At 67.6% G+C, this 223,679-nt stretch carries 213 protein-coding genes, 1 tRNA gene and 3 pseudogenes (2 of these 217 running past the window's edge); 122 read left to right on the top strand and 95 right to left on the bottom strand.

Annotated features, from left to right (window positions below):
- The 4 genes in view from OM960_RS06895 to OM960_RS06880 are tightly spaced (at most 47 nt apart) and all read right to left on the bottom strand, a layout consistent with a single transcriptional unit that may run on beyond the window.
- A protein-coding gene (locus OM960_RS06895) for a Ppx/GppA family phosphatase (protein ID WP_264771462.1) crosses the window boundary here: on the bottom strand, positions 1-116 show its 5' end (the start). Its footprint begins 1,492 nt before the window's first position; the window shows 116 of its 1,608 coding nt (coding positions 1-116); its start codon is at positions 114-116; its stop codon lies off the left edge, out of view.
- Positions 103-2,268: an RNA degradosome polyphosphate kinase gene (locus OM960_RS06890; protein WP_264771461.1), complete on the bottom strand. Its 2,166-nt coding sequence runs from the start codon at positions 2,266-2,268 to the stop codon at positions 103-105. The genes OM960_RS06895 and OM960_RS06890 overlap by 14 nt, the downstream gene beginning before the upstream one ends.
- Before the next feature lie 47 nt (positions 2,269-2,315).
- On the bottom strand, positions 2,316-2,993 hold the full coding sequence (locus OM960_RS06885; protein WP_263333204.1) for a P-loop NTPase family protein: 678 nt from the start codon (positions 2,991-2,993) through the stop codon (positions 2,316-2,318).
- Between the two features lies 1 nt (position 2,994).
- Entirely contained in the window at positions 2,995-4,062 is a 1,068-nt protein-coding gene (locus tag OM960_RS06880) for an AI-2E family transporter (RefSeq protein ID WP_264771460.1), read from the bottom strand.
- Between the two features lie 177 nt (positions 4,063-4,239).
- Between OM960_RS06880 and OM960_RS06875 the strand changes: the two genes are divergently transcribed.
- The 5 genes from OM960_RS06875 (at position 4,240) to glmM (ending at position 11,066) form a co-directional block, all read left to right on the top strand.
- Complete coding sequence (locus OM960_RS06875; RefSeq protein WP_264771459.1) at positions 4,240-6,783, top strand: pyruvate, phosphate dikinase; 2,544 nt, start codon at positions 4,240-4,242, stop codon at positions 6,781-6,783.
- Between the two features lie 199 nt (positions 6,784-6,982).
- Entirely contained in the window at positions 6,983-7,663 is a 681-nt protein-coding gene (locus tag OM960_RS06870; protein WP_264771458.1) for a cell wall hydrolase, read from the top strand.
- Positions 7,664-7,762: 99 nt separating this feature from the next.
- Positions 7,763-8,659 (top strand): dihydroneopterin aldolase, encoded by an 897-nt coding sequence (locus tag OM960_RS06865; RefSeq protein WP_264771457.1) that lies wholly within the window; start codon positions 7,763-7,765, stop codon positions 8,657-8,659.
- A gap of 44 nt (positions 8,660-8,703) precedes the next feature.
- Positions 8,704-9,726: a dihydropteroate synthase gene (gene folP / locus OM960_RS06860; protein ID WP_264771456.1), complete on the top strand. Its 1,023-nt coding sequence runs from the start codon at positions 8,704-8,706 to the stop codon at positions 9,724-9,726.
- Positions 9,723-11,066, top strand: a complete 1,344-nt coding sequence (gene glmM / locus OM960_RS06855) for a phosphoglucosamine mutase (RefSeq protein WP_263333193.1) — start codon at positions 9,723-9,725, stop codon at positions 11,064-11,066. The genes folP and glmM overlap by 4 nt, the downstream gene beginning before the upstream one ends.
- 7 nt (positions 11,067-11,073) lie before the next feature.
- Here glmM and OM960_RS06850 read toward each other — a convergent pair whose 3' ends face one another.
- Both OM960_RS06850 and ilvC read right to left on the bottom strand, forming a co-directional pair.
- Positions 11,074-11,946, bottom strand: a complete 873-nt coding sequence (locus tag OM960_RS06850; protein WP_264771455.1) for a DMT family transporter — start codon at positions 11,944-11,946, stop codon at positions 11,074-11,076.
- A 71-nt stretch (positions 11,947-12,017) separates the two neighbouring features.
- Entirely contained in the window at positions 12,018-13,139 is a 1,122-nt protein-coding gene (ilvC, locus tag OM960_RS06845) for a ketol-acid reductoisomerase (protein ID WP_490372112.1), read from the bottom strand.
- Between the two features lie 28 nt (positions 13,140-13,167).
- Between ilvC and OM960_RS06840 the strand changes: the two genes are divergently transcribed.
- The 4 genes from OM960_RS06840 (at position 13,168) to OM960_RS06825 (ending at position 16,242) form a co-directional block, all read left to right on the top strand.
- A complete protein-coding gene (locus tag OM960_RS06840) occupies positions 13,168-13,626 on the top strand; it encodes an Lrp/AsnC family transcriptional regulator (protein ID WP_263333187.1) in 459 nt (152 codons plus the stop codon).
- Positions 13,623-14,081, top strand: coding sequence for an Lrp/AsnC family transcriptional regulator (locus tag OM960_RS06835; RefSeq protein ID WP_263333186.1), 459 nt, complete (start codon positions 13,623-13,625; stop codon positions 14,079-14,081). Before OM960_RS06840 ends, OM960_RS06835 begins: the two co-directional genes overlap by 4 nt.
- Before the next feature lie 156 nt (positions 14,082-14,237).
- Positions 14,238-15,365, top strand: a complete 1,128-nt coding sequence (locus OM960_RS06830; RefSeq protein ID WP_264771454.1) for an aminotransferase class V-fold PLP-dependent enzyme — start codon at positions 14,238-14,240, stop codon at positions 15,363-15,365.
- Between the two features lie 58 nt (positions 15,366-15,423).
- A complete protein-coding gene (locus OM960_RS06825) occupies positions 15,424-16,242 on the top strand; it encodes a class I SAM-dependent methyltransferase (RefSeq protein ID WP_264771453.1) in 819 nt (272 codons plus the stop codon).
- Here the strand turns inward: OM960_RS06825 and OM960_RS06820 are convergent.
- The 3 genes from OM960_RS06820 to OM960_RS06810 form a co-directional block, all read right to left on the bottom strand.
- Entirely contained in the window at positions 16,239-17,435 is a 1,197-nt protein-coding gene (locus tag OM960_RS06820) for a UbiH/UbiF family hydroxylase (RefSeq protein WP_264771452.1), read from the bottom strand. The genes OM960_RS06825 and OM960_RS06820 overlap by 4 nt on opposite strands.
- Before the next feature lie 73 nt (positions 17,436-17,508).
- Complete coding sequence (locus tag OM960_RS06815; RefSeq protein WP_264771451.1) at positions 17,509-17,748, bottom strand: hypothetical protein; 240 nt, start codon at positions 17,746-17,748, stop codon at positions 17,509-17,511.
- A gap of 80 nt (positions 17,749-17,828) precedes the next feature.
- The gene (locus tag OM960_RS06810; RefSeq protein ID WP_263333181.1) at positions 17,829-18,476 is read right to left on the bottom strand and encodes a pyrimidine 5'-nucleotidase; all 648 of its coding nucleotides are present in this window, start codon (positions 18,474-18,476) and stop codon (positions 17,829-17,831) included.
- Between the two features lie 118 nt (positions 18,477-18,594).
- Here OM960_RS06810 and OM960_RS06805 point away from each other — a divergent pair, with 118 nt between their 5' ends.
- Complete coding sequence (locus tag OM960_RS06805) at positions 18,595-19,236, top strand: GntR family transcriptional regulator (RefSeq protein WP_264771450.1); 642 nt, start codon at positions 18,595-18,597, stop codon at positions 19,234-19,236.
- 24 nt (positions 19,237-19,260) lie between these two features.
- Here OM960_RS06805 and OM960_RS06800 read toward each other — a convergent pair whose 3' ends face one another.
- Both OM960_RS06800 and carA read right to left on the bottom strand, forming a co-directional pair.
- Positions 19,261-21,390, bottom strand: coding sequence for a glycosyltransferase (locus tag OM960_RS06800; RefSeq protein ID WP_264771449.1), 2,130 nt, complete (start codon positions 21,388-21,390; stop codon positions 19,261-19,263).
- Positions 21,391-21,502: 112 nt separating this feature from the next.
- Complete coding sequence (gene carA, locus OM960_RS06795; protein WP_264771448.1) at positions 21,503-22,669, bottom strand: glutamine-hydrolyzing carbamoyl-phosphate synthase small subunit; 1,167 nt, start codon at positions 22,667-22,669, stop codon at positions 21,503-21,505.
- Between the two features lie 181 nt (positions 22,670-22,850).
- Here carA and OM960_RS06790 point away from each other — a divergent pair, with 181 nt between their 5' ends.
- Entirely contained in the window at positions 22,851-23,309 is a 459-nt protein-coding gene (locus OM960_RS06790) for a GatB/YqeY domain-containing protein (RefSeq protein WP_263333177.1), read from the top strand.
- Positions 23,310-23,352: 43 nt separating this feature from the next.
- On the opposite strand, the gene OM960_RS06785 is transcribed toward OM960_RS06790, so the two are convergent.
- Positions 23,353-23,769, bottom strand: a complete 417-nt coding sequence (locus tag OM960_RS06785) for a MarR family winged helix-turn-helix transcriptional regulator (RefSeq protein ID WP_263333176.1) — start codon at positions 23,767-23,769, stop codon at positions 23,353-23,355.
- 212 nt (positions 23,770-23,981) lie between these two features.
- Here OM960_RS06785 and OM960_RS06780 point away from each other — a divergent pair, with 212 nt between their 5' ends.
- From OM960_RS06780 to OM960_RS06760, 5 genes are read left to right on the top strand one after another with little or no spacing between them, the layout of a single operon-like run.
- Complete coding sequence (locus tag OM960_RS06780; RefSeq protein ID WP_264771447.1) at positions 23,982-24,881, top strand: UPF0280 family protein; 900 nt, start codon at positions 23,982-23,984, stop codon at positions 24,879-24,881.
- Complete coding sequence (locus OM960_RS06775) at positions 24,881-25,468, top strand: amino acid synthesis family protein (RefSeq protein ID WP_263333174.1); 588 nt, start codon at positions 24,881-24,883, stop codon at positions 25,466-25,468. Before OM960_RS06780 ends, OM960_RS06775 begins: the two co-directional genes overlap by 1 nt.
- 10 nt (positions 25,469-25,478) lie before the next feature.
- Entirely contained in the window at positions 25,479-26,312 is an 834-nt protein-coding gene (locus OM960_RS06770) for an FAD binding domain-containing protein (RefSeq protein WP_263333173.1), read from the top strand.
- Positions 26,309-29,008 carry a molybdopterin-dependent oxidoreductase gene (locus OM960_RS06765; protein WP_264771446.1) on the top strand — a complete coding sequence of 900 codons (2,700 nt, stop codon included), beginning with the start codon at positions 26,309-26,311 and terminating at the stop codon, positions 29,006-29,008. The genes OM960_RS06770 and OM960_RS06765 overlap by 4 nt, the downstream gene beginning before the upstream one ends.
- Position 29,009: 1 nt before the next feature.
- On the top strand, positions 29,010-30,455 hold the full coding sequence (locus tag OM960_RS06760; RefSeq protein ID WP_264771445.1) for a 6-hydroxynicotinate reductase: 1,446 nt from the start codon (positions 29,010-29,012) through the stop codon (positions 30,453-30,455).
- Positions 30,456-30,569: 114 nt separating this feature from the next.
- Here OM960_RS06760 and OM960_RS06755 read toward each other — a convergent pair whose 3' ends face one another.
- The 8 genes from OM960_RS06755 to OM960_RS06720 all read right to left on the bottom strand — a co-directional run bounded on the left by OM960_RS06755 (position 30,570) and on the right by OM960_RS06720 (position 39,246).
- Positions 30,570-31,763 carry an amidohydrolase family protein gene (locus tag OM960_RS06755; protein ID WP_264771444.1) on the bottom strand — a complete coding sequence of 398 codons (1,194 nt, stop codon included), beginning with the start codon at positions 31,761-31,763 and terminating at the stop codon, positions 30,570-30,572.
- Between the two features lie 108 nt (positions 31,764-31,871).
- On the bottom strand, positions 31,872-32,828 hold the full coding sequence (locus OM960_RS06750; protein WP_263333169.1) for an ABC transporter ATP-binding protein: 957 nt from the start codon (positions 32,826-32,828) through the stop codon (positions 31,872-31,874).
- Positions 32,825-33,802 carry an ABC transporter ATP-binding protein gene (locus OM960_RS06745; RefSeq protein ID WP_263333168.1) on the bottom strand — a complete coding sequence of 326 codons (978 nt, stop codon included), beginning with the start codon at positions 33,800-33,802 and terminating at the stop codon, positions 32,825-32,827. Before OM960_RS06745 ends, OM960_RS06750 begins: the two co-directional genes overlap by 4 nt.
- A 4-nt stretch (positions 33,803-33,806) precedes the next feature.
- On the bottom strand, positions 33,807-34,712 hold the full coding sequence (locus OM960_RS06740; RefSeq protein WP_263333167.1) for an ABC transporter permease subunit: 906 nt from the start codon (positions 34,710-34,712) through the stop codon (positions 33,807-33,809).
- Position 34,713: 1 nt separating this feature from the next.
- Positions 34,714-35,721 carry an ABC transporter permease subunit gene (locus tag OM960_RS06735; RefSeq protein ID WP_264771443.1) on the bottom strand — a complete coding sequence of 336 codons (1,008 nt, stop codon included), beginning with the start codon at positions 35,719-35,721 and terminating at the stop codon, positions 34,714-34,716.
- Positions 35,721-36,821 (bottom strand): M24 family metallopeptidase, encoded by a 1,101-nt coding sequence (locus OM960_RS06730; protein ID WP_264771442.1) that lies wholly within the window; start codon positions 36,819-36,821, stop codon positions 35,721-35,723. The genes OM960_RS06735 and OM960_RS06730 overlap by 1 nt, the downstream gene beginning before the upstream one ends.
- 57 nt (positions 36,822-36,878) lie before the next feature.
- A complete protein-coding gene (locus OM960_RS06725; protein WP_264771441.1) occupies positions 36,879-38,471 on the bottom strand; it encodes an ABC transporter substrate-binding protein in 1,593 nt (530 codons plus the stop codon).
- Between the two features lie 145 nt (positions 38,472-38,616).
- Positions 38,617-39,246, bottom strand: coding sequence for a helix-turn-helix domain-containing protein (locus OM960_RS06720; protein ID WP_263333163.1), 630 nt, complete (start codon positions 39,244-39,246; stop codon positions 38,617-38,619).
- A 189-nt stretch (positions 39,247-39,435) separates the two neighbouring features.
- On the opposite strand from OM960_RS06720, the gene OM960_RS06715 reads away from it, so the two are divergent.
- From OM960_RS06715 to OM960_RS06690, 6 genes are all read left to right on the top strand, one after another.
- Positions 39,436-41,160, top strand: coding sequence for a sensor histidine kinase (locus tag OM960_RS06715; protein ID WP_264771440.1), 1,725 nt, complete (start codon positions 39,436-39,438; stop codon positions 41,158-41,160).
- On the top strand, positions 41,157-42,386 hold the full coding sequence (locus tag OM960_RS06710; protein WP_263333161.1) for a sigma-54-dependent transcriptional regulator: 1,230 nt from the start codon (positions 41,157-41,159) through the stop codon (positions 42,384-42,386). Before OM960_RS06715 ends, OM960_RS06710 begins: the two co-directional genes overlap by 4 nt.
- A 228-nt stretch (positions 42,387-42,614) precedes the next feature.
- The gene (locus tag OM960_RS06705; protein WP_290428569.1) at positions 42,615-43,622 is read left to right on the top strand and encodes a DctP family TRAP transporter solute-binding subunit; all 1,008 of its coding nucleotides are present in this window, start codon (positions 42,615-42,617) and stop codon (positions 43,620-43,622) included.
- 74 nt (positions 43,623-43,696) lie between these two features.
- Positions 43,697-44,377, top strand: coding sequence for a TRAP transporter small permease (locus tag OM960_RS06700; RefSeq protein ID WP_263333160.1), 681 nt, complete (start codon positions 43,697-43,699; stop codon positions 44,375-44,377).
- A gap of 4 nt (positions 44,378-44,381) precedes the next feature.
- Positions 44,382-45,770, top strand: a complete 1,389-nt coding sequence (locus tag OM960_RS06695; protein WP_263333159.1) for a TRAP transporter large permease — start codon at positions 44,382-44,384, stop codon at positions 45,768-45,770.
- A 477-nt stretch (positions 45,771-46,247) separates the two neighbouring features.
- Positions 46,248-46,829, top strand: coding sequence for a hypothetical protein (locus OM960_RS06690; protein WP_264771439.1), 582 nt, complete (start codon positions 46,248-46,250; stop codon positions 46,827-46,829).
- Between the two features lie 132 nt (positions 46,830-46,961).
- Here the strand turns inward: OM960_RS06690 and OM960_RS06685 are convergent, their stop codons facing one another.
- A complete protein-coding gene (locus OM960_RS06685; protein ID WP_264771438.1) occupies positions 46,962-47,717 on the bottom strand; it encodes a DeoR/GlpR family DNA-binding transcription regulator in 756 nt (251 codons plus the stop codon).
- 232 nt (positions 47,718-47,949) lie between these two features.
- Here OM960_RS06685 and OM960_RS06680 point away from each other — a divergent pair, with 232 nt between their 5' ends.
- The 5 genes from OM960_RS06680 (at position 47,950) to OM960_RS06660 (ending at position 55,419) form a co-directional block, all read left to right on the top strand.
- Positions 47,950-48,915 carry an ABC transporter substrate-binding protein gene (locus tag OM960_RS06680; protein ID WP_264771437.1) on the top strand — a complete coding sequence of 322 codons (966 nt, stop codon included), beginning with the start codon at positions 47,950-47,952 and terminating at the stop codon, positions 48,913-48,915.
- A gap of 66 nt (positions 48,916-48,981) precedes the next feature.
- Positions 48,982-50,016: a quaternary amine ABC transporter ATP-binding protein gene (locus OM960_RS06675; protein WP_264771436.1), complete on the top strand. Its 1,035-nt coding sequence runs from the start codon at positions 48,982-48,984 to the stop codon at positions 50,014-50,016.
- A 1-nt stretch (position 50,017) separates the two neighbouring features.
- Positions 50,018-52,018: an ABC transporter permease gene (locus OM960_RS06670; RefSeq protein WP_263333155.1), complete on the top strand. Its 2,001-nt coding sequence runs from the start codon at positions 50,018-50,020 to the stop codon at positions 52,016-52,018.
- Positions 52,019-52,096: 78 nt separating this feature from the next.
- Positions 52,097-52,984: a phosphotransferase gene (locus tag OM960_RS06665; protein WP_264771435.1), complete on the top strand. Its 888-nt coding sequence runs from the start codon at positions 52,097-52,099 to the stop codon at positions 52,982-52,984.
- A complete protein-coding gene (locus OM960_RS06660; RefSeq protein ID WP_264771434.1) occupies positions 52,981-55,419 on the top strand; it encodes a GcvT family protein in 2,439 nt (812 codons plus the stop codon). The genes OM960_RS06665 and OM960_RS06660 overlap by 4 nt, the downstream gene beginning before the upstream one ends.
- A gap of 50 nt (positions 55,420-55,469) precedes the next feature.
- Here the strand turns inward: OM960_RS06660 and OM960_RS06655 are convergent, their stop codons facing one another.
- Entirely contained in the window at positions 55,470-56,099 is a 630-nt protein-coding gene (locus OM960_RS06655; RefSeq protein ID WP_264771433.1) for a class I SAM-dependent DNA methyltransferase, read from the bottom strand.
- Between the two features lie 87 nt (positions 56,100-56,186).
- On the opposite strand from OM960_RS06655, the gene OM960_RS06650 reads away from it, so the two are divergent.
- Positions 56,187-57,089 carry a phosphotransferase family protein gene (locus OM960_RS06650; protein WP_264771432.1) on the top strand — a complete coding sequence of 301 codons (903 nt, stop codon included), beginning with the start codon at positions 56,187-56,189 and terminating at the stop codon, positions 57,087-57,089.
- 2 nt (positions 57,090-57,091) lie between these two features.
- On the opposite strand, the gene OM960_RS06645 is transcribed toward OM960_RS06650, so the two are convergent.
- From OM960_RS06645 to OM960_RS06620, 6 genes are all read right to left on the bottom strand, one after another.
- Positions 57,092-58,738, bottom strand: a complete 1,647-nt coding sequence (locus OM960_RS06645) for a Na/Pi cotransporter family protein (protein WP_264771431.1) — start codon at positions 58,736-58,738, stop codon at positions 57,092-57,094.
- Positions 58,739-58,885: 147 nt separating this feature from the next.
- Positions 58,886-59,581: a sirohydrochlorin chelatase gene (locus OM960_RS06640; RefSeq protein ID WP_264771430.1), complete on the bottom strand. Its 696-nt coding sequence runs from the start codon at positions 59,579-59,581 to the stop codon at positions 58,886-58,888.
- Between the two features lie 35 nt (positions 59,582-59,616).
- The gene (gene modC, locus OM960_RS06635; protein ID WP_264771429.1) at positions 59,617-60,678 is read right to left on the bottom strand and encodes a molybdenum ABC transporter ATP-binding protein; all 1,062 of its coding nucleotides are present in this window, start codon (positions 60,676-60,678) and stop codon (positions 59,617-59,619) included.
- Positions 60,675-61,355: a molybdate ABC transporter permease subunit gene (modB, locus tag OM960_RS06630; RefSeq protein ID WP_264771428.1), complete on the bottom strand. Its 681-nt coding sequence runs from the start codon at positions 61,353-61,355 to the stop codon at positions 60,675-60,677. The genes modC and modB overlap by 4 nt, the downstream gene beginning before the upstream one ends.
- Complete coding sequence (gene modA / locus OM960_RS06625; RefSeq protein WP_263333143.1) at positions 61,352-62,092, bottom strand: molybdate ABC transporter substrate-binding protein; 741 nt, start codon at positions 62,090-62,092, stop codon at positions 61,352-61,354. The genes modB and modA overlap by 4 nt, the downstream gene beginning before the upstream one ends.
- A gap of 60 nt (positions 62,093-62,152) precedes the next feature.
- Positions 62,153-62,524 carry a winged helix-turn-helix domain-containing protein gene (locus OM960_RS06620; protein WP_263333141.1) on the bottom strand — a complete coding sequence of 124 codons (372 nt, stop codon included), beginning with the start codon at positions 62,522-62,524 and terminating at the stop codon, positions 62,153-62,155.
- 124 nt (positions 62,525-62,648) lie between these two features.
- Between OM960_RS06620 and OM960_RS06615 the strand changes: the two genes are divergently transcribed.
- The 6 genes from OM960_RS06615 to OM960_RS06590 all read left to right on the top strand — a co-directional run bounded on the left by OM960_RS06615 (position 62,649) and on the right by OM960_RS06590 (position 67,033).
- Positions 62,649-63,368, top strand: a complete 720-nt coding sequence (locus OM960_RS06615; protein ID WP_264771479.1) for a DUF1194 domain-containing protein — start codon at positions 62,649-62,651, stop codon at positions 63,366-63,368.
- 167 nt (positions 63,369-63,535) lie between these two features.
- Positions 63,536-64,165, top strand: a complete 630-nt coding sequence (locus tag OM960_RS06610; RefSeq protein WP_263333139.1) for an ATP-dependent Clp protease proteolytic subunit — start codon at positions 63,536-63,538, stop codon at positions 64,163-64,165.
- Between the two features lie 132 nt (positions 64,166-64,297).
- Positions 64,298-65,566 (top strand): ATP-dependent Clp protease ATP-binding subunit ClpX, encoded by a 1,269-nt coding sequence (clpX, locus tag OM960_RS06605; protein ID WP_263333137.1) that lies wholly within the window; start codon positions 64,298-64,300, stop codon positions 65,564-65,566.
- Positions 65,567-65,824: 258 nt separating this feature from the next.
- Entirely contained in the window at positions 65,825-66,199 is a 375-nt protein-coding gene (locus OM960_RS06600) for an NADH:ubiquinone oxidoreductase subunit NDUFA12 (RefSeq protein WP_263333136.1), read from the top strand.
- Positions 66,200-66,203: 4 nt separating this feature from the next.
- A complete protein-coding gene (mlaD, locus tag OM960_RS06595) occupies positions 66,204-66,674 on the top strand; it encodes an outer membrane lipid asymmetry maintenance protein MlaD (RefSeq protein ID WP_264771427.1) in 471 nt (156 codons plus the stop codon).
- Positions 66,671-67,033: a DUF2155 domain-containing protein gene (locus OM960_RS06590; RefSeq protein ID WP_264771426.1), complete on the top strand. Its 363-nt coding sequence runs from the start codon at positions 66,671-66,673 to the stop codon at positions 67,031-67,033. Before mlaD ends, OM960_RS06590 begins: the two co-directional genes overlap by 4 nt.
- Here the strand turns inward: OM960_RS06590 and aat are convergent.
- From aat to accB, 3 genes are read right to left on the bottom strand one after another with little or no spacing between them, the layout of a single operon-like run.
- Positions 66,997-67,626, bottom strand: coding sequence for a leucyl/phenylalanyl-tRNA--protein transferase (gene aat, locus OM960_RS06585; RefSeq protein ID WP_264771425.1), 630 nt, complete (start codon positions 67,624-67,626; stop codon positions 66,997-66,999). The two genes, OM960_RS06590 and aat, sit on opposite strands and share 37 nt — an antisense overlap.
- Before the next feature lie 25 nt (positions 67,627-67,651).
- Positions 67,652-68,998 carry an acetyl-CoA carboxylase biotin carboxylase subunit gene (accC, locus tag OM960_RS06580; protein WP_264771424.1) on the bottom strand — a complete coding sequence of 449 codons (1,347 nt, stop codon included), beginning with the start codon at positions 68,996-68,998 and terminating at the stop codon, positions 67,652-67,654.
- An 8-nt stretch (positions 68,999-69,006) separates the two neighbouring features.
- Positions 69,007-69,504 (bottom strand): acetyl-CoA carboxylase biotin carboxyl carrier protein, encoded by a 498-nt coding sequence (gene accB, locus OM960_RS06575; protein WP_263333125.1) that lies wholly within the window; start codon positions 69,502-69,504, stop codon positions 69,007-69,009.
- A gap of 212 nt (positions 69,505-69,716) precedes the next feature.
- Between accB and OM960_RS06570 the strand changes: the two genes are divergently transcribed.
- The 3 genes from OM960_RS06570 to OM960_RS06560 all read left to right on the top strand — a co-directional run bounded on the left by OM960_RS06570 (position 69,717) and on the right by OM960_RS06560 (position 72,815).
- Positions 69,717-71,051, top strand: coding sequence for an NAD(P)-dependent oxidoreductase (locus OM960_RS06570; RefSeq protein ID WP_264771423.1), 1,335 nt, complete (start codon positions 69,717-69,719; stop codon positions 71,049-71,051).
- Between the two features lie 11 nt (positions 71,052-71,062).
- Positions 71,063-72,364, top strand: coding sequence for an NAD-dependent dihydropyrimidine dehydrogenase subunit PreA (gene preA, locus OM960_RS06565; RefSeq protein WP_264771422.1), 1,302 nt, complete (start codon positions 71,063-71,065; stop codon positions 72,362-72,364).
- A gap of 91 nt (positions 72,365-72,455) precedes the next feature.
- Positions 72,456-72,815: a hypothetical protein gene (locus OM960_RS06560; protein ID WP_264771421.1), complete on the top strand. Its 360-nt coding sequence runs from the start codon at positions 72,456-72,458 to the stop codon at positions 72,813-72,815.
- Positions 72,816-72,823: 8 nt separating this feature from the next.
- Here OM960_RS06560 and OM960_RS06555 read toward each other — a convergent pair whose 3' ends face one another.
- A complete protein-coding gene (locus OM960_RS06555; RefSeq protein WP_264771420.1) occupies positions 72,824-73,447 on the bottom strand; it encodes a TetR family transcriptional regulator C-terminal domain-containing protein in 624 nt (207 codons plus the stop codon).
- Positions 73,448-73,546: 99 nt separating this feature from the next.
- On the opposite strand from OM960_RS06555, the gene OM960_RS06550 reads away from it, so the two are divergent.
- Complete coding sequence (locus OM960_RS06550) at positions 73,547-73,963, top strand: ACT domain-containing protein (RefSeq protein ID WP_264771419.1); 417 nt, start codon at positions 73,547-73,549, stop codon at positions 73,961-73,963.
- A 9-nt stretch (positions 73,964-73,972) separates the two neighbouring features.
- Here OM960_RS06550 and OM960_RS06545 read toward each other — a convergent pair whose 3' ends face one another.
- From OM960_RS06545 to OM960_RS06530, 4 genes and pseudogenes are all read right to left on the bottom strand, one after another.
- Positions 73,973-74,797 (bottom strand): class I SAM-dependent methyltransferase, encoded by an 825-nt coding sequence (locus OM960_RS06545; RefSeq protein WP_263333114.1) that lies wholly within the window; start codon positions 74,795-74,797, stop codon positions 73,973-73,975.
- A gap of 59 nt (positions 74,798-74,856) precedes the next feature.
- Positions 74,857-75,044, bottom strand: a pseudogene (locus OM960_RS25520) (TetR family transcriptional regulator C-terminal domain-containing protein); the annotation flags it as partial.
- 197 nt (positions 75,045-75,241) lie between these two features.
- Complete coding sequence (locus OM960_RS06535) at positions 75,242-75,631, bottom strand: c-type cytochrome (protein WP_264771418.1); 390 nt, start codon at positions 75,629-75,631, stop codon at positions 75,242-75,244.
- A gap of 178 nt (positions 75,632-75,809) precedes the next feature.
- Positions 75,810-76,442: a TetR/AcrR family transcriptional regulator gene (locus OM960_RS06530; protein ID WP_263333110.1), complete on the bottom strand. Its 633-nt coding sequence runs from the start codon at positions 76,440-76,442 to the stop codon at positions 75,810-75,812.
- 125 nt (positions 76,443-76,567) lie between these two features.
- Between OM960_RS06530 and OM960_RS06525 the strand changes: the two genes are divergently transcribed.
- The 14 genes from OM960_RS06525 to OM960_RS06460 all read left to right on the top strand — a co-directional run bounded on the left by OM960_RS06525 (position 76,568) and on the right by OM960_RS06460 (position 90,351).
- Positions 76,568-77,818, top strand: a complete 1,251-nt coding sequence (locus OM960_RS06525; protein WP_264771417.1) for a Zn-dependent hydrolase — start codon at positions 76,568-76,570, stop codon at positions 77,816-77,818.
- Between the two features lie 317 nt (positions 77,819-78,135).
- Positions 78,136-79,590 (top strand): dihydropyrimidinase, encoded by a 1,455-nt coding sequence (gene hydA / locus OM960_RS06520; protein ID WP_264771416.1) that lies wholly within the window; start codon positions 78,136-78,138, stop codon positions 79,588-79,590.
- Positions 79,590-80,096, top strand: coding sequence for a hypothetical protein (locus tag OM960_RS06515; RefSeq protein WP_264771415.1), 507 nt, complete (start codon positions 79,590-79,592; stop codon positions 80,094-80,096). The genes hydA and OM960_RS06515 overlap by 1 nt, the downstream gene beginning before the upstream one ends.
- Positions 80,093-80,893: an ABC transporter ATP-binding protein gene (locus tag OM960_RS06510; RefSeq protein ID WP_263333102.1), complete on the top strand. Its 801-nt coding sequence runs from the start codon at positions 80,093-80,095 to the stop codon at positions 80,891-80,893. The genes OM960_RS06515 and OM960_RS06510 overlap by 4 nt, the downstream gene beginning before the upstream one ends.
- Positions 80,894-81,049: 156 nt before the next feature.
- On the top strand, positions 81,050-81,913 hold the full coding sequence (locus OM960_RS06505) for an ABC transporter permease (RefSeq protein ID WP_263333100.1): 864 nt from the start codon (positions 81,050-81,052) through the stop codon (positions 81,911-81,913).
- On the top strand, positions 81,910-82,761 hold the full coding sequence (locus tag OM960_RS06500; protein ID WP_264771414.1) for an ABC transporter permease: 852 nt from the start codon (positions 81,910-81,912) through the stop codon (positions 82,759-82,761). The genes OM960_RS06505 and OM960_RS06500 overlap by 4 nt, the downstream gene beginning before the upstream one ends.
- A gap of 19 nt (positions 82,762-82,780) precedes the next feature.
- Positions 82,781-83,764: an ABC transporter substrate-binding protein gene (locus OM960_RS06495; protein WP_263333096.1), complete on the top strand. Its 984-nt coding sequence runs from the start codon at positions 82,781-82,783 to the stop codon at positions 83,762-83,764.
- Between the two features lie 187 nt (positions 83,765-83,951).
- Positions 83,952-84,122 (top strand): hypothetical protein, encoded by a 171-nt coding sequence (locus OM960_RS06490; protein WP_263333094.1) that lies wholly within the window; start codon positions 83,952-83,954, stop codon positions 84,120-84,122.
- Positions 84,123-84,208: 86 nt separating this feature from the next.
- Positions 84,209-84,385, top strand: coding sequence for a hypothetical protein (locus OM960_RS06485; protein WP_264771413.1), 177 nt, complete (start codon positions 84,209-84,211; stop codon positions 84,383-84,385).
- Positions 84,386-84,484: 99 nt separating this feature from the next.
- A complete protein-coding gene (locus OM960_RS06480) occupies positions 84,485-85,789 on the top strand; it encodes a short-chain fatty acyl-CoA regulator family protein (RefSeq protein WP_263333090.1) in 1,305 nt (434 codons plus the stop codon).
- 121 nt (positions 85,790-85,910) lie between these two features.
- Positions 85,911-86,279 carry a response regulator transcription factor gene (locus tag OM960_RS06475; protein WP_264771412.1) on the top strand — a complete coding sequence of 123 codons (369 nt, stop codon included), beginning with the start codon at positions 85,911-85,913 and terminating at the stop codon, positions 86,277-86,279.
- 34 nt (positions 86,280-86,313) lie between these two features.
- On the top strand, positions 86,314-86,595 hold the full coding sequence (locus OM960_RS06470; RefSeq protein ID WP_264771411.1) for a hypothetical protein: 282 nt from the start codon (positions 86,314-86,316) through the stop codon (positions 86,593-86,595).
- 2 nt (positions 86,596-86,597) lie between these two features.
- Positions 86,598-89,294 carry an ATP-binding protein gene (locus OM960_RS06465; RefSeq protein ID WP_264771477.1) on the top strand — a complete coding sequence of 899 codons (2,697 nt, stop codon included), beginning with the start codon at positions 86,598-86,600 and terminating at the stop codon, positions 89,292-89,294.
- Between the two features lie 85 nt (positions 89,295-89,379).
- A complete protein-coding gene (locus OM960_RS06460; RefSeq protein WP_264771410.1) occupies positions 89,380-90,351 on the top strand; it encodes a FliM/FliN family flagellar motor C-terminal domain-containing protein in 972 nt (323 codons plus the stop codon).
- Positions 90,352-90,421: 70 nt separating this feature from the next.
- Here OM960_RS06460 and OM960_RS06455 read toward each other — a convergent pair whose 3' ends face one another.
- Positions 90,422-90,847, bottom strand: coding sequence for a protein tyrosine phosphatase family protein (locus OM960_RS06455; RefSeq protein WP_263333082.1), 426 nt, complete (start codon positions 90,845-90,847; stop codon positions 90,422-90,424).
- Between the two features lie 252 nt (positions 90,848-91,099).
- Between OM960_RS06455 and OM960_RS06450 the strand changes: the two genes are divergently transcribed.
- The gene (locus tag OM960_RS06450) at positions 91,100-91,423 is read left to right on the top strand and encodes a TraR/DksA family transcriptional regulator (RefSeq protein WP_263333080.1); all 324 of its coding nucleotides are present in this window, start codon (positions 91,100-91,102) and stop codon (positions 91,421-91,423) included.
- Positions 91,424-91,505: 82 nt separating this feature from the next.
- Positions 91,506-93,596: a 3-hydroxyacyl-CoA dehydrogenase NAD-binding domain-containing protein gene (locus OM960_RS06445; protein WP_264771409.1), complete on the top strand. Its 2,091-nt coding sequence runs from the start codon at positions 91,506-91,508 to the stop codon at positions 93,594-93,596.
- A gap of 94 nt (positions 93,597-93,690) precedes the next feature.
- On the opposite strand, the gene OM960_RS06440 is transcribed toward OM960_RS06445, so the two are convergent.
- A complete protein-coding gene (locus tag OM960_RS06440) occupies positions 93,691-93,906 on the bottom strand; it encodes a hypothetical protein (RefSeq protein WP_263333075.1) in 216 nt (71 codons plus the stop codon).
- 123 nt (positions 93,907-94,029) lie between these two features.
- On the opposite strand from OM960_RS06440, the gene OM960_RS06435 reads away from it, so the two are divergent.
- Positions 94,030-94,290: a DUF2312 domain-containing protein gene (locus OM960_RS06435; RefSeq protein ID WP_263333073.1), complete on the top strand. Its 261-nt coding sequence runs from the start codon at positions 94,030-94,032 to the stop codon at positions 94,288-94,290.
- A 79-nt stretch (positions 94,291-94,369) separates the two neighbouring features.
- Positions 94,370-95,068, top strand: coding sequence for an SDR family NAD(P)-dependent oxidoreductase (locus OM960_RS06430; protein WP_264771408.1), 699 nt, complete (start codon positions 94,370-94,372; stop codon positions 95,066-95,068).
- Positions 95,069-95,070: 2 nt separating this feature from the next.
- Here the strand turns inward: OM960_RS06430 and OM960_RS06425 are convergent, their stop codons facing one another.
- Positions 95,071-95,946, bottom strand: coding sequence for a hypothetical protein (locus OM960_RS06425; RefSeq protein WP_264771407.1), 876 nt, complete (start codon positions 95,944-95,946; stop codon positions 95,071-95,073).
- Between the two features lie 232 nt (positions 95,947-96,178).
- Here OM960_RS06425 and OM960_RS06420 point away from each other — a divergent pair, with 232 nt between their 5' ends.
- The 3 genes from OM960_RS06420 (at position 96,179) to OM960_RS06410 (ending at position 98,370) form a co-directional block, all read left to right on the top strand.
- On the top strand, positions 96,179-97,753 hold the full coding sequence (locus tag OM960_RS06420; protein WP_264771476.1) for an ABC transporter permease: 1,575 nt from the start codon (positions 96,179-96,181) through the stop codon (positions 97,751-97,753).
- Positions 97,750-98,253: a gluconokinase gene (locus OM960_RS06415; protein WP_264771406.1), complete on the top strand. Its 504-nt coding sequence runs from the start codon at positions 97,750-97,752 to the stop codon at positions 98,251-98,253. Before OM960_RS06420 ends, OM960_RS06415 begins: the two co-directional genes overlap by 4 nt.
- Before the next feature lie 41 nt (positions 98,254-98,294).
- A tRNA-Thr gene (locus OM960_RS06410) sits at positions 98,295-98,370 on the top strand.
- An 85-nt stretch (positions 98,371-98,455) separates the two neighbouring features.
- Here the strand turns inward: OM960_RS06410 and OM960_RS06405 are convergent.
- The 8 genes from OM960_RS06405 to OM960_RS06370 all read right to left on the bottom strand — a co-directional run bounded on the left by OM960_RS06405 (position 98,456) and on the right by OM960_RS06370 (position 107,996).
- Entirely contained in the window at positions 98,456-100,411 is a 1,956-nt protein-coding gene (locus tag OM960_RS06405) for an AAA family ATPase (RefSeq protein WP_264771405.1), read from the bottom strand.
- 269 nt (positions 100,412-100,680) lie between these two features.
- The gene (locus OM960_RS06400) at positions 100,681-103,878 is read right to left on the bottom strand and encodes an efflux RND transporter permease subunit (protein WP_264771404.1); all 3,198 of its coding nucleotides are present in this window, start codon (positions 103,876-103,878) and stop codon (positions 100,681-100,683) included.
- The gene (locus tag OM960_RS06395) at positions 103,875-104,834 is read right to left on the bottom strand and encodes an efflux RND transporter periplasmic adaptor subunit (RefSeq protein ID WP_264771403.1); all 960 of its coding nucleotides are present in this window, start codon (positions 104,832-104,834) and stop codon (positions 103,875-103,877) included. The genes OM960_RS06400 and OM960_RS06395 overlap by 4 nt, the downstream gene beginning before the upstream one ends.
- Before the next feature lie 13 nt (positions 104,835-104,847).
- Positions 104,848-105,048, bottom strand: a complete 201-nt coding sequence (locus tag OM960_RS06390) for a YgaP family membrane protein (RefSeq protein ID WP_264771402.1) — start codon at positions 105,046-105,048, stop codon at positions 104,848-104,850.
- Between the two features lie 90 nt (positions 105,049-105,138).
- Positions 105,139-106,437, bottom strand: coding sequence for an NAD(P)/FAD-dependent oxidoreductase (locus OM960_RS06385; RefSeq protein WP_264771401.1), 1,299 nt, complete (start codon positions 106,435-106,437; stop codon positions 105,139-105,141).
- A 356-nt stretch (positions 106,438-106,793) separates the two neighbouring features.
- Positions 106,794-107,165, bottom strand: coding sequence for an ArsR/SmtB family transcription factor (locus OM960_RS06380; protein WP_432759511.1), 372 nt, complete (start codon positions 107,163-107,165; stop codon positions 106,794-106,796).
- A 75-nt stretch (positions 107,166-107,240) separates the two neighbouring features.
- On the bottom strand, positions 107,241-107,735 hold the full coding sequence (ferA, locus tag OM960_RS06375; RefSeq protein WP_264771400.1) for a flavin reductase FerA: 495 nt from the start codon (positions 107,733-107,735) through the stop codon (positions 107,241-107,243).
- A 111-nt stretch (positions 107,736-107,846) separates the two neighbouring features.
- Positions 107,847-107,996, bottom strand: a complete 150-nt coding sequence (locus OM960_RS06370) for a hypothetical protein (RefSeq protein WP_263333053.1) — start codon at positions 107,994-107,996, stop codon at positions 107,847-107,849.
- Positions 107,997-108,240: 244 nt separating this feature from the next.
- On the opposite strand from OM960_RS06370, the gene OM960_RS06365 reads away from it, so the two are divergent.
- Positions 108,241-109,281, top strand: a complete 1,041-nt coding sequence (locus OM960_RS06365; RefSeq protein ID WP_263333051.1) for a DUF475 domain-containing protein — start codon at positions 108,241-108,243, stop codon at positions 109,279-109,281.
- A 76-nt stretch (positions 109,282-109,357) separates the two neighbouring features.
- Here the strand turns inward: OM960_RS06365 and OM960_RS06360 are convergent, their stop codons facing one another.
- Both OM960_RS06360 and aroQ read right to left on the bottom strand, forming a co-directional pair.
- Entirely contained in the window at positions 109,358-110,122 is a 765-nt protein-coding gene (locus tag OM960_RS06360; RefSeq protein ID WP_264771399.1) for an HpcH/HpaI aldolase family protein, read from the bottom strand.
- Positions 110,123-110,126: 4 nt separating this feature from the next.
- Positions 110,127-110,564, bottom strand: a complete 438-nt coding sequence (gene aroQ, locus OM960_RS06355; RefSeq protein WP_264771398.1) for a type II 3-dehydroquinate dehydratase — start codon at positions 110,562-110,564, stop codon at positions 110,127-110,129.
- 272 nt (positions 110,565-110,836) lie between these two features.
- On the opposite strand from aroQ, the gene OM960_RS06350 reads away from it, so the two are divergent.
- Positions 110,837-111,070, top strand: a complete 234-nt coding sequence (locus OM960_RS06350) for an EF-hand domain-containing protein (protein WP_263333044.1) — start codon at positions 110,837-110,839, stop codon at positions 111,068-111,070.
- A gap of 111 nt (positions 111,071-111,181) precedes the next feature.
- Here the strand turns inward: OM960_RS06350 and OM960_RS06345 are convergent, their stop codons facing one another.
- Positions 111,182-111,796, bottom strand: a complete 615-nt coding sequence (locus OM960_RS06345) for a LysE family translocator (protein WP_264771397.1) — start codon at positions 111,794-111,796, stop codon at positions 111,182-111,184.
- A gap of 93 nt (positions 111,797-111,889) precedes the next feature.
- A complete protein-coding gene (locus tag OM960_RS06340; RefSeq protein ID WP_263333040.1) occupies positions 111,890-112,420 on the bottom strand; it encodes an RNA polymerase sigma factor in 531 nt (176 codons plus the stop codon).
- Positions 112,421-112,679: 259 nt separating this feature from the next.
- Between OM960_RS06340 and OM960_RS06335 the strand changes: the two genes are divergently transcribed.
- Positions 112,680-112,922 (top strand): EF-hand domain-containing protein, encoded by a 243-nt coding sequence (locus OM960_RS06335; RefSeq protein ID WP_263333038.1) that lies wholly within the window; start codon positions 112,680-112,682, stop codon positions 112,920-112,922.
- A gap of 77 nt (positions 112,923-112,999) precedes the next feature.
- Here the strand turns inward: OM960_RS06335 and ilvN are convergent, their stop codons facing one another.
- The 3 genes from ilvN to OM960_RS06320 form a co-directional block, all read right to left on the bottom strand.
- On the bottom strand, positions 113,000-113,560 hold the full coding sequence (ilvN, locus tag OM960_RS06330; protein ID WP_263333036.1) for an acetolactate synthase small subunit: 561 nt from the start codon (positions 113,558-113,560) through the stop codon (positions 113,000-113,002).
- A 66-nt stretch (positions 113,561-113,626) separates the two neighbouring features.
- Positions 113,627-115,381, bottom strand: a complete 1,755-nt coding sequence (locus OM960_RS06325) for an acetolactate synthase 3 large subunit (protein WP_263333254.1) — start codon at positions 115,379-115,381, stop codon at positions 113,627-113,629.
- 348 nt (positions 115,382-115,729) lie between these two features.
- Entirely contained in the window at positions 115,730-116,650 is a 921-nt protein-coding gene (locus OM960_RS06320; protein ID WP_263333034.1) for a calcium/sodium antiporter, read from the bottom strand.
- Between the two features lie 319 nt (positions 116,651-116,969).
- Here OM960_RS06320 and OM960_RS06315 point away from each other — a divergent pair, with 319 nt between their 5' ends.
- On the top strand, positions 116,970-117,419 hold the full coding sequence (locus OM960_RS06315) for a DMT family transporter (RefSeq protein ID WP_263333032.1): 450 nt from the start codon (positions 116,970-116,972) through the stop codon (positions 117,417-117,419).
- A gap of 186 nt (positions 117,420-117,605) precedes the next feature.
- On the opposite strand, the gene OM960_RS06310 is transcribed toward OM960_RS06315, so the two are convergent.
- Together OM960_RS06310 and OM960_RS06305 are read right to left on the bottom strand one after the other, a co-directional pair.
- Complete coding sequence (locus OM960_RS06310; RefSeq protein ID WP_263333029.1) at positions 117,606-118,250, bottom strand: response regulator transcription factor; 645 nt, start codon at positions 118,248-118,250, stop codon at positions 117,606-117,608.
- A complete protein-coding gene (locus OM960_RS06305) occupies positions 118,247-119,677 on the bottom strand; it encodes a cache domain-containing protein (RefSeq protein ID WP_263333027.1) in 1,431 nt (476 codons plus the stop codon). The genes OM960_RS06310 and OM960_RS06305 overlap by 4 nt, the downstream gene beginning before the upstream one ends.
- Positions 119,678-119,917: 240 nt before the next feature.
- Between OM960_RS06305 and OM960_RS06300 the strand changes: the two genes are divergently transcribed.
- From OM960_RS06300 to OM960_RS06280, 5 genes and pseudogenes are all read left to right on the top strand, one after another.
- Positions 119,918-121,009: a TRAP transporter substrate-binding protein gene (locus OM960_RS06300; protein WP_263333025.1), complete on the top strand. Its 1,092-nt coding sequence runs from the start codon at positions 119,918-119,920 to the stop codon at positions 121,007-121,009.
- 107 nt (positions 121,010-121,116) lie between these two features.
- Positions 121,117-122,043 (top strand): TRAP transporter small permease subunit, encoded by a 927-nt coding sequence (locus OM960_RS06295; protein ID WP_264771396.1) that lies wholly within the window; start codon positions 121,117-121,119, stop codon positions 122,041-122,043.
- A 17-nt stretch (positions 122,044-122,060) separates the two neighbouring features.
- Positions 122,061-124,418 (top strand): TRAP transporter large permease, encoded by a 2,358-nt coding sequence (locus OM960_RS06290; RefSeq protein ID WP_264771395.1) that lies wholly within the window; start codon positions 122,061-122,063, stop codon positions 124,416-124,418.
- A gap of 132 nt (positions 124,419-124,550) precedes the next feature.
- Positions 124,551-126,317 carry an EF-hand domain-containing protein gene (locus OM960_RS06285; protein ID WP_264771394.1) on the top strand — a complete coding sequence of 589 codons (1,767 nt, stop codon included), beginning with the start codon at positions 124,551-124,553 and terminating at the stop codon, positions 126,315-126,317.
- A 416-nt stretch (positions 126,318-126,733) separates the two neighbouring features.
- Positions 126,734-127,394: pseudogene (locus OM960_RS06280) on the top strand (transposase); the annotation flags it as partial.
- Between the two features lie 297 nt (positions 127,395-127,691).
- On the opposite strand, the gene OM960_RS06275 reads toward OM960_RS06280, so the two are convergent.
- Positions 127,692-128,435 carry an SDR family NAD(P)-dependent oxidoreductase gene (locus OM960_RS06275; protein ID WP_264771475.1) on the bottom strand — a complete coding sequence of 248 codons (744 nt, stop codon included), beginning with the start codon at positions 128,433-128,435 and terminating at the stop codon, positions 127,692-127,694.
- Positions 128,436-128,720: 285 nt separating this feature from the next.
- Here OM960_RS06275 and OM960_RS06270 point away from each other — a divergent pair, with 285 nt between their 5' ends.
- Complete coding sequence (locus OM960_RS06270) at positions 128,721-129,320, top strand: outer membrane protein (RefSeq protein ID WP_264771393.1); 600 nt, start codon at positions 128,721-128,723, stop codon at positions 129,318-129,320.
- Positions 129,321-129,356: 36 nt separating this feature from the next.
- Here OM960_RS06270 and OM960_RS06265 read toward each other — a convergent pair.
- Positions 129,357-130,076, bottom strand: a pseudogene (locus OM960_RS06265) (TPM domain-containing protein); the annotation flags it as partial.
- A 432-nt stretch (positions 130,077-130,508) separates the two neighbouring features.
- Between OM960_RS06265 and OM960_RS06260 the strand changes: the two are divergent.
- From OM960_RS06260 to OM960_RS06245, 4 genes are all read left to right on the top strand, one after another.
- Positions 130,509-131,129, top strand: a complete 621-nt coding sequence (locus tag OM960_RS06260; RefSeq protein WP_264771391.1) for a DUF6778 family protein — start codon at positions 130,509-130,511, stop codon at positions 131,127-131,129.
- A 222-nt stretch (positions 131,130-131,351) separates the two neighbouring features.
- Entirely contained in the window at positions 131,352-132,755 is a 1,404-nt protein-coding gene (cysS, locus tag OM960_RS06255) for a cysteine--tRNA ligase (RefSeq protein ID WP_264771390.1), read from the top strand.
- Positions 132,752-134,374: a citramalate synthase gene (gene cimA / locus OM960_RS06250; RefSeq protein WP_264771389.1), complete on the top strand. Its 1,623-nt coding sequence runs from the start codon at positions 132,752-132,754 to the stop codon at positions 134,372-134,374. The genes cysS and cimA overlap by 4 nt, the downstream gene beginning before the upstream one ends.
- A complete protein-coding gene (locus OM960_RS06245) occupies positions 134,371-135,141 on the top strand; it encodes a squalene/phytoene synthase family protein (RefSeq protein WP_264771388.1) in 771 nt (256 codons plus the stop codon). The genes cimA and OM960_RS06245 overlap by 4 nt, the downstream gene beginning before the upstream one ends.
- 60 nt (positions 135,142-135,201) lie before the next feature.
- On the opposite strand, the gene OM960_RS06240 is transcribed toward OM960_RS06245, so the two are convergent.
- From OM960_RS06240 to speB, 8 genes are all read right to left on the bottom strand, one after another.
- Positions 135,202-136,422, bottom strand: coding sequence for an MFS transporter (locus tag OM960_RS06240; RefSeq protein ID WP_263333003.1), 1,221 nt, complete (start codon positions 136,420-136,422; stop codon positions 135,202-135,204).
- A 55-nt stretch (positions 136,423-136,477) separates the two neighbouring features.
- A complete protein-coding gene (locus tag OM960_RS06235; protein WP_263333001.1) occupies positions 136,478-137,095 on the bottom strand; it encodes a TetR/AcrR family transcriptional regulator in 618 nt (205 codons plus the stop codon).
- A complete protein-coding gene (gene ppk2, locus OM960_RS06230) occupies positions 137,088-138,020 on the bottom strand; it encodes a polyphosphate kinase 2 (RefSeq protein ID WP_264771387.1) in 933 nt (310 codons plus the stop codon). The genes OM960_RS06235 and ppk2 overlap by 8 nt, the downstream gene beginning before the upstream one ends.
- Before the next feature lie 28 nt (positions 138,021-138,048).
- A complete protein-coding gene (metA, locus tag OM960_RS06225; protein ID WP_263332998.1) occupies positions 138,049-138,966 on the bottom strand; it encodes a homoserine O-acetyltransferase MetA in 918 nt (305 codons plus the stop codon).
- Between the two features lie 36 nt (positions 138,967-139,002).
- Positions 139,003-139,866, bottom strand: a complete 864-nt coding sequence (locus OM960_RS06220) for an ATPase (protein ID WP_264771386.1) — start codon at positions 139,864-139,866, stop codon at positions 139,003-139,005.
- A 161-nt stretch (positions 139,867-140,027) separates the two neighbouring features.
- Positions 140,028-141,011, bottom strand: a complete 984-nt coding sequence (locus OM960_RS06215; protein WP_264771385.1) for an outer membrane protein transport protein — start codon at positions 141,009-141,011, stop codon at positions 140,028-140,030.
- Between the two features lie 174 nt (positions 141,012-141,185).
- Positions 141,186-142,082, bottom strand: coding sequence for a DMT family transporter (locus OM960_RS06210; RefSeq protein ID WP_263332992.1), 897 nt, complete (start codon positions 142,080-142,082; stop codon positions 141,186-141,188).
- Positions 142,079-143,038: an agmatinase gene (speB, locus tag OM960_RS06205; protein WP_264771384.1), complete on the bottom strand. Its 960-nt coding sequence runs from the start codon at positions 143,036-143,038 to the stop codon at positions 142,079-142,081. Before speB ends, OM960_RS06210 begins: the two co-directional genes overlap by 4 nt.
- 165 nt (positions 143,039-143,203) lie before the next feature.
- Here speB and OM960_RS06200 point away from each other — a divergent pair, with 165 nt between their 5' ends.
- The 10 genes from OM960_RS06200 (at position 143,204) to OM960_RS06155 (ending at position 152,969) form a co-directional block, all read left to right on the top strand.
- Positions 143,204-144,169 (top strand): TDT family transporter, encoded by a 966-nt coding sequence (locus OM960_RS06200; RefSeq protein ID WP_263332990.1) that lies wholly within the window; start codon positions 143,204-143,206, stop codon positions 144,167-144,169.
- A gap of 98 nt (positions 144,170-144,267) precedes the next feature.
- Complete coding sequence (guaB, locus tag OM960_RS06195) at positions 144,268-145,716, top strand: IMP dehydrogenase (RefSeq protein ID WP_263332988.1); 1,449 nt, start codon at positions 144,268-144,270, stop codon at positions 145,714-145,716.
- A gap of 519 nt (positions 145,717-146,235) precedes the next feature.
- Positions 146,236-146,418 carry a hypothetical protein gene (locus tag OM960_RS06190; RefSeq protein WP_263332987.1) on the top strand — a complete coding sequence of 61 codons (183 nt, stop codon included), beginning with the start codon at positions 146,236-146,238 and terminating at the stop codon, positions 146,416-146,418.
- Positions 146,419-146,445: 27 nt separating this feature from the next.
- A complete protein-coding gene (locus OM960_RS06185) occupies positions 146,446-147,000 on the top strand; it encodes a cupredoxin domain-containing protein (protein ID WP_263332985.1) in 555 nt (184 codons plus the stop codon).
- Between the two features lie 13 nt (positions 147,001-147,013).
- Entirely contained in the window at positions 147,014-148,744 is a 1,731-nt protein-coding gene (locus OM960_RS06180) for a cbb3-type cytochrome c oxidase subunit I (protein WP_264771383.1), read from the top strand.
- A 28-nt stretch (positions 148,745-148,772) separates the two neighbouring features.
- Complete coding sequence (cyoE, locus tag OM960_RS06175; RefSeq protein WP_264771382.1) at positions 148,773-149,654, top strand: heme o synthase; 882 nt, start codon at positions 148,773-148,775, stop codon at positions 149,652-149,654.
- Complete coding sequence (locus OM960_RS06170) at positions 149,642-150,457, top strand: SCO family protein (RefSeq protein ID WP_263332979.1); 816 nt, start codon at positions 149,642-149,644, stop codon at positions 150,455-150,457. Before cyoE ends, OM960_RS06170 begins: the two co-directional genes overlap by 13 nt.
- Entirely contained in the window at positions 150,457-152,034 is a 1,578-nt protein-coding gene (locus OM960_RS06165; RefSeq protein WP_264771381.1) for a cytochrome b N-terminal domain-containing protein, read from the top strand. Before OM960_RS06170 ends, OM960_RS06165 begins: the two co-directional genes overlap by 1 nt.
- Positions 152,031-152,552: a hypothetical protein gene (locus tag OM960_RS06160; RefSeq protein WP_264771380.1), complete on the top strand. Its 522-nt coding sequence runs from the start codon at positions 152,031-152,033 to the stop codon at positions 152,550-152,552. The genes OM960_RS06165 and OM960_RS06160 overlap by 4 nt, the downstream gene beginning before the upstream one ends.
- A 12-nt stretch (positions 152,553-152,564) precedes the next feature.
- Positions 152,565-152,969, top strand: a complete 405-nt coding sequence (locus tag OM960_RS06155) for a bacteriohemerythrin (RefSeq protein WP_264771379.1) — start codon at positions 152,565-152,567, stop codon at positions 152,967-152,969.
- A gap of 27 nt (positions 152,970-152,996) precedes the next feature.
- On the opposite strand, the gene xth is transcribed toward OM960_RS06155, so the two are convergent.
- Positions 152,997-153,776, bottom strand: a complete 780-nt coding sequence (xth, locus tag OM960_RS06150) for an exodeoxyribonuclease III (RefSeq protein ID WP_264771378.1) — start codon at positions 153,774-153,776, stop codon at positions 152,997-152,999.
- 76 nt (positions 153,777-153,852) lie between these two features.
- A complete protein-coding gene (gene betC / locus OM960_RS06145) occupies positions 153,853-155,376 on the bottom strand; it encodes a choline-sulfatase (RefSeq protein ID WP_264771377.1) in 1,524 nt (507 codons plus the stop codon).
- Between the two features lie 194 nt (positions 155,377-155,570).
- Between betC and OM960_RS06140 the strand changes: the two genes are divergently transcribed.
- A complete protein-coding gene (locus OM960_RS06140; protein ID WP_264771376.1) occupies positions 155,571-156,485 on the top strand; it encodes a LysR substrate-binding domain-containing protein in 915 nt (304 codons plus the stop codon).
- Here the strand turns inward: OM960_RS06140 and OM960_RS06135 are convergent.
- Positions 156,482-157,075 carry a sulfotransferase family protein gene (locus OM960_RS06135; RefSeq protein ID WP_263332965.1) on the bottom strand — a complete coding sequence of 198 codons (594 nt, stop codon included), beginning with the start codon at positions 157,073-157,075 and terminating at the stop codon, positions 156,482-156,484. The two genes, OM960_RS06140 and OM960_RS06135, sit on opposite strands and share 4 nt — an antisense overlap.
- 191 nt (positions 157,076-157,266) lie before the next feature.
- On the opposite strand from OM960_RS06135, the gene recA reads away from it, so the two are divergent.
- The 7 genes from recA to OM960_RS06100 all read left to right on the top strand — a co-directional run bounded on the left by recA (position 157,267) and on the right by OM960_RS06100 (position 164,959).
- Complete coding sequence (recA, locus tag OM960_RS06130; RefSeq protein WP_263332962.1) at positions 157,267-158,343, top strand: recombinase RecA; 1,077 nt, start codon at positions 157,267-157,269, stop codon at positions 158,341-158,343.
- Positions 158,344-158,425: 82 nt separating this feature from the next.
- Entirely contained in the window at positions 158,426-158,785 is a 360-nt protein-coding gene (locus OM960_RS06125; protein WP_264771375.1) for a nuclear transport factor 2 family protein, read from the top strand.
- 91 nt (positions 158,786-158,876) lie between these two features.
- The gene (alaS, locus tag OM960_RS06120; protein ID WP_264771374.1) at positions 158,877-161,540 is read left to right on the top strand and encodes an alanine--tRNA ligase; all 2,664 of its coding nucleotides are present in this window, start codon (positions 158,877-158,879) and stop codon (positions 161,538-161,540) included.
- On the top strand, positions 161,540-161,836 hold the full coding sequence (locus OM960_RS06115) for a DUF1330 domain-containing protein (RefSeq protein ID WP_263332958.1): 297 nt from the start codon (positions 161,540-161,542) through the stop codon (positions 161,834-161,836). The genes alaS and OM960_RS06115 overlap by 1 nt, the downstream gene beginning before the upstream one ends.
- On the top strand, positions 161,836-162,324 hold the full coding sequence (locus OM960_RS06110; RefSeq protein ID WP_263332956.1) for an MOSC domain-containing protein: 489 nt from the start codon (positions 161,836-161,838) through the stop codon (positions 162,322-162,324). The genes OM960_RS06115 and OM960_RS06110 overlap by 1 nt, the downstream gene beginning before the upstream one ends.
- Positions 162,325-162,483: 159 nt before the next feature.
- A complete protein-coding gene (locus tag OM960_RS06105; RefSeq protein ID WP_263332955.1) occupies positions 162,484-163,275 on the top strand; it encodes a class II glutamine amidotransferase in 792 nt (263 codons plus the stop codon).
- Between the two features lie 139 nt (positions 163,276-163,414).
- Entirely contained in the window at positions 163,415-164,959 is a 1,545-nt protein-coding gene (locus OM960_RS06100) for a trimethylamine methyltransferase family protein (protein WP_263332951.1), read from the top strand.
- A 55-nt stretch (positions 164,960-165,014) separates the two neighbouring features.
- On the opposite strand, the gene OM960_RS06095 is transcribed toward OM960_RS06100, so the two are convergent.
- On the bottom strand, positions 165,015-165,305 hold the full coding sequence (locus OM960_RS06095; RefSeq protein ID WP_263332949.1) for a DUF6477 family protein: 291 nt from the start codon (positions 165,303-165,305) through the stop codon (positions 165,015-165,017).
- Between the two features lie 220 nt (positions 165,306-165,525).
- Here OM960_RS06095 and OM960_RS06090 point away from each other — a divergent pair, with 220 nt between their 5' ends.
- Complete coding sequence (locus OM960_RS06090) at positions 165,526-166,671, top strand: DUF6456 domain-containing protein (RefSeq protein WP_264771373.1); 1,146 nt, start codon at positions 165,526-165,528, stop codon at positions 166,669-166,671.
- 72 nt (positions 166,672-166,743) lie between these two features.
- Here the strand turns inward: OM960_RS06090 and OM960_RS06085 are convergent, their stop codons facing one another.
- Positions 166,744-167,415: an aquaporin gene (locus OM960_RS06085; RefSeq protein WP_264771372.1), complete on the bottom strand. Its 672-nt coding sequence runs from the start codon at positions 167,413-167,415 to the stop codon at positions 166,744-166,746.
- A gap of 143 nt (positions 167,416-167,558) precedes the next feature.
- Between OM960_RS06085 and lipA the strand changes: the two genes are divergently transcribed.
- Positions 167,559-168,509, top strand: a complete 951-nt coding sequence (gene lipA, locus OM960_RS06080) for a lipoyl synthase (RefSeq protein WP_263332943.1) — start codon at positions 167,559-167,561, stop codon at positions 168,507-168,509.
- Between the two features lie 19 nt (positions 168,510-168,528).
- Here lipA and OM960_RS06075 read toward each other — a convergent pair whose 3' ends face one another.
- From OM960_RS06075 to OM960_RS06065, 3 genes are all read right to left on the bottom strand, one after another.
- The gene (locus OM960_RS06075) at positions 168,529-168,903 is read right to left on the bottom strand and encodes a hypothetical protein (protein WP_264771371.1); all 375 of its coding nucleotides are present in this window, start codon (positions 168,901-168,903) and stop codon (positions 168,529-168,531) included.
- 105 nt (positions 168,904-169,008) lie between these two features.
- Complete coding sequence (locus OM960_RS06070; RefSeq protein WP_264771370.1) at positions 169,009-169,899, bottom strand: cytochrome c; 891 nt, start codon at positions 169,897-169,899, stop codon at positions 169,009-169,011.
- 34 nt (positions 169,900-169,933) lie between these two features.
- Complete coding sequence (locus OM960_RS06065) at positions 169,934-170,398, bottom strand: c-type cytochrome (RefSeq protein ID WP_264771369.1); 465 nt, start codon at positions 170,396-170,398, stop codon at positions 169,934-169,936.
- A gap of 152 nt (positions 170,399-170,550) precedes the next feature.
- On the opposite strand from OM960_RS06065, the gene OM960_RS06060 reads away from it, so the two are divergent.
- Complete coding sequence (locus OM960_RS06060; RefSeq protein WP_264771368.1) at positions 170,551-171,420, top strand: LysR family transcriptional regulator; 870 nt, start codon at positions 170,551-170,553, stop codon at positions 171,418-171,420.
- Positions 171,421-171,431: 11 nt separating this feature from the next.
- Here OM960_RS06060 and OM960_RS06055 read toward each other — a convergent pair whose 3' ends face one another.
- Together OM960_RS06055 and hpt are read right to left on the bottom strand one after the other, a co-directional pair.
- Entirely contained in the window at positions 171,432-171,623 is a 192-nt protein-coding gene (locus OM960_RS06055) for a hypothetical protein (RefSeq protein WP_263332935.1), read from the bottom strand.
- A complete protein-coding gene (gene hpt / locus OM960_RS06050) occupies positions 171,620-172,180 on the bottom strand; it encodes a hypoxanthine phosphoribosyltransferase (protein WP_263332933.1) in 561 nt (186 codons plus the stop codon). Before hpt ends, OM960_RS06055 begins: the two co-directional genes overlap by 4 nt.
- A 66-nt stretch (positions 172,181-172,246) precedes the next feature.
- Between hpt and OM960_RS06045 the strand changes: the two genes are divergently transcribed.
- Positions 172,247-172,702, top strand: coding sequence for a type II toxin-antitoxin system RatA family toxin (locus OM960_RS06045; RefSeq protein WP_264771367.1), 456 nt, complete (start codon positions 172,247-172,249; stop codon positions 172,700-172,702).
- A gap of 54 nt (positions 172,703-172,756) precedes the next feature.
- Here OM960_RS06045 and OM960_RS06040 read toward each other — a convergent pair whose 3' ends face one another.
- From OM960_RS06040 to OM960_RS06025, 4 genes are all read right to left on the bottom strand, one after another.
- On the bottom strand, positions 172,757-173,935 hold the full coding sequence (locus OM960_RS06040) for an ammonium transporter (RefSeq protein WP_264771366.1): 1,179 nt from the start codon (positions 173,933-173,935) through the stop codon (positions 172,757-172,759).
- A 165-nt stretch (positions 173,936-174,100) separates the two neighbouring features.
- The gene (locus tag OM960_RS06035; RefSeq protein WP_264771365.1) at positions 174,101-174,574 is read right to left on the bottom strand and encodes a CinA family protein; all 474 of its coding nucleotides are present in this window, start codon (positions 174,572-174,574) and stop codon (positions 174,101-174,103) included.
- Entirely contained in the window at positions 174,571-175,071 is a 501-nt protein-coding gene (locus OM960_RS06030; RefSeq protein ID WP_264771364.1) for a phosphatidylglycerophosphatase A family protein, read from the bottom strand. Before OM960_RS06030 ends, OM960_RS06035 begins: the two co-directional genes overlap by 4 nt.
- Entirely contained in the window at positions 175,068-176,207 is a 1,140-nt protein-coding gene (locus tag OM960_RS06025) for a bifunctional 2-C-methyl-D-erythritol 4-phosphate cytidylyltransferase/2-C-methyl-D-erythritol 2,4-cyclodiphosphate synthase (RefSeq protein ID WP_264771363.1), read from the bottom strand. Before OM960_RS06025 ends, OM960_RS06030 begins: the two co-directional genes overlap by 4 nt.
- Before the next feature lie 189 nt (positions 176,208-176,396).
- On the opposite strand from OM960_RS06025, the gene dusB reads away from it, so the two are divergent.
- The 9 genes from dusB to hflX all read left to right on the top strand — a co-directional run bounded on the left by dusB (position 176,397) and on the right by hflX (position 188,308).
- Entirely contained in the window at positions 176,397-177,392 is a 996-nt protein-coding gene (gene dusB / locus OM960_RS06020; RefSeq protein ID WP_264771362.1) for a tRNA dihydrouridine synthase DusB, read from the top strand.
- Positions 177,389-178,468 carry a two-component system sensor histidine kinase NtrB gene (locus OM960_RS06015; protein WP_263332919.1) on the top strand — a complete coding sequence of 360 codons (1,080 nt, stop codon included), beginning with the start codon at positions 177,389-177,391 and terminating at the stop codon, positions 178,466-178,468. Before dusB ends, OM960_RS06015 begins: the two co-directional genes overlap by 4 nt.
- Positions 178,468-179,835: a sigma-54 dependent transcriptional regulator gene (locus OM960_RS06010; RefSeq protein ID WP_263332917.1), complete on the top strand. Its 1,368-nt coding sequence runs from the start codon at positions 178,468-178,470 to the stop codon at positions 179,833-179,835. Before OM960_RS06015 ends, OM960_RS06010 begins: the two co-directional genes overlap by 1 nt.
- A 98-nt stretch (positions 179,836-179,933) precedes the next feature.
- Positions 179,934-182,207: a sensor histidine kinase NtrY-like gene (locus tag OM960_RS06005; protein ID WP_264771361.1), complete on the top strand. Its 2,274-nt coding sequence runs from the start codon at positions 179,934-179,936 to the stop codon at positions 182,205-182,207.
- The gene (ntrX, locus tag OM960_RS06000; RefSeq protein ID WP_263332913.1) at positions 182,204-183,607 is read left to right on the top strand and encodes a nitrogen assimilation response regulator NtrX; all 1,404 of its coding nucleotides are present in this window, start codon (positions 182,204-182,206) and stop codon (positions 183,605-183,607) included. Before OM960_RS06005 ends, ntrX begins: the two co-directional genes overlap by 4 nt.
- 125 nt (positions 183,608-183,732) lie before the next feature.
- Positions 183,733-185,109, top strand: a complete 1,377-nt coding sequence (gene trkA, locus OM960_RS05995) for a Trk system potassium transporter TrkA (RefSeq protein ID WP_263332911.1) — start codon at positions 183,733-183,735, stop codon at positions 185,107-185,109.
- Between the two features lie 3 nt (positions 185,110-185,112).
- Positions 185,113-186,627 (top strand): TrkH family potassium uptake protein, encoded by a 1,515-nt coding sequence (locus OM960_RS05990; RefSeq protein ID WP_263332909.1) that lies wholly within the window; start codon positions 185,113-185,115, stop codon positions 186,625-186,627.
- A 143-nt stretch (positions 186,628-186,770) separates the two neighbouring features.
- Positions 186,771-187,004 carry an RNA chaperone Hfq gene (gene hfq / locus OM960_RS05985; RefSeq protein WP_105512925.1) on the top strand — a complete coding sequence of 78 codons (234 nt, stop codon included), beginning with the start codon at positions 186,771-186,773 and terminating at the stop codon, positions 187,002-187,004.
- On the top strand, positions 187,001-188,308 hold the full coding sequence (hflX, locus tag OM960_RS05980) for a GTPase HflX (RefSeq protein ID WP_264771474.1): 1,308 nt from the start codon (positions 187,001-187,003) through the stop codon (positions 188,306-188,308). The genes hfq and hflX overlap by 4 nt, the downstream gene beginning before the upstream one ends.
- Before the next feature lie 32 nt (positions 188,309-188,340).
- On the opposite strand, the gene OM960_RS05975 is transcribed toward hflX, so the two are convergent.
- On the bottom strand, positions 188,341-190,806 hold the full coding sequence (locus OM960_RS05975; protein ID WP_264771360.1) for a penicillin acylase family protein: 2,466 nt from the start codon (positions 190,804-190,806) through the stop codon (positions 188,341-188,343).
- Between the two features lie 136 nt (positions 190,807-190,942).
- Here OM960_RS05975 and OM960_RS05970 point away from each other — a divergent pair, with 136 nt between their 5' ends.
- Positions 190,943-191,815: an NAD(P)-dependent oxidoreductase gene (locus tag OM960_RS05970; RefSeq protein ID WP_263332904.1), complete on the top strand. Its 873-nt coding sequence runs from the start codon at positions 190,943-190,945 to the stop codon at positions 191,813-191,815.
- 191 nt (positions 191,816-192,006) lie between these two features.
- Here the strand turns inward: OM960_RS05970 and OM960_RS05965 are convergent, their stop codons facing one another.
- Positions 192,007-192,564 (bottom strand): lipid-binding SYLF domain-containing protein, encoded by a 558-nt coding sequence (locus tag OM960_RS05965; protein ID WP_263332902.1) that lies wholly within the window; start codon positions 192,562-192,564, stop codon positions 192,007-192,009.
- A gap of 129 nt (positions 192,565-192,693) precedes the next feature.
- A complete protein-coding gene (gene hemB / locus OM960_RS05960) occupies positions 192,694-193,689 on the bottom strand; it encodes a porphobilinogen synthase (protein WP_263332900.1) in 996 nt (331 codons plus the stop codon).
- A gap of 118 nt (positions 193,690-193,807) precedes the next feature.
- Here hemB and OM960_RS05955 point away from each other — a divergent pair, with 118 nt between their 5' ends.
- Entirely contained in the window at positions 193,808-194,335 is a 528-nt protein-coding gene (locus tag OM960_RS05955) for a component of SufBCD complex (protein WP_263332899.1), read from the top strand.
- 30 nt (positions 194,336-194,365) lie between these two features.
- The gene (mfd, locus tag OM960_RS05950; RefSeq protein WP_264771359.1) at positions 194,366-197,806 is read left to right on the top strand and encodes a transcription-repair coupling factor; all 3,441 of its coding nucleotides are present in this window, start codon (positions 194,366-194,368) and stop codon (positions 197,804-197,806) included.
- Between the two features lie 19 nt (positions 197,807-197,825).
- Here mfd and OM960_RS05945 read toward each other — a convergent pair whose 3' ends face one another.
- The 3 genes from OM960_RS05945 to OM960_RS05935 are packed head-to-tail and all read right to left on the bottom strand — an operon-like array spanning position 197,826 to position 201,213.
- On the bottom strand, positions 197,826-199,049 hold the full coding sequence (locus tag OM960_RS05945; RefSeq protein WP_264771358.1) for a multidrug effflux MFS transporter: 1,224 nt from the start codon (positions 199,047-199,049) through the stop codon (positions 197,826-197,828).
- Positions 199,046-199,705 carry a DsbA family oxidoreductase gene (locus tag OM960_RS05940; protein WP_264771357.1) on the bottom strand — a complete coding sequence of 220 codons (660 nt, stop codon included), beginning with the start codon at positions 199,703-199,705 and terminating at the stop codon, positions 199,046-199,048. The genes OM960_RS05945 and OM960_RS05940 overlap by 4 nt, the downstream gene beginning before the upstream one ends.
- Complete coding sequence (locus OM960_RS05935) at positions 199,702-201,213, bottom strand: class I adenylate-forming enzyme family protein (protein WP_264771356.1); 1,512 nt, start codon at positions 201,211-201,213, stop codon at positions 199,702-199,704. The genes OM960_RS05940 and OM960_RS05935 overlap by 4 nt, the downstream gene beginning before the upstream one ends.
- A gap of 84 nt (positions 201,214-201,297) precedes the next feature.
- On the opposite strand from OM960_RS05935, the gene OM960_RS05930 reads away from it, so the two are divergent.
- From OM960_RS05930 to OM960_RS05895, 8 genes are all read left to right on the top strand, one after another.
- Entirely contained in the window at positions 201,298-201,924 is a 627-nt protein-coding gene (locus OM960_RS05930) for a helix-turn-helix domain-containing protein (protein WP_263332889.1), read from the top strand.
- A gap of 30 nt (positions 201,925-201,954) precedes the next feature.
- Positions 201,955-203,577, top strand: coding sequence for an alpha-D-glucose phosphate-specific phosphoglucomutase (locus OM960_RS05925; protein ID WP_263332887.1), 1,623 nt, complete (start codon positions 201,955-201,957; stop codon positions 203,575-203,577).
- A gap of 54 nt (positions 203,578-203,631) precedes the next feature.
- A complete protein-coding gene (locus OM960_RS05920) occupies positions 203,632-204,504 on the top strand; it encodes a glucosamine kinase nucleotide-binding domain-containing protein (RefSeq protein WP_263332885.1) in 873 nt (290 codons plus the stop codon).
- Positions 204,504-205,667, top strand: coding sequence for an N-acetylglucosamine-6-phosphate deacetylase (nagA, locus tag OM960_RS05915; protein WP_264771355.1), 1,164 nt, complete (start codon positions 204,504-204,506; stop codon positions 205,665-205,667). The genes OM960_RS05920 and nagA overlap by 1 nt, the downstream gene beginning before the upstream one ends.
- A gap of 143 nt (positions 205,668-205,810) precedes the next feature.
- Positions 205,811-206,497 (top strand): ribulose-phosphate 3-epimerase, encoded by a 687-nt coding sequence (gene rpe, locus OM960_RS05910; protein WP_264771354.1) that lies wholly within the window; start codon positions 205,811-205,813, stop codon positions 206,495-206,497.
- Positions 206,498-206,514: 17 nt separating this feature from the next.
- Entirely contained in the window at positions 206,515-207,069 is a 555-nt protein-coding gene (locus OM960_RS05905) for a thioredoxin family protein (protein WP_264771353.1), read from the top strand.
- The gene (gene gph, locus OM960_RS05900; protein ID WP_264771352.1) at positions 207,066-207,728 is read left to right on the top strand and encodes a phosphoglycolate phosphatase; all 663 of its coding nucleotides are present in this window, start codon (positions 207,066-207,068) and stop codon (positions 207,726-207,728) included. Before OM960_RS05905 ends, gph begins: the two co-directional genes overlap by 4 nt.
- Before the next feature lie 95 nt (positions 207,729-207,823).
- On the top strand, positions 207,824-208,687 hold the full coding sequence (locus tag OM960_RS05895) for an MBL fold metallo-hydrolase (RefSeq protein ID WP_264771473.1): 864 nt from the start codon (positions 207,824-207,826) through the stop codon (positions 208,685-208,687).
- Between the two features lie 13 nt (positions 208,688-208,700).
- Here the strand turns inward: OM960_RS05895 and OM960_RS05890 are convergent, their stop codons facing one another.
- Positions 208,701-209,885: an NAD(P)/FAD-dependent oxidoreductase gene (locus OM960_RS05890; RefSeq protein WP_264771351.1), complete on the bottom strand. Its 1,185-nt coding sequence runs from the start codon at positions 209,883-209,885 to the stop codon at positions 208,701-208,703.
- A gap of 222 nt (positions 209,886-210,107) precedes the next feature.
- Here OM960_RS05890 and OM960_RS05885 point away from each other — a divergent pair, with 222 nt between their 5' ends.
- Positions 210,108-210,875, top strand: coding sequence for a LuxR family transcriptional regulator (locus OM960_RS05885; protein WP_263332873.1), 768 nt, complete (start codon positions 210,108-210,110; stop codon positions 210,873-210,875).
- Between the two features lie 1,004 nt (positions 210,876-211,879).
- On the opposite strand, the gene tsf is transcribed toward OM960_RS05885, so the two are convergent.
- From tsf to OM960_RS05870, 3 genes are all read right to left on the bottom strand, one after another.
- On the bottom strand, positions 211,880-212,788 hold the full coding sequence (gene tsf, locus OM960_RS05880) for a translation elongation factor Ts (RefSeq protein ID WP_263332870.1): 909 nt from the start codon (positions 212,786-212,788) through the stop codon (positions 211,880-211,882).
- 102 nt (positions 212,789-212,890) lie between these two features.
- Positions 212,891-213,658, bottom strand: coding sequence for a 30S ribosomal protein S2 (gene rpsB / locus OM960_RS05875; RefSeq protein WP_263332868.1), 768 nt, complete (start codon positions 213,656-213,658; stop codon positions 212,891-212,893).
- Between the two features lie 179 nt (positions 213,659-213,837).
- Positions 213,838-214,518 (bottom strand): DUF2461 domain-containing protein, encoded by a 681-nt coding sequence (locus OM960_RS05870; protein ID WP_264771350.1) that lies wholly within the window; start codon positions 214,516-214,518, stop codon positions 213,838-213,840.
- Positions 214,519-214,606: 88 nt separating this feature from the next.
- Here OM960_RS05870 and OM960_RS05865 point away from each other — a divergent pair, with 88 nt between their 5' ends.
- Positions 214,607-214,942, top strand: a complete 336-nt coding sequence (locus OM960_RS05865) for a cupin domain-containing protein (RefSeq protein WP_264771349.1) — start codon at positions 214,607-214,609, stop codon at positions 214,940-214,942.
- Here the strand turns inward: OM960_RS05865 and OM960_RS05860 are convergent.
- From OM960_RS05860 to OM960_RS05850, 3 genes are all read right to left on the bottom strand, one after another.
- Positions 214,924-215,520, bottom strand: a complete 597-nt coding sequence (locus OM960_RS05860) for a GNAT family N-acetyltransferase (RefSeq protein ID WP_263332862.1) — start codon at positions 215,518-215,520, stop codon at positions 214,924-214,926. The genes OM960_RS05865 and OM960_RS05860 overlap by 19 nt on opposite strands.
- Positions 215,521-215,590: 70 nt before the next feature.
- On the bottom strand, positions 215,591-216,139 hold the full coding sequence (locus OM960_RS05855; protein ID WP_263332860.1) for a hypothetical protein: 549 nt from the start codon (positions 216,137-216,139) through the stop codon (positions 215,591-215,593).
- A gap of 29 nt (positions 216,140-216,168) precedes the next feature.
- Positions 216,169-217,131 (bottom strand): homocysteine S-methyltransferase family protein, encoded by a 963-nt coding sequence (locus OM960_RS05850; protein ID WP_263332859.1) that lies wholly within the window; start codon positions 217,129-217,131, stop codon positions 216,169-216,171.
- Between the two features lie 190 nt (positions 217,132-217,321).
- Between OM960_RS05850 and OM960_RS05845 the strand changes: the two genes are divergently transcribed.
- The 4 genes from OM960_RS05845 to OM960_RS05830 all read left to right on the top strand — a co-directional run bounded on the left by OM960_RS05845 (position 217,322) and on the right by OM960_RS05830 (position 220,571).
- On the top strand, positions 217,322-217,936 hold the full coding sequence (locus tag OM960_RS05845; protein ID WP_263332857.1) for a TetR/AcrR family transcriptional regulator: 615 nt from the start codon (positions 217,322-217,324) through the stop codon (positions 217,934-217,936).
- A gap of 29 nt (positions 217,937-217,965) precedes the next feature.
- Positions 217,966-218,859 carry a PfkB family carbohydrate kinase gene (locus tag OM960_RS05840; protein ID WP_264771348.1) on the top strand — a complete coding sequence of 298 codons (894 nt, stop codon included), beginning with the start codon at positions 217,966-217,968 and terminating at the stop codon, positions 218,857-218,859.
- Complete coding sequence (locus tag OM960_RS05835; protein WP_354003542.1) at positions 218,856-219,773, top strand: pseudouridine-5'-phosphate glycosidase; 918 nt, start codon at positions 218,856-218,858, stop codon at positions 219,771-219,773. The genes OM960_RS05840 and OM960_RS05835 overlap by 4 nt, the downstream gene beginning before the upstream one ends.
- 66 nt (positions 219,774-219,839) lie before the next feature.
- Positions 219,840-220,571, top strand: a complete 732-nt coding sequence (locus OM960_RS05830) for a DUF502 domain-containing protein (protein WP_263332854.1) — start codon at positions 219,840-219,842, stop codon at positions 220,569-220,571.
- Between the two features lie 39 nt (positions 220,572-220,610).
- Here OM960_RS05830 and OM960_RS05825 read toward each other — a convergent pair whose 3' ends face one another.
- Positions 220,611-221,648 carry a patatin-like phospholipase family protein gene (locus OM960_RS05825; protein ID WP_263332852.1) on the bottom strand — a complete coding sequence of 346 codons (1,038 nt, stop codon included), beginning with the start codon at positions 221,646-221,648 and terminating at the stop codon, positions 220,611-220,613.
- A gap of 73 nt (positions 221,649-221,721) precedes the next feature.
- Positions 221,722-222,495, bottom strand: coding sequence for a 3-hydroxybutyrate dehydrogenase (locus tag OM960_RS05820; RefSeq protein WP_263332850.1), 774 nt, complete (start codon positions 222,493-222,495; stop codon positions 221,722-221,724).
- Between the two features lie 341 nt (positions 222,496-222,836).
- Between OM960_RS05820 and OM960_RS05815 the strand changes: the two genes are divergently transcribed.
- Positions 222,837-223,679: the start of an extracellular solute-binding protein gene (locus tag OM960_RS05815; RefSeq protein WP_263332848.1), read on the top strand. Its footprint extends 984 nt past the window's final position; only the first 843 of its 1,827 coding nucleotides appear in the window; its start codon is at positions 222,837-222,839; the stop codon falls past the right edge of the window.

Here is a 223,679-nt window from a genome sequence, read left to right as displayed (position 1 = left end):
CGGCCGAACGGCCCCCATTCCTCGGCCAGCGCCTCGCCGCGGATCTTGGTCTTGCCGCCCTTGGTCTTCCTGGTGTCGATCCGGCTCTGCATCGCGTTCCCCTCAGTCGGCCGCATGGGCAAGCTTCGGCACGTCCTTCGCCCCGGCCGATCCGCGGCCCGAAAGCGAGGGGTTCTCCATGAAGAACCGGTGGCAGCTGAAGAGATCGTCGCGCCCCTCGGGCAGGTCGCGGACATAGCGGCCGTCCGGTTGCAGGACCCAGCTCTGCGCCTCGTCGGCGAGGTTCGCGGCCATGATCTGGCTCACGATCTGCGCCTTCACGGTCGGATTGGTTGCCTCGACCAGCGTCTCGACCCGGCGGTTGAGGTTGCGGCCCATCCAGTCGGCCGAGGAAAAGAAGACCCGCGCGTTCTTCGAGGGCAGGCCGTGGCCGTTGCCGAAACAGACGATGCGGCTGTGTTCGAGGAAGCGGCCGACGATCGATTTCACGCGGATGTTCTCGCTCAGACCCTTGATGCCCGGCCTGACGCCGCAGATGCCGCGTACGACGAGGTTGATCTTCACCCCGGCGCGGCTCGCGGCATAGAGCGCATCGACCATGTCGGATTCGATCAACGAGTTCATCTTGGCCCAGATTTCCGCCGGCCTGCCCGCCCGCGCATGCTCCGCCTCGGCAGCGATCAGCTCCAGCAGCCGCGGCTTCAGGCTGATCGGCGAGATCGCGATATTCTCAAGCCCCTCGGGCTGCACGTAGCCCGACAGGTAGTTGAAGACCTTGGTCGCGTCGCGGCCAAGCTGGGCATCGCAGGTGAAGAACGACAGGTCTGTGTAGATCCGCGCCGTGATCGGATGGTAATTGCCGGTGCCGTAATGGGTGTAGGTGACGAGGTTCTCGCCCTCGCGCCGCACCACGGTCGAGATCTTCGCGTGGGTCTTGTAGTTGATGAAGCCGTAGACGACATGGGCGCCCGCGCGTTCGAGCCGTCGCGACTGGCGGATGTTCGCGGCCTCGTCGAAACGGGCCTTCAGCTCCACCAGCGCGGTCACCGATTTGCCGCTCTCGGCCGCGTCGCAGAGCGCCGCGACGATCGGACTGTCCTGCGAGGTGCGGTAGAGCGTCTGCTTGATCGCGAGCACGTTCGGATCCGCCGCCGCCTGGTTGAGGAAGCGGATCACCATGTCGAAGGTCTCGTAGGGGTGATGCAGCAGCATGTCCTTCTGGCGGATCGCCGCGAACATGTTGCCCTCGTGGTCCTGGACCCGCTCGGGCACGCGCGGCGTGAAGCCGGGCCATTGCAGGTCACGGCGGCTGTCGAGCACCAGCTCCTTCAGGTCGGCCATGCCGACCATGCCCTTGACCTCGACGACCTCGTCGGGCGCGACGGCGAGCTCCTCCATGATCAGGTCGCGAAGATCCTCGGGCGCGCCGGCCGTGATCTTCATGCGGATCACCTGACCGCGCCGCCGCCGCTTCAGCGCGGTCTCGAACTCGCGAACCAGATCCTCGGCCTCGTCCTCGACCTCGATATCGCTGTCGCGCAGCACCCGGAACGCGCAGTGGCCAGTGTCGCGGTAGCCAGGGAAGAGCGAACCGAGATGCAGAAGCAACAACTCTTCCATCGGCACGAACCGCTTGCCGCCGGGCAGCGCCACGAACCGCTCGATCTGCTGCGGGATCGGCAGAAGCGCCTGAAGTCGCCGCTTGTCCGTGGCCCGTTCGAGCGCGAGCGCGAGGTAGAAGCCGGTGTTCGGGATGAACGGGAACGGATGCGCGGGGTCGATCGCCAGCGGCGAGAGGATCGGGAAGACCTTGTTCAGGAAGTAGTCGGCAAGGAACGCCTCGTCGCGCTTCGTCAGCTTGGAGCGCGTCAGAAGCGCAATCCCCTCGGCCTCCAGCTCCTTTTTCAGCTTGTTCCACACCGATTGCTGCATCTGCAGCAGGCGCCGCGCATCGGCATTGATGAGCGCAAGCTGCGCGGCCGGGCTCAGCCCGTCGTCCGAGTGCAGGACATTGCCCTCGCGCCGAAGCTCGCGCAGGCCCGCGACGCGCACCGTGTAGAACTCGTCGAGGTTGGTGGCCGAGATCGACAGGAACCGCAGCCGTTCGAGCAGCGGCACGCGCGGGTTGCGCGCCTCGTCGAGGACGCGCCAGTTGAAGGCCAGCCAGCTCAGTTCCCGGTTGAAGAACCGCTTCGGGCCGGAAATCTCCACCTCCGGCAGGACAGCCGGTTTCGGGAACGGGGCTTTGAGGAAATCTGCCTGTGTCATGCCGGGCTTATCTAATGCTCATATGACGGTTCTATGAATGATCCGCATCATGGCGCGTCGAGGATGGCGGAGTCCAGAATCTCGGCCGCCAGCGCGCGCGTGACCGGCCCTCCGCGCGCGAGCGAGCGGGCGTCGAGCTCGGCGACGAGCCGGCGGGCGGCGGCGAAGGACCGGTCCATCCGCTGCACCAGCCAGGGGATCAGCGCCGGCGCCACCGCGATCTGCCGGTCGGCGAAGAGCTTGACCAGCACCGCCGCAAGGAGCGCGTCGTCGGGGGGCAGAAGCTGCGCGCTTGCCGTCGCCTCCATCCGGCTCGCGAGGTCGGGCAACGTCAGCCCCCAGGACCGCGGCGCGGCGCGCGCGGTGATGAGCAGCCGGGCGCGGCCCGACAGCATGTGATTGTGCAGATGGAAGAGCGCCACCTCGGCCGCGCGGTCGCCGGCGATCCGGTCGGCATCCTCGACGACGAGCGGCGCGGGGTCGGGCAGGGGCAGGGCGGCGAGCTCGGTCGCGGCGACGACGCGCGCCGATTCCGCGCCGGCCCAGACCTGCGCGAGGTGGCTCTTGCCCGCGCCCTCCGGGCCGATCAGCAGCATCTTTCCCTGCGGCCAGTCCGCCGCGCCGTCGAGTGCGGCCAAAGCAAGCGCGTTGGCGGGCGAGACGAAGAAATCCTCGCGCCCCAGTGCCGGGCGCACAGGCAGGTCGAAGGTCAGCTGACGGGCCATCTCACCCCTTGTCCCTGCCGTCGAGCCCCTTGTAGAGGCGGCTTTCGAGATATTGCGACACTGCGAACCGCGCCAGCACGCCGAACGCGGCGGCGACCGGCACCGCGACCAGCATGCCGACGAAGCCGAAGACCGTGCCGAAGGCCGAGAGCGCGAACAGGAGCCAGACCGGGTGCAGCCCGATCGACTTGCCGACGAGGCGCGGCGTGATGACGTTGCCTTCGAGGAACTGGCCGGCCGCGAAGATCCCCGCGACGATGGCGATGGAAAACCAGTCGCCCCAGAACTGGAAGAGCGCGAGCCCGATCGCCAGCGCCCCGCCGATCAGCGCGCCGACATAGGGAATGAATGTGATGAGCCCGGCAATGGCGCCGACGATCAGTCCGAAATCGAGCCCCGCGAGCATCAGCGTGACCGAGTAGAACGTGCCGAGGATGAGGCAGACCGAGACCTGCCCGCGCACGAATCCCGCGAGCACCCGGTCGATGTCGCGGGCGAGCGCCCGGACCGTCTCGCGGTGGTCGCGCGGCAGCCAGCCGTCGATCTTGGCGACCATGTTGTCCCAGTCGAGCAGAAGGTAGAAGGCCACGACCGGCGCCACGACGATGAAGACGATTGCGTTGATCACCGAGAGCGCCGAGGTCAGGAGCCCCTGCGCCAGCTCCGCGCCGCGCGACTGGATGGTCTTGCCGATTGCGTTCAGCGTGTCGCGCAGCGCGCTTTCATTGTCCATCAGCGCCGGAAAACGGGTCGCAAGGAACTGGTGCAGCTCCGCGAAGATCGTCGGCGCGGCGTTCACGAGGCCGACAAGCTGGCGCACCAGCATCGGCACGATCAGCAGCGAGAGCAGAACGAAGATCAGAAGCGCCGCGATCGAGATCACCGAGGTCGCGGCGGTGCGGCTCAATCCCATCCGTTCGAGCCGGTCGGCGACCGGGTCGAGGAAATAGGCCAGCGCGCCACCGACCACGAAGGGCAGGATCACGTTGCCAAGGCCCCATAGCGCGGCAAAGAACAATACCGCCGCGATGCCCCAGTATGTCGCCTGCTGCCGGACCGGCAATGCCATGATCGTCTCCTGTCTCGGGCCAGTCATGGCGCATGCGGGGGCGGGGCGCAAGCCGCGCGTGGCGTTCTGGGCGGCACGATTCTCCCCCGTCGCGCGATGCAGCCGCGCGGGGTTTCCGCTTTTTCTTGCCAAGAAAGAGAAGCACGCTATCCTGCAGCCCGACAGAGGATTGCCGCAGTGCAGAAACATACCGATTTCGCCGAGTTCATCGAGATCACGCCGACGGCGCGGATCGATCCCGCGCGCCACGGTTGGCGGGCGAAATGCCTGCAGCGGCTGATCCGGCTCGACCTGCCGGTGCCGCGGACGGCGGCGCTGCCCTGCGACACGGTCCGCGCCATCGCAGCGGGCCAGTTGCCGGATGTGAATCGTCTCGCCGCCCTGTTCGACGGGGTGCTCGTCTCGATCCGGCCCTCGCCCGCGAATCCGGCCTGGGGCGGGCCGGGAACCGTGCTCAATGTCGGCATGAACGCCGATAAACACGCCGAGTTCACGCGCGAGCAGGGCGCCGCATTCGCCGACGCGATCTATCTCGGCTTCGTGCAGTCCTACGCGATCCATGTCGCCCGGCTCGATCCCGACATGTTCACGGCCGAGCCCTCCGCCGCAGCGCTCGCCGCCGCACTCGCCGCCTACGAGGCGGAAATGGACGAGGAGTTCCCGCAATCGCGCGCCCAGCAGCTCACCGAGGTGATGCGCTCGATGGCGCGCGCCTGGGAGGGCACGACCGCGCGGCTCCTGCGCGAGGCCAAGGGCGCGCCGGCCGACGCCGCCCTCGGGCTCGTGGTGCAGGAGATGGCGCAGGCGATGGGGCCGGCGCTCTCCGGCCGGGGAAAGATCCAGATGATCGAGGGGGTGACCGGCGCGCCGCAGATCACCGGGCGCTTCCGCGGCCTCAACCCGGCCAACCGCAAGGCCGAGGAGACGCTCTATCTCGTCAAGGACAGGCGCGGCCATTCGCTGGAGGAGGCCGCGCCCGAGGTCTTCGCCGAACTGCAGAAACACTGCCTCACCTGCCGCGCGCGCCTGCGCGAGGAGATGCAGGTCGAGTTCGCGCTGGAAAACGGCGCCCTGAAGGTGATCGACGCGGTCACCGTGCCGCGCTCCTCGCGCGCTGCGGTCCGGGTCGCGGTGACGCTCGCCAATGACGGCATCATCAGCCGTGACGACGCGATCCTCCGGGTCGAGCCGCGCGCGCTGTCGGAACTGCTGCACTATCAGGTCGATCCCCGCGTGCCGCGTGACCGCATCGTGACCGGCATCGCGGCAAGTCCCGGCGGCGCCTCCGGCCGGATCGTCTTTTCCGCCGCCGACGCCCAGGCCTCGGCCGCGCGCGACGAGCGCTGCATCCTTGTCCGGCGCGAGACCGCGCCCGAGGACATCCGCGGCATGCATGCCGCCGTCGCCATCGTCACCGAGCGTGGCGGCATGACCAGCCACGCCGCCGTCATCGCCCGCGGGCTTGGCCTTCCCTGCATCGTCGGCGCGTCCGACATCAGCATCAGCCTGCGCGACAAGACCCTGACCGCGAAGGGCGGGCGGGTGTTCCGCGAAGGCGACGTGATCACCGTCGACGGCACCTCGGGCGAGGTGTTGGCCGGGCAGGCCGAGATGCTTGAGCCCGCGCTCGACAAGTGGTTCACCACGCTCCTGCACTGGGCCGACAACGTGCGCGACATCGGCGTGCGTGCCAATGCCGACACGCCCGACGACGCCCGTACCGCGCGCATGTTCGAGGCCGAGGGGATCGGGCTCTGCCGCACCGAGCACATGTTCTTCGACGAGGACCGGCTCACGGTGATGCGCGAGATGATCTTCGCCGACACCGCGAAGGACCGAAAGGTGGCGCTCGACCGGCTCCTGCCGATGCAGCGCGCCGACTTCACCGCGCTTTTCGACATCATGGCGGGCCTTCCGGTCTGCATCCGGCTCTTCGACCCGCCGCTGCACGAGTTCCTCCCCCATGACCGCGAGGGAATGCGCGAGCTTGCCGAGGCGCTCGACCGGCCGCTGTCGGAGGTGATGCGCCGGGTCGAGGCGCTGTCGGAGTTCAACCCGATGCTCGGGATGCGCGGGGTGCGGATCGGCGTCACGGTGCCCGAAATCTACGAGATGCAGGCCCGCGCGATCTTCGAGGCCACGGTCGAGGCCTCGAAACGCGGCGCCGCCGTGGTGCCCGAGGTGATGATCCCGCTCGTTTCCGCCAAGCGCGAGGTGGAGTTGGTCAAGACCCGGATCGACGCCGTGGCCGCGGCGGTGCGCAACGCCACCGGGGCCGAGTTCGACTACCGGCTCGGCGTCATGGTCGAGACCCCGCGCGCCGCGCTCCGTGCCGGCGAGATCGCCCAGCACGCCGCGTTTCTGTCGTTCGGGACCAACGACCTCACGCAGATGACCTATGGCCTCTCGCGCGACGACGCCGGCCGCTTCATGAGCGACTATGTCCAGAAGGGCGTCTATCCCGAGGACCCGTTCCATGTGCTCGACGAGGACGGCGTCGGCGAACTTTTGCTCATCGGCAGCGCGCGCGGAAGACAAATACGACAAGATGTGACGCTTTCGGTCTGTGGAGAGCATGGCGGCAATCCCGCTTCCATCGCATTTTGTCGCAGGTCGGGCTTCGACTACGTTTCCTGCTCCCCGTTTCGGGTTCCTGTCGCGCGACTCGCGGCGGCCCAATTCGCGCTGACCGATCAGCGCGATTCCGAGAAAATGTACTGATGTCAGTGGTTTGTCAGGAAGTCGTCAGGCGTTCTTGGCCGCTCTGACCGTTTCCGATTCGGAACCATAGGCTAAGATTCGCCACTATACTGTTGCTGAAATGTCGCGTGGCTGGACGTTTCGCAATGTTTCCGTTATGTCACCCCGGTCCTAAAGCCTTGGGGGGCTGGGGCTCGACGAAGCAATTCGGGATAGTGATATGTCAGTGCTGAAGTGCTGGACCGGGAGCATGGCCATGCTCCTCGCCCTCACCGGAGGCGTGCATGCCGAGATGACGGTGAGCCAATCCAACGATCCAACTGCGGCTCTGGGGGTCAACCTCGCGACGCTGCTCGGCCAGGAAAAGGCGGCGCTCGGCGCCGTCGACGGCGAGCGGCTCGAAGAGATCGTGACGCCGCCGAAGCCGAAGGCGAAGACCCGCAAGGGCGCCATCTCCTACGACAAGGACTGGCTCGCCAGCCTGCCGGCGCCGAAGGGCGGGCCGGAGTTCGAATGCCTCGCCACCGCGCTCTACTTCGAGGCGCGCGGCGAGGGCATCAAGGGCCAGGCCGCGGTGGCCGAGGTGATCCTCAACAGGGTCGAGAGCAAGTCCTTCCCGCGCACGATCTGCGGCGTGGTCAACCAGGGCAACGCCAACGGCTGCCAGTTCTCCTATACCTGCGACGGCCAGCCAGAGCGGATCAGCGAGAAGCGCGCCTGGACCACCGCGCGGAAGGTCGCCCGCGCGATGATGGACGGCGCGCCTCGCCAGTTGACCGATGGCGCGACCTATTTCCACACGCCGGCGGTGCGGCCGTCGTGGTCGAAGAAATTCGACCGCACGGCGATGATCGGCTCGCATATCTTCTACCGCGCGCCGGTCCGGACCGCGCTGAACTGAATCTGCGGCGCGGGCGCGGCGCAAAGCGCCGCGTTCGGGCTTTCGGCGCCAGGCGCGCGCGCTATGATGCGCGCGACCCAGCGCCGGAGCCGATGCGACATGACCGACGAGATCCACCAGGCCTTCGCCCATCCCGAGGCCCGCGCGGCAGCGATGGCGCCGGCCGATCCGCCTGACCGGCTTTCGCTGCGCGACCACATCGTCGCGGCCGATATCGGCGCCTTCCAGCAGGAGCGTGGTCAGGAACAGCGCCTGCGCTTCAACGTGGTGGTGGAACTTGCACGCGGCGGCGGCGACGCCGGCGACGATGTCGACCAGATTCTCTCCTACGACCGCCTCACCGAGGCGATCGCGGCCGAACTTGCGGCCGAGCGGCTCAACCTCCTCGAAACGCTCGCGGAAAACATCGCCGCGCGGATCCTCGCCGAGCCGCAGCCCTGCCGCGTCTTCCTCCGGATCGAGAAGCTCGACCGCGGTCCGGGCGCGCTCGGGGTGGAGATCGTGCGCAGCCGCGCCGAGGCCGCGCCGGTCACCGCCGCCGAGGTGCCGCATCCGGTCGTCGCCTATCTCGACAACGCCACCATCGCCGCGCCGGACCTCTCCGCCCGGCTCGACCGGCTCGCCGCCACGGCGGCACCCGTCGTGCTCGCGGTCGGCCTGCCCGACACGACCCGCCCTGCGACCGGCGACGGGCCGTGCCAGACCCGCATCGATCTCCTCGCGATCGAGCAGAACGCCTGGGTCCTGGCCTCGCGCGATCCCCGCCTGAACGTGGTCGCGACGCGGACCGAACTCGACTGGGCGATGAAGCAGGGCAACATGGTGGTTTGGGCGCCCTCGAAGCTCGTGCTCGACACGCCAGGCGCGCCGGGATCGGGCGAGGACGGCGTCGCGCTCGCGGCCTGGCTCGCGGGCGAGCTTGCCGCCCTCAGGCTTGTCGTTCACGGCCCTGTTTCACTTCCGGCGGCTTGCCGCGTGCCGGTCGAGCCGGCCTGACGCGACCGCTTGCCTTCGCCGCCGCGAGCGCCCAAAACCCGGTCATGGATTACTTTCGCCCGATCTCGATGACCGACCCCGCCCGGCCCGAAGGCGCCCTGCCTCTGGCGGGCGGCTGGTGCTGGTTCGACCGCGCAGAACACCTGACCCGTGCGGGCTCGCGCGGGCTCGTCGCCGCCTCCGAGCTTCCCGAAGATGTGCGCCACCGCCTCACCGCGCCCCGCGCGCCGCTCGCCGGGCTTTCGCTCGACGCGCCGCGGCTGATGGGGATACTCAACGTCACGCCCGACAGCTTCTCCGACGGCGGCCGCTTCCACGCCCCCGACCGCGCGCTCGCCCATGCCCGTGCGATGGCCGAGGCCGGGGCCGAGATCCTCGACATCGGCGGAGAAAGCACGCGGCCCGGCTCGGCGGATGTCGAGCGCGAGGAGGAGATCGCCCGCACCGCGCCGGTGATCGCCGCCCTGAAAGAGGGCGGCCTCCGGGTGCCGGTCTCGATCGACACCCGCAAATCCGCCGTGGCCGTCGCGGCGCTCGATGCCGGGGCGGAAATCGTCAACGATGTCGCCGCTCTGGGCTACGATCCTGATCTTGCGGCGCTGGTCGCCCGGCGCGGCGTGCCGGTCTGCCTCATGCATGCGCAAGGCACGCCCGCGACCATGCAGGCCGATCCCCGCTACGACAACGTCCTCCTCGATGTCTATGATTTCCTTGCCGAACGCATCGCGGCGGCAGAGGCGGCGGGAATTCCGCGCGAGCGGATCATCGTCGACCCCGGCATCGGCTTCGGCAAGACCGTGGCGCACAACCTTGCGCTGCTTCGGGGGCTTTCCATCTTTCACGGGCTCGGCTGCGCGGTGCTCCTCGGCGCCTCGCGCAAGCGCTTCATCGGCGCGATCGCGGGGTGCGGAGCGGAAGCCCGGGCCGATCTCCGGGTGCCCGGCACCGTCGCGGTGACGCTGGCCGGGGTGGCGCAAGGAGTGCAGATCCACCGGGTCCATGATATCGTCGAGGCAAAACAGGCGCTGCGGCTCTGGCTGGCCGCGACCCAAGGAGAAGAACCATGAGCAGGAAACTTTTCGGCACCGATGGCGTGCGGGGCACCGCCAACACCCATCCGATGACGGCGGAGATGGCGCTGAAGCTCGGCGCGGCAGCGGGGCGCTACTTCCGCACCGACGGCCGCAACGGCCACCGTGTCGTGATCGGCAAGGACACCCGGCTCTCGGGCTACATGATCGAGAACGCGCTGACGGCGGGGCTCACCTCGACCGGCATGAACGTGCTCCTCCTCGGCCCGGTGCCGACGCCCGCCGTCGGCTACCTCACCCGGTCGATGCGCGCCGATCTCGGCATCATGATCTCGGCCTCGCACAACCCCCACCACGACAACGGAATCAAGTTCTTCGGCCCCGACGGCTTCAAGCTCTCCGACGAGGCCGAGATCGAGATCGAGCGCATCCTCGGTTCCGAGATCGAGCTCTCTTCCCCGGAGCATATCGGCCGCGCGAAGCGGATCGACGACGGGCTCGGCCGCTATGTCGAATATGCCAAGACCACCTTCCCGGCGCGGGGCGCGCTCTCGGGGCTCAAGGTCGTCGTGGATTGCGCCAATGGCGCTGCCTACAAGGCCGCGCCCGAGGTGCTTTGGGAGCTTGGCGCCGATGTCGTCCCGGTCGGCGTCGCGCCGAACGGCTTCAACATCAACGAGAAATGCGGCTCGACCCATGTTGAGACCGCCGCCGAGGCGGTGGTGGCTCACGGCGCCGATCTCGGCATCGCGCTCGACGGCGACGCCGACCGGGTGATGATCCTCGACGAGACCGGCGCGGTCGCCGACGGCGACCAGATCATGGCGCTCTTCGCCGCCCGCTGGGCCGAGGCGCAGAAGCTGAAGGGCGGGGCGCTGGTCGCGACCGTGATGTCCAACCTCGGGCTCGAACGCTTCCTGACGGGCAGGGGCCTGCGCCTCGAACGCACCGCCGTCGGTGACCGCTACGTCGTCGAGCGGATGCGCGAGGGCGGCTACAACCTCGGCGGCGAGCAGTCGGGCCACATCGTGATGACCGATTACGCCACGACCGGCGACGGGCTGATCGCTGGGCTGCAGTTCCTCGCCGCGATGGCCGAGACCGGGCGCCGCGCCTCCGAGCTCGTCCACCAGTTCCCGAGCGTGCCGCAGCTTCTGAAGAACGTCCGCTACGGCGCTGGCAAGGAACCGCTTTCCGCTCCGACGGTGAAGGACGCGATCACCGGCGCCGAGGCGCGGTTGAACGGCACCGGCCGGCTCCTGATCCGCAAGTCGGGCACCGAGCCGCTGATCCGCGTCATGGCCGAATGCGAGGACGAGGCGCTCCTCGCCGAGGTCGTGAGCGACATCGTCGCGGCGGTCGAAGCGGCGGTCTGACCCCCTGTCAGCGCCGCCGATGGCTCAACGTCAGGCCGGCGAGGATCAGCCCCAGCGCCACAAAGAAGCGCGGCGCCAGAACCTCGCCCAGAACCAGCGCGCCAAAGAAGAATGACCAGAGCGGGACTTGATAACTGGTCAGCGCCGTGAAGCTTGGACCCGCCGCGCGGATCACCTGCACACGGATCAGCGTTGCGAGCGCCGTCGGCACGAGGCCGAGGATCACGATCGCCGCCATCGGCACGGCACCGGCGGGGCGGGGCAGTCCCTCACTCCACGGCATCGCCGGGATCAGGGCCAAGGCGCCCACGAGCAACGCGAACGCGGCCAGAAGGATCGGATCGATGGGCGGACAGCGCCGGGTGGTGATGGACGCTACCGCGTAGCAGAGCGCCGCGCAAAGGCAGGCGAGACGCGGCAGCGCGGTGGCACTGCCGCTGAGCGCGTCCGACCCCATCAACACCAACACCCCGAGAAACCCGAGCGAGAAGCCTGACGCCTTGCGCCAGCTCAACTGCTCTCCGGGCACAGGGGCATGGGCCAGCGGCAGGACGAAGAGCGGCCCGGCCGCCATCGAGAGCCCGGCGACGGCCGACGGCACGCTTTGCTGCCCCCAGGACAGCAGGAAGAACGGAAAGGCGGTCGAGAACAGCCCGATGACGAGGACATGGGCGCCAAGCCGTGCCGACCAGCGGGGCAGGGCGCGCCCGAGTACCAGAACGGCGATCCAGAGCGTCACGGCACCAAGAGTGGTGCGCGCCGTCGCGACAGTCACCGGCCCGTATCCGCGCAAGGCCAGCGCGATGACCATGAAGGTCGCGCCCCAGATAAGGCCGAGGGCCGCGATCGACAGCCAGTCACGCAGGGTCGGTTGTGGCATCGGGGCTCCGCAAAATGACAGGGGGCAGCATGGATGCTGCCCCCTGCAGTTGCTTCGGTCCAGATGGAAGGTCAGTTCCGCGACTTGTCGACCATCTTGCCCTTGGAGATCCAGGGCATCATCGCGCGGAGCTTCTCGCCCACCTGCTCGATCTGGTGCTCGTCGTTGAGGCGGCGGGTGGCCTTGAAGAACGGCTGACCGACCGCGTTCTCCTGCATGAAGTCGCGCACGAACTTGCCGGTCTGGATGTCGCTCAGAACCGCCTTCATCCGCGCCTTGGTCTCGTCGTAGGGCAGGATGCGCGGACCCGAGACATACTCGCCGTATTCGGCGGTGTTAGAGATCGAGTAGTTCATGTTGGCGATGCCGCCCTCGTAGATCAGGTCGACGATCAGCTTCACCTCGTGGAGGCACTCGAAATAGGCCATCTCGGGCTCGTAGCCGGCCTCGACCAGCGTCTCGAAGCCCATGCGGATCAGTTCCACGAGGCCACCGCAGAGCACCGCCTGCTCACCGAAGAGGTCGGTCTCGCATTCCTGGCGGAAGTTGGTCTCGATGATGCCCGAGCGACCGCCGCCGATCGCCGAGCAGTAGGACAGGCCGATTTCCATCGCCTTGCCGGAGGCGTCCTGGTGGACCGCCACGAGGCAGGGCACGCCGCCGCCCTTGACGTATTCGCCGCGCACCGTGTGGCCGGGGCCCTTCGGCGCCATCATGATGACGTCGACGCCGGGCTTCGGCTCGATCAGGCCGAAATGGACGTTGAGGCCGTGGGCGAAGGCGATCGCCGCGCCTTCGCGCAGGTTGTCATGAACGTATTTCCTGTAGGTCTCGGCCTGCAGCTCGTCCGGCATGGTGAACATGATGACGTCGCACCAGGCGGCCGCCTCGGCGATGCCCATGACCTTCAGGCCTTCCTTCTCGCACTTCGCGGCCGAGGCCGAACCTTCGCGGAGCGCGATGACCACGTTCTTGGCGCCGGAATCGCGCAGGTTCAGCGCATGGGCGTGGCCCTGGCTGCCATAGCCGAGAATGGCGACCTTCTTGTCCTTGATGAGGTTGATGTCGCAGTCGCGATCGTAATAAACGCGCATGATGCGGTCCTTTCTTCGTTTCTGGCGGCGAGCATAGGGAGATTTTCCGGAATACCCGTGCAAAATTTGACCACCCGCGATATTTCTGCGAAAAATCATTCGCCAATTCTGCAATTCGGGAATATTCATGCAGATCGACGACACCGACCGCCGCATCCTGCGCCAGCTTCTGGCCGAGCCGGGGCTCGCGACGGCCGACCTCGCGGAGCGGGCGGGCGTGACCGCCGCGACCGCGTGGCGGCGGCTCGAGCGGCTGACCGAGGCCGGGATCCTCAAGGGCCAGCACGCCGTCATCGACTGGCGGGCGCTCGGCTGGGCGGTCGAGGTGTCGCTGCGCTTCACCCTCGACAAGACCCATCCCCACGCCTTCGACGAGTTCCTCGCCGCCGCCCGCGCGGTACCCGAGGTGATCGAGATCCAGACCTTCCTCGGCCGCGTCGACATCCGCCTCAACGTCATCGCCCGCGACATGGGCCATTACCAGGAGGTCTACCGAGAGCGCATCCTCACGCTGCCCCATATCGCCGACATCGAGAGCCTGATGCTCGTCTCCACCATCAAGGAAACCGGGAGCCTCGCCTTATGATCGCGCTCGACGACACCGACCGGGCGATCCTCAAAGCGCTCGTGGCCGACGCCACCCGGAGCGCCGGCGCGATCGGCCGCGCCCTCGGCCTCAGCCAACCCGCCACCTGGCGCCGCATCCGCCGGCTCGAGGAAGCGGGTGTGATCGCCGGCCGCCGCATCGACCTCGACGCCGAGCGGCTCGGCTTCGGCGTCACCGTCTTTCTCGGCGTGAAGCTCGCCACCAAGGGCCGCGTCAGCCTCGAGGATTTCGAACGCGCCGCGACCGCGATCCCCGAGGTCCAGACCGTCCAGCACGTCCTTGGCCTCTACGATTACCGCCTGCGCGTCACTGCCCGCGACCTAGCCGATTTCGAGCGCGTGCTGCGGCGCCGGATCATGACCCTGCCCGGTCTCGGCAATGTCGAGGCCAACGTGCTCCTTTCGGAAGAACGCCGCCCCGGTCCGCTCGGCTGACCCTTCTTCATTGCCCAAATACCCCCGGGGGGTCCGGGGGCGGGACGCCCCCGGCCACCGCCGCCGCGCGCGAATCCGGCGCATGGATGTCGCAACCGGCTTTGCCTTTGCCGCGCCTATGCGGTACCCGGAAGGCAGCCAACAACGGAGGTCCCCATGCCCGCGCTTCTGCCGAACATCGACCCGGACGGGCTCGAGGAATTCTCGGTCGTCTTCACCGACCGCTCGCTCAACCACATGAGCCAGGCCTTCCAGGGCGTGATGCGCGACATCTCCGCGCTCCTGAAGGAGGTCTACAATGCCGAGTCGGTGGCGCTGGTGCCGGGCGGCGGGACTTTCGCGATGGAAAGCGTCGCGCGCCAGTTCGCGGGTGGCAGGAAGGCGCTGATCGTCCGCAACGGCTGGTTCTCGTTCCGCTGGAGCCAGATCTTCGACATGGGCGGCTTCGCCGGCGAGACCGTCGTCGCGATGGCCCGCCAGATCGGCAACTCCGCCCGGTCGCCCTTCGCCCCCGCGCCGATCGCCGAGGTCGTCCAGGCGATCCGCGACACGAAGCCCGACGCCGTCTTCGCGCCCCATGTCGAGACCGCGAGCGGCATGATCCTGCCCGACGATTACCTCAAGGCGCTGGCCGAGGCCGCGCATGAGGTCGGCGCGCTCTTCGTCCTCGACTGCATCGCCTCTGGCTGCGTCTGGGTCGACATGAAGGCGATCGGCGTCGACGTCCTGATCTCGGCGCCGCAGAAGGGCTGGTCGGCCTCGCCCTCGGCCGGGCTCGTGATGTTCTCGGCCGATGCCCTGCAGCGGCTCGAGGAGACGACCTCGTCGAGCTTCGCGATGGACCTCAAGAAATGGCGCGCGATCATGGCCGCCTATGAGAATGGCGGGCACGCCTATCACGCGACTATGCCCACCGACGCGCTCCGCGCCTTCCGCGACACGATGCAGGAGACGAAAGACTACGGCTTCGAGCGGCTCCGCGCGGCGCAGTGGGCGCTCGGCAACGCGGTCCGGGCCGAGCTCGCCTCGCGCGGCATCACCTCGGTCGCAGCCGAAGGTTTCGGCGCGCCCGGCGTCGTCGTCAGCTTCACCGAGGATCCCGAGGTCCAGACCGGCAAGAAGTTTGCAGCCCAAGGCGTTCAGATCGCCGCCGGTGTGCCCCTGCAGGTTGGCGAGGGCGACACCTACCGCAGCTTCCGCATCGGCCTCTTCGGCCTCGACAAGCTCTACGACGTCGAAGGCACGGTGGCGCGGGTCAGGCGGGCGCTCGACGCGGCTCTCTGACGGGATTTGCCGGCAGGGTCTCCCGGCGTTACCCTTCCGCAACCGGAAGGAGGGCGGGATGACCGAGGTTGCTCGACACTACACAAGGGGCGAGGGGCTCGCCGCGCGGATCGCGGCGAGTCTCCAGGGGGCCGGCAAGGACCTCGCCCGGATCACCACCGCCGATCTCGGGCCGGTGGACGAGTTCCATATCCGTGGCCGGGCCGCGACGCTGGAGCTTGCCCCCGGCCTGCAGCTCGGCCCGGCGTCGAAGGTGCTCGACCTCGGTGCGGGGCTCGGTGGGCCCGCGCGCACGCTGGCCGAGACCTGGGGATGCCACGTCACCGGCATCGACCTCACGCCCGAATTCTGCCGGGCCGCGAACGAGATCAGCGGCTGGCTCGGCCTCACCGACCGCGTGACCTTCGTGGAAGGCGACGCCACCGCGCTGCCGTTCGAGGACGCCTCCTTCGACGCGGCGCTGACCTTCCATGTCGCGATGAACATCGCGGCCAAGGACCGGCTCTACGCTGAGGCGCGCCGGGTCCTGAAGCCGGGCGGCCGGTTCCTCGTCTATGACGTCATGCAAGGCGAGGGCGGGGCGATCCACTACCCGGTGCCCTGGGCGCAGGATGCCGCGATCAGCTTCGTCGCCACGCCGGACCAGGTGGAAAGCCTCCTGACCGGCGCCGGGTTCCGGGTGCTTGACCGCACCGATTCGAGCGACGAGAGCGTGGCCTGGTTCGAGGCGCTGTCGGCCCGGATCGCGCAGTCGGGCGCCCGCGCCGTCTCGAGCGGCATGATCCTCGGCGAGGGCTTCGAGGAGATGGTGCGCAATCAGGTGCGCAACCTGACCGAGCGGCGGATCCGCACGGTGAGCTTCCTCTGCGAGGCCTAGCGCATCCCGAGCCCGGCCTTCATCAGCGTCCTGCGCACCGGCGCCAGCGAATAGAGCGCATTCAGCGCGCCCGCGCGCAGGTCGCGCAGGGGCCGCGCCCCGAGCATCGAGGTCCGGTTCAGAAGGTCGATCCCGGTCACCCGCGCCTTCACCTCGGGCCAGCGCCGGCGGTGATAGGCCAGAAGCATCGCCCGCTCGCCGAGCCGGTCGGGCGCCGCCTTGGCGAGCTCGACGAGGCAGGCGAGATCGGCGAGCGACATGTTCAGCCCCTGCGCCCCGATCGGCGGCACCACATGCGCCGCCTCGGCCAGCAGGGCGATGCGTTCGGCCTCGAACCGGTCGGCGATCTGGCTGATGATCGGCCAGACCGAGCGCCGCGTGACCAGCGTCAGCGGCCCGAAAAGCCCGGCCGAACGCGCCAGCATCTCGGCCTCGAATTCCGCGACCGGCAGGGCGGCGAGCCGCAGCACCTCGGGCCCGGTCTCCATCCAGACGATCGCCGAGCAGGGCCTGCCGTCGCGGTCCGGCAGCGGCACCAGCGTGAAGGGCCCGCCCGTGCGGTGGATCTCGGTCGAGACATTGTCGTGCGGGATCGGATGGGTGACCGCGAAGGCGAGCGCCTTCTGGCCGTAGCGCGTGGTCTTGACGCCGATGCCCGCCGCCTCGCGGACCGGGCTCGCGCGGCCGTCGGCGGCGACGAGAAGCCGGGCCGAAACCGTGGTGCCGTCCGAGAGCGTCACCAGCGCGGCATCGGTGCGGGTCAGCACGCCCGCCGTGGCGACGCCGGGGCGGAAGCTGACGTTCGGCAGTTCTGTGATCCGCGCCACCGTCTCGCGGCGCAGAAGCCAGTTCGGAAAGTTCCAGCCGAACGGCTCCTCGCCGATCTCGGCCGCGTCGAAATCCTTGACGATGCGCGGCTCTGGCGCTTCGCCGCCGGCATCGACGATCCGCATCACCTTGAGTGCCGCGGCATGGGGCGCGAGCCGCTCCCAGAGCCCGGCCGCCTCCAGCACCGCGCGGGCGGGCTGCAGGAAGGCGGTGGTGCGCATGTCCGCGCCGTCCTCCTCGGCCCCGGTCACCGGGGGCGCGGGATCGACGCAGATCACGCGAAAGCCCGCGGCGCCGAAGGCCGCCGCCGCGGTCAGTCCGGCGACGCCGCCGCCGGAAATCAGGATGTCGGTCGTCTCGCGCATCGTCCTCGCCCCCCGTTCGCGGGGCGAAGATAGACCGGGACGCCCCGCGCGTCCAAGCGGCAAGCTGTCCCGGTCAGTTCCCGAGCGTGATCATGATCAGGATCACGAACATCACCGGCACCATCGTGAGCGCGGTGAGGCCGAGCGCGACGAGACCCCAGGTCTTGACCGCGAGCACCATCAGCGTCGCGAGGATGGTGAGGAAGTACCAGAGGTTGTCCGGCGTCCCGTGCACCAGATCGCGGGCGATCCAGCCGAGGACGGGGACGGAATAGTACCAGGGCAGGCGCGGGGCCAGTGGCATCGGGGTCATGGGAATCTCCTGTTCGCTGCGGTGCGGCATAGGGCTGCGCCCGCAATGCCGCAATGGACGAAATGTCGCAGCGTCAAGCCTCAGCGCCCGAGCGCCGAGAGGAAGCCCGAGAGGTCGTCGGTATGGTGGTGGATGTGCTCGGCGGGCTCGGCCACCGGCGCGACATGGACGGTGCGCATCCCCATCGCGTGCGGCGCGGCGAGGTTGCGCGGATCGTCCTCGAACATCGCCGCGCGGGCGGGGTCGATCCCGTCCCGCGCGAAGACCGTCTCGAAGGCGCCGCGCTCCGGCTTCGGCCGGTAGCCGGCATGTTCGACGCCGTAGACCGCGTCGAAGATGCCGCTCAGCCCGCGCGCCGCGATCACCCGTTCGGCATAGGGCGCCGAGCCGTTGGTATAGACGATCCGCCGCCCCGGAAGTGCTGCGATCGCCGCGCGCAGGGCGGGATCGGGCGTGAGGCGGTCGAAGGCGATGTCGTGGACATCGACGAGATAGGGCGCGGGATCGGCGCCATGCTCGTGCATCAGCCCGGCGAGCGTGGTGCCGTAGAGCCTCCAGTAATGGCTCCGCAACCGGTCCGCCTCGCCCCTGGCCACACCGAGAAGCTGCATGACATAGGCGGTCATCCGCGCCTCGATTTGGTCGAAGAGCCGCGCCTCGGGCGGGTAGAGCGTGTTGTCGAGGTCGAAGACCCAGGACCGCACATGGGGAAAGTCGGCTTGGTACATGGCCGCGACACTACGCGCTCGGCGCGCGCCCCGCAACGGAGGCGCTTGCCTTCCGGGCAGGCTGCCGCTTAGGCTCGCGCTCCGGCCGGGCAACGGGCGGCCGGGCGAGGGAGGGAAGATGCAGAAGGACGCCTATACGCTGATCCTCGAGGCGATCGACGGCGGGGTCTACCGGCCCGGCGACCGGCTCGTCGAGGCCGAGCTCGCCGAGCGGTTCGGCGTGTCGCGCACGCCGGTGCGCGAGGCGCTGCAGCGGCTGGAAACCCAGTCGATGCTGGCGCGCGACGGCCGCTCGCTGATCGTCGCCTCGCTCGACCACAACCAGCTCGCCGAGCTCTACGTCGTGCGCGCCGAGCTCGAGGCCCTTGCAGCGCGGCTCGCTGCCAAGCACGCGACGCCGGAGGAGGTCAAGGTTCTGGCAGACATGGTCGAGGCCGACCGCGCCCATCTCGGCGACCCGGCTGCACTCAGCCGCGCCAACCGGCGGTTCCACAAGCAGATCCACCTCGCCTCGCACAACCGCTACCTCGTCCAGCAACTCGACCTCGTCCACCGCTCGATGGCGCTTCTGGCGACGACCTCGCTCGCCGCCGAGGGGCGCGGCCAGACGGCGCTCGCCGAACATGCCGCGATCGTCAAGGCGATCGCCGACGGCGACGGCGAGGCGGCCCAGGCGGCCCTGCGCGCCCATATCTCGAAAGCCTTCGAGACCCGGCTCAAGCTCGACGCCGGGGCCGCGCGGGACGTGGGTGAGGGCTGAGCCCCGCAACCCCGCGCCCCGACCTCAGCTCGGCCGCGCCCCGCTTGCCGAAGCGACGAGGGCCGGGGGCGGCGGTACCGGCCGCTTCGCCGGCTCGTCCCCGCAGCCCGCCGCAACAGATAGCGTGATCCGCGCCTTGGTCATGGCCAGCGTGCCGGACCGCGGCCCAAGCGGCACCGCCTCGGCGTCAGTTGCGGGCAGGTGCACCGGGCGGGTCAGCACGAGGATCGGCTGCAGTTCCGGCACGTCGGCGCCCGCGGCTAGCACGCCATGGGCGGTCTTGTCCCAGAAGAACGGCCTTGCCACCCATTCGTAGAGCCCCTTGAACGCCGAGAGCGTCCCGAGCGGGTAATAAAGCTGCAGCGTCGGCACCCATTTCATCAGGTGCCGGTGGCCGGGGCCGCGCGTCGCCCAGACCCCGACCGCGAGGTTGACGCCCTCCGCGGCCACGAAAAGCGCGATCAGCGCCGCCGTGAGGCCCACCGGCCAGGCGCCGGCGAAGGCGTGCGAGCGCCCGAGCGTCAGGAGCCAGAACGACCACAGCACCGGCGCCATGAGCGAATGCGACAGCGAGCCGAGAAAGAGGATCTGCACCCCCCAGAACCGCCTCGCCCCGAGGTCGCGCCAGAGCCGGGCCGGGTCGCGCATGTGGCTCGCCCAGGTCATCGCGTAGCCCTTCTGCCAGCGCGACCGCTGGCGGATCCAGGTCCGGACGCGCGCGTTCGGCTCCTCCTCGGTCACCGCGTCGATCATCTCGGTCCGGTAGCCGCGCCGCGCCAGCCTGAGGCCGAGATCGGCATCCTCGGTGACATTGTGCGCGTCCCAGCCGCCGAGCGTCTCGATCGCCTCGCGGCGGAAGAACAGCGTGGTGCCGCCCAAGGGCACGACGAAGCCGAGCCGGGCGAGGCCGGGCAGGACGGCGCGGAACCAGGCGGCATATTCGATGGTGAAGCAGCGCGTCAGCCAGTTGTGGCGCACGTCGTAGAAATCAAGGATGCCCTGCAGGCAGGCGACCTCGGGCCCGTGGTCGTGAAACCCGCGCACCACCTTGCGGATCTGCCCCGGTTCCGGCGCGTCCTCGGCATCCCAGACCCCGACGATCGCGCCCCGGCAGAAGTCGAGTGCATAGTTCAGCGCCCGCGGCTTGGTCCTCACCGTGCCGTTCGGCACCACGATCACCCGCATCCAGCGCGGCAGGTCGCGCTGCGCGAGCGCCTCCTGGGTCTGGTGGTCGTCTTCCTCGACGACGAGCAGGATGTCGAGCAGCTCCTTGGGATAGTCGATGCGGCCGATGCGGCGGATGATCCGCGGCGCGATGTCGTTCTCGCGGAAGAGCGGCACCATGACCGAGACGACCGGCAGCCGCTCCGGGCCGGGGCGGCTTGCGGGCAGCGGCGCGGGGCGGGCGCGGTACTCGGAGAGGAAACAGGCGAGCTTCAGCCCGGTGCCGGAGGCGAGAGAGATCACGGCCCAGAGCGTGAGGAGAGCGAAGGTCGCGGCCGGCGCCGCGAGCGTGCCGCAGGCCAGCGCGGCGAGCACGGCGGCGGCGGCGCGGGCGATCACCGTGCCGTCCTGCGCGCGGCAGCTCTCGGCCGCCGGCGTCCGGGTCTCGGCGCGGTGGACCATCGAGCTGCGCCGCGCGGCGAGGATCGCTTCATGGATTCCCTGTTCCGGCGCCAAAGCCATCACAACCGGGCCGAAGCCCTTTGGCAGCCGGGCACGCAGCGCCGCGAACTCCTCGGGCCGCGCGGTCACGATCACCGTCGCGCCGCCGATCCGCCGCCACGGCAGCGCCACCTCGGCGAGGCAGGTGTCGCATCCGAGCCGGTCGATGAGCCGCGGGTCGGGCGGCTCCGCGCGCAGGTCCACCACCTTGGAGCCCCATTGCAACCCGAGCGCCGCCATCAGCTCGGCCTCGCCGACCCAGCTGTGAGCCAGGAGCACGTCGCCGAGCCTGAGGGCCTGCCGGTCGCGCAGCGCGATCGCCTTCAGGAGGTTGCCAGGATCGACCGCCCGCATGTCGAGCAGGATCTGGCCGAGCGGCTTGCGGCCGATCCGCGCCGCCCGATCGGCACGGCGGGCGAAGCCGCCCGGAACCGGTGCCGGCACCGGGCCGGGGGTGACGAGACGAAGATGCGGTGCGGCGGAGGACATGCGGGATCCGGGGCAAGAACATGCCCCCGACATTCCGCAGAACTGGGTTAATGGCGCGTTAAGTCACACGGGCAAAAACGGTCGCCCGCGCGATTCTTCGCGAAACACCGCCTCAGGCGGCGCGGCGCGCCCGCATCGCCTCGGCGAAGCGCTCGAAGAGATAGAAGCTGTCCTGCGGACCGGGGCTCGCCTCGGGATGGTACTGGACCGAGAACACCGGCCGGTCGGCGATGCGGATGCCGCAGTTCGAGCCGTCGAAGAGCGAGACATGGGTCTCCTTCACGCCCGCGGGCAAGGTCTGGCTGTCGACCGTGAAGCCGTGGTTCATCGAGGTGATCTCGACCTTGCCGGTCTCGAGGTCCTTGACCGGATGGTTGGCGCCGTGATGGCCGTGGTTCATCTTCACGGTCTTGGCGCCGAGCGCCAGCGCCAGCATCTGGTGGCCGAGGCAGATCCCGAACAAGGGCAGGTCGCGCGCGAGCACGCCCTTGATCATCGGCACCGCGTAATCGCCGGTCGCGGCCGGGTCGCCGGGGCCGTTCGAGAGGAACACGCCCTCGGGCTCGTGCGCGAGCACCTCCTCCGCCGTGGCCGTCGCCGGCAGCACGGTGACGTCGCAGCCGACCGAGGCGAGGCAGCGCAGGATGTTGCGCTTGGCACCGTAGTCGATCGCGACGACCCGAAAACCGTCGCCGGTCCGCTTGCCATAGCCCTCGGGCCAGGCCCAGCGGGTCTCATCCCAACGATAGCTCTGCGCGCAGGTCACGTCCTTGGCCAGATCAAGCCCGACGAGGCCCGACCAGGCGCGGGCCTTGGCGACGAGCGCCGCGATGTCGAACTTGCCCTCGGGGTCATGGGCCAGCGCCACATGCGGCGCGCCCTGCTGGCGGATCTCGCGGGTCAGCCGGCGGGTGTCGATGCCGCCGATGCCGATCCGGCCGCGCTTGGCGAGCCAGGCGGCGAGGTCCTCGGTCGCGCGCCAGTTCGAGGGCTCGGTCGGATCCCATTTCACCACCATGCCGGCGGCGACGGGCTCGCCGGTTTCGTCGTCCTCGGGGTTGACGCCGACATTGCCGACATGCGGGAAGGTGAAGGTCACGACCTGGCCGGCATAGGAGGGATCGGTCATGATCTCCTGGTAGCCGGTCATCGCGGTGTTGAAGACCAGTTCGGCCACCGTCTCGCCGGTCGCGCCGAAACCGTGGCCGTAGAAGACCGTGCCGTCGGCGAGGGCGAGGCAGGCCGTTGCTTTGACCGAAGACTCTGGCTTGGTGGGCATGGCGCGACTCCCCGGGGCTTAAATCCCGCGGAACCTACGGGGGCGGCGGGCTTCGGTCAAGGGGCCGGCTGCGATTTGGCTTACGCAGCGATATCAATGGGTTATCAGCTTTTTCGCCCGTTGTGTCCGCGTCGCCGCTCGGCTATGGTGGGGCTTCGGATGCTCAGGGGATGGAGACCCGATGGAACTGCGTGACCGTATTGGGGCGGCGCTCAAGGACGCGATGAAGTCGCGCGACGTTGAGCGGCTGTCAACCTTGAGGCTGATCAACGCCGCGATCAAGGACAAGGATATCGCGCTCAGGGGCGAGGGCGGCGAGGCCTCAGTCGGCGATGCCGAGGTGCTGGCGATCCTCGGCCGCATGGTCAAGCAGCGCCAGGAATCGGCGCGTGCCTACGAGGAGGGCGGGCGGCTGGAACTGGCCGAGAAGGAGCTCGCCGAGGTCAAGGTGATCGAGGAATTCCTGCCGCGCCAGCTGACCGACGAAGAGATCGCCGCGGCGATCGACGCGGCCGTTGCCGAGATCGGCGCCAGTTCGATCCGCGACATGGGCAAGGTGATGGCGGCGCTGAAGGCGAAATACACCGGGCAGATGGATTTCGGCGCGGTCGGCCCGATGGTGAAGGACCGGCTGGGGTAACGCTGCCCGGAACCGCGCCGGCCGCGTCCGAAACCGGCTCCCCTCAGAGCTTGTCGAGCAGCGTCATCAGCCGCGCCAGCTCGCGCGGGGTGAGGTTGCGCGCTGTGCGTTCGGAGATCCGCGCCGCCACGACGATCGCCTCGCGGATCTGGTCGGCGCCCTCCGCGGTCAGCGAGATCTCCACCCGCCGCCGGTCGGTGGGCGAGGGCACCGCCGCGATCAGCCCCTTCCTCACCAGCCGGTCGACCACGCCCTTGGTGGTTGCCGCGTCCATCGCCACGAGCCGGCCGAGGTGGTTCTGCGACAGGGTCCCCTCTTCATCGAGCTTGGCCATCACCGCGAACTGGCGCGGCGTAAGCTCCGGCATTTCGGTCGCGAAAATCTCCAGATGCCGCTGGTTGGCGACGCGGAGCTTGAATCCGATCTGGTCGTCGAGGCGATATTCCGGCCCGTCACTCACCCTGGCATCCTCTTCGGCACTGCTCCGGTTGTTTCCTTGTGTCAAACTGTAAGGGCTCGACCGCCAAAGACAAGTCCCGCGCGGGGTGGCGGCGACTGGCTGGAAGAATCGTTTGACAGCAAACGAATCCGGGTCCGTAATCCGAAGATCGACACTGCCGGCCCCGCGGGGCGGCGAAAGGAGCGGATGTGGCGCCGGGTGCTCCTGCACAGATGATTTCCGGGTCCGGAGCGAACCGGGCGGTACCGGCGCGCGAAGGGCCTTGGGCAAGTCGGGGTGCGGACCGGGGCCGGCTGCGGCTGACGCACGGGCCGATCGACGTGATCCTCGACCTCGCAGGTCCTCAAGCGACGGTCGCGGCGGCCGAGCGCCGCGCCGCGCGGGCCTTCGAGGGGCTCCTCGAGGCGCTCGTCGCCGAGCTTGCGATCCTGCGCGCCCCGGCCGGGCCGGGGCAACCGCTGCCCGAGGGCCCGGTCGCGCGGGCGATGACGGCGGCTGTCGCCCCTTTCGCGGCGTGGTTCGTTACCCCGATGGCCGCGGTGGCGGGCGCGGTCGCGGACCATCTTCTCGCCGCGCTCTGGGCCGAACCGGGCCTGACCCGCGCGGCGGTCAACAACGGCGGCGACATCGCGCTCCGCCTCGGGGCCGGCGAACGCTACCGCATCGGCATTTCCAGCGGCCCGCAGACGGCCAGCCGCCCCGCGCTGATAAAGATCGGCGCCGGAGACGGCATCGGCGGCATCGCGACGAGCGGCTGGCGCGGGCGGAGCCACTCGCTCGGCATCGCCAACGCGGTCACCGTGCTCGCGGCGACGGCGGCCGAGGCGGACGCCGCCGCGACGATGATCGCCAACGCGGTCGACCTGCCGGGCTCGGCCCGCGTTACCCGTCGCCGGGCCCGCGCGGTCGCGCCCGACAGCGATCTCGGCGATCGGCTCGTGACGGTCGCGGTCGCCGCGCTGAGCGCGGACGAAAGGGCGCAGGCGCTCGACGCCGGCGCGGCACGGGCCCGCGCGGTCATCGCGATGGGCCGCGCTAGGGCGGTATTCCTCGCGCTGCAGGGCGACAGCCGCGCCGTTGGCAAGGTCACAGAAACAAGGGAGGTGCCGTGATGGGAACCGCGAAGATCCGCAAGATCGTGACCGTGGTGGAGGAGGTGCGCTCGGAAATGGGGCAGGCAATCGACCCGCCGACCCGCCGCGCCGCCGCCATCGCGGTGATCGAGAATCCCTTCGCCGGCCGCTACGAGGCCGATCTCGACCCGCTGATGGTGATCGGCGAGGAGCTCGGAGGGCTTCTGGGCGAGGCCTGCGTCACGGCGCTCGGGATCACACCTGGCCAGGCGCAGAGCTACGGCAAGGCCGCGCTGGTCGGCGAGAACGGCGAACTGGAGCACGCCGCCGCGATCCTGCATCCGCGCCTCGGCGCGCCGCTGCGTAAGGCGGTGGAGAAGGGCGCGGCTCTGGTGCCCTCGAACAAGAAGCGCGGGCCGATGGGCCATCCCCTCGACGTGCCCCTCGGCCACAAGGACGCCGCCTACGTGCGTTCGCATTTCGACGGCATGGAGGTCCGGGTGAACGACGCGCCGCGCGCCGACGAGATCCTCGTCGCGGTCGCGGTGACCGACAGCGGCCGGCCCCTGCCACGCGTCGGCGGCCTCACGCATGACGAGGCCGAGGGCAAGGACGGGCTGAGGTGAGGAGCGCGGCATGACGGTGTTCCGGCCCGAACGCCTCGATGCGGCTCTCGGCTTTCTCGCCGAGGCGCCAGCCACCCTTCTTGCGGGCGGGACGGATGTCTTTCCTGCTCTCGGCGACCGACCGGCACCGGCGCGGGTTCTCGACCTCACCGCGCTCGCCGATCTCAAGGGCATTACGCGCGAGGGCGACCACTGGCGGATCGGCGCCGGCGCGACCTGGGCGGAACTCTGCCGCGCCGATCTGCCGCCGCTGTTCGATGGCCTCAAGGCCGCTGGGCGGCAGGTCGGCTCGGTGCAGATCCAGACCACCGGGACCATCGCGGGGAACATCTGCAACGCCTCGCCGGCCGCCGATGGCGTGCCGGTCCTCCTCACGCTCGACGCCTCGGTGGAACTCGCCTCGGCCGCCGGGCGCCGCGTCGTGCCGCTCGCCGCGTTCGTGACCGGGAACCGCCGAACCGCGCGCGCGCCGGACGAGATCGTGACGGCGATCCTCGTGCCGCAGATCGACGGCGCGGTCCGTTCCGACTTCGCCAAGCTCGGCAGCCGCGCCTACCTCGTGATCTCGATCGTCTCCCTCGCGGCGGTCCTGCGCGTCGAGGGCGACAGCGTGGCCGAGGCGCGGATCGCCGTCGGCGCCTGCTCGGCCGTGCCGCTGCGGCTCGCGGCGCTTGAGCGCGATCTCGTCGGTCGGCGGGTTGGGGCGCTCGGCGCGGTGGTTCGGCCCGAGCAATTCGCGGCGCTCGTGCCCATCGACGACGTGCGCGGCAGCGCCGCCTATCGTCGAGACGCCGTGTGTACGCTGGCTGTACGGATGCTGGACGGATGGGGGGCGCAAGGGTGAGCGGTCTGGGCTTCACGCTGAACGGACGCGAGGTCCGCCACGAGGGGGCCGGACTGGAGCGGCTCGCGGCCGTGCTGCGCCGCGATTTCGGCTGCCGCGAGGTGAAGGTCGGCTGCGACGCCGGCGATTGCGGCGCCTGTACCGTCCTTCTCGACGGCGCGCCGGTCTGCGCCTGCATCACCTCGACCGGCCGGGTTGCCGGCCGGCGGGTCGAGACGCTCGCCGGTCTTCGCGAGAATAACCCAATGTTCGCAAGGCTTTCGGAGGCGTTCCTCGCGCACGGTGCGGCGCAGTGCGGGATCTGCACGCCGGGCATGATGGTCTCGGCCCTGGCGCTCCTGCGCACCAACCCGGCACCGACGGAGGCGGCGGTGGAGGACGCTTTGGGCGGTGTCCTTTGCCGCTGCACCGGCTATCGCAAGATCATCGACGCGGTGATTGGCAAGCCCGCCCCGGACCCCGGCGCGGGCGCGGTCGGCGCCGGGATCGCCCGGCTCGACGGCGCCCCGAAGATCGCGGGCGAGGAGCAGTTCGGCGATGACGTTTCGCCTGACAACGCATTGATCATGAAGGTAATTCGCGCGCCACACGATCACTGCGGCTTCAGCTTCGGCGATCTGGAGGGCTGGCGAAAGGCGTCCGGGCTCGCCCTCGTCCTGACCGCGCAGGACGTGCCGGGAGAGAACCGCTTTGGCGTCATTCCCGGCTTCATCGACCAGCCGGTCTATGCCGAATCCGTCGCCCGGTTCCGGGGCGAGGCTGTGGCGGCAGTGGTCGGTCCGCTCGAGGTGGTGTCAGCTCTGGATATGTCCACGTTTCCCGTGAGTTGGGATGAGAAATCCGCATCCCGCGAGCCGGGGGCGGCGAAAACCGCGGCGGAGTTGCATCCGGGCCGCGAGGCTAACGTCATGTGCCGCGGCCTCGTGCAGCAGGGCGATGCCGAGGCGGCGCTCGCGCGGGCCGCGGTCACCGCCGAGGGGGTGTTCGAGACCCGGTTCATCGAACATGCCTATATCGAGCCGGAGGCCGGTTACGCGGACTGGGTCGACGGTGGCGTCGTGGTCCATGGCGGTACCCAGGCGCCGCATATGAACCGGGACTCGCTGGCCGCGATCCTCGGGCTGCCGGTCGAGGCGGTCCGGGTGGTGCCGTCGGCGGTCGGCGGTGGCTTCGGCTCGAAGCTCGACCTGTCGTTCCAGCCGCATGTGGCGCTCGCGGCGATGCGGCTGGGGCGTCCGGTGCGGATCGCCTATACGCGTTCGGAATCAATGGGTTCAACGACGAAACGGCATCCGGCCTCGATGCGGGTCAGGGCAGGGGCGGCACCGGACGGCCGATTGTCGGGCTTTATCTTTGAGGGCACGTTCAACACCGGTGCCTATGCCTCCTGGGGGCCGACCGTGGCGAACCGGGTGCCGGTCCATGCCGGCGGGCCCTATGCCCATGCCGACATCCGCTCGCGCACCGAGGCGGTGAACACGACCTGCGTGCCGGCCGGCGCCTTTCGAGGCTTCGGCGTCCCGCAGGCGGCGATCGCGCAGGAGGCGGTCTTCGACGACCTTGCGCTGAAGCTCGGCATGGACCGGCTGGAGTTTCGCTATCTAAATGCGCTCGACAACGGCGTTCCGACAGCGACAGGGCAGGTCTTCGACGGCGCGGTCGGGATCCGGCCCTGCCTTGCTGCGCTGCGCCAGGCATGGTGGGTTGCCATTGAAAAAGCGCAATCATTCAATGAGAAAGGCGGCGTTCTTCGTAAGGGTGTCGGGGTTGCCTGCGGCTGGTATGGCTGCGGGAACACCTCGCTGCCCAACCCCTCGACGATCCGGGCCGGGATCACCTCGGACGGCCGCGTGGTGCTGCACCAGGGAGCGATGGATATTGGACAGGGCGCCAATACCGTCGTCGCCCAGATCTTCGCCGAGGCGCTTGGCGTGGAGGTCGGCCGGGTCGAGATCGTCGGTCCCGATACCGGCGTGACGCCGGACGCGGGCAAGACCTCGGCCTCGCGGCAGACCTATGTCTCCGGCAACGCGGCGCGGCTGACCGGACTTGCGCTGAGGGCGGAAATCCTTCGGCTGACCAACGCGGCAGAGGGCCGGATCGAGATCGCGCCGGGCGAGATCAAGGTGACCGCGCCCGATGGCCGGGTCCATCGCGCCGTGCTGCCAGACGGGGACGGATATGTCGTTGAGGCAGCGGAGACCTACGATCCGCCGACCGCGCCGCTCGACGAGAACGGGCAGGGCGTGCCCTACGCGGTCTATGGCTATACGGCGCAGATGGTGGAACTGACGGTCGACACCGGGCTCGGGACGGTCACGCTGGACCATATCCATGCCGCGCATGACGTCGGCCGGGCGATCAACCCGGTGCTTGTCGAAGGGCAGATTCACGGAGGCGTGGCGCAGGGCATCGGCCTCGCGCTGATGGAGGAATACATTCCCGGCCGCACCGACAACCTGCACGACTACCTGATCCCTACGATAGGGGACGTGCCGCCGATCACCAGCCACATCATCGAGGTCGCCGATCCGCATGGGCCTTACGGGGCGAAGGGGTTGGGCGAGCATGTGCTCATCCCGACCGCGCCGGCGATCCTCTCGGCGATCCGGCACGCGACGGGGGCGCGGGTGACGCGGCTGCCGGCGACGCCGGACCGGGTTCTGGCGGCGATCCGGGCCGCGAAGGAAGGTTAAGATGGTCAAGCAACGCGTTGAATCCCGGGTGAAAGACAAGATCCGCTGCGACGCCTGTCCGGTCATGTGCTACATCACCGACGGCCGAGCCGGGGCCTGTGATCGCTATGCCAATCAAGGCGGGGAACTGGTGCGGCTTGATCCCTTCACCGTGCTGCAGGCGGCCAAGGAGGGCGACGGGCAGGTGGTGCCGTTCCTCGAACTCGAAGCGGGCGAGTGGGACGGCGACATCCTCAGGACGGAGCGGCCGTTCATCACCGCAATCGGCGCTGGCACGACCTATCCCGATTACAAGCCGGCCCCGTTCATCGTCGCGCAGGAGCATGACGGCGTGGACATGGTCACGGTCGTCACCGAGGGAATCTTCTCCTACTGCGGGGCCAAGGTGAAGATCGACACCGACCGGTTCCTCGGGCCAGAGGCGGCGGCGGTGCGGGTGGACGGCGAGCCCATCGGCCATGTGATGACGGCTGAATATGGCTCGCAGATGCTGTCGCTTGGCGGGGTGCATCATCTGACCGGCGGCGGCAAGAAGGAGGGCCGCGTCACCTGCGACGCGCTTCTCAGGCTCTGCAACCGCGAGCCGGTCGAGGTGACGATCGACGGCGGGGCCGGGGTGGTGCTGCAGGCCGGCAGGCCGCCGGTGGTGAACGGGGTCGAGGAGCAGCTGATGCGGGTCGGGTGCGGCTCGGCGACGATCGGGATGTTTGCCAGGCAATGGCACGCGCTCGTCGACGAGGTTGTGGTCGTGGACGATCACATCACCGGGGTTCTCTCGGAGCATCAGGCGGGCAAGCTCCTCGGCGTCGAGCCGACTGGCATCAAGATCCTCGGCCACAAGTCGACGCCGGGCCGCTACTTCCGCGTCGCCGAGCCCGGAACCGGCTGGGGCGGGACGGATATCGAGGATCCGCTGACGATCCTCGGGCCCTGGCGCGAACCGGCGCGGCCGGGGCTGACGCTCCTGATGGTTTCGACGACCGGGGAGCAGTGGGGTTACTATGTGCTCGACGAGGACCTGAAGCCGGTCCGCGCCGACCTGCCGGAGGCGCTGCGGACCTCGGTCGAGCGGATCGCGGAGAATTGCGAGCCCTCGGTGACCTCGGTCCTCTTCATGGGCGGGGCGGGCGGATCGCTGCGGGCCGGGGTGACGGAAAACCCGGTGCGGCTTACGCGCTCGGTGCGCGAGGCGGTGACGCGGGTGACCTGCGGCGGGGCGGAGTGTTACGTCTGGCCGGGCGGCGGCATCACCTTCATGGCGGACGTGACGGAGATGCCGACGAACGCCTTCGGTTATGTGCCGACGCCGGCGCTGGTGGCACCGATCGAGTTCACGATGCGGCTTTCCGACTATGCCTCATTGGGCGGGCATATGGGCCAGGTGCGGCGGGTCGAGGAAATCGCCGGCGAGATCGAGCGGCGGGTCTCGGTGAAGCGGGGGCGGTAGGTTATCAGATCGAGCGCCCGTTCCGGGCGCAAGATGGATCTCGCATCCGCGGCTTGCGCCGCGGACACTCGGGTTGCCTCCGGCGGGAGTATTTCCGGACAGAAAGTGGTGGGATCAGCTTTCGACGATTTCCGGCAGCCGGGTGGCGGGCGGCGTGTTGCGGCTGCGGGCGGTGCGGACCACGCCGTCGATCACGGTCATGCCGACGCCGGGCAGGTTGCCCTGGTGGATCGAGGCGAGCATCGAGCCGCCCGGCGCGTGCTGGGCCATGTCGATGAGGACGAAATCGGCGGCGCGGCCCGGTTCGATGATGCCGCAGTCGAGGTCGCGCATCCGCGCGGTGTTGCCGGTGGCGAAGCAGAAGGCGATCTCGGGCGGCACGTCGCCGAGCGACGACAGCATCGCGATCATCCTCAGGATGCCTAAGGGCTGGACGCCGGAGCCGGCGGGCGCGTCGGTGCCGAGGATCACGCGGTCGGGCTGGCCAAGCTCGAAGGCGGTGCGCATCGCGAGGAGTCCGGCGCGCTCGTTGCCGTTGTGGACGATCTCGATGCCGCGCAGGCAGCTTTCGCAAAGGCAGGTGATCTGTTCGTCGGGGAGCGCGGTGTGGCCGCCGTTGATATGGCCGATGATGTCGGCATCGGCCGCGAGCACCACGTCCTTGTCGATGAGGCCGGAGCCGGGGATCGAGGGGCCGCCGGTATGGATTGTCGACTGTATGCCGTACTTTCGCGCCCATTTGACCATCTGGGCGGCGGTCTCCCCGGCCTTGACGGAGCCGAGCCCGACCTCGCCCAGAAGTTTCACGCCGGCATCGGCGAGGTCCTTGAAGTCGCTCTCGACCATGCCTTCCTCCAGCACCGGGGCGCCGGAATGGACCTTGACGCCGGAGGGGCGGAAGTTCTCGTACCAGCGCTGCGAGGCGATCGCCATTGCCTTGAGGCCGACGATGTCCTTCGGGCGTCCGGGCGCATGGACCTCGCCCGCCGAGATCATCGTGGTGACGCCGCCGTGCAGGCAGCTATCGATCCAGTTCAGCTGCTGCTGGCGCGGCGTGTAGTCGCCGATCACCGGGTGGACATGGCTATCGATGAGGCCGGGGCAGAGGGTCACGCCCTTGGCGTCCACCACCGTCGTCGCGCGGTCGGTGTCGAGGTCCTTCTCGTAGCCCACCGCCGTGATGCGGTCGCCATTGCAGACCACGCAGTCGCCGTCGATCAGGGGCTCCTCGATCCGGCCGGAGAGGATCTGGCCGATGTTGCGGATGACGAGTTTCGTCCTGGTGGCGGCGGGGGCGGGATCGGACATGGCGGCGTCTCCTTGCCTGAGGCCGGGAGATCGTCCCACAAGATCCGTTAGCAGGCAAACGGATTCAGGCCAGGTCGGGGCGGGATGGGAGCCGCCCCGACGCCCGGATCAGCCCTCGGGATAGAAGCAGGCCGCGCGGTGCCGCGCCGCGTCGAGCGCGGGCCGTTCGGCGCGGCATTTGTCCTTCACCTTCCAGCAGCGCGGCGCGAAGGCGCAGCCCGCCGGCACGTTGAGGGGCGAGGGCAGTTCGCCCTCGAGCTTGATCCGCGTCTTCTTCGCCTTCGGATCGGCCATCGGCGTCGCCGAGAGCAGCGCCTTCGTGTAGGGATGCTTCGGATGCGCGAAGATTTCGGCCTTGGGTCCGATCTCGACCGGGCGGCCGAGATACATCACGATGATGTCGTCGGCCATGTGCTTCACCACCGAGAGGTCGTGGCTGATGAAGAGATAGGCGAGGCCGAGCCGGTCCTGGAGATCGACCAGAAGGTTCAGGATCTGGCTCTGGATCGAGAGGTCGAGCGCCGAGACCGGCTCGTCGAGGACCAGCACCTTCGGCTCCAGCATCAGCGCGCGGGCGACCGCGATGCGCTGGCGCTGGCCGCCCGAGAACATGTGCGGGTAGCGGTCGAAATGTTCAGGGCGCAGGCCAACGAGTTTCAGCATCTCGCGCGCCTTGGCCTCGCGGTCGGCGGCGGAGAGGTCGGGGCGGTTGATCTTCAGGGGCTCCTCGAGGATCGAGCCGATCCTCTGGCGCGGGTTCAGCGAGCCGTAGGGGTCCTGGAAGACGATCTGCACATCGGTTCGGTGGTCGGCCCAGGTCTCGGGCGTCACCGGCTTGCCGCCGATCGAGAAGGTGCCCGAGGTCGGTTCCTCGATCATCGTGATCAGCCGCGCCAGGGTGGACTTGCCGCAGCCCGACTCGCCGACGACGGCGAGGGTCTTGCCGGGTTCGAGCGTGAAGCTCGTCTCGGACACGGCGCGCACCGTGCCGCCCTTGGAAAAGAAGCCTCCCTTCACGTCGTAGTGGCGGGTGAGGTTCTCGGCGGTGACGACGGGGGTGCTCATGCTTCGGCCTCCGCTTTCGCGCTCAGAGGATAGTGGCAGCGGGCGACGCCAAGCTCGGTGCCTGCCGGCGCGGGCGGCTGCTCGCGGCAGCGGTCGTCGGCGTATTTGCAGCGCGGCGAGAAGAGGCAGCCCTTCGGCCGGTCGAACTGGCCCGGCACCACGCCGGGGATCGTCGGCAGGTGTCGCGAGGTCGCGCGTTCGGGCAAGGCCGCGAGGAGCGCCGCCGTATAGGGATGGTGCGGCGTCTCGAAGAGATCGGCGACGGGCTGTTCCTCGACCTTCTGGCCGGCATACTGGACCTGCACCCGCTCGGCGGTTTCCGCCACCACCCCCATGTCGTGGGTGATGAGAATGAGCGCCATTCCGGTATCCTTTTGCAGGCCCGTCAGGAGGTCGAGGATCTGCGCCTGGATGGTCACGTCGAGGGCGGTCGTCGGCTCGTCGGCGATCAGGAGCTTCGGGTTGCAGGCGATCGCCATCGCGATCATCACCCGCTGGTTCATGCCGCCCGAAAGCTGGTGCGGGAAGGCCTTGAGCCGGTCCTCGGGGGCGGGGATGCCGACCATCTCGAAAAGCTCGACCGCGCGGTCGTGGCGCTCCTTCTTGTCGAGGCCGAGATGGAGCCTGAGCGCCTCCTTGATCTGGAAGCCTGCGGTGAAGCAGGGATTGAGCGAGGACATCGGCTCCTGGAAGATCATCGCCATGTCCTTGCCAACGATGTCGCGGCGCTGGCGGGGCGAGAGGCCGCGCAGGTCCTGGCCGTTGAAGCTCATCACGTCAGCGGTCACGGTGGCGGTCCAGGGCAGGAGCCCCATCATCGCGAGCATCGAGACCGACTTGCCGGAGCCGGATTCGCCGACGATGGCGAGGATCTCGCCGGTATCGACGCTGACGTCGACGCCGTCCACGGCGCGGAACTGGCCCGAGGCGGTGGCGAAATCGACCGAGAGGTTGCGGATATCGAGGAGGGGCATCGCGTCAGCTCCGCTTCAGTTTCGGGTCGAGCGCGTCGCGCAATCCGTCGCCCATCAGGTTGATGGCAAGGACGGTGATCAGGATCGCGAGGCCGGGCCAGGTCACGACCCACCAGGCACGCAGGATGAACTCGCGCGCCTCGGCGAGCATCGTGCCCCATTCCGGGGTGGGGGGCTGGGCGCCCATGCCGAGGAAGCCAAGGGCGGCCGCGTCGAGGATCGCGGTCGAGAACGACAAGGCCGCCTGCACGATGATCGGCGAGAGGCAGTTCGGCAGCACCGTCGTGAACATCAGTCGGGACTTGCTAGCGCCGACGACGCGGGCGGCGGTGACGTAGTCCTTCGACCGTTCCGACAGCACGCTCGCGCGGGTCAGGCGGACGTAATGCGGCTGGTAGGTGATGGCGATGGCGATCATCGCGTTCGTCAGCGACGGGCCGAGGATCGCCACCAGCACCAGGGCAAGGAGAAGCGAGGGGAAGGCGAGGACGATGTCCATCACCCGCATGATGATCGTGTCGATCCATTTCGGCGCGAAGCCGGCGATGAGGCCGATGACGATGCCGCCCGAGGCCGCGAAGGTGACGACGATGATGCCGACGTAGAAGGAGTAGCGCGACCCGTGCACGAGCCGCGAGAGCATGTCGCGGCCCACCGCGTCGGTACCTAAGGGGTAGGTGAGGCTGCCGCCTTCCTCCCAGAAGGGCGGCTTCAGCAGCGCGTCGCGGAACTGCTGGGTCGGATCGTGCGGCGCGATCAGCGGTGCAAAGATCGCGACGAGGATGAAGGCCGCGAAGAACCAGAGCCCGATCACGGCGCCCCTGTTCTCGCGGAAATAGAACCAGAATTCCTTCAGCCGGCCGGGGCGGGCGGCGGCGGTCGCGGCGGCGGTCATGGTTGTCTCGGCCATCTCAGCGCTTCCGGATCTTGGGGTTGATGAAGCCGTAGAGCAGGTCCACGGTCAGGTTCACGATCATCACCATGACGGCGATCAGAAGGAGCCCGCCCTGCACGACCGGGTAGTCGCGGCGGAAGATCGAATCGACCATCCACTTGCCGATGCCGGGCCAGGAGAAGATCGTCTCGGTGAGGATCGCGCCGGCGAGTAGCGTGCCGACCGAAAGCCCGATCACGGTCACGACCGGGATGAGCGCGTTTCGGAGCGCATGGACCCCGTTCACCCGGAACGGCGCGAGACCCTTGGCGCGGGCGGTGCGGATATAGTCTTCGGAGAGGACCTCCAGCATCGCCGAGCGGGTCTGGCGGGCGATGACCGCCAGGGGGATGGTGCCGAGGACGATCGTCGGCAGGACCAGGTGGTGGACGGCCGAGGTGAAGGCGCCGGACTGGCCCGAGCGGAGCGAGTCGATCAGCATGAAGCCGGTGGTGTTGTCGAAATAGTAGAGCAGGCTGATCCGGCCCGAGACCGGCGTGAGCCCGAGCATGCCGGAAAAGACGATGATGAGGAGCAGTGCCCACCAGAAGATCGGCATCGAGTAGCCGACGAGGGCCGTCGACATCAGCGTCCGGTCGAAGAGCTTGCCGCGGTTCACCGCCGCGATGACGCCGGCCGGAAGGCCGAGGGCCACCGCGAAGATCATCGCGCAGACCGACAGTTCCAGGGTCGCCGGGAAGAGCGCGAAGAACTCGTCCCAGACCGGCTTCTTGGTCACGAAGCTCTGGCCGAGGTCGCCCTGGATGACGCCGCCGAGATAGTCGATGTATTGCCGCCAGAGCGGCTGGTCGAAGCCGAACTGCTGGACGAGTTCTTCATAGCGTTCCGCGCTGACGCCGCGTTCGCCGGCCATGACGATGATCGGGTCGCCCGGCAGGAGCCGGATGAACGAAAACGAGATGATCGTCACGCCGAAGAATGTCGGCAGGAACGTCAGGAGGCGCGAGAGGAGATATCTGAGCATCAGCCGACGACCTTCAGTTCTTTGGGGAATGTGGTGAGCGAGCGGCTTTCGCTCTCGGTGACGAGGACGTCGTCCTCGATCCTGACGCCGAAACCGCCGGGGCCGGTTCGGTAGAGGCCGGGTTCATTGGTGAAGACCATGCCGGGCTCCAGTGTCTGGCTGTTGCCGCGCATGATGTAGGGCGCCTCGTGCACGTCGCGGCCAAGCCCGTGGCCGGTCTTGGTGCGGATCCGGTCGGCATAGGGCGAGGCTTCGAGGACCGAGATCACCGCGTCGTCCACGTCGTGCGCCGTGGCGCCGGGCCGGGTCGCGGCGAAGCCCGCGAGGTTGGCGCGCAGGACCGTGTCGTAGACCGCCTGGGCCTCGTCCGTGGCGTGGCCGACGAAGACGGTGCGGGTGATGTCGGCGCAGAGGCCGCCTTTCTTTGCGCCGAAATCGAGAAGCAGCGCGTCGCCGGGCCGGATCTCGTAATCGGCGCGGGCATGGGCGTGGGAATGGGCGGAGTTGTCGGAGGCCGCGACGAGCGCGCCGAACGCTTGGTCGTCCGCGCCGTGGGCGAAGAGCGCGGCGACAAGCAGGCGCTCGACCGCGGCTTCGGTCATGCCGGGCTTCACCTGGTCGAGGGTCTCGCCAAGGGCTGCCTCGGAGATACGGATCGCCTCGGTCATCGCGGAGATCTCGTCGTCGGTCTTCCTGAGCCGGAGGCCGGAGATCTCGCGCTCCGCGTCAAGGACCGCGATCCCCGGAGAAGCGGTGGTGAGCGCGTGGTGGACGAAGACCCGCATCACCTGGCCCTCGACCGCGATCGAGCGGAGCGGCAGGTGGCGGGAGAGGGCGGCGAAGGCATCGGCGTAGCCGGTCTGGTCGCGCCAGTCGAAGACCTCGCCCTCGAAGCCGAGCTTGGCGAAGGAGCTGAGTTCGAGGTTGGGAACGACTGCGGCGGGCGCGCCCTCGACCGGGATCACGACGACAAGGGGGCGCTCGTTGGTTCCGAAGGGCGCACGGTAGAGGCGCTCGAAGTTCGGCCCCGGCACCAGCGCCACCGCCTCGGCACCGAGATCGCGCGCAATCGCCCGATGCGCGGCGTAACGGTCAGTCATGTGTTGTGCTCCCCCCCGAGAGGCGGGCGGGGCCGGATCCGGCCCCGCGCCTTTGCATCATTCCGTCAGGTCGACGCCGTAGAAGATGTGGCCGCCGAGCGGATGGACCTTGTATCCGGTCACTTCCGGACGCACCGGCATGAACACCACCGAATGGGCGATCGTGGCCCAGGGCGCCTCGCGCTTGAAGACGACCTGCGCCTCTTCATAGAGCTTGGTGCGCTCTTCCGGGTTCGACGTCACCTTGGCCTTCTGGACGAGATCGTTGAACTCCTCGTTGCACCACTGGGCGCGGTTGGAGCCGCCGACGGCGTCACAGCCGAGCAGCACCGCGAGGAAGTTGTCCGGGTCGCCGTTGTCGCCGGTCCAGCCCAGCAGCACCGCGCCGTCGCGGTCCTCGGCCTTCGAACGCTCGAGATACTCGCCCCATTCGTAGGACACGATCTCGACGGTGACGCCGATCTTGGCCATGTCGGCCTGGATCAGCTCGGCCATGCGCCGTGCGTTCGGGTTGTACGGGCGTTGCACCGGCATCGCCCAGATCTTCATCGAGAGGTCCGAGACGCCCGCTTCGGCCAGCGCGGCCTTGGCGGCTTCGGGATCATAGGGATCGTCCTCGACCGCGTCGTTATAGGACCAGATCGTCGGCGGGATCGGGTTCTTCGCGGCCTGACCGGCACCCTGGAAGACGACGTCGATGATCGCCTTCTTGTCGATCGCCATGTTGAGCGCCTTGCGCACGGCGGTGTTGTCGAAGGGCGCGACCTTGGTGTTGTAGGCGAGATAGCCGACGTTGAGCCCTTCCTGCTCCAGAAGCTGCACGTCCGGGTCGGCCTTCATCGCCTCGACGTCAGCCGGGTTCGGATATGGCATGACATGGCACTCGCCCGCCTTCAGCTTCTGGTAGCGGACGCTCGCGTCCGGAGTGATCGCGAAGACGAGATCGTCGATCGGCGAGGCGCCGCGCCAGTAGTCCGGGTTCGCCTTGTAGCGGATCACCGCGTCCTTCTGATAGGCGACGAAGCTGAACGGCCCGGTGCCGATCGGCGCCTGGTTCAGCATCTCGGGCGTGCCGGCCTCGAGCATCGCGTCGGCGTATTCCTTCGACATGATCGAGGCGAAGCCCATCGCGAGGTTCGACACCATCGGCGCCTCGGGCCGGTTCAGCACGAACTTCACGGTGTAGTCGTCGACCTTGACGATTTCCTTGATCAGGTCGGGCATCGACATGCCGTTGAAGTATTCCCAGGTGCCGCCGGAAACCTGGTTGTACGGGTTGTCGGCCTTGCCCTGACGCTCGAACGAGAAGATCACGTCATCGGCGTTGAAGTCGCGCGTCGGGGTGAACTGGTCATTCGCGTGGAAATTGACGCCCTGACGGAGGTGGAACGTATATTCCAGCCCGTCCTCGGAGGTCTCCCAGCTCTCGGCGAGGCCGGGAATCACGTTGGTGGTGCCGGTCTCGAACAGCACGAGCTTGTCGTAGATCGTGTGTTCGGAGGCGTCGAAAGTGGTGCCGGAGGTGTAGAGCGCCGCGTCGAAGCCCTCGGGCGAGCCTTCCGAGCAATAGACCAGCGTCTTGGCCGAGGCCGCGCCGCCCATCAGGGCGGCAAGCACGAGGCCGGTTGCGAGTTGGTATTTCAGGTTCATCTGTTACTCCCAGGTTGAGGTTCGTTTTTTCAGTCGTTGCTGCCGTTCCGCGGCGCGGATAGGCAGGGCTCATCCCCGGTCCGGTTGTCGGCGAGGCCGATGGCCGGGGAATTTCGGTGTTGGTTGCGGTCGCGGTGACGGCCGGTCATGCCTCGCCCTCCTGCATGCCCGAGGCGAGCGAGGGCAGGACCGGCGCGGCACGGGTCGGGCCGCGGAAAAGCTCGAGCGTGCCGGTCCAGAGGATCTTCGCCGGCCTGCCGCTGTCATTGTACCAGCCATGCGGGCGGTTGCCGCGGTAATGCAGGCTGTCGCCCTCCGTCATGCGGAACTCCTCGCCCTCGAGCACCTGCACCACGCTGCCTTCGAGCACGAAGACGATCTCCTCGCCCTCGTGGCTCACGGTCTCAGAGCGGTAGCCGGGCGGGACATGCAGGATGAAGGACGACAGCTCGCTGCCGGGAAACTCGGCGCCGATGCGTTCATAGACGACGGAGGAGCCATCGATCGAGAAGCGCGGCCGGTCCGCCGCGACGGTCAGCGCGTCGGCCGGGCGCGGCGCGGCGATGAAGTAGTCGAGCCCGACGCCGAGCGCCTGCGCGATCTGCGCCAGCGTGCCGAGGGTCGGCGTGGCGTTGTCGCGTTCGAGCTGGCTGAGATAGCCGACCGAGACGCCGGACTTTTCCCCCAGTTCCTGCAGCGTGATCGACAACTGTCGGCGGCGGGCGCGGATGAGCGGTCCGATGCTGGTGGTCGTCTGCGGTTGCGGTTTGGGCAAGTCGTCGACTCCGAGTCGGGCGGGGACTACTGTATTGGTAAAAAAATTTTTGTCAGCCAAAAAAGTTTTCTTTCCGTTGCGTAAGCCCTGTCGAGTTTTACGCCCGCCCGGCCGGCCTGATGGCAAACGAATTGCGCTGGCAATTGCCGTGGCCACTTCGGTAGACTGCCAGACCGGAGGAGGAACGGCATGATCCGACGCGCGCTGGCGCTCGCAGTATTTCTGAGCCTTGCGGGGGCGGTGATCGCCGGCACCTGGTGGCGGGCACTCGACGACGCGCTGACGCGGCTCGAGGAGCGCGGACGCGCCGATCTGGCGCTCGCGGGCGACCGGCTGCTTGGTCAACTCCAGCGCTACCGCGAGATGACCGTGCTGATGGCGGACCATCCAGAGATCCTGCGCTTCGCCCTCGATCCTTCGGTGCCGGCCGAACCGGTCGACGCGCTTCTGCGGCGCACCGCCGACATGACACGCTCGGACGAGTTCCTGCTCGTCGGTGCCTCGGGCCGCATCATCGCCTCGTCGGGGCCGGGACGCGGCGCGAACCGCTCCACCGCGCCCTATGTGCGCCGGGCCATGCAGGGTGCGCTCGGATTTCATCATGAGATCGAAAAGGAAACCGGGCGGCGGCTCTTCGTCTATGCCGCGCCGGTCTTCTCGCCGGATGGCCCGGTCGCGGGTGCACTGGTGGTGCGGATCGAGACCGAAGCGGTCGAGGTGATCTGGCGCGGCGAGCCGATGATCGTCTTCTTCACCGACAGCGACGGCATCGCCTTCGTGTCGAACCGCGACGAACTGGTGCTGGTGCGGCTCGACCTCATGCCCGAAGGCGAGGGCGAGGTGCCGGCGGATCTTCTGCGCCGCAAGGTTCGACATATCGACCGCCACGAGGTCTGGGATCTCGACGGCGGTCCCTACCTGCCGGCCCGCGCGCTGCATCTGACGCGGCCGCTGCCGGTGATCGAGATGACCGGCGAGGCTCTGGTCGACATCGCCCCGGCGGAACGGCAAGCGCTTCTGCAGGCGCTGGTGGCGGCGGCGGCCTGCCTGGTGATCGGGGCGGGGGGCTACGCGCTTCTGGAGAGGCGGCGCGCGCTCGCGGTGCAGCTCGCGGCCGAAGCCGAGGCAAATGCTCGGCTCGAAACCCGTGTCGAGGAACGCACGCGGGAGCTGTCGGAGGCGAACGAGCAGCTCCACCGCGCCCAGGCGGAGCTGGTGCAGGCGGGCAAGCTTTCGGCGCTCGGCCAGATGTCGGCCGGGATCAGCCACGAGCTCAACCAGCCGCTGATGGCGATCCGCTCCTACGCCGAGAATGCCGGGCTGTTCCTCGACCGCGCCCAGCCCGAGAAGGCGGCCGAGAACCTTGGCCGCATCAACGACCTTGCCCGGCGGATGGGGCGGATCATCAAGAACCTGCGCGCATTCGCGCGGCAGGAGCATGACGGGATGAGCGATGTCGATCTCGTCCAGGTCGTTGCGGATGCGCTGGAACTCAGCGAGGCGCGGCTCAGGGCGAGCGGCGTCGGCGTGGACTGGCAGCCGCCTGCGGCGGCCGTCTGGGTGCGCGGCGGCGAGGTGCGGCTGCAGCAAGTGGTGATGAACTTGCTCGCCAATGCCGCCGACGCGATGGAGGCGGGCGGGACCGTCTCGATCAACATCGCCCCTGTCGCCGGGCGGGTGCGGCTCGCCGTCGCTGATACCGGGCCGGGCATCGCCGAGCCGGATCGGATCTTCGACCCGTTCTACTCGACCAAGGAGGTCGGCGCGAGCGAGGGAATGGGGCTCGGCCTCTCGATCTCCTACGGCATCGTCCAGAGCTTCGGCGGCACGATCGCCGGGCGCAACCGCGACACCGGCGGCGCGGAGTTCGTCGTCGAGCTTGACGCGGCCGAACCGGGGACCAAGGCGGCATGACGGACCGGGTGCTACTTGTCGACGACGACCGCGCGGTGCGCGAGGCCTTGGGCCAGACGCTGGAACTGGCGGGGCTGAGACCGATATTGGCGTCAAGCTACATCGAGGCCAAGGACCATATCTCGACGCAGTTCCAGGGCATCGTGGTCTCCGACATCCGCATGCCGGGCAAGGACGGCTTCGCGCTGCTGGACCATGCGCGCAAGGTCGACGCCGACCTGCCGGTGATCCTCCTGACCGGGGAGGGCGATGTGCCGATGGCGGTCAAGGGCATGACGGGCGGCGCCTTCGACTTCATCGAGAAGCCGTGCAGCCCCTCGGACTTCCTCGCCGTGGTCGGCAAGGCGCTGAAGACCCGCGCACTGGTGCTTGAGAACCGCGCGTTGAAGCGCGAGATCCGGCAGGGCGATGCGGCGGCGCGGATGCTGGTCGGAACCTCCGCTCTCTCCGAGCAGATGCGCGAGGCGGCGCGGGCAGCGGCGCGGACCTCGGCCGAGGTGCTGATATCGGGGCCGCCGGGCGCGGGCACCGCGAAGATGGCCGAGGTGATCCACCTGCTCTCCGCCGCCGCGATGCGCCCGTTCCAGAAGATCTCGGCAGCCTCCGCCGCGCCGGATACACTTGCCGTGGCCTTCGAGCGCGCCGAGGGCGGCTCGATCTTCCTCGACGAGGTCGCGGTGCTGCCGCCTGCGGCGCAGTTCGCGCTTCTCGACCTCATCGACGCCCATCCCGGCACCCGCGTCATCGCCGGAACCTACCGCGACCTCGCGGGCGAGGCGGCAGCGGGGCGGTTCAATCCCGACCTCTTCTACAAGCTCGACGTGATCCGGGTGCGGATCCCGGCGCTGAAGGAGCGACCCGAGGACATCCCGGTGCTCTTCCGCCACTATGTCGCGTTGGCCTGCGAGCAGTCCGACCTGCCGATGCCCGCGATCACGCCCGAGACCATCGCCGGCCTGATGGCCGAGGACTGGACCGGCAACGCCCGTGCGCTGATGAACGCCGCGATGCGTTTCGCGATGGGCCTGAGCGAGAGCCACGAGGACGAAGGCGAAACCGGCCTCGCCGGGCAGATGGCGCGGGTCGAACGTTCGCTCCTGATCGAGGCGTTGACGCGCCACGGCGGCAACGCGACCGAGGCCGCGGCGGCGCTCAGGCTGCCGCGCAAGACCTTCTACGACAAGCTCACCCGCCACGGGATTCGCCCCGAGGATTACCGGAGTTGATGTGCGGATTTCCGCACAGTCGACGGTAACGGTTGTGTGACGATCCGCCCGGTGTAGTTTCGCCGAGATCTGAGGTCGTCTGGTAAGTAACGAATATAAAACAATAAAAAGGCTTCAACACCACCCGAAAAACAATCTGTTGCGGGTGCGGCTTTCCGCCGCTTCCCTGTATGCGGGCGCCGTTTTCGCGGCGTGACTGCACTGGATTGTCAAAACGGGAGGAAACCGATGAAGACCATCACCACCACCATGACCGCGATCGCGCTCGCGCTTTCGGCCGGCGCCGCGTTCGCCTCGGCGGGCTGCGACGAGGGCGAGATCGTGATGAAGTTCGCCCATGTGACGAACTCCGACAAGCACCCCAAGGGGATCGCCGCCCAGATGTTCGCCGACCGCGTGAACGCCGAGATGGACGGCAAGGCCTGTGTCGAGGTCTACCCGAACTCCACGCTCTACGATGACGACCAGGTGCTCGAGGCGATGCTGCAGGGCGACGTCCAGTTCGCCGCGCCGTCACTGTCGAAATTCGAGGCCTTCACCAAGCAGTTCCAGATCTTCGACCTTCCCTTCGTGTTCAAGAACATCGAGGCGGTCGATGCGTTCCAGGCTTCCGAGCAGGGCCAGGCGATGAAGGAATCGATGGTGCGCCGCGGGCTCCTCGGCATGGAGTTCTGGCACAACGGCCTGAAGCAGATGTCGGCCAAGAAGCCGGTCGTGATGCCCGAGGACATGAAGGGCCTGAAGATCCGCGTTCAGCCTTCGGACGTGATCGTGGCGCAGATGGAGACGCTCGGCGCCTCGCCCCAGCCGATGGCCTTCGCCGAGGTCTACGGCGCGCTCCAGACCGGCGTCGTCGACGGTCAGGAGAACACCTGGTCCAACATCTATGGCCAGAAGTTCTACGAGGTCCAGGACGGCATCACCGAGACCAACCACGGCGTGCTCGACTACCTCGTCGTCACCTCGGTCGACTGGATGGACAGCCTGCCCGAGGACGTGCGGACCCAGCTCACCACGATCCTGCACGAAGTGTCGATGGAGCGGAACGCGGCCGTGACCCAGGTCGATGCCGAGGCGCGCCAGGCGATCCTCGACAACGGCGGGGTAATCCGCGAGCTCGACGACGCGCAGCGTCAGGCCTGGGTCGACGCGATGAAGCCCGTCTGGGACCAGTTCGTCGACGGCATCGGCCAGGAGAACATCGACGCCGCGCTGGCCTTCAACGCCGGCAGCTGAGCCACCACTCGCGAGCGGCGGCGACAGGGCCCGGCTCGGGATGGCCGGGCCCATTTCCAAAGGGGGAGGAGACGATGAGCGGCAAGTACGAACCCGCAACGGCGCTTGGCCGCGTCGTGCATGAATTCGAGGAGACCGCGATCGCGGTGCTTCTCGGCCTGATGACGGTGATCACCTTCATCAACGTGATCCTGAGATACGTCTTCAACTCCTCGCTGATCTGGGGGTTGGAACTGACCACGGCGCTCTTCGCCTGGCTGGTGCTCTTCGGCATGTCCTATGCCGTCAAGGTCACCGCCCATCTCGGCGTTGACGCGATCATCAACCTTCTGCCGCATCGCGGCCGGAGAATCCTGGCGCTGGTCGCCGCCGCCTGCTGCATCGCCTATGCGTTTCTCCTGATGAAGGGCGCCTGGGACTACTGGGCGCCGTTCGGCGGCTTCGAGCAGACCGGCGGGCGCTGGTTCCCCGAGGGCTTCATCAAGACCCGCGACCAAGCCTGGTACGAGACCGAACAGATCCCGATGCCGGACTGGCTCCGCTTCATCGAGCCGATGTTCAATCAGGGCGAGACCTACGAGAAGCTGCCCCGCTTCATTCCCTACGCGATGCTGCCGATCGGCTGTGCGCTCCTTCTCTTCCGCCTGATCCAGGCGACCTGGGGGATCGTAACGGGCACCCGTGAAAGCCTGATCGTGAGCCACGAAGCCGAGGACGCCGTCGAGGATGTCCGCCACATGAATTACGAGGAATAAGGCCATGGAAGTCGTCCTGCTATTCTTCATGGTCATCGGGTTCATGCTGGTCGGCGTGCCGATCGCGATCTCGCTCGGCCTGTCGTCCACGCTGTTCCTCTTGTGGTTCTCCGACACCTCGCTCGCCTCGATCGCGCAGACGCTCTACAACGCGATGGAGGGGCATTCGACGCTCTTGGCGATCCCGTTCTTCATCCTTGCCTCCTCGTTCATGTCGACGGGCGGCGTGGCCAAGCGGATCATCCGCTTCTCGATCGCCTGCGTCGGCCATCTTCCGGGCGGCCTCGCGATCGCCGGTGTCTTCGCCTGCATGCTCTTCGCGGCACTTTCGGGCTCTTCGCCCGCGACCGTGGTTGCCATCGGCTCCATCGTCATCGCGGCGATGCGCCAGGTGGGCTATTCCAAGGACTTCGCGGCGGGCGTGATCTGTAACGCCGGTACGCTCGGCATCCTGATCCCGCCGTCGATCGTCATGGTCGTCTATGCCTCCGCGACCGACGTCTCGGTCGGCCGGATGTTCCTTGCGGGCGTGTTTCCGGGGCTTCTCGCCGGTGGCATGCTGATGGTCACGATCCTGATCTGGGCGATCTGGAAGAAGATGCCCAAGGGCGAGTGGAAGGGCTGGGGCGAGGTCTTCGACAGCTTCGGCGAGGCGTTCTGGGGCCTGATGCTGATCGTGATCATCATGGTCGGTCTCTACGGCATCCCCGGGATCACCTCGGCGATCTTCACGCCGACGGAAGCCGCCGCCGTGGCCTCGATCTGGGCCTTCATCGTGGCGACCTTCATCTACCGCGACATGGGGCCGCTGGCCCGCGAAGGCGGCAATCTGAGCCTGATCCAGAAGCCGATCTCGCTGGTCACCGCCTTCTTCCACCGCGACACCAAGGCGACGCTCTTCGAGGCCGGCAAGCTCACCGTGACGCTCATGTTCATCATCGCCAACGCGCTGATCCTGAAGCATGTGCTGACCGACGAGCAGATCCCGCAGCAGGTCGCGACCGCGATGCTCGACGCCGGCTTCGGCAAGATCATGTTCCTCGTGATCGTCAACGTGATCCTGCTGATCGGCGGCCAGTTCATGGAGCCGTCGGGCCTGATCCTGATCGTCGCGCCCTTGGTGTTCCCGATCGCGATCTCGCTCGGCGTCGACCCGATCCATCTTGGCATCATCATGGTGGTGAACATGGAAATCGGGATGATCACGCCGCCGGTCGGTCTGAACCTCTTCGTCACCTCGGGCGTCGCCGGCATGTCGATGATGCGGGTGGTGAAGGCGGCGCTGCCCTTCCTCGCGGTGCTCTTCGTCTTCCTGATCATCGTGACCTATGTTCCCGTGCTCTCGACCTGGCTGCCGACGCAGGTCATGGGGCCGGAGACGGTCATCAAGTAGAGCGGAAGACCGCAGACAAGAAAGAGCCCGGCGCCTCGGCGCCGGGCTTTGCCATTGGGGTGTCCGCAAATCGTGTTAGTGGGTTTGAACCCAAAGTCGCACAGCTATCGGCACTGATGATGTGACCCACCCATCTTGGAACACCGATGCCGTCGGGGGGCGGCCACATCGTCAATGCCACCGGGCGATCACACGACCAACCTCCACTTGACACACCCATCGGGGATGCATAGGACGGTGCTAATCAACCGATGGGGGTGTTGGAGTTTTGCGTGCCGAATCTTTCGGTTCGCGCGACTCGTGCTTTCTTGACAAAGGCAGTTTGAACTTTTCTTTGTGATCCGCCGCGAAAAGCAATAAGAAAGATGCACTGCATTATTCGGAGTTTTTGATGCGATTGGGGAGCTAGTTGCAAGTTGATAAGGGCGAGCGACGTCACGCGGATTTTTTGGAGCGGAATGAAATCTCATCCGTCGCATGGAGTTTAAAATCATAGATTTAGAAACAAAACCAGGCGCGGAAATGGCCTCCAATTTTCCGAAGTACCGCCGAGTCTATTTGTGGCTCCTGATTGGCGCGCCCATAAACTATCTGATTCATTTTGTCGGCATTCCTGTCTTGCCAGTGGAAACTATTGTAAACGCGTGGGCTTGTGAGTTCGAATTGTGCGATCACTTTCAGTTATCTGGTTTCTACGGAAAATCAGAGGCATTCCTGTCTCTTATTATCACGCTGAGGATCCAGCTCATTCTGTGCGTGGCGCTTATTGTGTTTCTTTCTGTCCGACGCCTCATTAATCTATTAGTCCGCGCCGGCCGAGTGGCGGTGGAAGACTGGCGACTCTATCTGAGCGGCGTGTTTATGACTATAATCTGCACCTGCTATGTTGGTATTGATACGTATTCGCTTCTGCTATTCGCAAAAAAAACCGGCATGGCTGATACTGTTTTTTGCATCTTGCATGACTGCAGCAACAATGATCTCGCTCCTGATGGCGGCACTGGATGGAGCTTTCATGGCGAGATTGGCAGAATTAGAACGACCGAATCCGAAATCTGACTGATCAGGGTTTCTGACCATGCACGGCGAGGATAAAAGTAGATGGAAGTCGATTTGCCGGCTGGGTGGCTGAGATTTGAACCGAACTCGTAGGATGAGGGCTGCGGCGGCCCCGTTGCCGAAGCATGGAGATTAGCGTGCCAGGGTCAGCGTGGCGCCCGCCGCTTCCAGAGCGGACGAGATCTCGGAGGACGGTGCGCGGTCGGTGACGATCTCGCCGATATCGGCGAAGCCCGCGACCGAGATGAGGCCGCGGCGGCCGAACTTCGTGTGGTCGGTCACGACGACCCGACGCTCTCCGCGCGAGAGCACGAGCCGGGCGAACTCCGCCTCCTCGAGCGCGTAGTCCATCACGCCCGAGGCATCGACCGCGCCGGCCGAGATCACCGCGTGGTGCACGGTGAAACTGGCGATGAAGTCGAGCGCCGACTTGCCGAAGGCCGCCCCGGAATCGGAGCGCAGCTCTCCGCCCGCCATGTAGACCCGGTTGCCGTTCACGGTGGCGAGCGTGCGGGCGATGTCGGAGGAGTTGGTCACCACCGTCAGCCGCCGGTGGCCGGTCAGTTCGCGCGCGAGGTAGCTTGTCGTTGTGCCGGTATCGAACATCACCGATTCCCCGTCGCGGATCGTCGCCGCGAGCGTGCGGGCGATCGCCTTCTTGGCCTCGGCATTCTCGCGCATCCGCTTCTGGAACGGCGCCTCGCCGAGCTGCCCGGCGAGCCCGACCGCGCCGTGGACGCGCACCAGCGCGCCGGTCTCGGTCAGGGGCTTCACGTCGCGCCGCACGGTTTCGAGCGAGACGCCGAGCTGGCGGGCAAGGGCGGCGATCGTCACCGAGCCCTCGTGTTCGAGGATCTTCAGGATGTCGGCATGGCGTTTGGACAGCATCTTCGGCGCTCCGGTTCTGCCGAGAGTCTAGGCGAGGCCGGGGAAGCGCGCAAGAAACGGGCATGATGCGGGCGTCAAAAACACAAAAAACCACAAAGCGGATTGATCGAATCGCCAATCCGCCGCCTACTTGGGAAAGGGGACGGGGCAGGCGGCTGCGACGGCGCCCGCGAACGACCGTTCCATGAGACCGGCCGGCCTCCGGCACGGCCGGCAGAACAGGGAGTTCACGATGTTCAAGACACGATCGAATGCTCTGGTCCGCGGCCTGATCGGCGGAGTGGCCGCCTCGGCACTGGCGACTCTGGCGATGGCGCAGGAATCGACCGATCCGATCAAGCTGACGCTGCATGACTGGACGGGCCAGCTCATCACCACCGAGCTGATGGGAGAGATCCTGAAACAAGCCGGCTACAACGTCGAATATGTCCAGGCCGATTATCTCGCGCAGTTCGCGGGGCTCGAGACCGGCGATCTGCATGTCGCGATGGAGATGTGGGAGACGACGGGCCGCGACGCGATGGATGCCGCGACGGCGACCGGCAAGGTCGAGAATATCGGCCCCACCGGCATGAAGGCCAAGGAGGAGTGGTGGTATCCCACCTACATGAAGGAGAAATGCCCCGGCCTGCCGAACTGGGAGGCGCTTCTGGACACCGCCTGCGCCGAGGCCTTCTCAACCGCCGAGACCGCACCGAAGGGCCGCTATCTCGGCGGGCCGGTGACCTGGGGCGGGTTCGATGACGAGCGCGTCGAGGCCCTCGGCCTGCCCTTCGAGGTGATCCATGCCGGCACCGATGCCGCGCTCTTCGCCGAACTGGAAAGTGCCTATCAGCGCCAGGCGCCGATCATGCTCTGGATCTACGCGCCGCACTGGGCCCCGGCGAAATACGAGGGCGAATGGGTCGAGTTCCCGGAATACACGGCCGAATGCTACAACGACCCGGCCTGGGGCTCGAACCCCGACATGGCCTATGATTGCGGCAAGCCCTTCGGCGAGATCTGGAAGGTCGGCTGGGCCGGCGTGAAGGACAAGTGGCCGGGCGCCTACGCGGCGATCCAGGCCTTCACCATCGAGAACGACGAGATGGGCGCGATGATCACCGATGTCGACCTCAACGGAAAGTCCGTCTCGGAGGTCGTGGCCGGCTGGATGGCGGCGAACGAGGGGCGCTGGAAAGGCTGGATCGGCCAATAGGTGTCAGATTTCTCCGCCCGCGCCAGACTGCGGCGCGGGCGGGGCCATCCTTCGAGCGGACTGGACATGACCGAGAAGACGCCCGAGACCCGCGACGCCAAACTTGTCTGCCGCCATCTGTGGAAGCTCTTCGGCGCGCGCGGGGCCGAGGTGCTTGCCGCGCTCGGCCCCGATCCCGCGCCGGAGCGGTTGATCGCGGCGGGCGTCGTGCCGGCGGTGCGCGACGTCTCGCTCTCGGTCGAGGCGGGCGAGATCTTCGTCATCATGGGGCTGTCGGGGTCGGGCAAGTCGACGCTCGTGCGGCTCATGTCGCGGCTCGTCGAGCCGACCTCGGGGGAGGTGCTGTTCAATGGGCAGAACCTTCTCGCCGCGAGCGAGGCCGAGATGACGATGATCCGGCGTCACAAGATGGGCATGGTGTTCCAGCATTTCGCGCTGCTGCCGCATCTCACGGTGCTCGACAACGTGGCCTTTCCGCTCGACGTGCAGGGCGCGCCCCGCGCCGAGCGCGAGGCGCGGGCGCGGCAGATGATCGAGCTCGTCGGTCTCGGCGGGCGCGAGGGCGCCTTTCCGCGCCAGTTGTCGGGTGGCCAGCAGCAGCGCGTAGGCATCGCCCGCTCGCTCGCCGTGGAGCCGGAACTGTGGTTCCTCGACGAGCCGTTCTCGGCCCTCGATCCCCTGATCCGGCGCGAGATGCAGGACGAGTTCATCCGCCTGCAATCGGTGCTGCAGAAGACCATCGTCTTCATCACCCACGATTTCGACGAGGCGATCCGGCTCGCGGACCGGATCGCGATCATGAAGGACGGGGCGATCGTGCAGGAGGGCACGCCGGAGGAGATCGTGCTGTCGCCGGCCGACGATTATGTGCGCGCGTTCTCGGGCGCGGTGCCGAAGGCGAAGGTGGTCCGGGTGGCAAGCGCGATGCGCGCGGCCGAGGGCGAGGAGCCGACCGCCGAGGTGGCGGGGACCCTGACCGTGGCCGAGGCGGCGCCGCTGTTCCTCAACGGGACCGAGCGGCTCCGGGTCACGGACGGGCAGGGCGCGACGCTCGGCCATCTGCACCGGGCCGACATCCTCGACCTTATGCTCGGGGGCTGAGATGGAGACGGCCGCCCTGCCTGCCCGTCCCGTCCTGCCGCGTTGGTCCGGCTGGGCGGTGGCGCTTCTGGCGTTCCTTCTCTTGTGGAAGTTCGGGGCGGGGCTCGTGCCGTGGGCGTTCGACTATCCGCGCGGCTGGACCGTCCCGGCGGCGCGATGGATCACCGGCTTCACCAAATGGCTCCTGAACGAGGCGACATTCGGGCTCTTCACCTTCGCCGAGTTCACCCGCTTCATCGCCGCCGTGATCGACTTTCCCTACCGGATTGCGCTCAGTCTTCTCTCGACCGGGTTCCTCAAGGGCGAGGGCTCGGCGGCGGTTCAGATCACGCCGCCCCTCTCGTGGGTCGCGGTGATCGTCGTCTTCGCGCTGATCGGGCTTCGCGCGGGCGGCTGGCGGCTTGCGGCGCTGGCCGCCGCCTGCCTCGGCTTCATCGCGGTCTTCGGGCAGTGGCAAAGTGCGATGGTGACGCTTGCCTCGATCCTCGTCGCGGTACCGCTCGGCGTCCTCGGAGGTGGCGCGCTCGGCATCCTCGCCTGGCGGAGCCCGGCCTTCGAGCGGGCGATCCGTCCCGTCCTCGACCTGATGCAGACGATCCCGGTCTTCGCCTATCTGGTGCCGATCCTCTTTCTCTTCGGCTTCGGTCCGACGGCGGCGGTGGTGGCGACGCTGATCTATGCGATGCCGCCGATGACGAGGATCACGCATCTGGCGCTCGCGCGGGTGCCGGGGGAGCTGACCGATCTCGGCCGCATGGTCGGCTGCTCGCGGCGCCAGATGCTCTGGCGGGTGATGGTGCCGGCCTCGATGCCGGCGCTGATGGTGGGCGTGAACCAGGTGATCATGCTGTCTTTGAACATGGTCATCATCGCCTCGATGATCGGTGCGGGCGGGCTTGGCTTCGACGTGCTGGCAGCGTTGCGGCGGCTCGATTTCGGCGCCGGGCTCGAGGCCGGGCTCGCCATCGTGGCACTCGCCGTGGCGCTCGACCGGCTGAGCCAGGCCTTCGCGGTCAGCAAGGCGGGCGCAATCCCAACGGGGAATATCGTCGAGCGGCATCCCTATCTGGCAAGCGCGCTGGCGACGATCCTGATCGCGGGGCTTGTAGGGCTCGTCCTGCCGGCGGTGCAGAGCTACCCGAAAGCGGCGGAGCTTTCCACCGGGCGCTTCTGGTCCGATGTCGTGGCCTGGATCAACGTCAACTTCTTCGACGCGATCGAGGCGGTGAAGAATGCGATTCTGCTGAACCTGCTGGTGCCGTTCAAGCGGTTCCTGCTCGGCCTGCCCTGGCTCGGCGTCGCGGGGCTTCTTGGCTATGCCGGCTGGCGGCTCGGCGGCTGGCGGCTTGCGGCGCTGGTCGCGGTCCTGGCCGGTCTCATCGCCGCGACGGGGCAGTGGGAGAAGGCGATGATTACCGTCTATCTCTGCGGCATCTCGGTGATGTTCGCGATGCTGATCGGGGTGCCCATCGGCATCCTCGCGGCCGAGCGCGAGCGGCTCTGGACCGTGGTGCGGGCGGTGATCGACACGCTGCAGACGCTGCCTTCCTTCGTCTATCTGATGCCGGCAGTGATGCTCTTCCGCGTGGGCGACTTCACCGCGATGATCGCGGTCGTGGCCTACTCGGTGGCGCCGGCGATCCGCTACACGGTGCTCGGGCTCCAGGGCGTCGATCCGCGGCTTCTCGAGGCCGGGCGCGCAATGGGCTGCACGCCGCGCCAGATCCTCTGGCGTATCAAGCTGAAGCTCGCGGCGCCGGAGATCCTTCTGGGGCTGAACCAGACCGTGATGTTCGCGCTGTCGATGCTGGTGATCACCGCGCTTGTCGGTACCCGCGACCTTGGTCAAGAGGTCTATATCGCGCTCACCAAGGCCGATCCGGGGCGGGGGCTCGTCGCCGGGCTCGCGGTCGCCTTCATCGCCATCATAACGGACCGGCTGATCCATGCCGGAGCACGCGCGGCCCGGACACGGCTCGGGCTCGGGGAGGGGGCGGCATGAGGTTTTCGGGCGGCGCGCGTGTGGCGGGCGCGGGAGCCTCCGGCGGGGGTATTTGGGGCAATGAAGAAGGGGCGGGCGGTGGCACTTGATCGCATCCGGGCGCTGCCCTGCTGGCGGGGCGAGATCGTTGCCGAGCCGCTGGTCGGGGGGCTGTCGAACGAGAGCTGGAAGGTGGTGGACGCGGCCGGTTCCCATGTCGTGCGGTTCGGCGAGGATTTCCCCTTCCACCACGTGAGCCGTGCCAACGAGGTGATGGCGACGCGGGCGGCGTACCGGGCGGGCTTCGCGCCGGAGGTGGAATTCGCAGGGCCCGGCGTGATGGTCTCGGCCTTCGTCGACGCGCGGACCTGGGGCGAGGCGGAGGTTGCCGCCGATCCGGAACGGGTGGGGCGGTATCTGCGCGCGTTCCACGCGAAGATGCCGCTCGAAGTCTCTGGCCCGGCAGCGATGTTCTGGGTGTTCCACGTGATCCGCGACTATGCGCGGGTGCTCGCCGAGCGGAAGAGCCGCTTCGCGCTGGACTTGCCGCGTCTGACCGGCGTCGCGGCGGCGATGGAGGCGGCGCAGTTGCCCCTGCCGATCGTCTACGGCCATCACGATCTCCTGCCGGCGAATTTCCTCGAGGATGCGGACGGGCGGCTCTGGCTCATCGACTACGAGTATGCGGGCTTCGGCACGGCGATGTTCGACCTTGCCGGGGCCGCCTCCAATGCCGGGATGGGTGCCGAGGCGGCGGAGGCGTTGCTGGGTGCCTATTTCGGCGCGGTGCCGGAGGCCGCGATGGTCCGCGCTTTCGACGCGATGCAATGCGCCTCGCTCGCGCGCGAGGCGATGTGGGCGATGGTGTCGGAGATCTTCCTTGCCGTACCGGGGGCCGATTACGACGCCCACGCGCGCGACTATCTCGGCCGGCTCGACGCCGCGCTCGACCGCTATCAGGGCCGCCACGGAAAGGTGCCGCTATGACACTTCCCTCTCACGCCCGGATCGTCGTCATCGGCGGCGGCATCATCGGTTGTTCGACCGCCTATCACCTCGCCCGCGATCACCGCGCCGAGGTCGTGCTTCTGGAGCAGGGGCGGCTGACTTCCGGTTCCACCTGGCATGCGGCGGGGCTGGTTGGCCAGCTCCGCTCCTCGGCGGCGATCACCCGGGTGCTGAAGTACTCGGTCGAGCTTTACAAGGGGCTCGCGGCCGAGACCGGGCTCGAGACCGGCTGGAAGATGACGGGCTGCCTGCGCCTTGCCACCAACGCGGACCGCTGGACCGAGTACAAGCGGCTCGCCACCACGGCGCGGTCCTTCGGGATGGAGATGCATCTGATTCCCGCCGATGAGGTGAAGCGGATGTGGCCGCTGATGGAGGTCTCAGACCTCGTGGGCGCAAGCTGGCTGCCGACCGACGGGCAGGCCTCGCCCTCCGACATCACCCAGTCGCTCGCGAAGGGCGCGCGGATGCATGGTGCGAGGATCTTCGAGGGGGTGCGGGTCACGGGATTCCGGATGGCGGGCGACCGGATCACCCATGTCGAGACCGACCAGGGCGCAATTGCTTGCGAGACGGGGGTCAACTGCGCCGGGCAATGGGCGCGGCAGGTCGGTGCGATGGCCGGGATCAACGTGCCGCTGCAGGCGGTGCGCCACCAGTACATCGTCACCGGGAAGGTGCCGGGGCTTGCTGGCGACGCGCCGACCCTGCGCGACCCCGACCGGCGAACCTACTTCAAGGAGGAGGTCGGCGGGCTGGTCATGGGGGGCTACGAGCCGAACCCGCAGCCCCTGTCCACGGGCGACATCCCGAACGACTGGCAGTTCCACCTCTTCGAGGATGACTACGACCATTTCGAGCAACATCTGGTGCAGGCGATCGCACGGGTTCCGGCGCTGTCCGAGGTCGGCGTCAAGCAGATGATCAACGGGCCGGAAAGCTTTACGCCGGATGGAAATTTTATTCTCGGGCGCGCGGCGGAATGCGCCAACATGTTCGTCGGCGCGGGCTTCAACGCCTTCGGCATCGCCTCGGGCGGCGGTGCCGGCTGGGTGCTCGCCGACTGGGTGATCCGGGGCGAGGCGCCCCTGGATCTCTGGTCGGTCGATATCCGCCGCTTCTCCGGGCTGCACCGGGACCGCGACTGGGTCTCGGCACGGACATGCGAGGCGTATGGCAAGCACTACACCATCGCCTATCCGCACGAGGAATATACCTCGGGCCGGCCGCGTATCGTCTCGCCGCTTTATGAGCGGCTGAAGCGGCACGGGGCGGTCTTCGGCTCGAAGCTCGGATGGGAGCGGCCGAACTGGTTCGCACCTGAGGGGGTGGAGCCGCGCGATCTCTATGCGATGGGGCGGCAGAACTGGTTCCACCATGTCGGCGCCGAGCATCGCCATGTGCGCGAGGCGGTGGGAATCTTCGACCAGTCCTCCTTCGCGAAATACGAGGTGACGGGCCCGGACGCGGCGCGGGCGCTGAATCATGTCTGCGCGGGCGACGTGGCGAAGGCGCCGGGGCGGCTGACCTATACGCAGCTTCTGAACTCGCGCGGCGGGATCGAGGCCGACCTCACCGTCGCACGGCTTGCCGAGGACCGGTTCTACATCGTCACCGGAACCGGGTTCAGGGCCCATGACCTCGCCTGGATCGCCGAGCATCTGCCGGAGGGCGATGTCGCGATCCGCGACGTGACCGAGGACTGGGGGGTGCTGTCGCTGATGGGGCCGAAGGCGCGTGACGTGCTGGCGCGGGTCACCGATGCGGATGTGTCGAACGAGGGTTTCCCGTTCGGCCATGTGCGAGAGATCGAGGTGGCCGGGGCCAGGGTCCGCGCGCTCCGCATCACCTATGTGGGCGAACTTGGCTGGGAGCTGCATGTGCCGCTCGACGCGACCGGCGCGATTTTCGATGCGCTGATGGCGGCGGGTGCCGGCGAGGGGGTTCGCCCGGTGGGCTACCGCGCGATCGAGAGCCTGCGGCTTGAAAAGGGATACCGCGCCTGGTCGGCCGATATCACGCCGGCCGACACGCCCTTCGAGGCGGGGCTCGGCTGGGCGGTGAAGCTGAACCGGAACACCGATTTCATCGGCCGGGCGGCGCTGGAGGCGCTGGCGGGGCAGGTGCCGGCGAAGCGGCTCGCGGGGTTCACGATCGACGATCCGGCGGCGGTGCTCGTGGGGCGCGAGACGATCCTCCGGGATGGTGAGGCGGTGGGCTATCTGACCTCGGGGGGCCATGGCTACACGGTCGGAAAGAGCGTCGGCTACGGCTACGTGCGCCATACCGGGGGCGTGACCGACGATTTCCTGATGTCGGGTCGCTACGAGCTGGTCGTCGCGAACGAGGTCTTTGCGGCAGAGATCGGGCTCGCGCCGTTCTATGATCCAGGCAATCTCAGAGTGCGCGCATGAGGCGGGTGTTGCTTGCCTCCGGCGGGGATATTTTCGGCAAGATGAAGGGGTCAGGGTTCGCGGCGCAGGACGATGGCGAGGCTCGGGACCGTGCCGGCCTCGCCCGGCATCGAGACATAGGGCGCGGTTTCCTCGGCGAGGGTGACGGCGGGGGCCAGTTCGGCGATGCGTTGCGCAAAGCCCGGCTGCCAGAGCGTCGTCTTGACGGTCAGCACGATCACGCCCCCGGGTCGGCAGATGCGGACCAGTTCGTCGAGGCCTTCGGCGCCGACATGGCCCGAGGTGAAGACGCCGGCCGAGACCACGGCCGCGAACGCGCCGTCGGCGAAGGGCAGGGTCCGGCCGAGGGCGAGGCGGTGAAGCCTAGTATAGACGCCCTTGCGCGCGGCGATGGCGAGCATGCCTTCGGAAAGGTCGAGCGCCTCGACCTCGGGATAGCCGAGGATCCCGAGCCAGTCGCCGAGGAGCCCGGTGCCGGCGCCGGCATCGAGCAGGGGGGCGGCGCCGCGCGGCAGGTGGCGGGCGAGAAGCGCGAGACAGATCGTCGGGTGCCGATAGCCGGCGGCGGCCATCTCGGCCTCGTAGCTCTCCGCCCAGCCGTCGTAGAGCCGCGCGACCTCATCGGCGCTCGCCGCGCCGTAGACCGCGCCGAGATGGCCCTGATGCTTGCTCTCGCCCATGGATCGGTTCCCCTGAAGGTCGGGCGGATGATAGCCGCGGGGTGGGGAATGTGAAATCCTTTGTGCGGGAAAGGGAAGTGAGGGCCGATGCGTGAGGATGACGAGCTAAGGGCGGCGATCGCGGCGATCCCGGCGCTTGCCCGCGACGGTGGGCCGGTCGAGCGGCTCGGCGGGCTGACGAACCGGGTCTACCGGGTGGGAAGCCATTGCCTGCGGCTGCCGGGGGCGGGGACCGAGGAATATATCGACCGAGCGAACGAGGCGGTCGCGGCGCGCGAGGCGGCGCGGGCGGGGGTGAGCCCGGCAGTGATCCATGCCGATCCCGCCACCGGGATCATGGTGACCGAGTTCATCGCGGGCACGGTGACGATGAGCCCCGAGGCGTTCAGCGCCCGTCCCGGCGCGGCGGCGCGCGCGGGCGCGGCCTTCGCGAAGCTGCATGGCTCGGGCGCCGTCTTTCCCTTCCGTTTCGAGCTCTTTCAGATGATCGACGATTACCTCGGCGTGCTGGCGACCAAGGACGTGGCCCTGCCGGAGGGCTATCACGACGTCGTCGCCGAGGCGGGCGCGGTGCGCGAGGCGCTGGCCGCGAGGCCGCTGCCGCTCGCGCCCTGCCACTGCGATCCGCTGTGCGAGAACTTCCTCGATACCGGGGACAGGATGTGGATCGTCGACTGGGAATATTCCGGCATGAACGATCCGATGTGGGATCTCGGCGATCTTTCGGTCGAGGGCGGGTTCGGGGCCGGTCAGGACGAGGAGATGCTGCGGGCCTATTTCGGCGGCGAACCCGTGCCGCGCGACCGGGGGCGAATGGTGATCTACAAGGCGATGTGCGACCTTCTCTGGACGCTCTGGGGCCTCATCCAGCTTGCCGCCGGCAACCCGGCCGAGGATTTCCGTGCCTATGCCGACGGCCGCTTCGCACGCTGCAAGGCGCTGATGGCCGATCCAGACTTCTCCCGCCATCTCAAGGCGGTGGCGGCCTGACTTCAGCCGCTTTGGCGGGTCAGGCGGCTCGCCAGAAGATCGCCGGTCTCCGACAGGATCGGATAGGCGATCATGGTGAAGGCGGAGTTGACCTGTTTCAACGCCCGGAGCGTCTCCTGGTGGATGTTCGAGGTCTCGATGCTCTCGGTCAGGCCCTGCTTCAGCCGGTCGAGATGCGAGCGCTGCAGACGCTGCTCCATGTCGCGGACATGGTCCTTTTCCTCGACCAGCGCGCGCGCGGCATCGGGGTTGAGCGTCATCAGCACGTTGAGTCCGGCCTGAGCATTGGCGAGCACGCGGTCGTGGAAATCCTTGATCTCCTGCCAGCCGGTGTCGGAAAAGCTCGCCCCGCCCTGGTCGAGGCGACGGGCGAGGCCGAGCATCGTGTCGGCGATGACATTGCCCGCGCTTTCCAGATTGACTGCCATGTCGGCCAGTTCGAGTCCGCGCCGGCTGACATCCTCGTCGTCGGTCGACCGCTGCAGCTTCGCGAGGTAAAGCTTTGTCGCGATGTGGATCTTGTCGACTTCGGATTCCTTGGCCTCGATTGCGGCGGCGGTGCTGTCGTCCCAAGTCTCGTAAAGGCCGGCGACGGTGCGGAGCATCGCCTCCACGCCTTCGCCCATCTGCAGAACCTCGCGTGCCGCGCAGGCGAGCGCGCGGTCCGGTTGCGGGAGCGCGGCGGGATCGAGCGCGCTGATCCGCGCAAGGCCCGCCGCTTCCGGCGGTGGCGTGATCCAGCGCCCGACAAGCGCGAGAACCGGTCCGGTGAGCGGCAGCGCCACAAGCGCCAGCACGAGGTTGAAGGCGAGGTGCAGGTTGATGACCTGGCGCGCGGGCGTCGCACCGAGCAGGTCGAGCGGGGGCGCGAGCGACGAGAGCGCCATCAGTGCGGCCGCCGCGCCGCCGCCGCGCAGCGCGAGATTGGCGACGATGACCCGCCGGGCCGCGATCTCGGAACCGAGGGTGAGCACATAGGCGATGACCGCGCCGCCGAGATTGGCGCCGAGCACCATCGCGACGCCGGCCGTGACCGGCAGGATGCCCTGCGCCGACAGCGTGACGAAGAGGAGCACCGCGGCGACCGAGGAATGCACCGCCCAGGCGAAGAGCGCGCCGATCGCGAAGGCGGTGACCGGATCGCCGCCGAGATAGCGCATCGCGCTCGCAAGCGCCGGGCTGTCGCGCAGGGGCTCGGTCGCGTCGCGGATCATCGTCAGCGAGACGAAGATGAGGGCGAGGCCGATCAGCACCCGCCCGGCCATGCGGAAATCGCGGCTCGACGACTTCAGGAACATGCCCACGCCGGCCACGAGCAGGACCGGCACCAGCCAGTCAGCGCGCGTGAGCAGGATCTGCGCCACGATCGCCGAGCCGAGATCGGCGCCGAGCAGGATCGCGAGACCCGCCCCGGCCGCGAGCGTGCCTGCGGCGACGAAGTTCGAGGTGAGGATGGCGACGGCGGTCGAGCTTTGCAGCACCACCGCCGCCCCGGTGCCGGAGAGTGCGGCGAGCCAGCGGCTCTCCGAGCCGCGCCGCAGCAGTCGCCGGAGTTGGACCGACCAGCCGCGCTCGACGCCGGTGCGCACGAGGCGGACGGCCCAGATCAGAAGCGCGGCGGCGCCCGCGACATGCAGGACGAACAGCATCGGCGAGGTTTCGGGCAAGCGGCGGTCCTCCGAGGCGTGGCTGCGAGTCGCGGCCGTTACAAAACTGTCACAAAACCTTCACAAAACGGGCGCGGGCACAATGGCCTTCCGTGTCCGAACGGCAGGGGAGATCGACGGCTGTGTGGTTCATGCCGCCCTCAGGGCGCCGGCGATCAGTGCCGGCACGTCGGGATGGGTTCCGATCGGATCGAGGAGCCGGCCGGTGTAGCCGGCTTCCGCCAGTTCCGCGGGGATGTCGGTCACGACATGGCCCCATCGCGCGACGAAGAGCGGCAGGCAGAGCGACCGTGGGCCGGCCCCAAGCGCGGCTTCGGCGAGGCCCGGCGGCTCCTCGATGAAGCCGGTGCGGATGCCGGCGAGCGTCAGGGCGCCAGCGATGGCGGCCTCGATCGCGCGGGCGGCCTCGGCGGGAGCGCGGCTGCGGCCCGATCCGTGCGCGGCCAGGATCAGCGTCGTGTCGGTCTCGGGCCAGCCAGCTACGGCACAGGTGTCGCGGACGATGCGGATCGCGAGATCGGTGGTTTCGCGCCGGAGCCCGAAGGGGGGAAGGATCTGCAGGCCCTCCGCGCCAGCCTCGGCTAAGCGGCGCGGCAGCAGGCTGCGGATGAACCAGCCGTCGGCCATGAAGAACGGAAATATGACAGGTTTGTCGAGTTCTTGCAGGGCGTTCTTCAGGGCATCCGGCGCGGCGAGCGTGGCCGAACCGATCCTCCATCCGGGCAGTTCGCGAGCCACGGCCTTCGCAACGGCGGCGAGGTCGGCCTCGGCGGGGTTGGGGTCCGAGGGCTGGCCGTGGGCGACGATGAGCGCGGAGCGAGACATGGGGCGGAGCCTAACGGAAGGGCGGCGGAACGCAACTAGTCGCGGGCCAGCGCCACGGTCTTCAGGATCGCATGGCATTCGGTTCCGGGCGCGATGTCGAGGGCCGCGACCGAGCGGCGGGTGATGCGGGCGCGCAGCGCCGTGCCGCCGCAGTCGAGCGCGACCTCGGCGGCGGCCGCGTCGAGGGGCGTCACCGCTTCGACCCGTGCGGGCAGGATGTTGAGCGCGCTCAGGCCCTCGGGGCGGGTCCGCGCGAGCATCACGTCGCGGGCGCGGATGAAGAGGCGAACCGGCGCGCCGGTGGACCCCATTGCCTCGGGCGTAAGGATCGTGCCGCCGGAAAAACCGAGTTCGCAGAGCCCGTCCTCGGTCATGCCGGTGACACGCGCCACGATCAGGCTGCCGGGTTCTGTGCCGACGAAACCTGGCCGGACCGCGGCCTCGGCAAGGATCTCGGCGGCCGGGCCGAGGCCGGTGACCCGGCCGCGGTCGAGCGCCAGAACCTGGGTCGCGAGCCGGGCGACCTCGGAGAGCGAGTGGCTGACATAGAGGATCGGGATCCGCGCCTCGTCGCGTAAGGATTCGATATGGGGCAGGATCTCGCCGCGCCGGGCGTGGTCGAGGGCCGCGAGCGGTTCGTCCATCAGGATCAGCCGCGGCCGGGTCAGGAGCGCGCGGGCGAGCGCCACGCGCTGCGCCTCGCCACCCGAGAGCGCCTCGGTCCGGCGCCGCAGGAGCGGGCCGAGGTCGAAGCGGTCGATCAGCGCGGGCTGCGCCACCGTCTGGCCGTTGCGGCGGGCGGCATAGGCGAGGTTGGCCTCGACGTCGAGATGGCCGAAGAGCCGCGGCTCCTGGAACACCGTCGCGATCTGCCGCCGGTGCGGCGGCACGAAGCGGCGCCCGTCCTCCCAGGTCTCGTCACCGAAGGCGACATGGCCCGCGCCGCGCTCGAACCCGGCGATGATCCGCAGGAGCGTGCTCTTGCCCGCGCCGCTCGGGCCGAAGATCGCGGTGAGGCCGGAAAGGGGGATTCGGCGGTCGATTTCAAGATGAAATTCCGGGTGTTGCAGGTCGATCTTCAGATACAGGTCGCTCATCGCCGCGCCCTTTTTCGGTGCCGGCCGTTGAGCCAGTAGAGCGCGAGCAGGATGGCGAAGGACAGCGCGAGCAGGATGCCGGAGAGGAGATGCGCCGCCCCATAGTCGAGGGTCTCGACCTCCTCGTAGATCGCGATCGAGATGACGCGGGTCTCGCCCGGGATGTTGCCGCCGACCATCAGCACGACACCGAACTCGCCGAGCGTATGGGCGAAGGTGAGCACGGCCGCGGTCAGGTAGCCGCGCAGGCAGAGCGGCGCGGCCACGGTGAGGAAGGCGTCGAGCGGGGACGCACTGAGACTCGCAGCCGCTTCCATCGGCGCGCGGCCGAGCGTCGTGAAGGCGGCCTGGAGCGGCTGGACCGTGAAGGGCAGCGAATAGAGGAGCGAGGCGATGACGAGGCCACCGAAGGAGAAGGTGAGCGTGTTGCCAGTGACTGAAAGCCAGAACTGGCCGAGCGGAGCCGAGGGGTTGAAGGCGAGGAGCAGGTAGAAGCCGAGCACCGTCGGCGGCAGCACGAGCGGCAGCGCGGTCAGCGCCTCGACCACAGGCGCGAGGCGTGAACGGGTATGGGCGAGCCACCAGGCGAGCGGGGTGCCGAGCAGCATCAGGATCGCGGTTACCAGCGCGGCGAGGCGCAGCGTGAGCCACAGAGGGGCGAGGTCGCCGGGGCTCATGGCAACGTGGCGTAACCGTTCGCCTCGATCACGGCGCGCGCCTTGGTGCCGCGCAGGTGGTCGAGAAAGGCGAGGGCGGCGGCGTTTCCCTTGCCACGGACGAGTAGCACCGCGTCCTGACGGATCGGGTCGTGCGCGCTCTCCGGGACCGGCCAGGAACCGCCAGCCAGAGTCGGATCGGCATGGAGCCCGGAGGCCGCGACGAAGCCGGCCCCCGCGGCGCCGCTGCGGACCATCGCGAAGGTCTGGCCGATGTTCTCGCCTTGCACGATCTTGCCTTCTACCGCGTCCGAAAAGCCAAGTGAGTCAATTGCCTGCAGGGCGGCCTTGCCATAAGGCGCGAGGTCTGGATTGGCGATCGCGACATGTCTCTGCGCCGCGAGAAATGCCGCCGGGTCCGAAAGGTCTGCGCGCCCGTCGGCGGTCCAGAGCACGAGCTGGCCGATCGCGTAGGTGAAGCGGTCCGCAGGATCGGCCTGACCCTCGGCGATCAGTTCGTCGACAGTCGCCTCGTCGGCCGAAAGAAAGACGTCGAAGGGCGCTCCGGAGGCGACCTGGGCCGCGAGCTTGCCGGTGGCCGCGGCGGCGAGGCGGATCTCGTGGCCGGTTTCGGCGGTGAACTCCTCGGCCAGGATTTCGGCCACGGGACGGAAATTGGTCGCGACGGCGACGAGCGCGCTCTCCGCGGCCGCGGGGCCCGGCAGCGCGAGTAGGGCCAGAAGGACGGCGCGGCGCATCGGCACTCCTTGCGTTGTGTCTGATTGGAGGTAACGGGGTTTCGCGCGGCGTGGCAAGCGTTATTTCTTTTCGGACATAACGGAGAGTCGGTGGATTTCATCGATCTCGGAGGCAAGCGCGGCGGCGCCCTTATCCTGCATCTGCCGGTAGAGCGCGAGCACCCGGCGTCCGGTGTCGGTGAGTTCGGCGCCGCCGTGGCCGGCGCCGCCGCGGCTCGCGGCCACCAACGGCTCGCGGAACATCGCGTTCAACGCCTCGACGAGGCTCCAGGCACGCTTGTAGCTCATCCGCATCCGCTTGCCGGCGGCCGAGATCGAGCCGGTCTCGGCGATGCCCTCGAGGAGGTCGGCCTTGCCGGGGCCGAGCCACTCGCCGCCCTCGACGACGAGGCGCAGCTTGAGGCCGGGTGAGAGGCGGGAGGCTTTGGGCATGACGAATCCTCGCAATCGGTGTGCATGTTAGGCGCCGTCCGCGCCGCGCGGAAGCGGCGGCCGGGTTGGGGCCGGGGCGTCGAGCATGCTAGTCTCCGGGCGAGTGCGCTGGGAGGGCGATGCGATGCTGCGTGTGCTGGCCTGTCTTGCCGCGCTCTGGGGCGCGCCGGTCCTGGGGCAGACCGAGGTGGATCTGGAGCTGGTGCTTCTGGCGGACAGCTCGGGTTCCATCGACGACGGTGAGATCCTGTTCCAGCGCGAGGGCTACGCACGGGCGATCACCGATCCCGCCGTCGTCGCGGCGATCCGCCGCACGGCCTATGGCAGCATCGCCGTCACCTATGTCGAATGGGGGCGGTTCGACAGCCAGGACGTGGTCGTGCCCTGGACGGTGATCGACGGTCAAGCCGCAGCGGAACGCTTCGCGGCGGCGTTGACGGGGCCGCCGCGCCGCGCGCGTGGCCGCAACGCGATCGGGGCGGCGCTGATCTTCGGGCGCGACCTGATCGAGGGCAACGAGATCGCGGGCTGGCGCCGGATCATCGACTTCTCGGGCGATTCCGCGGGCAACTTCAACGGCCCGACCATCGCCGAGGGCCGCCGCGCCGCGCTCGAGGCCGGGATCACGATCAACGGCCTCGCGGTGCTGTGCCGGATCTGCGCGTCGGGCCGGTCGGGCTCGGGCGATCTGGAGGCCGCGTTCGCCGAAAGGATCATTGGCGGGCAGGGCGCCTTCGTCGTGACCGCGGACGGCGGCGAGGCTTTCGCGGCGGCCGTCAGGCGCAAGCTCATCCTCGAAATATCGGGCGGCGGCGGCCCGGCGGTGGCGCGCGCCGGCCAATGAGGCAAGGCAGTCGCGGCCCGATCCGCGCTTTCGGGCGCGCATCTTGCGGGCGGGCAGGTGCCAGAAGTGCGCCTGCGGCCCTTGCAGCCCCCGGTGCGCGCCTCTAAGACTTGCGCAAGGTTATGTGCATAAGCATTCACCCCGGGAACAGCGACAGGCGGACGAGCATGAAAGACCCCTTTGACATCTACATGAACACCCTCGTGCCGATGGTGGTCGAGCAGACCTCGCGCGGGGAACGGGCTTATGACATCTATTCGCGCCTCCTCAAGGAACGGATCATCTTCCTTTCGGGGCCGGTGCATGACGGCATGTCGACGCTGATCTGCGCCCAGCTCCTGTTCCTCGAGGCCGAGAATCCCTCGAAGGAAATCGCGATGTACATCAACTCGCCCGGCGGCGTGGTGACCTCGGGTCTCTCGATCTACGACACGATGCAGTACATCCGGCCGAAGGTCTCGACGCTGGTGATCGGCCAGGCGGCCTCGATGGGCTCGCTCCTGCTGACCGCCGGCGAGAAGGGGATGCGGTTCTCGTTGCCGAACAGCCGGGTGATGGTGCACCAGCCCTCGGGCGGCTACCAGGGGCAGGCGACGGATATCATGATCCACGCGCAGGAGACCCAGAAGCTCAAGGACCGGCTGAACCAGATCTATGTCAAGCACACGGATCAGCCGCTGGAAAAGGTCGAGGCGGCACTCGAACGCGACAACTTCATGTCGCCGGAAGAGGCGAAGGACTGGGGTCTGATCGACGAGATCCTCGACGCGCGTCCGGGCGAGGGCGAATCCAAGTAAGTGGTCTGCCCGCCACCGCGGGGCGTTGGCGGGCAATTTTGCATTGTGGTGTTCCGGGGGCTGCCCTAATCTTGTCGGAAAGGGCCGCCATTAAATGATGGACGACAGGCGAACTGGCCTCAGAGGATGACGATGGCAACGAATTCAGGCAGCGACAGCAAGAACACGCTCTACTGCTCCTTCTGCGGGAAGTCGCAGCACGAAGTGCGCAAGCTGATCGCAGGCCCCACGGTCTTCATCTGCGACGAATGCGTCGAGCTCTGCATGGACATCATCCGTGAGGAGACGAAGTCCACCGGGCTCAAGTCCGCCAATGGCGTGCCGACGCCGCGCGACATCTGCAAGGTGCTGGACGATTACGTGATCGGCCAGGAACATGCCAAGCGCGTGCTCTCGGTCGCGGTCCACAACCACTACAAGCGGCTCAACCACGCCTCGAAGTCGGCCGATATCGAGCTGGCGAAGTCGAACATCCTGCTGATCGGTCCGACGGGCTGCGGCAAGACGCTTCTGGCGCAGACCCTGGCCCGCATCCTCGACGTGCCGTTCACGATGGCGGATGCGACGACGCTGACCGAGGCGGGCTATGTCGGCGAGGATGTCGAGAACATCATCCTGAAGCTCCTGCAGGCCTCGGAGTACAACGTCGAACGGGCGCAGCGCGGCATCGTCTATATCGACGAGGTCGACAAGATCACCCGCAAGTCCGACAACCCCTCGATCACCCGCGACGTCTCGGGCGAGGGCGTGCAGCAGGCGCTCCTGAAGATCATGGAGGGCACCGTGGCTTCCGTGCCGCCGCAGGGCGGGCGCAAGCATCCGCAGCAGGAATTCCTGCAGGTGGACACGACGAACATCCTCTTCATCTGCGGCGGCGCCTTCGCCGGGCTCGAACGGATCATCGCGCAGCGCGGCAAGGGTTCGGCGATCGGCTTCGGTGCCGAGGTCAAGGATCCCGATGCGCGCGGCGTGGGCGAGCTTTTCACCGAGCTCGAACCGGAAGACCTGCTGAAGTTCGGCCTGATCCCGGAATTCGTCGGCCGCCTGCCGGTGATCGCGACGCTGACCGACCTCGACGAAGCGGCGCTGGTCACGATCCTGACCGAGCCGAAGAACGCGCTCGTCAAGCAGTACCAGCGGCTCTTCGATCTCGAAGGGGTGAAGCTGACCTTCACCGCCGATGCGCTCACCGCGATCGCCAAGCGCGCGATCAAGCGCAAGACCGGCGCGCGGGGCCTCCGCTCGATCATGGAGGACATCCTGCTCGACACCATGTTCGAACTGCCGGGCATGACCTCGGTCTCGGAGGTGGTGGTCAACGAGGAAGCCGTCGATTCCGGCGCGAAGCCGCTGCTGATCCACGCCGACTCGAAGGGCGAGAAAGCCGCGACGGCGGGCTGATCCGTTCGTTATCGTATTTCGCGCCGCGGCCGGGCAACCCGCCGCGGCGTTGCTTTTTTTCTGGCGCATGTGGGGCGCGTCCATCACGGGCCCCGCGTTGGCCTGTCACGAAGCGGTGCGCTTGCGGCGGTATAGCCGCGTTTAAGCCTCAGGGGCTTTGTTCGTTCCGGTTCGGGGCGATATGCCGCTGTTGCCTGTCGGCACTGGACCTCGCCCGCGCCTGCGCTATAAGGGGGCAGCAATGCCCGGAGGATGTCCATGAATTTCCTGCTGCGCCTTTTGACCTGGTGGAACAGCCAGACGCTCGGCACCCAGCTCTTCACCTGGCGCAACGGCCAGAAGGTCGGCGAGGATGCGCAGGGCAATGCCTTCTACCAGACCCGCGACGGCAAGCGCCGCTGGGTGATCTACAACGGCGAATGCGAAGCCTCGCGCGTCAGCGCCGACTGGCACGGCTGGCTCCATTTCACCTGGGACGAGCCGCCGACCAAGGTCGCGCTCACGCACAAGGAATGGGAAAAGCCGCATCAGGAGAACCTGACCGGCTCCGCGCTCGCCTATGCGCCCGCAGGCTCGATCCGCCGCGCGACCCCGGTCGAGCGGCGTGACTACGAGGCCTGGAGCCCGGAATAGGGCGATGGCCGAAAGCACGACAGAGGTTCTGGCCGGTGCCGGCGTCCTTGCGGTCGCGCTGGGTTTCCTGATCTATGCGGGCGACGGCAACGGCATCACCCGCACCGGCGAGAGCTACGACTTGTCCGCGAGCTTCCGCTCGGTCGAGGGCATCACCATCGGCACCGATGTCCGCATGGCGGGCGTCAAGGTCGGCTCGGTCACCGAACTAGCGCTCAACCCCGAAACCTTCTTCGCCGATGCGCGCTTCACGGTCCGCAACGGCGTCGTCGTGCCCGATGACAGCACAGCGGTGATCGCCTCCGAGGGGCTCCTTGGCGGCGCCTTCCTCGAGATCCTGCCGGGCGGCAGCCCGATGGATCTCGAGCCCGGCAGCGAGATCGAGGACACGCAAGGTGCGGTCAGCGTGATCGCCCTGATGATGAAATTCGTCGGCGGCGGCAGCGACGAAACGGTGGAGCCCGCCGCGCCATGACCGCCCGCCTGCTTCTGCTTTTGGCGCTCGCCCTCGGCGGCGGCGCGGCCGCTGCCCAGGAGGTCGCGAGCGCGCCGGGCGCGATCCTGCGCGGGCTCGACAAGGTCTCGGGCGCGACCGAGGACATCGAGATCGCGGCGGGGGAATCGATGGCCTTCGGCCGGCTCATCGTCTCGCTCACCGATTGCCGCTATCCCGCAGCCGATCCGAGCGCGAACGCCTACGCGCATCTGACCATCACCGACAGCGCGGCCGGAACGGTGGAGTTCGACGGCTGGATGATCGCGTCGAGCCCGGCGCTCTCGGCGCTCGACGATCCGCGCTACGACGTCTGGCTCCTGCGCTGCAAGAGCAGCTGAGGCGAGGGCACTTCCGGCGCGGTGAAATCCGCCCGCCCGCGCAAGGCCTTCGACAGACGCGCATGGTATTCCGCTCGCGGAATCTCGACCCCGCCGAGCGAGGCGAGATGCGGCGTGAGGAACTGGGTGTCGAAGAGCGAGAAGCCGCCCGAGCGGAGCCGGTCCACGAGATAGGCAAGCGCGACCTTCGAGGCGTCGCGCCGGAGCGAGAACATGCTCTCGCCGAAGAACGCAGCACCAAGCGTCAGGCCGAAGACCCCGCCGACGAGCGTGTCGTCCTCCCGGACCTCGAGCGAATGGGCGTGGCCGCGCTCGTGGAGCGTGTCGTAGAGCGCGGCGAGGGGGGCGTTGATCCAAGTTTCCTCCCGCGCCGCGCACAGGGCGACCACCTCTGAGAAGGTACGGTCGATGGCGATCTCGAACCGCCCGTTCCGGATCCTCCGGGCGAGCGAGCGCGAGATGCGGAAGCCGTCGAGCGGCATCACCCCGCGCAGGCGCGGGTCGATCCAGTGAAGCTCATCCGAGCCGCGGCCTTCCGCCATCGGGAAGATGCCCCGCGCATAGCCCGCAAGCATCCCCTCCGGCGTCAGCATCGCCCGGCCCGGTCCGTGATCCGGCTCAGCCGAATTCCCGTGCAAGCCACTTTTCCAACCAGTGGATCGAGTAGTTCCCGGTCAGGATGTCGTCTTCCTGCAGGAGCCCGTGGAACAGCGGGATCGTGGTGTCGATTCCGTCCACGATCAGCTCGCTCAGGGCGCGCTTCAGCCGCGCCAGCGCCTCGGGCCGGTCGCGGCCGTGGACGATGAGCTTGCCGATCAGGCTGTCGTAGTAGGGCGGGATCGAATAGCCGTCGTAGAGCGCGGAGTCCATCCGCACGCCAAGGCCGCCCGGCGCATGGTACTGGGTGATCTTGCCGGGGCAGGGCGAGAAGTTCGGGAGTTTCTCGGCATTGATCCGGACCTCGATCGCATGGCCGTTCACCACCAGATCGTCCTGGGTGAACGAGAGCGGATAGCCCTCGGCCACGCGGATCTGCTCGCGCACGAGATCGACACCGAAGATCGCCTCGGTCACCGGGTGCTCGACCTGAAGGCGGGTGTTCATCTCGATGAAGTAGAACTCGCCGTCCTCGTAGAGGAACTCGATCGTGCCGGCGCCGATGTAGTTGATCTTGGCGACCGCGTTGGCGCAGATGCCGCCGATCTCGGCGCGCTGCTCGGGCGTGATGACCGGGCCGGGCGCCTCTTCGAAGACCTTCTGGTGGCGGCGCTGCAGCGAGCAGTCGCGCTCGCCGAGATGGACGGCGTTGCCCTTGCCGTCGCCGAAGACCTGGATCTCGATATGGCGCGGCTTCTGGAGGTACTTCTCCATGTAGACTTCGTCATTGCCGAAGGCGGCTTTCGCCTCGGAGCGCGCGGTGCGGAAGGCGATCTCCAGCTCGCTCTCGTCCCTGGCGACCTTCATCCCGCGGCCGCCGCCGCCGGCGGTGGCCTTGATGATGACCGGATAGCCGATTTCCTTGGCGGTCTTCTTGGCCGCCGCAGTATCGGGCACGCCGCCGTCGGAACCGGGTACGACCGGGATGCCGAGGTTCTTGGCGGTTTCCTTGGCGGTGATCTTGTCGCCCATGATGCGGATATGTTCCGCGGTCGGGCCGATGAAGGTGATGCCGTGGTCTTCGAGCGCCTGGACGAAATTGGCGTTCTCGGAGAGGAAGCCGTAGCCCGGATGGATCGCCTGGGCGCCGGTGATCTCGCAGGCCGAGATGACCGAGGCGATCGAAAGATAGCTCTGCGACGAGGGATTGGGGCCGATACAGACCGACTCGTCGGCCATGCGGACATGCATCGCGTCGGAATCGGCGGTCGAATGCACCGCGACCGAGCGGATGCCCATCTCGCGGCAGGCGCGGATCACGCGGAGCGCGATCTCGCCCCGGTTGGCGACGAGGATTTTCTCGAACATCGCGCGCCTCACTCGATGATGAGCAGCGGCGCGCCGTATTCGACGGGGCTGCCATCCTCGACAAGGATGCGCTTGACGGTGCCGGCGCGCGGTGCCGGGATGTGGTTCATCGTCTTCATCGCCTCGACGATCAGGACGGTCTGGCCTTCCTTGACCTGGGCACCCACGGTCACGAAGGGATCCGCGCCGGGCTCTGCCGCGAGATAGACGGTGCCGACCATCGGCGAGGTGACCGCGCCGGGATGGCTCGCCGGGTCGGCGGGCTGGGATGCGGGTGCGGCGGCAGCAGCCGGAGCAGGAGCGGCGGCGGCAACGGGCGCCGGGGCAGGGGCCGCGAAGGCCGCGGGCGCCGCAATCTGGGGCGCGTATTTCGTGACCTTGACGTTCAGGCTGTCATTGTCGCCGTATTCGCGCTTCACGCTCAGTTCGGCGAGCCCGCTCTTGTTCAGAAGCTCGGCCAGAGCCTCGATGAAGGCCACGTCACTTTCATGGGGATTCTTGGTCATTTCTGTCCTCGATCGGTCCTGGCGGATGCCCGTCTTGCTTTGCGGGGTTTCCGTTTCCCGCCGCTTATACGCGCTTGGTCCGGCCGAGGAAAGCCGCGAGTTACGGTGTGCCGGCACCATCGCTCCGGCTGCAAACCTCAAAAATTTACCAGTTGATAAAAAAATGATTCGGTGGCAGCCTTTTCCTCAAGAACGGACGGAGGGAGGCCGCCTTGACCAACAGCCAGCTTACGCCGGGCATCGTGCCCGGACGCCTCGGGGCAGAGGATTATGCCCGCAACTTCTCCGACATCGCGCCGCGCTACGATGCACACGAGGCGCGGGTCGCGGCGGACCGCTGCTACTTCTGCCACGACGCGCCCTGCATGACGGCCTGTCCGACCTCGATCGACATTCCGCTCTTCATCCGCCAGATCGCTACCGGCACCCCCGAGGCGGCGGCGAAGACGATCTTTTCGCAGAACATCCTTGGCGGCATGTGCGCCCGCGTCTGCCCGACCGAGACGCTTTGCGAGGAGGTCTGCGTGCGCGAGGTGGCCGAGGGCAAGCCGGTCGAGATCGGGCGGCTGCAGCGCTACGCGACCGACACGCTGATGGAGACGGGCAGCCATCCCTTCGCCCGCGCGGCCTCGACCGGCAAGCGCGTGGCTGTCGTCGGCGCCGGTCCGGCCGGACTGGCCGCCGCGCACCGGCTGGCGATGAAAGGCCACGACGTCGTGGTCTACGACCCGCGACCGAAGGCCGGCGGGCTCAACGAATACGGCATCGCCAGCTACAAGAGCCCCGGCGGTTTCGCGCAGGCCGAGGTCGACTGGCTCTTGAAGATCGGCGGGATCACGGTCCAGAACGGCATGGCGCTCGGGGCGGGGCTGACCCTCGACGGGCTCAAGGCGGACCATGACGCGGTGGTGCTCGCCATCGGTCTTGCCGGCGTCAACGCACTCCGCGCCGAGGGCGAAGGGCTCGAAAACGTGCTTTCCGCCGTAGACTTCATCGCCGGGCTGCGGCAGGAGCCGGAAAAGGCGAAGCTCGCCATTGGCCGCGACGTGGTTGTGATCGGCGGCGGCATGACGGCGGTGGATGCCGCCGTGCAGTCGAAGCTCCTCGGCGCCGAGAACGTCACCATCGTCTACCGGCGCGGGCCGGAGAAGATGTCGGCCTCGGATCACGAGCAGGAGCACGCGACCTCGGTCGGTGTCCGCATCCTCCACAATGCCGCCCCGGTGCGCGTGATCGGCAACGGCGCCGCACGCGAGGTCGAGTTCGCCTATACCGAGGACGGTCCGGGCGGGCTGAAGCTCAAGGACGAGACCTTCCGGCTTCGGGCCGACCAGGTGATGAAGGCGATTGGCCAGACGCTCGACGGCGCGCCCGAGGGGCTGGCGATCGAGGGCGGAAAGATCGCCGTGACCGGGGCGGGGCGGACCTCGGTCCAAGGCGTCTGGGCGGCGGGCGACTGCGCCTTGGGCGGCGAGGACCTGACCGTCACCGCCGTCGCTGAGGGCCGCGACGCGGCCGAGGACATTCATGCGAGCCTGATGGGCTGAGGGAGGCACCAATGGCTGATCTGACGACCAATTTCATCGGGATCAAATCCCCGAACCCGTTCTGGCTGGCCTCCGCCCCGCCGACCGACAAGGAATACAACGTCCGCCGCGCCTTCGAGGCGGGCTGGGGCGGCGTGGTCTGGAAGACCCTCGGGTCCGAAGGCCCGCCCGTCGTCAACGTCAACGGCCCGCGCTACGGCGCGATCTGGGGCGCGGACCGGCGGCTTCTGGGGCTCAACAACATCGAGCTGATCACCGACCGGCCCTTGGAGGTGAACCTGCGCGAGATCAAGCAGGTCAAGCGCGACTACCCGGACCGGGCGCTGGTCATCTCGCTCATGGTGCCCTGCGACGAGGAAAGCTGGAAGGCGATCCTGAAGGCGGTCGAGGATACCGGCGCCGATGGGGTGGAGCTCAATTTCGGCTGCCCGCACGGGATGAGCGAGCGCGGCATGGGCTCGGCCGTGGGGCAGGTGCCGGAATATATCGAGATGGTGACGCGCTGGGTGAAGCAGCACAGCCGGATGCCCTGCATCGTCAAGCTGACCCCCAACATCACCGATGTGAGGAAGCCCGCGGCGGCCGCGAAGCGCGGTGGTGCCGATGCGGTGAGCCTGATCAACACGATCAACTCGATCACCTCGGTCAATCTCGACTTGTTCAGCCCCGAGCCGTCGATCGACGGCAAGGGCGCCCACGGCGGCTATTGCGGCCCGGCGGTCAAGCCGATCGCTCTGTCGATGGTGTCCGAGATCGCCCGCGACGCGGAGACCCGCGGCCTGCCGATCTCCGGCATCGGCGGGGTCACCACCTGGCGCGACGCGGCCGAGTTCATGGCGCTCGGCGCCGGCAACGTGCAGGTCTGCACGGCGGCGATGACCTACGGCTTCAAGATCGTGCAGGAGATGATCTCGGGGCTTTCGGAATATATGGACGGAAAGGGCATGACCTCGACCGCCGATCTCGTCGGCCGCGCGGTGCCGAACGTCACCGACTGGCAGTATCTCAACCTCAACTACGTCACCAAGGCCGAGATCGACCAGGACCTCTGCATCAAGTGCGGACGCTGCTATGCCGCCTGCGAGGACACCTCGCACCAGGCCATCGCAATGGGCGAGGACAGGGTGTTCTCGGTCAAGGACGAGGAATGCGTCGCCTGCAATCTCTGCATCGACGTCTGCCCGGTCGAGAACTGCATCACCATGCGGCCGCTGGCGAAGGGCGAGGTCGATCCGAGGACGGGCAAGAAGGTGGGCGACTACGCCAACTGGACGACGCATCCGAATAACCCGATGGCGCAGGCCGCAGAATAGGGCTCACCGGATGGTGCTTTGACAGCGGGCACGCCCGCATGTTCCCCTCTCCCCGCCGGTGCCTCCCTGCCGGCGAGGAGAGGATATCGTCGTGAGACCCCTGTTGATCCTGGCCGCCTTCGGCCTCGCCCAGCCGGCCAGTGCGGAGGGCTGGGCGATGAAACCGGGCGATGAGGTCTTCACGCCGGACGGGATCGCGGCCTTCGTCGCCGGGACCGAGATCCGCTTCTATGATGGCGGGCGCTCCGAATACGGCGCCGACGGGAGCTACGCCTATGTCTACGACGGCGGCGACCGCGCCGAGGGACGCTACCGGATCGAGGATGACGGCTCGGTCTGCGTCGAGTTCCTGAACGGCTGGTCGCGCTGCGATCTCTATGTCCGCAATGGCGGCCGGGTGCTGCTGATCGACCAGAAGGGCGACCGCTATCCGCTGAAACCCACCGGCTGACCGCGCGGTCAGGGCGCGAGGAGCTTGGCGAAGAGCGTTTCAAGAAAACCCTGCGCCTCGGCATAGGGATCGTGTCCCGGGCCGAGCACGGCGCGGACCTGAACGTCGAAATCGGCGTAATGCTGGGTCAGCGCCCAGATCGAGAAGATCAGGTGATGCGGCGGCATGTCGGCGATCCGCCCCGCCGCTGCCCAGTTTGCGAGCACCGCCGCCTTCTCGTCGACGAGCGCCTTCAGTTCGCCTTCGAGTGCGGCCATGATCCGCGGCGCGCCCTGCAGGATCTCGTTCGCGAAGAGCCGGCTTTCGCGCGGGTAGTCGCGGCTGAGTTCGAGCTTGCGGCGGACATAGCCAAGGATCTCCGCGACCGGCTCGCCCTCGGGGTCGAGTGCCCGCAGCGGATCGAGCCAGGCGTCGAGCAGCAGCGTCAGAAGCTCGGCGTGGATCGCTTCCTTGGAGGGGAAGTAGTAGAGCAGGTTCGGCTTCGACAGGCCTGCAAGCTCGGCGATCTGATCGACGGTGGTGCCACGAAAGCCGTAGCTGGAAAATGCGTCGAGCGCCGCGTCGAGGATGGTCTCGCGGTTCTTGCGCTGTATCCGTGTCAGCGGTCGCTCGGCGGCCTGCCGGTCCTGCACGCGGTGCTCTCCCTTGACGTCCTGTCTTCAGCTAGCGTGTATTTGACCGGAAGGTCAAACGTCATTTCCGCCGACCCGGCGGTAGGGAAGGGGGCAAGCGTGTCACACCCGGTCTTCGAGACGCGCGCCATGATCGCGGGCATGTCGCCGGAGCTTCTCCCCGGATCGTTCGTCTTCTGCAGCCTGCCGGGCGGAAGCGCCAGCGCCGCACTTCTGGACGCCGCGCTGTCGGTCTTTCGCGAGGCCGAGGGCCAGTCGCTGATCCTGCCCAAGGCGGTCGCCGCAGCCCGAGGTCTCGACACGACATCGCCGATGCGGCTCATCCGGCTCAACGTGCATTCGTCGCTCGAGGGCGTCGGGCTGACCGCTGCGGTCGCCACGGCGCTCGCGGCGGAGGGCATCGCCTGCAACATGGTGGCGGCCTATCACCACGACCACGCCTTCGTTCCCGCTGACCGTGCCGCGGAGGCTCTGGAGATCCTCCTGCGCCTTCAGGGCTCCGTCGCCGTGCGGTGAGCGCGCCCGTCAACCGACGGGCCGGGTCGCGTGGCACATCAGGTATTCGCGCCGTCCCTCCTGGAAGTCGCGGAAGATCCACGATCCCGGCGTCCCGGCCCAGAGCCGCACCGCCCGCCGCGTGCCCGGCGGGAAGCGGCGGTCGATCTCGACCGTCCGCCGGCCGGCGTCGTTTTCGAGCCCCCGGACAATGTTCGGGGTGATGTCGGCGATCCGGACCTCGGCGAAACCGGCCGCGGCCAGGCCGCTCCGGGTCTCGATCAGCGCCGCGCCGGGCGCCACCCGGGCGGGGGTGAAATCGGCATAGAGCAGGCTGCCGCCCGGCCTGAGCACCCGGTGCGCCTCGCGGAAGAACGCCTGCCGGTCGGGATAGCAATGCGCGCTTTCGACACTGAGCACGGCGTCGAATTCGCCGTCGCCGAAGGGCATGTCCATCGCGTCGCCATGCTGGAACAGAAGACCGTCGATCCCGTCATAGACGCGGCGGCAGAACTCGACCGCGCGCTCGGCAAGGTCGCAGCCGATCATCTGGCCGGTCCGGAGGTAGCGGTGGACATAGGCCGAACCGCCACCCCGGCCCGAGCCGATGTCGAGAACGCGCTTGCCGCTGAGGTCGATCTGGGTGGCGACGACATGGTAGAGCTGGGCGCAGAAGCGTTCGGCCTCGTCCTCCCGTTCCAGCCTGGGCGCCGGGGCGTCGGGATCGAAGGCGAAGCCGTAGTTCATGAACCTGAGGTCGGTCGCGTTCCTGAGATGCCAGCCGAGGCATTCGTAAAGGAGTTTGGCCCGCCGGCCGAAGAAATACCGAAATTCGCTCGGGCGCGTTACCGCCATACCACTGCTCCGATATGTCCGCCCCGCGCGTCAAGCATCGGCCGGGAGCGGCATCGAAGTCAATCGTGACGTCCCAGCCGGGCCCAGACCGCGCCGATCCCGCGCAGGATGATCGTCTTCACGCTTTCCTTGGCAGCCTTCCACTGGCGGTCGCTCAGGGGGGGGCGCCGTTCAGCGTCTCGATCTGGTGGCCGAAGTCGGCGTAATGCTGGGTCGTGGCCCAGGGCATGTAGACAAGATGGCGGGGCCAGCGGATGCCATTTTGCCCCGTTCGGTTCAGCGCTGAGTCAGTTCAGCGTGGCTTGCACTGTGGTCGCGCAGGTGCGGTAAGCTTTGGCCCTATCGCCGGAATAGGGCGAAATCCCGTTTGACTTCTTTAGATGAATTAGGATGGCAGACGCTTGACTGTGAAGGATTGGGAATACCCCGCCCCGTACTGGCAAACTACGGCAGCGGGACGGGATCGTCACTCAAGGTGCGCAAGTAGGCGATCAGATTGGCGCGATCCGTTTCGTCGGGCGCGCCCCGGGAATCCATTCTTGTGCCGGGCGTCGTGATCGCTGGACCAGAGAGAAAGGTATTCAGGTCCTCGTAAGTCCAATTGCCCTCCAGACCCAACAAAGTCTTGGAGTAACCGTTCGGGAAGGGACGGGAAGCCTTGTCCCGACCGACCACATTCGACAGATTCGGACCCGTTGAGTCGCCAAGCTCCGGTTCGAAAAGATGGCACCCGGTACAATTCTTTTCGAAGTAAATCGCACCCTGATCGGCGTCGGCGGTGCCAAGCCTGTCGGAAATCGGCGCGGGTATCGGCAAAATGACGTCCTGGCTCATGAGATAGTCCGCCACCTCGTCAGATAGTGCCCCGCGGCGTGGTGTAGGAGCGCCGACCCTCGGAGAGGTCAGGGCTTGATTAGGCGCCCACTGCGGGCAGCCTGACGGTCGGATTGTCGGTGACGCGTGCGAGCGATTCAAGGCTCATGTAGCGCCGCGCGCGCCCCGCGCTGCATGCTCAGATCGCCCCGATACCGCGCAGGATTATCGTCTTGACGCTGTCCTTCGCGGCCTTCCACTGCCGGTCCGTCAGCGGCTTGCCGCCGTTCAGCGTCTCGATCTGGTGACCGAAATCAGCATAGTGCTGGGTCGTGGCCCAGAGCATGTAAAGGAGGTGCCTCGGGTCGACAGGCGCCATCTTGCCTTCGTCGATCCAGCGCTGGATGAGGTCCGCGCGACCCTTCGTCCACTCCCTGAGCGTTGTCTCGAGATAATCCTGGATCACCGGCGCGCCATGCATCACTTCCGACGCCCAGACCTTCGAGCCGAACGGGTGGCGGCGTGAGATCTCCATCTTCGCGTCGATATAGGCGCCGATCGCCTCGACCGGGCCGGGGGCGTTGTCGAAACTGTCCGCCGCATGCAGCCAGATCTCGAAAATCTGTTGCACCACCTTGCGATAGAGTTCTTCCTTGGTGGCGAAGTAATAGTGCAGGTTGGCCTTCGGCAGCCCAGCCATGTCGGCAATGAGCTGCATCGTCGCGCCGCCGAACCCTGCCTCGGCAAAGACCTTCTCGGCCGCCGCCAGAATCCGCGCCTCGTTCTCCCGCCGCGTGGCGTCGCGCTTCGACATGCGTTCGTTTGCGGCCATGCTCCTCAAGATTTTCGTTGACCGGTTGGTCAGGTTGTGGTGCTCTCAACCTTGACCATACGGTCAGAAAGAGAGTCGCCGCAAGGGGCATCAAGAACCCGGGGGCGACCGACAGGAGGAGAGAGATGTCCGCACCCGGAGAGAACCTCAGGATTGACCCCGCACGCCTTTGGGACTCGATCATGGAGATGGCGAAGATCGGCCCGGGCGTTGCGGGCGGCAACAACCGCCAGACGCTGACCGATGCCGACAGCGAGGGGCGGAAACTCTTCCAGTCCTGGTGCGAGGCCGCCGGCATGACGATGGGCGTCGACCAGATGGGCACGATGTTCGCGCTCCGCGAAGGCGAGGACCCGGACGCGCTGCCGGTCTACATGGGCTCGCATCTCGACACCCAGCCGACCGGGGGCAAGTATGACGGGGTGCTGGGGGTGCTCGGGGCGCTCGAATGCGTCCGCACGATGAACGACCTCGGGATCAAGACGAAGCACCCGATCGTGGTGGTGAACTGGACCAACGAGGAGGGGACGCGCTTTGCCCCGGCGATGCTCGCCTCCGGGGTCTTCGCGGGCAAGCATGAATTGCAGTGGGCCTATGACCGCGAGGACCATGACGGCAAGACATTCGGCGACGAACTGAAGCGTATCGGCTGGGTCGGTGAGGAAAAGGTTGGTGACCGCCAGATGCACGCGCTCTTCGAGCTGCATATCGAACAGGGCCCGATTTTGGAGGCCGAGGGCAAGGATATCGGCGTTGTTACCCACGGGCAGGGGCTCAGATGGATTGAATGCACCGTGACCGGGAAGGAGAGCCATACCGGCTCCACGCCGATGCACATGCGCAAGAATGCGGGCCGGGGATTGGCGCTGGTGACCGAGCTCGTCCACGAGATCGCGATGAAGAACCAGCCGAACGCCGTGGGCGCCATCGGCCATATCGACGTCTACCCGAACTCGCGCAACATCATCCCGGGCCGCGTCGTCTTCACGGTGGATATGCGGACCCATATCCTTCCCAAGCTCAACGCGATGGTCGCGGAGTTCATGGAACGCGCGCCGAAGCTCTGCGAGGAGATCGGGGTCGGATTCGAGGCGAAGATCGTCGGCCAGTTCGACCCGCCCGCCTTCAACGAGACCTGCGTGAAGGCCGTGCGGTCGGCGGCCGAACGGCTCGGCTACAGCCACATGGACATCGTCTCGGGCGCCGGCCACGACGCCTGCTGGATCAACGATGTCGCGCCGACCGCGATGATCATGTGCCCCTGTGTGGACGGGCTTTCCCACAACGAGGCCGAGGAGATCAGCCCGGAATGGGCGGCGGTAGGCACGGATGTGCTGTTGCACGCGGTGCTGGAGACGGCGGAGGTCGTGGGGTGAGTCGGCGCTACATACCCAGATTTCGGCTTGTCGCCGAGCCAGACGAGCCGGCCGCGGGGGGAATAGGGTACAAATGGGCGGGCCGTGAGATCGGAAAGCGGCATCAGCTCGGAGGCGATCCCGCCGCGATACAAGACGAAGTATGGCCGATTTGCCGGGGCTGTCGCGACGAGATGACGTTCTTCGGTCAGTTGGACGCCCCAGGAGACGAATTTGACTTAGCGGACTGCGGCTTGATTCAAGTGTTCGTATGCTACGGCTGCTTTGAGACGCACTCTCGGTTGGTCAGTTACTGAAGGAATGCGGGAGGCAAGATCATGACCACAGTCATCAAGAACGGCACCATCGTCACCGCCGATTTGACCTACAAGGCCGACGTGCTGGTCGAGGGCGGGAAGATCGCCCAGATCGGAGAGGGCCTCAAGGGCGACACGGTGCTCGACGCCACCGGCTGCTATGTCATGCCGGGGGGGATCGATCCGCATACGCATCTGGAGATGCCCTTCATGGGCACTTATTCCACCGACGATTTCGAGAGCGGCACCCGAGCGGCGCTCGCGGGCGGCACGACGATGGTCGTCGACTTCGTGCTGCCGTCGCCGGGGCAGGGGCTCCTTGATGCCAAGCAGATGTGGCACAACAAGTCGGGCCGGGCGAATTGCGACTATTCCTACCACATGGCGGTGACCTGGTGGGGCGAGCAGGTCTTCAACGAGATGAAGGGCGTGATCGAGAAGGAGGGCATCACCACCTTCAAGCACTTCATGGCCTACAAGGGCGCCTTGATGGTCAATGACGACGAGATGTATGCCTCGTTCAAACGGCTGGCGGAGCTTGGCGGCATCGCGCTGGTGCACGCCGAGAACGGCGACGTCGTGGCGGAGTTGCAGCGCAAGCTGATGGAGGAGGGCAATACCGGGCCCGAAGCGCATGCCTATTCGCGCCCGCCTCAGGTGGAGGGCGAGGCCACCAACCGCGCGATCATGATCGCCGACATGGCCGGGGTACCGCTTTACGTCGTGCATACCTCCTGCGAGGAGGCGCATGAGGCGATCCGGCGGGCGCGGATGCAGGGCAAGCGCGTCTGGGGCGAGCCGCTGATCCAGCACCTGACGCTCGACGAGAGCGAGTATTTCAACAAGGACTGGGACCATGCCGCCCGCCGGGTGATGTCGCCGCCGTTCCGCAACCAGAAACACCAGGACAGCCTCTGGGCGGGGCTCATGTCGGGTTCGCTCTCGGTGGTGGCGACCGACCACTGCGCCTTCACGACCGAGCAGAAGCGCTTCGGGGTGGGCGACTTCACCAAGATCCCGAACGGGACCGGGGGGCTCGAGGACCGGATGCCGATGCTCTGGACGCACGGCGTGAACACCGGGCGGCTGACGCCGAACGAGTTCGTTGCGGTTACCTCAACGAACATCGCCAAGATATTGAATTGCTATCCGAAAAAGGGCGCGATCCTTGTCGGGGCCGATGCCGATATCGTGGTCTGGGATCCGGAGCGGACGAAGACGATCAGCGCCAAGTCACAGCAATCGGCCATCGACTACAACGTCTTCGAGGGCCATGAAGTCAAGGGCTTGCCGCGCTACACGCTGACCCGCGGCATGGTCGCGGTGAACGACGGCAAGGTCGAGACCCGCGAGGGCCACGGCGAGTTCGTCCGCCGCGAGGCCGGCAACCCGGTCAACAAGGCGCTGTCGAGCTGGAAGGAGCTGACGAGCCCGCGTCCGGTGAAGCGGACCGGCATTCCGGCGAGCGGGGTGTGATGAAGGCTTTCCGCATGCGCTGGGGGCTTGACGCGCGCTTGGTGTGGCTGGTGTTCGCTTCGGTGTTCTTTTCCATTCTGGGCTACAGCGTGTGCGTTGTTTTGATAACTGTTTGGCAAAGTCCCGGGGAGATCGGGCGTGTATTCCTGTTTCTTCCCTGGGCAGTCTTTGGTTGGGGGCCGCTGATTGTCGTTTTCATTGGTCTCAAGGCGACCTACGCCTTTCCCATCGCGGTCGCATTCTGGAGCGCATGCTTCCGTTTCGCGACGGCGCGCGGCCTGTCGCGGCGCAGGGCGGCCCAGATCGCGGCGGCAGCCACGGGTTTTGGCTTCTGGGCTGCTTTTTTCGCCGCCGATTGGGCCGATGCCGGGGCATTTGATTCTTGGAAGCGCAGTATCCCGGCATTCGCCGCAGTCGGGTCTGTTTCCGCCTTGGCCAGCGCGTTGGCGGCGACCATGATCTATCGCTCCGAACCGGAAGCTGACGTGAGGCGGATGTGCGCATGAAAGATACCACGACAACCGCCGGAACCGTGATCGAGGCGCGGGGGCTGGGGCTGACCTTCCAGACCAGCGACGGTCCGGTCCATGCGCTGAAGGATGTCAATCTGACGGTCGATAAGGGCGATTTCGTTTCCTTCATCGGGCCCTCGGGTTGCGGCAAGACCACCTTCCTCAGGGCCATCGCCGCGCTGGAGCATCCGACGGAAGGGACGCTCACCGTCAACGGCATGGAGCCGGATGCGGCGCGGCAGGCGCGGGCCTATGGCTATGTGTTCCAGGCGGCGGGGCTTTATCCCTGGCGGACGATCGCGGGCAACATCAAGCTTCCCCTTGAGATCATGGGGTTTTCGAAGGCGGAGCAGAAGGAGCGGGTGGAGAAGGTGCTCGCGCTGGTTGACCTTGAGGGCTTCGGCAAGAAGTTCCCCTGGCAGCTCTCGGGGGGCATGCAGCAGCGCGCCTCGATCGCGCGGGCGCTGGCATTCGATGCCGATATCCTTCTCATGGACGAACCCTTCGGGGCGCTCGACGAGATCGTGCGGGACCGGCTCAACGAGGAGCTTTTGAAGCTCTGGGCGCGCACCGAGAAGACCATCGGTTTCGTCACCCATTCGATCCCGGAGGCGGTCTATCTTTCCACCAAGATCGTGGTGATGAGCCCCCGTCCGGGGCGGATCACCGATGTGATCGAGTCGACCCTGCCGAGGCAGCGGCCGCTCGACATCCGCGATTCGCGGGAGTTCATCGAGATCGCCCACCGGGTGCGGGAAGGCTTGAGGGCGGGGCATGGCGATGAGGTCTGACTGCGGTCGGCGAAGTGTCGGCAAGGTGTATGGCACGTCTTCGGCCGGCGTAGGGACGGTCTTGACCGTGGACGGGGGGCTGTCTGCCCCCCGGTCCCGGACGGGGCCCGGGACTCCCCCCGAGGATATTTTCGAAAAGAAGAGGAGGCGGGGGGCATGAGGTCGGTTCTGCCCATCCTCGCCGTGCTCGGGGCCATCGTCGCGCTCTGGTACGCGGCGACGGTCTGGCTCAACAGTCAGTGGACCTACGACCAAGCGGCGCGGGCCGGGGTCGAGGTGAGTTTCGGCGAGGTCGTGGCCGACACGCTGAACCAGGACCGGCCGGTCCTGCCGGCGCCGCACCAGGTGGCCGAGGGGCTCTGGGACGGGCTCGCGGGGCAGAAGGTCACCTCGAAGCGGAGCCTCGTCTACCACGGCTGGGTGACGCTCTCGGCGACGCTCGTCGGCTTCGCGATCGGCACCGGGCTCGGGATCCTGCTCGCGGTCGGGATCGTCCACAACCGGGCGATGGACATGAGCGTCATGCCCTGGGCGATCGCGAGCCAGACGATCCCGATCCTCGCCATCGCGCCGATGGTGATCGTGGTCTTCGCCTCGGTCGGGCTCACCGGGCTCATTCCGAAGGCGATCATCTCGGCCTATCTGTCGTTCTTCCCGGTCGTGGTCGGCATGGTGAAGGGGCTGCGCTCGCCCGACGCGATGCAGCTCGATCTTCTGAAGACCTACAATGCGGGGGGCTGGGACACGCTCCGGAAGCTCCGGCTGCCCGCCTCGATGCCCTATCTCTTCGCCTCGCTCAAGGTCTCGGTCGCGGCTTCGCTCGTCGGCGCGATCGTCGGGGAACTGCCGGCGGGGGCCACCTCGGGCCTCGGCGCGCGGCTCCTGTCGGGGAGCTATTACGGCCAGACGATCCAGATCTGGGCGGCCTTGTTCGCGGCGGCGATCCTTGCCGCGGGGCTGGTAATGATCATCGGCGGGATCGAGCGCGGCACCCTGCGGCGGATGGGGATGGCGCGATGAGCTGGCTCTGGGGGGCGATCCTGTTCTGGCTCGGGGCCTGGGCGCTGAATGCCCGGCTCGCGGGCTCCCGGTTCGCGGGGCGAAAGGTGGTGCGGTTCTTCGTGCCGGCGCTCTTCGGGGTGACGCTGCTCGTCCTCTGGGAGGGGATCGTGCGCGGGCTCGGGGTGCCGGGCGTGATCCTGCCGCCGCCCTCCGCGATCTGGGAGACCATCACCGGGGCGGTGCCGGTTCTCTGGGGCGATTTCGTGCAGACCATCGTCAAGGGCGCCCTGTCGGGTTATGTCATCGGTTGCGGCGCGGCCTTCCTGACCGCGGTGGCAATCGACCGCTCGCCCTTCCTGCAGCGGGGCCTGTTGCCGGTGGGCAATTTCGTCGCCGCCCTGCCGATCGTCGGCATCGCGCCGATCCTCGTCATGTGGTTCGGTTTCGACTGGCAGTCGAAGGCCGCCGTCGTCGTCGTGATGGTGTTCTTCCCGGTGCTCGTGAACACCGTCGCGGGGCTGGCTGCGACCGAGCGGATGCAGCGCGACCTGATGGCGACCTATTCGGCCTCCTACTGGCAGACGCTTTTCAAGCTGCGCCTTCCTGCGGCGATGCCCTTCGTTTTCAACGGGTTGAAAATCGCCACGACTCTTGCGCTGATCGGCGCTATCGTGGCCGAGTTCTTCGGATCGCCGATCCGCGGCATGGGGTTCCGGATCTCGACCGAGGTCGGGCGGCTCGCGCTCGACATGGTCTGGGCCGAGATCGCGGTGGCCGCGGTGGCCGGGTCGGCATTCTACGGGTTGGTGGCGGCGACCGAGAAGGCCGTCACCTTCTGGCATCCCTCGCAAAGGGGGCGGAAATGACAACAGGGAGGTTGGACAGATGAAGAAGATCTTGACCGCGGCGATGATCGCGGGGTTCGGGGGCGGCGCGGCGCAGGCGGCCGACGACCTGACCCTGCAGCTGAAGTGGGTGACCCAGGCTCAGTTCGCGGGCTATTACGTCGCGCTCGAGAACGGGTTCTACGAGGAGGAGGGCCTCAACGTCACGATCAAGCCGGGCGGGCCCGACATCGCGCCGACCCAGGTGATCGCGGGCGGCGGTGCCGATGTGACGGTCGAATGGATGCCGGCCGCGCTCGCCGCGCGCGAGAAGGGGCTGCCGCTCGTCAACATCGCGCAGCCGTTCAAGTCCTCGGGCATGATGCTGACCTGCCTCAAGGAGAGCGGGATCGCGAGCCCGGACGACTTCAAGGGCCATACGCTCGGCGTCTGGTTCTTCGGCAACGAGTATCCGTTCCTGAGCTGGATGAGCCAGCTCGGCATCCCGACCACGGGTGGCGCGGACGGGGTCGAGGTGCTGAAGCAGGGCTTCAACGTCGATCCCTTGCTGCAAAAGCAGGCCTCCTGCATCTCGACCATGACCTACAACGAGTACTGGCAGGTCATCGATGCCGGGATCGGCGAGGGTGACCTCGTGACCTTCAAGTACGAGGATCAGGGCGTGGCGACGCTGGAGGACGGGCTCTATGTGCTTGAGGACAAGCTTGCGGACCCGGCCTTCGAGGACAAGCTCGTGCGGTTCGTCCGGGCCTCGATGAAGGGCTGGAAATGGGCCGAGGAGAATCCCGATGACGCGGCGATGATCGTCCTCGACAACGACGAGACCGGGGCGCAGACCGAGGCGCATCAGAAGCGGATGATGGGCGAGATCGCCAAGCTCACCGCGGGGTCGAACGGGGCCCTGGACGAGGCCGATTACGAGCGGACGGTGGCGACGCTGCTGGGCGGCGGCTCGGATCCGGTGATCTCGAAGGCGCCGGAAGGGGCCTGGACCCACCAGATCACCGACAAGGCGCTGCAGTAGCCTTTCGCCCGAACCGGAACAGATGGCGCGCGGGGCTCTGCCCCGCGCGTTCTTTTTCTCCGGTTGATCGCCGTCAGGGCCCGGGCGCGGCAGAACTGGCAAGGTTCTGGCGCAACGGCGTGGTGTCGGGCCGGAGTCCGGGACGGAGAGCCGGTCCGGCGGTTGGGAGCGAACGAAAGGAGTGAACATGGCGTTGATCCTGGCGAGACTGGCGGGCGGCCTGCGCCTCGGGGTTCTGGCTTGTGCGATGATCGGCGGCCTTGCGGCCTGCGAACCGCAGCAACAGGCGATCGGGCAATGCGAGGAGGGCGTGGCGGACATCTCCCGCGTGGCCGATGTCGCGCCTGTGGGCTGCTGAGGCCGGCGGGCGGTGCCTTTTCGCTTGCCCTCGCCGCCGGTTCGCGGTCTATCTCGGACGAACCGGAAACGAGGGACGCGGCGGCGATGACGAAAGCGACGGAGCAAGGGCGGGGCATGCGGGCGGCCGGATATGCCGCCATCGGACTGAGCCTGATCGCGGCGCTGTCGGCCTGTTCGCGCGACAAGACGCCGCTCACTGCCTGCGCGGGCGGCAAGCCGGTGGTGGAGCGCACGCTCGACGTCGCGCCGCCGAATTGCTGATGCGCTGAAAAGCGGCGCGCAACGCTATCAACTCATTCGGGAAAGCTGTAAACTCGCAGCGCGGGGCCGGAGCGGCGTCGCGGCCGCGGCGGGGAGCGCATGGCACGATCGGCACTGACCGGGACGAGGGTGCGGGAACGGCGCCTGCTGATCGGCATGAAGCAGGCCGATCTGGCGCGGGCGGTCGGCATCTCGCCGGCCTATCTCAACCTCATCGAGCATAACCGGCGCCGGGTGGGTGCGGAGTTGCTCGCCGGGCTCGCCGATGCGCTCGGGGTCGAGGAGGCGGCGCTGGCCGAGGGCGCCGAGAGCGCGCTCTTCGAGGGGCTGCGCGAGGCGGCGGCCGGCATGGCGGGCGGCGAGGCCACGCCGGAGGTCGCGCGGATCGAGGAATTCGTCGGACGTTTCCCCGGCTGGGCCGCGCTTCTGGCGGCGGTGCAGGCGCGGATCGGTACGCTTGAGCGCACGGTCGAGGCGCTCAACGAGCGCATGGCGCACGACCCGTTCCTCTTCGCCTCGCTGCACGAGGTGGTCTCGGCGGTGACCTCGCTGCGCTCGACCGCGGCGATCCTGGCCGAGACCGAGGAGATCGACCCCGCGTGGCGGGCGCGCTTCCACCGGAACGTCTACGAGGACAGCGTTCGTCTGAGCGAGGCGGCGGCCGCGCTCGTGGCCTATCTCGATGCGACGAAGGAGAGCGAGACCGGGCTTTCCTCGCCGCAGGAGGAGGTCGAGGCCTGGCTCGCGAAGTCGGCCTATCACCTCGCGGCGCTGGAACGCGCCCATCCGCCGCAGGCCGACACGCTCATCGCCGGGGTGCCGGAACTGGCGAGCGGGGCGGCGCGCAAGCTCGCGCTCGCCCATATCGCGCGCTATCGCACGGACGCGGTGGCGCTGCCGCTCGACGGGTTCCGGCGGGCGCTGGCCGAGGTGGGGCCGGATCCGGCGGCGCTGGCGCAGGCGACGGGGGCGGGGCTCGCGCAGGTGTTCCGGCGGCTCGCGGCGCTGCCCGAGGGTGAGGGGCCGCCGGTCGGGCTTGTCGCCTGTGACGCCTCGGGGACGCTGACCTTCCGCAGGCCCGCGCCGGGATTCGCGCTGCCGCGCCACGGGGCGGCCTGTCCCCTGTGGCCGCTCTACGAGGCGCTCGCGCGGCCGATGGTGCCGATCCGCGCCGCGGTCGAGATGGCGGGGCGGGTGCCGCAGCGATTCCTGACCTACGCGTTCAGCGAGCCGCGCCATCCCGGCGGCTTCGACGGGCCGCAGGTGGTCGAGGCGCAGATGCTCATCCTGCCGGCACCCGAGGAACGCGGCGGCGAGCGGTCGATCGGCCCCTCCTGCCGTATCTGCCCGCGCGGCGGCTGTGTGGCGCGGCGCGAGCCCTCGATTCTTGCCGAGGAGGGCTGAGGTGCGGCCGGAGCGGCGGCTCCAGCGGTTCGCCATGATGCGCGACTTGGTTTTGACAGCCGCCGGGAACTTCGGTGATAGTCGGATCGGGATGGCGCGACGCGGGGAGGTCAGGCGGCACATGGGCAGACGGGTCCTGCTGATCGAGGATGAGCCGCATATCGCCGAGGCGATCCGGTTCCTGCTCGCCCGCGACGGCTGGTCGGTGGCGAGCCACGGCGAGGGCACCGGCGCGATGGAGGCGATCCGGCGCGAGACGCCGGATGTGCTCGTGCTCGACATGATCCTGCCGGGCCGCTCGGGCTACGAGATCCTCGGCGACCTGCGCGCCGATCCCGCGCTCGCGGGCCTGCCGGTGCTGGTGCTGAGCGCACGCGGTCAGGCCGAGGACCGCGCGGCGGCGACCGAGGCCGGCGCCTCGCGCTTCATGGCCAAGCCCTTCGTCAATTCCGAGATCGTCGCGACCCTGCGGCAGATGGCGGGCGGATGAGCAGGCGCGCGGCGAGATCCGGCGCGGAGGGCGCATGAAACGGCCGCGCCCGCCCCGATTCCTCGCCCGGCGAAGCTACCGGCGGCGCCGGCTCATCGATGCCGCGCGGATTCTGCCAGTTCTCGGCTTCATCCTCGTCATTGTGCCGATCCTCTGGCGCCCCGGCGCGACGGCAGCGCCAGACACCGCGTTCGGCGGTCTCTACCTCTTCGCGGTCTGGTTCGGGCTGATCGGCGCGGCCTTCCTCGTCGCCCGGATCCTCGCGCGCGGCGAGCCGGGCGCCGGCGAGGCCGAGGCGGATGAGGAGACGCGCTGATGGTGCCGTTCAACATCCTCGTCGCGGTCTGCCTCGTCTATGTGTGCCTGCTGTTCCTCGTGGCCTTCGTGGCCGAGCGGCGCGCCGAGCGCGGCAAGGCGGGGTTCCTGCGCTCGCCCCTCGTCTACACTCTGTCGCTGTCGATCTACTGCACCGCATGGACCTTCTACGGCGCGGTCGGCTACGCGGCGCGCTCGGGGCTCGAGTTCCTGACGATCTACCTTGGGCCGACGCTGGTGCTGGTCGGCTGGTGGCTCCTCCTGCGCAAGCTCGTCCGGATCGGCCAGAGCCAGCGCGTGACCTCGATCGCCGACCTGATCTCGTCGCGCTACGGCAAGTCGAATCTCCTCGGCGTCATCGTCACGGTGATCTGCGTCGTCGCGGCGACGCCCTATATCGCGCTGCAGCTGCAGTCGGTGACGCTGTCGTTCGGGGTCTTCGCCTCGGGCACGCCGGAGGGCTGGGCGCTGCCGAACCAGAGCGCGACCGCGCTCTGGGTGGCGGCCGGGCTCGCGCTCTTCACCATCCTCTTCGGCACCCGCAACCTCGACGCCAACGAGCGCCATCACGGCGTGGTCATGGCGATCGCGCTCGAGGCGGTGGTCAAGCTCGTGGCGCTGCTGGCGGTCGGCATCTTCGTGGTCTGGGGCGTGGCCGGCGGCTGGACCGATGTCGCCGCGCGCATCGACGCCTCGCCGATCGGTGACTGGCCGCTGGTGCCCGGTCGCTGGATCGGGCTGACCCTGGTCTCGGCCGCCGCCATCGTCACCCTGCCGCGCATGTTCCAGGTCATGGTCGTGGAAAACTCCGACGAGCGCCACCTCGCGACCGCCTCCTGGGCCTTCCCGCTCTATCTCATGCTTATGAGCCTCTTCGTCGTGCCGATCGCGGTCGTCGGGCTTTCGGTCCTGCCCGAGGGCGCCAATCCCGACCTCTTCGTGCTGACGCTGCCCTTGGCCGAAGGCCAGGGCAAGCTCGCGATGCTCGCCTTCCTCGGCGGCTTCTCCTCGGCGACCTCGATGGTGATCGTGGCCGCGATCGCGCTCGCGACGATGGTGTCGAACCATGTCGTGGCGCCGCTGTGGCTGTCCTTGCGCGCCGGCGGCGCCAAGGCGCCGGGCGATGTGCGCGGGCTGATCCTGATGTCGCGGCGGGTCTCGATCGCGGCGATCCTGGCACTAGGCTACATCTATTACAGCCTCTCGGGCGGTTCGGCCGCGCTCGCCGCGATCGGGCTCATCGCCTTCGTCGGCGTGGCGCAGATCCTGCCGGCGATGCTCGGGGGCCTCTTCTGGCGCGGCGCTACCCGGATCGGCGCGGCGCTCGGGCTGGCCACCGGCTTCCTCGTCTGGCTTTACACGCTCTACCTGCCGTCGTTCGGCGCGGGCGGGCTCCTTTCGACGGCGATCCTCGCCGAGGGGCCCTGGGGAATCGGCTGGCTCCGGCCGCAGGCGCTGTTCGGAGCCTATGGGCTCGATCCGCTGATGCACGCGGTCTTCTGGTCGCTCGCGCTCAACACCTTCGCCTTCGTCGCGGGCTCGCTCGTGACCTTCCCGAGCCCGGTCGAGCGGATGCAGGGGCTCGCATTCGTCAACGCCTTCGACCACGATCCCGGCGCCCACGGCTGGTCGCGCGGCGGCGCCGAGGCCGAGGATCTCCTGACGATGGCGCAGGGCATCCTCGGCGCCGAGGAGGCGCAGGAGTTTTTCCGGACCTGCGCCGAGGCCCAGGGCAAGGCCGGCTTCCTGCCCGACACCACGCCCGACTTCATCGACCGGCTCGAACGCCGGCTTTCGGGCGCGGTCGGGGCGGCGACGGCGCATGCGATGGTCGCGCAGTTCGCGGAAGGTGCGGCGGTCTCGGCGCAGGATCTGCTGGCGGTCGCTTCCGAGGCGCAGCAGATCCTCGAATACTCGACCCAGCTCGAAGCCAAGTCCGAGGAGCTGGAGCGGACCGCCCGTCAACTGCGGGAGGCCAACGACAAGCTCAAGGATCTCTCGGTGCAGAAGGACGCGTTCCTGAGCCAGATCAGCCATGAACTCAGGACGCCGATGACCTCGATCCGGGCCTTTTCGGAGATCCTCAAGGATCCGGAACTGCCGGACGAGATGCAGAAGCAATATGCCGGCGTCATCCATGACGAGACGATCCGGCTGACGCGGCTGCTCGACGATCTTCTCGACCTCTCGGTGCTGGAGAACCGCAAGGTCAAGCTCGACGTCAAGGTGGCGAACCTGCACGACCTGATCTCGAAGGCGGTGCGTTCGGCCTCGAACACCCGGCCGGAGCGGAGTTTCGTGATCCACCGCGACCAGCCGGCCGAGCATATCCCGGTGATCACCGACACCGACCGGCTGGTGCAGGTCTTCATCAACCTCGTCTCGAACGCGCGCAAGTATTGCGACGCCGAGCGGCCGGAGCTGACGATCAACGCGCGCCGCAGGGGCAACCGGATCATCGTCGACTTCATCGACAACGGCTCGGGCATCCCCAAGGCCTCGCAGCGGCTGATCTTCGAGAAATTCGCGCGGCTGACCGATACCGCGCGGGCGGGCGGCGCCGGGCTCGGCCTCGCGATCTGCCGCGAGATCATGGCCAATCTCGGCGGCACCATCGCCTACCTGCCCGGCCAGGGCGGCGCGGCGTTCCGGGTCTCGCTGCCGGCCAAGCCCGAGATCAGGGCGCAGGAAGCCGCCTGAACCGGCGCCGGTCAACACTTTGGTAACGCTGGTCTGCGACGCTGGCCCGTGAAGGCCCGTGGCCCATCGCGGCGGGAACGGAGGCATGAGCGAGCACGCGCCAGAGTCAGTCTTGAAGCGGAAGGCCGGGGCGGGCAGGGCGGCCGCCGGCGATCCCGCGCCCACGCCCGCGCGGCTTTTCGGTCAGGCCTTCGCCAAGGCGGCGCAGGAGATGCTGAAGCTGGCGGTGGCGGTCGATGACGCTACCGAGACCCGGGTGTCGGCGGCGGAGATACCGGAGCTGTTGCCGGACCGGGCGCTCCTTGCCGTGATCGAGGGGCCGGGCGAGGGGCTCGGGCTCGCCGTGCTGTCGGCCGAAACGCTGGCGAGCTTGATCGAGATCCAGACCACCGGGCGGATCGGCGGTGCGGACGTTGCTGCGCGGCGGCCGACGCGCACCGATGCGGCGATGTCGGCGCGGTTTCTCGACCGGGTCCTCGGCACCGCCGAGACGCTCCTCGCGTCCGATCCGGCGCTGACCTGGGCCGGAGGCTTCCGCTATGCCTCGTTTCTCGAAGACCCGCGCCCGCTCGCGCTCATCCTCGAGGAGCCGGCCTACCGCGTGATCGCGCTCGCGCTGCGGTTCGGTGCCGAGGCCGCGCGGCAGGGAACGCTCCTCATCGCCCTGCCGGCCGCGGGGCGTGGAGCGGCCCCGGCCCCGCGGGGCGGGACCGGTCCGGAATCGGCGAAGGATGCGGCGGCGGCCCGGGTCTGGAGCGACCGGATCGAGGCCGCGGTGATGGGCGCGGGCGCCGATCTCGAGGCGGTGCTCGACCGTGTCAGGCTGCCGCTGGCCGAGGTGCTGGCGCTGAAGCCGGGGGCGATGCTGACGCTCTCGAAGGGCGTGCTGTCAAGGCTCCGCGTGGAAGGCCGGGGGCGGCGCCTCATCGGATACGGGCGTCTCGGGCAATGCCAGGGCAGCTACGCGGTCCGGCTTCTCGTCGGCATCGAAGAGCCCGAAACCGGTGCCGCCCTGCCGGAACCGGCGGAGCCGGGTCCGGCAGCGGGACAGGCCTGAACGCGCGGCCCGCGGGAGCGCGCGACGCCGGCCTAGGGCCGGGATTCCGGCCGGGCTTGCGGCGAGGCGTTCAGCGCGCGGCCAGAGCGTCGATATGGGGGCGGAACGGTTCGAGATTGTAGCCCCAGCGCGCGGCGGTCTCAATCAGCTCGGCGGTCGGGCGCAGGCCGGCCTGGCTCAACGCCCAGACGATCGAGGAGCGGTTGCCGGAGGCGCAATAGGCGAGGACCGGCCCCGTCGCCGCGGCGATCGCCTCGCGCTGCGCGGTCACGTTCTCGGTCGTGATCGCGCCGCCTATCACCGGATTGGCGACGAAGCCGAGGCCCGCCGCCTCCACCACGAGCCGCAACCGGTCGGTGTGCAGATCGGCCGGGATCTCGCCATCCGGCCGGTTGTCGATCACCAGCGCGAAGCCGGCCGCGCGGATCGCCGCCACATCCTCGGGTGCGATCTGCGGCGAGACGGCGTAGTCGGGGGTCAGGTGGCGGATCTCCATGATCTCTCCTAAGGCGGGGCGCGCCGGACAGTGCCGGACGGGATGCGGGGCGCGGCGAACATACCGGCCAACCGCGCCGGACGGAAGAGCCGACGGTGGTCCGGCGCGTGCCGCCGCTCCGGGCGGTGAAAACCCGGCCGAATTGGCAAAAAGTGAACAATCCGGGGTTGAGACGGCAGGATTGACTTGCATCAAGGCCGGCGGATGCCCAGCCTTAATATGTAGGAAAGGTGACCGGTAGAGGAGACCCATATGAAATCCGTCGCCCAACGCAAGGCCGAGCTTGAAGCCCGCCGCAACGACCTGCAGGCCCGCATTGCCGAGATCGGCGCCGAGTTCGACAGCCATGAGGCCAAGGATTGGGAAGAGATGGCGACGGAGCGCGAGGCCGACGAGGTGCTCGAGGATCTCGGCCAGTCGGCCCGCCAGGAGCTGCGCATGATCGAGGCCGCGCTTGGCCGGGTCGAGGAGGACGAATACGGCTTTTGCGTGCAATGCGGCAACCAGATTGCCGAGGAGCGGCTCGACCTCATCCCCGCCACGCCATTCTGCCGCAACTGCGCGCCACGCAAATGACGCCTCGTGGATAGCCGGTTGTTGCCAAGCCGCGTCTGAGCCGTAGAGTGGTCGAGAGAACCGCTTCGCGAGAAGGGCAGGCATGACGGAAGAGGCAGGCATCGCCATCGGCGACGGGATCGCCACGATCACGCTCGACAATCCCCCGGTGAACGCGCTCGGCGCCGGCTTGCGCGGCGCGCTGATGACCGCGCTCGGGGCCGCGCTCCATGATCCCGGCGTGCAGGTGATCGTGCTCACCGCGGCGGGTCGGACCTGGCCCGCGGGCGCCGATATCCGCGAGTTCGGGCGGTCGCCGGGAGCGCCCTCGCTGCCCGAGCTCTGCCAGGCGGTCGCCGGGAGCGCCAAGCCGGTGATCGCGGCGTTGCATGGCATGGTGCTTGGCGGCGGGCTGGAGCTTGCGCTCGCGGCGCGGGTGCGGCTTGCCGAACCGGGCACCGAGCTCGGCCTGCCGGAGGTCACGCTCGGGATCCTGCCCGGCGCCGGGGGCACCCAGCGGCTGCCGCGGCTCATCGGTGCGAAGCGGGCGCTTGGGCTGATGCTGAGCGGGCTGCCGATCGGCGCGGCGCGGGCGGAGGAACTCGGGCTCGTCGACGCGGTGACCGAGGGCGGCTCAGCGGCGGCGGCCGAACGGCTCGCGCGGGCTTATCTCGCCGGCGAGGCGGAGCTGCCCGAGGTGGAGGAGCAGCGCCGCCGGGTCGATCCCCGCGCCTGGCTTCTGGCGGTGGCCGCGGCGCGGTCGGGACTGGGCGATCCGCAACTGCCCGCGCCGGGGCGGATCATCGATTGTGTCGAGGCGGCGCTGCTCCTGCCCGAGGACGAAGGCTTCGCCTTCGAGCGCGCCGCCTTCGAGGATCTCGTCGCGACGTCGGAGGCGGCGGCCCTGCGCCACGCCTTCCTCGCCGAGCGCCGCGCGGCGAAGCAGCCCGACCTCGCTCATGTGAAGCCGCGCGAGATCCACAACGTCGGCGTCGTCGGCGGTGGCCTGATGGGGGCGGGCATTGCCACGGCGCTCCTCGGGGCGGGCTGCAGCGTGACGCTGGTGGAGCGCGACGGCGAGGCGCTTGCCGCGGGGCTTGCGCGCGTCGCCACCCATCACGAGAGGGCGGTCGCGAAGGGCCGGCTCAGCCCCGAGGCGCGTGAGGCCGAATGGGCGCGGCTCGCCGGGGCGACCGGACTCGCGGCGCTCGCCGGGTCTGACCTTGTGATCGAGGCGGCCTACGAGGACGAGGCGGTGAAGGCGGGGATCTTCGCCGAGCTCGACCGGGTGGCGCGGCCGGGCGCGATCCTGGCCACCAACACCTCTTACCTGGACGTCAACCGGATCGCGGCGGCGACGGCGCGGCCCGGCGACGTGATCGGGCTGCATTTCTTCTTGCCGGTGCAGGCGATGCGGCTCGTCGAGGTCGTCGTGGGAGCGGAGACCGCGCCCGATGTCATCGCCTCCGCCTTCGCGCTCGCCCGGCGGATCGGCAAGGTCGCGGTGCGCGCCGGGGTCTGCGACGGGTTCATCGGCAACCGGATCCTGACCGCCTACCGCACGGCTGCGGATTTCCTTCTCGAGGATGGCGCCTCGCCTTACGAGATCGACCGGGCGATGGTCGCCTGGGGCTTCCCGGCCGGACCCTACCAGGTGCTCGACATGGCCGGGCTCGACATCTCCTGGGCGCGTCGCAGGCGGCTCGCCGCGACGCGGGATCCGGCGCGCCGCTATGTCGCGATCGGCGACCGTCTCTGCGAGGCGGGGCGGCTCGGGCGGAAGGCGGGCAAGGGATACTACCTTTACCCCGAGCGCGCTTGGCAGGGCGTGGAGGATCCCGACGTGCTGGCGCTGATCGCGGCCGAGCGCGAGGCGCGCGGCATCGTCGCGCGCGAGGTCACGGCGGCGGAGATTCAGGACCGGGTGCTCGCGGCGATGGCCAACGAGGGCGCGCGGATCCTCGAGGAGGGGATCGCGGCGCGGCCGTCGGACATCGACCTCGTTATGCTTCTCGGCTACGGCTTCCCGCGCTGGCGCGGCGGGCCGATGCTGGCGGCCGACCAGGCCGGTTTGCTCGCCCTGCGCAAGCGGCTCGTCGACTACGCCCGCGAGGAGGAGGCGTTCTGGCGCCCGGCCGCGCTCTGGGAGGAGCTGATCAAGAACGGCCGGAAATTCGCCGATCTGAACGACTGAGCTTCATCTTGCCGAAAATATCCCCGCCGGAGGCAAATGCCGCCGGGGCAGGACGCTCCGCGGGGGATACTTGGAGCAAGATGAATGGGCCGGTTCAGCCGAGCATGATGCCGGCGACCACCATCATCAGCCCGAGCGCCGACAGCAGGAGGGCCGCGAAATTCAGCGTGACAGCGCGCTGCAGGCGGGCGCGGAGTTCGGGGTCGGGCAGGTTCTCGCGGCGGGCGCGGGCGACGCTCAGGATGCACCAGACGAGTGCGGCGAGTCCCGCGAACGTGACCAGCGCGCCGGTCCAGATGAGCCAGTCCATGGCGGTCCTCCCCTTGCCTCCGCCCGCCCTAGCGCGAAGCCGCCGGGAGGGCAAGGCCGGGCCTTGAAGCACCGCGCGCGAGCGTCTAGTCAGGACGCCGGCCCCCGTAGAGGAGAATGCGTGATGAACCAGCCCGTGTCCGATGCCACCTACAACGTCGCCGCCGACGAGCTGCGCCAGTTCATCGAACGCTACGAGCATCTGGAGGCCGAGAAGAAGGACATCGCCGAGCAGCAGAAGGAAGTGATGGCCGAGGCCAAGGGGCGCGGCTACGACACCAAGGTGCTGCGCAAGATCGTCGCGCTCAGGAAGCGCGACAAGGACGACATTGCCGAGGAAGAGGCGGTGCTGGAGATGTACAAGGCCGCGCTCGGCATGGAGTGAGCCGGCTTCGCCTTCCTTCCGGCGCGCGCGCCCTTGCGTCGTGCTATGCTCGGGCAGAGCATGAGGGAGGGAGGAAGCCATGACCAAACCGGTTTGCGCCATTCTCGGAGTCGGTCCCGGCAACGGGATGGCCTGCGCCCGGCGGTTCTCGGAAGGCGGATATGCGCTCGGGCTCTGTTCACGGCGCGGGCCGGATGCGGCGGCGCTCGCCTCGGTGAGTGACGCGCATGGCTATGCCTGCGACGTGACGGATCCGGCTTCGCTCGATGCGGCGCTGGCGGCGATCCGCGCCGATCTCGGGCCCATCGAGACGCTCGTCTTCAACGCCGGATCGGCGCATTGGGGCGATATCGACGCGCTGGACGCCGACGCCCTGCGCCGCGATGTCGAGGTCAACGCGGTCGGGCTCTTCCTGGCCGCGAAGGGCGTGCTGCCCGGCATGCGGGAGCTCGGGCGCGGCAATATCGTGGTGATCGGCGCGGGGGCTGCGCTGCGCGGACGTCCCGGCACCATCGCCTTCGCGGCCGGAAAGGCGGCGCAGCGCTCTGTTGCCCAGTCGCTTGCCCGCCAGCTCGGGCCGGAGAATATCCATGTCGCCTACCTGGTCTTGGACGGGGTCGTCGATCTCGCCACCACCAAGGCGCGGATGCCGGACAAGCCGGAGACCTTCTTCCTCTCGGCCGAGGGCGTCGCCGAGGCCGCCTTCGCGGTGACGCGGCAGGACCGGCAGGCCTGGAGCTTCGAGCTCGACCTCAGGCCCTTCGGCGAGAGCTGGTAGGGTCAGGGCTGCAGGAAGGTCACGCCCGGCATCGAAGCGATCTCGGCGCAGTCCTCCTCGTAGGCCGCGGTCATGGCGGCGACGAGCGCCGCGTCCCAGCCGGGCAGCGCGATCTCGACCTCGATCTCCTCGGGGCGGGCGAAGCGGTCGAGGAAGTCGGCGGTGATCTCTCGCCGCTCGGCGACCGTCTCGGGCGGATGCGCGTCGAGATGGGCCTTGAGCTCGGAGAGCCCGTCCTCGGTCATGATCGTCGCGAGCAGGTCGAAATCACCTTCGAGCACCGCGTCGGACCCGAGCCCGGCGAGGCCGCGCAGGATCTCCGGCCAGAGGAGCGGCGTGTCCTCGTTGCACCAGAGCGTGAGATGGAGGTCGGGGCGCTGGTCGAGCACCCGCTCGATCGCGGGCGCCCAGCGCAGCGCCATTGGGTCGGCGTGGCCCATGACCTCGGCATAGCTCCGGTCCGCCGCGCGCTCGATCAGCGCCGGGACCAGCGTCGCGGGGTTGCGCAGCGCGAGGTGGAACTCGGTCTCGGCTTCGGGGAAGAGATTGGCATAGGAGGCGATGCGCATCGGTGCGGTGGCGTAGAAGACGCCGTCGGCGACGACGTTGACCGGAAAGCAGATCAGGCCGTCGTGGCTGAAGACGAGCCTCTGCGCCGTCTCGGTCTCCATCACCGCGTCGAGGATGACCTGCTGGGCATCGGCGCCGGCATAGCCGCCCCTGAGCGACTTGGCCACCTTGGGCAGCAGCGTCCGGTATTGCCGCGAAGCGGGCACCGAGATGCCGCGCGCCTCGAGCGTGCCGCGATTCTTCAAAAGCGCCCGGAGGAGCCGTTCCTCGTCGGTGCAGTGCGCCCCGAGGTGATACACGATCTGCATGACGCCGGTCCGTTCCCAATCGCTTCCGGCGCAGACCCTATACGGGCTTGCTGGACAGGAAAACCGCTTTCCTGTAACCGCTGTGGTCATGGCCGAGCAAAACAGTCAAGCAATCGCGGGCGGGGGAATCGTGGCGGGCAGGGGCCGGGAGCGGGCGGCCGCGTCGCATGGTCCGAGAGCCGGAAGCGGCCTGTGGTCGGCCGGCGCGCTGGCGATCGCGGCGCTGGTGGTGATGCCGATCGTCGCGGTGCTGGTGCTCGCCTTTCATCCGACCGAGAACATCTGGCCGCATCTCCTGTCGACGACGCTGCCGCGCTATGCCGCGAACACCGCGATCCTGACGGTGGCGACCGGCGCGCTCGCGGCGGCGGTGGGGGCAGGGGCGGCCTGGCTCGTGACGATGTACCGCTTCCCGTTCGCGCGGCTTCTCGAATGGCTGCTGCTCCTGCCGCTCGCGATCCCGGCCTATATCGGCGCCTATGCGCTGGTGGATTTCCTCGACTATTCCGGCCCGGTGCAGGTTGCCTTGCGCGACGCGATGGGCTGGACCTCGGCGCGCGACTACTGGTTTCCGGCGGTCCGCTCGCGCACCGGGGCGGTGATCGTCCTTGCCGCGGCGATGTATCCTTACGTCTACATGCTCGCCCGCGCCGCTTTCCGCGAGACCTCGGCGGCGAGCTACGAGGTCGCGCGCGCGCTCGGAGCGGGGCCGGTCGGGCTCTTCTGGCGGGTCGGGATGCCGCTCGCGCGGCCGGCGATCGCGGCCGGGGCGGCGATCGTGATGATGGAGACGGTAAACGATTTCGGCGTCGTCGACTTCTTCGCGGTGCAGACGCTGACGACCGGGATCTTCACGGTCTGGCTCGAGACCGGCAATGCCGGCGGCGCGGCGCAGATCGCCTGCGTGATCCTCGCGGTGATCCTCGCGCTCGTGGCGCTGGAGAAGGTCAGCCGGCGCAATTCGCGCTACTACCAGTCGGCGCGGCAGTCGCGGCCGGTGACGAAGATCGCGCTGACCGGCTGGGCGGGGCGGGTGGCGACGCTGCTTTGCGTGCTGCCGGTGGCGATGGGCTTCGTTCTGCCGCTCGGGGTGATCGTGGGCCATGCCTTCGACTCGCCCGAGACCTGGCTCGGCGCCGGTCTTGGCCGTGCGTTTCTGAACACGCTGACGGTGGGCGGGGCGGCGGCGCTGCTGACCGTCACGGGTGCCCTCTTCATGGTCTACGGGGTGCGGCTCACCGGGCGGCGGCTGCCGAAGCTGGTGCTGCCGGTGACGACGATCGGCTATGCCGCGCCGGGCGCGGTGCTGGCGGTCGGCATCCTCATTCCCGTCGCGGCCTTCGACCACCGGGTGGCGGACGCGGTGCTGTGGCTGACCGGACGCGATCCGGGCCTGATCCTCACCGGCTCGGCGGCGGCGATCGTCTTCGCCTACACGGTGCGCTTCTTCGCCATCGCCCAGGGCGCGACCGATGCGGCATTCGGCCGGGTCTCGCCCTCCCTGCCGATGGCGGCGCGGTCGCTCGGCCGCACGGCGGGCGGCGCCCTGCGCGAGGTCTATCTGCCGCTGATGAAAGGCTCGGTCGGCACGGCGCTGCTGCTCGTCTTCGTCGATTGCGTGAAGGAGCTGCCGGCGACGCTGCTCTTGCGCCCGTTCAACTACGATACACTTGCGACCCGGGCGCATGAGAAGGCGAGTCTGGAAAACATCGCCGAGGCGGCGCCGCCGGCGCTTCTGGTGATCGCGGTGGGGCTGGTGGCGGTGGGGCTGCTCGCGCGGGCGAACCTGAAGGCACGCGCGCGGTGAGCGCGTTGGCCCCGCGCGTCGTCGTGGTGATGGGCGTGGCGGGGGCCGGAAAGTCGACGCTGGCCGCCGCACTGGCAAGGGCTCTCGGAGCGCGGTTCATCGAGGGCGACGCCTACCACCCCGAGGGCAACATCGCAGCGATGGCCGCCGGGCGGCCGCTGACCGACGCCATGCGCGAGGGCTGGCTCGACCGGCTCGCCGAGGCCGGGGCGAAGACGCCGGGACGCGTGGTCGTCGCCTGTTCGGCGCTGCGGCACGCCCACCGCGACCGGCTGCAGGCCGGACTCGGTGTCTGCCGCTTTCTCTATCTCGCCTGCGACGCGGAGACCGCCGCCGCCCGTGTCGCCGCCCGGTCGGGCCATTTCTTCGCGCCTGAACTGGTGCCAAGCCAGTTCGCCGCGCTGGAGCCGCCCGGTCCCGATGAGCGCGACGCGGTGACGTTCGCCGCCGCGCTGCCGCCCGGCCGGTTGCTCGCCGAGGCGCTTCGTCATGTCGGATGAGGCTTGCGCGCGGGCGCGGGGAGATTTATCTCCACGGATGTGCCCCTATAGCTCAGCTGGTAGAGCATCTGATTTGTAATCAGGGGGTCGGGGGTTCAAGTCCCTCTGGGGGCACCATGAAATCAAGTATTCGCAACAGCTTGGCATAGCCGCCATGATCTTTGCGCACCGCTTGGACGGGCGAGATCTGCACGCGGATCCGCTACTTCTTCCGGCCGCCGTCTTTGTCTTTGCCGCGACTCCTGTCCTTGCTTTTCCCCTTGCTCTTGCCCTTTCCCTTACCGTTGCTGCCACCCTTGCCCTTGCGGACGACTTTGCGGTTTCCGTCGCCGTTTCCGCTCACGACGACATTGCCGAAGCCGCTCCGGTTGATCCCGGTGAAGCCGTTCCTGCCGAAGCCGTCCGCCCTGTCGCCGCGGTTCCGGTCAGCTTGGCGGCGGCCGGTTCGTTCGTCGCCGCCATTTGCGGCGCGGATCAAGATGGTTCGGGGCCTGGGCTTCGGTGGGGCGAGCGCCCGGGCGGCCGGGTGGTCCGATCCCAGGGCTGTCTCCGGCCCGGTCCGGCTCGGCGGGGTGCGGAACTGGTCGGCGGAGGTCCGCGGGGACGCGGCGCCGAGGCTATCCGGCGCGGCGGTCGGGGCTGGTCCGGTCCGGCTCGGCGCGGAGCGGAACTGGTCGGCGGAGGTCCGCGGGGACGCGGCGCCGAGGCTTTCAGGCGCGGCGGTCGGGGCTGGTGCGGTGCGGAACTGGTCGGCGGAGGTCCGCGGGGACGCGGCGGCAAGGCTTTCCGGCGCGGCGGTCGGGGCTGGTGCGATCCGGCTCGGCGCGGCGCCGAACAGTGTCTCGGCGCGATCCCGGAGCGCGGAGAGCCGGGTTTCGAACGGTGTGCCCGGTTCGGTCAGATGGGCCGCGGCGCCGACTGTCGCGAGGAGGATCAGCGCGATGGCCTCAAGGCGCCAGCCTGCCGGTCGCGACGGTGGGGCGAGGGCAGGCGCCTCGGTCGAGGGTCTGGCCCCGGAAGCCGGGGCGGGGGGCGCCGCGGGCGGTGGATGTTCAGTGTCCGCCCGTACGGTGAGGATCAGCAAAGGCAGTCGGGCCTCGCCGGCGGAGCCGGACCGGTGCAGGATCGAGGCGAGTACGGTGGCGGGGGCGCGGCGCGCGGTCGGCGCGACCGGAAGGTTCGAACCCGGCCCGGGGGGCGCCGGAGGCGTCGCGGAGCCGGCCTGGTCTGGCGTCGGGGCGGCTGGAGCCTTGCTCTTTGGAACCATGAACCGCGGCAGGGTCTGACGTTGCGATCTGGCCGGGTCCGGCTTCTGGGGGGCGAACGTCCGGGGCTTGGCGTCGCCCGACGGCATCCTCAGGGTGATCCGCGACGTCGGGAGGTTCACCACGCGGGCCGGTGCGCCGGCGGTCCGTGCGGCCCCCGAATCCGGGGGAGCGTTGGACCAGTCCGGGCGGAGAGCGTCGATCCTTTTCGGCACGCCGTTGGTCCGGTCGAATATATCCTTCATCGCCTCGGCGTCGAAGGCGTCCGGGCGCCCGCCGGCTGCCTTCACGATGTGGCGGACATAGTCGGCCGTGTCCTCACGGGTCATGGGGCCAAGCTCGAAGCTCGGGCCGACGAGATCGGGCGCCGCGCGATTGATCCGGTCGTGGAGCGACGGCGGGCCGACCAGAACGAGTTTGAGGCGCGGTCCCTCGTCGAGGCCGCCGGTGGCGAAAAAGCACAGCGCCGAGAGCGCGTCTTCCGACAGCCCGTCGGCGTCGTCGATGACCAGAAGCGGGGCGGAGTCATCCGATGCCGCAGTCTTGAGGAAGGCCGCGAGCGCGGCGCAGTTCAGGTCGCGCCGGTCGGGTTCGTGCGGTTCTCCGAAGACCTCCAGCACGGCGGCGCAGGTGTCGCCGGAGAGCCGGGCGGGATCCGGGATGATCCGGGTGATGCGCTCGGCCTTTTCGTGCCGCGCGAGTTCACGGATCAGGGTCGAGCGGCCGGTGCCCGGTTCTCCCGTGAAGATGGTGAGCGGCGCGCGGCTCTTGGCCGCGAAGCCGAGCCGGTCGAATGCGAGCCGGTGGGCCTTGCTCCAGAAGACCCCGCGCCCGTCATCCGGTGCGGGGACAGGGCTCAGGTGCAGGTCCAGTGCTGCTTTGTACGCGGACACCCATCCCCCTCCGAACTCGAAAGGCGTCGGCACCGTCCCTAGGTGGCAAGCGGATGGAAGAATCGCGCAGAGCGTCTGCAACGACGCCGGACGGCAGTCTCGCGACGCCGTTTCAATTCTGTCGATTCGTCGCGATCCACCATCTCGGGTCTATGCGCCCGATTAGTACCACGGCACCCGCAGGTGCCGTTCCCCTGAGGCTCAGTCTGCCAGAAAGGCGGGCGGAAATCCAGCCGCGCACGGGGCTTGCGCGGCTGGCTGCCGCCGGCTCAGGTCCGGAGCACCCGGTAGACGGCCGGGATCACCAGCACCGTCAGGAGCGTCGAGGAGGCGAGGCCGAAGAGGAGCGATATCGCGAGGCCCTGGAAGATCGGGTCGGTCAGGATCACCGCCGCGCCGATCATCGCCGCGAGCGCGGTCAGGAGGATCGGCTTGAAGCGGATCGCGCCGGCCTCGATCAGGATCTCGGTCAGGGGGCGGTCGCGGCCGGGGGCGTGGCGGATGAAGTCCACGAGCAGGATCGAGTTCCTGACGATGATGCCGGCAAGCGCGATGAAGCCGATCATCGAGGTCGCCGAGAACGGCGCGCCAAAGGCCCAGTGACCGAAGAGGATGCCGATGAAGGTCAGCGGAATCGGCGTCAGGATCACCAGCGGCACCTTGAACGAGCCGAACTGCGCGACGACGAGGATGTAGATGCCCAGAAGCGCCACGCCGAAGGCCGCGCCCATGTCGCGGAAGGTGACCCAGGTCACCTCCCATTCGCCGTCCCAGAGGAGCGTGGGCGCGCTTTCGTCCTCGGGTTGGCCGTGGAATGCCACCACCGGTTTCGGCAGGCCGGTCCAGTCCTGCGCGTCGAGCGCTTCCTGCACGGCGAGCATGCCGTAGAGCGGCGCCTCGAAATCGCCCGCGAGCTCGGCCGTCACCATCTCGGCTGCGAGGCCGTTGTGGCGGAAGACCGGGTAGGAGGCGCGTTCCTCGGTCACGTCGACGACATCGCCAAGCTCGACCACGCCGCGTGCGCCGGGCAGCACGTTCGCCGGGATCGGCGTGGTGAGGAAGGCCTCGTCCATCGTACGTTCGCCCTTCGGCCGTTCCACACGGATCGGGATCGGCTGGCGGCCCTCGCCGCGATGGGAATAGCCCACGGTCGCGCCGCCATTCAGGATCGCGATCGTGTCGAGGACGTCGGATTCCTGGACCTGGAAGAACTCGGCATTGTCGGTCGAGATCGTGGCGCGGAGTCGCCGGGCGGGGTCGCCGTAGGAATTGTCCACGTCGACGATGTAGGGAATCGAGCGGAAGGCGGCCTCGACCTTCTCGGCGACCTGGCGGCGGGTCTCGGGGTCGGGCCCGTAGATCTCGGCCAGGAGCGTCGCGAGCACCGGCGGGCCGGGGGGCGGCTCGACGGTCTTGAGCGAGGTGCCCTCGGGCACCGGCAGCGCCATGATCCGGGTCCGGATCTCCAGCGCGATCTCGTGGCTGGTGCGGTCGCGTTCGCCCTTGGGCAGGAGGTTGATCGCGACCTCGCCCATCTCGGGGCCGGAGCGCAGGTAGGAGTGCCGCACGAGGCCGTTGAAGTTGAAGGGGGCCGCCGTGCCGGCATGGGTCTGGACCGAGCGGACCTCGGGCAGGTCGAGGACCGCGCGGGCGACGGACTGGGCGACCGCGTCGGTCGCTTCGACCGGGGAGCCCTCGGGCAGGTCGATCGTCACCTGCAGCTCCGACTTGTTGTCGAAGGGCAGGAGCTTCACGGTCACGTCCTTGGTGTAGAAGAGCGCGAGCGAGCCGAAGGTGAGGACGAGGACCACGCCGATGAAGCCCCAGCTCCGCGCCTTGGAGGCGAGGATCGGCTTGGCGACGGCCGTGTAGGCGCGACCGAGCGGGCCGCCCTGACCCTCTGCGTGGCCATGGGTGGGCGCCTTGCCGGCGACCTTGAGCATCAGCCAGGGCGTGACCATGACCGCGACGAAGAAGGAAAAGATCATCGCCGCGGAGGCATTCGCGGGGATCGGGCTCATGTAGGGGCCCATGAGCCCCGAGACGAAGAGCATCGGCAGGAGTGCGGCGACCACGGTCAGCGTCGCGACGATGGTCGGGTTGCCGACCTCGGCCACAGCGTCGATAGCGGCCGTCTTGCGGTCGCGGCCGTCATGCATGCCCCAGTGCCGCGCGATGTTCTCGATCACCACGATGGCGTCATCGACGAGGATACCGATGGAAAAGATCAGCGCGAAGAGCGAGACGCGGTTGAGCGTGTAGCCCATGAGCCAGGAGGCGAAGAGCGTCAGCAGGATCGTCACCGGGATAACGACCGCGACGACGACCGCCTCGCGCCGGCCGATGGTCGCCCAGACCAGCGCGATGATCGAAACCGTGGCAAGGCCGAGGTGGTAGAGCAGCTCGTTCGCCTTCTCGTTGGCGCTTTCGCCGTAGTCGCGGGTCACCTCGACCTCGACGTCGTGGGGGATGAGCGTGCCTTCGAGCGCATGGGCCTTGTGGAGGATCGCCTCGGCGACGGTGACCGCGTTTGAACCGGCGCGCTTGGCGACGGCGAGCGTCACCGAGGGGCGGCGGAGAAGGCCTTCCTCGGTCTTGGTGACGGTGGCGACGCGCAACTCCTCGGCGCCCGCGGCGAAGCTCACGTCGGCCACGTCGCGGACATAGACCGGGCGGCCGTCGCGGGTGGTGAGGAGAAGGTTGCCGATCTCCTGCGGCGAGCCGAGGGTTTCGCCGGCGACAAGCTCGATCTGCTCGCCGGCGTAGCGGAGATTGCCGACCGGTATCGCCCGGTTGGCACCCTGGACCTTGCCGGCAAGCTGCTGGAGTGTGACGCCGTTCAGCGCCAGCCGGGCGGGATCGGGGGCGATGCGGATGCGCTCGCCGGTCTCGCCGACGATGTAGGTGAGGCCGACATCGGGGATCTTGGCGATCTCGGTCTTAAGCTCGCGGGCGATGCGGGTGAGGTCGTTCGCGGTGACGCGCTCGGCGGCGGCCTCCGACGGCGAGAGCGTCAAGGACAGGATCGCCACGTCGTCGATGCCGCGCCCGACGATCAGCGGTTCGGGGACGCCGACCGGGATCCGGTCCATGTTGGCGCGAACCTTGTCGTGAACACGAAGCACGGCGGCGTCCGAGGAGGTGCCGACGAGGAAGCGCGCGGTGACCATGACCTGGTCGTCGCGGCTTTGCGAATAGACATGCTCGACCCCGTCGATGCCCTTGACGATGGTCTCAAGAGGTTCGGTGATCAGCTTCACGGCGTCCGCGGCCTTCAAACCGTCCGCGCGCACGAGGATGTCGACCATCGGCACCGAGATCTGCGGCTCCTCCTCGCGCGGGAGCGAGACGAGGGCCACCAGTCCGAAGACGAAGGCGGCGATGAGGAACAAGGGCGTCAGCGGCGAGCCGATGAAAGCCCGCGTGAGTCTGCCGGCGATGCCGAGCTTGGTGTTCTCGGATGTCATGGGGTGACCACGGTGTCGCCGGCTTCAAGGCCGGTCAGGATCTCGACCATCTCGGCGCCGTCGATGCTGACGGCCTCGCCGAGGACGACAGCGCGTTCGGCTTCCTCGCCCGCCTCAGAGACGGTGACGAAGTCGATGCCCGACCGCGTGGCCACCGCATCGGCGGGGATCACCAGCGCCTCGCGCGTCCCGACCGGCAGGCGGACGAGGACGCGGGCATTGACGAAGGCGGTTTCCAACCCCGCGACCTCGACATCGGCGGTGACGCGGCCATTGTCGATCTGGGGATAGAGCTTGGCGATGCGGCCATCCTTCTCCTCGCCGTCGGTGATGCGGATCGCATCGCCCTCGGCAAGCGCGCCCGCGTGACGTTCGGGGATCGAGAGGCGCAGGAAGAAGCCGCCGCCGCCGATCGTGGCGACGGGCTCGCCGGGCAGGATCACCGCGCCGGGGGTGACAGGCACGGTCAGGACGCGGCCTGCGGAGGGCGCGAGCACGCGGCCCTCGGAGGCTTGCTGGACCGAGATGTCGCGCTGCGCCTCGGTGGTCGAGATCTGGCCCCGGATCACATCGACGGAGGTGCGGAGCTGGTCGAGCCTTTGCACGGTAGTGACGCCGCGTTCGACCAGCGTCTCGCCGCGCTTCAGCTCGGTCTCGGCGGTGGCAAGCTGCGCCTTGAGCGCGGCGATCTGGGCGTCGTGGGCGGCGATCTGGAAGGCGATCTTGTCGTCATGGACGACGGCGATCTCCTGGCCTGCGGTCACGAGATCGCCCTCGGTGACCGAGAGCGACTGGATCGTGCCGCCGATGCGCGCGCGGGCCGGGATCGTCTCCTTCGCCTCGATGCGACCGTAGACCGCCTTCCACTCGGTCAGCGTCTCGGGTGCCAGAGTCAGCGACCCGGCATGGGCCGGGCCGGTGGCGAGGAGAGAGGCGGCGATCAGGAGCGCGCGCATGGGTCCTTACCTTTCAGAATGCGGTGCCGGGCTTTACGCCGAGCTTGCGGAAGACAATCGCGGCCGGGCAGAAGCCGGTAAAGGCCGATTGCATGAGGTTCAGGCCGATGAAGACCGTGAACCAGACGAAATAGGACGACACCCACATGGTGAGCGCCACCGAGAGAAGAACCATCGTGCCGGCAAAGGCAAGCATGGTGCGGTCGAGAGTCATGGAAACCTCCGTCGATGCTTTCGAATTCGCAAATATGAATATGTTGGCGGGATTGCAAGGGCCATCGTGCGGATGGCCCCTGCTATCCGGTCAGGCCGCGTCGTCCTCGGAGACGTTGATTTCCTTCAGCTTCTCGATCCCGAGCATGTGCAGCGCGAGCTTTTCGTAGAAAGGCTCGGACTTGCCGCTGCGGACCTTGTGGAGGAAGTACTTCTCGAAGCCGATCTTGGCGGCATGGACCCACTTGCCCGAGGACGACCAGTTGACGTTGCGCGGCGGGATCTGCGGCTGGGCGACGAAGGCGACGCCGCCATCGCCGAAATCGGCGAGGCAGACGGCGTTCCAGGTTCCCTGCGCGTTGGGCGCCTTGCCCTCGATCAGCCGGGCGATGTTGTGGGTCGTCGCGGTCACCATGCTCTCGATCATGAAACCGGTCTTCGGTACGCCGACCGGAACCGGCGTCTTGCCGACCGGCGGGATCGCGACGCAGACGCCGACCGCGAAGATCTCGGGGAAGGCCGGATTGCGCTGGTGCTTGTCGACGAGGATGAAGCCGCGCGGATTGGTCAGCCCCTCGATGTCGCGCACCGCGGCGACGCCGCGGAAGGCGGGCAGCATCATCGTGTAGACCTGCGGCAGCGCGTGTGTCGCGGCGACAGTGCCGTCCTCGGCGATCTCTGAGACGTGGAGCTTGCCGGCCTCGACCTTGTCGACACGGGCGTTGCAGATCCACTTGATGTGGTGCTGGCGCAGTTCGCTTTCGAGCAGGCTTTTGGTGTCGCCAACGCCGTCGAGTCCGAGATGGCCGATATAGGGTTCCGAGGTCACGAAGGTCATCGGCACCCGGTCGCGCACCTTGGCGTCGCGGAGCGCCTTGTCGAGGATGAAGGCGAATTCGTAGGCCGGGCCGAAGCAGGACGCGCCCTGAACGGCGCCGATCACCACCGGGCCGGGATTGGCGACGAGCTTGTCGAAGGCGTCCTTGGCCTGAAGCGCGTGGCCGACCTGGCAGACCGATTGGGTCTCGGCGCCCGGCCCGAAGCCCTCGATCTCGTCGAAGGCGAGGTCGGGGCCGGTGGCGATGACGAGGTAGTCGTAGTCGAGCGTGGCGCCGTCGGTCAGCTCGATCCGCTTCTGGTCGGGAAGGAGCCGCCGCGCGCCCTGCGGATGGAGCGCGATGTCGCGGCGGGCGAGGACCGGGGTGAGGTCTACCTCGACCGAAGCCTGGTCGCGCCAGCCGACCGCGACCCAGGGGTTGGACGGGACGAAGTGATATTTCGTGCCGAGCGTGACGACCGCGATGCGGTGCTCCTTGCCGAGTTTCTCGCGCAGCTCGTAGGCCATGATTGTGCCGCCGAGACCGCCGCCGAGAACGATGATCTGTGCCATGTCCGTGTCTCCTCCTGGTCCGGACAGCGGGCGCTCGCCTCCTGAAGCCCGCCGCAGGACGGTGTTGAACCGCCATGCCGCCGGCGGATGCCGGGAGTGGCGGCGATGCAAACTGCATACACATATCGATATATGAATGTAAATGCTCGGACCTCAAGGTGCGACGATCTTTCCGGGCGGTTTTCTCGCCTGGGCGGGGGGCTCGCAGGAACCGAGGCCGCGCCGACCAGGCACGGCAGCGACGGGCTTGGTCCGGGCGCTGGTGTCAGGTCGCCTGCAATCGGAAGGTTTCAGAGGGGGCTGGCTTTGAACGCCTCAGGTCCGCGTTAGGGCTGGCAGCAAAGACTGGGCGGCGATCAGTCCGCGCAGTCCGTGGCGCAGAACATGTCGTAGAGCAGCCCGATCACGCGCTCCGTACGGCGGTCGCTCAGCGAGTAGTAGATCGCCTTGCCATCGCGGCGGGTCGTGACCAGACCCTCGAGGCGCAGGCGGGCGAGCTGCTGGCTGACCGCGGCCTGCCGCGAGGACAGGAGCTGTTCAAGCTCGGTCACGGATTTCTCGCCGGAGGAAAGATGGCACAGGATCATCAGCCGGCCCTCATGGGCCAGCGCCTTGAGAAAGGCCGAGGCCTCCTCGGCACGGGTGACCATGTCATCGGGAGCGATGCCGCCGTGCGGCGCGCCCTGATCCGGTGCGGGATGAAGATCGTGGTCGTCCAAGGCGTTCATTCCTATTCGTTTTATGGAATATAGGCCGGATGCCACGCACTTGCCAGTGCTCGTTTTCGTCGTCCCGGCGCTGCGTCAGTCGTGGTGCAGGAAGTCGCCGTAGCGGCCGCCCCAGAACAGCAGGGGCTCGCCCGGGCGCAACGCGGCGCGCAGGACCCGGCCGACGAGGATCGCATGATCGCCGCCGTCATGGGCGGCATGGGCCGCGCAATCGAAGCGCGCGAGGCAGCCGGGCAGGAGCGGCAGGCCGTCCGGCGTCGTCCCGGTATCGAGGCCGTCGAAATCCCCGCCCGCGCGCGCGAAGCGCCGGCAGAGCTCGATCTGGTCGGCGGCGAGCACATGGATCGCGTAGAACGGCGCCTCGGCGAAGGCCTGGAAGCGGGCCGAACTGCGGGCCGGGCACCAAAGCACCAGCGGCGGGTCGATGGAGACCGAGGTGAAGCTGTTGGCGGTGATCCCGACCGGGCCCTGCGGCCCGAGCGCGGTCACCACCGTCACGCCGGTGGCGTAACGGCCAAGCGCGGCACGAAAATCGCGCCCGCTGGCGGGGTCCGAAGTGATGTCTCCCATGGTCGTCCTGCCGTTTCCGGTACCGGCCGAAGCCGGTGTTCGCGGCGACAGGAAAACCACATTCCTGGCCGAAAGGCCACCCGGCTCAGGCGATCCCGGCTGGGAGCCGGTTCAGGCCTCGTCCTCGCCGGTGTCGATCAGCCAGCCGCCGGGGCCGGCGATGCGGTCGGGAAGCCCGACGATCATCAGCTCGCGCAGGATTAGGCACGCGAGGATGCTCGCGACGATCTCATCGAACGAAATCTGGCTCAGGAAACCCATGTCACTCTCTCCCTCCGCATGAGGTGACTGTTGCCGTCAATCCGGGCGCGAATTGGGCGGACGCGAGGCATTTCGCCGCCATTGTCGGGACCGGATCGACGCTGTGCCTGCCCCGCGACAGTCGCCCGGGCGGCCGCGGCGCAGGATCGCCGCCGCACTTGTCCTTTCGCCTTCGCATCCCTATGTCGCCCCCGTCGACACATTTGCCGCCCGGGCTTAGCTCGCGCCGCGGCCGGAGCGCATGATGACCACAGCTCTTCACTATTTCCGCTGGGCCTTCCTCGTTACGTTTGCGGGCCTCGCGGGAGCGTTCTGGCTCGGCTGGGGCTACAGCCACAACCTCAGCGGCGCGGTGAGCTTCCTGCTGATCGGCGCCGTGCTCGCGGTGCTGGAGATCTCGCTGTCGTTCGACAATGCGATCGTGAACGCCAACAAGCTCAAGGAGATGACGCCCGAATGGCAGCGCCGTTTCCTGACTTGGGGCATCCTGATCGCTGTGTTCGGGATGCGGATCGTCTTCCCGCTGCTGATCGTCGTCGTCGCAGCCGGGATCGGGCCATTGGAGGCGGTGCGGCTTGCCGCCACGCAGCCGGGCGAATACGCCCGCATCATCAGCGGCGCGCATCTGTCGATCGCGGCCTTCGGCGGCACCTTCCTGATGATGGTCGCGCTCAACTACTTCATCGACGAGGGCAAGGAGGTCGACTGGATCCGAACGCTCGAATGCCAGCTGCGGCGCTGCGCCTCGATTCGCGGTCTGGAGATCGCACTTGTTCTCGCGGTGGTGCTGGTCTTCTCGGCGGTGATGCCGTCCGATGAGCGGGCGCGGTTCCTCTTCGCGGCGATCGGCGGGCTTTTGGCCTTCCTCGGGGTCGAGGTTCTGGGCCATGTGCTCGATTCGCGGCAGCGGGCGCTGAGTGCGGCGGCACATGGCGGACTCGGGGCGTTCCTCTATCTCGAGGTGCTCGACGCCTCGTTCAGCTTCGACGGCGTGATCGGTGCCTTCGCGCTGACCCAGAATCTGTTCCTGATCGCGATCGGCCTCGGCATCGGTGCGATGTATGTGCGCTCGATGACGATCATGCTGGTGGAGCGGCGGACGCTGGCGCAGTTCCGCTTCCTCGAGCATGGCGCGTTCTACTCGATCCTCGTGCTCAGCGTGATCATGTTCGCGCAGACTTTGTGGCACATCCCCGAGCTCGTGACCGGTGTGCTCGGCTCCGGTTTCATCGGCGTCGCACTGGTGTCCTCGATCCTCTACAACCGCCGCAACAAGGAGGCCTGAGCCCGGTCGGGGCGCCGCCTCGGGGGGCATCGAGCCCCCGCTCGGCGGCCGGGCACCCGGACCGGGAGGCGGTGCGTCAGGCGCGGAAGGCGCTGGCGAGCGCGTCCGCGGCCCGGACCAGCAGGCGCATGTCGATCCCGGTGGCGACGAAGCGGGCACCGCGGTCGAGGCAGCTGCGCGTGAAGGCGGCGTCCTGCGAGAGGAGCCCGGCGGGCACGCCGATCGCGCCGAGCCGGTCGATGGCGTCGAGGATCGCGTCCCGCACCTCGGGGTGGCCCGACTGGCCGGGATGGCCCATCGAGGCGGCGAGATCGGCGGGGCCGATGAAGACCGCATCCACCCCCTCGGTGCCAGCGATGGCTTCGAGCCGGTCGAGCGCCGCGGCGGTCTCCACCTGCAGGATCAGGCAGATCTCGGCATCGGCCCGCGCCACGTAATCGGGCACCCGGCCGTAGCGGGCGGCGCGGGTCGTGGTCGCGACCCCGCGCAGCCCGCGCGGCGGGTAGCGCACCGCGGCAACGGCGGCCTCGGCCTCCTCGCGGTTCTGGATGTAGGGCAGGAGCAGCGTCTGCGCGCCCTGGTCGAGATGCCGCTTGATCAGCGCGGTGTCGTTGACCACCGGGCGGACGAGGCAGTCGGTCGGGTAGGGGGCCGCCGCCTGAAGGAGCGGCAGCACCTCGGCGACCTCGACCGAGCTGTGCTCGGTGTCGAGCACCATCCAGTCGAAGCCCGCCCCGGCGAGGGCCTCCACGGCCATCGGGTCGGGAATTGTCGACCAGATGCCGAAGAGCGGCTCGCGGCCCAGCAGGCGGCGCTTGAAGCGGTTCTGCGGCAGGTCCACCGGCTCAACCCTTCGTCAGCCGCGCCACGCGCTCGACGGCGAATGCGTAGCCCTGGACGCCGGCGCCCGCGATCACCGCGTCGGCGCGGCCCGAGACGTAGGAATGGTGGCGGAACGTCTCGCGGCGATGGATGTTGGAGATATGGACCTCGACCACCGGACCGGGAAAGGCATTGAGCGCGTCGAGAATGGCGATCGAGGTATGGGTGAAGGCGCCGGGGTTGATGACGATGGCCAGAGCGGTCTCCCGCGCCTCGTGAATCCAGTCGATGATCTCGTATTCGCGGTTCGACTGGTGGCAGACGACGTCGAGCCCGTGCGGCTTCGCGGTCGCGACGCAGAGCGCCTCGACATCGGCCAGCGTCTCGCGGCCGTAGACCTCCGGCTCACGGGTGCCGAGCAGATTCAGGTTGGGTCCATTGAGGACAAGGATGGGCTTCATCGGTCCGGGTCTTTCGCTCAGGGCACGGTTTCGGCGATGATGGGCGAAAGCCCGCCGGCCCGCAACCGGGAGCGCGCCGTGCCACGGCTGGTGATTCCGAAAGGCCGACACGATCGGGAAAGGGTCAGCGGCGCCGTCTCGCCGGTGTGATCACGCGGCTGTGAGTGGTGATGCGTGGCACTTGCGGGAACGGGCGGGAGAGGTCAAATAACCGCAGGTGGGTCTTGAACCACCGATTCTAGGGCGTCCGCCCTAACCTGGAGAGCAAGCAGATGAAGAAGTTCGTTCTGGCCCTTGGCGCGATCGCCGCTTTCGCCGCCGCCGCGAACGCCCAGACCACCGTGACGGACACCGACGGCAGCGGTGCCTACTCGATCGAGGAGCTGACCGCCGCCTATCCGGACCTGACCGCCGAAGTCTTCGCCACGATCGACGTCAACGCCGACGGCGTGGTCGACGCGGACGAACTGGCCGCCGCCCGGGAAGCCGGCACGCTCGCTCCGTAAGCCGCCGAGATTTCGGCATCTGGAACAGCCCCGGGGTTTTCCCGGGGTTTTCTGCGTTAGACTGGTGGAAGCGCGACCCGCAGCAGCCCGCACCGCGGCGCAAGGCCCCCGTCAGCGTGCCACGGCGACCGCGACTCCCGCTCCGACCATCGCTCCGCCCGCAATGCGGTTCTGCCGCCGCACGCTTTTCGGCGTGCCGAGCGTCCGGCGGATGCGTGCGGCCAGCACGACATGGCTGCCGATCACGACCACTTCGACCGCGACGATGAGAGCCGCGAGTTCCGCGACTTGCGTCCAGGCCAGCGAGGGGCCGACAACGTTCGGCAGGAGCGCCACGTAGAAGAGCGGCATCTTCGGGTTTCCGAGGTTCATGGCAACGCCGGTCATGAACAGGCCGCCGAGCCCCCTGTGCCGCGTCGAGGGACGCGCCTCCGGCGGGACCGGCGCGGCTGTCCAGAGCCTGACGCCCATCCAGACCAACCAGGCCGCCCCCAGGTAGCGCAGCACGGCCATCACGCCGCCCATGCCGGCGGCGGCAGCGGAGAGGCCGAACGCCGCCAGCACCAGAAAGGTCAGGATGCCGACAACCGTCCCGGCGCCGTAGGCGATGCCCGAAGCCGCCCCGTGCGAGATCGTGCGGGCCGTGATCGTCAGGTTGTCAGGGCCCGGGCTGGCTGCGAAGACGAAGAACGCGGCGGCGAAGGCCAGAAGAACGGTGAGATCCAAGGGCGAAGGTTCCTCGGGGGGCACCGGGCCATTCTGCCCCCGATCCCGGCCGGCATCCAGAGGGATCCGTCGTCGTCCGCCGCCACGCCCCGGTCAGGCCGCATCCTCGCCGGGCAGCAGCGCCGCCGCTGCCGGCCCGCGCTCTGGCAGGCCGCAGTCGGCCCTGAGCCGGGCCCGGCCACGCGCGAGCCGCGACATCACCGTGCCGATCGGCAGCGCCTCGGCCACGGCGATGTCCGCATAGCTCTCCCCCGCCGTCGCATGGCGCAGGATCAGCCTGAGCTCCGCATCGGGCAACCGCGCCAGGGCCGCGGCGACCTCGCGCAGGGCGATCCGGCGCGGCGCCTCGGGCGGCGCGGAGGGCTCGGGTGCCTCGGCCAGCGCCACGGACGGCGGCCGCATGCGCCGCGCGAGGTTGCGGGCGGCGGTCATCAGGTAGGGCTTCAACTCTTCGATCCCGTCGCCGGTGGCCATCCGGCTCCAGACCCGGAGCAGGGCTTCCTGGGCGAGATCCTCGGCCGCGGCCGGATCTCGCACCAGGCGTCGGGTAAGGCGGCGAAGTTCGGGGATGAGCGCCTCGAGCGCCGGGGCAGGCCCGCGCTCCGGGTGTCGGGAGTGTGACATGACGATCTCCTTTCCCCATCGAGATTGGGCCCCCCCGCGACCACCGCAAGCCGGGGGATTCCGCCGATCCGGGCTCCGCCGCCGGTACCGCGGATATTCCGGCGGCTTCCCGCGTGCGCGGCGGGTGCGGATGGGCGGTCCTCCGCGCGTCTCCCGGTGCCGGCGTTCCGGCCGGGAATAAACGCGCCGCCCCGGCGTCCTGTCATGTGAGGGCGGCGCTATGCCCCCTCGCACAACGGACGATCAAGGAGATGATCCGATGAAGAAACTGGCTTTCACCCTCGCGCTGGGACTGGCTTCCACAGGAATGGCGCTGGCGCAGGGCCTGACCGACATGGACGCCGACGGCAGCGGGATGCTGTCGCTCGAAGAGCTCCAGTCGGCCTATCCGGACCTGACCGAAGAGGGGTTCGCCGGGATCGACGCGAATGCCGACGGCTCCGTCGATGAGGCAGAACTGACCGCCGCCACCGAGGCGGGCACGCTCGCGACGGGAGGCTGAGCCGTCCGGCGCGGGGCCCCGGCCGATCCCTTTCCCCAGCCGTTCGCGCCGGGGCCCCGTTCGCCTCCGATTCCGTCTCAGGCCCCGCGCGCCAGTGCCGCCACTCCGGTCCGCGCCACGTCGACCAGCCCGAGCGGGCGCATCAGTTCGGCGAAGGCATCGATCTTCTCGGGCGTGCCGGTGATCTCGAAGACGAAGCTCTCAAGCGTCGAATCGACGACGTTGGCACGGAAGATGTCGGCGAGCCGCAGCGCCTCGACCCGCTTCTCGCCCGCGCCCGAGACCTTGAAGAGCGCGAGCTCGCGCTCCACGCTCGGCCCTTCCACGGTCAGGTCGTGGACATCGTGGACCGGCACCAGCCGGCCGAGCTGCGCCTTGATCTGCTCGATCACCGGCGCGGTGCCGGTGGTCACGACGGTGATCCGGCTGCGATGACCCTCGTGGTCGACCTCGGCCACGGTCAGGCTCTCGATGTTGTAGCCGCGGCCCGAAAAGAGCCCGATCACCCGCGCGAGCACACCCGCCTCGTTGTCGACGAGCACCGCGAGCGTATGCGTCTCCATCACCTCGGCGAAGGGATCGCGCAGGTCATAGGCGGAATGGCTAGTCGAGCCCTTCTTGATCTTCAGTGCGGACATGCTGCCCCCTGCTTCTTCATTGTCCAAATACCCTGGGGGTCCGGGGGCAAGGCCCCCGGCCGCCCGTCACACCAGAACCGCGCCGCCGGCCTGGATCGCGCCCTCGGTCGAGGCGTCGCCCAGGAGCATCTCGTTGTGCGGTTTGCCCGACGGGATCATCGGGAAGCAGTTCTCGTGCTTCTCGACGAGGCAGTCAAAGAGGACCGGCCCGTCATACTCGATCATCGCCATGATAGCGTCGTCGAGGTCCTTGGGGTCCTTGCACTGGATGCCCTTCCAGCCGAAGGCCTCGGCGAGCTTGACGAAATCCGGCAAGGACTCCGACCAGGAATGCGAATAGCGCTCGCCGTGCAGGAGCTGCTGCCACTGCCGCACCATGCCGAGCCGCTCGTTGTTGAGGATGAACTGCTTCACCGGGGTGCGGAACTGGGTCGCGGTGCCCATCTCCTGCATGTTCATCAGCCACGAGGCCTCGCCTGCGACGTTGATCACCAGCGCGTCGGGATGGGCGATCTGAACCCCGATCGAGGCCGGGAAGCCGTAGCCCATGGTGCCGAGCCCGCCGGAGGTCATCCAGCGGTTCGGAGCCTCGAAGCCGAGAAACTGCGCCGCCCACATCTGGTGCTGGCCGACCTCGGTCGTGATGTAGCGGTCACGCCCCTTGGTCAGCGCCTCGAGCCGTTCCAATGCATATTGCGGTTTGATGACTTTGTCGGAGTTCTTGTAGGTCAGGCATTTCTTCAGCTTCCACTGCTCGATCTGCCCCCACCACTTCGCAAGGCCCTCCTTGTTGACCTTGCGCCCGCGCGATTTCCAGACCTTCAGCAGGTCCTCCAGCACATGGCCGACATCGCCGGTGATGGCGAGATCTACATGGATCACCTTGTTGATCGAGGAGGGGTCTATATCGACATGCGCCTTCTTCGACTTCGGCGAGAAATCCGCGATCCGCCCGGTGATCCGGTCGTCGAACCGGGCGCCGAGGTTGATCATCAGGTCGCAGTCATGCATCGCGAGGTTGGCCTCGTAGAGCCCGTGCATCCCGAGCATCCCGATCCAGCCCTTGCCGGAGGCCGGGTAGGCGCCAAGCCCCATCAGCGTCGAGGTGACCGGGAAGCCGGTGGCATCGGCCAGCTCGCGCAGGAGCTGGCTCGCGCCGGGGCCGGAATTCACGACGCCGCCGCCGGTGTAGAAGATCGGCCGCTCGGCGGTCTCGATCAGCTCGACGAGTTCGGTGATCTTCGCCAGATCCCCTTTCACCTTGGGCTGGTAATGGCTGGCCACGGCCTCGCGCGGCCCGCGATAGGTGCCGGTCGCGAACTGGACGTCTTTCGGGATGTCGACCAGAACCGGGCCCGGCCGGCCCCTGGTGGCGACATGGAAGGCCTGGTGGATCGTCTCGGAAAGCTTCTCGGTGTCCTTCACCAGCCAGTTGTGCTTGGTGCAGGGACGGGTGATGCCGACCGTGTCGGCCTCCTGGAAACCGTCGGTGCCGATCATGAAGGTGGGCACCTGGCCGGTGAGCACGACGAGCGGGATCGAGTCGAGAAGCGCGTCGGTCATCCCGGTGACCGCGTTGGTGGCGCCGGGGCCGGAGGTCACGAGAACCACGCCCGGCTTGCCGGTTGAGCGGGCATAGCCCTCGGCCATGTGCACGGCACCCTGTTCGTGGCGGACAAGGATGTGGCGGATGTCGTTCTGCTGGAAGATCTCGTCATAGATCGGAAGTACGGCGCCGCCGGGGTAGCCGAAGACCACATCGACGCCCTGGTCCTTGAGCGCCTGAACCACCATCTTCGCACCGGTCATCTGCCGCGACATTGTCCGCATCTCCATCATCTTCATCTTCGTCCGCGCGTCCCCCGGGCGCGGAACCGGTTCCCACTTCCGCTGGGGACGCGTCGGCAACAAAAAGCCCCCGAGTGTCTTCGGGGGCGCATGGGAACCGTTATGGTCAACCGTTACCGGCCCATGCACCCTGTCCTAAGAAGTACGAGGATCGACATCATGTCCCCCGGGGCCCCAATGCTGCTGCGCGGCGGACATTAGGCAGGCTTCATCGGGCCGTCAACCGGCAAAATTGGCAAGAAAGTGTCGCTGGGCGACATTTCTTGATAATTTTATTTCGCTGAAGGCCCTTCGGGGCGAAAGAAACGCGAATCTGTCCGGCTAGCCCAGGCCGAGGAACCCGACATATCCCGCATATCCGGCTAGGAGCGCCCCGCCGCCGAGCCGCCCGACCCGGCCGGCAAGTGCTGCGAAGCCCAGCATCGCCAGCGCCGCGGCGAGCGCCAAGCCCATGTCGAGCCCGGCGAAGCGCGCCTCGACCGGGATCGGCGTGACGGCGGCGGTGACACCGAGAATGCCGAGGATGTTGAAGACGTTCGAGCCGAGGATGTTGCCGACCGCGATCTCGGGGTGACGCCGGATCGCGGCGATGATCGCGGTCGCGAGTTCGGGCAGCGAGGTGCCGATCGCGACGATGGTGAGGCCGATCACCGCCTCGCTGACGCCGAAGGTCCGGGCGATCTCGGTCGAGCTGTCGACGAGGAGCCGCGCCCCGACCATCAGCACGACAAGCCCGCCGAGCGCGAAGGTGAGGCTCTTCCAGAGGGGCCGCACCACGATCCCGTCCGCAGGCGCGGAACTTCCCGCGGCGCCTTTCAGGCAGAGCCACAGATAGCCGGCCAGCGCCGTCACTAGCATGAGCCCCTCCCAGCGCGCGACCGTGCCGCCCGCCAGCATCAGCCACAGGACCAGCGTCGCCCCGATCATCACCGCGAAGTCGCGCCGCATCTCCGTGAGCCGCATCGGCACGGTGGTGATCAGCGCCGAGAGCCCGAGAATGAGAAGGACATTGGCGATGTTCGAGCCGATGACATTGCCGAGCGCCAGCGCGGGCGCGCCCGAAAGCGCCGCCTGGAGCGAGACCAGAAGCTCGGGTGTCGAGGTGCCGAAGCCGACGATCGTTAGGCCGATGACCAGGGGCGGTATGTGCAGCCGCTGCGCCACGCCGACGGCGCCCCGTATCAGGAACTCGCCGCCAAGAAACAGGCCGACGAGGCCCGCCACGAACATCACATGGGTCAAGATCGTCTCCCGCTCCGGTCCCGCTCTAGATCGGATCGGAGGGCGGATTTGCAAGGGGAGGAGGAGTCGATAATGACCCTTCGCCATCGAGCGCCGCTCCATCCGCATCGTCCTTTCTCGGTCAGAGGACCGATAGTGGTGCCGAGGGCGAGATCCTGGCCAATTGGCGGCCACCCTCAGCTTTCACACCGGCCGGGCGGAGGCGAGGGGGCGCGCACCGAAGCCGGCACCACGGCGCGAGCAAGGCTCTCCGGCGGTGGACAACGGCGGCGGCTCTGCCCAGTATCGGCGACGATCGGGATCGGAAAGGACGGCGGCAATGACGGTTGAGACTGTGCGTTACGCGGCGATCATGCTCGTGGCCGGGATCGGCATTCCGGTTCTGGCGGCGCTCAACGCCCAGCTCGGCGCCCGCATCGGTTCGCCCGCGGCGGCGGCCACCGTGCTTTTCGCCGTGGCCTTTGCGAGCACCGTCGCCGTGCTCGCGGCGACCTCCGGTGCGGCGGCGCTGGCCGCGGCTCCGGCCCAGCCGAAACATCTCTTCCTCGCGGGACTGCTCGTGGCCTTTTACGTCCTGTCGATCACCTGGGTGGCGCCGCGCTTCGGACTCGGCAACGCTATCACATGCGTGCTTCTCGGCCAGCTTGCCGCGGCCGCGGTCATCGACCAGTTCGGACTGATGGGGGCGATCGTGCGCGAAGTGACGCCGATGCGGGCGGCGGGCCTTTGCCTCATGGCGGCGGGTGTCTTCCTGACCCAGCGTGGTTGACGGCGGACAGGCGGGAGAGGGGGCTTTCCGCCCCCTCTTGGCCTTGCGGCCAATTCACCCCCGAGGATACTTGGAAAAAGGTGAGGCAGCGGGTTTCCACAGGGTCGGACCATCTCCGCCAGCGCCCCGGCCGCGGAACGCGGCCCCCGCCCGAGGGGGGCTCGATGCCCCCCGAGGCGGGGCCGGTCAGAACCCCTTGCCGGTGCCCTGCAGCACGCCGTGCTCCATCGCGTAGCGGGTGAGGCCCGCCGTCGTCGATATGCCGAGCTTGCGCTTGATGTTCTTGCGATGGGTCTCGACCGTGCGGACCGAGATCTCGAGCTCGGCCGCGACATCGCGGTTCGACTTGCCCTGCGCGAGTTCCAGAAGGATCGTCTGCTCGCGGTGGGTGAGCGGTTCGCGCCCGTCGGCGGTGCCGGGCGTGAGGCTCGCCGTGGCGCCGGTGCAGAGGTAACGTGTCCCCCCCATCAGCCGGTCGATCGAGGTCTTGATCTCCTCGACCGGCACGTCCTTCAGGAGATAGCCCATCGCGCCGTGCCGGAGCGCGGTGGAGATGTACTCGGGGCTGTCGTGCATCGAGAGGATCAGGATCCGCGTGTCCGGATCGCGCTCCAGAAGGATCTCGGTCGCCGAGAGCCCGTTCACCTGCGGCATGTTGAGGTCGAGAAGGATCACGTCCGGCGCGAGCTCCGCGGCGCGGTCGATCGCCTCCTGGCCGTTGCCGAGGGTGCCGACGACCGCGATATCCTCGTAGGTCTCGAGGATCGCGCGGATGCCCTCGGCCACCATCGGGTGATCGTCGACGATGAGAACGCGGGTCGGTTCGGTCATGCACTGTCCTTCCGTTTGGCCGCCTGTCCGGCGGGCGGCAGCATGTGGGAGAGCGGCACCTGGGCCTCGATCACGGTGCCGTCGCGCGAGGACAAGATGCGCAGCGTGCCGTCGAGCTGCTCCATCCGCTCGGCCATGTTGCGCAGGCCGAGCCCGCCGCCATCGTCCGCGCGCATCGGGGCCATGCCGCGCCCGTCGTCCTCGATCCGCATCATCGCGCCCCGCTTGTGGCCGCGCACGACGAGCTTCACCTTCGTCGCGCCGGCATGTTTCTCGACATTGGTCAGCGCCTCCTGGGCGATCCGGTAGAGCGCGATCTTCGCGTCCTGGTCGAGGCGGTTGCGGAACACCACGGTCTCGAACTCGGTCGCGATCCCGGTGCGCTTGCCGAACTCCTCCATGAGCACCTGCAGCGCCGGGCCGAGGCCGAGATCGTCGAGGACGCCGGGGCGCAGGTCGCGGCTGATCCGGCGAACCTCGGCGATCGCGCCGCTGAGGTGTTCGATCCCGGTCGAGAGGCTTTCGGCCGCGCGGGCGTCGCCGAGGCTGAGGCGTCGCCGCGCGAGCTCCAGCGCGTAGCGCACGCCCACGAGGAGCTGGGAGATCGAATCGTGCAGCTCGCGCGCGACCCGGCCGCGTTCCTCCTCCTGGGTGTCGACGATGCGCTGGGTGAGCTGCTTGAGCTTGGCGTCGGCCAGCCGCCGTTCGCGCACCGTGATCGCGGTGCCGGAGGCAAAAACGAAGAGCACCGCGCCGAGGGCGATCGCGGCGATCCAGCCGAAGGTGCGGGCGATCCGCGCCTCGGTCTCGGCCCGGGCGGTGGCGACCGATTCCAGGACGTCGTCGAGAAAAACCCCGGTGCCGATCGCCCAGCGCCAGTCCTGCAGGCCAACGACATAGGAGACCATCTGCGTTTCCTCGCCGGTCGAGGGCTTGGGCCAGACATAGGCGTGATAGCCTCCGCCCTGGCGGGCGATGCGGATCAGCTCGTCGACGACCGGCTGTCCCTCGGGATCACCGAGCCCCGCCCAGTTGCGGTTGATCAGCCAGGTCTGGCGCGGCGCGACGAGGTTGGTGCCCTCGTAGTCGTAGACGAAGAAATAGCCGTCCTGGCCGTAAAGCATCGCCGCGAGGATCTGCGCGACCTCGGTCTTGGCGGCCTCGTCATCGGGCAGGGCGTTGCCGTAGATGAAGCCGAAGGCGGTGCGGGCGAGGCTGATGTAGTTTCTGAGCTCTTCCTTCTTGGCGGCGATGAGCTGGTCCTCCAGCACCTCGATCTCGCGTTCGGCGAGCGCGCGGGACTGGTTGGCGACGAGGATCGCGATGGCGGTGGCCGCGACGACAAGGGGCAGGGTGGCCAGAAGGTAGACCTTCTGGCCGTAGTTGAGGCTCAACGCCCGCCGTATCGCGGTCCATCCGCCGCGCATCTGTCCTCGCCCCTTCGGTGTCGCGTCCGAATCTGGCGGCAGGATGGGCCGCGCGGGGCCGGGGCGTCAATTCACCGTGCCAAAGGCCGCCGCCGGACCGTTGAAATTTTCTGTCACAAAGTGTCTGTTTCTACGCAGTAATCGGTATTCCCATGACGAAAAGAGCGCTCTAGTCTCCCCTCAGTTGCAATGATCCGCCCGGTTCCAGAGCGGACGCCAGACAGAGAGGATTGACCCCGCATGGATCGTCGTTCGTTCCTGACCAAGGCCGCTGTCGGAGGCACTGCCGCCGCTGCCGCAACCACCCTTGCCGCGCCGCTTTACGCGCAGGGCAACCGCACGCTGACGCTGGTCACGACCTGGCCGCGCGGCTTCGCGGGTGTGCACGACGCGGCCCAGCGCTGCGCCGACATCATCACCGGGATGACCGATGGCCAGCTCACCGTCGACCTCAAGGCCGCGGGCGAGCTCGTGGGGGCCTTCGAGGTCTTCGACGCGGTGACCTCGGGCCAGGCCGACATGTATCACGGCGCCGACTACTACTTCGTCGGCCAGCATCCGGGTTACGCCTATTTCACCGGCGTGCCGATGGGGATGGTCTCGCAGGAACTCGCGAACTGGTACTACCACGGCGGCGGCCAGGAACTGCACGACGAACTCGGCCAGATCTTCGGCCTGAAGTCGTTCCTCGCCGGCAACACCGGAGCCCAGTGCGGCGGCTGGTTCCGCCAGGAGATCAAGGGGCCGGAGGACTTCAACGGGCTCAAGTTCCGCATGCCGGGCCTCGGCGGCGAGGCGCTCGGCAAGCTCGGCGCGAGCGTCCAGAACCTGCCGGGCGGCGAGATCTACCAGGCGCTCGCCTCGGGCGCACTCGACGGCACCGAGTGGATCGGGCCCTGGGCCGACGAGAAGGCGGGCTTCCAGGAGATCACCAAGTTCTACTACACCGCGGGCTTCCACGAGCCGACGGCGGGGCTTTCGCTGGCGATGAACCGCGAGGTCTTCGACAGCCTCACGCCGGGCCAACAGAAGATCTACGAGATCGCCTGCGGCGAGGCCCACCAGTGGAACCTTGCGCAGTTCCTCGCCAACAACTCGGCCGCGCTCGCGCGTCTTCAGGCGGCCGGTGTTAAGACGCTCACGTTCCCGGACTCGGTCTGGGACGCCTTCGGCAAGGCCGCGAACGAGGTTCTGACCGATCCGACCCGGATGAGCGACGAGCTCTACAAGAAGATCTACGACAGCTACATGGCCTCGATGCGGGCCTCCTCGGCCTGGGACAAGCTGTCGGACGGCGCCTATACCGCGCAGCGCGACCGGGTGCTCGGCTGACGCCGGCCCGGTTCACCACCTGAAAACGTCTCCCGGCCGTTTGGCCGGGGGATTTGCTCCGAGAAGGCGCGGGAACGCGCCCTGGGGCGCCATCGAGGGGGGAGAGGATGGTCGACGCCATCATATGGGTCTTCGCCAGTATCCTGGGCGCATTCCGGGATGTCGCCTACGCGGTCAGCCATCCGCAGGAATGGCTGGCCTGGCTGCCCTACATCAACCAGACGATGCCGACGCCGGAGGTGAAGGAATCGCTGATGCGCTTCATCTATTACGGCGCGTCCAAGGAGCTGTTCTTCGTCCTTCTCACGCTTTTCCTGATCCTGACCGCGGTCGGGCTCTGGCGGCGGCCGGTGATGTGGGCCTATGTCCGCGGGCTCGAATGGTTCGCCAACGGCCTCGGCCGGCTCGTGGCCTGGGCCGGGCTGATCATGGTGATCCAGCAGATCGTCATCGTCTTTCTGCAGCGCATCTTCCGCGTCGCCACGATCGAGCTCGGCGCCTTCGGCATCGGTTTCGAGAAGGACCTGTCCTGGTGGTCGGAGGAGCTGAAGCTCTACAACGCGATGATCGTGGCGCTCTGCGTCACCTACACATTCGTTCAGGGCGGCCATGTCCGGGTCGACCTGATCTATGCCGGCGTCTCGTACCGCACCAAGAAGGCGATCGACATGTTCGGCTCCTTGTTCTTCATGATCCCGGTCGCGACGCTCACCTGGCTCTTCGCCTGGTTCTTCTTCTGGCGGGTCATGGTCGTGCCGAACACCTCGGCTTCGGACAGCCTCGACAAGCTCCTCCTGAAGGCGCGCGCAGTGCGCTGGAACATCGAGACGATCGGGTTCAGCCCCAACGGTTTCGACGCCTATTTCCTCTTCAAGCTCCTGATCCTGACCTTCGTGGCGCTGACTTTCCTGCACGCGCTGGCCTTCTTCTGGCGCAATCTGCTGGAGTTCATCGAGGGACCTGCGGCGGAGGGCAAGCATCTCGACAAGGATACGCTCGGGCAGGGCGAAGAAGCCTATGAAGGCACGCATTAAGGGGCAGGGGACCAGCCATGTTTCTCGGATTTGACGGGGTCGAGATCGGCCTGATCATCGTGTTCCTGTGCCTCTTCGCCGGGATCCTCTCGGGCTTCCCGGTGGCCTTCGCGCTCGGCGGGGCGGGGATCATCGCCTTCGGCATCCTCGCGGCGCTCGACAGTTCGGGGCTTCTCGTTCACGAATTCGTCGACCGCGGATCGGACGGCTACCGCGCGCTTCTGGCGCAGGGCGTGCCCGAGATCGAGATATCCAAGTTTTCCCATCCCGGCCTGCCACGGGCGACAGAGCCCCTGTTCGTCGGCGGCTGGGAACTGGCGATGGATCGCAACGTCGCCTTCATCGTCAACCGCATGAACGAGCGTGTCTTCGCAGGCCAGTCGATCGAGACGCTGCTCGCCGTCCTCATGTTCGTGATGATGGGGATCACGCTCGAACGCTCGAAGATCGCCAACGAGCTCCTGACCACGATGGCTCGGGTCTTCGGGCCCCTGCCGGGCGGTCTGGCGGTCTCGGTGGTCGTCGTCGGCGCCTTCCTCGCCGCCTCGACCGGGATCGTCGGCGCGACCGTGGTCACGATGGGCCTCCTGTCGCTGCCGACGATGCTGCGCAACAAGTATTCGCCGGAACTGGCGACCGGCGTAATCGCCGCCTCGGGGACGCTCGGCCAGATCATCCCGCCCTCGATCGTGATTGTGCTTCTCGGCACGCTCGCCGGCGATCTCTACGCCGCGGGGCAGGAACTTCGCGCCCGCGCTGAGGGCTGTTCGGACGCTCTGACCTATCTCGGCGAGGCGGCGGTGCTGTCGGTCGGCACGCTCTTTCAGGCGGCACTTCTGCCCGGGATACTGCTCGCCGTGCTCTACGGGCTCTATGCCTTCGGCTATGCGCTTCTCAATCCCGAAAAGGCGCCGCCGGTGTCGCTGGAGCCTGTGGGGGGCGAGATCGTCACCCGCTCCGATGCGCTGCGCTGGTTCGTTCTGGCGCCCGCGGCGCTGATCGGCGGCGTGCTCCTTGCCGGGCAGGTCGGGCTTGTGGGAAACCAGAGCCTCACGGTGGACAGCTTCACCGACGTCGGCCAGGCGGCGTCGCTGCGCACCAATGTCTCCGAACAGTGCAAGGCGGGCATGATCGAGCTTCACGGCCAGGAGAAGTGGGACGCCGCCGTGGCTCAGCAGACCGAGATCGACGCCGCCGGCGGCGTGTCGCAGAGCCACCGCCGCTCTGCCGAGGAACTGCAGACCGCCCTCGCCGCCAAGATCGACGGTGCCGCGCCGATCGGCACCGGGGTGGCGGCGCTCTTCGTGCTGCTCGGTCTGATCCTGGCCATTGCCCGCGGCGTCTCGCCCACGGCCGATCCGAGGCCGCTCCTCGTCGGGGCGGGAGGGATCGTGCTCGGCCTTCTTGCCGACATCATGCTCATTCCGGTGACGATGGGACCGGGGCCGACCTTCCTGATCCTCGCGATTCCGTTCGCAATCACGCTCTATGGCTGCGCGGCGGCGGCGCGGAGCATGGCGCACAACGATCTCATCCGCGTGGTCTTCCCGCCGCTCGTTCTGATCGTCGCGGTTCTGGGCTCGATCCTCGGCGGCATCACCAATCCGACGCCCGCGGCGGCGCTTGGCGCGGGCGGGGCGCTTCTCCTCGCGGCCTACCGCAAGCTCCATGACCAGCAAAAGAGCGGCGCGATCATCCTTGGTGCTGCCTTCTCGGTCATCATCATGATCCTGATCGGCATCAACTTCGACCTGCGGATCAACCGCGCGGTGGTGCCGACGGCCGATCTCATCGCCTTCTACGCCGCGCGCTCGACCTACTTCTTTGCGCTCTTCGGCATCCTCTACGCTTGCTGGGTGCTGCTGCGCACCTCGGTCTTGGGCCCGGTGGTGCGCGAGACGGCGAAGGTGACCTCGATGGTCTTCACGATCCTGATCGGCTCGCAGATCCTAAACCTCGTGCTGATCTCCTTCGGCGGCGAGCACTACATCCAGTCGTTCCTGCGCTCGTTCGAACAGGAATGGACCGCGTTCCTGATCGTGATGCTCGTGCTCTTCGTCCTTGGCTTCGTGCTCGACTTTCTCGAGATCATCTACATCGTCGTGCCGATCGTCGGTCCGGTGATCTACGGCGGCACCTACGATCCGAGTTGGGTCACGATCATGATCACGGTGAACCTGCAGACCTCGTTCCTGACCCCGCCCTTCGGCTTCGCGCTGTTCTACCTGCGCGGGGTGGCGCCGGCGAGTGTCACGACCGGCATGATCTATCGCGGCATCGTGCCCTTCGTGCTGATCCAGGTCGTCGGACTCGCCATCCTCTGGGCGTTCCCGGGGATCGTCACGATCGTGCCGGACCTCCTGCCCAACAACTGAGGCGCTGGACGCAGAGCCGCCCCGCCTGCTGACGGGGCGGCTATTTGCTTGACACGCCAACGTTGAGGTGAATGATCATTCAGTATCTTTAAAAGTGTATTGGGGGCTGATGTGATTTCCCGACGCCTGCGCATGGCTCTGATCCTGATTACCGCCAGTGCCGGGTCGCCCGCGCTTTCGCAGATCAAGAGCGGTGACGACACCGCACCGTTGATCGTGGCACCGGAAGCGCCAGAGCTTGACCGGCGGCAGGTGGAACTTGTCCGTTACCTCCTGTCAATGATCCGCGAGTCCGACACCGCCGCCATCCTGCGCGCGCGCGTGTTCGAGGCCTTCTACATCGCCGATGTCGATGGCGAGCCGGGCATCACGGCGGATGACACAGCGATCTTCGCAGCGCGCGAAAGGGCCGAGCGCCGCGCCCGTCTCGGCGCGGCCATGCTCGGCGACGACATAGATGGCGACGGCGCGGTCACACTGGACGAGCTTCGGATCGCCGGGCGGCTCGCGGGGATGCGCGATGGCATCGGCGCCGGACGGCCCGCCGCGCCTGTCCAGTCCGCTGCCCAGGTGGAGATGCTCGCCGAGGCCTACGCCCTCAAGCGGCTCATCGAAAATGATTTCGACCATGACGGACGGCTCACGATCGCGGATGCGGATATCCAGATCGCCGCCGAACCGCGACCCGAGCGCTCGAACTTCTCGCCGCCGCCCGATGCGTTCGACGCGAATGCTGACGGCAGGATCACCGAACGCGAAATGCAGACGGAATTCGATCGCTGGATCGCCTGGCTCGATGCCGACGGCAACGGCGTGATCTCGGGCGAGGAACTCCGCGAACGCGAAACCGTCGCCCGGAGATCCGAAGCGCTCATCAACCGGAGAACAGGATCGGACGCGAACCGCTGCGTCCTGCCGCAGATCCCGCCGGCAGACGACGTCGTCGTGATCCACGGCAAGACCGGGAGCGGCTTTGTCGACCTCACCTATGGCGGCCCGTTCGACCAGCCGGTTTTCATGGGGGAAGTGGTCGTCCCGGCCGGCGATCGGCCGCTCTGGATCATCGCGTCGTTCGGCCAGCGGATGCTTCTCAGGCTCGACGGTGCCACCGACCGGGTCGCCGGGCTGATCTCGATCGCGGCCACCACCGGGATGACCGGCCATCCGAAGCAGGCGCTGGCCGTGGAAACCCGATGCCATGTCGGGTTTCTTGGCATCCGGACGGTGGAGCCGGGGCAGACCGGGTCCGAGGCGCTTACGGCGAGTTTTGTCCGCGCGCTTCGCCGTGACGATGTGGCGGTGTTCGAGATAGACACGATCGGGCGGTTCGATCTGGCCACGGGGCGCAACGATCCGACGATCCGCCTGGCCGGCGATGACACGCCGGAGGCGACGGGCGACGCCCGCTTCACGCGTGAGGCGCTGTTCCTCTTCAGCCCGGGCGGGTTTCACGATCTTGACCCCGGAGCCGTTGCGGTTCCCGGCCGGGTGCGGGCCGCTGACCGGCCGCTGCTTCCGCTCGAGGCCGGGCTCCTGCAGCTCATCGACCTTGGTCTTGTCGAGCCGATCGCCACGCCGCGCAGCGGGCTTGTCCGGCGTGTTCCGCCCGGAGCGAAACCGCCCGCAAGAACGGCGCAGGATCGTGCCACGGGCTCTCCCCTGATCGGCGGGCTCCTTTATCACCAGACCGGGGACGGCGGCTGGATCGGGCGCGAGCCGCTGTCCTACTATGCCCCCGTGCAGCCGCGTATTCCTCCTGGCCTGGACGGGACGCGGGGAATCCGGCTGATCGTGGCGAAGGCGACGGACAAGACGCTTCTGGACTCGACTGCGCCCGGGTGCCGCGCACCAGGTCTTTTCGACTCCGGCCCTCCGTCCGACGACGCGTGCCTGCGCTGAACCTTGCGTTCCGCCCGTGGCGGCACGCTTCCGGCCGTGGGCTGCCGGAAGGAGGGAGAAGGAGCCCGACCCGATCAGCAGGAGCGGCGAGCAGCTGACGTCACGCCGGAAACCGTCCGGGGACTGGATGGCGGCTCAACGTGGTGCGGGGTGGCGCCGATTCCTCTGGTCCTTCGGTGGTCCAGGGCCGGTGGTTCCGGCATAACCGCATACAGCGGGAACCGGCCGTACTCCGCTGACCGATTGTGCTAGATGGGAGCGCGCCAGAATCGAACGCCGCCGAACAGCCGACGAAATCACTTGGAGACCAAGCCGATCGCGCTACACGGCCCCGATGGCTCTGTCGCACATATTCCCTGAGGGATTCATCTCGTGGTACCAGCGCGGTAGCTGGACCACATGAGCAGTCCCACAACCGCACTCTCGGCGCCGAGGATCTGATCACGGCCCCGGCCCATGTGGTGATCAGGGCCGCCGTTGAGTTGCGCGACAAAACCAGCCGACCGAGTGAACTCTGGCAGACAGACTTCACGTACCTGAAGGTGATCGGCTGGGGCTGGTTCTATCTCAGCACCATCCTCGATGATTGCAGCCGCCTCGTCGTCGCCTGGCGGCTCTGTACGACGATGAAGGCCCAGGATGTCACCGACACGCTGGAGCTGGCGTTGGACGTTTCGGGCTGCAATGCCGCGACCGTCGTTCAGAAGCCGAGGCTGCTCAGCGATATTGGCTCATCCTTTGTCGCGACCGATCCGGCCGATTGTCTTGAGGGTAAGGGCATGGATCATGTCCGTGGCGCACCGCATCACCCGCGAACCAGGGCAGGATCGAACGCTGGCTTCAGACGATGAAGAACCGTGCTCTGCTGGAAAACTACTACCTGCCGGCGACCTCGAGCGACAGATCGGTGCCTTCGTCGATCACTACAACAACCATCGCCACCACGAGAGCCTGGCCAACCTGACACCCGCCGTCGTCTATCTCGGACGCGGCGCCCAGATCCTGAAACTGAGAGAGGAGATCAAGCGAGAGACCATCCGCCAGCGGCGCTTGCAGCATCAGACGGCCTCCGCCTAAACTGAAACCACTAACGAGCCAGAGCCTCCGCTACGCGATCGACAGGATTCTCCGGAAAACTCTGACGAAGGACGCGACCTCGCCTTCCGCAGTCGCTCCGTGCAATTGGACGACCTGCTCTGCCAGGTCAACGCCGATGATCGAGACCTCCGTCATAGCCAATTCCTCCTGATCCCGTCTGGATCAAACTGGCACAGGCGCCGTCTGGAGGGACTATCCAACCCATCATCAATGCCCACCACATGCGTGGACCCTTGATTTCCAGACAAGTCTGCGGCGCCCGGGTGCAGCCCGGCATCAGCGCATTCTGAGTGCGCCATCGAGCCGTATCACCTCGCCGTTCATGTAACCGCATTCGACGATGAAGCTTGCCAGGGCGGCAAATTCCGCCGGCTCGCCAAGGCGCTTGGGGAAGGTCACCTCTGCCGCGAGGCCCGCCTGTACATCTTCAGGCAGGCCCCGCATCATCGGGGTGGCGAAGATGCCCGGCGCAATGGCGCAGACGCGAATTCCGGAGGCAGCGAGATCCCGTGCGATCGGGAGGGTCATGCCGGCAATACCCGCCTTCGAAGCCGCGTAGGCGGCCTGACCCTTCTGACCGTCGAATGCCGCGATCGACGCGGTGTTGACGATCACCCCGCGCTCCGGGCCTTCGTTCGCGGCCATCTTTGCCGCCGCCAGCCGGATCATGTTGAACGTGCCGACGAGGTTGATGTCGATCGTGCGGCGGAAGCTTGAAAGGGCGTGCGCCCCCGCACGGCCGAGCGTCTTTTCGCCAATGACGATGCCCGCGCAGTTCACGAGCACGTCGATCCTGCCCATCGCCGCCATTGCCGCCTCGATGCCGGCGGTAGCCGATGCCTCGTCCGTGACGTCTGTCTGAACGAAATGCGCGCCGATCCGGGTGGCAAACTCGGCTCCCGAGGTTTCGCGATCAAGAACAGTCACGCGCGCGCCCCGCGCGCGGAACGCCTCGGCGGTGGCGGCGCCGAGCCCCGAGGCCCCGCCGGTCACCAGCGCGCAGCATTGGTCGAGTTGCATACGGATCCTCCAATTAACTGAACGTATGTTCATAAAATAGATGGCGCGCGCGCGGCTGTCCAGCGGGTCTGAAAATGTTTGAAAACTTGGGTGTTCGGCCAATTTCCGCCGATTTCTGTGAGAATTCTGCAACGCGGATACTACCGGCAGGGTCCGGCTCTTGGCGTGAAGCGCTCGCGGTCTATCTTTAGGAGACCGGCGACAGGCTCCGCAGGGCGACATGATATGGTCGGCCTTCGGGTGTCCGGCGTCACGGACGTGATTAGAGGGAAATTGGAGACAGAAATGAGCAATGTAATCAAGGCCGCATTCGTCGGCGCGGTTATCGCCGGTGGGCTTGCGATGCCGGCCCTCGCCGGTGGTCTGGCGGAGCCGGTCGTGGAAGCGCCGATCGCGCCGGTTGCCCCGGTCGTTGTCGGCACGGACTGGACCGGCTTCTACGTCGGCGGCGATCTTGGCTATGGCGACGTGTCGACGACCGGCGAAGACGGCGACGGCCTCATGTACGGCCTTCGTGGCGGCTATGACTACGACTTCGGCAACTGGGTCCTCGGTGGTCGCCTCGACTACGACTGGAGCGACATCAACCTCGCCAACAATGCCGGCAGCGTCGACTCGGTCTGGCGCCTTGGCGCGCGCGCGGGCGCCGACCTCGGCCGCACCCTGATCTACGGTATCGGCGGCTACACCGAGGCCGACGCGACCGTCGGCGGCACCAGCTACTCGGACGACGGCTGGTTCCTTGGTATCGGCGCGGACTACCTGATCACCGATCGTTGGACCGTCGGTGCCGAGATCCTGACGCATCAGTACGACAACTTCGGCGGCACCGGTACGGATGTCGACGCGACCACCGCGTCGGTCACCGCCGGCTTCCGCTTCTGATACGGCTGCGGGGGGCGGATAGCCCCCCGCCACTTCCTACCAGCGGCCGCTCGCCCCTCCGCCGGATGAGCGACCTCCACCGAATCCGTCGCCACCGCCTTTGGCGCGACGCTTGCGTCTTGGCGCGATACGGTAGGCACGCTCTTCTCTGAAATCGCAACTGCGGCATCGCGTGATCAGCCGCCCGGCGCCGGGCCGATCGGTCGTCGGTTCTGCAAGGACCGACCGGTGGCGCCGCAATCCCCTCGCGCCGCAGCGCGGGCAGCGGCGCAGTCCCGCATACGCCCCGGCAATCCTGTGGCGAAATCCAATGACGGCCGCGACGGCGGCGACGAAGGCCACGGCGAGCCAGCCTGCGTTCCGGCCAAACATGCCACGCCCGGTGTCCGGCAACGCCTCGGGGAGCATGCGTTCGGCATGACGGCGGGCGATCCGGTTCATTGTCTCGCGCACGCCGGCGGCGACACCCTCCGCGTAGCGCCCGTCACGGAAGGCAGGAACCATCCAGCGGCTGACGATGTCCTGCGCCGTGACGTCGTAACCCTGATGGTATCCCGCACCCAGTTCGATCCGCATCTCGCGGTCGGCCGTCACGACGAGGAAGAGGATCCCGTCGTTGCGTTCGGCAGCGCCGACTCCCCAGGCGTTGAAGAGCCCGGTCGCGAATGCCTCGAGCGAGGGTGCGGGATCGTAATCCGCGCGAGAGCGGATCGTCAGCACGGTCATCTCTACCCCGGTTTCGGTCCGAAGCGTGCCTAGATCGCGTTGCCAGTCCGCAATCGTCGAGGCGTCGATGATGCCGGCGTGATCGGTGACGAACGGGTCGTCGAAAGCCGGGTAAGGCTCCGCAGCGGACGGCAGCCCGAGGCAAAGCCAGAGGAGCCCCGTCAGGGCGGCGCGGAATGGCGGCATCTGCATCTCCCCGACGCGAAACGTCGTCGGGTGCATCATTGCAGTCCCCGGCTGCCGATCAAGCCTCGAAGACGGGACAGCGCTCAATCGTCCCGCGCTCGAAGCGTGACGTAACGGCAAGTGTTGCCTCGTTTCATCGCTTCCGGATCGACAGCGCCAATTTCTGGCGATTGCTACCGTTCGGCCGACAATTCACCCAATGTTGCCACAAATCGCGGCAAGTAAGACGCAAACCGATGGGCGATTCGTTCGCCCGGACCATTTGAGGAGTACATCATGAGTTTCATGCGGCATCTTCCGGCGGTTGCCGTCGCCCTTTGCGCGTTCGCGCTTGCAGGCTGCGGCTCGACCTTCCGGACCAATTATTCCGAGCCCGTCCCGGCGGCGACCGCCGCGACATGGCGGCTCGCCGATGTCGCAGTGTCGGTTCCCGACAGCCTCAAGGTCTCCGAGGCCAAGACGCTGTTTCCCAATGCCGACATCGTCTGGCGCGAGGATCCGGCCGGTGACCGGCATGCGCAGGTCGCGAAGATCGTCGGAGACGCGGCGCGCGCCGGCGGCGCCGGTCTCAAGGGCTCGCGTCCGGTGCGGCTCGAGATCACGGTTTCCCGGTTCCACGCCCTGACTTTCGAGGCCGAGACCCAGCTTTCGACCGCGGGTGTTCACAACATCGACTTCACGATCCAGGCCGTCGACGCGGCAAGCGGCGAGGTCCTTGCCGGACCCGAGGCCGTGGAAGCGGCGCTGCCGGCGCTGTCCGGCCAAGAAATGGCCGCGGCGCGGGCCCGCGGCGAAACCCAGAAGAGCCAGATCTCGGCGCATCTGCGGCGCGTCTTCGCCGGCTGGCTCGGCATCGGCCCCGACCCGCGCGGCAGTTTCAACCGCCTCGGCGGCTGACCCCATGCATTCACTCCGGGGCCGGTCATCCGGCCCCGGACTGCTCTCTACGAAGGCTTGGCCTGCGACAGAAGATCGGTTATGACAAGACCATGAAACCGAACAGCAACATCTGCATTATCTGCATTACCGGCTGACATCGTCAGGCGGGCTGTTCTTCTGTTTTCATCGAACCGATAGACTGCTAAGCCCGCCGCCGGGATGCGTGCGCGAGGACAAGGCATGACGACGATCCGTCTCACCAATACGAAGGCCCGCAGGAAAGAGGTCTTCGAGCCCATCGACCCGACCAAAGTGCGGATGTATGTCTGCGGGCCCACGGTCTATGACCGCGCCCATATCGGCAACGCCCGGCCAGTGATCGTCTTCGACGTGCTCTACCGGCTTTTGCGCCACGTCTACGGGGCCGACCATGTCACCTATGTCCGCAACTTCACCGACGTCGACGACAAGATCAACGCGCGCGCGGCCGAGATGAAGGCGGCGGGCGACACGCGCCCGCTCGAGGCGATCATCCGCGCGCTCACCGACGAGACCATCGGCTGGTACCACGCCGACATGGACGCGCTCGGCGCGCTGAGGCCGGACCGCGAGCCGCGTGCGACCGAGTGGATCGGCGCGATGATCGCGATGATCGAGGACCTGATCGGCAAGGGCCATGCCTATGCCAAGGAGGGCCATGTGCTCTTCCGGGTGCGGTCCTATGAAGGCTACGGCCAGCTCTCGGGCCGGTCGGTCGACGACATGATCGCGGGCGCCCGCGTCGAGGTTGCGCCGTTCAAGGAAGACCCGATGGACTTCGTGCTCTGGAAGCCGTCGAGCGACGAACTGCCGGGCTGGGACAGCACCTGGGGCCGGGGCCGCCCCGGCTGGCACATTGAGTGCTCGGCGATGAGCCGGGAGCTTCTGGGCGAGTCCTTCGACATCCACGGCGGCGGAATCGACCTCCAGTTCCCGCACCACGAGAACGAGATCGCCCAGTCGATGTGCGCCCATCCGAAGGGCGGTTTCGCGAAGGTCTGGATGCACAACGAGATGCTGCAGGTCGAGGGCAAGAAGATGTCGAAATCGCTCGGCAACTTCTTCACGGTGCGGGATCTTCTCGATCAGGGCCATCCCGGCGAGGTGATCCGCTTCGTCTATCTCGGCACGCATTACGCCAAGCCGATGGACTGGACCGAGGAGAAGGCGCGCCAGGCCGAGGCGACGCTCAGGAAGTGGCGTGGTCTCGTCGCGGGCATCGAGCCCGCGCCGAGCCCCGCGCCCTCCGTCATCGCCGCGCTCGCCGATGACCTCAACACGGCGGGCGCGATTGCCGAGCTTCATGCGCTCGCCGGGGCTGGCGACACGGCGGGGTTGAAGGCGTCTGCGGCGCTGCTTGGTCTCCTCGATGAGACGATGGGGGGCTGGGCCGAGGTTCGGGGGGCCAATGCCGATGCGGCTGCGCTGATCGACGAACTGCTCGCGGCGCGTGCCAATGCCCGGAAGGCGAAGGATTTCGCGCGCGCCGACGCGCTTCGCGACGGGTTTGCGGCGGCGGGTGTGATCGTCAAGGACACGCCGCAGGGGGCCGAATGGGAGCTCGCGCCGGACTTCGACCCTGCAAAGCTAGAGGCGCTCAGATGACCCGCGAACGCCTCTACCTCTACGACACCACGCTCCGCGATGGCCAGCAGACCCAGGGCGTGCAGTTCTCGGTGCCCGAGAAGGTGCAGATCGCGGCGGCGCTCGACGCGATGGGCATCGACCATATCGAGGGCGGCTGGCCCGGCGCGAACCCGACCGACAGCGAGTTCTTCGAGAACCGGCCCGCGACCCGCGCCACCTTCACCGCCTTCGGCATGACCAAGCGGGCAGGGCGGTCGGCCGCGAATGACGATGTCCTCGCCGCGGTTCTGAACGCCGGCACGCCCGCCGTCTGCCTCGTCGGCAAGACCCATGATTTCCACGTCACGACCGCGCTCGGGGTGACGCTGGAGGAAAACCTCGACAGCATCGGCGCCTCGATCGCGCATTGCGTCGCGCAAGGCCGCGAAACGCTCTTCGACGCCGAGCATTTCTTCGACGGCTTCAAGGCCAATCCCGGTTACGCGCTCGATTGCCTGAGGGCGGCCCACGAGGCCGGCGCCCGCTGGATCGTGCTCTGCGACACCAATGGCGGCACGCTGCCGGCCGAGGTCGGCCGCATCACCGCCGAGGGCATCGCCGCCGGCATCCCCGGCGAGCGGCTCGGCATCCACACCCATAACGACACCGAGAACGCGGTCGCGGCCAGCCTTGCCGCGGTCGATGCCGGGGCGCGGCAGATCCAGGGCACGCTGAACGGTCTCGGCGAGCGCTGCGGCAATGCCAATCTCACCGCGCTGATCCCGACACTGCTCCTGAAGGAGCCCTACGCCAGCCGCTACGAGACCGGCGTCACGCGCGATGCGCTGAAGAACCTCACCCGCGCGAGCCGGATGCTCGACGATATCCTGAACCGGGTGCCCTTGCGCAGCGCCGCCTATGTCGGCGCCTCGGCCTTCGCCCACAAGGCGGGGCTCCACGCCTCGGCGATTCTCAAGGACCCCGCGACCTACGAGCACATCGATCCCGCGCTCGTCGGCAACGAACGCGTGATCCCGATGTCGAACCAGGCCGGCCAGTCGAACCTGCGCGCGCGCCTCGCCGCCGCCGGGATCGAGGTCGCGCCGAAGGATCCCGCCCTTGCGCGCATCCTCGAGGTGATCAAGGCGCGCGAGGACCAGGGCTATGCCTATGACGGCGCGCAGGCCTCCTTCGAGCTCCTCGCCCGGCGCGAACTCGGGCTCCTGCCGGACTATTTCGAGGTCAAGCGCTACCGCGTGACCGTGGAGCGGCGGAAGAACAAGCGCGACCGGATGGTGACGCTCTCGGAGGCGGTCGTTGTCGTGAAGATCGGCGGCGAGAAGATGCTCTCGGTCTCGGAATCGATGGACGAGACCGGTGCCGATCGCGGGCCGGTGAACGCGCTTTCGAAGGCGCTCGCCAAGGATCTCGGGCCCTATCAGGCGCATATCGACGACATGAAGCTCGTCGACTTCAAGGTCCGGATCACTCAAGGCGGGACCGAGGCGGTCACCCGCGTCATCATTGACAGCGAGGATGGCGCCGGGCACCGCTGGTCGACGGTGGGCGTCAGCCCCAACATCGTCGATGCGAGCTTCGAGGCGCTTCTCGACGCCATCACCTGGAAGCTCGTGCGCGACGGGGCGGTCGCGGCGTGAGCCTCATGGCCTGTGCCCAGTTGGTAGAGGCGGGCGACCCCGACCGCTTCGCCGCGACCATGGCCGCGCCGGTGGCGGTGCGGGACCGGCTCTGGCCGCTCTACGCCGTGAACCTTGAGATCGCCCGGGCACCCTGGGCCGCCTCCGAGCCGATGGTTGCCGAGATGCGGCTGCAGTGGTGGATCGACACGATCGGCGAACTGGCTGAGGGCGCGGACCGGCGCGGCCACCCGGTGACCGAGGCGCTGGCGCCGCTCCTCGCCACCGATCCCGGGATCGGAATCCTCCTGCAAAGCCTCGCCGAGGCGCGGCGCTGGGACTTCTGGCGCGAGCCCTTCGAGGATCGCGCCGCCTTCGATACCTATCTCGACGCGACCGCCGGCAACCTGATGTGGGCCGCCGCCCGCGTTCTCGGCGCGACACCGGCCTCCGAAACGGCGATCCGCGACTTCGCCTGGGGGGCGGGGCTTGCGGCCTACTTCCGAGCCGCACCCGAACTCGAGGCAAGGGGCCGCATCCCGTTCGTCGACGGTCGGCCCACGACCCTTGCCACACTCGCCTCAGAGGGGCGCGTGCGCATCGCGCGCGCCCGCAAGACCGGCATCCCCCGCGCCGCGCGTCCCGCGCTCTGGCCGGGCGCATACGCCGCGCGGCTCCTCGCGCTTGCGGAACGCGAACCGCAGCGCATCGCCGCCGGTACCCTCGCGCTGTCGGTATTTTCCCGCAACTGGGCACTCCTCGCCTGTGCCCTTACCGGCAGGTACTGACCGTTTCCCCTTCTTCTTTTCCAAAGTATCCCGGGGGTCCGGGGGCAGCGCCCCCGGCGCTCAACTCCCCGTCGGCCGCATCACCAGCCAGATCAGCGACGCCCCGGCCAGGACAAGGAACGGCAGCATCGCGAGATTGACCGCCTGCCAGCCGGCGACAGTGCCGGAACCGCTGCAATTCAACAGCGTGCCCGAGGAGAGCGAAGCGAGGGTCACGCCACCGAAGACGAAGAGGTCATTGATCCCCTGGATCCGGCCGCGTTCCTCGGGCGCGATGGCCGAGGTGAGGAGCGTCGTCGCCCCGATGAAACCGAAGTTCCAGCCGAAACCCAGCAGGATGAGCGCCGCGAAGAACTGCTCGAGCGCCACGCCCGACATCGCCACCGCCCCGGCTCCGGCGAGGATCGCGAGGCCGAGCCCGATGATGCGCGACGTGCCGAACCGTGCGATCAGGTGGCCGGTGAAGAACGAGGGCACGAACATCGCCAGCACATGGGCCGTGACGATGTCGGCGGCCGTACCCTTGTCATATCCGCAGCCGACCACCGCGAGCGGTGTCGAGGTCATCACCAGATTCATCAGCGCGTAGCTCACCGTGGCGCAGATGATCGCCACCCGGATCGTCGGATCGCGCAGCAACGCTGCTCGGCTGCGCCCGGAGATCGTGCCGTCCCGGCGCTGCGGAACCGGTGGGATGTCGAGGAAGAGAAACAGCCCGGCGCCCGCGAGATTCACGGCGATCGCCGCGAGATAGGTGCCGAGGAACGCCACCGGCATCGCGTCCGCCGTGACCTTGACGAGTTGCGGGCCGATCAGCGCCGAGGCGAGCCCGCCCGCCATCACCCAGGAGATCGCCTTGGGCCGGAACGAGTCCGGCCCGGTATCGGCGGCGGCGAAGCGGTAGAAGCCCTGGGCCGACATGTAGATCCCGGTCAGGAGCGCGCCGAGGACGAAGACCGGGAACGAGCCCCAGAAAAGCCCGAGCGCCCCCACCGCCGCCCCCGAAGCGCCGCCCGCCGTGCCGAGCCAGAACCCCACCCGGCGCCCGAACCGGGCCATCAGTGCCGACATCGGCGTCGCGGTCAGCATCGAGCCGAGCACGATCATCGAGATCGGCAGCGTCGCCCAGCAGGGATTGGGCGCGAGCATCTGTCCGGCCAGGCCGCCCACGGTGAAGATCATCGGCATCTGCGCGCCGAGGATTGCCTGCGCGAGGATCAGCACCACGACGTTGCGGCGTGCGCGGTGCGAATAGTCGGGAAGGGGGGCGGTGACGTCCATGCGCTTGCCTAGTCGGGCGCGCGGGGCGCGCGCAAGCGCCAAAACATCGCAGGCCTCATTCGTCGGGCGGCACCAGTCCGAGGCCGCGCAGGTAGATGCCGATCCCGGTCTCGAGCAGCTCCTCGGGCGGGAAGGGCGCGCGGGCGCCCGGCGCGCCGCGGGTGTAGAGCTCGACGACGCCGTGGCTCATCGCCCAGATATGGGCCGAGAACATCGAGGCGGGCGGGCGCTTGTCGGCCGGGATATGCTGCGACAAGGCCTCGGCGGCACGGGAAAACACCAGCCGCGCGCGCTCGGCCGCCCGCGCGAGGTCGGGATTGGCGTTGAGCGAGATGCCGCTTTCGAACATCGCCATGTAATGACCGGGGAATTTGCGCGCGAAGGCGAGATAGGCGCGCCCCGTCGCCTCGAAGGCGGAGAGCGCGGTTGGCCGGCCCTGGTTGTAGGCGTGATCCATCAGGTCGGCGAAGATCTCGAACCCCTGGCGGGCGCATTCGGCGATGAGGTCGTCGCGGCCCGCGAAGTGGCGGTAGACCGCGGCCGGGGTCACGCCCGCCGACTTCGCCGCGTCCGAGAGCGTGAAGCCCTGCGGCCCCTGCTTCTCGATCAGCGTCAATGCCGCCTCGACCAACGCCCGCCGGAGGTCGCCGTGGTGGTAGCCCTGCTTAGCCATCGAGGATGCCGGGCCCGCCACAGATCTTCGTATCGACCTTGCCGATCGCCTTGCGGTCGCGCCCGGCATAGTCGAGCTGGTTCAGCACGGTCTGAATCGCCGCGATCCGCGCCCGCGCCTTGTCGTCGGCGCGAATGACGGTCCAGGGCGCGTGTTTGGTATGGGAGCGGTCGAGCGTCTCGCGGATCGCCGCGGTATAGGCGTCCCACTTCTTCAGGCCCTCGACGTCGATCCACGAAAGCTTCCACTGCTTCAGCGGGTCCTTTTCGCGCTTGAGGAAGCGCCGGAGCTGCTCGGCCCTGCCGACATTGAGCCAGAGCTTCACGAGCACGATCCCCTCGTCCACCAGCATCTGCTCGTACTCCGGCAGTTGCCGGAAGAAGAGTTTGCGGCTCTCCGGCGTGCAGAAGCCGAAGACATGCTCCACGACGCCACGGTTGTACCAGGATCGGTCGAAGAGCGCGATCTCGCCTGCCGCCGGCAACCGGTCTACATAGCGCTGGAAATACCACTGGCTCGCCTCGCGCTCGGTCGGCTTCGGCAGCGCGACGATATAGGCCGAGCGCGGGTTGAGGTTCTCGCGCATCCGCTCGATCGTGCCGCCCTTGCCGGCTGCGTCGCGCCCCTCGAAGAGGACGCAGAGCCGCTTGCCGGTGTTGCGCAAGTCGTGGAGCATCTTCACGAGCTCCACCTGCAGCGCCTCCATCTGCCGGGCATAATCCTTGCCCTTCATCTCGCGGTCGTAGGGATAGGTGCCCGACAGGATGTCGTCCTTGTCACCGGTGCGGATCGCCTCGCGGACCTCGACCGGCGCCTCGGTCTCGAGGTACCGGGTGATGTCGCCGACGAAGGGGATCGCCTGTGCCGTTTCGTGCGTCTTCTTGCCCAACCTGGCCTCCTCTTCTCCGGCTTCCAGTATCGCCATTGCCGCAGCCTTCGCAACGGCGGCCAGATCAGGCGCCGATTGCAGCGAGGTCGAACGGCGTCGACTGGTAGATCTCGTTGATCCAGTTGCCGTAGAGGAGATGCGCGTGACTGCGCCAGCGGTTCAGGGGCTGCCGGGCCGGGTTATCGTCCGGGTAGTAGTTCATCGGCACGTTGATCGGCGTGCCGTTGGCCACGTCGCGGTCGTACTCCTCCTTCAGCGTGCCGGAGTCGTATTCGAAGTGGTTGAAGATGTAGAGCGCGCGGTGGCAAACGTCCTCGATCAGGCAGGGCCCGACCTCGTCGCTGCCAAGAAGCGTCTTCAGACCTTCGGCCCGGTCGACCTCGTCCTGGCGCATCTCGGTCCAGCGGCTGACCGGGATCACGAAATCGTCGGAGAAGCCGCGAAGATAGGGCGAGGCCGGGGCGCGGTTCTGGTGGCGGAAGCAGCCGAAGGCCTTGTGGTCGAGGATGTGCTTCTTCACGCCGTGGAAATGGTATGCCATCGCCATCCCGCCCCAGCAGACGCCGAAGGTGGAATGGACGTGGGTCTGGGTCCAGTCGAAGACCTCGCGGAGCTCGTCCCAGTAGGTGACCTCCTCGAACGGCAGATGCTCGATCGGCGCGCCGGTGATGATCAACCCGTCGAACTTCTCGTTCCTGACCGCTTCGAAGGGGCGGTAGAAGGCCTCCATGTGCTCGGCGGCGGTGTTCTTCGTCTGGTGCTCGCTCATGCGAATGAGCTGGAAGTCGATCTGCAAGGGCGTCGCGCCGATCAGCCGGGCGAACTGGTTCTCGGTCTGGATCTTCTTCGGCATGAGGTTCAGGAGCCCGATCCTGATCGGCCTTATGTCCTGATGCGCGGCGCGGTCGGGCGTCATCACCATGACGCCTTCCTTCGAGAGAACCTCAAAGGCGGGGAGCGTCGCGGGCAGGGTGATGGGCATCCGTAAATCTCCTGTGGAACGGCCGAGATAGTCGGTTCAGCCGCGCGCCTCAAGGGCGCGGGCGACGAGGGACTCGAAATCGGCGGGGGTGCGGACCGTGGCCACCTCCTCGGCGGTGACGCTCACGCCCCAGTTCTTCGCCATCGCCGCGTAGATCGGCTGGCGATGGGCGAGCGCGCGGGCATAGGTCCAGCGCACGAAGGCATCGGGGTCGACCTTGTCCTCGGCGACGCCGGTCTCGGCCAGGTAATCGGACCAGGCGGCGCGAAGGAAATCGGGCTGGTAGTACATCGGCTTCGGGGCGCGGTCGAAGCGGCGGATCAGCTCTTCGGTATGCGCCTCCGAGCCCTTGATCCAGACCATGAGTGCGGCCCCGGAGAGCGCGGTGAGCACCGGATCGGAGCGGTCGTCGGGGTCCACCACCTCGCAGATCGAGCCGCCGGAATCGCAGACGAAGTGGCAATAACCGTAAAGCTCCCGCGCGCGGTCGATGAAATGGGGGGTGTCGAGCAGCGCCGAAATCTCGGCCCGGCGATGCTGGTCCTGGCGGCGCATGTATTCGGCGAAGGGCAGGCCGCCTTTGGCCGCGTCGCCCGGCTTGCCGAGATAGGTCGAGAGTGGCGACAGGTTGTTGAAGGTGATGTTCGAGGTGATGTGGACGCTGTCCGTCATCAAGAGCTCGCGCAGGAGCGGCACGCGCATCGCCTCGCGCTTGAAGTTGTCGGCGATGTGCTCGCCCATGTAGCGGGTGCCGATCCGGTAGTCGACGGAGTAGTGGAACCAGTCGCCGCTATCTCTGAGCAGGTTCGAGACATGGGTCTTGCCCAGCCCCGACATGCCGAAAAGCAACACGCGCTTGCGGTCCGCTGCGCGCCAGTCCTGTGCCGTCTCGTAGATCATCGCCGCCTTCCTGCTCGTGTCGTCCCCGCTCCTAACTGCATGCGGCGGGATTTTCACGAAAAATCTGCATCCCCGGCGGAGTGGGCGCTACATTGCAGGCGTGAATGAAAACGGCCCCGCCGGGTGGAGGCGGGGCCGTCAATCAGGCGCAAGCGCCGGTTTCAGAAGCTGTAGCCGATGCGCAGACCGGCGCCGATGCCTTCGTTGCCGGTGAAGTTCCCGTTGACGCCGCGGGTGGTGGCGTCGCCGATGTCGACGTAGCGAAGGCCGCCCGTGACCTTGATGTTGCCACGGGTATAGGTCGCCGCGACCCCGATGCTGCGGTAGCCGTCGGTCGGCCCGAGGTTGCCGGTCGGCGAGCCGGTGGAAGGCTCGTAGCCGAGCGTGACGGCGCCCGACCAGGTCTCGTTGAACCGCCGGCCGAGGCCGAGCGTGTAGGAGACCGTGTCGTCGTCGATATTGGCGATCGAGCCGCCGACGACTGCGTTGAACGCGGGCGGCGTGATATCGAACACCGACCATTCGACCCACCGGACCGAGCCGAAGAGAAGCGTGTCTTTCGCGATGCCGGTCTGGAACTCGAGGTTCACCGATTGCGGAATCTCGGTCGCGAACTCGGTCGGCACCGGCGAAAAGTTTTCGTTCGCCGAGAGCGTATGGGTCATCGCCGAATTGTAGGTCAGCGCGACGCGGGCCGCGATCTCGGGCTTCTCCCAGGCCACGCCGAGGACATAGCCCCACTGGCGGTCGCCGTCGGCCGTCATCGTGTAGGAGAAGAGCGGGATCCCCACCACGCCGTCGACGGTCTCGGTCCGCACGCCGCCAAGGACCGAGAAGTTCTGCGGCAGCTTGTAGCGAATGAGGCCCGTGAACGCGAGCGAGTCGACATCGGCCGTCGATCCCGCGAACGGATAGGGCGCGGCGCTGATCGGATAACTCACGTTCACACCGACCGGCTGGTCGATGATGAGCGCGAGATCGACCTTGTCGTTCAGCGCGTGCTTGTAGCCGAACGAGAAGGTGCCGTAGCCCGTGGTCATGTCGCCGCTCGACAGCGCGCCGCCGGCGACGGTGCCGCTGACATCGGGATTGATGCCGCCGATCGAGAACTCGGCGTAATTGCCCTGCTCAAAGAGAATTGCCACTGATTGCGGGGAGCGTTCGAGTCCCCCCGCCACAGCTGACGTTGCACCCATGGCAAAGGCGCCCGCCGCCATTATCACACGTCCCATCGATCCTCATCCCTAACGTGTATGTTTATTGTTCGGCGACGGTACGGGCGGCGCCTTTGCGGCGTCAATGAATGACGTCACGTCCTGTCAAACTACCTTGAGTTTGTGACGTAACGGCACTGCTGCACCCCTTGCACGTATGTTCAGCCAGTTCGCCGCGAGGATGATCGCGCCACCGGCGAGAACCCAGAAATCGAACGGCTCGGCGTAGAAGATCATGCCGATGACGGCGATCACCGGCAGGCGCAGGAAGTCGATCGGGGTCACAACGGAGGCGGGCGCGAGCGAGAGCGCCTTGGTCAGGCTGAAATGCGCGCCGAGCCCGGCGAGGCCCATGGCCAGTAACCATGGCAGGACCGCGTGGGAGGGCAGGGCGATGGCACCGTCTGCGCCGGCGCAGATCAACGCGAACGCAGATTGCATCACCGCAAGCCAGAAGAGGATGCAGGTGACCGACGCTACATGCGTGAGCCGTTTGGTGACGATGGCCGAGCCTGCGAAGCCGACCGCGCAGAGCAGCGCCGCCACCAGGCCGATTGACAGGCCGCCGCCGAAGGGGCGGGCGACGATCAGGATTCCGGCGAATCCGATCAGAGCGGCGGCGAGCTTCACCGGCGTCAGTCGCTCGCCGAGAAGGAGCGGCGCGGCAAGCGCGACGAGGATCGGGTAGGAGAATTCTAAGGCGAAGAGCTGCGCCATCGGGATCAGCGCGAGCGCATAGAGCCAGAGGTTCTGCCCGGCGAAGTGGAGCACATTGCGCAGCCCATGGACATGGAGGCGGCGGGTGGTGATCTCTGTGGCCCGGCCGGTCGCGACGGCCACGCTCACGACCACGGCGACGCCGATCAGCGAGCGGTAGAGCATCATCTCGAACGTGTCGAGCGCGGGGGCGATCTCGCGCCCCGAGACCGCGAGGATGCAGAATCCCGTGATCGAGCCGATCATCCAGAGGGCGGCCGCGACCGGCGCGGGTAGTCCCGTCATGCCTGCCCGCGGGCATGGAAGACAAAGCCGAGGAAGTTCAGAAGCAGTTGCGCGGCAAGGATCGCGGTCGAGCCGGTCGGATCGTAGTCGGGCGCGACCTCGACAAGGTCGATACCGACGATCTCATGCGCCAGCGCCGCGCCCTGCAGGATCTCCAGCACCTCGTAATAGAGAAAACCGCCATGCGACGGCGTGCCGGTGCCCGGTGCGATCGAGGGGCAGAAGCCGTCGATGTCGATTGTGACATAGAGCCGGGCGCCCTTGGGAATCCGCGCCAGAACGCCGTCGCGCCCGAGCTTGCGGACCTGGCGCACCGAGAGGATGTCGGCTCCCATCGCGCGGGCCGCGTCATAGCCTTCCTTCGCCGTCGATGAAACGTTGCGAATGCCGAACTGGGTCAGCCCCGTCACATAGTCCTTTTCGGCCGCCCGCCGCATCGGATTGCCGTGGCCGTGACGCACGCCGTGGCGTTCGTCGACGAAATCGAGATGGGCGTCGATCTGCAGGATGTGGATCGGTCCCTGGCCGTCGAATGCACGGATGCAGGGAATGTTGACCGAGTGGTCGCCACCGATCACGACTGGCAGCGCGCCGGCCTTGAGGATCGCGCGGACCCCGGCCTCGATGTTGGCGTGGCTCCTCTCGGTGTCGGTATGGACGATGTCGGCATCGCCGATGTCGACGATGCGGACATCGGCGCCGAGATAGGTCACGTCGTCCTCGTGATCGTAGGCGCCGGCGTGGCCGAAGGAAAAGAGCGTCGAGGCCTCGCGCACCGCGCGCGGGCCGAAGCGTGCTCCCGCGCGGAACTGGGTGCCGAAATCGAAGGGCGCGCCGAGGATCGCGACATCGGCGTCGATCGCCTCCCAGTCCGCGACATGGGGTCGCTTGCCGAAAGTCGCGATTCCGACGAACGGCAGGTTCAGCCGCCCGGTCTCATAGCCATGCGTGCTCATGGTCACCTCCCTTTGCGGGACCAGAGTAGAGGCGCCAAGCGGCATCGCATAGACGACAAGCGGCATCGAGGCCGCGCCTGAAAGGAAAATTACGCGCTCTATGCGCTTTCCGCTCGCAAATTACGGTCCAGCACGGCAGGTTTAGAGAAAAGACAGAGGCAGATCATGGCATTCAAACCTCCGGCCCCGACGCCGCCGGGCTTGTTCCGGCGCATGCCTCCGGCAGTCTTTCCGGCGATCATGGGGCTTTTTGGCCTCGGCCTCGGCTGGCGGCGGGCCGCGGACAGCTTCGCGATTTCCGGCGGGGTCGGGGAAGCGATCCTCGGCGCGACGACGCTACTCTTCGTGTTCTCGTTCTTCGGCTACGGCGCCAAACTCGCGCGGCGCCCGCGCGTGATCGTCGAGGAGCTGCGCATTCTGCCCGGCCGCGCCGGCGTCGCCGCGGCGGTCCTGTGCTGGTATCTCCTGTCGATCACGTTCGCGCCCTACCATGCCGGCGCGGCCTACGGCGTCCTGATGGCGGGGTTCGGGTTGCACTGGATCCTAGTCGCCCTGCTGGTGCATCAATTTTTCACGAGCCCGCCCGAGCAGCGCCGGGTGACCCCGGTCTGGCATCTCACCTTCGTCGGGTTCATCGTCGGCGCGCTCGCCGCGACGGTGCTCGAGCTTTATGTTCTGGCGCTCGTGCTCTTCTTCGCCACAGCGCTCATCGCGGCGCTGATCTGGTCGGTCAGCTTCGAGCAGATCGTCAAGGACGGGGTGCCTTCGCCGCTCCGGCCGCTGCTGTCGATCCATCTCGCGCCGGTCGCGCTTCTGGGCCTGGTGGCCGAGGCGCTGGAGCTTCACGCCGTATCGCTGGGCTGCGCCGGGATCGCGGCGCTCATGCTCGCATGGTTCGTTGCCCGGGTCTTCTGGCTGACCGAGGCGGGTTTCTCCCCGCTCTGGGGTGCCTTCACCTTCCCGCTCGCGGCGACCGCCAACCTGTGGCTGGCCGTCGGCTGGTTCTGGCGGGTGCCGGGAGGCGTGCTACTCGTCGCAGCAACGCTCATCGTGCCGGCGATCGCGTTCCAGATGCTCCGGCTCTGGGCGCGCGGGCAGCTCGCCATCAAGACCAACGCGGCGACGGCCTGAGCACGCGCGATGCCGGCTCGGCGGATTTAGGGCTTGCCATCCGGCCCCCCGCATGAAACAGGGGAGCGCCAAACGAAAGCTCCCCTACGAGGTTCCCCATGGAGATTCGCGAGGCTCTCACCTTCGATGACGTGCTTCTTGTTCCGGCGGCGTCGAGCGTTCTGCCCTCCGATGCGGACACTTCGACCCATGTGACCAAGTCGATCCGCATGAACATCCCGCTCCTGTCCTCCGCGATGGACACCGTGACCGAGGCGCGGATGGCGATCGCGATGGCCCAGGCCGGCGGCATTGGCGTCATTCACCGCAACCTCGGGATCGCGGAGCAGGCGGCCGAGGTGAGCCGCGTGAAGCGGTTCGAAAGCGGTGTCGTCTACAACCCGATCACGCTCAAGCCCGACCAGACGCTGGCCGATGCGAAGATGCTGCAGGAGCGTTACTCGGTGACCGGCTTTCCGGTGATCGACGACGCGGGCCGCGTCGTGGGCATCGTGACCAACCGCGACATGCGCTTCGCCTCGGACGACAACACCCCCGTCAAGGTGATGATGACCGCCGAGAACCTCGCGGTGCTGACCGAGCCCGCCGATCTCGAAGAGGCCAAGGGCCTGATGAAGGCGCGGCGGATCGAGAAGCTGCTGGTCACGGACGGGCAGGGCAAGCTGACCGGGCTCCTGACGCTCAAGGACACCGAGAAGGCGGTGCTCAATCCCCATGCCTGCAAGGACGATCTCGGCCGTTTGCGGGTCGCCGCCGCCTCGACGGTGGGCGATGCCGGGTTCGAACGGTCGCAGGCGCTGATCGACGCGGGCGTCGACATGGTGGTGATCGACACCGCGCATGGCCACAGCGAGGGCGTCGCGAAGGCGGTGGAGCGGATCAAGGCGCTGTCGAACGCGGTCCAGGTCGTGGCGGGCAACGTCGCTACCGCCGAAGCCACCCGGGCGCTGATCGCTGCCGGGGCGGATGCGGTCAAGGTCGGGATCGGACCGGGCTCGATCTGCACGACGCGGATCGTCGCGGGCGTCGGCGTGCCGCAACTCACCGCGATCATGGATGCGGCCGGCGCGGCCGGGGACATCCCGGTGATCGCCGACGGCGGCATCAAGTATTCCGGCGATTTCGCCAAGGCGATCGCGGCGGGCGCCTCCTGCACCATGGTGGGTTCGGCCATCGCCGGCACCGACGAGAGCCCCGGTGAGGTCATCCTCTACCAGGGCCGCAGCTTCAAGAGCTATCGCGGCATGGGTTCGCTCGGCGCGATGGCGCGCGGCTCGGCCGACCGCTACTTCCAGAAGGATGCGGCGTCGGACAAGCTCGTGCCCGAGGGGATCGAAGGCCAGGTGCCCTACAAGGGGTCCGCGGCCGCCGTCGTCCACCAGCTCGTCGGAGGCCTGCGCGCGGCGATGGGCTACACCGGCAACCGCACCGTGGCCGAGATGCGCAAGAATTGCCGTTTCGTTCGGATCACGGGGGCAGGGCTCAAGGAGAGCCATGTCCACGACGTGCAGATCACGCGAGAGAGCCCGAACTACCGGCTCGGATAATCGCTTGGCACCGCGAGGGTAGCGGCGGCCGTCATGAGGCCGCCGCCCGCAGGCGTTGGCGCGGGCAACGGATGCAGGCGGCGCGTGGCCGGTCTGTTCGAAAGTCCTGCCGGAGCGTCGAAAGCCGTGCAATTTCAGTACATTGAGCCCGAACGTCTGGCACGGTCCAAGCCCTGAACGGCCGAGCGTTTCCAGACCATATTGGCCGCAGGCGCGTATCCCCTAGCCCCAGTGGCGGAAGATAGTCCCGAGTCCGAACCTTTTGGTCCTTGATATAAGTCAAGCCGCGGAAGGCACATTTGTGTGAGCATCCTATCTCAGGATGCGCCTTTCCGGCGAAGCCTGCCGCTCACTCGGACCCCGCGCGGAAAGCTGGCGCGACGGCCCGGTTGCCGGGGCAGATTCCGCATGACGGGCGCCGAAGTGGCGAAAGGGCATGAGATCGGGGCATAGCCTCGGAACTCTCCGAGGCACGCGATCGCAGACATACCCCTTTCGCACAGAGCGGGAGGAGCCAGAATGACCGAGCGAAAGGCCGACAAGGGCAAGGTAGGTGGCGAAGGGCCGCCCGAGCGCGTTCCCTTCATGCAGCAGGTTCTCGACAATCCGTTCCTGCTGCTCTTCCTCGGGATCACCGTGCCGGCGGTGCTCTACACGATCTGGGGCGTCATGGAGATCGCCTCGATTCCGGTCTTCGAGTGACCCTGTCGCTGTAGGAAGGGCGCAACCATGGCCATCACACCCCCGTCAAACCGCCTCTGGTGGAAGGAACCGATCCACGGAATCGAGCTCGGCTGGATCGTCATCGCTTTCCTCTGGGGCCTGTTCATGTTCTTCTTCATGATCGCCTGGCATTTCATCGGCGAACAGAACCTCTCGACCGAGACCTACAAGGTCAAGCCCGAGCGCTACCAGGAAAGGGTCGAGGCCTTCGCCGCCGAGTTCCAGGCGCAGGATGCCGACGGCCAGCCGCTCGAGGAGAACGGCGTGCCGGTGGTGCGGCCGCCCGTGGGCGGCGACGCCTATATCCTCGCCCGGCTCTGGGAGTTCTGGCCGATCCTCGAACTGAAGAAGGGCGAGAGCTACCGGATTCACCTGTCCTCGGCCGATTGGCAGCACGGCTTCTCGCTGCAGCCCACGAACATCAACATCTCGGTCCATCCGGGCTACGAGCATGTCGTGACGCTGACGCCGACCGGAACGGGCGACTTCGGCATCGTCTGCAACGAATTCTGCGGCGTCGGGCATCACACGATGACCGGGCGCATCCGCGTCGTCGAGTGAGGGAGGAAGGACGATGACAAGCATTGATCATGGTGCGGCTCCCGTCTCCGGCGCCGGGGCGCGCTATCGCGTCTGCCGCTTCACCGGACTGAAGGTCGATTCCAGCGCCGAGGCGCTGATCAAGGTCAACGCCGTCGCGGCGGTGCTGTTCCTCGCGCTCGGCGGGCTGATGGGGCTTCTCGTGGCGCTGACGCGCTGGCCCGCAGTTCAGCTTCTCGATGCGGAGCTGTTCTACCTCGTGCTCACCGGGCACGGGGCGAACGTGCTCCTGTTCTGGATCATCTTCTTCGAGATCGCGGTGCTCTATTTCGCCTCCTCGGTAATCCTCGGCAGCCGCCTTGCGACGCCGTGGTTGGCCTGGCTCGGCTTCCTCTTGATGGTCGCGGGCGCGGTGATGGCGAACTACGCGGTGCTGAGGGGCGATTCCTCGGTGATGTTCACCTCGTATCCGCCGATGCAGGCCTCGCACTGGTTCTACCTCTCGCTGATCATCTTTGCTGTGGGGGCACTCGTCTCGGTGATGGTCTTCTTCGGCACGCTCGTCGTGGCGAAGGCCGAGAACACCTATGACGGTTCGGTGCCACTCGTCACCTTCGGGGCGATCACGGCGGGGATCATCGCGGTCTTCACGCTCGCCTCGGGCGCGGTGATCCTGATCCCGACCTGGCTCTGGTCGCTCGGGCTGATCTCCAACATCGACTCGCTGATGTACAAGGTCGTCTGGTGGGGCATGGGCCATTCGAGCCAGCAGATCAACGTCTCGGCCCATGTCGCGATCTGGTACGCGATCGGCGCGATGGTGCTCGGCGCCAAGCCGCTGTCGGAAAAGGTCAGCCGCACGGCGTTCCTGATGTACATCCTGTTCCTGCAGCTCGCCTCGGCGCATCACCTCCTCGCCGAGCCGGGCATGAGCTCGACCTGGAAGATCGTGAACACCTCCTACATGATGTATCTCGCGGTCATGGGCTCGATGATCCACGGGCTGACGGTGCCCGGCGCGATCGAGGCGGCGCAGCGCCGCAACGGCTTCACCCGCGGCGCGTTCGAATGGCTGACCAAGGCGCCCTGGGGCAACCCGGCCTTCTCCGGCATGTTCCTTTCGCTCGTGATGTTCGGCTTCATCGGTGGCATCTCGGGCGTCGTGCTCGGGACCGAGCAGCTGAACGTGCTGATGCACAACACGATCTACGTTCCGGGCCATTTCCACGGCACGGTCGTCGCCGGCACGACGCTCGCCTTCATGGCGATGACCTACCTCGTGGTGCCGCTGATCTTCCAGCGCGACATCGTCTGGCCGACGCTGGCCAAATGGCAGCCGTTCCTCTTCGGCATTGGCGCGGGCGGGATCTCGCTCTTCATGATGGGGGCGGGCACGCTCGGCGTGGCGCGGCGGCATTGGGACATCTCGCTCACCGACGCGGCGCATGCGTTCGAGTATCCGGCCGCGGCCTATCTGATGATGGGGCTCAACGGGATCTTCGCCATCCTCGCGGCGATCGGCGGGGTGGTGTTCATCCTCGTCGTTGTCGCCTCGATCCTGATCGGGCCGAAGCTCGAGGGTCCGGGCGCGAAGATGCGCTTCCCGCTCCATGACCAGAGCCGCGAGGCGGTGGCGGAATACGGCAGCCACGGCACGCTGAAACTGCCGGGCACGATCATCCTCGTGGGCATCTTCTTCGCCTGCTTCGTGCTCTACTACTTCGTGAACTGGAAGTACCTGTCGGAACTCTGGCTGTTCCGTTGACCCCTTCCATCCGATGCGGAGCCTGCCCATGACCGCCGCCCTGACGATGACCGCCTCGATCCTGAAGCTCCGGATCGGCTCCTTCGTGGCCCTCGCCGCCCTGGTCGGCATCGTTACGGGCGGCGGCGAAATGGGCTGGGCCGAGGCCCTGGTCTTCACCCTCGCAGTACTTGGGGCCTCCGGCGCGGCGGGGGCCTTCAACCACTATTTCGAGCGCGAGAGCGACCGGCTGATGGCGCGCACGGCGATGCGGCCCTTCGCCAGCGGGAAGCTGAAGCCGGGCGCGATCTGGCCCTTGACCTTCACCGCGCTCCTCGCCGCCTCGCTGGTGATGGGCTGGTCGGTGGGCGGCACGCTCGCCGCCGTCCTCGTCTTCTGCGGCGCCTTCACCTACGGCGTCGTCTACACGCTCTGGCTGAAGCGCCGCACTGTCTGGAACGTCGTGATCGGCGGTGCGGCGGGCAGCTTCGCGCTCCTCGCAGGGGCCGCGGCGGCGGCACCCGAATTTGGCCCGACGCTGGCGCCGGTGCCGGTCCTCCTGTCGGCGATGCTCTTTCTCTGGACGCCGCCGCATTTCTGGGCGCTCGCCGCCGCAAAAGGTGCCGATTACGAACGCGCGGGCATCCCGATGCTGCCCGTCGTCACCGGGCCGGAGGTCTGGGGGCCGGTGATTTTCAGCCATGTCCTCGTCCTCGTCCTGATCTCGTTCGGGCCTCTGCTATATGGGCTCGGGCCGCTCTACGGTCTCTGCGCCGCCCTCGGCGGAGCGATGTTCCTCCGTGCAAGCTGGCGGCTCCTGCGCGAGCCAGAGCGCCGCAACGCGATGGCGACCTTCCGCGCCTCGCTCTTCCATTTCGCGCTGGTCTCGGCCGGCGTGCTGCTCGACGGGGCCGCAAGATGGGTCTCCTGAAGGCATTGGCGGTCATCCTCGCCGGACTCGCGGCGTCGCCCGCCGTGGCGGAGAAGCTCGACGCGGAAATCGCCTACGAGACGAGCCAGGCGGCGATCGGCAACGCGACGAGTGACCACGTCCTGACCGACCATCGCGGCCGGACGCTCACGCTCGCGGAGTTGCGCGGCAAGCCGCTCCTCGTTTCGCTGATTTTCACCAGCTGCGCCACGGTCTGCCCGATCACCGCCGACCACCTGCGCGAGTCCGTCCTCAAGGCGCAGCAGGCGCTCGGCAACGACGCCTTCAACATCCTCACCTTCGGCTTCGATGCCAGCGGAGACCGGCCGGCGCAGCTCGCGGGCTTTGCCGGCACCCACCGGCTGGTCGAGGTGACGAACTGGCAGATCGCCAGCGCCGACCCGGCAACGACCGAGGCCCTGCTCACGGAACTCGGCTTTTCCTTCCGCGCCGGGGCGGGCGGGTTCGAGCATGTGACCCAGACGAGCCTCCTAGATGCCGAGGGCCGGGTCTACCGGCAGATGTACGGCGAGGCCTTCCCGCTGCCGGTGCTCCTTGAACCCCTGAAGGAACTGGTGCTCGGCATCAGGACGACGGCGATCACGGCCGAGGGGCTCTGGGACCGGATCTCGTTCCTCTGCACGGTCTACAACCCGCTGACGGGCGCCTACCGTTTCGACTACGGCATCTTCTTCGGCATCTTCTTCGGGGCGCTCTCGCTGGTGCTGACCGGGATCGTGATCTTCCGGCTCTGGCTCGAACGCCGTCGGGCGCTGAAACGGGCCGAGCGCGGGGCGATCTGATGCGCGACATCCTGAGGCGCGGATTCGACCGGGTCGAACTCGGGCTCGACCGGCTGTTCGGGCCGGACTGGAACCCGCTCGCCCAGCTCGGCCCGCTCGGCTGGCTCCTGTTCTGGCTGGTGGCGGGGACCGGAATCTACCTCTTCATCTTCTTCGACACCGGCGTCACCGCTGCCTATGGCTCGGTCGAATGGCTGAGCCGCGACCACTGGTGGCATGCCGGGCTCGCCCGGAGCGTGCACCGCTACGCCTCGGATCTGATGGTGCTGGTGATGTTCGTCCATCTCGTGCGCGAATGGGCGATGGACCGCTACCGGGGGCGGCGCTGGTTCTCCTGGATCACCGGCGTGCCGATCATCTGGTTCGTCTATCTCTCCGGCATCACCGGCTACTGGCTGGTCTGGGACGAGCTGGCGCAATACGTCGCGCTGACCACGACCGAGCTTCTCGACAGCCTCGGCATCTTCGCCGAGCCGATCGCGCGCAACTTCCTCGCGCCGGATACGCTTTCGGGCCGGTTCTTCACGCTGATGGTGTTCCTCCACATCGCGATCCCGCTCCTCCTGCTTCTCCTGATGTGGATCCACATCCAGCGCATCACCGAAGCGCGGACGAACCCGCCGCGCGGTCTTGGTCTCATTACGGTGGTCGCGCTTGTCGCGACCTCGCTCGCGCTGCCGGCCTATCTCGACGGGCCCGCCGACCTGGCGAAGGTACCGCAGCAGGTTGGGCTCGACTGGTTCCTCCTGTCGCTCTACCCGGTGATCGAGAGCGTGCCGCCCGGCGTGATCTGGGCCGGAACCGTGGTCTTCACCCTGCTTCTCATTGGCCTGCCCTGGCTGCCGCCGCGCCGCGAGGCTGCCGCCGCTAAGGTGTTCCTCGAGTTCTGCAACGGCTGCACGCGCTGCGTCGAGGACTGCCCCTATGCCGCGATCACGCTGGTGCCGCGCACGGACGGGCTGCCCTTCAGCCACGAGGTCGAGGTCAATGCCGACCGCTGCGTCGCCTGCGGCATCTGCATGGGCGCCTGTCCGTCTTCCTCGCCGTTCCGCCGTTCGGGCGATCTGATCACCGGGATCGATCTGCCCGGACGGCCGCTGGCCGAGCTTCGCGCCGAGGTGATCGCGGCGGCGCGCGGACTGACCGGGCCGGGGCGGGTGATGACGCTCTCCTGCGCCCATGCCGCGGGGCGAGAGGCGGCGCCGGGCCGCGTCGTCCTGCCTTGCGTCGCGATGGCGCCGCCCTCGCTTCTGGATTTCATCATCAGCCGCGGCCTTGCCGACGGCGTCGCTGTCGCCGGCTGTGCCGAGCGCGACTGCTACAACCGGGTCGGCGGGGCCTGGACCCGTGACCGCTTCGCCCGCACCCGCGATCCGCAACTCCGCCGGCGCGTGCCGCGCGAGCGGATCCTCACGGTCTGGGCCGGGCCGAGCGAGACGACGCGGCTCGCCGCCGAGCTGAAAGGCTTTTCGGAGCGGCTCGCGGCGATGCCGCCTTACGAGAATGTCCGGCCGCTCCAGGAAACCGAGTCCGCCGGGGCGAACGGCGCCGCAAAACGGGCAGGGAGCGCGACATGAGCGGGCCGGGCATCGACTGGGGCCGGCGCTGGCCGCATCTCGCACTGGGCGGGGCGCTGACCCTAGCGCTCTTTCTTGGTGTCGCCATGCTGTCGGCGCGGCCCATGTGGCAGAGCGTGCCCGGGGATATGGCCCTCATGCGGCTGAGTTTCGCCCACAGCGGCGTGCGCGATTGCCGCGACCGCACCGCCGAGGAACTGGCGAAGCTTCCGGCCAACATGCGCACGCCGCAGGTCTGCGAGCGTCGCCGGGCGCCGGTGCGGGTCGAGCTCGATCTCGACGGAGAACCGGCCTTCGCCGCCGACCTGCCGCCGAGTGGGATCTCGGGTTCGGGACCGTCGCGGGTCTATCACCGCCTGCTCGTACCCGCCGGCAGCTACCGCGTCGCGGTCCGGATGCGCGACGACCCGGCGGTCGCGGGCTTCACCCAGGAGGCGGCCTTCGATATCGTGGTGGCGCCGGCCGAAAGCGTCGCGATCGACTTCGACGCGACAACCGGCCGGTTCTACCTGCACTGAGGGGAGGGCGCGATGGCCCCGATCGCATGGAAACCGGAATACAGCGTCGGCGACCCGGCGGTCGACCACGAGCACCAGGAACTGGTGGAGCTGGTCAACAGCGCCGCCGCGGCGATCCTCGACGGCCGGCCCGGCGCCGATATCGACCGCAGTTTCGGCGATCTCTTCCGGGCGATATCGGCGCATTTCGCGCATGAGGAAAAGCAGATGCGGCGCGCCGAATACGACCAGTACCCGCCGCACAAGGCCGATCATGAGCGCCTGCTCGACGCGCTGCGCGACATCATGGATGACGCGCATGACGATGCCGAGGCGGCGGCGGAGCGGCTGACCGCGGCGCTCGAAGCCTGGTTCGTCGAGCATTTCCGGACCCACGACGCACGGCTGCACCGAAAGCTCGGACCACACGATCACTGACGGTCGCTCCGTGCGCCGTGTGGCGGCTCAGGCGTCGAGTTCGATCCAGACCGGAACGTGGTCGGAGGGTTTGTCGCCGCCGCGCACCGCCTTGTCGATCCCGGCGTCGTTGAGAAGGTCGGCGGCCTGCGGGCTGAGCAAGAGGTGATCGATGCGGATGCCGTTGTTCTTCGCCCAGGCGCCGGCCTGGTAGTCCCAGAACGAGTAATGCCCGGGCCGCGGCTCGCGGGTGCGGAACGCCTCGGTATAGCCGAGATTGAGGATCCGCCGGAACGCGGCGCGGCTATCGGGCAGGAAGAGCGCGTCCTCGACCCAGGCCGCGGGCTTCGCGGCATCCTCGGATTGGGGAATGATGTTGTAGTCGCCCGCCATGACCACCGGCATCTCCTCGGCCAGAAGCTCGGCAGCACGTTCCTTCATCCGCGCCATCCAGGCGAGCTTGTAATCGTATTTCGGCCCCGGCGCGGGGTTGCCGTTCGGCAGGTAGAGCCCGCAGAGCCGCACCGCCGTCTTGCCGACCACCGTCGCCTCGATCCAGCGCGCCTGCTCGTCCGCATCGTCGCCGGGCAGGCCGCGCGTCAAGTCCTCCAGAGGAATCTTCGACAGGATCGCCACACCGTTGAAGCTCTTCTGGCCGTGGGTCTCGACGAAATATCCTCGATCCTCGAAAAGCTCGCGCGGGAACGCCTCGTCGACCGACTTGATCTCCTGCAGGAGCACGATGTCGGGCGACGCCTCATCGAGCCAGGCGGGCAGGGCCTCCGCCCGCGCCTTGATGCCGTTGATGTTGAAGGTCGCGATCTTCATTCCTGCCCCCGGATGCGGTTCCGGGGGTGATCATCCACGGCTTTCACCCGCGCCGCAACCCGATGGCGCGGCGGCGTCACTCGCCGCGCGGGAAGCGTTTCGATTCTTCCAGCACGTTGAGGTCCATGTGGTTGCGCATGTAGCGCTCCGAGGCTTTCTGCAGCGGCTGGTAGTCCCAGGGGAAGTAGTCGCCGTTCCGGAGCGCCTCGTAGACCACCCAGCGCCGCGCCTGGCTCTGCCGCACCTCGGCGTCGAACCGGGCGAGATCCCAGCGCGCCTCGGACTTTGCCTTCAGCGCCGCGAGCGTGTCGGCATGGGCCGGGTCGCCGGCGAGGTTCGTCAGCTCGTGAGGATCGGCCTCGAGGTCGAAGAGCTGGTCGGGGTCGAGCGCGCAGCGGTTGTACTTCCAGCGCCCTTCACGCAGCGACACGAGCGGCGCATAGGAGGCCTCGGCGGCGTATTCCATCATCACCGGCGCGGTGCGCTCGGTGCCCTTCGCGGTCGGCACGAGGCTCATCCCGTCGGTCCAGGGCATGACTTCGTCCAGCGAGACCCCGGCGAGGTCGCACAGCGTCGGCGTGACGTCGAGGGTCGAGACGGCCGTATCGATGCGCTGCGGATCGAGGCCGGGGGCGGCGATCATCAGCGGCACCCGCGAAGAGCCATCGTAGAAGTTCATCTTGAACCAGAGCCCCCGCTCGCCGAGCATGTCGCCGTGGTCGGAGACGAAGAGGATCGCCGCCTCCTGCCGCGTCGTCTCCAGCGCCTCGAGGATGCCGCCGATCTTGTCGTCGATGTACGAGATGTTGGCGAAATAGGCGCGGCGGGAACGGCGGATGTCCTCCTCGGTGATGTTGAAGTTGCGCCAGTCGTTGGCGTCGAAGATGCGCTTCGCGTGAGGGTCGTGATCGGCATACTCCATCGCCGGAATCTCGGGCAGGAGATGCTCGCAGTCCTCGTAGAGATCCCAGTACTTCTTCCGCGCGACGTAAGGGTCATGCGGATGGGTGAAGCTGACGGTCAGGCACCAAGGCCGGTCATCGAGCCCCCGCGCGAGGTCATAGACCTTGCGCGTCGCGTTGTAGGCGACCTCGTCATCGTATTCCATCTGGTTGGAGATCTCGGCCACGCCGGCGCCCGTGACGGAGCCCATGTTGTGATACCACCAGTCGATCCGCTCACCGGGCTTGCGGTAGTCCGGCGTCCAGCCGAAATCGGCGGGGTAAATGTCGGTCGTCAGCCGCTCCTCGAAGCCGTGGAGCTGGTCGGGCCCGACGAAATGCATCTTGCCCGAAAGGCAGGTCTGGTAGCCCGCGCGGCGCAGGTGATGGGCAAAGGTCGGGATGTCGGAGGCGAACTCGGCCGCGTTGTCGTAGACTTGCGTGCGCGACGGCAGCTGGCCCGACATGAACGAGGCGCGGCCTGGCGCGCAGAGGGGCGAGGCGGTGTAGGCGTTGCGGAACCGCACCGAACGCGCGGCGAGGCGCCTGAGGTTCGGCGCATGCAGCCACTCGGCCGGGCCGTCGGGGAAGAGCGTGCCGTTGAGCTGGTCCACCATGAGGATCAGGATGTTCGGTTTGTCTTGCGAGGTGCTGCTCACGTCTTGCTCCTTGGATTCTGGCGTGCCGGCGCCAACTTACTATGAACGCGGGACCGGTCGCACGGCCTGGCACCGACGGATCGGGATCGGCCACTGTGAAGCGCCGGGTTTGCCTTCGCGGTAGTTCGCATATTTTAAATAGCACATCATACGAGAATATGCGTTCCTGCGGCGTAAAACAGCGACACCTGCTAATGACAGACTTTCACAACGCTTATGCCATGTTCGGCCGCTACAGCTCGGACCTGTGCCTGTTCGTCCTGGCCGCCGAGCTTGGGAAATTCTCTGCGGCCGCCGAGGCGGCGGGCCTTACACAGCCGCGGCTGAGCCAGCGGATGAAGAGCCTTGAGGAAGGTCTTGGCGTTCAGCTCTTCGAACGCGGCAGGCGTGGCATACAGCTCACGCGAAGAGGGCAGGATCTCTATCAGGCCGTGGCGCCGGGTGTCGCGCTGGCCACCGCGGGGCTGTCGGCCTTCCGGACCCGACCGCCGACGGCCGAGGTCCTGATCTCGGTGGATTTCGCCTTCGCGACCTTCCGCCTTCTGCCGCGCATGCCCGAGCTTCGGGAGGCGTTTGCGGCCCTCAACATCTCTGTCCTTGCCTCGCAATTGCCGGCCCCGGCCGACGCGTCCCTCACGGATATCTCCATCCGCATGGGCGAGCTGAGAGAACGGCGGCCCGGTGAGGTTTGCCTGATGGAGGAACGAGTGTCGGCCGTCTGCAGTCCGGCGTATCTGAAGGGGTCGGGCTCGACGCTCAGGCCTTCGGACCTCCTGCACGAGGCGCTTGTCGATCTGGCCTCGCCACCCGGCGCGCCGTGGATGAGCTGGACGGAGTGGCTTGCGCGGTTCGGCCTGCAACATCATCGAACGGCGGTGCGATCGACATTCAACAGCTATGATCTCGTCGTCCGCTCGGCTGAAGCCGGGCTTGGAATAGCACTCGGGTGGCATGGGCTCATCGACGACCGTCTGAAGGCGGGGTCGTTGGTGCTGGCGGTTCCGGAACAGGTCGAAAGCAGGAGGGGTTACCTGATCGGCGTCGATCCTGATCGTGCTACGAAGGATGCCCGCGCCGTGTACGACTGGATCATCGCGGCGATGACCTAATCCTTGAGCGAGTTGTAGAGCGAAAAGTCGCGCTGTAGCTCCTCACGCAGCCGAGTTTCGAGTCCGCCGTCGAGCTCAAGCGATCCGGGAGGCGATACCATGAGCCGGGGCAAGTTGATCTCGCAGTCAAGCCGCTCCTCGAGGAACCCGACAAAGCCCGGCATGTCGTCGTAGCGGAATATCTGGTCGACGCCGGGTCCCTTGTCGGGAACGAGGAACCGGCTCTGGCGCCCCACCTTCGCGAATTCGGGCTGCGGATCGCTCAGATAGGCTTCGATGAACTGGTTGAAGCTCATCCCGGCGGTGCTGCGTTCGGGGCGCGGCCCGTCATCCCGCTGGCGGTAGCGATACCAGCTTCCGAGCCAGTCGAGCGGTTCGCGCATCACGGCGACGACCTGGAAATCCTCATCCGCCGCGAGTTGAAGATAGGGAGCAAGGAAGCGCCAGTAGCGATGGGCCGAGGTATGCTTGAGCTCCGGCGGGCGCTGGATCACGACGCTCGCCAGCGATTCGAGCGCCGCCTCGATCGCGGTGCTGCCGGTTTTCGGCGTCGCGAGATAGACCAGCCGTTGCTTCCAGAAAACAAGCATCACGCCTCCCGTGTCCGTGCCGCGAAAAAATCACGGCGCCGTTAAGTAATCCTTTACCGGAAGAAGAAAAAGTCGATTTGACGAAAATCGTGTTGAAATGTTCTCTTTTTGATCTCATAAACATGAGAACATGACAAGAACACGAGCAGCGATTGCCGCCCTTAGCCGGGTGTGAAATAAGGAAGCGACCGATGGCAGTGACGAACCTTTTCGACATGAACGACAAGCGCTCCGCAGACAAACAGAAAGCCCTCGATTCGGCCCTCGCGCAGATCGAGCGGCAGTTCGGCAAGGGTTCGATCATGCGCCTTGGCGCGGACAACCCGGTGATGGAGATCGAGGCGACCTCGACGGGCTCGCTCGGGCTCGACATCGCGCTCGGGATCGGCGGCCTGCCGAAGGGCCGGATCGTCGAGATCTACGGGCCGGAAAGCTCGGGGAAAACCACGCTCACGCTCCATGTCGTGGCCGAGGAGCAGAAGAAGGGCGGGGTCTGCGCCTTCGTCGACGCGGAACACGCGCTCGACCCGCAATATGCGAAGAAACTCGGCGTCAATCTCGACGAATTGCTGATCTCGCAGCCCGATACCGGCGAGCAGGCGCTGGAGATCGTCGACACGCTGGTGCGCTCGGGCGCGGTCAGCCTCGTCGTCGTCGACTCGGTCGCGGCGCTGACGCCGAAATCGGAGCTTGAGGGCGACATGGGCGACAGCAATGTCGGCGTTCATGCCCGGCTCATGAGCCAGGCGATGCGCAAGCTGACCTCCTCGATCAGCCGCTCGAACTGCATGGTGATCTTCATCAACCAGATCCGCATGAAGATCGGCGTCATGTTCGGCTCGCCGGAGACGACGACCGGCGGCAACGCGCTGAAATTCTACGCCTCGGTGCGGCTCGACATCCGCCGCATCGGCTCGATAAAGGATCGCGACGAGGTCGTCGGCAACACGACCCGCGTCAAGGTCGTCAAGAACAAGGTGGCGCCGCCGTTCAAGCAGGTCGAGTTCGACATCATGTATGGCGAGGGCATCTCCAAGACCGGCGAGCTCATCGACCTCGGCGTCAAGGCCGGCGTCGTGGAGAAGTCCGGCGCCTGGTATTCCTTCGGTGACGAGCGTATCGGCCAGGGCCGCGAGAACGCCAAGCAGTTCCTGAGGGACAACCCCGACATGGCCTGGCAGATCGAGGACAAGATCCGGGCGAGCCACGGGCTCGACTTCGGGGCCTCGGATGACGACGCCTCGGCAGAGGATGTGATGGAGAGCTGAGAGCGGTTTGGAGATCGCTCCCCTTCATGCGAGGATCGAACGCGGCCCCTTGGGGCCGCGTTTCGCATTTGGGGGAGAGCTTATGGATCATTTCGAGGATATTCGCCGCACCGTCGCCACCTATGTCGAGGGGATGGCGCGCGGGGACCGCGCGGCGCTTGCGCGTGCCTTCCATCCGAAGGCGGCCTCGATCGGCCATTTCGGCGGCGGGCTCGAATGGGATGGCGTCGAGAAGTTCATCGCCTCCTGCGAGGCCGAGGCGATCCCGGCCGATGCACCGGTGCCGCCGCATGAGATCGAGTCGATCGTGGTGGCCGGCGATACGGCGGTGGTACGGGTGGTCAATGTCTGGGCCGGGCTCGATTTCCGCGACACGCTGAACCTGCTTTACCACGAGGGCCGCTGGCAGATCGTCGCGAAGGTCTTCCTGCACCTGACGTGACGGCAATGCTGCGCCGCAGGAATATGGACATGGACCCCGACAAGGGCTAACACGCCAAGGCTGATCCCTTCCGCCCCGAGAGGCCCGCCCGATGCCCAGCCTGAACGACATCCGCTCGACCTTCCTCGACTTCTTCCGGCGCAACGATCACCGGATCGTCGACAGCTCGCCGCTCGTCCCGCGCAACGACCCGACGCTGATGTTCACCAACTCGGGCATGGTGCAGTTCAAGAACCTCTTCACCGGGGTCGAGACGCGCGATTATGTCCGCGCCTCCACCAGCCAGAAATGCGTCCGCGCGGGCGGCAAGCACAACGACCTCGACAACGTCGGCTACACGGCGCGGCACCATACGTTCTTCGAGATGCTGGGGAACTTCTCCTTCGGCGACTATTTCAAGGCCGAGGCGATCCCTTACGCCTGGGAACTTCTCACGAAGGATTTCGGACTGAACAAGGACAAGCTCCTCGTCACGGTCTACCACACCGACGACGAGGCGGCCGGGATCTGGAAGAAGGTCGCGGGACTTCCCGACGACCGCATCATCCGCATCCCAACGGATGACAATTTCTGGCGCATGGGGCCGACCGGTCCCTGCGGCCCCTGCACCGAGATCTTCTACGACCACGGTGACCATATCTGGGGCGGCCCTCCCGGCTCGGCCGAGCAGGACGGCGACCGCTTCATCGAGATCTGGAACCTCGTCTTCATGCAGAACGAGCAGTTCGAGGACGGCTCGATGCGCGCACTCGACATGCAGTCGATCGACACCGGCATGGGGCTGGAGCGGATCGGCGCGCTTCTGCAGGGCAAGCACGACAACTACGACACCGACCTGATGAGGAGCCTCATCGAGGCCTCGGCGCATGGCACCTCGACCGATCCCGACGGGCCGGGCAAGATCCACCACCGGGTCATCGCCGACCACCTGCGATCCACCTCGTTCCTGATCGCCGACGGGGTGATGCCGTCGAACGAGGGGCGCGGCTATGTGCTCCGCCGGATCATGCGCCGCGCGATGCGGCACGCGCATCTTCTCGGCGCGCAGGATCCGCTGATGCACCGGCTTGTGTCGGCGCTGGTGCGGCAGATGGGCGGGGCCTATCCGGAACTGCAGCGGGCGCAGGCGCTGATCGAGGAGACACTGAAGCTCGAGGAGACCCGCTTCAAGCAGACGCTTGAGCGCGGACTCCGTCTGCTGGACGACGAACTTGGAAAACTCGGCGAGGGCAAGCCGCTGCCGGGCGCCGCGGCGTTCAAGCTCTATGACACCTACGGCTTCCCGCTCGATCTCACGCAGGATGCGCTGCGCGAGAAGGGCCGGACCGTCGATGTCGCGGGCTTCGACCACGCGATGCAGGAGCAGAAGGCTAAGGCGCGCGCCGCCTGGGCGGGCTCGGGCGAGACCCAGGACGCCACGATCTGGTACGACCTGGCCGAAAAGCACGGGGTCACCGAGTTCCTCGGCTACGATACCGAGACCGCCGAGGGCCAGATCCTCGCGCTGGTCGCGGAGGGCAAGGAAACCGGTGCGGCGGCGAGCGGCGCCAAGGTGCAGATCGTCGTCAACCAGTCGCCATTCTATGCCGAGAGCGGCGGCCAGGTCGGCGATACCGGCTTCATCCGCACCGATACCGGCATGGCCAGGGTGACGGACACCAAGAAATCCGCCGGCATCTTCATCCACATCGCCGAAGTGGCCGAGGGCGAGATCGCCCGTGGCCAGCCGGCAAAGCTGGAAGTGGCCCATGCCCGCCGCACCGCGATCCGGGCGAACCATTCTGCGACCCACCTCCTGCACGAGGCGCTCCGCCGCGCGCTTGGCGATCATGTCGCGCAGCGCGGCTCGCTCAATGCCGAGGACCGGCTGCGCTTCGATTTCAGCCATTCCAAGGGGTTGACGAGCGCGGAACTTGCCGATGTCGAGGCCGAGGTCAACGAGTTCATCCGCCAGAACTCGCCGGTGGAGACGCGGATCATGACGCCCGACGATGCCCGCGGGCTTGGCGCGCAGGCGCTTTTCGGCGAGAAATACGGCGACGAGGTGCGGGTCGTCTCGATGGGCACGCTTTCGGGTTCCGGCAAGGGTACCGACGGCGACACCTATTCGCTGGAGCTGTGCGGCGGCACCCATGTGAAACGCACGGGTGACATCGGCGCCTTCGTGGCGCTCGGCGACTCGGCGTCCTCCGCAGGGGTGCGGCGGATCGAGGCGCTGACCGGTCAGGCGGCGCTCGACCACCTGCGTGGCCAGGACCAGCGGCTGGGCGAGGTTGCGGCGACGCTGAAGGCGCAGGCCGCCGACGTGCCGGCTCGCGTGAAGGCGCTGATGGACGAGCGCCGGGCGCTCGCCAACGAGGTCGCGCAGCTTCGCCGCGAACTGGCGATGGGCGGCGGCGCGGGGCAGGGCGCTGCCGACCGCGAGGTCAACGGCATCCGCTTCCTGCCGCAGATCGTCTCGGGCGTCTCCGGCAAGGACCTGCCCGCGCTCGTCGATGAGTTGAAGGCACGGATCGGCTCGGGCGCGGTGCTCGTCGTCGCCGATACCGGTGGCAAGGCGGCGGTGGCGGCGGGCGTGACGCCGGACCTCACCGCGCGGCTCTCGGCGGTCGACATCGTCAAGGCCGCGGCCGAGGCGCTCGGTGGCAAGGGTGGCGGCGGGCGGCCGGACATGGCGCAGGCCGGCGGCGCGGATGCGTCGAAGGCCGAGGAGGCGGTTAAGGCCGCCGAAGCGATCATCGGAGGTGCGAAGTAATGAGCGAGACCAAATCCGCGCTGTGGATTGCGCATGTGAAGGTCACGGATGCCGAGGCCTACGGCAAGTATGCCCAGGCAGCGGGCCCGGCGATTGCCAGGCACGGCGGCGTGTTTCTCGCGCGCGGCGGGCGCTATGTCCAGCTCGAGGGCAACGAGCGGCCGCGCAACGTCGTGGCGCGCTTCCCGTCGCTCGAAGCGGCGGTCGCCTGCTACAACAGCGACGAGTACCAGGCCGCGCTCGCCCATGCGAAGGGCGCCAGCGAACGCGACCTGATGGTGCTCGAGGAAGCCTGATGGCGGATCTCGCCCGGCTTCTGGCAACCCATGCCGGGGCGGGGCGAGTGGTCTGGATCGGGTTGCGCCCCGAGCGGCTGGCCGATCCCGTCTCGGTTGATGCGGCGGAACTGACCGAGGCAGGGCTCGCGGGCGATCACGCCCGTGAAGGCAAGCGCGCGCTGACGCTGATTCAGGCGGAGCACCTGCCGGTGATCGCCGCGCTCTGCCGGCGCGAGGCGGTCGCGCCTGAACTCCTGCGGCGCAATCTCGTGATCAAGGGCATCAACCTTGGCGCGCTTCGCCATGCGCGGCTGAGGATCGGCGGCGCCGAGGTGACGATCACCAGCCCCTGCGCGCCCTGTTCGCGGATGGAGGCGGCGCTGGGGCAGGGCGGCTACAACGCGATGCGCGGCCACGGCGGCTGGTGCGCCGAAGTGGTCCAGGCGGGCCGTATCGCGGTGGGCGATCCGGTCACGGCGACCGGAGCGGAGGCGCCCCGGCGCTGATGCCGCCGGGCAGCGAAGCGCCGATAATACGGAGACCTGAACGGAATCTGTCGATTGCCGCCGTGATCCGCGCTACGTTAAGCCAAAAGCAACGAGGCAGTGCCAGGCTTCCGGACGTGGCGGAATCCGAAGGCGCCGCCCGCTACGCGAGGCGAGAGCATGTGCAGATGGGCGGCCTATACCGGCACTCCGATCTTTCTCGAGGACATCGTCAGCCGGCCGGGCCATTCGCTCATCCATCAGAGCCAGTGTGCCTCGGAATGCAAGTCGGCGATCAATGCCGACGGCTTCGGGCTCGCCTGGTATGGCGATCGCGAGGAGCCGGGGCTCTTCCGCGACATCCTGCCGGCCTGGTCGGACCCGAACCTGCGCTCGCTGACGGCGCAGGTGAAGTCGCATCTCTTCCTCGCCCATGTCCGCGCCTCGACCGGCACCGCGACGAGCCGCAACAACTGCCACCCGTTCGCGGTCGGCCGCTGGTCCTTCATGCACAACGGTCAGATCGGCGGCTACGACGCGCTGCGCCGCGATGCCGAGATGCTGATCCCAGACCATCTCTATGCCCACCGGAAGGGCGCGACCGACAGCGAGGCCCTGTTCCTCGTCGCGCTCGGCGAGGGGCTCGACGAGGATCCCAAAGGCGCGCTAGAACGGGCGACAGCGCGGTTCGAAGTGCTGTCGCGCGCGAAGGGAGCGGCGCCGCATGTGCGGATGACGGCGGCGTTTTCCGATGGCGAGAAGCTCTATGCGGCGCGCTATGCAACCGACGCCGGGGCGCCGACGCTCTACCACCGCTGGTCGGACTCGCGGCGCGGCCGCGCGGTCGTCTCAGAGCCCCTGGAAACCGGCGAATGCTGGGACTCGGTGCCGCCGGGCAGCTTCTGCACCTTCGAGGGTGACCGGGTGACGATCGAGCCTTTCGCGCCCGGGCAACTCGCCCGCGTCGCCTGACGCCGCGGGAGCCTGCGGCCGTCGCTTTCCGGGTCGTCAAATGTCGTTTTCGCTTGCGAAGCGCCGCATCCCGCAATCGGCCCCGGCCCAATGCGGGTACAAGGTGCCCCAAACCGACATAGTCAGGAGACTCAGGGATATGAGCGAAGTTTCGGAAGGCCGGCGGGCACGGGGTGGCGGCGGCGCGGCGCGCCGGGCGGAACGCACCGCTGTCCGCATCGAATGCGCCAAGTTCATCGAGCGCAACATTCCGAACCTCGAAATCCTCAACGAGGAAGCGCTCGAGATCATCGAGGCCAACGCCGAGACGATCCTTCAGGAGGTCGGCGTCAACTTCGTCGAGAACCCCGAGGCGCTGAAGCGCTGGAAGGATGCCGGCGCCGATGTCGACGGCGAGCGCGTCCGCATCCCGAAGGGCCTCGCGCGTCAGCTCTGCAAGACCGCACCCTCGTCCTACGTCCAGCACGCCCGCAACCCGGAGCGCAACGTGACCGTGGGTGGCCGTGGCCTCGTCTTCGCCCCGGTCTACGGCCCCCCCTTCGTCCGTGATGCCGACGGTGGCCGCCGCTACGCGACGCTCGACGACTTCCACAAGTTCGTGAAGCTCGGCTATATGTCGAAATGGCTGCATCACTCGGGCGGCACGGTGTGTGAGCCGACCGACATCCCGGTGAACAAGCGCCACCTCGACATGCTGCTCGCCCACATGACGCTCAGCGACAAGCCCTACATGGGCTCGGTGACCGAGCCGGTCCGCGCCGCGGATTCGGTCGAGATGTCGAAGATCCTCTTCGGCAACGACTTCGTCGACCAGAACACCGTGATGACCTCGCTCGTCAACATCAACTCGCCGATGACCTTCGACGGGATCATGATGGGCGCTCTGGAAGTCTACGCGAAGGCCAACCAGGCCTGCATCATCTCGCCCTTCATCGTCGGCGGCGCGATGGCGCCGGTGACGGTCGCGGGTACGCTGACGCAGGTCATGGCCGAGGTGCTGGCGGGCGTCGCCTACAGCCAGCTCATCCGTCAGGGTGCGCCGGTGATCTTCGGCGCCTTCGTGACCTCGATCGACATGAACTCGGGCGCGCCGACCTTCGGCACGCCGGAAGCGGCGCATATCACCTACGGCGCGGGCCAGCTCGCCCGCCGCATGGGGCTGCCGTACCGTTCGGCGGGCTCGTTCTGCGGCTCGAAGCTGCCGGACGCGCAGGCCGCCTACGAGACCTCGAACTCGCTCAACATGGGTCTCCTCGCGGGCGTGAACTTCATGCTGCATTCCTGCGGCTGGCTGGAAGGCGGCCTGGTGTCGTCCTTCGAGAAGTTCGTGATGGATGCCGACCAGCTCGGTGTGCTGCATCACCTCGCCAAGGGCATCGACATGTCCGAGACCGGCCAGGCGATGGGCGCGATCCGCGAGGTCGGCCCGGGCGGCCACTATCTCGGCTGCGAACACACGCAATCGAACTTCAAGCAGGCGTTCTGGCGGACCGAACTGCTCGACTACAAGCCCTACGAGGCCTGGGAAGAGGAAGGCGCCCGCGACACCGTGGCGCTGGCACGCGCGCGCGTGAACAAGCTCCTGAACGACTACCAGAAGCCGGCGATCGACCCGGCGGTCGAAGAGGCGCTGAACGAATACGTCGCGAAGAAGAAGGCCTCGATGCCCGACGCCTTCATGTGATCGCGCCAGTCGCGAGGGACAGGAAGGGCCGCCCATCAGGGCGGCCCTTTCGCATTCAGGCGCGGCCCGGCTGTGGCAGGAGCCGCGCCTCGGCCATCATCGCGATCAGCACTTCGATATGGCGGATGAAGCTGTAGGAGGCGTCGCCGGCCTGGCGCGTCGCCTCCAACCGCTCCTCCTCGGCCAGGAGGGCCGACAGCGCCCGCTCCGGCGCGGGCGTATCCGCTACGCGTATCACCCGCCTCAGGTCGCGGCTGCGGTTGTACTCGGCAAGCCCGGCCCGGGCGGCGCGGATCAAGAGGCGGGGACGCCGCAGTTCGGACACGAGCGAGAGTAGATCGGACATTCTGATCCTCCGGAGATTTGACAACCGGAAGATGCAACTGGAATCGTCGCCGTTGCGGGTCTTGGCGGTGGAGCGACCGGATCGTTCAAAGAAATTTAGATTTTATCAACAATTCTCAGGGTCGTGCTCGTTTTTAACGATCAGGTAAGAAAAGCAACACACGGTTGAGTTCGTTGTGGTTAAGGCGACGTGACGGCGCTGAAGGACATCCGGGGGAAAGATGACGCTGATGGTTCACATGCAGGCCGGCTTGCCTGCCTGGTTGCCCGAAAATGCGCGCCTTTATCTGCGCCATACGGAGGAGGGGCTGTCGATCCGCGCGCTGGCGCGGAGCGAGGGCTGCCATGCCTCGACGGTGCTGCGCAAGGTTCGTGCCTTCGAGAACCGTCGCGACGATCCTCTGGTCGATGACGCACTGGACCGGCTCGGCCGGCTACATCTTCGCCTGATCGGGACGGAACGGGCACAGGAAACTTCGCGACCAGATTTTGCACAGGAAGGGAACTGCCCGATGACCGCACCGATCCGCTCGATCCAGCCCCAGATCGCCGACGAATCCACCGTCGAGCGCGAGGCGCGCCGCATTCTGCGCCGCCTCTGCGAGGCCGGTGCCCTGCTCGCGATCGCGCCGGAGATGGAAAAGGCGGTCGTCCTCAAGGGAACCGTGCGGATCGCGGTGGTCGATCGCTCTGCCGCGCAGGCCTTCGCCCTGAAGGACTGGATCGCGGTGCAGAAACCGGGCCGGGTGACCACCTACGAGATCACGGCGGCGGGCCGTGCCGCACTGAAGCGGCTCCTGGCCGAGGAGCAATCGACCCGGGCCGGCGGCTTCGCCGAGGCCCAGACGCCCTTCACCGAACAGCACCGGGTCTGGGACGAGCGTGTAGTAATGGAGCCGGGCGAGCAGACGCCGCGGCGCATGCGCTACAACCTCGCGGAAAGCCCGCTCGCCGTCCTGGCGCGGCGGAAGGAGAAGGATGGTCAGCCGTTCCTGACGCCCGATCTCGTCGTTGCCGGCGAGCGGCTGCGCGAGGATTTCGAACTGGCGCAGATGGGGCCGCGCGTCGCCCAGAACTGGGACCGCTTCCTGACCGCCGGCGACCGCGGCAGTTTCGCGGGCGACGGCGGGCTTGGCGGCGGATCGGGCAGGGCGCGCGATCGGGTTGCGGCCGCGCTAAAGGATCTCGGCCCCGGACTCGGCGACATGGTGCTGCGCTGCTGCTGCTATCTCGAAGGGTTGGAGGCGGCCGAGCGGCGCATGGGCTGGTCGGCGCGGTCGGGAAAGATCGTGCTCCGGATCGCGCTGCAGCGGCTCAAGCGCCACTACGACGAGACCAATGGCGGCAGGGCGCCGCTGATCGGATAGCACGACGGCGCCTGGAAACGGCCCCCGCTCGACACGGGGGCCGTTCGCTGTCAGGTGATCAGAAGGCGGGCGTTATGCGTCGGCACGGGTGAACCCGGCGGCGTGGAGCGCGCCCGCCGCGGCGCCGCCGGCGAGCGGCGCGACGATGTAGAGCCAGAGCTGCGCCAGCGCATCGCCGCCGACGAAGAGCGCCGGCGCAAGCGAGCGGGCCGGATTGACGGAGGAACCGGAGACCTGAATCCCCGCGAGGTGGATCAATACCAGCGTCAGGCCGATTGCCAGGCCCGCCATCGCGCCCGGAGCGCTGGAATGGGTGGCTCCGAGAATCACGGTGACGAAGAGGAAGGTCGCCACCGCCTCGAACACGAGCGCGCCCGTGGTGCCGTAGGCGCCGACCGTCGTCTGGCCAAGGCCGTTGGTCGCGATCGACCACTCGGGATTACCCGCGGCGATGACCCACAGCACGATGATGGCGAGGATCGCGCCGATCACCTGGGCGATGACATAGCCGATGAAGTCGCCGACGCTCATGCGCCCGGCGGTCACCATGCCGATCGAGACTGCCGGGTTCAGATGCGCCCCCGAGATCGCGCCGAGCCCGTAGGCGGCGGCCACGACCCCGAGGCCGAAGGCAAACGAGATTCCGATCAGGCCGATCGCGTCGGCCATGAAGACGATCGCGCTCGACCCGAGAAATACCAGAATGAATGTGCCGATCACTTCGGCGACGAGTTTCTTGCTCATGGTCCTGTCCCTTTGGTTTCCTGTTCGCGGCCGGTGCCCATTGCCTCGGGCTCCGATTCGGCGGATTCGCCCGCCAAAGCCAGATTGCCATCCGGCGCCGCAGGGCGTATTGGGATTTTGCGACCTGTTGAAGGGAAAATCTCTTGCGAGATCTCAAGATTCCGGGCCAGCGCCATCCCGAGAAGGCGCATCGAGTTGACCAGGAGCAGCCGAAGAAACCGGCCTGGATCCGCGTGAAGGCCCCGACTTCCGCCGGGTACAAGCAGACCCGCGACATCCTGCGCACCAACAAGCTCGTAACGGTCTGCGAGGAGGCGGGTTGCCCCAACGTCGGCGAATGCTGGTCGGCCGGCCACGCCACGATGATGATCATGGGCGAGATCTGTACCCGGGGCTGCTCGTTCTGCAATATCGCGACCGGCCGGCCCGACGCGCTCGACGCGTTCGAGCCGGGGCGGGTGGCCCATGCGGTCGAGACGCTGGGGCTGAAGCATGTCGTCATCACCTCGGTCGACCGCGACGACCTCGAGGATGGCGGCGCGGAGCATTTCGCACAGACGATCCGCGCGGTACGGCACCGTTCGCCGGGGACCACGATCGAGATCCTGACCCCGGACTTTCTGAAGTGTGCGCCGGAAGTTCTTGAAAAAGTTGTAGAAGCTCGCCCCGATGTCTTCAACCACAACCTCGAGACGGTGCCCGGTCTCTACCCCTCAGTCCGACCCGGCGCGCGCTACTTCCACTCGCTGCGGCTCCTGCAGCGGGTCAAGGAACTCGACCCGGCGATGTTCACCAAGTCCGGCATCATGGTCGGGCTCGGCGAGGACGGGCAGTCGGTGCGGCAGGTGATGGACGACATGCGCGCGGCCGACGTCGACTTCCTCACTATCGGCCAGTACCTGCAGCCGACGCCGAAGCACCATCGGGTCGACAGGTTCGTGACGCCGGAGGAATTCGCGGGCTACGAGAAGGCCGCCTATGGCAAGGGATTCCTGATGGTCTCGGCGACGCCGCTCACGCGGTCCTCCTACCATGCGGGCGAGGATTTCGCCCGGCTCCGGGCGGCGCGGCTGGAAAAGCTCGGCCGCGGCTGAAACGCGCGGCTCGGCTGGCTCAGAAATTCAACCCGACCGACAGGTCGAGACGCTGTCCGGCAGCGGGGGTTACGGCGAGTTCGGCTCCGGCGCGGATCTGCTTGATCAAGGTGTTGCCGAGTTCATCGGCGAACAAGGCCGTCAGACGCCGGTCAATCCGGCCGGGCGCCCCGAACCCGGTGCCTTCAAAAGACGTCACCGGCCGTATCCACTCGACCGTCGCCCGGTAAGCGAACCCGGACCGGACTTCTGGGCCGGACACCGGGCGCGTGGCCGCAATGTGGGCTGCAGCCGCGGGCGATCGGCTTTCCCGGCTCTGGGCGTGGGCCGGGACCGCCAGCACGAGGCCGATCAGGCCGAGGACGGCAGAGATACAGGGCAAACGGATCGGCATCGAAAGCTCCCGTCAGGCAACCGCCGAGTCGCGTGATTGTTCGGCGTCCCGGCTTCAGCTTTCCGCAGCAGGGTTAACGACCGGTGAATCCGGAACGACCCGGCGTCACTCAGCCGGTACAACACGCTTGAGGTAGGCGGCGATGGCCGCCCGGTCGGACGGGGCGAGATGGGAGAGGCCGTCGACCACCTCGGCCATCGCACCGCCGACCGAATCGTAGTCCGGCGTGAAGCCGGTGGTGAGGAAGGCGACGATATCGGCCTCGGACCAGGTGAGCTTCGCCGGCGTGAGGTTCGGAAACCGGCTCTTGCCGCCCGGAATGGGCGCGCCTGCGAGCCAGCGGTTCCGGTCCATCGCACCGAGGCCCCCCCTCGGCGTGTGGCATTCGCCGCAATGGCCGAGCGCCTCGACGAGGTAACGGCCCCGTGTCTCGGCTTGGTTCAGGTCGCCGGCCACCACCCAGCCGTCGTCGAGATGGAGCCGTTTCCAGAGCCCGAGGCCGAGGCGGATGTTGTAGGGGAACGCCACCTCGTGCGGCGCGCTGGGGCTCGGGTCGGCGGGCAGCGTGGCGAGAAAGGCGCGCAGGTCGACGACATCCTGCAACGTCGCCCGCGCGTAGCTCGCATAGGGAAAGACCGGGTAGTAGTGACGGCCTTCGGGCGAGACCCCGCGCAGCATCGCGTTGGCGAGACCGAGCGCGGTCCATGTCCCGATCCCCGCAGCAGGGTCGTTCGAGATGTTCGGTGCGACGAAGGTGCCGAACGGTGAGGGGAAGCGCCGGCCGCCCTTGAGCACCAACCGGTCCGCACCCTCGGCCTTCTCGGCGGAGTGGCAGGCGGCGCAGCCGCCCGCCCAGAAAACCTGCTCGCCGCGAACGGCGTCGGCCTCGAGGCCCGCCAACGCATCGGCGGGCAGCGGCTCGGGCCGGAGCACGAACCAGGCGCCGGCCGCGCCCGTCGCAGCGAGGATCGTCAGGCTGAGAAGGATCCGGCGCATCGTCGGCTCGCGTCAGGAACGAAGGCGCGCCGGATTAGTTGGCAGATGCCCGGTAGGCTTCGTGGCAGGCCGTGCAAGCATCGCCCACGCCCTTCAACGCGCCCTGAAGGCTCGCGAGATCAATCCCGGCCGCGGCCTGCATCGCGGTCGCCGCATCGACCAGCGCCTGCGCCTTGGCGCCGACATCCGAACCGCCCTCCCATATCTTGGCGAGCGCCCGCGTGTCGGGATTGGCGAAATCGTCAGAGCCTTCCGGCCAGAGCATCGACATGTCGATCGACGCGGCGGTCAGGAGGTTGTCGGCGGCCTTCTGCGCCTGTTCGGCGTTGTAGTCGACCTCGCCCTTGGCCATGGCGCCGAGAATGGCGACATTCATGGTCCGGTAGCCCATGATGCCTTGGCGCACCTTGATCTCGCGCGCGAAAGGCGCGTCCTGGGCGGTGGCGACGCCGGTGATCAGGATCGTGGCGGCGGTTATCGTCAAAAGAAAGGTCTTCATGGAAATCTCCCTGCGATTGATAAGGGGAAGGATAGCTGTGCCGAATTCTTCCACCAATCGGAAATTTCGCATGGTATTGGTGAGAATACGCACAGAGCAGCTCGCCGCGCACGGAGGCCACGACGGGCGGCACGGCGTTGGGAGAACATGTGATGCGCGAGAACTGGGACGACCTTCGTTTCGTGCTGGCGGTGGCGGAAGAGGGCTCGGTCAGCGGCGCGGCGCGGCGGCTCGGCGTCAACCACGCCACCGTCCTGCGCCGGATCGCCGCCTACGAGGAGGCGGTCGGGATCGAGATCTTCGACAAGACCGCGCGCGGCTATTCCGTCCCGCCGGTGCAAAACCGCGTCATCGAGGCGGCGCGCGAGGTCGACCGTGCCGTGCAGGCGGTCGGGCGGATGCTCCAGGGCGTGCGCTCGCCGCTGTCCGGCAACATCCGGGTGACGGCGACCGACACTTTCTGCCAGTTCGTGCTGCCTCCGATCGTGGCCGAACTGCGCTCCGAGGCGCCCGACCTCCGGATCGAGATCCTTTGCACGAACACCCATCTCGACCTCGCGCGGACCCATGCCGAGATCACGGTGCGTCCGACGCTCCGGCTGCCCGAGGATCTGGTCGGCGAAACCGCCGGGGTGCTCGGGTTCGGCCTGTTCCGCGCCAAGGGGGCGGCGACCGACGACTGGCTTGGCCTCTCGGGCCCGCTGGCGCGCACGCCGGTCGGAACCTGGATCGCCGCATCGGTCGATCCGGCGCGGATCGTTGCCGCTGCCGACAGTTTCCCGGTTCTGCGCGAGGTCGCGGCGACGGGGCAGGGGATGGCGGTTCTGCCGGATCTCCTCGGCGCCGAGGATCCCCGGCTCGAACGGGTGACGGGCATCCTGCCGGACCTGTCGGTCGATATCTGGGTTGCGAGCCATGCCGATCTGGCCGAGGTGCCGCGGATCGCCGAAACCCGCAGGCTGCTTTCAGAGGCATTGCGCGCCATCGCGCCGCGGCTTCGGGGAGCCGTTGGAGTACCCTGAGCCGGCGAGGTTCAGGGCAGCGGGCGCACCTTCGGCACGGTGCCGCCGGGATCGACGAGTGCGCCACCGGGCGCGAGACCGAGCCGTTCGAGCCCGGCCAAGGCGAGGCAAATCACGACCACCGCCGCGACGAGCAGGACACGGTTTCGCGACGGCGGGTGGCGGGCGATCCGCGCCATCCGCAGGAGATGGATCGGGTTCATGCCGGCTCACCGGCCTCCGGTTCGGTGAAGCGCACCTTGCCGATATGCGGCAGGTTGCGGTTGCGCTGCGCGAAGTCGATGCCGTAACCCACGACGAACTCGTCCGGAATCTCGAACCCGGTCCAGGTCGCACGGATATCGACCTCGCGCCGCGAGGGCTTGTCGAGCAGCGCGCAGACCTCGAGCCGCCTTGGCTCGCGACTTTTCAGGAGCCGCACGACATGGCTGAGCGTGAATCCTGTGTCGACGATGTCCTCGACGACAAGGACGTCGCGGCCGGAGATCTCGCCGCGCAGGTCCTTCAGGATCCGCACCTCGCGCGAGCTTTCCATCGCATTGCCATAGGAGGAGGCTTCGAGGAAATCGACCTCGACCGGCAGGTCGATCTCGCGCACCAGATCGGCTATGAAGACGAAGGAGCCGCGCAGGAGCCCGACCACGACGAGCTTGTCGGTACCGCCAAACGCCCGCGTGATTTCCTTGGCGAGCGCCTCGACCCGTGCCGCGATGGCCTTGGCCGAGATCATTTCGTCGATGACATAGGGTTTGTGCGGCATGGGGCCCTCTTGATCTTGTGCTCCCATTTAGCGACATGGGCCGCCAGAGTCACCAAGGGGATGGGGATGCCGACACATTCCGAAACGCGGACGATGCCCTACACCGCGGCGCAGATGTACGATCTGGTATCCGATGTCGCACGCTATCCCGAGTTCCTGCCCTGGACCGCGGCGGCGCGGATCCGCACACGGCGCAAGCGCGAGGACGGGTCCGAGCTGATGGAGGCCGACCTGGTGATCTCGTTCAAGGTGTTCCGCGAACGCTTCGGCAGCCGGGTCGTGCTCTGGCCTGACGAGCGGCGGATCGAGACGGAGTATCTCGACGGGCCGTTCCATCACCTGCAGTCGAGCTGGAACTTCCGCGACCGCGCCGTGGGGGGCTGCGAGGTGTCGTTCTTCGTCGATTTCGCCTTCCGCAACGCGATTCTGCAAAAGCTGATTGGCGTGGTGTTCGACGAGGCGATGCACCGCGTCGTGCGCGCCTTCGAGGCCCGCGCGGCGGCGCTTTACGGACAGGTCTGATCCGAAGGAGAACGGGGCCCCGAGGGCCCCGTTCACGCGACAGGTCGAGCGCGCCTACGACGTGATGTCGTAGGCACGCTCTCCGTGGGCGGCGATGTCGAGCCCGTTGAACTCGGTTTCCGCGTCGACCCGGATCGGCGTGACGAGCCCCGCGAGCCTGGCGAGGATCCAGGTCGCGGCGACGGTGAAGACCCCGACGATGGCCAGCGCGCCGAGCTGCGCGGTCCAGCTGCCCGCGCCGAAGGCCGCGATCATCACCGTGCCGAAAATGCCGCCGACGCCGTGGACGGCGAAGACGTCGAGCGTGTCGTCGATACGGATCCGGTTGCGGATGAGCGCCACCGCCTCCTGGCAAAGGACGCCCGCGACCGCTCCGATCACCAGCGCCTCGAGCGGACCGACGAAGCCGGATGCCGGGGTGATCGAGGCGAGCCCGGCGATGGTGCCGGTGACGAGGCCGACGAGCGAGGCGCGGCCGAATTTCACCCGCTCCCAGAGCGCCCAGGTGAGCGAGGCGGTCGCGGCCGAGAGATGCGTGACGGTGATCGCCATCGCCGCACCGCCGTCGGCGGCGAGCTGCGAGCCGCCGTTGAAGCCGAACCAGCCGACCCAGAGGAGCCCCGCGCCGATCGCCACGAAGCCCGGATTGTGCGGCGGCGTGGTGCGGTTCTTGCGCGGGCCGACCATCACCGCGAGGACCAGCGCGGCGAGGCCAGCGGTCTCATGCACCACGATCCCGCCGGCGAAGTCCTTCGTGCCCGTCGCGCCGAAGATCCCACCATCGGCGAGGAAGCCGCCGCCCCAGATCCAGTGCGCGACCGGCGCGTAGACGAGCAGCATCCAGAGCGCGGAAAAGAGGAGGACGAAGCCGAAGCCCACGCGCTCGGCGAAGGCGCCGAGGAAGAGCGCGGGCGTGATGATCGCGAAGGTCATCTGGAAGGCGAAGAACAGCACCTCGGGAAGGGTGCCCTTCACGGTCGTTGCATCGACGCCGGCGAGGAAGGCGCGGGACAGGCCGCCCCAGAGCGGGTCCTCGCCGCCGAAGGCGATCGAGTAGCCGCATACGAGCCAGAGCACGCTCATCAGGCAGGCGACCGCGAAGCAGTGCATGAAGACCGAGAGCACGTTCCGCGCCCGGACGAGCCCGCCGTAGAACAGCGCCAATCCCGGCAACGTCATCAGGAGGACGAGGCCCGTCGCCACGAGGATCCAGGCGGTATCGGCGCCATTCATCTGCATTTCCTTTCGCGAGCATTCCTGTCCGCGCGGAAAAGCGTGAAGTGGCCGTCGCGCAAAGCCCGTTCTTCGGAAACGCGCCGAAAATCAGGGCAGTTTGCAATCTGCCCGCAATTTGGGCGGTTTCCCGAGGTTGTGACGAAAAAACCAGCGCGGCGCGGATCAGCCGCCGAGTGCGGCGATCAGGAGGTCGAGCGCATGCGCGACCGACGCCGCCCGCACCTCGGAGCGGCCAGGGGCGCCGAACTCCACCGTCTCGACGCGCGTCGGCGCGCCCTTGCGGGCGAGGCCGAAACAGACCCGCCCCTCGGGTTTGTGCTCGGATCCGCCCGGCCCAGCGATGCCGGTGACGGCGACGGCGAGCGTCGCCCCGGAGCGGGCGAGCGCGCCCTCGGCCATCTCGCGCGCCACCGCCTCGCTGACGGCGCCGTGAGCCGCGAGCGTCGCCTCCGACACGCCGAGCATCGCGACCTTGGCGGCGTTTGAATAGGTGACGAAGCCGCGGTCGAAGATGTCGGAAGCACCCGCGACCTCGGTGACCGCGCCCGCGATCAGCCCGCCGGTGAAGCTTTCCGCCGTGGCGATCATGGCGCCTCGAGACCGCGCCAGCGACAGGAGCGTCGCCGCCCGGTTCACAGCCGCATGACCCCGTGCCAGAGGCCGGCGGCGATCATCGTCGCTACACCGGCGAAGAGACCGGCCCAGAGGTCATCCTCCATCGTGCCGGCGGCGGTATGTTTACGATCGGCGCGGCCGACGGGCCCCGGCTTCCAGATGTCGAAGAGCCGGAAGAAGAGGAAGGCCGCGACCCAGCCCGGCCAGGGGAAGTGCCAACTGTCGAGCCCGGCCCACCAGAACCCGGCGGAGGGAAAGAGGAGCGCGATCCACTGGCCCGCCACCTCGTCGATGACGATCTCCGAGGGGTCCTTGTCGGCCTGTCCCGCGACGGCCCCTGCCGTAGCCCAGAAGCCGAGCGGGATCACGAGGATCGTCGCGGCCAGCAGGAGCGGGAAATGCCCGATCCCGTGGATCACGAGGCCGAGCGCCACCGCGACCGCCGAGCCCCAGGTGCCCGGAGCGGGTCGCAGGAGCCCGGTGCCGAACCAGGTGGCGATGAGTCGCGGCAGCGTCATGGCTTCACCAGCGTCACGCAAGCGAGGGCGGCGATTCCCTCCTCGCGACCGGTAAAGCCGAGCCGCTCTGAGGTCGTGGCCTTGACGCTGATCCGGTCCGGCTCCACGCCGGTGATCCGCGCGAGTTCCCCTGCCATGTCAATAGCATGCGGGCCGATCTTCGGGCGCTCGCAGATCAGCGTCACATCGGCGTTCGAGAGCCGGTAGCCCCTCGATCGCGCAAGCTCAGCGGCATGGGCGAGGAAGGTCTCGCTCGCGGCCCCCTTCCATTGCGGGTCCGAGGGCGGGAAATGGCGACCGATATCGCCTTCGGCCAGAGCGCCGTAGATCGCGTCGGTCAGCGCGTGCATCCCGACATCGGCGTCGGAATGGCCGAGCAGCGCTTGCGTATGCGGCACCCGCACGCCGCAGAGCATGACATGGTCGCCCGCCTTAAAGGCGTGCACGTCGAAGCCGCTTCCGGTGCGGACATCCATCCCAAGCCCCACTTTCCGTTCGGCGCGGTCGAAATCGCCGGGCCAGGTGATCTTGATGTTCTCCTCCTCGCCCTCGACGATGGCGACGTCAAGCCCCGCGGCCAGCGCCACCTCGACATCGTCGGCGGCGTCGCCCGGAAAGGCGCGGTGGGCGGCGAGGATCTCCGCGAAGCGGAAACCCTGCGGGGTCTGGGCGCGAAAGAGCCCGTCGCGCGGCCGGATGCCGGTGACGCGTCCCTCCGCCCCGGTCCAGAGCGCATCCGTCACGGCAAGCGCCGGCGCCGCGGCCGGCTTGGTGTCGAGCGCGCCGAGAACGTTCTCGATGAGTGCAGCCGAGACGAAGGGGCGGGCACCGTCATGGATGAGAACCCGGTCGATCCGGGAGGGGTCAAGCGATTCCAGCGCGTTGCGCACCGATTGCGCGCGCGTCGCGCCCCCGGCGACCAGCGTCACCCGCCCGGCGAACGCGGCGAGCCCGCGCGCCATGTCGTCGGGATGCAGCACGACGACGATCCGGCCAACGCCTGCGAAGGCCTCGACCGTGCGGGACAGGAGGCTCCGCCCGCCGATCTGCCGCCATTGTTTCGGCTCGGCCCCTCCGGCCCTCATGCCGCGGCCCGCCGCAACGATGATCACCGCCGTCTTCGCGTCTTCCGCCACGCCGTCCTCCGTTTTCTCCTGCTCTAATCGCCCCGGCGCGTTCCGGCAATGGCGCGGCTGGTCGCGCCCTGCGGCAGAAGCGCCCAAAAACCGGGCAACTCTTGCCTGGACCCGATCCGGCGGGCCGTTCCGTTTGCCTTTCATGGCAAGGCCGACTAACAGAAGGGCACCTGCACAAGGATTAGGCATATGGCGCTCGATCTCGGTCCGGTCACGCTCGACCCGCCGGTCCTGCTCGCCCCGCTCGCGGGCATCACCGACCTGCCGTTCCGGCGGTTGGTCGCGTCATTCGGCGCGGGCCTCACCGTATCCGAGATGGTGGCCTCCGGAGAGCTTCTGACCGAGAAGCCCTCGGTCCGGGCCAAGGCACGGACCGATCTCGGGCTTGCCGACAGCACCGCGACCTCGGTGCAGCTTGCCGGCCGCGAGGCACGGGCGATGGCCGAGGCGGCGCGCATCGTCGCGGACATGGGCGCGCGGATCATCGACATCAACATGGGTTGCCCGGCCAAGAAGGTCACCGGCGGGCTGTCGGGCTCGGCGTTGATGCGCGATCCCGACCATGCGCTCGGGCTGATCGAGGCGGTGGTGGGCGCGGTCGATCTGCCGGTGACGCTGAAATGCCGGCTCGGCTGGGATGCCGATTGCCTCAATGCGCCCGAACTCGCCCGGCGGGCCGAGGCGGCCGGGGTCCGGATGATCACCGTGCATGGCCGCACCCGCCAGCAGTTCTACAAGGGCAGCGCCGACTGGGCGGCGATCCGCGCGGTCAAGGAGGAGGTGCGGATCCCGGTCATCGCGAATGGCGATATCATCGGTGTCGCCTCCGCGCGGACGGCCCTCGCGGCTTCCGGCTCAGACGGGGTGATGGTCGGGCGGGGCGCACAAGGGGCGCCGTGGCGGCTCGCCGAAATCGCGGCGGCGCTCTATGGCCGGCCGGCTCCGGCCGTACCGGAAGGGATGGCGCTTTCGGACATGATTTCAGGTCATTACGAGGCAATGTTGTCGTTCTACGGGCGCGAGCTCGGGGTCCGGATCGCCCGCAAGCATCTCGGCTGGTATGCCGACGAGGCGGGGATGGAGGCGCGCCTGCGGGCGCGGATCATGGTGGCGACGGATCCGGTCGAGGTGCATGCCCTGATCCGCGCCGGGATCGGCGGCGCCCTCGTGGGGCGGGCGGCATGACGCTGCCGTCCGCCGCGACGCTCTGGGCCTCGCTGCCGGTGCCGGCGATCCTGATTGATGCCGAAGACCGGGCGCTTGACCTCAATCCCGCGGCCGAGCTCTTTCTCAACATGTCGGCACGATCCTTTGCGGGTCAGCCGGTCTTCGACCGCCTCGCGATCGACGCGCCGCTCGAGGAGGTGTTCGCCCGGGTGCGCGCCAACAATGCCTCGCTTTTCATCAACGATGTCGACGTCGGCACGGGCGAACGGGCGCCGGTGACCTGCAACCTGCAGGCCGCGCCGCTGGCGGATGCGCCGGGCACGATCCTCCTGATGATCTCGCCGCGCGAGTTTGCCGAGCGACTGGGGCGCGGGCAGGGGATGAGATCGGCTGCCCGCTCGGCCATCGGCATGGCCGAGATGCTGGCGCACGAGATCAAGAACCCGCTGGCCGGGATCACCGGGGCAGCGCAACTCCTGTCGATGAACCTCGGGCCGGAAGACATCGAACTCGCTGACCTTATCGTGGCCGAGACCCGGCGTATCGTGAAGCTTCTCGAACAGGTCGAGCAGTTTGGCAACCTGCGCCCGCCTGAGGCGCGGGCGGTCAATATCCACGACGTGCTCGACCGGGCGCGGCGCTCCGCGATCCTCGGTTTCGCCGCGCATATGACGATCCAGGAGGATTACGACCCTTCGCTGCCGCCGACGCGGGGGGATGCCGACCAGCTTTTGCAGGTGGTGCTTAACCTCCTGAAGAACGCGGCCGAGGCGGCGAAGGGCCAGCCCGGCACGATCCGGATCCGCACCTTCTACGACCACGCGCTGAGGCTGCGGCGCGCCGACGGCAGTGGCACGTCGCTGCCGCTGCAGATCGAGGTCAGCGACGACGGGCCGGGCATCCCGCCCGAGATCGCCGAGGCGATCTTCGATCCCTTCGTCTCGGGGCGCGAGAACGGCACCGGGCTCGGGCTCGCGCTCGTCTCGAAGATCGTCGCCGATCACGACGGCTGGATCACCGCGGATTCCGTGCCCGGGCGCACCACCTTCCGCCTCTCGCTTCCCGTCGCCCCGAAACCTGAGGAGGGCTTCTGATGGATGGCACCGTCCTTGTCGCCGATGACGACCGCACGATCCGAACGGTGCTGACCCAGGCGCTGACGCGTGCGGGCTGCAAGGTCCATGCGACCTCTTCGCTCGTGACCCTGATGCGCTGGGTCGAGGAGGGCAAGGGCGACCTGGTGATCTCGGACGTGGTCATGCCCGACGGCAACGGCATCGAGGCACTGCCGAAGATCGCCGCCGTGCGCCCCGGCCTGCCGGTGATCGTGATCTCGGCCCAGAACACGATCATGACGGCGATCCAGGCCGCCGAGGCCGAGGCCTACGACTACCTGCCGAAGCCCTTCGACCTGCCCGACCTGATGAAGCGCGCCTCGCGCGCGTTGAGCCAGAAGCATCGCACCGCGCCGGCCGCAGCGGCGCCGCGCGAGGCCGCCGAGGACCTGCCGCTGGTCGGCCGCACCCCGGCAATGCAGGCGCTCTACCGGCTCGTGGCGCGGGTCATGAACGCCGATCTGCCGGTGCTGATCACCGGCGAATCCGGCACCGGCAAGTCGCTCGTGGCCCGCGCGATCCATGATTTCTCCGACCGCCGCACGATGCCCTTCATCACCGCCCAGGCCGCCGACCTGCACGGCGTCGACGGACCGTCATCGCTCATCGCCCGCGCCCGGGGCGGCACGATCGTCTTTGACGAGGTAGGGGATTTCGATTCCGAGCTGCAGGGCCGGATCGTGCGGATGTTCGATACGTTCACCGACAACGCGCCGCGGATCCTCGCGACGAGCCAGGAGGATCTGGCGGCGAAGCTGGAGGCGGGCCGGTTCCGAAACGATCTCTACTACCGGCTCGGCGGCGTCACCCTCGCGGTGCCCGCGCTGCGCGAGAGGGTGGATGACATCCCGCTCCTGACCGAGCATTTCCTCGCCCGCGCCGAGCGCGACGGCGCCCCGGCGCGGCGGCTGAGCGACGAGGCCACCGCTCTCATTCGCGCCTACCGCTGGCCCGGCAACGTGCGCCAGCTCGAGAACACGATTCGTAGGCTGATGTTTACTGCGCTCGGCGCCGAAATCACCCGCGCCGAAGTCGACGCGGCACTCGGGCCAGCGCCGGCCGAACTGCCCCGCGCCGGGGCCGCGGAGGAGGGTGAGCGGCTTTCGGCCTCGATCGCGCGGCATCTCAAGCGCTATTTCGACCTGCATGGCGACGGACTGCCGCCGCCCGGCCTTTATGACCGCATTCTCAAGGAGATGGAGACCCCGCTGATCGAGATCGCGCTCGACGCGACCAGCGGAAACCAGGCGAAATGCGCCGATCTTCTCGGCATCAATCGCAATACTTTGCGCAAGAAGATTACCGACCTTGATATCCGCGTGACACGGCGCCGCAAGTTGATGTAAAACAGCAACACAACGTGGCCCGCCGGTGGCAAGCGGCGCAAGGACCACGAGATATCGGCGATGGCCGCTGAGGCGGCCCAATATACAGGGGCGAGCTCGTGCAGGGCTTAGCGCGCAGTTTCTCGACGGACAGGCTGACACGTCTGCGCAAGCAGCGGCGTTTCCAGAACTATGTGACGCTCGGGCTCGTCATTCTCGGCCCGCTTCTCGCGCTGACGACGTTCATCGGCCTCGGACCGTTCGGACAGGGCGCCGATTCGAACGCCCTGCGGCTGATCCTGCTCGCCGATCTCGTCTATTTCCTCGCGCTCGGCGGCATGGTGCTTTCGCGGCTCGCGCGGATGATCGCGGCGCGGCGGGCGAAATCGGCCGGCTCGCGGCTGCACCTGCGGCTGACGGGGGTCTTCGCGGGCATCGCGCTGGTGCCGACGATCCTCGTCGCGGTCTTTGCCGGGCTCACGGTGAACATCGGCCTCGAAGGCTGGTTCTCGGACCGCGTGCGCGGCGTGGTCGGCACCTCGCTTTCCGCTGCGGAGGCCTACCAGGAAGAACACCGGCGCGACCTGATCGCCGATGCCGAGGCGCTCGGCGGATATCTCAACGCCGCCCGCCGCGAGACGTTCCTGCTTTCCGACAGCGACCTGCGCCAGCTTCTGACCCAGGGCCAGACCCAGATCCAGCGCGGGCTGCGCGAGGCCTATGTGATCGACGGCGGCGGCGAACTCAAGGCGCGCGGCGAACGCAGCTATCTCTTCGATTTTGAGAAACCCCGAGCGGATCAGATCGAACGCGCCCGCGAAGGCGAGACGGTGCTGATCGAGGACTGGTCGAACAACGAGTTCCGCGCGCTGGTCGCGCTGCCCGCCTTCGCGGACCGGTTCCTCTACGTCAGCCGCGACGTGAAGGGCCAGATCCTCAGCCTGCTCGACGAAACCCGCGCGACCGTGGACCTCTACAAGCAGCTCGAAGCCTCGCGCGGCCGCGTCGTGTTCGAATTCGGCCTCGTCTACATCGGCTTCGCGCTGATCCTCGTGCTTGCGGCGATCTGGATGGGATTGTGGTTCGCCGAGCGGCTGTCACGCCCGGTCGGGCGGCTCGCGGGTGCAGCGCAACGCGTCGGGGCCGGCGATCTCGAGGTGCAGGTGGTCGAGGAGGAGGGCGACGACGAGATCGCCATGCTCGGCCGCGTGTTCAACCAGATGACGCGGCAACTCAATACCCAGCGCCAGGCACTGATCGACAGTCACCGCATCACCGAACGGCGCCGGCGGCTCTTCGACTCGGTCCTGTCGTCCGTCACGTCCGGCGTCATCGGCCTCGACGCCGAGGGGAAGGTCGACTTCCTCAACCGCGCCGCCACCCGCTTGCTTCAACTCGACGAGACCAGCGACCACGACCGCGCCCTCGCGGACGCCGTGCCCGAATTCGCGGCGCTCTTCGACCGGCTCCGCGAGGGGATCGGCGAAGTGGCGCAGGAGGAGATCAAGATCAGCCGGGGCGGGCGGCTGGAAAGCCTGCTCGTGCGGATGGCGATCCGGCGCAACTCGGACGGGCGGCTCGAGGGCTACGTCGTTGCCTTCGACGACGTGACCGAACTCGTCTCGGCACAGCGCATGGCCGCCTGGGGCGATGTCGCGCGCCGCATCGCGCACGAGATCAAGAACCCGCTGACCCCGATCCAGCTCTCAGCGGAGCGGATCAAGCGCAAGTTCACAAGCCTCGTCGGCGACCAGGCCGAGGCGCTCGGCCAGATGACCGACGTCATCGTTCGCCAGACCGGCGATCTCAGGCGCATCGTCGACGAGTTCTCGAAATTCGCCCGCATGCCGGAACCCGACCGGCGCGATCACGACCTGTCGAAGCTGATGCGCGATGCCGTGACCCTGCAGGAGGGCTCCCTGCACGGGGCGGCGCTGGTGGCCGACCTGCCGGGAGAACCGGTGGTGGTCGAACTGGACGCGACCATGATCTCGCAGGCGGTGACGAACCTTATAAAGAACGCCGGCGAGGCGGTTGAAAGCTATATGGAAACTGGCGCAACAGAAGGGTATGCGCCGGAGGTGCGAGTGAGCATGACAGCGAGCGAGGATCTCGTCACGATCCGCATCGCCGACAACGGGATCGGGTTACCCGAGGACCGTGCAAGGCTGTTCGAGCCCTATGTGACGACCCGCGAGAAGGGCACCGGGCTCGGACTGCCGATCGTCAAGAAAATCATCGAGGAACACGGCGGCACGCTGACGCTGAGCGACGCCGACCCGTTCCAGGACGGCGCCCGGCGTGGCGCTTTGGCCGAGATTCGCCTGCCGCGCGCACGATCCGGCCGGACACAGAAGGAGAAGGCGATGGAAGCCGCCGGAGGTGGACAGTGAATGACATTCTGATTGTCGACGACGAACGCGACATCCGGGAACTGATCTCGGATATCCTGAAGGACGAAGGCTTTACGACACGGCTCGCGGCCAACTCGGACGAGTGCATGGCCGAGATCAACAACGAGCCGCCTGCGCTCATGATCCTCGACATCTGGCTCAAGGACAGCCGGATGGACGGGATCGACATCCTCAAGACCGTGAAGCGCGACAATCCCGATGTGCCGATCATCATCATATCGGGCCACGGCAACATCGAGATCGCGGTCGCCGCGATCAAGCAGGGCGCCTACGACTTCATCGAGAAGCCCTTCAACATCGACCAGCTCACCGTGGTAATCACCCGCGCGATGGAAACCTCGCGGCTCAGGCGCGAAAACGCCTCGCTGCGGCGGCGTGACGTCAGCTCCTCCGAGATGATCGGCAACTCGCCGGCGTTCCGGGTGCTGAAGGGCCAACTCGACAAGGTCACGAAGTCGAACGGCCGGGTGATGCTGACCGGCCAGCCGGGGTCCGGCAAGGAGGTGGCCGCGCGCTACATCCACGTCAATTCCAACCGGGCGAGCGGGCCGTTCGTCACCGTCTCCTCCGCCTCGATCGAGCCCGAGCGGATGGAAGAGGTCCTGTTCGGCCGGGAAACGCCGGAACGCGGCGTGGAGAAGGGCCTTCTCGAGCAGGCGCATGGCGGCGTCGTCTATTTCGACGAGGTGGCCGACATGCCGCTCGGCACCCAGTCGAAGATCCTCCGCGTCCTGACCGAGCAGCAGTTCACCCGCGTCGGCGGCGCCGACAAAGTGCGCGTCGATCTGCGGGTGATCTCGTCAACCACCCGCAATCTCCCGAGCGAGATCGCCGCGGGCCGGTTCCGCCAGGAGCTTTTCGACCGGCTGAACGTGGTACCGATTGCCGTACCGACGCTGGAGGAGCGGCGCGAGGATATACCCGAGCTTGCGCGCCACTTCGTCGAGACCTTCAACAAGGGCCAGGGCCTGCCGCTTCGGGACCTAAGCGAAGAGGCCGACGCGCTGATGCAGACGATGGCCTGGCCCGGCAACATCCGCCAGCTTCGAAACGTCATCGAACGGGTTCTGATCCTCGGCGAGGCGAGCGGTCCGATCGACGCGCGCGAACTGCCCAGCCAGAACGATGCGGGCGGCGAGGACGGGCGGATTCTCCTGTCCGGCGGGCTCGCGACGCTGCCGCTGCGCGAGGCGCGCGAGCTTTTCGAGCGGGAGTACCTTCTGACCCAGATCAACCGCTTCGGCGGCAATATCAGCCGCACTGCGACCTTCGTCGGCATGGAACGTTCGGCGCTCCACCGCAAGCTGAAGTCGCTCGGCGTCGTGACCAGTTCGAAAACCGGCGCGCGGGTCGCCCAGTTCGAGGAGGAAGATGTCTGAGCGCGATCTCGACACGGTGCCAGCGCAACAGCCGTGACTGGTCTGAGATCGGTGCTTGCTTGCGCCGTTGACCGCCTGCGGGCGCGCGCCTATCAAGAGCGTCGGCCTCGTACGGGAGATCGGGCATGAAGGTGATCATCTGTGGCGCGGGCCAGGTCGGCTGGCAGATCGCGCGCCACCTCTCAGGAGAGAGGAACGACGTCACCGTCGTCGACATGAACGCCGAGCTGGTGCGCCGCGCGACCGAGGCGCTCGACGTGCAGGGCGTGGCGGGCTTCGCCTCCTATCCGGACGTGCTTGAGCGCGCGGGCGCGCGCGATGCCGACATGATCATCGCCGCGACCTATTCGGACGAGGTGAACATGGTCACCTGCCAGGTCGCCCATTCGGTCTTCGGCATTACCCGCAAGATCGCGCGGCTCCGCGCCCAGTCCTACATGGACGCGATCTATTCCGACCTCTATCGCCGCGACCACCTGCCGATCGACGTGGTGATCAGCCCTGAACGCGAGGTGGCCGAGGCGGCGCTGCAGCGTCTCGCCGCGCCATCGACCTTCGACACCGAGAGCTTCATGAACGGCAAGGCGCAGCTTCTCGGCGTTGCCCTCGACGAAGACTGCCCGGTGCTGAACACGCCCCTGCGCCAACTCACCGACCTCTTTTCGACGCTCCGCGCCATTGTCGTCGGCATCCGCCGCGACGGCAGGCTCTTCGCGCCCGAGCCCGACGACCAGCTCTATGCGGGCGACCAGATCTACGCCTTCTCGCATGTCGAGGACGTCAATCGCACGCTCGACATCTTCGGCAAGGCGACGAAGAAGCAAGAGCGTGTGGTGATCATCGGCGGCGGCAACGTCGGCCTTGCGGTGGCACGCGCGCTCGAGGCGCGCACCGACCGAATCCGTGCCAAGATGATCGAGAAGAACCGCGAGAGCGCCGAACGCGCGGCCGACGCGCTCGAACGCACGATCGTGCTGAACGGCGACGGCATGAACATGGAGCTTCTCGCCGAGGCCAATGTCGACCGCGCCGACGCCGTGCTCGCGGTCACCGACGACGACAAGACCAACATCCTCGCTGCCGTGCGCGCCAAGCAGGCCGGCTGCAAGATGGCGATCGCGCTGATCAACGACCCGACGCTGGTCCCCCTGATGGGGGCGCTCGACATCGACGCCTATATCAACCCGCGCGCCACGACCGTGTCGTCGATCCTGCGCCATATCCGCCACGGACGGGTGCGGGCAATCTATTCGATCGGCGATGCCGAGGCCGAGGTGATCGAGGCGCAGGTCCTCTCGACCTCGCCCATCGCCGGACGGCTCGTGCGCGAGATCGAGTTCCCGGAGGGCGTGCTGGTCGGCGCGCTGATGAAGGGCGACAAGGTCGTGAAGCCGACGGGCGACACCCGCATCGACGAGGGCGATGTCGTGGCACTCTTCTGCATGTCCGGCGACGTGCCCGAGGTCGAGCGCCTGCTGCAGGTCTCGATCGACTTCTTCTGAGCCATGCGCCGCATCCTCGATCTTCCCTTCATGGTGATCCTGATCGGGATCGGGGCGCTCGCGATGTATGTGCCGGCGATTCATGGCTTCGCCACCCGCAACTACCCGGTGTCGCGCGCCTTTCTCTATTCCGGCACGCTGTTCCTGCTGCTCGCGGCGGTGCTCGGGATCGCGACCGCCGCGAACCGCCCTTCGCAGCCTGCGCGCGGCCAGCTGCTCACGCTGCTCGGGACCTTCACGGTGCTGCCGGTGATGCTCGCCGTGCCCATGGCCGAGTCGGTTCCCGCCGTCAGCCTCTACGACGCCTGGTGGGAGATGGTCTCGTCGCTCACCACGACCGGGGCGACGCTCTTCTATCCCGAAAGCCTGCCGCCGACGGTGCACCTGTGGCGCGCGCTCGTCGGCTGGATGGGCGGCTTCTTCGTCCTCGTGACGGCGGTGGCGATCCTGGCGCCGATGAACCTCGGCGGGTTCGAGGTTCTGACCGGCGCGACAGCCGGGCAGGGCGCGGTCTCGGGCGGGCAGGTCGCGCGTGGCGCGACGGCGTCCGAGCGGCTGGTGCGCTACACGCTCACGCTCCTGCCGGTCTACGGCGGATCGACGCTCGTGCTCTGGATCGGCCTGATCCTCGCGGGCGACACCGCGCTCGTCGCGGCCTGCCACGCGATGTCCACCCTCTCGACCTCGGGGATCTCGCCGGTCGGGGGAATGGGAGGCACAGGCTCGGGCGTGGCGGGCGAGTTCGTTATCTTCCCGTTCCTCGTGTTCGGCCTGTCGCGGCGGTTCTATCCGTCGGGGCGCACAATGCGAAACGCGAGCAGCCTGATCGACGACCCCGAGCTGCGCATGGCGCTTCTCCTGCTGACGGTGGTGCCGGCGCTTCTGTTCCTGCGCCACTGGGTCGGCGCGTTCGAGGTCGACGAGGTGGCCGACACCGTCGCCGCGCTGCGCGCGCTCTGGGGCGGCGTCTTCACCGTCCTGTCGTTCATGACCACGACCGGGTTCGAATCCGGCGACTGGGCCGAGGCGCGCACCTGGTCGGGACTGGCGACGCCGGGCCTCATTCTCGTCGGTCTCTCGGTGATCGGCGGAGGCGTCGCGACCACGGCGGGCGGCGTGAAGCTCTTGCGGGTCTATGCGCTCTACCGCCACGGCGAGCGCGAGATCGAACGGCTGGTCCATCCGAGCTCGATCGGCGGCGCCGGGGTCCAGGCCCGCAAACTGCGCCGCCAGGGCGCGCAGATGGCGTGGATCTTCTTCATGCTCTTCGCGCTGTCGATCGCGATCACGATGCTGGCGCTGGCGCTGACCGGTCTCGATTTCCAGGCCTCCACCACCTTCGCGGTGGCCGCGCTCTCGACCACCGGTCCGCTGGCCACGGTAGCGGGCGAGTTCGCGCTCCGCTGGGCCGAGCTCGACGCGGCCGCGCGCGCAGTCGCGGCGGCGGCGATGGTGCTGGGGCGGCTCGAGACGCTGGCGATCATCGCGCTGCTCAACCCCGACTTCTGGCGTGGCTAACGTTCGGGCGATCGTTCACGCCGGAACAACATTATTTTTTCGGTGGAAACTCCCGAAATCTTGAGCATACTCGCCTCAAGCTCCCGGTGCAGCGCCGAGGGGCGGAAGCGACTCGCGAAGAAAACAACAAGGCGACAATAAACATGGCTGCCGACAAGCAAAATTTACAAGATGCCTTTCTTAACCATGTCCGCAAGGCGAAGGTTCCGGTCACGATCTTCCTGATCAACGGGGTGAAGCTGCAGGGGGTGATCACCTGGTTCGATAACTTCTGCGTGCTGCTGCGCCGCGATGGCCAATCGCAGCTTGTCTACAAGCATGCGATCTCGACCATCATGCCGGGCCAGCCCATCTCCCTTTACGAGGGCGAAGACTGATCGATCCCAAGACTGTCAAGGACCGCCCGACACGGGCCTACGTCCTTCATCCAGATCTGAAAACGGCGCGGACGCGTCGCCTGCCGGAGCATGCGCTTGCCGAGGCGGTGGCGCTTGCCGCGGCGTTGCCCGACATCGCCGTGGTCGGTGCGGACGTCGTGCGTCTGGGCAAGGTGCATCCCGGAATGCTGTTCGGCTCCGGCAAGATCGAGGAACTGGGCCTTCGCTTCGCCGAGGCCGGTATCGATCTTGTGCTGGTCGACGGTCCGGTGAGCCCGGTCCAGCAGCGCAACCTCGAGAAGGAGTGGAAGGTCAAGCTCCTCGACCGGACCGGCCTGATCCTGGAGATCTTCGCCGACCGGGCGCGGACCCGCGAGGGCGTGCTGCAGGTCGAGCTCGCGGCGCTGAACTACCAGCGCACGCGGCTCGTGCGCGCCTGGACCCATCTCGAACGTCAGCGCGGCGGACTCGGCTTCGTCGGCGGCCCCGGCGAGACCCAGATCGAAGCCGACCGGCGTGCGATCGACGAAGAGGTCGTGAAGATCCGCCGCCAGCTCGAAAAGGTGGTGAAGACGCGCGAGTTGCACCGCGCGGCACGGCGCAAGGTGCCGTTCCCGATCGTGGCGCTCGTCGGCTACACCAACGCCGGCAAGTCGACGCTCTTCAACCGCATGACCGGGGCGGAAGTGCTGGCCAAGGACATGCTCTTCGCCACGCTCGACCCGACCATGCGCGGGGTGGTGCTGCCATCGGGCAAGAAGGTGATCCTGTCGGACACGGTGGGCTTCATCTCGGACCTGCCGACACAGCTCGTTGCGGCGTTCCGCGCGACGCTCGAGGAGGTGCTGGAAGCCGACCTGATCCTGCATGTGCGCGACATTGCCCATCCCGAGACCGAAGAGCAGGCCGCCGATGTCGGCGAGATCCTCGAAAGCCTCGGGGTCTCGGAAGAGGTGCCGATGTTCGAGGTCTGGAACAAGATCGACATGCTGGCCCCACCGCTGCGCGAGGCACTCCTGGTTCAGGACGCCCGCAAGCCCGAGGTTCACGCCGTCTCGGCGCTTACCGGGGAGGGGCTTGCGGCATTGCTCGACGCAATCACCACCGCGCTCGATGACGAGCGCTACGAGGTCGAACTGGTCCTGCCCTTCACCGCCGGCCGCGCGCGGGCCTGGCTCCACCGCGAAGGCGTCGTCGTGACAGAGGCCGACTGCGAGGACGGTCACCACGTCACCGTGCGCTGGAGCGCGCGGCAGAAGGCGGCGTTCGAGGCGCTCCGGGACACGGACAGCCAGCCCGGCTGAGGCCGCCGGGTTTGGCGCCGCGGCATGGGCGGCTACGGCGTACCGGTCGGCGTCAGGACCATGATCCCGGTCGCCGCGGCGCGCGCGAGTTCGGGGTCGAGCGACATCGGTACATATTCGCCCCGGCGCCACAGAACGCTAAGATCGTCGTAATGGCGGCTCAGGGGATGGCCCGACTGTCCCGTCGAGATGATGAAGACCGAACTGTCGGGATCGGCGAAGTCGTAGACCCCGCGGTAGCCGGCGCCGTTCACGTTGAGAAACGGCTCGTCGCCGTTGCCGGCCGTGAGCCCGCGGTCGAGCGTGTGGTCCCCGCCGCTCTTCGACTGGCGGATGTTGACGACCCACTTGAGGAACGGCGTGCGCCCCAGAACCGGATGGTCCTGCGCCGCCTGGTGGGCGTCGCCCCAGCGCCAGCTCTCGACGTTCGACCCGTAGCGCTCCGACAGTTCGAGAACCGCGTCGTCGAGCGCGAGACTCGCAACCTCGGCGCAGGTCTCGATCGGCGCAGACTGCATTACGTCGCACCAGCGCGAGGCGCCGTCGATGTCGCGGTAGACGCGTTCGATGAACAGCGGCTCGACATGGGAGAAGGAGTCGGCAAGCGGTCCGAGTTCGTCGCGGATCAGCCGATTCTGGAGCGCCCTGACCCAAGCCGCGTAGATCAGCGGTTCGGGCAGGTGTTCGTTCATGTCGCCGTCCCACTCGGCCAGTACCTCGAGCGCGGTCTGCCGGAGACGTTCCTGCGTGCCGGTGGGCGCGGCCTCGCCGGTGAACCAGAGGTCGGCCGCGATGAGGGGCAGCAAGGTGCGGGCGGCCGGAGACACGGTGTCGAGCTGGGCCGCGATGAAGCTCTCGCGGCTGTGGACCTCGCGCTCCTGCATCAGCCGGGTCCAGCGCTGGACCCGCTGGGTGTCGCCCCAGCGAAAGGCGACATGGTTCGGGAACGGACGGTCGACTGTCTTGTTGTTGGTGTTTCCGACGATCCCGCCCTCGGGATTGAGAAAGCGCGGATTGTCCGAATAGGGCATCCGTCCGGTCCAGCGGTTTTCCGGCTTCCAGCCGAGCGCGGGCAGGCGGCCCTGACCCTGCATCGCAGCAGGGCGCTCGGGCATGGCGCCGAACATCACCATCGCGATCCCTTCAGCATCCGCCATGACCACATTCTGCGCCGGTGCGACGAAATCCTTGCCCGCCTCGATGCCGTCCTCGACCGATTGGGCGTGCATCAACTTCATCGCCGAGGTCATCGACTTGTCCGCCGGATCGAGCGCGGTCCAGTTCAGCGCCGCGACATGGCCGGGCGGGGTGACGGAGGCAAGGTCGAAGTGAGAGCCCGGAATGATCGGGCCGTTGTCGCTCCACCGGAGCGTTACGGTCACCGGCGGCGCGTCCTTGACCTCGATGATTGAACGGCGGTTGACGAAGGGCTTCCAGCCGTCCTGGGTCCGGTAGCGTTCCGGATCGGCGGGATTGAGCTCCTCCATCCGGATGTCCTGGTCGTCGAGCCAGGCGGTGCTGATCCCCCAGCCAAGCCCGGCATTGCGTCCGGTGAGGACGGCGGGAATGCCCGGGATCGTGCCCCCGATGACACCGCCGGTCTCGAGTTCGAGGCGTGCGAGGTACCAGAGCGAGGGCGCGCTGAGATCGAGATGCGGGTCATTGGCCAAAAGCGAGCCGCCGGCGGCCGAGCGGTTCGGCGCCGCGGCCCAGGCGTTGGAGGCGCCGGCGAACGGCATCGTGGCCACCGGCGACAACGGGTTATGGACGCGTTCGAGTGCGGCGAAGGAACGCTTCACGCCCGGCATCAGGCTCGCATAGGGCGGCAACGCGGCCACGCCCTTGCCGGGAACGTCGGGCATCAGGTCGCGCGCCCAGTCCTGCGACAGGAGCGACAGCCGGGCGGTGAGGACCTCGGACGCGATCTGCCCGGTCGCCCGCATCGCCATCAGCTTCAGGATCGCGATGGAATCGGCCGGCTGCCAATAGGGGATCTCGTTCGAGAAGAGGAAGAACTCCGGCGCGCCGCGGCCCTTCGCCTCTTCGTTGACGATGCCGATCCAGGCGTTGACCCCCTTGGCATAGGCCTCCAGCGCCGCCTTCGTCGTCTCGTCCTGCGCCGCGACCGACTTAACAGCGAGGCCGTAGAGATCGAGCCGGCGCATCAGTTCGTCGGTCTTGACGCTCGCGGTCCCGAAAACCTCCGCAAGCCGGCCCTGCGCGGTGCGCCGCAACATGGTCATCTGCCAGAGCCGGTCCTGCGCGTGAACGAAGCCGAGCGCGAAGAAGACGTCGGAATCGCTTGCCCCGAAGACATGCGGCACATTGGCGGTGTCGCGTACGATCTCGACCGGCGCGGTGACACCGGTCACGCGGAAGTCCTCGTCATAGTCCGGCAGCGAGCGCGACGCGAAGTAATAGCTCAGACCCAACGCCGCCGCGGCCAGGACGACCAGCCCGGTGAAGATACGCAGAAGCCAGCGAAACACGGTTGCCATGAAGGTCGGGGCTCGGATCAGGTCACAAGACGGCGCGCCCGATGCCGGCGCCGCCCCATGGGACCGGTTGACGGCACGGGCAGGGCGGTTAACTAGGGCAGAACGGGCTGAACCGCAATGATCTTGGGAGGATGAGATGGCGAGGTTGGCATTTCTCGGCTTGGGCGTGATGGGCTTTCCGATGGCCGGCCATCTTGCTGCCAGGGGGCACGAGGTCACGGTCTACAACCGCACGCCCGCGAAAGCCGAGGCCTGGGTGGCTAGGCATGGCGGCGCCGCGGCCCCAACGCCGGCGGAGGCGGCCCGGGGCGCCGATTTCGTGATGGCCTGCGTCGGCAATGACGACGACCTGCGCATGATCTGCACCGGCGAGGACGGCGCGTTCTCCGGAATGTCGAAGGGCGCGGTCTTCGTCGATCACACGACGGTCTCGGCCGCCGTCACCCGCGAGCTGGCGGCGAGCGCGGCCGAACGCGGGATCGGCTATGTCGACGCGCCGGTCTCGGGTGGTCAGGCCGGGGCGGAGAACGGCGTGCTCTCGGTGATGTGCGGCGGCCCCGAGGCGGACTATGTGCGCGCCGAGCCGGTCATCGCCGCCTATGCCCGGATCTGCCGGCGCCTCGGCGATACCGGCGCGGGGCAACTCGCCAAGATGGCCAACCAGATCTGCATCGCCGGTCTCGTCCAGGGCCTCTCCGAGGGGCTCCACTTCGCCGAGAAGGCCGGGCTCGATATCGAGGAACTCGTGGAGGTGATCAGCCAGGGCGCAGCCGGATCGTGGCAGATGGTCAACCGCCACAAGACCATGGCTGAGGGGAAGTTCGACTACGGCTTCGCGGTCGACTGGATGCGCAAGGATCTCGGCATCTGCCTCGCCACCGCGGACGAGAACGGCGCGAGCCTGCCGGTTACGGCGCTCGTCGACCAGTTCTACAAAGACGTGCAGAAGATGGGCGGCGGCCGCTGGGACACGTCAAGCCTGATCGCCCGGCTCAGAAAGCTCGACTGACCGTAGAACTGCTGCGGCGTCGGAAGGGGGCGCTGCCCCCATCCCCGCTTGCGCGGGGATTCCCCCGGAGTATTTAAGGACAGAAAGCGGCCGCGGCCTGTCTCACTTTCTGTTCTCAAATACTCTCGGGGGGCGCGGGGGGCAGACAGCCCCCCGCTTCGATCCGTCCGGCGCCGCGCCGAACGAAATCTTCAGGGAATGATCCGCGTGTACTTCGTGCCTTCGACTGTCGCGCCAGCGATAAAGCCCGCCTGGCCGAAGACCATCGCCACGACCGGCGAGGTCGTCGTTGTCGTGTCGGCACCGAGCGATCCGCCGCCCTCGGGCGTGGCATACTTCGCGTCCGCGCCGGCAACCCAGCCGTCGGCCCTGCGGAAGTCGGCGAGCGCCTGCGGCGTCATGAAGAACAGCGCATGGGCGTATTGCTGCGCGCCGACCTGCAGGCCCCAGCTCGCCTGGGTCGCCGAGTAGTAGTCGACGGTGATGTCGTTGATCCGGAGCGCGCCCTGCCCGTAGGCGCCACCGAAGAAGAGACCGGCCTCGGTCATCAGCGGCATGTAGAGCACACCGGAGGCCCGGTTCGTCAGATCGACCGTGCCCGGATAGCGATCGCGCAGGAAATCCCGCGTGGCGTCGACCCGCGCGTCGAGCTGCGCCGCGCCGGAACCTCCCACCCCGTTGCCGCAAGCCGAAAGCCCCAACAGGGCGCTGCCATAAAGAATTGCTCCGCGACGGGTAAGTCCGCTCATCTCGCTGCTCCGCTCTCAATGCCGACGTCGACCTTATCTGGCCGTTTCAACACCATCTATAGTGCAGATTGCCCGCCCTGTCATCAAGACTTGCGCAGCACGCGTTCAACTCCGCGAGACCTCGCCGGATCAGCCGCGCAGGATACGCGCGATGTCTGGGGCGAAATAGGTGAGGATCCCGTCGCATCCCGCGCGCCGGAACGCGAGCAGGCTTTCGAGGATCACCTCCTCCTTCACCCAGCCGTTCAGGATTGCGCCCTTGAGCATCGCGTATTCGCCAGAGACCTGGTAGGCAAAGGTCGGCGCGCCGAACTCGGCCTTCACCGCGGCGCAGATGTCGAGATAGGCAAGCCCCGGCTTGACCATCACCATGTCCGCCCCTTCAGACAGGTCGCGGGCGACGAGCCTCAGCGCCTCGTCACGGTTCGCCGGGTTCATCTGGTAGGTCTTCTTGTCGCCCTTCAGGGCGCCGGACGCGCCGACGGCGTCGCGGAACGGGCCGTAGAAGGCGGAGGCATACTTCGCGGCATAGCTCAGGATCGCCACGTCCTTGTGACCCGCCGCCTCTAGCCCGGCACGCATCGCGCCGATCCGTCCGTCCATCATGTCCGAGGGGCCGATAATGTCGGCCCCCGCCTCGGCCTGGGCGAGCGCCATCCTGACCAGCGCCTCGACCGTTTCGTCGTTGAGGATGATTCCGTCCCGCACGAGCCCGTCGTGGCCATTGGCATTGTAGGGGTCGAGCGCCACGTCGGTCATCACCGCGAGCTCCGGCACCGCCGCCTTGATCGCGCGTACGGCGCGGTTGGAGAGGTTCTCGGGGTTCCAGGCCTCTTCGCAGGCTTCGGTCTTCGTCGTGGGATCGGTGTAGGGAAAGAGGCAGAGGGCCTGAATCCCCAGCCTTGCCGCCTCCTCGGCGGCGCGCACCGCGCCCTCGACGGTCAACCGTGACACGCCCGGCATCGAAGGCACGGCCACGTCGGCGCCGGGAACGTCGGTGACGAAGATCGGCCAGATCAGGTCGCTCACGCCGAGCCGGGTTTCGGCCACGAGATCGCGCAGGGCGGCCGTGCGGCGCAGGCGCCGGAATCGGGTGGCGGGGTAGGGGGCCTGGATCGGGGTCATGTCGCGGTCTCTTCTCTGCGGTCGAAAATACGGGTTGCACGGTTCGCACCATATCTCAAGGGTGGAAACCGCCGCAGGGCGCCGCTAGCATCGAACCGGCAGGCATCGGGGAAACGCCTTGGACTTTACGCAAACGCTTCACGACCTGATCGACTTTCGATCGTTCTCGAACCTCTGGTACTGGATCGCTTTGGCGGTCACCTGGTCGGCAGCATCGCACCGGGTGCTTGGCATCCCGTTCGACATGGTGATGCGCGCACGCCGATTGGGCGGGAAAGCGGAGCAGGATCTTCAGGACATCGTGCGGGTCAATGTGACCCGGATCCTTTATATCGGCCGCGAAGCCGGCGTGATCCTGATGGCCATGTTCAGCTTCGTGCTCACCACTCTCGGGCTTCTGGGCTTCCTCTACCGGGTGGAATTCTGCCAGGCGATCTTTCTGATCGCGCTGCCCATGTCGCTGGTCGGCTTGCTCAGCCTGGCGACGGCGGCCCGGATCGAGGAGCATGACGAGCAGGGAGAAGTTCTGCGCCGGCGGCTTTCGATGCATCGGATCATGGTCCAGGCGATCGGAATCGTCTCGATCTTCGTCACCGCGTTCTGGGGCATGCTGCAGAACATGAACCTCTCGATCCTGCCCGGTTGACTCCTGCGCCGGGCGGGATAGGTGAGGGCGATGACCATGCCTGCCCATATCACGCTCTCCGGCGCGCCCGAGGGATTCGACGCCCGCCTCCTCGCCCGTGAGCTGGCGAAGGGCGCGCCCGTCCTTCATGTCGCGCGCGACGACAAGCGTATGGAAGCGATGCGGGCCGCGCTCGCCTTCTTCGCGCCCGACGCACTGGTCCTGACCTTCCCGGCCTGGGACTGCCTGCCCTTCGACCGCGTCTCGCCGAATGCCGATGTCTCCGCGACCCGGATGGCGACGCTCGCGGCACTTGCGCAGGGCCTGCCGGGGCCGTTCATCCTCCTGACCACGCTCAGCGCCGCGACGCAGCGCCTTCCCGCGCGCGAGGTGTTGGCCGCCGCCTCGTTTACCGCCCGCGTTGGCCAGCGGATCGACGAGGCCGCCCTTCGCGGCTTCCTCGTCCGCATGGGCTTCTCGCAAAGCCCGACCGTAACGGAACCCGGCGACTACGCCGTCCGCGGCGGCATCATCGATATCTTCCCGCCGGGCGAGGGCGGCCCGGTCCGGCTCGACCTGTTCGGCGACGTGCTCGACGGCGCCCGACGCTTCGATCCGGCAACGCAACGAACGACCGAGAAGCTGACCGCAGTAGAACTCGCGCCGGTCTCCGAGATCATCCTCGACGAGGCGGCGATCACCCGCTTCCGGCAGAACTACCGCATCGAGTTCGGCGCCGCCGGCACCGACGATCCGCTTTACGAGGCGGTGAGCGCGGGACGCAAGCACGCCGGGATGGAGCATTGGCTTCCATTTTTCCACGAACGGCTGGAGACCTTGTTCGACTACCTGCCCGGCGCGAGCGTGATGCTCGACGACCAGCTCACCCCGGCGCGGCTTTCGCGCTGGGAGGGGATCGAGGATCAATACGACACCCGGCGCGAGGCGATGCGGCGCAAGGACCGGCTGGATTCCGTCTACAAGCCCTGCGCGCCGGGGTTGATGTATCTCGACGATGCCGGCTGGCAGGTGGCTATTGCTGGTCACCGGGTGATCCAGTTCGTCGAGCTGCCGCAGGCGACCGGGCCCGGTGTCCTTGACGCCGGCGGCCGGATCGGTCGCAACTTCGCGCCCGAGCGCCAGCTTGAAAACGTCAATCTCTTCAGCGCTCTGGCCGACCATCTGAACGCGCGCCGCGCGGATGGACAGGTGGTGGTCGCCTCCTATTCCGAAGGCGCGCGCGAGCGCCTCAAGGGCCTCCTGGAAGACGAGGAGGTGCTGGGCACCACGCTTATCCGCGACATTCGCGACGTGCCCGAGGGCAAGGGCGGGCTGTTCCTTGCGGTCTGGGCGCTCGAACACGGGTTCGAGGGTGGCGGGCTCACCGTGATCTCCGAGCAGGACGTGCTTGGCGAGCGGCTGATCCGCGGCGCGAAAAAGCGCAGGAAGGCCGAGAACTTCCTGACCGAAGCTCAATCGCTTTCGCCGGGTGACCTCGTGGTCCATGTCGACCACGGCGTCGGCCGCTATACCGGGCTCGAGACGATCACCGCGCTCGGCGCGCCGCATGATTGTGTGGCGCTCGAATATGCCGGCGGCGACCGGCTCTACCTGCCGGTCGAGAACATCGAGCTTCTCAGCCGCTACGGCCACGAGGAGGGGCTGCTCGACAAGCTCGGCGGCGGTGCCTGGCAGGCGAAGAAGGCGAAGCTCAAGGAGCGTATCCGCCAGATCGCCGAGCGGCTGATGCGGGTCGCGGCCGAGCGGCTGCTGCGCAAGGCGCCGATCCTCGAGGCGCCGCATCACGAATGGGACGCCTTCGCCGCGCGCTTCCCCTACCAGGAGACCGACGACCAGCTGTCCGCCATCGAGGAGGTGGCGGGGGATCTCGCCGAGGGCCGCCCGATGGACCGGCTCGTCGTCGGCGATGTCGGCTTCGGCAAGACCGAGGTGGCGATGCGCGCCGCCTTCATCGCCGCGATGTCCGGGGTCCAGATCGCGGTGATCGCGCCGACGACGCTACTCGCCCGCCAGCATTTCAAGACCTTCTCGGACCGCTTCCGGGGCACCGCGATCACCGTGCGGCCGCTCTCGCGCTTCGTTTCCGCCCGCGACGCCGCGCAGACGCGCGAGGGCCTGGCCGAGGGCACGGTGGATATCGTCATCGGCACCCATGCGGTGCTCGCCAAGGGAATGAAGTTCCGCAATCTCGGCCTTCTCGTCATCGACGAGGAGCAGCATTTCGGTGTCACCCACAAGGAGCGGCTGAAGGAGATGCGGTCGGAGATCCATGTCCTCACCCTGACCGCGACTCCGATCCCGCGCACACTTCAACTTTCGCTCACAGGTGTCCGGGATCTCAGCATAATCGGCACTCCGCCGATCGACCGTCTGGCGATCCGCACCTATGTCAGCGAGTTTGACAGCGTGACCATCCGCGAGGCGCTCCTGCGCGAACGCTACCGTGGCGGCCAGAGCTTCTACGTCGTCCCGCGCATCAAGGACCTGCCCGGGATCGAGGAGTTCCTGAAGACCCATGTGCCCGAGGTCAGCTATGTCATCGCGCACGGCCAGATGGCGGCGGGCGAACTCGACGAGCGGATGAACGCGTTCTACGACGGCCAGTACGACGTGCTCCTGGCGACGACCATCGTCGAGAGCGGGCTCGACATTCCGACCGCGAACACGATGGTCGTGCACCGGGCGGACATGTTCGGCCTGTCGCAGCTCTACCAGATCCGCGGCCGGGTGGGGCGGTCGAAGCTGCGGGCCTATTGCTACCTCACCACGAAGCCGCGCCTGCCGCTCACGCCGAACGCGCAGAAACGGCTGCGCCTCCTCGGCAGCCTCGACAGCCTCGGGGCGGGGTTCAACCTTGCCTCGCAGGACCTCGACCTGCGCGGCGCCGGCAATATTCTCGGCGAAGAACAATCCGGTCATATCAACGAGGTAGGCTACGAACTTTATCAATCGATGCTTGAGGACACGATCGCCAGGATCAAGGCCGGCGATCTCGAGACGCCCATCGCCGAGGACGGGCAATGGTCGCCGCAGATCAATCTCGGCGTGCCGGTGATGATCCCGGACAGCTACGTTCCAGATCTTGACGTGCGTCTCGGGCTCTACCGCCGGCTCTCCTCGCTCACGACGAAGGTGGAGCTCGAAGGCTTCGCCGCCGAGCTCATCGACCGCTTCGGCCCGGTGCCGAAGGAGGTCAACACGCTGCTCGTGGTCATGCGGATCAAGGCGATGTGCCGGCGGGCGCATATCGGCCGGCTCGACGCCGGCCCGAAAGGCGCGACGGTGCAGTTTCACATGGACAAATTCCCCAATCCGGCGGGCCTCGTGGATTATCTGCAGGCCGAGCGGGGAATGGCCAAGATCAAGGACAACAAGGTCATCGTCCGGCGCGACTGGAGCAAGGACAGCGACAAGATCAAGGGGGTCTTTGCGATCGCCCGCGAGCTTGCCGAGAAGGTCCGCCAAGGCTGACCCCGGCTGCCGTGGCGGCTCACCCCTCCGACCTTGGCAGCAGGAGCATCAGCAGCAGCGCCACGACGGAGCAGGCGAAGACCCCCGCCATCAGCGGCACGGGCGTGCCATCGAAGGCAAGCCGGACAGGCTCTGCGACCGCCACCGACAGCACCGTTGCGAGCGCGGTGACCAGCGACGCGGCCGTTCCCGCGATATGGCCCATCGGCTCCAGCGCGAGCGCGTTCAGGTTGCCGATCGTCGTGCCGAGCATGAAGAAAACCGTTGTCGTCCAATAGAGATAGAGCCAGAAGCTGAACCATTCCGGCACGAGGCCGAGCGCGAACACAGCCGCGATGACCCCGGAATTCACCGCCTGCAAGGCGAAGCTCGCGGTCGCAAGTCGCCGCATGCCGAGCCGCGTCACGAGCCGCGCGTTGAGCAGGCTTGCGCTCGCGGCGATCACGGCGATCAGCGCGAACCATCTCGGAAAGCTCTCGGCCCGGCCGAAGCTCTGGTCGAAGACCTGCTGGGTGGAGGCGAGGGTCGCAAAGAGGCTTCCGAAAACCAGCGTCAGAACCAGCGTCACCAGGATCACGAGCCGGTGGGACGCCACCTCGCGCGCCGCGGCGAGGAGCGGGGCGGGAGAGAAGGCGCGGCGCCGTTCCCTGGGCAGCGTCTCGGCCTGGCGCAGGCCGAACCACGACATGCTGAGCAGCGCGAAGAGAACGAAGGCCATGAAGATCGCGCGCCAGCCGAATCCCGCGATGATGAAAGAGCCGAAGAGCGGGGCCACCGCGGGCACCAGCGCGAAGACCATCATCACGAACGAGATCAGCCGCGCCATCTCGCGTCCGGCATAGAGGTCTCGGACCAGCGCCAATCCGGCAACGCGCGGCCCCGCGACGCCGAGCCCCTGGAGGATCCGCGCCGCCAGCACCAGTTCCAACGTCGGCGCCGCCCAGGCCAACAGCGCGCCGAGGCAGTAGAGCAACGCGCCGCCAATGATCACCACACGGCGGCCGAACGCGTCCGAGAGCGGGCCGGTCACGAAGGTGCCAAGCCCCATGCCGAAGACGAAGCTGGTGATGATCAGTTGCGCCCGGTTCGGCGCCGCGGGCGCGAGTTCCACCGCGATCTCCGGCATGGCCGGCAGCATCGCGTCGATCGAGAAGGCGGTCATCGCGAACATCATCGCGAGAAGCGCCACGAACTCCGGCAGGGGCAGGCGCCGGGCCGGCGCGATGTCGGCTGCGGTGGTCACGTCTCGCTATTCCTGCGCAATTCGGCAATGCGCTCAGACAGTTCCTCGACGATCTTACCCCATGTCGCGGTCGGCTGGGCGCCCTGAAGCACATGGCGCTCGGCGATGATGAAGGTCGGGACCGCGTTCACGCCGCGCTCGCGGGCATGCTCGATCCGGGCGCGGATCTCCTCCACATCGCCATCGCCATCGAGGAGACGGCGCATCATGTCCCGGTCGAGGCCGACCTCGCCGGCGATATCGGCCAGCGTATCGGCATCGCCGACATCGCGCCCGTCGCGCCAGAGCGCGCGGAACAACGCCGAGACCATCGCCGTCTGTCGGCCCTCGAACCCGGCCCAGTGGATCAGCCGGTGCGCGTCGAGCGTGTTCGGTGCCCGCTGAACCCGGTCGAGGTTGAGCTCGATTCCGGCCTCGGCGGCGTGGCTGACGAGCGGCGCATCGGCGCGGGCGGCGCCTTCGCGGCCGCCGAACTTCGCCTCCATGTAGGCGCGCCGGTCCATGCCTTCCTTCGGCATCTCGGGATTGAGCTGGTAGGGATGCCACTCGATGACGAACGGATGCTCCGGATGGGCCTCGAGCGCACGATCGAGATAGGCTTTTCCGACATAACACCAGGGACAGGCAATGTCAGAAAGAATATCGAGCCGGATCATGGTGTTTCCTTCCATTCCTCACGTAGCGCGCGGCGATTGATCTTGCCGTTCGCGGTCACCGGCAAGGCGTCGCGGCGAAGATAGAGCCGCGGCTGCTTGTAGCGCGCGAGGCAGGCTTCGGCATGCGCCGCCAGCTCGGCCTCGGGTGCCTCCCCGATGTAGAAGAGGGCGATGACGCTGGCATCGGCCTTGACCTTGAGTTCGACCGCCGCGCTGGCGCCGACGCCGGGATGGCTGTTCAGCGCGGCTTCGATCTCGGCCGGCGAGACGCGGAAACCGCCTGCGTTGATCATGTCGTCGGCGCGGCCCAGCGAGGTGATCGCGCCATCTTCGGCCATCGTCACCATGTCGCCGGTCTGGAACCAGTCGCCCTCGGGAGGGGCAATTGTATCGCCTTCAAGCACGCCAAGGAACAGTCCGGGATCGGTGCGATGCACGGCGAGGATGCCCGCCTCGCCGCGTTCGGCGGGAAGACCGTTGCCCCCGAGAACCGCGATCCTGCGGCCCGGCTGCGGATAGCCGGTCGCGCCATCGGGCGCGGGGCGGAGCGGGCTGGATGAGAGGAAGGTCGAGCATTCCGACATTCCCATCGCCTCGTGCAGGTCGGTGCCGGTAGCGTCGCGCCAGGCCTGGCGAATCGCCAACGGGAGTTTTTCGCCGGCCGACAGACCATGCCGGAGCCGGGGCAGGACGAGCGGTCCTCCTTGCGCGAGGAGTTTGCGATAAACGCCGGGAACAGCGGCAAAAACCGTGACGTCGAACCGCTTCGCCAGAAGCGGGAGCTGCTCGACCGCCACGCCCTCTGCGGCGACCAGCGCGGTGGCACCGGCTACCCAGGGATCGAAGAGCCCGGTGCCGAGCGTGTAGGTCCAGTTCAGCGCCCCGGCATGCATCAGCCGGTCCTCTGCGCCTATGCCGGTCCAGCCCCCGGCCATCATGCCACGGGCCCAGACCGCGCGATGGGCATGGGCGACGGCCCGCGGACGGCCGGAGGTGCCCGAGGTGAAGACGACATAGCCGAGCCGGTCTGGATCGCCGAGCGCCCAGTCGGCGGGCGGGCGCGCCTCGAAGCCGCGGAGCTCGGCTTCGCTCAGGACCGGGCAGGGGGCGGGATCGGGCAGGGCGATACCCTCGCCCGCGACGATCAGCTTCGGCGCGAGCGCGGCACAGAGCCGGGCCACCTCGCCGGATGTGAGGCCCGCCGCGGTCGGCACCGGCACCAGCCCCGCAGTCACCGCGCCGAGGAAGGCGAGCGGAAAGGCGACTCCGTTGCCGAGCCGCAGCATCACCCGGTCGCCGGGCACAAGCCCCCGCTCCAGAAGACCGGTCGCCACGCCGCGCACGGCGGCCTCGAGCCGACCGTAGCTCCAACGTTCGGCACCCGAGGGCCGCAGGATCTGCAGCGCGACATGGTCAGGCCGGGACCCGGCGGCGGCAAGCACATGCCGCGCAAGGTTGAACGGCGCGGGGCAGGCGGGCCAGGGCAGAGGATCGGTAACGGAGCGCATGCCCCTCGCTACGCCGCCCGTCCAGCCGTTGCAAGCCGGGGTGGAATGGCGCTATTGCACTGGTGACCCTCTTGGAATGATCAGATGAGCGACATCGACCCGACCGGAATGATCCGCATCGCCCGTGCGGACGGCGCCGAGAGCGAGCCGGCCGAGCCGCTCAACCTCGGCCAGCGAGTGCGCGACCTGAGAAAGGAGCGCGGCTGGACACTGGAACAGGCTGCGGGGCAGGCGGGGCTCGCGCGCTCGACCCTCTCGAAGATCGAGAACGGCCAGATGTCACCGACTTACGAGGCGTTGAAGAAGCTCGCCGAGGGCCTGTCGATCACGGTGCCCCAGCTCTTCACGCCGCCGTCGAAGGCGCAGATCTCGGGGCGGATGGCGGTGACCAAGGCAACCGAGGGCCAGGCCCACGCCACCGCGACCTACGAGCACCGGCTGCTCGCCGGCGCGCTGCGGGCCAAGCAGATGCTGCCCTATACCGCGCGTATCCGGGCACGCGCGATCGAGGAGTTCGACGGCTGGGTCCGCCATGACGGCGAGGAGTTCCTCTATGTCCTGACCGGAGTCGTCCGGCTGTACACAGAGTTCTACGAACCCGTCGATCTGCGCCGTGGCGACAGCGCCTATTACGACGCGACGATGGGCCACAACGTGATTTCGCTGAGCGCCGAGGATGCAACGATCCTCTGGGTGACCAGCCTGATGTAGGCCCGGAACCGGGCCGAGAGGGAGCAATTGATGCGTGTGACGTGCAGTCCGAAGGACGGGCAGAAGCCCGGAACCTCGGGATTGAGGAAGAAGACGAAGGTCTTCATGTCAGAGGGTTATCTCGAAACCTTCGTCCAGTCGATCTTCGACGCGACCGGCGGCGCGAAGGGTAAGACCTATGTTGTCGGGGGCGATGGGCGCTACTTCAACGAACGCGCGGCGCAGGTGATCCTGAAGATGGCTGCGGCCAATGGCGCGCGGCGGGTGATCGTCGGCCAATATGCGCTTCTGTCGACGCCCGCGGCCTCGCATCTGATCCGGCTCAACCACGCCGACGGCGGCATCATCCTATCGGCCTCGCACAATCCCGGCGGGCTGGAGGCGGATTTCGGGGTCAAGTTCAACACCGCCAATGGCGGCCCGGCGCCAGAGGCGATGACCGAGGCGATCCACGCCCGGACGAAGGTGATCGACGAGTATTTCATTGCCGACGCGGCGGATGTGAACTTGTCGAGGATCGGCACGCAAGAGATTGGCGGGATGGAGATTTCCGTCATAGACCCGGTCGCCGACTATGCCGCGCTGATGGAAAACCTGTTCGACTTCGACGCGATCCGCGCGATGTTCGCGCGCGGCTTCAGGATGCGGTTCGACGCGATGTGCGCCGTGACCGGTCCCTACGCCCGCGAGATCCTCGAGAACCGCCTCGGCGCGGCACCGGGCACCGTCGTCAATGCCGAGCCGCTGCCGGATTTCGGCGGCATGCATCCCGATCCCAACCCGACCTGGGCGCATGATCTCATGGAGCGCATGTTCGGCCCCGAGGCGCCCGACCTCGGCGCGGCTTCCGACGGGGACGGCGACCGCCACATGATCGTCGGCCGCGGCATCTACGTCGCGCCCTCGGACGGGTTCGCCGTACTCGCCGCCAATGCCCATCTCGCGCCGGGATACCGGGACGGGCTGAAGGGCGTCGCCCGCTCGATGCCGACCTCCGCGGCGGTGGACCGGGTCGCCGCCGCGCTCGGCATCGGCTGCCATGAGACGCCGACCGGCTGGAAGTTCTTCGGCAACCTCCTCGATTCCGGCCGCGCGACGCTCTGCGGCGAAGAGAGCTTCGGCGCCGGATCGGATCACGTGCGTGAGAAGGACGGGCTCTGGGCGGTTCTTCTTTGGCTGAATATCCTTGCGGAACGCACTGAAAGCGTTTCAGAAATCCTCAATGGCCACTGGCGCCGATTCGGCCGGAACTACTACTCCCGGCACGATTACGAGGCGCTGCCGTCAGACGTTGCCGAAGCGGTGCTGGCGACCCTGCGCGCGAAGCTCCCGGAGTTGCCGGGGCAGGAGATCGCGGGCCTCACCGTCGCGGCTGCCGACGACTTCGCCTATGCCGATCCGGTCGACGGATCGGTCTCGCGGGGGCAGGGGTTGCGGATCGTCTTCACCGACGGTTCGCGCGTGGTGCTGCGGCTCTCCGGAACCGGGACCGAGGGCGCGACGATCCGGCTGTACCTCGAACGCCATGTGGCGGGGCCGGACGGGCTTTCGGAGGAGGTCCAGACCGCGCTCGCGCCGGTTCTGGAGGCTGCGGAGACGCTCGCCGGAATACGGAGCCGAACCGGTCGCGCGGGGCCGGACGTCATTACCTGAAGAGACCATCGTCAATCTTCGACTGGGCATCGCTGAGAGGACGGGATCGAGAACATGGTCGAGGCGCCAATCCTGATCGGCCTTGACGGCGGCGGCACGTCTTGTCGGGCGGCGCTGTGCCTCGGGTCCGGCAAGCGTGTCGAAGTGGTCGGCGGGCCCGCGAACGTCTCGGACTTCGCCGGCGCGATGGCGCGGATCGCGAGCCTGCTGCCGCGCCTCGCGAAGGCCGCCGGTCTGCCCAAAGCCGCACTCGGGCAAGCGGTTGCGCATCTCGGGTTGGCGGGCGTCATGGACGCAGCGATGGCCGACCGGGTCGTCGCAGGGCTGCCGTTTGCCCGCGTCACCGTCACCGACGATCAGCCGACGATGATCGCGGGCGCGCTCGGGCTGGATGACGGCGTGGTCGCGGCGATCGGCACCGGGTCTTTCATCGGCCGCCAGACCGGCGGCAGGATCCGCAGCGTCGGCGGCTGGGGCTTCGCGCTTGGCGACCAGTCCTCGGGCGCCTGGCTCGGCCGCCGTCTGCTGACCGAAACGCTGCTGGACCATGACGGGATGGCACCGTCGAGCCGCCTGACAAGAGCCACGCTGGAGAGGTTCGGCGGTGCCGCCGGGATCACCGCCTTTGGACTGAGCGCATCCCCGGCCGAGTATGCCGCGCTCGCGCCGGACATTGTTGCCGCGGCCACAGCCGGGGACGCGGTGGCCGGGCGCCTGATGGGCGAGGGGGCCGCCTATGTCGAACGCGCGACCGCCGCGCTCGGTCTGGCCGAAGGCGAGCCGCTGTGCCTGGCCGGAGGTCTTGGCCCAGCTTACGCAGCATGGCTCCCTCCGGCCCTCGCCGAGAGGATCGTAGCACCGAAGGGCAGCGCGCTCGACGGCGCGCTTGCGCTTGCGGCGCGGTTGGCGGCCTTGGAGGTACAGTGATGCCGACGCTCTATCACGGTGCCATGATCTTCGACGGCGACCGGCTCGGTCCCGGCGCGCTTCTCGTCGATCGGGGCCGGATCGCCGCGATCCTGCCGCCAGAGGCGCGGACCGGCGGAGTCGAGACGGTAGCTCTTTCGGGCGGGATTCTCGCGCCGGGATTCGTTGATCTGCAACTCAACGGCGGCGGCGGGGTGATGTTCAACGACGCGCCGAGCGTCGCGACCCTAGCCCGCATCGCCGAGGCCCACGCGCGGTTCGGCACCCTGACGTTCCTGCCGACGCTGATCACCGACACGTCCGCGCAGACGCGCGCCGCGATCAACGCGGTCGAGGGGGCGATTGCCGCGCGCATATCCGGTGTCGCAGGGCTCCACCTCGAGGGGCCGCATCTGAGCCTTGCCCGGAAGGGCGCCCATGATCCCGCGCTGATCCGGCCGATGGAGGAGGGCGACCTCGCGATGCTGCTCGACGCCGCGCGGCGGTTGCCGAGGCTCATGGTGACGCTGGCGCCCGAAAGCGTGAGCCTCGCGCAGATATCGGCCTTGTCCGAGGCCGGCGTGATCGTGTCCCTCGGCCACACCGACGCGGATTTCGCGACCTGCAAGGCCGCCGTGACCGCCGGCGCGCGGCTCGCCACGCATCTCTTCAACGCCATGAGTCCACTCGGCCACCGGGAGCCGGGCCTCGTCGGCACGGCGCTGACAACCGGAGCGCTCGACGCCGGGCTGATCGCCGACGGCATCCATGTGCATCCGGCTGCAATGGCGGCCGCGCTGGCGGCCAAGGCCGGGCCGGGCGAGATCTTCCTCGTGACCGACGCGATGGCGCCAGCCGGAGCCAGAATCCGGCGTTTCGAATTGAACGGTCGTGAGATCCTCAGACGGGATGGAAGGCTCACGCTTGCGGACGGCACGCTCGCGGGTGCGGATCTGAACTTTACACGCGCGATCCGGGTGTTGCGCGACGATGTTGGCGTCGCGCTCGACCGTGCGCTGGCGATGGCGAGCCGGATCCCGGCGCGCGTGCTTGGCCTCACAGATCGGTGCGGCATGCTGGAACCGGGGCGCGATGCGGATTTCGTCCATCTCACGGATGACCTGAGACTCGCGGGAGTTTGGCGGAAGGGCGTGCCCGTCGATTCCGACACCAATATCCGATAAGCCGAATTATGTAATTTAAAGATGGAAGAATTCGGCCTGAAACTGCCTCCATTGCCAGTATTTGCCGCAAGTCGAAGCTGCATTCTGGCGTTGTGGACCTTTTGCCGCTAGACGGTTCTCGACAACAATCCCGGAGCCTTTCCATGCCCTTCGACCGCAAGATCAAGATCGCCCCGTCGATCCTCTCCGCCGATTTCGCGAATTTCGGTCAGGAGATCCGTGCCATCGAGGATCAAGGCTGCGACTGGGTTCATGTCGATGTGATGGACGGCCACTTCGTGCCGAACCTGACCTTCGGCCCGGCCATGTGCAAGGCGATCCGGCCGCATATCCGCACGGTCATGGATGTGCACCTGATGATCGCGCCGGTCGATCCCTATATCGACGCCTTCGCCGAGGCCGGCGTCGACATCATCACCGCTCATGTCGAGGCCGGCCCGCATATCCACCGCACGCTGCAAGCCATTCGCGCGACAGGAAAAAAGGCTGGCCTCGCGATCAATCCCGGAACTCCGGCCGACGCTGTCGCGCCGGTCATGGATCTCATCGACCTGGTTTGCGTAATGACGGTGAACCCCGGCTTCGGCGGGCAAAAATTCATTCATTCCCAAATAGATAAGATCCGCTCCTTGCGTGCCATGATCGGCGATCGCCCGATCCATATCGAGATCGACGGCGGCATCACGCCCGAGACCGCGCCGTTGGTCGCGGCAGCCGGCGCAGATGTCCTGGTGGCCGGATCGGGCGTGTTTTCCGGCGGTTCGGTTGCGAAGCCCGAGGTCTACGGCCAGAATATCGCTGCGATCCGCAAGGCGGCCGAAGCCGCCTGAAGTCAGAGGAAAACGCCATGGCAGTATCTCCGCCCGTCTGTGAGTTTGGCTGGAAAGCGGTGGATTTCACGCTGCCCGGCACGGATGGCCGCGACTGGTCATTGTCCGAGATCGCGGGTCCGAAAGGCACGCTGATCATGTTCATCTGCAACCACTGCCCCTATGTCCAGTCGGTGATCGACCGCATCGTCCGGGATGCGAAGGCGCTGCAGGACCTCGGCATTGGTGCCGCCGCGATTTCTTCCAACGACGCTCTGGCCTATCCGCAGGACGGCTTCGACGCCATGAAATCCGAAGCCGTCCGGCACGCCTTCACCTTCCCCTATCTCTACGACGAAAGCCAAGCCGTCGCAAAGGCTTACGGCGCGACATGCACACCCGACTTCTTCGGCTTCAACGCGGCGCTCGAGCTTCAGTATCGCGGCCGCCTCGACGCGTCGGGCCGCCAGGCCGCGGCTCCTGACGTCAGGCGCGAGCTCTACGAGGCGATGCGGATGGTCGCGGAAACCGGCAAGGGACCGGAGCACCAAGTCGCCTCGATGGGCTGCTCGATCAAGTGGAAGGCGGCGTGAGCCCTGCCCCGGCGCTGATCTTCGATCTCGACGGCACGCTGATCGACAGCTTGCCCGATCTCGCGGCGGCGGTGAACAGGATGCTCGCGGCCGAGGGTCAGCCACCGATGGTGCCGGCCCGGATCCGTTCCTTCGTCGGCGACGGCGCCAAGGTGCTCGTGGCCCGCGTCATGGCCGAGCGCGGGATCGACATGGCCCGACACGATGCGCTGGCCGGGCGGCTGGTGGCGGACTACACCGAACGCTCCGCCGAGTTCACGACGGTCTATCCTCATGTCCGCGAGACGCTCGGAACGCTGAGATCCGACGGGCACCGGCTCGGGATCTGCACCAACAAGCCCGCCGCGGCGACGGCCTCGGTTCTTGACGCGCTCGGGCTCGCGCCGTTCTTCGACTGCGTCGTCGCCGGCGACACCCTGGCCGAACGAAAGCCCCACCCTGCCCCGCTCCGCGCCGCCTGCGCGGCACTCGGCGGCGACTGCGTCTTCGTCGGCGACAGCGAGGTCGATGCGCACACCGCCGAAGCCGCCGGCATGCCGTTCCTGCTCTTCTCCGCCGGGTATCTTCGCGTGCCGCGCTCGGAGATCCGTTTCGCCGGCGACTTCGACGATTTCCGCGACCTGCCCCAATTCGTCGCGCGAGTCCGGGCGCTGACGTGACCTTTAGCGTTTCACCACACATATTCATCACTTGATATGTGTTTGGCGTTGACCATATCCTGTGGAGACGATCCCGGAGGCAGACCATGACGCTCGTGAAACCTGACGTGACCGCGTTTTTCGACGAGGCGACCAACACGGTGAGCTATGTCGTCGTCGATCCCGGCAGCTTGGCCGCCGCGGTCGTGGATTCGGTTCTCGACTTCGACTACGCCTCGGGCCGCACCGGCACGGCTTCGGCCGATCGCGTGATCGCGCATATCCGCGCGAAGGGACTGCGGGTCGAATGGATCCTCGAAACCCATGTCCACGCCGATCACCTCTCGGCCGCGCCCTATATCCAGGAACGCCTCGGCGGCCGGATCGGCATCGGCGAGAAGATCACGGTCGTTCAGAACACCTTCGGGAAGGTCTTCAACGAGGGCACCGAGTTCCAGCGCGACGGCAGCCAGTTCGACCGCCTGTTTCGCCACGGTGACCAGTTCGGGATCGGTGCGCTCGAAGGCCGGGTCCTGCACACGCCCGGCCACACGCCGGCCTGTCTGACCTATGTGATCGGCGACGCGGCCTTTGTCGGCGACACGCTCTTCATGCCGGATTTCGGCACCGCACGCTGTGACTTCCCCGGCGGCTCGGCCGAAATGCTCTACGACTCGATCCAGAAGATCCTCGCCCTGCCCGACGAGACGAGGATCTTCGTCGGCCATGATTACAAGGCCCCCGGCCGCAACGATTTCGCCTGGGAGACGACGGTCGCCGAGGAGAAGACGCGCAACGTCCATATCGGCGGATCGCGCTCAGCCGCGGAGTTCGTCGCCTTGCGCGAAGCGCGCGACCGGACGCTCGACATGCCGAAGCTGATCATCCCGTCCTTGCAGGTGAACATGCGGGCGGGCCGGATGCCGCCGCCCGACGAGGATGGCGGCACCTATCTCAAGGTTCCCGTCGACAAGCTGTGACCCCGCGGGCGCGTCAGACGACGGCGCGTTCGAGGAAGGGCCGGTTCTCCAACACGCGCTCCGGCCCGAGCGGCGAGAGGTCGAGTGTCTCGTAGCGCCCCGTAAGGATCAGTTCCGCCATGCCGCGTCCCACCGCGGGCGCCTGCTGCAGGCCGTGCCCGGAAAAGCCGGTCGCGACGTGAAAATTCTCGGTCCCCGGCCAGCGCCCCAGGATCGCGTTCTGATCCAGGCGGTTGTAATCGTAGTGACCGACCCAGAACCGCATCACCTTGACCGCGTCGAAGCCCTCGCTCCGGTTGTAGAGCCGCGGCCAGATCAGGTCCTCGAACTGGGCGTGATCGGGCTCCCAGTCCGTCTCGTCGCAGGGACCGTCGTCGATCGGCACCGTCGCGGTGATCCAGGTGCCGTGTTCGGGGCGCAGGTAGATCCCGGTATGGTCGATGATCAGGGGGGCGTCGGCGTGCCGGGCGTTTGGCGCGTCGACAACGAAGACCGTGCGCTTGCGCGGCTCGACTGGCAGCGCAATGCCCGCCATCGCGCAGATTTCGGTCGAGCCGGTGCCGGCCGCGCAGAGAAAGGCGTCGGCAGACACCCTGCCCCCGGTTTCGAGCATTGCGGCCGTGACGCGTGCGCCCTCCCGCTCCAGCCCCACGGCCCGGTCATGGACGAAGACCGCGCCGCGCGCCCTGGCACCCGCCCGGAACCCGTTCAGCAATCCCATGTTGTCGAACCAGCCCTCGTCCCGCGCGCCGATGCTGCCGGCGACCACATCGTCGAACTGCATCCACGGATAGCGCCGCGCGAGTTCCGCCCGGCCGAGCACTTCGGTCGCCGCTCCGAGCCCGCGCTGCATCGCGGCCAGCTCCTCGAGCACCTCGGCCCCCGTCTCGGTTCCGGTCAGGAACAGGTAGCCGTTCTCCTTCAGGCCGAGCGAGGGAACCCCGCCCTCCGGGCCGATTCGCGCGCCGAAATCGCGGATGAACGCGGCGCCGAAGCGCGAGATCTCGACGTTCACGGGATTTGAGAACTGCTGACGTACCGAGGCCACCGAGAGCGCCGTCGCGGCGCGGGCATAGGTCGGGTCTTTCTCGACCACCATGACCCGCAGGCCGGGTGCAATCCCGAGCAGCCACCAGGCCGTCGCCGCACCGGTGACCGCGCCGCCGACGATCACTACGTCCCAATGTCCATCCGTCATGGCAGGCTCCGCTCTGGTTGTGCGCCACATTAGGTATCACGAACGGGTGAAATGAAAAGTGGCTCCCCTCGACAGTGTTCAGACGGCATGGCACAACTTGAACGGGGATAGTGTCATGGCTTCTTTGATTCAGTTGGCCACACTCACGGTTGTTCGTGATCATTCCGCCGCGTTGGACGCAGGCGGCTACGGCCTTGGTCAGACCTCCGCACGGAGGCGCTGATGAAGCCGCCGTCCCCGATCATCCCGCATCTGGAACGGGTCATTGAGGCAGAAACCATCGAGGAGATCTGGTCGCTTCATCTCGCCAAGATGGCGGAATACGGCTTCGACCGCCTGCTCTACGGCTTCACCCGGTTCCGGACCTCGACCTCCTTCGGCAATGCCGACGACCTCCTCGTCCTGTCGAATCACGACGAGCGGTATCTCGACCTGTTCGTGAGATCCGGCCTGTTCAATCACGCTCCGATGGTGAACTGGGCTGCCGCGAATGAAGGAACGTGTTCCTGGCGGCTGATCGACGAGGTGGCCGCTAGTCGCGAACTAAGCGATATCGAGAAGCAGATCGTCGATCTGAACTTCCGCTATGACATCCGGGCGGGCTACTCGATCAGCTTTCGGGACGTCTCCGTCCGCGCGAAGGGCGCCATCGGTCTTTGCGCCAGGCCCGGCATGCGACAGTTCGAGGTCGACTCCATGTGGGAGGAGTTCGGTTCCGAGATCGCCATCATCAACAACATCACCCACCTCCGGATCACGGCGATGCCCTTCGCCTCGTCGCGCCGGGCCCTGACGCCACGCCAGCGTGAGGCGCTCGAATGGGTCGGTGACGGCAAGACCATGCAGGACATCGCCACGATCATGGGGCTGACGCCGGCCACGGTCGAGAAGCACCTTCGCCTTGCGCGCGAGGCGCTCGACGTCGAGACCACAGCCCAGGCGGTCTTGAAGGCCTCGTTCCAGAATCAGATCTTCATGCTTCCGGAGTGATCTGGCTCCGCATTGTTTCTAACGGCAGGACAATGATCGGTCTGGAGACGGAAGGTTTTGCAGTTCGACCGCTTGCGCTCAAGACTTCGTTACAATTCAGGCGGGTATGGATTCCCATACTTTCCTTACGTTGGGTAAACCTGCAATATCTTCCTCGTTCCGTGAGTGGTGGCATTGGCCAGGAACTGCTCCCCCGGACCAGCCCGTTTTTTACGGGGGAATGGGGGGCCCGGGAAACCGGAAGTTGGGCCTGCCGGATGCTTTCTCATCTGGCAGGTTCGACACGAAGACGCGCCCTGTCCTCATCCCCAACAGGTGCTGGCGCGACATCGGGTGGTACGCCTCTTGGCGAGGCGTACCACCCACCCTTTTATAGCCCCCTCAATCTGTGTCGGTTCGACGGCGCAGCGAGAATCCCTGAATTCCGTTGATTCAAATCAGCCTGAAAAGCCGGAAAGCGGACAACGTGGGAATGTTCCGTGAGTGGTGGCATTGGCCAGGAACGGCTCCCAGGACCAGCCCGCGTTTGCGGGGGAAGCGGGAGCGCCGGGCAACCGGGTGCGGACCAGCCGGTCGTTTTCATGGGCAGGCTGGTCCGACACTTTTGCGCGCCCTGTCCATGTCCCCAACAGGTGCCGGCGCGCATCAGGGCGGCGACTCCATCGACCGGAGGCGCCGCCCTTCCTGTCTCCCATCCTGTTCCCATGCCGTCCCGAAGTCGCGAAGATTCCCGCTGCACAGTTGATCTGCGTCAGGCGCGATCACGGTGGATGCGGCATCGTGACGAGGTTCAGTGAGTGGTGATTTGGTGGGGCTTGAGCCGAAACCGCCAGAACCTCGGGACTTGAGCCCAAATCCCGGAAATCCGGGTTCCGGGCCCGGCGGGTGTTTCGCACCCGCCGGACCCAGCCAAGCCGGTCATTGACCGGATACAAGCATTCCCCGAAATGACAAAAGGGCCGGGATTACCCCGGCCCTTCCTGAGACGAAGTCCTGACGAGGGATCAGGCGCCGCGGGTCTTTGCGACCTCGGCGGCGAAGTCTTCCTTTTCCTTCTCGATGCCCTCGCCCACCGCGACGCGGGCAAAGCCGGTGATCTCGACGCCGGCATCCTTGGCGGCCTGTTCGACCGTCACGTCCGGGTTGATCACGAACTGCTGGCCGAGCAGCGTGTTTTCAGAGAGGAACTTCTTCATCCGGCCCGGGATGATGTTGTTGTGGATCACCTGATCGGGCTTCGGCTTCGCCGAGGCGGCGTTCTCCTCGAGCGCCTTCTGGGTCTGGACCTGGAGTTCGCGCTCCACGACGGCAGGATCGAGCGCGGCCTCGTTCAGCGCGAGCGGCGAGGTCGCGGCGATGTGCATGGCGAACTGCTTGCCGATCGCCTCCGCCTTGTCCTTCGGGCCGTTCAGAGCAACGAGAACGCCGATCTTGCCCATGTTCTCGGCAGCGGCCGAGTGGACGTAGGTATAGACCGTGTCGCCTTCAAGAACGTGCATCCGGCGCAGCGTCATGTTCTCGCCGATGCGGGCGATCGCGTCGGTGAGGACGTCTTCGACCGGCTTGCCGTTCAGATGGGTGGCCTTCAGAACCTCCAGCGTCTCGCCGGTCTGCAGCGCGATGTTGGTGATGTCGCGGACCATGTCCTGGAAGTCGGCGTTCTTGGCGACGAAGTCGGTTTCCGAGTTGATCTCGACGGCGACGCCACGGCCGTCCTTGACGGCGACGCCGATCAGGCCCTCGGCGGCGACGCGGTCGGCCTTCTTGGCGGCCTTGGCCAGGCCCTTGGTGCGCAGCCAGTCGACGGCGGCTTCCATGTCGCCATTCGTCTCGGTCAGCGCCTTCTTGGCGTCCATCATGCCCGCGCCGGTCGACTCGCGCAGCTCTTTCACCATTTGTGCGGTGATCGCCATGTCGGCTCTCCTTCGAAGATTTCTCAATGGGTCAGGCGGGGAGTATCCCCGCCCGATGAAGGTAGGATGACAGGACGCTCGAACGCGCCCCACCGGGTCCGGTCAGGCCTCTTCGGCGACCGTTTCCTCGGCCGGCGCCTCGTCGAGCGCACCGATGTCGATGCCGGCAGCGCCCATCTGGGCGGACATGCCGTCAAGCGCGGCGCGGCTCACGAGATCGCAGTAGAGCGCGATCGCGCGGGCGGCGTCGTCGTTGCCCGGGATGACGTAGTCAACGCCCTTGGGCGAGCAGTTGGTGTCGACGATAGCGACGACCGGGATCCCGAGCTTCTGCGCTTCGAGGATGGCGAGGTCTTCCTTGTTCACGTCGATCACGAAGAGAAGGTCGGGAACGCCGCCCATCTCGCGGATGCCGCCGAGCGAGGCCTGGAGTTTCGCCTGCTCGCGCTCCATGCCCAGACGCTCTTTCTTGGTCAGGCCCTCGGCGCCCGAACCCAGAACCTCGTCGATCTGCTTGAGGCGCGCGATCGACTGGGACACGGTCTTCCAGTTCGTCAGCGTGCCGCCGAGCCAGCGGTGGTTCATGTAGTACTGCGCGCACTTTTCCGCGGCATCGGCGATCGGCTTGGCAGCCTGACGCTTGGTGCCGACGAAGAGGATGCGGCCGCCCTTGGCCACGGTCTCACGGATGACGTTGAGCGCGGCGTCGAGCATCGGCACCGTCTGCGTCAGGTCGATGATGTGGATGCCGTTGCGGTCGCCGTAGATGTATTCCGACATCCGCGGGTTCCAGCGCTGGGTCTGGTGGCCGTAGTGAACGCCAGCTTCCAAGAGCTGACGCATGGAGAAATCGGGGAGCGCCATGTCCATTTCCTTTCCGGTTTGCGCCTCGGCGAAGCATGAGGTCCCGGATCGGATCCGGGACAACCGGCGGACCTTGCGGGGATGTCTCCCCCGAAGGCCCAAGCCTCGCCTGTGAAGTGGCGCGCGTATAGGACGATTTGCGACGGCGCGCAAGCCCCCTGCCGGGAAGCCGTGGCCGCGGCGCGTCACAGGGCGTGCAGCCAGCCAATCAGCGGCATGAGCCTGCGCGTCCGGTCGAGCATCTCTTCGACGGCCGCGGGCGTCCCGATCCAGCCCGGCATGAAGCCACCCTCCATCGTGCGCGCGACGATCCCCTTGTAGCGCAGGAGGTAATCCCATTCCGGCGCGGGATCGCAGCCCTTTGGCAGGCGCTTCAGATGTGGCTCGTCGAGGTGACAGCCGACGCCCTCCGCCTCTTTCAGCGCGGCGAGCAGCGCCGCCCGCTCCGTCGCGTCGGCGAGCCGCTCGCGATAGCGGGCGAGCACCGGACCGTCAAACGCCCACCGCCCCGCCCCATAGCCGAGCCCCTCGGGCGTCAGCACGACATGCATGCCGGCCCCCCTGTTGGGGTGGTCTCCGGGCCAGAAGATCAGGTGCAGCCAGGGCTCATAAGGCGACTTGTCAGCCGCGAACCGCACGTCGCGATTGATCCGCCGGAGCGAGCCGTTGATCCGCGCCTCGGCCTTCATCGGCGGCTCCATCGCCGCCATGCCGGGGCCGAGGGCCTCGATGAAATCGAGCCCGGGCGCTTTCCAGAGGTTTTCGTAGCGATCCCGGTTGGCTTCGAACCAGCTCCGCTTGTTGTTGGCCTTCAGATCGGACAGGAACGCGAAGGTCTCGGGCGGGAATCCACGAAAACTCGGCACCTGTGTCTCCTTCGGTTGATACGGCCGCGATTGTCGGCTTCACTCTGCACCAAATCAACAAGATACCGAAGCCGGAAGGATCTTCCCCATGCCGCTTGCCGATTTCATGCGCCGGTTTCCCGCCGTCGACATCCCGTTCCCCGAGGAGGTGATCACGACGAATGTCCTGCGCTCGGATGACGGGCTCGCTGTCTTCTTCACGTTCCACGAGAATCTCGACCTGCCCGCGCATTCCCACGGGGGGCAGTGGGGGACGGTGCTTCAGGGCGAGATCGAGCTGACGGTGGAGGGCGAGACCCGCCGCTACCGGCCGGGCGAGACCTATACGATTCCGTCCGGCGCCCTGCATTCGGCGCGGATCGCCGCGGGAACGGTGGTGCTCGATGTCTTCGAGGAGCCCGACCGTTATCCATTGCGCGCGTGATCCGCGGGCTTGACCATCAGAAGCCACTCGCGGCCCGCGCCGGCCCAGCCATCCTTCACCATCGCCCGCCGCGCCGCGACCCGGTAGCCCGCGCGTTCATAGAGCCGCCGGGCACCTTCGTTGGCATCGGCGACGATCAGGCTCATGCCCCTCGGGCCGGCATAGCGCTCGGCGAAGTCCAGAAGGCGGGTGCCGATGCCGCGGCCCTGAAAGGCGGGCGCGGTCGCAAGCACATGGACATAGCCGGTATCGGGGGCTTCCGCCTCCAGCGAGTCCAGAGGGCGGAAGAGCGGCGGGGTCTCGGGATCGGGGGGCGGCAGCGTCTCGGGCTGGCGATGGGCAATCAGGCAGCCAGCGGCCTCGCCGCCAATCTCGGCGATCCAGGCGTTGCGGTAGGAAATCGCCGCGGTCTCTCCGGCGGCACGGGCAATGCCGACCTCGATTGCGGCACTGGCGACAGGTGCCGTCATTGACCAGAAATGCAGGGCGATGCCCTCGCCGGCTTGGTTGACCATCTCGGCGATGAAACCGGCATCGGCGGCGCAAGCCTTGCGGATGGTCAGATCGGGTCTGGTCATGGGAACGCTCCTGACTGTTGGATCGCCTGCCCGGCCGAAGATCGCGGCCGGGCGCATGGTGCAGGTTACATCAGTCGAGCGCTGCGCGCTGACGGGCCGGTTCGAGCGCGACCTGCAGGCGCACGCCGTAGCCGTCGGTCATGCCGAGAAGCACCTGTTCGAGCGCCGGACCGGCAGCGGCATAGTCGCCGGTTCCGCCGGTGACCGCCCGCGTCACCGGCACGCCGATGTCCGCGAGTTCGGAGCCCTGGCTGATGAGAACGTCGCCGTTGGCGAACTGGTAGACCTGCCGGGTCACGACGATGTCGCCGGTGAGCGTACGCAGGCCCTCGCCGACGAAATAGCCGTCGCAGGTCCAGGTGCCGATGACCTTTTCGGGAAAGGCCGGGCTTCCGTCGGGCAGGGTTCCCTCGACGCCGCCGTCGAGCGTTCCGGCCGGGTAGATGTAGCCCTGCGTGATGAAGGGCGTGCCATAGGCCGGAGACCCGTCATCGAAGGCCGGGGCGGCCGCATGGACGAACCGCGACAGATCCTCGGCCACGTCGAAGCCGCTGAGGGGTGCTGCGAAGGCCGGCAGCGCGAGGCCGGTGGCGAAGGCGGTGATGGTAAGGAACTTCATTGGTCTTCTCCTGTTGCTGAGTTGGGTGTTCACGCGACGGCGACGGCCGGTCCCACGACATGCCGCGCGACGCAGCCGACATGACGGTGATCGGTGCCGCAGCAGCCGCCGGTGACCTTGAGCCCCGGCAGGAGCCCGGCGAAGGCGGCATGAAGCTGGCCGAACTCCTCCGGATCGCCGTCATCGAGCTCCTCCGCCTTGTCGAGTTCGGCATGGCTGAGGCGCGAGGCGTTGGCCCTGATCCCGCCGATCCGGGCGCGCCAGTCGCCCTGTCCAAGTTCTGCCGCAAAGTGATCGGGATGGGCGCAGTTGATCATGTAGTAGAGCGGCGCGGCCCCGGTCGCGGCATCGGTCTCGGCAATCGCCGCGCCGATCGTCTGGCCGTTCGGCAGGCGCCCATCGGTCTCCACGGTGAAGCTGACCACCACCGGAACACCCGCCGCCTGCGCGGCCCGGACGATGCCGATCGCTTCGCCGGGATGGGTCATCGTGATGGCGCCGATGAAATCCACGCCCTCCTCGGCGAGGAGTCGGACCTGTCCGGCATGCAGCGCCTCGGCCTCATCGGGCGCCAGCAGGGATTCAGGCGCATAGCCATCACCGGCCGGCCCGACCACACCCTCGATCAGGATCGGGTCGACCCTTCCAGCCCACCGCGCCCTCAGCGCCTGCGCGAATGCCACCGATGCGCGCGCGAGCTGCCGCAGTTCCGCCTTCGGCCGCCCGATGGCCGCAGCCCAGTGGTCGGCCGCCCTCCAGGTGGCGGTGTCGAGCACGAAGCCGGTCCCGGCCTCCTCGGCGATGGCGAGGAACCGTTCGAAATACCGGGTCACGGCCGCTCGCGTTTTCGCATCATCAAGAAGCACGACGGCCGAAAAGGCGGGCAGGTCCAGCCCCTCGTGGAAGACCATCGAGGTCTCGAAGCCGCCGTCGGTCAGGTAGATCCTAGGATCGTCGAGAAAACGGCGCGTGGCGTCCTGTTTCAAAGTCATTTCACTCCTCCTTGTCCGTAAGAAAGGAATGACGAATTGCGGCTTTGAGACCTAGTTTGCTTGCGGTATACTACGAGGTAACATTTTTTGCCGTTGTAATTCAGAAGCTTGTGCATGCCGGCGTGAAGTCGGCCGCAGTTCCGCCCTCGGAGAACTGGACCGTCGGTCCAGTAGAACGCAAGGGAGCGAGATGGCAAAGCAGACCGACACCCGGACCCGGATCATGGATATCGCCGAGGCGGCGGTGCTCTCCAAGGGCTTCGACGCGACCTCGATCGAGGAGATCGTGGCCGGGGCCGAGATCACCAAGGGCGGCTTCTTCTACCATTTCCCGGACAAGAACGCGCTCGCCCATGCGCTGATCGAGCGCCACATCGAGGTCGAGAACGAACTCTTCGACGGTCTCTGGTCCCGGGCGCGGGAGCTGAGCGACGATCCCTTGCACACGACCCTGATCGGCCTGCGGCTCCTGGCCGAGCTGCTGGAGGACATGCCCAACGGGCATCCCGGCTGCATCGTGGCGACGGCCGCCTATCAGGACCGCCTGTTCGATCAAGAGGTGCGGCAGGCCAACCGGCGCGCCGTCCTGGCGTGGCGGCGGCGCTTCCAGGATGTGTTCGACGAGCTGTGCGCGACCTATCCCCCCCGGGACGACGTCGACACCGAGGCCCTGGCGGACATGATCGGCACGGTGATCGAGGGCGGGATCGTCATGGGCAAGGCGCTCGGCGAGCCCCACATGATCGTCGGCCAGATCCTGCTCCTGCGGCAGTTCATCCGCCAGACATTTGAACCGCGCTTGTAGTCGGCAGTGTTTCCCGGCAAACCAGCGTGATGACAGCGCAGCCCGACATTCTCTGCATTGGCTCCGTTCTGTGGGACATCATCGGCCGCACGCCGGCCCACATGGGCGCGGGCGCCGATGTGCCTGGCCGCATCACCCGCCTGCCCGGCGGGGTGGCGATGAACATCGCGATGACGCTCGCGCGTTTCGGTGTCCGCCCAGCCCTCCTTACCGCCGTGGGACGCGACCCTGAGGGCGACGAGCTTGTCGCCGCCTGCACCCGGATGGGGCTCGTCACCCGCCACATCTACCGCTCCGACGACCTTCCGACCGACCGCTACATGGCGGTCGAGGGGGCGAACGGCCTCATCGCGGCGATCGCGGATGCCCATTCTCTGGAGGCCGCCGGCGACAAGATCCTGCGTCCGCTTTCCGATGGTGCGCTCGGCCGGGCCGGGGCGCCCTGGGCCGGGCCGATCGCGCTCGACGGCAACCTGACCGCCGGCCTTCTCGCCGACATCGCCCACTCGCCGCTCTTCGCCGCGGCCGACCTGCGCGTCGCCCCGGCCTCGCCCGGCAAGGCCGAACGGCTGCTGCCGCTCCTCGCCGTCGCCAATGCCACGCTCTATGTGAACCTCGAGGAAGCGGGGCTCCTCGGTCACCGCCGCTTCGCCACCGCCCCCGAGGCGGCGGCGGCCCTGGTCGACCGCGGCGCCGCGCGCGTGCTCGTCACCGATGGCGGCCGCACCACGGCAGATGGCTCGCGCGAGGGCATCGTCACCGCCGATCCGCCGGCGGTTCTGGTCACCCGCGTCACCGGCGCGGGGGATACTTTCATGGCGGCCCACATTGTCGCCGAGACGCGGGGCGAAGACCGCGCGACGGCACTCCGTTCGGCGCTCGATGCCGCCGCGCAATATGTATCGGGAGATATCGGATCGTGACCGACCTGCCCCTCGCCTTCTCGCCCGAGGTCGCCGACGCGCGCTTGAATGGCGCGCCCATTGTTGCGCTGGAATCGACGATCATCACGCACGGCATGCCATTCCCGCAAAATCTGGAAACGGCCAGCCGGGTGGAGACCGAGATCCGCGCGCATGGCGCCGTGCCTGCGACCATCGCGGTGATGGACGGCAGGCTGCATGTCGGGCTGACCGCGGCCGAGTTGGAACGGCTGGCCCAGGCCGAGGCGGTGATGAAGCTCTCGCGCGCCGATATCGCCGCCTGCCTCGCCGCCGGCCGCACCGGCGCCACGACCGTCGCCGCGACGATGATCGCCGCCCGCCTCGCCGGGATTGCCGTCTTCGCCACCGGCGGCATCGGCGGCGTCCACCGGGGGGCCGAGACCTCCTTCGACATTTCCGCCGATCTCCACGAACTGGCTCGCACCCCGGTCACCGTCGTCGCCGCGGGCGCCAAGGCGATCCTCGACCTGCCGAAGACGCTCGAGGTGCTCGAGACGCTCGGCGTCCCGGTCATCGCCTATGGGCAGGACGAGTTTCCCGCCTTCTGGTCGCACCGGTCCGGCCTGCCCGCACCGCTGCGGATGGACAAAGCCCGGGACATCGCCGCCGCGCATCAGATGCGCGCGCGCCTCGGGCTCGACGGCGGCCAGCTGGTCGCGAACCCGATCCCCGAGTCCGCCGAGATCCCGCGCGCCGAGATCATGCCGGTGATCGAGACCGCGCTCGCCGAGGCAGAGGCGCAGGGCATCGCCGCGAAGGCGGTCACGCCGTTCCTGCTCGCGCGAATCTTCGATCTGACCGGCGGACGCTCGCTCGAGGCGAATATCGCGCTCGTTCTGAACAATGCCCGCCTCGGAGCCGCCATTTCCTGCGAAATCGCCCGGCAGTCCTGACTTTCTCCCCATTGTGGGGCGCCTGCGGACCACCTACATTCCCTTCGGGAACGGGAAGCGCTGACGATGAAGCCAGATCACGACGGCCACGAACACGGCATCATCCATCCGCCGCGGAGGCGGGGCATTCTCGCTCGGCTCCGTGCCAATTTCCTGACGGGCCTCGTGGTCGTTGCGCCCGTGGGGCTGACGCTGTGGCTGATCTGGACGGTGACCGGCTGGATCGACAGCTGGGTGCTGCCCTTCGTGCCCGACCAGTACCAGCCCGACCGCTTCATCAAGGACATCCTCGGCGAGGATACCGCGATCAACGTCCGCGGCGTCGGCGTCGTCGTCTTCCTGCTCTTCACGGTCTTCGTCGGCTGGATCGCCAAGGGGCTGATCGGCCGCTCGCTGATCGGCTGGGGCGAGGGCCTCGTCGATCGGATGCCGGTCGTGCGCTCGGTCTACAGCGGCGTCAAGCAGGTCGCCGAGACGGTCTTTTCGCAGACCGAGTCGAAGTTCGACAAGGCCTGCCTGATCGAATACCCGCGTCCCGGCATCTGGGCGATCGGCTTCGTCTCGACCGCTGCCAAGGGCGAGATCCTCGCGCGGCTGCCCGACGACGAGGTGATGACGGTGTTCCTGCCGACGACGCCGAACCCGACCTCTGGCTTCCTGCTCTACGTGCCGAAACGCGACGTATCCTTCCTCGACATGTCGGTCGAGGATGCCGCGAAGCTGGTGATCTCGGCCGGGCTCGTCTATCCCAACGGCAAGGACAAGGACAAGGAAAAGCCCCAGATCGCCGCCCAGTGAACGGTGCCGTGGAGAGATGGTCCGGACGCGCGGTCGCGCTCAGGCGATGAAGCCCGCGAGGTCGACGCTGCTCTCGCGGTTGAGGCGTGCGCCGTCGCGCTCGAGAAATGCCGCCGCCGCCGCGCGCCCGGCCGCCTTCAGCTCCCAAAACAGCGCCGGCGAGGGGGCGAGCTTGGAACGCGCGTTCAGGCGGTTCATAAGAGTGTCGTCGGCGATCACGTGCACCAGCACGTCCTTCATCGCGCCCGGTTCGACCTTTCCCGCCGCGATCAGTTCCTTCACGAAATTGATCGCCCGGAACTCCCTGAGAAGCGAGGAATTGAAGCTGATCTCGTTGATGCGGTCGAGAATGTCCTGCGAGGACCGCGGGACCGCCTCGCGCCGCAGCGGGTTGATGCTCACGACCACGATGTCGTCGGGAAGTCCGGGGTCGAAGAGCGGAAACAGCGCCGGATTGCCGGTGTAGCCGCCGTCCCAGTAGGCCTCGACGGCGCCGGTCTCGGGATCGGCCACCTCGACCGCTTGGAACAGCGTCGGCAGGGCCGCCGATGCGAGGATCGCCTCGGTCGAGATCGCCTCGCCCGAAAAGACCGCGATCTTGCCGGTCCGGACATTGGTCGCGGCGACGAAGAGCGCCGGCCCGGTGGCCGCGCAGACCAGATCGTAGCGGAACCGCTCGACCACCCGCGCCAGCGGGTTGACGTAGAACGGGCCGTAATCATAGGGGCTGAACAGGCGCGTGAAGGTCTCGGCCGGCGAGAACGGCGTGAAGCGCTCGGTCATGTCCTCCCATAGGGTCGAGACCGGGAGGAAGGCGCGGAACCATCCCGACAACCGCATGTCGCCGACGGCGCCGACCTGGGACCAGAGCCAGTCGAGATTGGCGCGGGCGCCCTCGCGACCACCCATCGCCAACCCCGCCTTCAGCGCCGCGCCGTTCAATGCGCCTGCCGAGGTTCCCGAGATCCCGGCGATCTCGATCATCTCCTCTTCCAGGAGCCTGTCGAGCACGCCCCAGGTGAAGGCGCCATGCGCGCCGCCGCCCTGCAGCGCGAGATTGATCCGCCGGATCGTCATCGCCCGCCCTCTCCGTTCCGTATGCACAACGCGCTTCAGTACCCGCAGCCGCGCGCCCCGGGTCGGTTATCGATCAGAGCGCGGTCCAGCCGCCGTCCACCGAGATCGTCGTGCCGGTGATCTGTGCGGCGGCGTCCGAACACAGGAACACCGTGGTGCCGCCGATCTCCTCGACGGTCGCGAACTGGCGCGAGGGCTGGCGCAGCAGCATGACCTCCCGGATCACCGTCTCGCGGTCCATGTTGTGGACCTTCATCTGGCCGGGGATCTGCGACTCGATGAGCGGCGTCAGAACGTAGCCGGGGCAGATCGCGTTGCAGGTGATCCCCTGCCCCGCGGTCTCGAGCGCCACGGTCTTCGACAGGCCGACCACGCCGTGCTTCGCGGCGATGTAGGCCGACTTGAACGGCGAGGCGGTCAGCCCATGCGCCGAGGCGATGTTGACCACCCTGCCCCAGCCCTTCGCCCGCATCCCCGGCAGCGCCGCCGCGGTCGTGTGGAAGGCCGAGCTGAGGTTGATCGCGAGGATCGCGTCCCACTTCTCCGTCGGGAACTCGTCGACCGGCGCGACATGCTGGATCCCGGCATTGTTGACGAGGATGTCACAATCGCCGGCCTGTTCGACCAGCGCCCGGCACTCGTCGCCTTTCGACATGTCGGCCTTGATGTAGCGTCCCCGGACCCCGAACTCCTTGCCAAGCTCGGCGGCCAGCGCATGGTCCTCATCGCGGTCGGTGAAGGAATTCAGCACCACATCGGCACCGGCCCGCGCCAGTTCGCGCGCGACGCCAAGCCCGATGCCGGAATTCGATCCGGTGATGATCGCGGTCTTTCCCGAAAGGTTCATGATGCGCCTCGTTTTCATTGCGGTGCAGCAAGACTACATGCTGCGCGCGCAAAGAACAGGGGGCAGGGCTGTTTTTCCGGCCCGCCGGTGAAACCGATTCTCTTGAACGGACGACCGCGTTCATGCCGTTGACGGGGTAGCCGCAAAGCCAACAAAAAAACGCCCGCGCAAGGCGGGCGTTAAGTTGTTGAGGCAGGTTTCATACAGGCAAGAAACCTATCGAGCAGTGCATTCTTTATACGCGGTCCTTCGCCCACGGCCAAGCTAAAAGTTTGAAAAGGCAGGAAAGCACGGCTAGCGTCTGCGCCTAACGAACAAGAGCAGTTGGGATTGTCGACCAAATGAGAACGTATTTCTTCACCCGGCTTGGACAGGCTGCGTGCCTCACCGCGCTTATGGCCGCTTCGCCGATCGCCGCGCCGATCGCCGCAGCAGAGCCGCAGCACGGCATAGCTATGTATGGCCGTCCTGCCCTGCCACCTGATTTTGTGTCGCTTCCTTATGTGAACCCGGAGGCTCCGAAAGGGGGAAGTATCCTCTTCGGCGAACCGGGCGGTTTCGATTCACTCAACCCATTCATCCTCAAGGGCACGGCTCCCTGGGGTCTCGGGCTCCACACGGTCGAGACGCTTATGGGCCGTTCAATCGACGAGCCCTTCACGCTCTACGGCCTCCTGGCCGAATCGGTCGAGACCGACGAGGACCGGACCTGGGTCGAGTTCACGCTGCGCCCCGAGGCGCGGTTCTCCGACGGCAGCCCGGTCACGATCGAGGACGTGATGTGGAGCTACGAGACGCTCGGCACGACCGGCCACCCGCGCTACCAGACCGCCTGGTCCAAGGTTGCGAAGATGGAACAGACCGGCGAGCATTCAGTCCGCTTCACCTTCGATACCGCCGACCGCGAGCTTGCCCTTCTGATGGGGATGCGGCCGATCCTGAAGAAGGCGCAGTGGGAGGGCAAGGACTTCACCGCCAGTTCGCTCGACGTGCCGGTGGGCTCAGGCCCCTATGTTGTCGACGCCTTCGAGCCCGGCCGCTTCATCAGCTTCAAGCGCAACCCCGACTACTGGGGCAAGGATCTCGCCTTCAACAAAGGCCAGAACAATTTCGACGAGATCCGCTACGACTATTTCGGCGACGGGGACATTGTGCTTCAGGCCTTCACCGCCGGCGAGACCACG

This window comes from Defluviimonas salinarum (genome assembly GCF_026013545.1).
GTDB lineage: Bacteria > Pseudomonadota > Alphaproteobacteria > Rhodobacterales > Rhodobacteraceae > Albidovulum > Albidovulum salinarum.
The sequence above is the reverse complement of the archived record's forward strand: the minus strand, read 5'-3'. Positions and strand labels throughout refer to the sequence as shown.

Excerpts from the sequence above, each read along its gene's own strand:
- OM960_RS06890 (WP_264771461.1), bottom strand. The coding sequence starts at position 2,268 with ATGACACAGGCAGATTTCCTCAAAGCCCCGTTCCCGAAACCGGCTGTC.
- OM960_RS06885 (WP_263333204.1), bottom strand. The coding sequence starts at position 2,993 with ATGGCCCGTCAGCTGACCTTCGACCTGCCTGTGCGCCCGGCACTGGGG.
- OM960_RS06880 (WP_264771460.1), bottom strand. The coding sequence starts at position 4,062 with ATGGCATTGCCGGTCCGGCAGCAGGCGACATACTGGGGCATCGCGGCG.
- OM960_RS06870 (WP_264771458.1), top strand. The coding sequence starts at position 6,983 with ATGTCAGTGCTGAAGTGCTGGACCGGGAGCATGGCCATGCTCCTCGCC.
- OM960_RS06865 (WP_264771457.1), top strand. The coding sequence starts at position 7,763 with ATGACCGACGAGATCCACCAGGCCTTCGCCCATCCCGAGGCCCGCGCG.
- folP (WP_264771456.1), top strand. The coding sequence starts at position 8,704 with ATGGATTACTTTCGCCCGATCTCGATGACCGACCCCGCCCGGCCCGAA.
- glmM (WP_263333193.1), top strand. The coding sequence starts at position 9,723 with ATGAGCAGGAAACTTTTCGGCACCGATGGCGTGCGGGGCACCGCCAAC.
- OM960_RS06850 (WP_264771455.1), bottom strand. The coding sequence starts at position 11,946 with ATGCCACAACCGACCCTGCGTGACTGGCTGTCGATCGCGGCCCTCGGC.
- ilvC (WP_490372112.1), bottom strand. The coding sequence starts at position 13,139 with ATGATTTTTCGCAGAAATATCGCGGGTGGTCAAATTTTGCACGGGTAT.
- OM960_RS06840 (WP_263333187.1), top strand. The coding sequence starts at position 13,168 with ATGCAGATCGACGACACCGACCGCCGCATCCTGCGCCAGCTTCTGGCC.
- OM960_RS06835 (WP_263333186.1), top strand. The coding sequence starts at position 13,623 with ATGATCGCGCTCGACGACACCGACCGGGCGATCCTCAAAGCGCTCGTG.
- OM960_RS06830 (WP_264771454.1), top strand. The coding sequence starts at position 14,238 with ATGCCCGCGCTTCTGCCGAACATCGACCCGGACGGGCTCGAGGAATTC.
- OM960_RS06825 (WP_264771453.1), top strand. The coding sequence starts at position 15,424 with ATGACCGAGGTTGCTCGACACTACACAAGGGGCGAGGGGCTCGCCGCG.
- OM960_RS06820 (WP_264771452.1), bottom strand. The coding sequence starts at position 17,435 with ATGCGCGAGACGACCGACATCCTGATTTCCGGCGGCGGCGTCGCCGGA.
- OM960_RS06815 (WP_264771451.1), bottom strand. The coding sequence starts at position 17,748 with ATGACCCCGATGCCACTGGCCCCGCGCCTGCCCTGGTACTATTCCGTC.
- OM960_RS06810 (WP_263333181.1), bottom strand. The coding sequence starts at position 18,476 with ATGTACCAAGCCGACTTTCCCCATGTGCGGTCCTGGGTCTTCGACCTC.
- OM960_RS06805 (WP_264771450.1), top strand. The coding sequence starts at position 18,595 with ATGCAGAAGGACGCCTATACGCTGATCCTCGAGGCGATCGACGGCGGG.
- OM960_RS06800 (WP_264771449.1), bottom strand. The coding sequence starts at position 21,390 with ATGTCCTCCGCCGCACCGCATCTTCGTCTCGTCACCCCCGGCCCGGTG.
- carA (WP_264771448.1), bottom strand. The coding sequence starts at position 22,669 with ATGCCCACCAAGCCAGAGTCTTCGGTCAAAGCAACGGCCTGCCTCGCC.
- OM960_RS06790 (WP_263333177.1), top strand. The coding sequence starts at position 22,851 with ATGGAACTGCGTGACCGTATTGGGGCGGCGCTCAAGGACGCGATGAAG.
- OM960_RS06780 (WP_264771447.1), top strand. The coding sequence starts at position 23,982 with ATGATTTCCGGGTCCGGAGCGAACCGGGCGGTACCGGCGCGCGAAGGG.
- OM960_RS06775 (WP_263333174.1), top strand. The coding sequence starts at position 24,881 with ATGGGAACCGCGAAGATCCGCAAGATCGTGACCGTGGTGGAGGAGGTG.
- OM960_RS06770 (WP_263333173.1), top strand. The coding sequence starts at position 25,479 with ATGACGGTGTTCCGGCCCGAACGCCTCGATGCGGCTCTCGGCTTTCTC.
- OM960_RS06760 (WP_264771445.1), top strand. The coding sequence starts at position 29,010 with ATGGTCAAGCAACGCGTTGAATCCCGGGTGAAAGACAAGATCCGCTGC.
- OM960_RS06755 (WP_264771444.1), bottom strand. The coding sequence starts at position 31,763 with ATGTCCGATCCCGCCCCCGCCGCCACCAGGACGAAACTCGTCATCCGC.
- OM960_RS06750 (WP_263333169.1), bottom strand. The coding sequence starts at position 32,828 with ATGAGCACCCCCGTCGTCACCGCCGAGAACCTCACCCGCCACTACGAC.
- OM960_RS06745 (WP_263333168.1), bottom strand. The coding sequence starts at position 33,802 with ATGCCCCTCCTCGATATCCGCAACCTCTCGGTCGATTTCGCCACCGCC.
- OM960_RS06740 (WP_263333167.1), bottom strand. The coding sequence starts at position 34,712 with ATGGCCGAGACAACCATGACCGCCGCCGCGACCGCCGCCGCCCGCCCC.
- OM960_RS06735 (WP_264771443.1), bottom strand. The coding sequence starts at position 35,721 with ATGCTCAGATATCTCCTCTCGCGCCTCCTGACGTTCCTGCCGACATTC.
- OM960_RS06730 (WP_264771442.1), bottom strand. The coding sequence starts at position 36,821 with ATGACTGACCGTTACGCCGCGCATCGGGCGATTGCGCGCGATCTCGGT.
- OM960_RS06725 (WP_264771441.1), bottom strand. The coding sequence starts at position 38,471 with ATGAACCTGAAATACCAACTCGCAACCGGCCTCGTGCTTGCCGCCCTG.
- OM960_RS06715 (WP_264771440.1), top strand. The coding sequence starts at position 39,436 with ATGATCCGACGCGCGCTGGCGCTCGCAGTATTTCTGAGCCTTGCGGGG.
- OM960_RS06710 (WP_263333161.1), top strand. The coding sequence starts at position 41,157 with ATGACGGACCGGGTGCTACTTGTCGACGACGACCGCGCGGTGCGCGAG.
- OM960_RS06705 (WP_290428569.1), top strand. The coding sequence starts at position 42,615 with ATGAAGACCATCACCACCACCATGACCGCGATCGCGCTCGCGCTTTCG.
- OM960_RS06700 (WP_263333160.1), top strand. The coding sequence starts at position 43,697 with ATGAGCGGCAAGTACGAACCCGCAACGGCGCTTGGCCGCGTCGTGCAT.
- OM960_RS06695 (WP_263333159.1), top strand. The coding sequence starts at position 44,382 with ATGGAAGTCGTCCTGCTATTCTTCATGGTCATCGGGTTCATGCTGGTC.
- OM960_RS06690 (WP_264771439.1), top strand. The coding sequence starts at position 46,248 with ATGGAGTTTAAAATCATAGATTTAGAAACAAAACCAGGCGCGGAAATG.
- OM960_RS06685 (WP_264771438.1), bottom strand. The coding sequence starts at position 47,717 with ATGCTGTCCAAACGCCATGCCGACATCCTGAAGATCCTCGAACACGAG.
- OM960_RS06680 (WP_264771437.1), top strand. The coding sequence starts at position 47,950 with ATGTTCAAGACACGATCGAATGCTCTGGTCCGCGGCCTGATCGGCGGA.
- OM960_RS06675 (WP_264771436.1), top strand. The coding sequence starts at position 48,982 with ATGACCGAGAAGACGCCCGAGACCCGCGACGCCAAACTTGTCTGCCGC.
- OM960_RS06670 (WP_263333155.1), top strand. The coding sequence starts at position 50,018 with ATGGAGACGGCCGCCCTGCCTGCCCGTCCCGTCCTGCCGCGTTGGTCC.
- OM960_RS06660 (WP_264771434.1), top strand. The coding sequence starts at position 52,981 with ATGACACTTCCCTCTCACGCCCGGATCGTCGTCATCGGCGGCGGCATC.
- OM960_RS06655 (WP_264771433.1), bottom strand. The coding sequence starts at position 56,099 with ATGGGCGAGAGCAAGCATCAGGGCCATCTCGGCGCGGTCTACGGCGCG.
- OM960_RS06650 (WP_264771432.1), top strand. The coding sequence starts at position 56,187 with ATGCGTGAGGATGACGAGCTAAGGGCGGCGATCGCGGCGATCCCGGCG.
- OM960_RS06645 (WP_264771431.1), bottom strand. The coding sequence starts at position 58,738 with ATGCTGTTCGTCCTGCATGTCGCGGGCGCCGCCGCGCTTCTGATCTGG.
- OM960_RS06640 (WP_264771430.1), bottom strand. The coding sequence starts at position 59,581 with ATGTCTCGCTCCGCGCTCATCGTCGCCCACGGCCAGCCCTCGGACCCC.
- modC (WP_264771429.1), bottom strand. The coding sequence starts at position 60,678 with ATGAGCGACCTGTATCTGAAGATCGACCTGCAACACCCGGAATTTCAT.
- modB (WP_264771428.1), bottom strand. The coding sequence starts at position 61,355 with ATGAGCCCCGGCGACCTCGCCCCTCTGTGGCTCACGCTGCGCCTCGCC.
- modA (WP_263333143.1), bottom strand. The coding sequence starts at position 62,092 with ATGCGCCGCGCCGTCCTTCTGGCCCTACTCGCGCTGCCGGGCCCCGCG.
- OM960_RS06620 (WP_263333141.1), bottom strand. The coding sequence starts at position 62,524 with ATGCCCAAAGCCTCCCGCCTCTCACCCGGCCTCAAGCTGCGCCTCGTC.
- OM960_RS06615 (WP_264771479.1), top strand. The coding sequence starts at position 62,649 with ATGCTGCGTGTGCTGGCCTGTCTTGCCGCGCTCTGGGGCGCGCCGGTC.
- OM960_RS06610 (WP_263333139.1), top strand. The coding sequence starts at position 63,536 with ATGAAAGACCCCTTTGACATCTACATGAACACCCTCGTGCCGATGGTG.
- clpX (WP_263333137.1), top strand. The coding sequence starts at position 64,298 with ATGGCAACGAATTCAGGCAGCGACAGCAAGAACACGCTCTACTGCTCC.
- OM960_RS06600 (WP_263333136.1), top strand. The coding sequence starts at position 65,825 with ATGAATTTCCTGCTGCGCCTTTTGACCTGGTGGAACAGCCAGACGCTC.
- mlaD (WP_264771427.1), top strand. The coding sequence starts at position 66,204 with ATGGCCGAAAGCACGACAGAGGTTCTGGCCGGTGCCGGCGTCCTTGCG.
- OM960_RS06590 (WP_264771426.1), top strand. The coding sequence starts at position 66,671 with ATGACCGCCCGCCTGCTTCTGCTTTTGGCGCTCGCCCTCGGCGGCGGC.
- aat (WP_264771425.1), bottom strand. The coding sequence starts at position 67,626 with ATGCTGACGCCGGAGGGGATGCTTGCGGGCTATGCGCGGGGCATCTTC.
- accC (WP_264771424.1), bottom strand. The coding sequence starts at position 68,998 with ATGTTCGAGAAAATCCTCGTCGCCAACCGGGGCGAGATCGCGCTCCGC.
- accB (WP_263333125.1), bottom strand. The coding sequence starts at position 69,504 with ATGACCAAGAATCCCCATGAAAGTGACGTGGCCTTCATCGAGGCTCTG.
- preA (WP_264771422.1), top strand. The coding sequence starts at position 71,063 with ATGGCTGATCTGACGACCAATTTCATCGGGATCAAATCCCCGAACCCG.
- OM960_RS06545 (WP_263333114.1), bottom strand. The coding sequence starts at position 74,797 with ATGGCGGTAACGCGCCCGAGCGAATTTCGGTATTTCTTCGGCCGGCGG.
- OM960_RS06535 (WP_264771418.1), bottom strand. The coding sequence starts at position 75,631 with ATGAGCCAGGACGTCATTTTGCCGATACCCGCGCCGATTTCCGACAGG.
- OM960_RS06530 (WP_263333110.1), bottom strand. The coding sequence starts at position 76,442 with ATGGCCGCAAACGAACGCATGTCGAAGCGCGACGCCACGCGGCGGGAG.
- OM960_RS06525 (WP_264771417.1), top strand. The coding sequence starts at position 76,568 with ATGTCCGCACCCGGAGAGAACCTCAGGATTGACCCCGCACGCCTTTGG.
- hydA (WP_264771416.1), top strand. The coding sequence starts at position 78,136 with ATGACCACAGTCATCAAGAACGGCACCATCGTCACCGCCGATTTGACC.
- OM960_RS06515 (WP_264771415.1), top strand. The coding sequence starts at position 79,590 with ATGAAGGCTTTCCGCATGCGCTGGGGGCTTGACGCGCGCTTGGTGTGG.
- OM960_RS06510 (WP_263333102.1), top strand. The coding sequence starts at position 80,093 with ATGAAAGATACCACGACAACCGCCGGAACCGTGATCGAGGCGCGGGGG.
- OM960_RS06505 (WP_263333100.1), top strand. The coding sequence starts at position 81,050 with ATGAGGTCGGTTCTGCCCATCCTCGCCGTGCTCGGGGCCATCGTCGCG.
- OM960_RS06500 (WP_264771414.1), top strand. The coding sequence starts at position 81,910 with ATGAGCTGGCTCTGGGGGGCGATCCTGTTCTGGCTCGGGGCCTGGGCG.
- OM960_RS06495 (WP_263333096.1), top strand. The coding sequence starts at position 82,781 with ATGAAGAAGATCTTGACCGCGGCGATGATCGCGGGGTTCGGGGGCGGC.
- OM960_RS06490 (WP_263333094.1), top strand. The coding sequence starts at position 83,952 with ATGGCGTTGATCCTGGCGAGACTGGCGGGCGGCCTGCGCCTCGGGGTT.
- OM960_RS06485 (WP_264771413.1), top strand. The coding sequence starts at position 84,209 with ATGACGAAAGCGACGGAGCAAGGGCGGGGCATGCGGGCGGCCGGATAT.
- OM960_RS06480 (WP_263333090.1), top strand. The coding sequence starts at position 84,485 with ATGGCACGATCGGCACTGACCGGGACGAGGGTGCGGGAACGGCGCCTG.
- OM960_RS06475 (WP_264771412.1), top strand. The coding sequence starts at position 85,911 with ATGGGCAGACGGGTCCTGCTGATCGAGGATGAGCCGCATATCGCCGAG.
- OM960_RS06470 (WP_264771411.1), top strand. The coding sequence starts at position 86,314 with ATGAAACGGCCGCGCCCGCCCCGATTCCTCGCCCGGCGAAGCTACCGG.
- OM960_RS06460 (WP_264771410.1), top strand. The coding sequence starts at position 89,380 with ATGAGCGAGCACGCGCCAGAGTCAGTCTTGAAGCGGAAGGCCGGGGCG.
- OM960_RS06455 (WP_263333082.1), bottom strand. The coding sequence starts at position 90,847 with ATGGAGATCCGCCACCTGACCCCCGACTACGCCGTCTCGCCGCAGATC.
- OM960_RS06450 (WP_263333080.1), top strand. The coding sequence starts at position 91,100 with ATGAAATCCGTCGCCCAACGCAAGGCCGAGCTTGAAGCCCGCCGCAAC.
- OM960_RS06445 (WP_264771409.1), top strand. The coding sequence starts at position 91,506 with ATGACGGAAGAGGCAGGCATCGCCATCGGCGACGGGATCGCCACGATC.
- OM960_RS06440 (WP_263333075.1), bottom strand. The coding sequence starts at position 93,906 with ATGGACTGGCTCATCTGGACCGGCGCGCTGGTCACGTTCGCGGGACTC.
- OM960_RS06435 (WP_263333073.1), top strand. The coding sequence starts at position 94,030 with ATGAACCAGCCCGTGTCCGATGCCACCTACAACGTCGCCGCCGACGAG.
- OM960_RS06430 (WP_264771408.1), top strand. The coding sequence starts at position 94,370 with ATGACCAAACCGGTTTGCGCCATTCTCGGAGTCGGTCCCGGCAACGGG.
- OM960_RS06425 (WP_264771407.1), bottom strand. The coding sequence starts at position 95,946 with ATGCAGATCGTGTATCACCTCGGGGCGCACTGCACCGACGAGGAACGG.
- OM960_RS06420 (WP_264771476.1), top strand. The coding sequence starts at position 96,179 with ATGCCGATCGTCGCGGTGCTGGTGCTCGCCTTTCATCCGACCGAGAAC.
- OM960_RS06400 (WP_264771404.1), bottom strand. The coding sequence starts at position 103,878 with ATGACATCCGAGAACACCAAGCTCGGCATCGCCGGCAGACTCACGCGG.
- OM960_RS06395 (WP_264771403.1), bottom strand. The coding sequence starts at position 104,834 with ATGCGCGCGCTCCTGATCGCCGCCTCTCTCCTCGCCACCGGCCCGGCC.
- OM960_RS06390 (WP_264771402.1), bottom strand. The coding sequence starts at position 105,048 with ATGACTCTCGACCGCACCATGCTTGCCTTTGCCGGCACGATGGTTCTT.
- OM960_RS06385 (WP_264771401.1), bottom strand. The coding sequence starts at position 106,437 with ATGGCACAGATCATCGTTCTCGGCGGCGGTCTCGGCGGCACAATCATG.
- OM960_RS06380 (WP_432759511.1), bottom strand. The coding sequence starts at position 107,165 with ATGAACGCCTTGGACGACCACGATCTTCATCCCGCACCGGATCAGGGC.
- ferA (WP_264771400.1), bottom strand. The coding sequence starts at position 107,735 with ATGGGAGACATCACTTCGGACCCCGCCAGCGGGCGCGATTTTCGTGCC.
- OM960_RS06370 (WP_263333053.1), bottom strand. The coding sequence starts at position 107,996 with ATGGGTTTCCTGAGCCAGATTTCGTTCGATGAGATCGTCGCGAGCATC.
- OM960_RS06365 (WP_263333051.1), top strand. The coding sequence starts at position 108,241 with ATGACCACAGCTCTTCACTATTTCCGCTGGGCCTTCCTCGTTACGTTT.
- aroQ (WP_264771398.1), bottom strand. The coding sequence starts at position 110,564 with ATGAAGCCCATCCTTGTCCTCAATGGACCCAACCTGAATCTGCTCGGC.
- OM960_RS06350 (WP_263333044.1), top strand. The coding sequence starts at position 110,837 with ATGAAGAAGTTCGTTCTGGCCCTTGGCGCGATCGCCGCTTTCGCCGCC.
- OM960_RS06340 (WP_263333040.1), bottom strand. The coding sequence starts at position 112,420 with ATGTCACACTCCCGACACCCGGAGCGCGGGCCTGCCCCGGCGCTCGAG.
- OM960_RS06335 (WP_263333038.1), top strand. The coding sequence starts at position 112,680 with ATGAAGAAACTGGCTTTCACCCTCGCGCTGGGACTGGCTTCCACAGGA.
- ilvN (WP_263333036.1), bottom strand. The coding sequence starts at position 113,560 with ATGTCCGCACTGAAGATCAAGAAGGGCTCGACTAGCCATTCCGCCTAT.
- OM960_RS06325 (WP_263333254.1), bottom strand. The coding sequence starts at position 115,381 with ATGTCGCGGCAGATGACCGGTGCGAAGATGGTGGTTCAGGCGCTCAAG.
- OM960_RS06315 (WP_263333032.1), top strand. The coding sequence starts at position 116,970 with ATGACGGTTGAGACTGTGCGTTACGCGGCGATCATGCTCGTGGCCGGG.
- OM960_RS06310 (WP_263333029.1), bottom strand. The coding sequence starts at position 118,250 with ATGACCGAACCGACCCGCGTTCTCATCGTCGACGATCACCCGATGGTG.
- OM960_RS06305 (WP_263333027.1), bottom strand. The coding sequence starts at position 119,677 with ATGCGCGGCGGATGGACCGCGATACGGCGGGCGTTGAGCCTCAACTAC.
- OM960_RS06300 (WP_263333025.1), top strand. The coding sequence starts at position 119,918 with ATGGATCGTCGTTCGTTCCTGACCAAGGCCGCTGTCGGAGGCACTGCC.
- OM960_RS06295 (WP_264771396.1), top strand. The coding sequence starts at position 121,117 with ATGGTCGACGCCATCATATGGGTCTTCGCCAGTATCCTGGGCGCATTC.
- OM960_RS06290 (WP_264771395.1), top strand. The coding sequence starts at position 122,061 with ATGTTTCTCGGATTTGACGGGGTCGAGATCGGCCTGATCATCGTGTTC.
- OM960_RS06285 (WP_264771394.1), top strand. The coding sequence starts at position 124,551 with ATGGCTCTGATCCTGATTACCGCCAGTGCCGGGTCGCCCGCGCTTTCG.
- OM960_RS06275 (WP_264771475.1), bottom strand. The coding sequence starts at position 128,435 with ATGCAACTCGACCAATGCTGCGCGCTGGTGACCGGCGGGGCCTCGGGG.
- OM960_RS06270 (WP_264771393.1), top strand. The coding sequence starts at position 128,721 with ATGAGCAATGTAATCAAGGCCGCATTCGTCGGCGCGGTTATCGCCGGT.
- OM960_RS06260 (WP_264771391.1), top strand. The coding sequence starts at position 130,509 with ATGAGTTTCATGCGGCATCTTCCGGCGGTTGCCGTCGCCCTTTGCGCG.
- cysS (WP_264771390.1), top strand. The coding sequence starts at position 131,352 with ATGACGACGATCCGTCTCACCAATACGAAGGCCCGCAGGAAAGAGGTC.
- cimA (WP_264771389.1), top strand. The coding sequence starts at position 132,752 with ATGACCCGCGAACGCCTCTACCTCTACGACACCACGCTCCGCGATGGC.
- OM960_RS06240 (WP_263333003.1), bottom strand. The coding sequence starts at position 136,422 with ATGGACGTCACCGCCCCCCTTCCCGACTATTCGCACCGCGCACGCCGC.
- OM960_RS06235 (WP_263333001.1), bottom strand. The coding sequence starts at position 137,095 with ATGGCTAAGCAGGGCTACCACCACGGCGACCTCCGGCGGGCGTTGGTC.
- ppk2 (WP_264771387.1), bottom strand. The coding sequence starts at position 138,020 with ATGGCGATACTGGAAGCCGGAGAAGAGGAGGCCAGGTTGGGCAAGAAG.
- metA (WP_263332998.1), bottom strand. The coding sequence starts at position 138,966 with ATGCCCATCACCCTGCCCGCGACGCTCCCCGCCTTTGAGGTTCTCTCG.
- OM960_RS06220 (WP_264771386.1), bottom strand. The coding sequence starts at position 139,866 with ATGATCTACGAGACGGCACAGGACTGGCGCGCAGCGGACCGCAAGCGC.
- OM960_RS06210 (WP_263332992.1), bottom strand. The coding sequence starts at position 142,082 with ATGACGGGACTACCCGCGCCGGTCGCGGCCGCCCTCTGGATGATCGGC.
- speB (WP_264771384.1), bottom strand. The coding sequence starts at position 143,038 with ATGAGCACGCATGGCTATGAGACCGGGCGGCTGAACCTGCCGTTCGTC.
- OM960_RS06200 (WP_263332990.1), top strand. The coding sequence starts at position 143,204 with ATGGCATTCAAACCTCCGGCCCCGACGCCGCCGGGCTTGTTCCGGCGC.
- guaB (WP_263332988.1), top strand. The coding sequence starts at position 144,268 with ATGGAGATTCGCGAGGCTCTCACCTTCGATGACGTGCTTCTTGTTCCG.
- OM960_RS06190 (WP_263332987.1), top strand. The coding sequence starts at position 146,236 with ATGACCGAGCGAAAGGCCGACAAGGGCAAGGTAGGTGGCGAAGGGCCG.
- OM960_RS06185 (WP_263332985.1), top strand. The coding sequence starts at position 146,446 with ATGGCCATCACACCCCCGTCAAACCGCCTCTGGTGGAAGGAACCGATC.
- OM960_RS06180 (WP_264771383.1), top strand. The coding sequence starts at position 147,014 with ATGACAAGCATTGATCATGGTGCGGCTCCCGTCTCCGGCGCCGGGGCG.
- cyoE (WP_264771382.1), top strand. The coding sequence starts at position 148,773 with ATGACCGCCGCCCTGACGATGACCGCCTCGATCCTGAAGCTCCGGATC.
- OM960_RS06170 (WP_263332979.1), top strand. The coding sequence starts at position 149,642 with ATGGGTCTCCTGAAGGCATTGGCGGTCATCCTCGCCGGACTCGCGGCG.
- OM960_RS06165 (WP_264771381.1), top strand. The coding sequence starts at position 150,457 with ATGCGCGACATCCTGAGGCGCGGATTCGACCGGGTCGAACTCGGGCTC.
- OM960_RS06160 (WP_264771380.1), top strand. The coding sequence starts at position 152,031 with ATGAGCGGGCCGGGCATCGACTGGGGCCGGCGCTGGCCGCATCTCGCA.
- OM960_RS06155 (WP_264771379.1), top strand. The coding sequence starts at position 152,565 with ATGGCCCCGATCGCATGGAAACCGGAATACAGCGTCGGCGACCCGGCG.
- xth (WP_264771378.1), bottom strand. The coding sequence starts at position 153,776 with ATGAAGATCGCGACCTTCAACATCAACGGCATCAAGGCGCGGGCGGAG.
- OM960_RS06140 (WP_264771376.1), top strand. The coding sequence starts at position 155,571 with ATGACAGACTTTCACAACGCTTATGCCATGTTCGGCCGCTACAGCTCG.
- OM960_RS06135 (WP_263332965.1), bottom strand. The coding sequence starts at position 157,075 with ATGCTTGTTTTCTGGAAGCAACGGCTGGTCTATCTCGCGACGCCGAAA.
- recA (WP_263332962.1), top strand. The coding sequence starts at position 157,267 with ATGGCAGTGACGAACCTTTTCGACATGAACGACAAGCGCTCCGCAGAC.
- OM960_RS06125 (WP_264771375.1), top strand. The coding sequence starts at position 158,426 with ATGGATCATTTCGAGGATATTCGCCGCACCGTCGCCACCTATGTCGAG.
- alaS (WP_264771374.1), top strand. The coding sequence starts at position 158,877 with ATGCCCAGCCTGAACGACATCCGCTCGACCTTCCTCGACTTCTTCCGG.
- OM960_RS06115 (WP_263332958.1), top strand. The coding sequence starts at position 161,540 with ATGAGCGAGACCAAATCCGCGCTGTGGATTGCGCATGTGAAGGTCACG.
- OM960_RS06110 (WP_263332956.1), top strand. The coding sequence starts at position 161,836 with ATGGCGGATCTCGCCCGGCTTCTGGCAACCCATGCCGGGGCGGGGCGA.
- OM960_RS06105 (WP_263332955.1), top strand. The coding sequence starts at position 162,484 with ATGTGCAGATGGGCGGCCTATACCGGCACTCCGATCTTTCTCGAGGAC.
- OM960_RS06100 (WP_263332951.1), top strand. The coding sequence starts at position 163,415 with ATGAGCGAAGTTTCGGAAGGCCGGCGGGCACGGGGTGGCGGCGGCGCG.
- OM960_RS06095 (WP_263332949.1), bottom strand. The coding sequence starts at position 165,305 with ATGTCCGATCTACTCTCGCTCGTGTCCGAACTGCGGCGTCCCCGCCTC.
- OM960_RS06090 (WP_264771373.1), top strand. The coding sequence starts at position 165,526 with ATGACGCTGATGGTTCACATGCAGGCCGGCTTGCCTGCCTGGTTGCCC.
- OM960_RS06085 (WP_264771372.1), bottom strand. The coding sequence starts at position 167,415 with ATGAGCAAGAAACTCGTCGCCGAAGTGATCGGCACATTCATTCTGGTA.
- OM960_RS06075 (WP_264771371.1), bottom strand. The coding sequence starts at position 168,903 with ATGCCGATCCGTTTGCCCTGTATCTCTGCCGTCCTCGGCCTGATCGGC.
- OM960_RS06070 (WP_264771370.1), bottom strand. The coding sequence starts at position 169,899 with ATGCGCCGGATCCTTCTCAGCCTGACGATCCTCGCTGCGACGGGCGCG.
- OM960_RS06065 (WP_264771369.1), bottom strand. The coding sequence starts at position 170,398 with ATGAAGACCTTTCTTTTGACGATAACCGCCGCCACGATCCTGATCACC.
- OM960_RS06060 (WP_264771368.1), top strand. The coding sequence starts at position 170,551 with ATGCGCGAGAACTGGGACGACCTTCGTTTCGTGCTGGCGGTGGCGGAA.
- OM960_RS06055 (WP_263332935.1), bottom strand. The coding sequence starts at position 171,623 with ATGAACCCGATCCATCTCCTGCGGATGGCGCGGATCGCCCGCCACCCG.
- hpt (WP_263332933.1), bottom strand. The coding sequence starts at position 172,180 with ATGCCGCACAAACCCTATGTCATCGACGAAATGATCTCGGCCAAGGCC.
- OM960_RS06045 (WP_264771367.1), top strand. The coding sequence starts at position 172,247 with ATGCCGACACATTCCGAAACGCGGACGATGCCCTACACCGCGGCGCAG.
- OM960_RS06040 (WP_264771366.1), bottom strand. The coding sequence starts at position 173,935 with ATGAATGGCGCCGATACCGCCTGGATCCTCGTGGCGACGGGCCTCGTC.
- OM960_RS06030 (WP_264771364.1), bottom strand. The coding sequence starts at position 175,071 with ATGACGCTGCCGCGACTCATCGCCACCTGGTTCGGCACCGGGCTCCTG.
- dusB (WP_264771362.1), top strand. The coding sequence starts at position 176,397 with ATGGCGCTCGATCTCGGTCCGGTCACGCTCGACCCGCCGGTCCTGCTC.
- OM960_RS06015 (WP_263332919.1), top strand. The coding sequence starts at position 177,389 with ATGACGCTGCCGTCCGCCGCGACGCTCTGGGCCTCGCTGCCGGTGCCG.
- OM960_RS06010 (WP_263332917.1), top strand. The coding sequence starts at position 178,468 with ATGGATGGCACCGTCCTTGTCGCCGATGACGACCGCACGATCCGAACG.
- trkA (WP_263332911.1), top strand. The coding sequence starts at position 183,733 with ATGAAGGTGATCATCTGTGGCGCGGGCCAGGTCGGCTGGCAGATCGCG.
- OM960_RS05990 (WP_263332909.1), top strand. The coding sequence starts at position 185,113 with ATGCGCCGCATCCTCGATCTTCCCTTCATGGTGATCCTGATCGGGATC.
- hfq (WP_105512925.1), top strand. The coding sequence starts at position 186,771 with ATGGCTGCCGACAAGCAAAATTTACAAGATGCCTTTCTTAACCATGTC.
- OM960_RS05975 (WP_264771360.1), bottom strand. The coding sequence starts at position 190,806 with ATGGCAACCGTGTTTCGCTGGCTTCTGCGTATCTTCACCGGGCTGGTC.
- OM960_RS05970 (WP_263332904.1), top strand. The coding sequence starts at position 190,943 with ATGGCGAGGTTGGCATTTCTCGGCTTGGGCGTGATGGGCTTTCCGATG.
- OM960_RS05965 (WP_263332902.1), bottom strand. The coding sequence starts at position 192,564 with ATGAGCGGACTTACCCGTCGCGGAGCAATTCTTTATGGCAGCGCCCTG.
- hemB (WP_263332900.1), bottom strand. The coding sequence starts at position 193,689 with ATGACCCCGATCCAGGCCCCCTACCCCGCCACCCGATTCCGGCGCCTG.
- mfd (WP_264771359.1), top strand. The coding sequence starts at position 194,366 with ATGACCATGCCTGCCCATATCACGCTCTCCGGCGCGCCCGAGGGATTC.
- OM960_RS05940 (WP_264771357.1), bottom strand. The coding sequence starts at position 199,705 with ATGATCCGGCTCGATATTCTTTCTGACATTGCCTGTCCCTGGTGTTAT.
- OM960_RS05935 (WP_264771356.1), bottom strand. The coding sequence starts at position 201,213 with ATGCGCTCCGTTACCGATCCTCTGCCCTGGCCCGCCTGCCCCGCGCCG.
- OM960_RS05930 (WP_263332889.1), top strand. The coding sequence starts at position 201,298 with ATGAGCGACATCGACCCGACCGGAATGATCCGCATCGCCCGTGCGGAC.
- OM960_RS05925 (WP_263332887.1), top strand. The coding sequence starts at position 201,955 with ATGCGTGTGACGTGCAGTCCGAAGGACGGGCAGAAGCCCGGAACCTCG.
- OM960_RS05920 (WP_263332885.1), top strand. The coding sequence starts at position 203,632 with ATGGTCGAGGCGCCAATCCTGATCGGCCTTGACGGCGGCGGCACGTCT.
- nagA (WP_264771355.1), top strand. The coding sequence starts at position 204,504 with ATGCCGACGCTCTATCACGGTGCCATGATCTTCGACGGCGACCGGCTC.
- rpe (WP_264771354.1), top strand. The coding sequence starts at position 205,811 with ATGCCCTTCGACCGCAAGATCAAGATCGCCCCGTCGATCCTCTCCGCC.
- OM960_RS05905 (WP_264771353.1), top strand. The coding sequence starts at position 206,515 with ATGGCAGTATCTCCGCCCGTCTGTGAGTTTGGCTGGAAAGCGGTGGAT.
- OM960_RS05890 (WP_264771351.1), bottom strand. The coding sequence starts at position 209,885 with ATGACGGATGGACATTGGGACGTAGTGATCGTCGGCGGCGCGGTCACC.
- OM960_RS05885 (WP_263332873.1), top strand. The coding sequence starts at position 210,108 with ATGAAGCCGCCGTCCCCGATCATCCCGCATCTGGAACGGGTCATTGAG.
- tsf (WP_263332870.1), bottom strand. The coding sequence starts at position 212,788 with ATGGCGATCACCGCACAAATGGTGAAAGAGCTGCGCGAGTCGACCGGC.
- rpsB (WP_263332868.1), bottom strand. The coding sequence starts at position 213,658 with ATGGACATGGCGCTCCCCGATTTCTCCATGCGTCAGCTCTTGGAAGCT.
- OM960_RS05865 (WP_264771349.1), top strand. The coding sequence starts at position 214,607 with ATGCCGCTTGCCGATTTCATGCGCCGGTTTCCCGCCGTCGACATCCCG.
- OM960_RS05860 (WP_263332862.1), bottom strand. The coding sequence starts at position 215,520 with ATGACCAGACCCGATCTGACCATCCGCAAGGCTTGCGCCGCCGATGCC.
- OM960_RS05855 (WP_263332860.1), bottom strand. The coding sequence starts at position 216,139 with ATGAAGTTCCTTACCATCACCGCCTTCGCCACCGGCCTCGCGCTGCCG.
- OM960_RS05850 (WP_263332859.1), bottom strand. The coding sequence starts at position 217,131 with ATGACTTTGAAACAGGACGCCACGCGCCGTTTTCTCGACGATCCTAGG.
- OM960_RS05845 (WP_263332857.1), top strand. The coding sequence starts at position 217,322 with ATGGCAAAGCAGACCGACACCCGGACCCGGATCATGGATATCGCCGAG.
- OM960_RS05840 (WP_264771348.1), top strand. The coding sequence starts at position 217,966 with ATGACAGCGCAGCCCGACATTCTCTGCATTGGCTCCGTTCTGTGGGAC.
- OM960_RS05830 (WP_263332854.1), top strand. The coding sequence starts at position 219,840 with ATGAAGCCAGATCACGACGGCCACGAACACGGCATCATCCATCCGCCG.
- OM960_RS05825 (WP_263332852.1), bottom strand. The coding sequence starts at position 221,648 with ATGACGATCCGGCGGATCAATCTCGCGCTGCAGGGCGGCGGCGCGCAT.
- OM960_RS05820 (WP_263332850.1), bottom strand. The coding sequence starts at position 222,495 with ATGAACCTTTCGGGAAAGACCGCGATCATCACCGGATCGAATTCCGGC.